At 62.2% G+C, this 228,541-nt stretch carries 194 protein-coding genes, 5 pseudogenes and 1 riboswitch; of the genes and pseudogenes, 101 read left to right on the forward strand and 98 right to left on the reverse strand.

The window, feature by feature from the left end; all coding sequences use genetic code 11:
* Nucleotides 1-438 precede the first annotated feature (438 nt).
* Entirely contained in the window at nucleotides 439-1,611 is a 1,173-nt protein-coding gene (locus tag PQR53_RS21485; RefSeq protein WP_408458063.1) for a 4-hydroxybenzoate 3-monooxygenase, read from the forward strand.
* A gap of 209 nt (nucleotides 1,612-1,820) precedes the next feature.
* On the forward strand, nucleotides 1,821-2,069 hold the full coding sequence (locus PQR53_RS21490; RefSeq protein ID WP_408458066.1) for a hypothetical protein: 249 nt from the start codon (nucleotides 1,821-1,823) through the stop codon (nucleotides 2,067-2,069).
* Nucleotides 2,070-2,073: 4 nt separating this feature from the next.
* On the opposite strand, the gene PQR53_RS21495 is transcribed toward PQR53_RS21490, so the two are convergent.
* From PQR53_RS21495 to PQR53_RS21505, 3 genes are all read right to left on the reverse strand, one after another.
* Nucleotides 2,074-2,322 (reverse strand): hypothetical protein, encoded by a 249-nt coding sequence (locus tag PQR53_RS21495; RefSeq protein WP_218911313.1) that lies wholly within the window; start codon nucleotides 2,320-2,322, stop codon nucleotides 2,074-2,076.
* An 81-nt stretch (nucleotides 2,323-2,403) separates the two neighbouring features.
* Nucleotides 2,404-2,745, reverse strand: coding sequence for a hypothetical protein (locus PQR53_RS21500; RefSeq protein ID WP_408458068.1), 342 nt, complete (start codon nucleotides 2,743-2,745; stop codon nucleotides 2,404-2,406).
* Between the two features lie 58 nt (nucleotides 2,746-2,803).
* Complete coding sequence (locus tag PQR53_RS21505) at nucleotides 2,804-2,929, reverse strand: hypothetical protein (protein WP_408458070.1); 126 nt, start codon at nucleotides 2,927-2,929, stop codon at nucleotides 2,804-2,806.
* Nucleotides 2,930-3,509: 580 nt separating this feature from the next.
* Here PQR53_RS21505 and PQR53_RS21510 point away from each other — a divergent pair.
* A complete protein-coding gene (locus tag PQR53_RS21510) occupies nucleotides 3,510-4,442 on the forward strand; it encodes a TauD/TfdA dioxygenase family protein (protein ID WP_408458072.1) in 933 nt (310 codons plus the stop codon).
* Between the two features lie 73 nt (nucleotides 4,443-4,515).
* Here PQR53_RS21510 and kdgR read toward each other — a convergent pair whose 3' ends face one another.
* The 3 genes from kdgR to kduI all read right to left on the reverse strand — a co-directional run bounded on the left by kdgR (nucleotide 4,516) and on the right by kduI (nucleotide 7,270).
* Nucleotides 4,516-5,400, reverse strand: coding sequence for a DNA-binding transcriptional regulator KdgR (kdgR, locus tag PQR53_RS21515; RefSeq protein ID WP_408458540.1), 885 nt, complete (start codon nucleotides 5,398-5,400; stop codon nucleotides 4,516-4,518).
* A gap of 164 nt (nucleotides 5,401-5,564) precedes the next feature.
* A complete protein-coding gene (kduD, locus tag PQR53_RS21520; protein ID WP_408458074.1) occupies nucleotides 5,565-6,320 on the reverse strand; it encodes a 2-dehydro-3-deoxy-D-gluconate 5-dehydrogenase KduD in 756 nt (251 codons plus the stop codon).
* 113 nt (nucleotides 6,321-6,433) lie between these two features.
* On the reverse strand, nucleotides 6,434-7,270 hold the full coding sequence (gene kduI / locus PQR53_RS21525) for a 5-dehydro-4-deoxy-D-glucuronate isomerase (protein WP_408458076.1): 837 nt from the start codon (nucleotides 7,268-7,270) through the stop codon (nucleotides 6,434-6,436).
* A 327-nt stretch (nucleotides 7,271-7,597) separates the two neighbouring features.
* Here kduI and kdgT point away from each other — a divergent pair, with 327 nt between their 5' ends.
* A complete protein-coding gene (kdgT, locus tag PQR53_RS21530) occupies nucleotides 7,598-8,614 on the forward strand; it encodes a 2-keto-3-deoxygluconate transporter (RefSeq protein WP_408458079.1) in 1,017 nt (338 codons plus the stop codon).
* 65 nt (nucleotides 8,615-8,679) lie between these two features.
* Here the strand turns inward: kdgT and PQR53_RS21535 are convergent, their stop codons facing one another.
* A complete protein-coding gene (locus tag PQR53_RS21535; RefSeq protein ID WP_408458081.1) occupies nucleotides 8,680-9,255 on the reverse strand; it encodes a GNAT family N-acetyltransferase in 576 nt (191 codons plus the stop codon).
* Nucleotides 9,256-9,354: 99 nt separating this feature from the next.
* On the reverse strand, nucleotides 9,355-10,800 hold the full coding sequence (locus PQR53_RS21540; protein ID WP_408458084.1) for an NAD-dependent succinate-semialdehyde dehydrogenase: 1,446 nt from the start codon (nucleotides 10,798-10,800) through the stop codon (nucleotides 9,355-9,357).
* A 394-nt stretch (nucleotides 10,801-11,194) separates the two neighbouring features.
* Here PQR53_RS21540 and PQR53_RS21545 point away from each other — a divergent pair, with 394 nt between their 5' ends.
* Nucleotides 11,195-11,398 (forward strand): cold-shock protein, encoded by a 204-nt coding sequence (locus PQR53_RS21545; protein ID WP_007181784.1) that lies wholly within the window; start codon nucleotides 11,195-11,197, stop codon nucleotides 11,396-11,398.
* Nucleotides 11,399-11,538: 140 nt separating this feature from the next.
* Here the strand turns inward: PQR53_RS21545 and PQR53_RS21550 are convergent, their stop codons facing one another.
* The 4 genes from PQR53_RS21550 to PQR53_RS21565 all read right to left on the reverse strand — a co-directional run bounded on the left by PQR53_RS21550 (nucleotide 11,539) and on the right by PQR53_RS21565 (nucleotide 14,606).
* Nucleotides 11,539-12,315: an ABC transporter ATP-binding protein gene (locus PQR53_RS21550; protein WP_408458087.1), complete on the reverse strand. Its 777-nt coding sequence runs from the start codon at nucleotides 12,313-12,315 to the stop codon at nucleotides 11,539-11,541.
* Nucleotides 12,312-13,175 carry an ABC transporter permease gene (locus tag PQR53_RS21555; RefSeq protein ID WP_408458090.1) on the reverse strand — a complete coding sequence of 288 codons (864 nt, stop codon included), beginning with the start codon at nucleotides 13,173-13,175 and terminating at the stop codon, nucleotides 12,312-12,314. Before PQR53_RS21555 ends, PQR53_RS21550 begins: the two co-directional genes overlap by 4 nt.
* A 41-nt stretch (nucleotides 13,176-13,216) precedes the next feature.
* Entirely contained in the window at nucleotides 13,217-14,179 is a 963-nt protein-coding gene (locus PQR53_RS21560) for an aliphatic sulfonate ABC transporter substrate-binding protein (RefSeq protein WP_408458543.1), read from the reverse strand.
* 121 nt (nucleotides 14,180-14,300) lie between these two features.
* Nucleotides 14,301-14,606: a hypothetical protein gene (locus PQR53_RS21565; protein WP_408458093.1), complete on the reverse strand. Its 306-nt coding sequence runs from the start codon at nucleotides 14,604-14,606 to the stop codon at nucleotides 14,301-14,303.
* Here PQR53_RS21565 and hpnJ point away from each other — a divergent pair.
* From hpnJ to PQR53_RS21580, 3 genes are all read left to right on the forward strand, one after another.
* Nucleotides 14,605-16,026 (forward strand): hopanoid biosynthesis associated radical SAM protein HpnJ, encoded by a 1,422-nt coding sequence (gene hpnJ, locus PQR53_RS21570; RefSeq protein WP_408458096.1) that lies wholly within the window; start codon nucleotides 14,605-14,607, stop codon nucleotides 16,024-16,026. The two genes, PQR53_RS21565 and hpnJ, sit on opposite strands and share 2 nt — an antisense overlap.
* Entirely contained in the window at nucleotides 16,023-17,207 is a 1,185-nt protein-coding gene (hpnI, locus tag PQR53_RS21575; RefSeq protein WP_408458099.1) for a bacteriohopanetetrol glucosamine biosynthesis glycosyltransferase HpnI, read from the forward strand. Before hpnJ ends, hpnI begins: the two co-directional genes overlap by 4 nt.
* An 89-nt stretch (nucleotides 17,208-17,296) precedes the next feature.
* Nucleotides 17,297-18,319, forward strand: a complete 1,023-nt coding sequence (locus PQR53_RS21580; RefSeq protein WP_408458546.1) for a lysylphosphatidylglycerol synthase domain-containing protein — start codon at nucleotides 17,297-17,299, stop codon at nucleotides 18,317-18,319.
* 19 nt (nucleotides 18,320-18,338) lie between these two features.
* Here PQR53_RS21580 and PQR53_RS21585 read toward each other — a convergent pair whose 3' ends face one another.
* Complete coding sequence (locus PQR53_RS21585) at nucleotides 18,339-19,739, reverse strand: ATP-binding protein (protein ID WP_408458102.1); 1,401 nt, start codon at nucleotides 19,737-19,739, stop codon at nucleotides 18,339-18,341.
* Nucleotides 19,739-20,398, reverse strand: a complete 660-nt coding sequence (locus PQR53_RS21590; protein WP_408458105.1) for a response regulator — start codon at nucleotides 20,396-20,398, stop codon at nucleotides 19,739-19,741. The genes PQR53_RS21585 and PQR53_RS21590 overlap by 1 nt, the downstream gene beginning before the upstream one ends.
* A gap of 351 nt (nucleotides 20,399-20,749) precedes the next feature.
* Between PQR53_RS21590 and PQR53_RS21595 the strand changes: the two genes are divergently transcribed.
* Both PQR53_RS21595 and PQR53_RS21600 read left to right on the forward strand, forming a co-directional pair.
* Complete coding sequence (locus tag PQR53_RS21595) at nucleotides 20,750-21,091, forward strand: hypothetical protein (RefSeq protein ID WP_408458108.1); 342 nt, start codon at nucleotides 20,750-20,752, stop codon at nucleotides 21,089-21,091.
* Nucleotides 21,092-22,394: 1,303 nt separating this feature from the next.
* Complete coding sequence (locus PQR53_RS21600) at nucleotides 22,395-23,126, forward strand: ProQ/FinO family protein (protein ID WP_408458111.1); 732 nt, start codon at nucleotides 22,395-22,397, stop codon at nucleotides 23,124-23,126.
* Between the two features lie 34 nt (nucleotides 23,127-23,160).
* Here PQR53_RS21600 and PQR53_RS21605 read toward each other — a convergent pair whose 3' ends face one another.
* On the reverse strand, nucleotides 23,161-24,507 hold the full coding sequence (locus PQR53_RS21605) for a TAXI family TRAP transporter solute-binding subunit (RefSeq protein ID WP_408458114.1): 1,347 nt from the start codon (nucleotides 24,505-24,507) through the stop codon (nucleotides 23,161-23,163).
* A 345-nt stretch (nucleotides 24,508-24,852) separates the two neighbouring features.
* Between PQR53_RS21605 and PQR53_RS21610 the strand changes: the two genes are divergently transcribed.
* The 4 genes from PQR53_RS21610 (at nucleotide 24,853) to PQR53_RS21625 (ending at nucleotide 30,532) form a co-directional block, all read left to right on the forward strand.
* Nucleotides 24,853-25,287 carry a DUF2946 domain-containing protein gene (locus PQR53_RS21610; protein ID WP_408458117.1) on the forward strand — a complete coding sequence of 145 codons (435 nt, stop codon included), beginning with the start codon at nucleotides 24,853-24,855 and terminating at the stop codon, nucleotides 25,285-25,287.
* A 104-nt stretch (nucleotides 25,288-25,391) separates the two neighbouring features.
* Nucleotides 25,392-26,288, forward strand: coding sequence for a hypothetical protein (locus PQR53_RS21615; protein ID WP_408458120.1), 897 nt, complete (start codon nucleotides 25,392-25,394; stop codon nucleotides 26,286-26,288).
* A gap of 25 nt (nucleotides 26,289-26,313) precedes the next feature.
* The gene (locus PQR53_RS21620; RefSeq protein WP_408458123.1) at nucleotides 26,314-26,694 is read left to right on the forward strand and encodes a copper resistance CopC family protein; all 381 of its coding nucleotides are present in this window, start codon (nucleotides 26,314-26,316) and stop codon (nucleotides 26,692-26,694) included.
* A gap of 1,321 nt (nucleotides 26,695-28,015) precedes the next feature.
* Nucleotides 28,016-30,532 (forward strand): penicillin-binding protein 1A, encoded by a 2,517-nt coding sequence (locus PQR53_RS21625; protein ID WP_408458126.1) that lies wholly within the window; start codon nucleotides 28,016-28,018, stop codon nucleotides 30,530-30,532.
* A gap of 7 nt (nucleotides 30,533-30,539) precedes the next feature.
* Here PQR53_RS21625 and PQR53_RS21630 read toward each other — a convergent pair whose 3' ends face one another.
* From PQR53_RS21630 to PQR53_RS21640, 3 genes are all read right to left on the reverse strand, one after another.
* The gene (locus PQR53_RS21630; protein WP_408458129.1) at nucleotides 30,540-31,892 is read right to left on the reverse strand and encodes an MFS transporter; all 1,353 of its coding nucleotides are present in this window, start codon (nucleotides 31,890-31,892) and stop codon (nucleotides 30,540-30,542) included.
* A gap of 119 nt (nucleotides 31,893-32,011) precedes the next feature.
* Nucleotides 32,012-33,871, reverse strand: a complete 1,860-nt coding sequence (locus PQR53_RS21635; protein WP_408458132.1) for a glycoside hydrolase family 15 protein — start codon at nucleotides 33,869-33,871, stop codon at nucleotides 32,012-32,014.
* A gap of 217 nt (nucleotides 33,872-34,088) precedes the next feature.
* Nucleotides 34,089-35,207 (reverse strand): porin, encoded by a 1,119-nt coding sequence (locus PQR53_RS21640; RefSeq protein WP_408458135.1) that lies wholly within the window; start codon nucleotides 35,205-35,207, stop codon nucleotides 34,089-34,091.
* Nucleotides 35,208-35,672: 465 nt separating this feature from the next.
* Between PQR53_RS21640 and PQR53_RS21645 the strand changes: the two genes are divergently transcribed.
* Complete coding sequence (locus PQR53_RS21645; protein ID WP_408458548.1) at nucleotides 35,673-35,999, forward strand: hypothetical protein; 327 nt, start codon at nucleotides 35,673-35,675, stop codon at nucleotides 35,997-35,999.
* An 80-nt stretch (nucleotides 36,000-36,079) separates the two neighbouring features.
* On the opposite strand, the gene PQR53_RS21650 is transcribed toward PQR53_RS21645, so the two are convergent.
* Together PQR53_RS21650 and PQR53_RS21655 are read right to left on the reverse strand one after the other, a co-directional pair.
* A complete protein-coding gene (locus tag PQR53_RS21650; RefSeq protein ID WP_408458137.1) occupies nucleotides 36,080-36,511 on the reverse strand; it encodes a cupin domain-containing protein in 432 nt (143 codons plus the stop codon).
* 224 nt (nucleotides 36,512-36,735) lie between these two features.
* Nucleotides 36,736-37,173, reverse strand: coding sequence for a carboxymuconolactone decarboxylase family protein (locus PQR53_RS21655; RefSeq protein ID WP_408458140.1), 438 nt, complete (start codon nucleotides 37,171-37,173; stop codon nucleotides 36,736-36,738).
* Between the two features lie 428 nt (nucleotides 37,174-37,601).
* Between PQR53_RS21655 and PQR53_RS21660 the strand changes: the two genes are divergently transcribed.
* Entirely contained in the window at nucleotides 37,602-39,395 is a 1,794-nt protein-coding gene (locus PQR53_RS21660) for an ABC transporter permease (protein WP_408458143.1), read from the forward strand.
* A gap of 49 nt (nucleotides 39,396-39,444) precedes the next feature.
* Nucleotides 39,445-40,560, forward strand: coding sequence for an ABC transporter ATP-binding protein (locus tag PQR53_RS21665; protein ID WP_408458146.1), 1,116 nt, complete (start codon nucleotides 39,445-39,447; stop codon nucleotides 40,558-40,560).
* Nucleotides 40,561-40,678: 118 nt separating this feature from the next.
* On the opposite strand, the gene PQR53_RS21670 is transcribed toward PQR53_RS21665, so the two are convergent.
* From PQR53_RS21670 to PQR53_RS21680, 3 genes are all read right to left on the reverse strand, one after another.
* Nucleotides 40,679-41,740 (reverse strand): ABC transporter substrate-binding protein, encoded by a 1,062-nt coding sequence (locus tag PQR53_RS21670; protein ID WP_408458149.1) that lies wholly within the window; start codon nucleotides 41,738-41,740, stop codon nucleotides 40,679-40,681.
* A gap of 45 nt (nucleotides 41,741-41,785) precedes the next feature.
* The gene (locus tag PQR53_RS21675; protein WP_408458152.1) at nucleotides 41,786-42,811 is read right to left on the reverse strand and encodes an aldo/keto reductase; all 1,026 of its coding nucleotides are present in this window, start codon (nucleotides 42,809-42,811) and stop codon (nucleotides 41,786-41,788) included.
* A gap of 109 nt (nucleotides 42,812-42,920) precedes the next feature.
* Entirely contained in the window at nucleotides 42,921-44,270 is a 1,350-nt protein-coding gene (locus PQR53_RS21680; RefSeq protein WP_408458155.1) for a Rieske 2Fe-2S domain-containing protein, read from the reverse strand.
* Nucleotides 44,271-44,455: 185 nt separating this feature from the next.
* Here PQR53_RS21680 and PQR53_RS21685 point away from each other — a divergent pair, with 185 nt between their 5' ends.
* Together PQR53_RS21685 and PQR53_RS21690 are read left to right on the forward strand one after the other, a co-directional pair.
* Complete coding sequence (locus PQR53_RS21685; RefSeq protein ID WP_408458158.1) at nucleotides 44,456-45,211, forward strand: IclR family transcriptional regulator; 756 nt, start codon at nucleotides 44,456-44,458, stop codon at nucleotides 45,209-45,211.
* Nucleotides 45,212-45,254: 43 nt separating this feature from the next.
* Complete coding sequence (locus PQR53_RS21690) at nucleotides 45,255-46,244, forward strand: PDR/VanB family oxidoreductase (protein ID WP_408458161.1); 990 nt, start codon at nucleotides 45,255-45,257, stop codon at nucleotides 46,242-46,244.
* Nucleotides 46,245-46,333: 89 nt separating this feature from the next.
* Here the strand turns inward: PQR53_RS21690 and PQR53_RS21695 are convergent, their stop codons facing one another.
* The 4 genes from PQR53_RS21695 to PQR53_RS21710 form a co-directional block, all read right to left on the reverse strand.
* A complete protein-coding gene (locus tag PQR53_RS21695; protein WP_408458164.1) occupies nucleotides 46,334-47,629 on the reverse strand; it encodes an MFS transporter in 1,296 nt (431 codons plus the stop codon).
* A 128-nt stretch (nucleotides 47,630-47,757) separates the two neighbouring features.
* Nucleotides 47,758-48,345, reverse strand: coding sequence for a hypothetical protein (locus PQR53_RS21700; protein WP_408458167.1), 588 nt, complete (start codon nucleotides 48,343-48,345; stop codon nucleotides 47,758-47,760).
* Nucleotides 48,336-49,508 (reverse strand): zinc-dependent alcohol dehydrogenase, encoded by a 1,173-nt coding sequence (locus PQR53_RS21705; RefSeq protein ID WP_408458170.1) that lies wholly within the window; start codon nucleotides 49,506-49,508, stop codon nucleotides 48,336-48,338. Before PQR53_RS21705 ends, PQR53_RS21700 begins: the two co-directional genes overlap by 10 nt.
* 48 nt (nucleotides 49,509-49,556) lie before the next feature.
* Complete coding sequence (locus PQR53_RS21710) at nucleotides 49,557-50,843, reverse strand: aromatic ring-hydroxylating dioxygenase subunit alpha (RefSeq protein ID WP_408458173.1); 1,287 nt, start codon at nucleotides 50,841-50,843, stop codon at nucleotides 49,557-49,559.
* A 139-nt stretch (nucleotides 50,844-50,982) separates the two neighbouring features.
* Between PQR53_RS21710 and PQR53_RS21715 the strand changes: the two genes are divergently transcribed.
* On the forward strand, nucleotides 50,983-51,306 hold the full coding sequence (locus tag PQR53_RS21715) for a non-heme iron oxygenase ferredoxin subunit (protein ID WP_408458176.1): 324 nt from the start codon (nucleotides 50,983-50,985) through the stop codon (nucleotides 51,304-51,306).
* Nucleotides 51,307-51,396: 90 nt separating this feature from the next.
* Here the strand turns inward: PQR53_RS21715 and PQR53_RS21720 are convergent, their stop codons facing one another.
* From PQR53_RS21720 to PQR53_RS21745, 6 genes are read right to left on the reverse strand one after another with little or no spacing between them, the layout of a single operon-like run.
* A complete protein-coding gene (locus PQR53_RS21720) occupies nucleotides 51,397-52,395 on the reverse strand; it encodes a CobW family GTP-binding protein (RefSeq protein WP_408458179.1) in 999 nt (332 codons plus the stop codon).
* Complete coding sequence (locus tag PQR53_RS21725; protein WP_408458182.1) at nucleotides 52,392-53,090, reverse strand: class II aldolase/adducin family protein; 699 nt, start codon at nucleotides 53,088-53,090, stop codon at nucleotides 52,392-52,394. The genes PQR53_RS21720 and PQR53_RS21725 overlap by 4 nt, the downstream gene beginning before the upstream one ends.
* 48 nt (nucleotides 53,091-53,138) lie before the next feature.
* Nucleotides 53,139-53,981, reverse strand: coding sequence for an ABC transporter permease (locus PQR53_RS21730; protein WP_408458185.1), 843 nt, complete (start codon nucleotides 53,979-53,981; stop codon nucleotides 53,139-53,141).
* Entirely contained in the window at nucleotides 53,978-54,868 is an 891-nt protein-coding gene (locus PQR53_RS21735) for an ABC transporter ATP-binding protein (RefSeq protein ID WP_408458188.1), read from the reverse strand. The genes PQR53_RS21730 and PQR53_RS21735 overlap by 4 nt, the downstream gene beginning before the upstream one ends.
* Nucleotides 54,869-54,883: 15 nt before the next feature.
* Nucleotides 54,884-55,951, reverse strand: coding sequence for an ABC transporter substrate-binding protein (locus PQR53_RS21740; protein ID WP_408458191.1), 1,068 nt, complete (start codon nucleotides 55,949-55,951; stop codon nucleotides 54,884-54,886).
* 11 nt (nucleotides 55,952-55,962) lie between these two features.
* Nucleotides 55,963-57,093, reverse strand: coding sequence for a porin (locus PQR53_RS21745; protein ID WP_408458194.1), 1,131 nt, complete (start codon nucleotides 57,091-57,093; stop codon nucleotides 55,963-55,965).
* Between the two features lie 627 nt (nucleotides 57,094-57,720).
* Between PQR53_RS21745 and PQR53_RS21750 the strand changes: the two genes are divergently transcribed.
* Nucleotides 57,721-58,533: an IclR family transcriptional regulator gene (locus PQR53_RS21750; protein WP_323048413.1), complete on the forward strand. Its 813-nt coding sequence runs from the start codon at nucleotides 57,721-57,723 to the stop codon at nucleotides 58,531-58,533.
* Nucleotides 58,534-58,557: 24 nt separating this feature from the next.
* Nucleotides 58,558-59,586, forward strand: a complete 1,029-nt coding sequence (locus tag PQR53_RS21755) for a 2Fe-2S iron-sulfur cluster-binding protein (protein ID WP_408458198.1) — start codon at nucleotides 58,558-58,560, stop codon at nucleotides 59,584-59,586.
* 89 nt (nucleotides 59,587-59,675) lie between these two features.
* On the opposite strand, the gene PQR53_RS21760 is transcribed toward PQR53_RS21755, so the two are convergent.
* From PQR53_RS21760 to PQR53_RS21770, 3 genes are read right to left on the reverse strand one after another with little or no spacing between them, the layout of a single operon-like run.
* Nucleotides 59,676-60,734, reverse strand: coding sequence for a PDR/VanB family oxidoreductase (locus PQR53_RS21760; RefSeq protein WP_408458201.1), 1,059 nt, complete (start codon nucleotides 60,732-60,734; stop codon nucleotides 59,676-59,678).
* A gap of 54 nt (nucleotides 60,735-60,788) precedes the next feature.
* Nucleotides 60,789-62,009 carry a Gfo/Idh/MocA family oxidoreductase gene (locus PQR53_RS21765; RefSeq protein WP_408458204.1) on the reverse strand — a complete coding sequence of 407 codons (1,221 nt, stop codon included), beginning with the start codon at nucleotides 62,007-62,009 and terminating at the stop codon, nucleotides 60,789-60,791.
* Nucleotides 62,006-62,581, reverse strand: a complete 576-nt coding sequence (locus PQR53_RS21770; protein WP_408458207.1) for a MarR family winged helix-turn-helix transcriptional regulator — start codon at nucleotides 62,579-62,581, stop codon at nucleotides 62,006-62,008. The genes PQR53_RS21765 and PQR53_RS21770 overlap by 4 nt, the downstream gene beginning before the upstream one ends.
* 351 nt (nucleotides 62,582-62,932) lie before the next feature.
* Here PQR53_RS21770 and PQR53_RS21775 point away from each other — a divergent pair, with 351 nt between their 5' ends.
* From PQR53_RS21775 to PQR53_RS21825, 11 genes are all read left to right on the forward strand, one after another.
* Nucleotides 62,933-64,171, forward strand: coding sequence for a Rieske 2Fe-2S domain-containing protein (locus PQR53_RS21775; protein ID WP_408458210.1), 1,239 nt, complete (start codon nucleotides 62,933-62,935; stop codon nucleotides 64,169-64,171).
* A gap of 132 nt (nucleotides 64,172-64,303) precedes the next feature.
* Nucleotides 64,304-66,478 carry a tripartite tricarboxylate transporter permease gene (locus PQR53_RS21780; RefSeq protein WP_408458213.1) on the forward strand — a complete coding sequence of 725 codons (2,175 nt, stop codon included), beginning with the start codon at nucleotides 64,304-64,306 and terminating at the stop codon, nucleotides 66,476-66,478.
* 88 nt (nucleotides 66,479-66,566) lie between these two features.
* Entirely contained in the window at nucleotides 66,567-67,676 is a 1,110-nt protein-coding gene (locus tag PQR53_RS21785) for a Bug family tripartite tricarboxylate transporter substrate binding protein (protein ID WP_408458216.1), read from the forward strand.
* An 81-nt stretch (nucleotides 67,677-67,757) separates the two neighbouring features.
* The gene (locus tag PQR53_RS21790; RefSeq protein WP_408458219.1) at nucleotides 67,758-68,462 is read left to right on the forward strand and encodes a class II aldolase/adducin family protein; all 705 of its coding nucleotides are present in this window, start codon (nucleotides 67,758-67,760) and stop codon (nucleotides 68,460-68,462) included.
* Between the two features lie 109 nt (nucleotides 68,463-68,571).
* Nucleotides 68,572-69,561 (forward strand): ABC transporter substrate-binding protein, encoded by a 990-nt coding sequence (locus PQR53_RS21795; protein WP_408458222.1) that lies wholly within the window; start codon nucleotides 68,572-68,574, stop codon nucleotides 69,559-69,561.
* 138 nt (nucleotides 69,562-69,699) lie between these two features.
* Nucleotides 69,700-70,365, forward strand: a complete 666-nt coding sequence (locus tag PQR53_RS21800; RefSeq protein ID WP_408458225.1) for a chromate transporter — start codon at nucleotides 69,700-69,702, stop codon at nucleotides 70,363-70,365.
* Nucleotides 70,366-70,370: 5 nt separating this feature from the next.
* Nucleotides 70,371-70,898 (forward strand): chromate transporter, encoded by a 528-nt coding sequence (locus PQR53_RS21805; RefSeq protein ID WP_408458228.1) that lies wholly within the window; start codon nucleotides 70,371-70,373, stop codon nucleotides 70,896-70,898.
* A 233-nt stretch (nucleotides 70,899-71,131) separates the two neighbouring features.
* Nucleotides 71,132-72,040 (forward strand): TauD/TfdA dioxygenase family protein, encoded by a 909-nt coding sequence (locus tag PQR53_RS21810; RefSeq protein ID WP_408458231.1) that lies wholly within the window; start codon nucleotides 71,132-71,134, stop codon nucleotides 72,038-72,040.
* 47 nt (nucleotides 72,041-72,087) lie between these two features.
* A complete protein-coding gene (locus tag PQR53_RS21815; protein ID WP_408458234.1) occupies nucleotides 72,088-73,140 on the forward strand; it encodes an ABC transporter substrate-binding protein in 1,053 nt (350 codons plus the stop codon).
* Nucleotides 73,141-73,210: 70 nt separating this feature from the next.
* Nucleotides 73,211-74,041: an ABC transporter ATP-binding protein gene (locus PQR53_RS21820; protein WP_408458237.1), complete on the forward strand. Its 831-nt coding sequence runs from the start codon at nucleotides 73,211-73,213 to the stop codon at nucleotides 74,039-74,041.
* Entirely contained in the window at nucleotides 74,038-74,916 is an 879-nt protein-coding gene (locus PQR53_RS21825) for an ABC transporter permease (RefSeq protein WP_179732113.1), read from the forward strand. The genes PQR53_RS21820 and PQR53_RS21825 overlap by 4 nt, the downstream gene beginning before the upstream one ends.
* An 88-nt stretch (nucleotides 74,917-75,004) precedes the next feature.
* On the opposite strand, the gene PQR53_RS21830 is transcribed toward PQR53_RS21825, so the two are convergent.
* The 9 genes from PQR53_RS21830 to PQR53_RS21870 all read right to left on the reverse strand — a co-directional run bounded on the left by PQR53_RS21830 (nucleotide 75,005) and on the right by PQR53_RS21870 (nucleotide 86,536).
* Nucleotides 75,005-75,193: a hypothetical protein gene (locus PQR53_RS21830; protein WP_408458240.1), complete on the reverse strand. Its 189-nt coding sequence runs from the start codon at nucleotides 75,191-75,193 to the stop codon at nucleotides 75,005-75,007.
* Nucleotides 75,194-76,211: 1,018 nt separating this feature from the next.
* Nucleotides 76,212-76,937, reverse strand: a complete 726-nt coding sequence (locus PQR53_RS21835) for an aspartate/glutamate racemase family protein (protein WP_408458550.1) — start codon at nucleotides 76,935-76,937, stop codon at nucleotides 76,212-76,214.
* Between the two features lie 8 nt (nucleotides 76,938-76,945).
* Nucleotides 76,946-78,181, reverse strand: a complete 1,236-nt coding sequence (locus PQR53_RS21840) for an S-methyl thiohydantoin desulfurase domain-containing protein (RefSeq protein ID WP_408458243.1) — start codon at nucleotides 78,179-78,181, stop codon at nucleotides 76,946-76,948.
* Complete coding sequence (locus tag PQR53_RS21845) at nucleotides 78,171-80,486, reverse strand: sigma-54 interaction domain-containing protein (protein ID WP_408458246.1); 2,316 nt, start codon at nucleotides 80,484-80,486, stop codon at nucleotides 78,171-78,173. Before PQR53_RS21845 ends, PQR53_RS21840 begins: the two co-directional genes overlap by 11 nt.
* Before the next feature lie 320 nt (nucleotides 80,487-80,806).
* On the reverse strand, nucleotides 80,807-81,877 hold the full coding sequence (locus PQR53_RS21850; protein ID WP_408458553.1) for a rhodanese-like domain-containing protein: 1,071 nt from the start codon (nucleotides 81,875-81,877) through the stop codon (nucleotides 80,807-80,809).
* Nucleotides 81,878-81,920: 43 nt separating this feature from the next.
* Nucleotides 81,921-82,577, reverse strand: a complete 657-nt coding sequence (locus PQR53_RS21855) for a peroxiredoxin (RefSeq protein WP_323044197.1) — start codon at nucleotides 82,575-82,577, stop codon at nucleotides 81,921-81,923.
* Nucleotides 82,578-82,962: 385 nt separating this feature from the next.
* Nucleotides 82,963-83,808 (reverse strand): alpha/beta fold hydrolase, encoded by an 846-nt coding sequence (locus tag PQR53_RS21860; RefSeq protein WP_408458250.1) that lies wholly within the window; start codon nucleotides 83,806-83,808, stop codon nucleotides 82,963-82,965.
* A 203-nt stretch (nucleotides 83,809-84,011) separates the two neighbouring features.
* Entirely contained in the window at nucleotides 84,012-85,142 is a 1,131-nt protein-coding gene (locus PQR53_RS21865; RefSeq protein ID WP_408458253.1) for a polyamine ABC transporter substrate-binding protein, read from the reverse strand.
* An 89-nt stretch (nucleotides 85,143-85,231) separates the two neighbouring features.
* Nucleotides 85,232-86,536, reverse strand: coding sequence for an NAD(P)/FAD-dependent oxidoreductase (locus PQR53_RS21870; protein ID WP_408458256.1), 1,305 nt, complete (start codon nucleotides 86,534-86,536; stop codon nucleotides 85,232-85,234).
* A gap of 149 nt (nucleotides 86,537-86,685) precedes the next feature.
* Between PQR53_RS21870 and PQR53_RS21875 the strand changes: the two genes are divergently transcribed.
* The gene (locus tag PQR53_RS21875; protein WP_408458259.1) at nucleotides 86,686-87,636 is read left to right on the forward strand and encodes a LysR substrate-binding domain-containing protein; all 951 of its coding nucleotides are present in this window, start codon (nucleotides 86,686-86,688) and stop codon (nucleotides 87,634-87,636) included.
* Here PQR53_RS21875 and PQR53_RS21880 read toward each other — a convergent pair.
* Together PQR53_RS21880 and PQR53_RS21885 are read right to left on the reverse strand one after the other, a co-directional pair.
* Complete coding sequence (locus PQR53_RS21880) at nucleotides 87,633-88,481, reverse strand: alpha/beta hydrolase family protein (RefSeq protein ID WP_408458556.1); 849 nt, start codon at nucleotides 88,479-88,481, stop codon at nucleotides 87,633-87,635. The two genes, PQR53_RS21875 and PQR53_RS21880, sit on opposite strands and share 4 nt — an antisense overlap.
* A gap of 115 nt (nucleotides 88,482-88,596) precedes the next feature.
* A complete protein-coding gene (locus PQR53_RS21885; protein WP_408458262.1) occupies nucleotides 88,597-92,115 on the reverse strand; it encodes an autotransporter domain-containing protein in 3,519 nt (1,172 codons plus the stop codon).
* A 303-nt stretch (nucleotides 92,116-92,418) separates the two neighbouring features.
* Here PQR53_RS21885 and PQR53_RS21890 point away from each other — a divergent pair, with 303 nt between their 5' ends.
* The 7 genes from PQR53_RS21890 (at nucleotide 92,419) to PQR53_RS21920 (ending at nucleotide 97,062) form a co-directional block, all read left to right on the forward strand.
* Complete coding sequence (locus tag PQR53_RS21890; RefSeq protein WP_408458265.1) at nucleotides 92,419-92,778, forward strand: RcnB family protein; 360 nt, start codon at nucleotides 92,419-92,421, stop codon at nucleotides 92,776-92,778.
* The gene (locus PQR53_RS21895) at nucleotides 92,775-93,068 is read left to right on the forward strand and encodes an AAA family ATPase (RefSeq protein WP_408458268.1); all 294 of its coding nucleotides are present in this window, start codon (nucleotides 92,775-92,777) and stop codon (nucleotides 93,066-93,068) included. Before PQR53_RS21890 ends, PQR53_RS21895 begins: the two co-directional genes overlap by 4 nt.
* Nucleotides 93,069-93,308: 240 nt before the next feature.
* Nucleotides 93,309-94,271, forward strand: a complete 963-nt coding sequence (locus PQR53_RS21900; RefSeq protein ID WP_408458271.1) for an AraC family transcriptional regulator — start codon at nucleotides 93,309-93,311, stop codon at nucleotides 94,269-94,271.
* A gap of 90 nt (nucleotides 94,272-94,361) precedes the next feature.
* Nucleotides 94,362-94,862, forward strand: a complete 501-nt coding sequence (locus tag PQR53_RS21905; protein ID WP_408458274.1) for a methylated-DNA--[protein]-cysteine S-methyltransferase — start codon at nucleotides 94,362-94,364, stop codon at nucleotides 94,860-94,862.
* A gap of 275 nt (nucleotides 94,863-95,137) precedes the next feature.
* Nucleotides 95,138-95,680 carry a carboxymuconolactone decarboxylase family protein gene (locus PQR53_RS21910; protein WP_408458276.1) on the forward strand — a complete coding sequence of 181 codons (543 nt, stop codon included), beginning with the start codon at nucleotides 95,138-95,140 and terminating at the stop codon, nucleotides 95,678-95,680.
* Nucleotides 95,681-95,724: 44 nt separating this feature from the next.
* The gene (locus PQR53_RS21915; protein WP_408458279.1) at nucleotides 95,725-96,549 is read left to right on the forward strand and encodes an isocitrate lyase/PEP mutase family protein; all 825 of its coding nucleotides are present in this window, start codon (nucleotides 95,725-95,727) and stop codon (nucleotides 96,547-96,549) included.
* Between the two features lie 117 nt (nucleotides 96,550-96,666).
* Entirely contained in the window at nucleotides 96,667-97,062 is a 396-nt protein-coding gene (locus tag PQR53_RS21920; protein WP_408458282.1) for a RidA family protein, read from the forward strand.
* A 53-nt stretch (nucleotides 97,063-97,115) separates the two neighbouring features.
* On the opposite strand, the gene PQR53_RS21925 is transcribed toward PQR53_RS21920, so the two are convergent.
* The gene (locus tag PQR53_RS21925; protein WP_408421551.1) at nucleotides 97,116-97,781 is read right to left on the reverse strand and encodes a GntR family transcriptional regulator; all 666 of its coding nucleotides are present in this window, start codon (nucleotides 97,779-97,781) and stop codon (nucleotides 97,116-97,118) included.
* A 244-nt stretch (nucleotides 97,782-98,025) separates the two neighbouring features.
* On the opposite strand from PQR53_RS21925, the gene PQR53_RS21930 reads away from it, so the two are divergent.
* Both PQR53_RS21930 and PQR53_RS21935 read left to right on the forward strand, forming a co-directional pair.
* Nucleotides 98,026-100,299 carry an alpha/beta hydrolase domain-containing protein gene (locus PQR53_RS21930; RefSeq protein ID WP_408458285.1) on the forward strand — a complete coding sequence of 758 codons (2,274 nt, stop codon included), beginning with the start codon at nucleotides 98,026-98,028 and terminating at the stop codon, nucleotides 100,297-100,299.
* Nucleotides 100,300-100,307: 8 nt separating this feature from the next.
* The gene (locus PQR53_RS21935; protein WP_408458288.1) at nucleotides 100,308-101,138 is read left to right on the forward strand and encodes a hypothetical protein; all 831 of its coding nucleotides are present in this window, start codon (nucleotides 100,308-100,310) and stop codon (nucleotides 101,136-101,138) included.
* 111 nt (nucleotides 101,139-101,249) lie between these two features.
* Here the strand turns inward: PQR53_RS21935 and PQR53_RS21940 are convergent, their stop codons facing one another.
* Nucleotides 101,250-104,285 (reverse strand): putative bifunctional diguanylate cyclase/phosphodiesterase, encoded by a 3,036-nt coding sequence (locus tag PQR53_RS21940; protein ID WP_408458291.1) that lies wholly within the window; start codon nucleotides 104,283-104,285, stop codon nucleotides 101,250-101,252.
* A gap of 210 nt (nucleotides 104,286-104,495) precedes the next feature.
* Nucleotides 104,496-105,314 (reverse strand): hypothetical protein, encoded by an 819-nt coding sequence (locus PQR53_RS21945; protein WP_408458293.1) that lies wholly within the window; start codon nucleotides 105,312-105,314, stop codon nucleotides 104,496-104,498.
* Nucleotides 105,315-106,103: 789 nt separating this feature from the next.
* Between PQR53_RS21945 and PQR53_RS21950 the strand changes: the two genes are divergently transcribed.
* A complete protein-coding gene (locus tag PQR53_RS21950; RefSeq protein WP_408458296.1) occupies nucleotides 106,104-110,870 on the forward strand; it encodes a trifunctional serine/threonine-protein kinase/ATP-binding protein/sensor histidine kinase in 4,767 nt (1,588 codons plus the stop codon).
* A 29-nt stretch (nucleotides 110,871-110,899) separates the two neighbouring features.
* On the opposite strand, the gene PQR53_RS21955 is transcribed toward PQR53_RS21950, so the two are convergent.
* Nucleotides 110,900-111,898: a sigma-54-dependent Fis family transcriptional regulator gene (locus PQR53_RS21955; RefSeq protein ID WP_408458298.1), complete on the reverse strand. Its 999-nt coding sequence runs from the start codon at nucleotides 111,896-111,898 to the stop codon at nucleotides 110,900-110,902.
* A gap of 393 nt (nucleotides 111,899-112,291) precedes the next feature.
* Between PQR53_RS21955 and PQR53_RS21960 the strand changes: the two genes are divergently transcribed.
* The 3 genes from PQR53_RS21960 to PQR53_RS21970 are packed head-to-tail and all read left to right on the forward strand — an operon-like array spanning nucleotide 112,292 to nucleotide 115,738.
* Nucleotides 112,292-114,094 carry an ATP-binding protein gene (locus PQR53_RS21960; protein ID WP_408458301.1) on the forward strand — a complete coding sequence of 601 codons (1,803 nt, stop codon included), beginning with the start codon at nucleotides 112,292-112,294 and terminating at the stop codon, nucleotides 114,092-114,094.
* Between the two features lie 50 nt (nucleotides 114,095-114,144).
* Nucleotides 114,145-114,897, forward strand: coding sequence for a response regulator (locus PQR53_RS21965; RefSeq protein ID WP_408458559.1), 753 nt, complete (start codon nucleotides 114,145-114,147; stop codon nucleotides 114,895-114,897).
* Complete coding sequence (locus PQR53_RS21970) at nucleotides 114,803-115,738, forward strand: hypothetical protein (protein ID WP_408458304.1); 936 nt, start codon at nucleotides 114,803-114,805, stop codon at nucleotides 115,736-115,738. Before PQR53_RS21965 ends, PQR53_RS21970 begins: the two co-directional genes overlap by 95 nt.
* A gap of 108 nt (nucleotides 115,739-115,846) precedes the next feature.
* Here the strand turns inward: PQR53_RS21970 and mltA are convergent, their stop codons facing one another.
* Nucleotides 115,847-117,697: a murein transglycosylase A gene (gene mltA / locus PQR53_RS21975; protein ID WP_408458307.1), complete on the reverse strand. Its 1,851-nt coding sequence runs from the start codon at nucleotides 117,695-117,697 to the stop codon at nucleotides 115,847-115,849.
* Nucleotides 117,698-117,737: 40 nt separating this feature from the next.
* On the reverse strand, nucleotides 117,738-119,831 hold the full coding sequence (locus tag PQR53_RS21980) for a protein kinase domain-containing protein (protein ID WP_408458310.1): 2,094 nt from the start codon (nucleotides 119,829-119,831) through the stop codon (nucleotides 117,738-117,740).
* 285 nt (nucleotides 119,832-120,116) lie between these two features.
* On the opposite strand from PQR53_RS21980, the gene PQR53_RS21985 reads away from it, so the two are divergent.
* Genes PQR53_RS21985 through PQR53_RS21995 form a run of 3 tightly spaced genes read left to right on the forward strand, consistent with a single transcriptional unit; the run spans nucleotide 120,117 to nucleotide 128,927 of the window.
* Nucleotides 120,117-122,390 carry a CHAT domain-containing protein gene (locus PQR53_RS21985; protein WP_408458313.1) on the forward strand — a complete coding sequence of 758 codons (2,274 nt, stop codon included), beginning with the start codon at nucleotides 120,117-120,119 and terminating at the stop codon, nucleotides 122,388-122,390.
* A 16-nt stretch (nucleotides 122,391-122,406) separates the two neighbouring features.
* Nucleotides 122,407-124,080, forward strand: a complete 1,674-nt coding sequence (locus PQR53_RS21990) for a ShlB/FhaC/HecB family hemolysin secretion/activation protein (protein ID WP_408458316.1) — start codon at nucleotides 122,407-122,409, stop codon at nucleotides 124,078-124,080.
* Between the two features lie 8 nt (nucleotides 124,081-124,088).
* Nucleotides 124,089-128,927 (forward strand): two-partner secretion domain-containing protein, encoded by a 4,839-nt coding sequence (locus tag PQR53_RS21995; protein ID WP_408458319.1) that lies wholly within the window; start codon nucleotides 124,089-124,091, stop codon nucleotides 128,925-128,927.
* On the opposite strand, the gene PQR53_RS22000 is transcribed toward PQR53_RS21995, so the two are convergent.
* The 3 genes from PQR53_RS22000 to PQR53_RS22010 are packed head-to-tail and all read right to left on the reverse strand — an operon-like array spanning nucleotide 128,924 to nucleotide 131,272.
* Nucleotides 128,924-129,727 (reverse strand): glycosyltransferase family 2 protein, encoded by an 804-nt coding sequence (locus PQR53_RS22000; protein WP_408458562.1) that lies wholly within the window; start codon nucleotides 129,725-129,727, stop codon nucleotides 128,924-128,926. The two genes, PQR53_RS21995 and PQR53_RS22000, sit on opposite strands and share 4 nt — an antisense overlap.
* Before the next feature lie 29 nt (nucleotides 129,728-129,756).
* Nucleotides 129,757-130,557, reverse strand: coding sequence for a PP2C family protein-serine/threonine phosphatase (locus PQR53_RS22005; protein WP_408458322.1), 801 nt, complete (start codon nucleotides 130,555-130,557; stop codon nucleotides 129,757-129,759).
* Nucleotides 130,558-130,591: 34 nt separating this feature from the next.
* Nucleotides 130,592-131,272, reverse strand: a complete 681-nt coding sequence (locus tag PQR53_RS22010) for a hypothetical protein (protein WP_408458325.1) — start codon at nucleotides 131,270-131,272, stop codon at nucleotides 130,592-130,594.
* 877 nt (nucleotides 131,273-132,149) lie between these two features.
* Between PQR53_RS22010 and tssA the strand changes: the two genes are divergently transcribed.
* The 19 genes from tssA to PQR53_RS22105 all read left to right on the forward strand — a co-directional run bounded on the left by tssA (nucleotide 132,150) and on the right by PQR53_RS22105 (nucleotide 156,537).
* On the forward strand, nucleotides 132,150-133,184 hold the full coding sequence (gene tssA, locus PQR53_RS22015) for a type VI secretion system protein TssA (protein ID WP_408458328.1): 1,035 nt from the start codon (nucleotides 132,150-132,152) through the stop codon (nucleotides 133,182-133,184).
* An 86-nt stretch (nucleotides 133,185-133,270) separates the two neighbouring features.
* Nucleotides 133,271-133,777, forward strand: coding sequence for a type VI secretion system contractile sheath small subunit (tssB, locus tag PQR53_RS22020; RefSeq protein WP_459251633.1), 507 nt, complete (start codon nucleotides 133,271-133,273; stop codon nucleotides 133,775-133,777).
* Nucleotides 133,778-133,802: 25 nt separating this feature from the next.
* A complete protein-coding gene (gene tssC / locus PQR53_RS22025) occupies nucleotides 133,803-135,299 on the forward strand; it encodes a type VI secretion system contractile sheath large subunit (RefSeq protein ID WP_179732067.1) in 1,497 nt (498 codons plus the stop codon).
* 45 nt (nucleotides 135,300-135,344) lie between these two features.
* Nucleotides 135,345-135,833 carry an Hcp family type VI secretion system effector gene (locus PQR53_RS22030; RefSeq protein WP_408421505.1) on the forward strand — a complete coding sequence of 163 codons (489 nt, stop codon included), beginning with the start codon at nucleotides 135,345-135,347 and terminating at the stop codon, nucleotides 135,831-135,833.
* 95 nt (nucleotides 135,834-135,928) lie between these two features.
* Nucleotides 135,929-136,774, forward strand: coding sequence for a type VI secretion system accessory protein TagJ (locus PQR53_RS22035; RefSeq protein WP_408458333.1), 846 nt, complete (start codon nucleotides 135,929-135,931; stop codon nucleotides 136,772-136,774).
* On the forward strand, nucleotides 136,767-137,279 hold the full coding sequence (gene tssE, locus PQR53_RS22040) for a type VI secretion system baseplate subunit TssE (RefSeq protein WP_408458336.1): 513 nt from the start codon (nucleotides 136,767-136,769) through the stop codon (nucleotides 137,277-137,279). Before PQR53_RS22035 ends, tssE begins: the two co-directional genes overlap by 8 nt.
* Before the next feature lie 4 nt (nucleotides 137,280-137,283).
* Nucleotides 137,284-139,179: a type VI secretion system baseplate subunit TssF gene (gene tssF, locus PQR53_RS22045; protein WP_408458339.1), complete on the forward strand. Its 1,896-nt coding sequence runs from the start codon at nucleotides 137,284-137,286 to the stop codon at nucleotides 139,177-139,179.
* Nucleotides 139,164-140,219 carry a type VI secretion system baseplate subunit TssG gene (gene tssG / locus PQR53_RS22050; RefSeq protein ID WP_408458342.1) on the forward strand — a complete coding sequence of 352 codons (1,056 nt, stop codon included), beginning with the start codon at nucleotides 139,164-139,166 and terminating at the stop codon, nucleotides 140,217-140,219. The genes tssF and tssG overlap by 16 nt, the downstream gene beginning before the upstream one ends.
* A gap of 4 nt (nucleotides 140,220-140,223) precedes the next feature.
* Complete coding sequence (gene tssH, locus PQR53_RS22055) at nucleotides 140,224-143,004, forward strand: type VI secretion system ATPase TssH (RefSeq protein ID WP_408458345.1); 2,781 nt, start codon at nucleotides 140,224-140,226, stop codon at nucleotides 143,002-143,004.
* Between the two features lie 59 nt (nucleotides 143,005-143,063).
* The gene (locus tag PQR53_RS22060) at nucleotides 143,064-143,453 is read left to right on the forward strand and encodes a DUF4280 domain-containing protein (RefSeq protein ID WP_179732051.1); all 390 of its coding nucleotides are present in this window, start codon (nucleotides 143,064-143,066) and stop codon (nucleotides 143,451-143,453) included.
* Between the two features lies 1 nt (nucleotide 143,454).
* Complete coding sequence (locus PQR53_RS22065; RefSeq protein WP_408458348.1) at nucleotides 143,455-145,446, forward strand: type VI secretion system Vgr family protein; 1,992 nt, start codon at nucleotides 143,455-143,457, stop codon at nucleotides 145,444-145,446.
* Nucleotides 145,447-145,478: 32 nt separating this feature from the next.
* Nucleotides 145,479-147,296, forward strand: coding sequence for a type VI secretion system-associated FHA domain protein TagH (gene tagH / locus PQR53_RS22070; protein ID WP_408458351.1), 1,818 nt, complete (start codon nucleotides 145,479-145,481; stop codon nucleotides 147,294-147,296).
* A 21-nt stretch (nucleotides 147,297-147,317) separates the two neighbouring features.
* Nucleotides 147,318-148,652, forward strand: coding sequence for a type VI secretion system baseplate subunit TssK (tssK, locus tag PQR53_RS22075; protein ID WP_408458354.1), 1,335 nt, complete (start codon nucleotides 147,318-147,320; stop codon nucleotides 148,650-148,652).
* A gap of 23 nt (nucleotides 148,653-148,675) precedes the next feature.
* Nucleotides 148,676-149,965: a type VI secretion system protein TssL, long form gene (gene tssL / locus PQR53_RS22080; protein WP_408458357.1), complete on the forward strand. Its 1,290-nt coding sequence runs from the start codon at nucleotides 148,676-148,678 to the stop codon at nucleotides 149,963-149,965.
* Between the two features lie 43 nt (nucleotides 149,966-150,008).
* Nucleotides 150,009-153,554: a type VI secretion system membrane subunit TssM gene (gene tssM, locus PQR53_RS22085; protein ID WP_408458359.1), complete on the forward strand. Its 3,546-nt coding sequence runs from the start codon at nucleotides 150,009-150,011 to the stop codon at nucleotides 153,552-153,554.
* Entirely contained in the window at nucleotides 153,551-154,240 is a 690-nt protein-coding gene (gene tagF, locus PQR53_RS22090) for a type VI secretion system-associated protein TagF (RefSeq protein WP_408458362.1), read from the forward strand. The genes tssM and tagF overlap by 4 nt, the downstream gene beginning before the upstream one ends.
* A 208-nt stretch (nucleotides 154,241-154,448) precedes the next feature.
* On the forward strand, nucleotides 154,449-155,063 hold the full coding sequence (locus PQR53_RS22095) for an OmpA family protein (protein WP_408458364.1): 615 nt from the start codon (nucleotides 154,449-154,451) through the stop codon (nucleotides 155,061-155,063).
* Between the two features lie 21 nt (nucleotides 155,064-155,084).
* Complete coding sequence (locus tag PQR53_RS22100; RefSeq protein WP_408458367.1) at nucleotides 155,085-156,107, forward strand: hypothetical protein; 1,023 nt, start codon at nucleotides 155,085-155,087, stop codon at nucleotides 156,105-156,107.
* Nucleotides 156,070-156,537, forward strand: coding sequence for a NucA/NucB deoxyribonuclease domain-containing protein (locus PQR53_RS22105; protein WP_408458370.1), 468 nt, complete (start codon nucleotides 156,070-156,072; stop codon nucleotides 156,535-156,537). Before PQR53_RS22100 ends, PQR53_RS22105 begins: the two co-directional genes overlap by 38 nt.
* Nucleotides 156,538-156,553: 16 nt before the next feature.
* On the opposite strand, the gene PQR53_RS22110 is transcribed toward PQR53_RS22105, so the two are convergent.
* The 8 genes from PQR53_RS22110 to PQR53_RS22145 all read right to left on the reverse strand — a co-directional run bounded on the left by PQR53_RS22110 (nucleotide 156,554) and on the right by PQR53_RS22145 (nucleotide 167,386).
* On the reverse strand, nucleotides 156,554-157,450 hold the full coding sequence (locus PQR53_RS22110; RefSeq protein WP_408458372.1) for a hypothetical protein: 897 nt from the start codon (nucleotides 157,448-157,450) through the stop codon (nucleotides 156,554-156,556).
* A 234-nt stretch (nucleotides 157,451-157,684) separates the two neighbouring features.
* The gene (atzF, locus tag PQR53_RS22115; RefSeq protein ID WP_408458375.1) at nucleotides 157,685-159,502 is read right to left on the reverse strand and encodes an allophanate hydrolase; all 1,818 of its coding nucleotides are present in this window, start codon (nucleotides 159,500-159,502) and stop codon (nucleotides 157,685-157,687) included.
* Nucleotides 159,503-159,523: 21 nt separating this feature from the next.
* Complete coding sequence (uca, locus tag PQR53_RS22120) at nucleotides 159,524-163,123, reverse strand: urea carboxylase (RefSeq protein ID WP_408458377.1); 3,600 nt, start codon at nucleotides 163,121-163,123, stop codon at nucleotides 159,524-159,526.
* A gap of 175 nt (nucleotides 163,124-163,298) precedes the next feature.
* Complete coding sequence (locus tag PQR53_RS22125; protein ID WP_408458380.1) at nucleotides 163,299-163,943, reverse strand: urea amidolyase associated protein UAAP2; 645 nt, start codon at nucleotides 163,941-163,943, stop codon at nucleotides 163,299-163,301.
* A gap of 15 nt (nucleotides 163,944-163,958) precedes the next feature.
* Nucleotides 163,959-164,663, reverse strand: a complete 705-nt coding sequence (locus PQR53_RS22130) for an urea amidolyase associated protein UAAP1 (protein ID WP_408458383.1) — start codon at nucleotides 164,661-164,663, stop codon at nucleotides 163,959-163,961.
* 16 nt (nucleotides 164,664-164,679) lie between these two features.
* On the reverse strand, nucleotides 164,680-165,471 hold the full coding sequence (locus PQR53_RS22135) for an ABC transporter ATP-binding protein (RefSeq protein WP_408458386.1): 792 nt from the start codon (nucleotides 165,469-165,471) through the stop codon (nucleotides 164,680-164,682).
* Entirely contained in the window at nucleotides 165,468-166,280 is an 813-nt protein-coding gene (locus PQR53_RS22140; RefSeq protein ID WP_408458389.1) for an ABC transporter permease, read from the reverse strand. Before PQR53_RS22140 ends, PQR53_RS22135 begins: the two co-directional genes overlap by 4 nt.
* Nucleotides 166,281-166,315: 35 nt before the next feature.
* Nucleotides 166,316-167,386, reverse strand: coding sequence for a putative urea ABC transporter substrate-binding protein (locus PQR53_RS22145; protein WP_408458391.1), 1,071 nt, complete (start codon nucleotides 167,384-167,386; stop codon nucleotides 166,316-166,318).
* Nucleotides 167,387-167,444: 58 nt separating this feature from the next.
* A riboswitch (guanidine-I (ykkC/yxkD leader) is annotated at nucleotides 167,445-167,544 on the reverse strand.
* A 383-nt stretch (nucleotides 167,545-167,927) separates the two neighbouring features.
* On the opposite strand from PQR53_RS22145, the gene PQR53_RS22150 reads away from it, so the two are divergent.
* The 6 genes from PQR53_RS22150 to PQR53_RS22175 all read left to right on the forward strand — a co-directional run bounded on the left by PQR53_RS22150 (nucleotide 167,928) and on the right by PQR53_RS22175 (nucleotide 173,847).
* On the forward strand, nucleotides 167,928-168,647 hold the full coding sequence (locus tag PQR53_RS22150; RefSeq protein WP_408458394.1) for a hypothetical protein: 720 nt from the start codon (nucleotides 167,928-167,930) through the stop codon (nucleotides 168,645-168,647).
* A gap of 329 nt (nucleotides 168,648-168,976) precedes the next feature.
* Nucleotides 168,977-169,777, forward strand: a complete 801-nt coding sequence (locus tag PQR53_RS22155; RefSeq protein WP_408458397.1) for an acetoacetate decarboxylase family protein — start codon at nucleotides 168,977-168,979, stop codon at nucleotides 169,775-169,777.
* A gap of 95 nt (nucleotides 169,778-169,872) precedes the next feature.
* On the forward strand, nucleotides 169,873-170,247 hold the full coding sequence (locus PQR53_RS22160) for a tautomerase family protein (RefSeq protein ID WP_408458400.1): 375 nt from the start codon (nucleotides 169,873-169,875) through the stop codon (nucleotides 170,245-170,247).
* A 131-nt stretch (nucleotides 170,248-170,378) separates the two neighbouring features.
* Nucleotides 170,379-171,308, forward strand: coding sequence for a LysR family transcriptional regulator (locus PQR53_RS22165; protein ID WP_408458402.1), 930 nt, complete (start codon nucleotides 170,379-170,381; stop codon nucleotides 171,306-171,308).
* Nucleotides 171,309-171,408: 100 nt separating this feature from the next.
* Nucleotides 171,409-172,389, forward strand: a complete 981-nt coding sequence (locus PQR53_RS22170; RefSeq protein ID WP_408458405.1) for a 4-hydroxythreonine-4-phosphate dehydrogenase PdxA — start codon at nucleotides 171,409-171,411, stop codon at nucleotides 172,387-172,389.
* A gap of 81 nt (nucleotides 172,390-172,470) precedes the next feature.
* Entirely contained in the window at nucleotides 172,471-173,847 is a 1,377-nt protein-coding gene (locus tag PQR53_RS22175; protein WP_408458408.1) for an MFS transporter, read from the forward strand.
* Between the two features lie 97 nt (nucleotides 173,848-173,944).
* Here the strand turns inward: PQR53_RS22175 and PQR53_RS22180 are convergent, their stop codons facing one another.
* Complete coding sequence (locus tag PQR53_RS22180; protein WP_408458411.1) at nucleotides 173,945-174,859, reverse strand: LysR family transcriptional regulator; 915 nt, start codon at nucleotides 174,857-174,859, stop codon at nucleotides 173,945-173,947.
* A 125-nt stretch (nucleotides 174,860-174,984) separates the two neighbouring features.
* Here PQR53_RS22180 and PQR53_RS22185 point away from each other — a divergent pair, with 125 nt between their 5' ends.
* Complete coding sequence (locus PQR53_RS22185) at nucleotides 174,985-175,992, forward strand: zinc-binding alcohol dehydrogenase family protein (protein ID WP_408458414.1); 1,008 nt, start codon at nucleotides 174,985-174,987, stop codon at nucleotides 175,990-175,992.
* 159 nt (nucleotides 175,993-176,151) lie between these two features.
* The gene (locus PQR53_RS22190; protein WP_408458417.1) at nucleotides 176,152-177,204 is read left to right on the forward strand and encodes an alpha/beta hydrolase; all 1,053 of its coding nucleotides are present in this window, start codon (nucleotides 176,152-176,154) and stop codon (nucleotides 177,202-177,204) included.
* A 139-nt stretch (nucleotides 177,205-177,343) separates the two neighbouring features.
* Here PQR53_RS22190 and PQR53_RS22195 read toward each other — a convergent pair whose 3' ends face one another.
* Nucleotides 177,344-177,829, reverse strand: a complete 486-nt coding sequence (locus PQR53_RS22195) for a hypothetical protein (RefSeq protein WP_408458420.1) — start codon at nucleotides 177,827-177,829, stop codon at nucleotides 177,344-177,346.
* Between the two features lie 296 nt (nucleotides 177,830-178,125).
* Here PQR53_RS22195 and PQR53_RS22200 point away from each other — a divergent pair, with 296 nt between their 5' ends.
* The 5 genes from PQR53_RS22200 to PQR53_RS22220 all read left to right on the forward strand — a co-directional run bounded on the left by PQR53_RS22200 (nucleotide 178,126) and on the right by PQR53_RS22220 (nucleotide 183,725).
* Nucleotides 178,126-178,458 carry a DUF4148 domain-containing protein gene (locus PQR53_RS22200; RefSeq protein ID WP_408458423.1) on the forward strand — a complete coding sequence of 111 codons (333 nt, stop codon included), beginning with the start codon at nucleotides 178,126-178,128 and terminating at the stop codon, nucleotides 178,456-178,458.
* A 330-nt stretch (nucleotides 178,459-178,788) separates the two neighbouring features.
* Nucleotides 178,789-180,000, forward strand: coding sequence for an ABC transporter substrate-binding protein (locus PQR53_RS22205; RefSeq protein ID WP_408458425.1), 1,212 nt, complete (start codon nucleotides 178,789-178,791; stop codon nucleotides 179,998-180,000).
* Between the two features lie 131 nt (nucleotides 180,001-180,131).
* The gene (locus tag PQR53_RS22210) at nucleotides 180,132-181,007 is read left to right on the forward strand and encodes a branched-chain amino acid ABC transporter permease (RefSeq protein ID WP_179731989.1); all 876 of its coding nucleotides are present in this window, start codon (nucleotides 180,132-180,134) and stop codon (nucleotides 181,005-181,007) included.
* 10 nt (nucleotides 181,008-181,017) lie between these two features.
* Nucleotides 181,018-182,961, forward strand: coding sequence for a branched-chain amino acid ABC transporter ATP-binding protein/permease (locus tag PQR53_RS22215; protein ID WP_408458428.1), 1,944 nt, complete (start codon nucleotides 181,018-181,020; stop codon nucleotides 182,959-182,961).
* A gap of 29 nt (nucleotides 182,962-182,990) precedes the next feature.
* On the forward strand, nucleotides 182,991-183,725 hold the full coding sequence (locus tag PQR53_RS22220) for an ABC transporter ATP-binding protein (RefSeq protein ID WP_408458431.1): 735 nt from the start codon (nucleotides 182,991-182,993) through the stop codon (nucleotides 183,723-183,725).
* On the opposite strand, the gene PQR53_RS22225 is transcribed toward PQR53_RS22220, so the two are convergent.
* The 3 genes from PQR53_RS22225 to PQR53_RS22235 all read right to left on the reverse strand — a co-directional run bounded on the left by PQR53_RS22225 (nucleotide 183,719) and on the right by PQR53_RS22235 (nucleotide 184,425).
* Nucleotides 183,719-183,868, reverse strand: a complete 150-nt coding sequence (locus tag PQR53_RS22225) for a hypothetical protein (protein WP_408458434.1) — start codon at nucleotides 183,866-183,868, stop codon at nucleotides 183,719-183,721. The two genes, PQR53_RS22220 and PQR53_RS22225, sit on opposite strands and share 7 nt — an antisense overlap.
* 86 nt (nucleotides 183,869-183,954) lie before the next feature.
* Nucleotides 183,955-184,128 (reverse strand): hypothetical protein, encoded by a 174-nt coding sequence (locus PQR53_RS22230; protein ID WP_408458437.1) that lies wholly within the window; start codon nucleotides 184,126-184,128, stop codon nucleotides 183,955-183,957.
* 15 nt (nucleotides 184,129-184,143) lie between these two features.
* Nucleotides 184,144-184,425 (reverse strand): DUF3564 family protein, encoded by a 282-nt coding sequence (locus tag PQR53_RS22235; protein WP_408458440.1) that lies wholly within the window; start codon nucleotides 184,423-184,425, stop codon nucleotides 184,144-184,146.
* 17 nt (nucleotides 184,426-184,442) lie between these two features.
* Between PQR53_RS22235 and PQR53_RS22240 the strand changes: the two are divergent.
* Nucleotides 184,443-184,556: pseudogene (locus PQR53_RS22240) on the forward strand (DUF1016 N-terminal domain-containing protein); the annotation flags it as partial.
* On the opposite strand, the pseudogene PQR53_RS22245 reads toward PQR53_RS22240, so the two are convergent.
* Together PQR53_RS22245 and PQR53_RS22250 are read right to left on the reverse strand one after the other, a co-directional pair.
* Nucleotides 184,534-184,731: pseudogene (locus tag PQR53_RS22245) on the reverse strand (IS6 family transposase); the annotation flags it as partial. The pseudogenes PQR53_RS22240 and PQR53_RS22245 sit on opposite strands and share 23 nt — an antisense overlap.
* 196 nt (nucleotides 184,732-184,927) lie before the next feature.
* Nucleotides 184,928-185,704, reverse strand: a complete 777-nt coding sequence (locus PQR53_RS22250) for an IclR family transcriptional regulator (protein ID WP_408458443.1) — start codon at nucleotides 185,702-185,704, stop codon at nucleotides 184,928-184,930.
* Nucleotides 185,705-186,060: 356 nt separating this feature from the next.
* Here PQR53_RS22250 and PQR53_RS22255 point away from each other — a divergent pair, with 356 nt between their 5' ends.
* The 4 genes from PQR53_RS22255 (at nucleotide 186,061) to PQR53_RS22270 (ending at nucleotide 190,114) form a co-directional block, all read left to right on the forward strand.
* Complete coding sequence (locus PQR53_RS22255) at nucleotides 186,061-186,876, forward strand: HpcH/HpaI aldolase family protein (protein ID WP_408458445.1); 816 nt, start codon at nucleotides 186,061-186,063, stop codon at nucleotides 186,874-186,876.
* Nucleotides 186,877-186,938: 62 nt separating this feature from the next.
* On the forward strand, nucleotides 186,939-188,198 hold the full coding sequence (locus tag PQR53_RS22260) for a 3-isopropylmalate dehydratase large subunit (RefSeq protein WP_408458448.1): 1,260 nt from the start codon (nucleotides 186,939-186,941) through the stop codon (nucleotides 188,196-188,198).
* 20 nt (nucleotides 188,199-188,218) lie between these two features.
* Nucleotides 188,219-188,767: a LeuD/DmdB family oxidoreductase small subunit gene (locus tag PQR53_RS22265; RefSeq protein ID WP_408458451.1), complete on the forward strand. Its 549-nt coding sequence runs from the start codon at nucleotides 188,219-188,221 to the stop codon at nucleotides 188,765-188,767.
* Nucleotides 188,768-188,827: 60 nt separating this feature from the next.
* Nucleotides 188,828-190,114 (forward strand): MFS transporter, encoded by a 1,287-nt coding sequence (locus PQR53_RS22270; RefSeq protein WP_408458454.1) that lies wholly within the window; start codon nucleotides 188,828-188,830, stop codon nucleotides 190,112-190,114.
* Nucleotides 190,115-190,155: 41 nt separating this feature from the next.
* On the opposite strand, the gene PQR53_RS22275 is transcribed toward PQR53_RS22270, so the two are convergent.
* The 6 genes from PQR53_RS22275 to PQR53_RS22300 form a co-directional block, all read right to left on the reverse strand.
* Entirely contained in the window at nucleotides 190,156-191,481 is a 1,326-nt protein-coding gene (locus PQR53_RS22275) for an MFS transporter (RefSeq protein WP_408458456.1), read from the reverse strand.
* Nucleotides 191,478-192,152: a maleate cis-trans isomerase family protein gene (locus tag PQR53_RS22280; protein ID WP_408458459.1), complete on the reverse strand. Its 675-nt coding sequence runs from the start codon at nucleotides 192,150-192,152 to the stop codon at nucleotides 191,478-191,480. The genes PQR53_RS22275 and PQR53_RS22280 overlap by 4 nt, the downstream gene beginning before the upstream one ends.
* Before the next feature lie 127 nt (nucleotides 192,153-192,279).
* The gene (locus PQR53_RS22285; protein ID WP_408458461.1) at nucleotides 192,280-193,629 is read right to left on the reverse strand and encodes an MFS transporter; all 1,350 of its coding nucleotides are present in this window, start codon (nucleotides 193,627-193,629) and stop codon (nucleotides 192,280-192,282) included.
* A 25-nt stretch (nucleotides 193,630-193,654) separates the two neighbouring features.
* A complete protein-coding gene (locus tag PQR53_RS22290; protein WP_408458464.1) occupies nucleotides 193,655-194,518 on the reverse strand; it encodes an amidohydrolase family protein in 864 nt (287 codons plus the stop codon).
* A 488-nt stretch (nucleotides 194,519-195,006) separates the two neighbouring features.
* On the reverse strand, nucleotides 195,007-195,204 hold the full coding sequence (locus PQR53_RS22295) for a DDE-type integrase/transposase/recombinase (protein WP_408458466.1): 198 nt from the start codon (nucleotides 195,202-195,204) through the stop codon (nucleotides 195,007-195,009).
* A gap of 114 nt (nucleotides 195,205-195,318) precedes the next feature.
* The gene (locus PQR53_RS22300; protein WP_408458469.1) at nucleotides 195,319-196,431 is read right to left on the reverse strand and encodes an alpha/beta fold hydrolase; all 1,113 of its coding nucleotides are present in this window, start codon (nucleotides 196,429-196,431) and stop codon (nucleotides 195,319-195,321) included.
* 41 nt (nucleotides 196,432-196,472) lie between these two features.
* Between PQR53_RS22300 and PQR53_RS22305 the strand changes: the two genes are divergently transcribed.
* A complete protein-coding gene (locus tag PQR53_RS22305; RefSeq protein ID WP_408458472.1) occupies nucleotides 196,473-196,658 on the forward strand; it encodes a hypothetical protein in 186 nt (61 codons plus the stop codon).
* A gap of 283 nt (nucleotides 196,659-196,941) precedes the next feature.
* A complete protein-coding gene (locus tag PQR53_RS22310) occupies nucleotides 196,942-197,091 on the forward strand; it encodes a hypothetical protein (protein ID WP_408458575.1) in 150 nt (49 codons plus the stop codon).
* Between the two features lie 146 nt (nucleotides 197,092-197,237).
* Here the strand turns inward: PQR53_RS22310 and PQR53_RS22315 are convergent, their stop codons facing one another.
* The 6 genes from PQR53_RS22315 to PQR53_RS22340 form a co-directional block, all read right to left on the reverse strand.
* Nucleotides 197,238-198,554: an MFS transporter gene (locus PQR53_RS22315; protein WP_408458474.1), complete on the reverse strand. Its 1,317-nt coding sequence runs from the start codon at nucleotides 198,552-198,554 to the stop codon at nucleotides 197,238-197,240.
* Between the two features lie 23 nt (nucleotides 198,555-198,577).
* Entirely contained in the window at nucleotides 198,578-199,342 is a 765-nt protein-coding gene (locus PQR53_RS22320; RefSeq protein ID WP_408458477.1) for an enoyl-CoA hydratase, read from the reverse strand.
* Nucleotides 199,339-200,505 carry a CaiB/BaiF CoA transferase family protein gene (locus tag PQR53_RS22325; protein ID WP_408458480.1) on the reverse strand — a complete coding sequence of 389 codons (1,167 nt, stop codon included), beginning with the start codon at nucleotides 200,503-200,505 and terminating at the stop codon, nucleotides 199,339-199,341. The genes PQR53_RS22320 and PQR53_RS22325 overlap by 4 nt, the downstream gene beginning before the upstream one ends.
* A gap of 167 nt (nucleotides 200,506-200,672) precedes the next feature.
* The gene (locus PQR53_RS22330) at nucleotides 200,673-201,563 is read right to left on the reverse strand and encodes a LysR family transcriptional regulator (RefSeq protein WP_408458483.1); all 891 of its coding nucleotides are present in this window, start codon (nucleotides 201,561-201,563) and stop codon (nucleotides 200,673-200,675) included.
* A gap of 119 nt (nucleotides 201,564-201,682) precedes the next feature.
* A complete protein-coding gene (locus PQR53_RS22335; RefSeq protein ID WP_408458485.1) occupies nucleotides 201,683-201,931 on the reverse strand; it encodes a TolC family protein in 249 nt (82 codons plus the stop codon).
* Between the two features lie 189 nt (nucleotides 201,932-202,120).
* Nucleotides 202,121-203,017 carry an efflux RND transporter permease subunit gene (locus PQR53_RS22340; protein WP_408458564.1) on the reverse strand — a complete coding sequence of 299 codons (897 nt, stop codon included), beginning with the start codon at nucleotides 203,015-203,017 and terminating at the stop codon, nucleotides 202,121-202,123.
* On the opposite strand from PQR53_RS22340, the gene PQR53_RS22345 reads away from it, so the two are divergent.
* Nucleotides 202,949-203,380, forward strand: coding sequence for a response regulator (locus PQR53_RS22345; RefSeq protein ID WP_408458567.1), 432 nt, complete (start codon nucleotides 202,949-202,951; stop codon nucleotides 203,378-203,380). The genes PQR53_RS22340 and PQR53_RS22345 overlap by 69 nt on opposite strands.
* Before the next feature lie 170 nt (nucleotides 203,381-203,550).
* Here the strand turns inward: PQR53_RS22345 and PQR53_RS22350 are convergent, their stop codons facing one another.
* The 6 genes from PQR53_RS22350 to PQR53_RS22375 form a co-directional block, all read right to left on the reverse strand.
* Entirely contained in the window at nucleotides 203,551-203,868 is a 318-nt protein-coding gene (locus PQR53_RS22350; RefSeq protein WP_408458487.1) for an H-NS histone family protein, read from the reverse strand.
* A 100-nt stretch (nucleotides 203,869-203,968) separates the two neighbouring features.
* Nucleotides 203,969-204,205 carry a hypothetical protein gene (locus tag PQR53_RS22355; RefSeq protein WP_408458490.1) on the reverse strand — a complete coding sequence of 79 codons (237 nt, stop codon included), beginning with the start codon at nucleotides 204,203-204,205 and terminating at the stop codon, nucleotides 203,969-203,971.
* A 41-nt stretch (nucleotides 204,206-204,246) separates the two neighbouring features.
* Nucleotides 204,247-205,140: a hypothetical protein gene (locus tag PQR53_RS22360; RefSeq protein WP_408458493.1), complete on the reverse strand. Its 894-nt coding sequence runs from the start codon at nucleotides 205,138-205,140 to the stop codon at nucleotides 204,247-204,249.
* A gap of 61 nt (nucleotides 205,141-205,201) precedes the next feature.
* Nucleotides 205,202-205,432 carry a hypothetical protein gene (locus PQR53_RS22365; protein WP_035547925.1) on the reverse strand — a complete coding sequence of 77 codons (231 nt, stop codon included), beginning with the start codon at nucleotides 205,430-205,432 and terminating at the stop codon, nucleotides 205,202-205,204.
* 198 nt (nucleotides 205,433-205,630) lie between these two features.
* Nucleotides 205,631-205,834: a cold-shock protein gene (locus PQR53_RS22370; protein ID WP_025527573.1), complete on the reverse strand. Its 204-nt coding sequence runs from the start codon at nucleotides 205,832-205,834 to the stop codon at nucleotides 205,631-205,633.
* Between the two features lie 271 nt (nucleotides 205,835-206,105).
* Entirely contained in the window at nucleotides 206,106-206,591 is a 486-nt protein-coding gene (locus PQR53_RS22375; protein WP_408458496.1) for a hypothetical protein, read from the reverse strand.
* A gap of 1,878 nt (nucleotides 206,592-208,469) precedes the next feature.
* On the opposite strand from PQR53_RS22375, the gene PQR53_RS22380 reads away from it, so the two are divergent.
* Nucleotides 208,470-209,219, forward strand: a complete 750-nt coding sequence (locus tag PQR53_RS22380) for a response regulator transcription factor (RefSeq protein ID WP_408458499.1) — start codon at nucleotides 208,470-208,472, stop codon at nucleotides 209,217-209,219.
* Here PQR53_RS22380 and PQR53_RS22385 read toward each other — a convergent pair.
* Complete coding sequence (locus PQR53_RS22385; protein WP_408458502.1) at nucleotides 209,161-211,020, reverse strand: hybrid sensor histidine kinase/response regulator; 1,860 nt, start codon at nucleotides 211,018-211,020, stop codon at nucleotides 209,161-209,163. The genes PQR53_RS22380 and PQR53_RS22385 overlap by 59 nt on opposite strands.
* Nucleotides 211,021-211,586: 566 nt before the next feature.
* On the opposite strand from PQR53_RS22385, the gene PQR53_RS22390 reads away from it, so the two are divergent.
* The 5 genes and pseudogenes from PQR53_RS22390 to PQR53_RS22410 all read left to right on the forward strand — a co-directional run bounded on the left by PQR53_RS22390 (nucleotide 211,587) and on the right by PQR53_RS22410 (nucleotide 217,590).
* Nucleotides 211,587-211,796 carry a hypothetical protein gene (locus PQR53_RS22390; protein WP_408458505.1) on the forward strand — a complete coding sequence of 70 codons (210 nt, stop codon included), beginning with the start codon at nucleotides 211,587-211,589 and terminating at the stop codon, nucleotides 211,794-211,796.
* A 137-nt stretch (nucleotides 211,797-211,933) separates the two neighbouring features.
* Nucleotides 211,934-212,304: pseudogene (locus PQR53_RS22395) on the forward strand (DDE-type integrase/transposase/recombinase); the annotation flags it as partial.
* Nucleotides 212,305-212,427: 123 nt separating this feature from the next.
* Complete coding sequence (locus tag PQR53_RS22400; protein WP_408458569.1) at nucleotides 212,428-213,612, forward strand: porin; 1,185 nt, start codon at nucleotides 212,428-212,430, stop codon at nucleotides 213,610-213,612.
* Nucleotides 213,613-214,722: 1,110 nt separating this feature from the next.
* On the forward strand, nucleotides 214,723-215,211 hold the full coding sequence (locus PQR53_RS22405; RefSeq protein ID WP_408458508.1) for an SRPBCC family protein: 489 nt from the start codon (nucleotides 214,723-214,725) through the stop codon (nucleotides 215,209-215,211).
* A 1,341-nt stretch (nucleotides 215,212-216,552) separates the two neighbouring features.
* Nucleotides 216,553-217,590, forward strand: coding sequence for a zinc-dependent alcohol dehydrogenase family protein (locus PQR53_RS22410; RefSeq protein ID WP_408458510.1), 1,038 nt, complete (start codon nucleotides 216,553-216,555; stop codon nucleotides 217,588-217,590).
* Between the two features lie 82 nt (nucleotides 217,591-217,672).
* Here PQR53_RS22410 and PQR53_RS22415 read toward each other — a convergent pair whose 3' ends face one another.
* Complete coding sequence (locus PQR53_RS22415; protein WP_408458572.1) at nucleotides 217,673-217,867, reverse strand: universal stress protein; 195 nt, start codon at nucleotides 217,865-217,867, stop codon at nucleotides 217,673-217,675.
* A gap of 334 nt (nucleotides 217,868-218,201) precedes the next feature.
* On the opposite strand from PQR53_RS22415, the gene gad reads away from it, so the two are divergent.
* From gad to PQR53_RS22435, 4 genes are read left to right on the forward strand one after another with little or no spacing between them, the layout of a single operon-like run.
* Entirely contained in the window at nucleotides 218,202-219,587 is a 1,386-nt protein-coding gene (gene gad / locus PQR53_RS22420) for a glutamate decarboxylase (protein WP_408458513.1), read from the forward strand.
* 27 nt (nucleotides 219,588-219,614) lie between these two features.
* Entirely contained in the window at nucleotides 219,615-221,135 is a 1,521-nt protein-coding gene (locus PQR53_RS22425) for an amino acid permease (protein ID WP_408458516.1), read from the forward strand.
* Nucleotides 221,136-221,166: 31 nt separating this feature from the next.
* Nucleotides 221,167-222,210, forward strand: coding sequence for a DnaJ C-terminal domain-containing protein (locus PQR53_RS22430; RefSeq protein ID WP_408458519.1), 1,044 nt, complete (start codon nucleotides 221,167-221,169; stop codon nucleotides 222,208-222,210).
* Nucleotides 222,207-222,518: a chaperone modulator CbpM gene (locus PQR53_RS22435; protein ID WP_408458522.1), complete on the forward strand. Its 312-nt coding sequence runs from the start codon at nucleotides 222,207-222,209 to the stop codon at nucleotides 222,516-222,518. The genes PQR53_RS22430 and PQR53_RS22435 overlap by 4 nt, the downstream gene beginning before the upstream one ends.
* Before the next feature lie 10 nt (nucleotides 222,519-222,528).
* Here the strand turns inward: PQR53_RS22435 and PQR53_RS22440 are convergent, their stop codons facing one another.
* From PQR53_RS22440 to PQR53_RS22465, 7 genes and pseudogenes are all read right to left on the reverse strand, one after another.
* Nucleotides 222,529-223,173: an NRAMP family divalent metal transporter gene (locus tag PQR53_RS22440; protein WP_408458525.1), complete on the reverse strand. Its 645-nt coding sequence runs from the start codon at nucleotides 223,171-223,173 to the stop codon at nucleotides 222,529-222,531.
* Between the two features lie 299 nt (nucleotides 223,174-223,472).
* Nucleotides 223,473-223,646 carry a hypothetical protein gene (locus PQR53_RS22445; RefSeq protein ID WP_408430616.1) on the reverse strand — a complete coding sequence of 58 codons (174 nt, stop codon included), beginning with the start codon at nucleotides 223,644-223,646 and terminating at the stop codon, nucleotides 223,473-223,475.
* 130 nt (nucleotides 223,647-223,776) lie between these two features.
* Nucleotides 223,777-224,010, reverse strand: a complete 234-nt coding sequence (locus PQR53_RS22450; protein ID WP_408458528.1) for a hypothetical protein — start codon at nucleotides 224,008-224,010, stop codon at nucleotides 223,777-223,779.
* A gap of 94 nt (nucleotides 224,011-224,104) precedes the next feature.
* Entirely contained in the window at nucleotides 224,105-224,914 is an 810-nt protein-coding gene (locus PQR53_RS22455) for a PRC-barrel domain-containing protein (RefSeq protein ID WP_408458531.1), read from the reverse strand.
* Nucleotides 224,915-224,973: 59 nt separating this feature from the next.
* Nucleotides 224,974-225,564, reverse strand: a complete 591-nt coding sequence (locus tag PQR53_RS22460) for a BPSL1445 family SYLF domain-containing lipoprotein (protein ID WP_408458534.1) — start codon at nucleotides 225,562-225,564, stop codon at nucleotides 224,974-224,976.
* A 772-nt stretch (nucleotides 225,565-226,336) separates the two neighbouring features.
* Nucleotides 226,337-226,525: pseudogene (locus tag PQR53_RS38955) on the reverse strand (IS110 family transposase); the annotation flags it as partial.
* A gap of 120 nt (nucleotides 226,526-226,645) precedes the next feature.
* Nucleotides 226,646-227,006: pseudogene (locus PQR53_RS22465) on the reverse strand (IS110 family RNA-guided transposase); the annotation flags it as partial.
* A 270-nt stretch (nucleotides 227,007-227,276) separates the two neighbouring features.
* On the opposite strand from PQR53_RS22465, the gene PQR53_RS22470 reads away from it, so the two are divergent.
* A complete protein-coding gene (locus tag PQR53_RS22470) occupies nucleotides 227,277-228,302 on the forward strand; it encodes an IS110 family RNA-guided transposase (protein ID WP_408458537.1) in 1,026 nt (341 codons plus the stop codon).
* Nucleotides 228,303-228,541 lie beyond the last annotated feature (239 nt).

Consider the following 228,541-nt stretch of genomic DNA (forward strand, 5'->3'; position numbering starts at 1 on the left):
TGAGAACAGCAAGTTCGAACGTTTTCTGACGACGCTGGGTTATCCGTACTGGGAAGAGACGAAAAACCCGGTGTACCGCTTATTCCTCGCGTAGCAGCAAACGGTCGGTGTAGTAGGTCGCCGCGAGGTCGCCGCGAGCGCCAGGGATGTGAACGACGCAGCGCAACGCCGCTACGACCACGGCGCCATAGCGGCGAGAAAGGCTCGGGGTTTACCTTAGGCTCATGCAAAGCGAGACGAACGGGCAGCTACTGGTCGAATCGCAGCAAACGCCGACTGGGCGCTGTTGGAACACGTTCGTGCCCAACGGCGTCGTTCAATCGGGCACACCCGTTATCTCAAAACTAGATACAGCCTATCCACCATATCGCGTTGCGCGATACGGCGCATGATTGTCAAACTGCGTGCATATCAAACGCCGCATTCAGGAGACAACTCATGCGCACCCAAGTTGGCATCATCGGTGCCGGGCCTGCGGGCCTGCTGCTTTCCCATCTTCTTCACTTGCGTGGCATCGAGTCCGTCGTGCTCGAATCGCGTACTCGCGAACAGATCGAATCCACGATCCGCGCCGGTGTGCTCGAACAGGGCACGATGGACCTGCTCACCGAAGCCGGCGTCGGCGCACGCATGAAGGCCGAGGGCGCGCTGCATCACGGTTTTGAACTGGCGTTCGAAGGCAAGCGGCGACGCATCGATCTGACGGGTCTCACCGGTCATTCGATCACCGTGTACGCGCAACACGAAGTCATCAAGGACCTGGTCGCCGCGCGCGTGGCGGCCGACGGGGCCCTGCGTTTCAGCGTGACGGAGACGTCCGTGCACGGTATCGATACCGATCGGCCTTCGATCCGCTATCGCCACGAAGGCGAAGCATGCGAACTGCAATGCGACTTCGTGATCGGCTGTGACGGCTCGCAAGGCGTCTCGCGCGCATCGATTCCGCAGGCTTTGCGCAAGGATTTCGAGCGCGTCTATCCATTCGGCTGGTTCGGCATTCTGTGCGAAGGGCCGCACTCGTCGGATGAACTGATCTACGCGCGGCACGAGCGCGGTTTCGCGCTGATCAGCACGCGCTCGCCGAACGTGCAGCGCATGTATTTCCAATGCGATCCCAAAGATTCCGTCGACAACTGGTCCGACGATCGAATCTGGGCCGAGTTGCACGCACGCGTCGATTCGCACGACGGCCAGAAAATCGTCGACGGCAAGATTTTCCAGAAGAACATTGTCGGCATGCGCAGTTTCGTGTCAGCCACCATGCAGCATGGCCGGCTCTTCCTCGCTGGGGACGCCGCGCATATCGTGCCGCCCACCGGCGCCAAGGGGATGAACCTCGCCGTTGCCGATGTGCGTGTGTTGACTAAGGCGCTGAGCGCGTTCTACGTCGAAAATCGTACCGATCTGCTCGACAGTTACAGTGAAACCGCGCTCAAACGCATCTGGCGTGCGGAACATTTCTCGTACTGGATGACGAGCATGATGCACCGCATTGAAGGCGCATCGCCGTTCGAGCAACAACTGCAAGTCGCCGAGCTCGAGTATGTGACCACGTCGCGCGCGGCAGCGACCGCGATGGCGGAGAACTATGTAGGCGTCGCGGTCGTATAACAGCGGTGTGGGCAATGCGTAGTTGGATGAAGCAAGCGATGTTCAGTCAAGCGACAAGTCCCGGTGCGCATTCGCCATTGTGGTGCCAACAGGAACAGTGAATTCAGCAATGTAGGATTTATCCGCATCTGGTCCACCCTTAGACTGTCTCTTACCGTACTCCGCGTTACATCCGCGGCGCGTATAAGCCAATCTCTGGAGGTGGTTTCATGAAATCGCTCATCAACGCTGTTGTGATTGCCGTAGTTCTCGGCGCTCCGATCGCTTCGTTTGCACAATCGAATCAGCCAGCGCCGCAAAACGCACAGGGCGCGCAGTCGCAGGTTTCAGGGCAGCAAAGTGCGCGTCAGGCCGATACCAGCGGTTATGGTTCGGCCAGTCGCGGCACATGGCAGGCCGGTCACGGCAGCGATACCACGGTAAGCTCGTATTCGCCACCGATCTACAACGCACGTTAAGGGTTCATTGCGCGCGCAACAGCGTCATCTCATTGCGCAGTAAGGCCTGAAGATCCTCGTCACTCGGCCGCGTACCCCAGTGCCGCGCGCCGGCGACCGACGCAATCGCGATCCACGAATGAGGTGGAAACCACTCGCGAAGCACGGCGCCATCCTGACGCAAACACAATTGGCCGGTCTGTTCGCTGTATTCGGCGGAAATGACTGTGCCGTTGATTTGCGCCGTTACTCGCCGTGGATCGCTGCGTATCAAATCGTCACTCCTGCAAAGGGTGTGGCGCGAATGCGTGTGGGGGCCGGTGGTCTGAGTGGCGCCGCCAGCGCCCATGCTTCATCAGTGATAGCCGCGGCCGTGGTCGTCGCCATGGCCGTGCCAATCGCCGTGTGGGCCGTCGCGGTAGCCGCGCGCATCATGCCATTCGCGCTCGTGATGGCGGCCTTCCCACTCGCGTCGTTCCCAGTAACGGTGGCCGTCGTAATAACGATCGCCGTGCCAGCCAGGACTCACCACCACCACGGGCGGCGGCGGAGCATAGACCGGCGCGGGCGCGTAGGCCACACCCGGCACGCCGATATTCACGCCCACATCGACGTGCGCCAGCGCGACAGAAGACACCCCAATCCCCAGACCTGCGACGATTGCAATGGACAGCCAGCGGTTTCGTGAATTGTTCATGTTTTATTTTCGATTTTCGATTTTCGATTGAGGGTGGAGCGCGCTCTGTGAACGGCGCTTAGTAATGGTCGTGATCGTGATAGTGGTCATGATTGTGATAACCGCCCTCTGGGACGACGATGCAACCACCCAATGCACTGCCGAGGGTGATAGCCAATAGAACCAGCGCGAAAATTCGTTTCATGAAATTGCTCTCCCGATTGCGTGTGATCGAACTCTACTGACCGGCGGGATTACCGGTGTGTTCGTGTGTAACAGGACGTGTCGATTCCTGCGCATGTCGGCTGTGTACACAGCACGGTGCGTGGAATGCGTTGCAGCGCTGCGATTGACCGTTCCGATGGCATGCAGTGAGTGGCCAAGCCGTTGAGCACGCTATGAAAAGCGTCGGACCGTCATGCATCCACCGGGCTCCGGCAAACCGGCGCGCATCCGTGTGAACAACAGGAACATGTACGACACGGCACATCTTCGGCCGTATGCCAAACGGATACATTCAGTTGCAGACCTGGAAGGTGCGGCCTCGATCATGACGATTTCGACGTCATGGCATCCGCTCGATGGTTATTCCCGAGTGCGTGATAAGCACAGAAAAAACAAGTCTTTTACGTGCGCCCTCAACGCTGGTTAGATCGGCAGAAGCGCTGACGAACTGATCTGGGTTCCACTGGCTCGAGCCACCGTCGAATTCAGATCAAGGTTGTCGCGCTGCGCGCCTCATGGCGCGCTGACTGTCCCGTCCTCAACCTCAGGAGTTGCATCGCATGTCGAATCTCAGTCTCGCGACGTCCAACGCACTGGACGTTCATCCCGTCACCGGCCGCATCGGCGCGGAAATTCGCGGCGTGCGCCTGTCGGAGCAGCTCGAACCGGCAACCGTCGAAGCGATTCGCGCCGCGCTGGTGCGCCATAAGGTGATCTTTTTCCGCGGCCAGACGCATCTGCAGGATGCCGATCAGGAAGCCTTCGCGAAGCTGCTCGGCGAGCCGGTCTCGCATCCGACGGTGCCGGTGATCGACGGTACCGACTACCTGCTCGAACTCGATTCGCATCGCGGCGGCCGCGCGAATTCGTGGCACACGGACGTGACTTTCGTCGATGCGTATCCTCAGGCATCGATTCTGCGCGGCGTGACGATTCCGGAGGTAGGGGGCGACACGGTATGGGCGAACACAGCCACCGCTTACGACGATCTGCCGCCGCCGCTCAAGGCCCTCGCGGAACAACTGTGGGCGGTGCACAGCAATGAATACGACTACGCGAACCACGCCAACGTCGGCGAGCGCGGACGCGACGTCGAAGCGTTCAAACGCCATCGCGAAGCATTTGTATCGACACGCTATGAGACTGAGCATCCGGTCGTGCGCGTTCATCCGGAAAGCGGCGAAAAGACGCTGATTCTCGGTCATTTCGTGAAGAGCTTCGTCGGTCTCACGCCGGGTGCATCGGCGCATCTGCTGGAACTGCTGCAAGCCTATGTGACGCGACCCGAGAACATCGTGCGCTGGCGCTGGCAGGCAGGCGACGTCGCGATCTGGGACAACCGCGCGACCCAGCACTACGCCGTCAACGATTACGGCGACGCGCACCGCGTGGTGCGTCGCGTGACGCTGAAGGGTGATGTGCCGGTGAGCGTCGACGGTCGCCGCAGCTTTACACGCAGCGTCGAACCGAAGCCGGCGGCGAAGGCCGCTTGAACCACGCGGGCCAGGGCGCCTGTGCCGCTAGCCTGGGCCGCTGATCGAGGCGGCTCTGGCGGCGCGTTCGTGTTTAAGGCGAACCCTGTTCGATGGCCAGATGCTCCGGCGCGCTCGCGTCGCGGTAACCGAGCCGCGTCGAGATCGCGAGCCCCGATTGCTTGAGAAGCGCGACGTAGTGCGATTTCGTGTCGGCGCCGCAGCGCATGGTCGGAAACGAAATCGACAGGCCGGCGATCACGCGGCCCAGGCGATCGAATACCGGCACCGCGAGACATTGCAGTCCTTCTTCCTGTTCCTCGTTATCCTCGCCGTAGCCTTGCTCGCGTACGCGCGGCAGGATGCTTGATACGGCGTCGGCGCTGGCGAGCGTCTTCTGCGTCGACTTGCGAAATTCCACGTGCGAGAGCACCTCGCGCGCTTCGGCCGGGTCCATCCACGCCAGCAGCACCTTGCCGATCGCCGTACTGTGCAACGGATTGCGGCGGCCGATTCGCGACTGCATGCGCAACCCGTAGTCGGCGTCGATCTTGTGGATGTAGATGATGGCGTCTTCGTCGAATGCGCCGAGGTGCACCGCCTCGCGCGTGATCTGGCCGATGCGGCGCATCTCGACGTCGGCCTCGCGCACCAGATCGACGCTCTCCAGCGCCTTCGCGCCGAGTTCGAACAGGCGGATCGTCAGCCGGTAACGCTCGGTTTCGATTTCCTGCGTGACATAGCCGAGCGCCTTCAGCGTCTGGATCACGCGATGCACGGTGGTCTTCGACATGCCGAGCTTCTGCGACAGTTCGCTGATGCCGATCTGTCCGCTGTCGCCGATCGCGCCGAGAATCGCGAAGACCCGACCGACCGATGACGCCGATTCGCCACGGTCGTTGGCCACGCAGCCCGTGCTGTCCGCGTCCGGCTCGTGTGCGATGTCGTCGTCCTTGCGCTGCTTGCCGATTGCCGCCATTTCTGTCATTCCCTGTTGATGCCTGTCTGCTCAAAACGCGCTGAGATCGCATTCAAAACCCGCTCACATCCCGCTGCCGACAGTGCCGACCCGCGTGCCGGCCGGACCTCAGCGCCGAGAGCATACCGCGTCTCGCGAGCCGCGTGACCTCTGCCGCCGCCACGCTAGCGCGCCAGCCAGCCGCCATCCACGGCAAGCGTATGACCGTGCACGTAGTCCGACGCGCACGAGGCGAGGAACACGACCGGTCCCGCGAGATCCTCCGGCGTGCCCCAGCGCCCGGCTGGAATGCGGCCGAGAATTTCGTCGTTACGCTGCGCGTCGCCGCGCAGTGCCGCCGTGTTCGCGGTCGCCATATAGCCCGGCGCGATCGCGTTCACGTTGATGCCGTGCCCGGCCCATTCATTCGCGAGCAGGCGCGTGAGACCGAGCACGCCGCTTTTCGACGCCGTATAGGACGCCACGCGTATGCCGCCCTGGAACGACAGCATCGACGCGACGTTGATGATCTTGCCGCCGCTTTGCTGCGTCACGAATTGTCGCGCCACGGCTTGCGAAAGAAAAAACACGCTCTTCAGGTTGACGTCCATGACGGCGTCCCAGTCGTCCTCGCTGAACTCGAGTGCGTCGTCGCGGCGGATGATGCCCGCGTTGTTCACGAGCACGTCGACGCGGCCGAACGCTTCGATTGCGGCGCGCACGATGTCGTCGACCGGGGCGATCGACGCAAGGTCGGCGCGCACGTCCGCGAAGCGGCGCCCGGCCGCTTTGACGAGCGCGGGCGTCGCGCCGGCGTCGACGCGGCTCACGCCGACGATGTCGCAGCCGGCCGTGGCGAGCGCGACGGCCATGCCGGCGCCGAGGCCCGTGTTACTGCCGGTGACGATGGCGACCTTGCCGGTCAGATCGAAGGTGTTCACGTTGCGTAGGTCCCTATGTCGTTCGCGGTGCCAGTGGTGTCACGGGTGCTTGTGTGTCTGGGTGCGTGCGGCTCTGGGGTCTCTGCGGTTCCGAGCCAGGCGCGAGTTCGCCTTCAACGCAGGTCGCGGACCGCGATGTGATCCATATCGCTGAACACCTGATTTTCGCCGACCATGCCCCAGATGAACGTGTAGGCGCGCGTGCCGACGCCGGAGTGAATCGACCAGCTCGGCGAGATCACGGCCTGTTCGTTGTGCACGAGGATGTGCCGCGTTTCGCCCGGTTCGCCCAGCATGTGGAAGACGGCCGCGTCGTCGGCGATGTTGAAATAGAAATACACCTCCATGCGCCGTTCGTGCGTGTGGCACGGCATCGTGTTCCAGAGGCTGCCGGGTTCGAGTTTGGTCATGCCCATCGAGAGCTGACAAGTGGGCAGGACCTCGGGGACGATGAACTTGTAGATGGTGCGGCGGTTGCTCGTGGCCGGATCGCCGAGCGTTTCGGGCGACGCCTGCGCTAGCGAGATCGTGCGGGTCGGATACGACTCATGCGCGGGCGCGCAGTTGAGGTAGAACTTCGCGGGGCGCGCGGCATCCTCGCTGCCGAACGCGACGGCTTGTGCGCCCTTGCCGATGTAGATTGCCTCTTCGTTGCGCACTGTGTAGCGCGTGCCGTTCACGTCGACCCAGCCGTCGCCGCCGATGTTGATCGCGCCGAGCTCGCGGCGCTCCAGCAGATAGTTGACGCCGATCGCCTTGCCGAGCGAGGCGGGCAGTTCGACCGCGCGCGTGGCCGGCCACACGCCGCCGACGATGATGCGATCGATATGACTATAGGTGAGCTGAAGCGCGTCGCGCGCGAACACCTGGTCGACCAGAAACTGTTTGCGCAGTCCCGCGGTGTCCAGTGTCTTCGCGTATTCGCTGTTGATGCTCTGTCTCACTTCCATTGTTTTCTTCTCCGGTCGGGATGGGTGTCTTGTTGCGCCGTCTTTGTGCCGTACTGGCGCCATCTTGCGGCGCCGTTCTGCTCTCGACTGTAGCGCAGAATATTGAATCTGGAACGTCGGTCCGAAAATATTGCGCTGCCACATCAAGCGTGGCAAGGCTTGCGGACGGGAAGAGGGTAAACGATGAGCCGGAAGTCTATCAAAATCGGAACGTTGTTCCTATCGTGATGCTATATTGCGCCGAAAGGGAGTCGCCCGGCGTAAGAACGGGACAATTACCCCCGGGTGACCCACCCGATAACTGGACGCAAAGTCCATGGAGGAGGCATGAAGCTCAAGAAGGCCATCGACCGCATTCCAGGCGGCCTGATGCTGGTGCCGTTGCTGCTCGGCGCCTGTGTTCACACGTTTGCGCCGGGCGCGGGAAAATATCTCGGCTCGTTCACCAATGGTTTGATTACCGGCACCGTGCCGATTCTGGCGGTGTGGTTTTTCTGCATGGGCGCGACGATCGACCTGCGGGCGACGGGCGTGGTGCTGCGCAAGTCGGGCACGCTGCTCGTGACCAAAATGGTGGTGGCCTGGATCGCGACGTTGATCGCTGCCCGCTTCATTCCGATCGACGGCGTCAAGGCAGGGCTGTTCGCCGGCCTCTCGGTGCTCGCGATCACGACGTCGATGGACATGACCAACGGCGGTCTCTATGCGGCTGTGATGCAGCAATACGGCAGCAAGGAGGAGGCGGGCGCGTTCGTGTTGATGTCGATCGAATCGGGGCCGCTCGTCAGCATGATCATTCTCGGGGCGACCGGTGTCGCGTTCTTCGAGCCGCGGCTTTTCGTCGGTGCGGTGCTGCCGTTTCTGATCGGCTTCGCGCTCGGGAATCTGGATGGCGAGTTGCGCGAATTCTTCGGCCGTTGCGTGCATCCGCTGATCCCGTTCTTCGGCTTTGCGCTCGGTAACGGCATCGACCTCAGCGTGATCGTCAAGAGCGGGTTGCCAGGGATCGTGCTGGGTCTTGGCGTGATCGTGGTGACGGGTATTCCGCTGATTTTCGCCGACCGCTGGATTGCGGGCGGCAATGGGGCGGCGGGCCTGGCGGCTTCGTCGACGGCGGGCGCCGCGGTGGCGAACCCGGCGATCATCGGCGAGATGATTCCGCGCTTCAAGCCACTGGTGCCGGCAGCGACCGCGATGGTGGCGACGGCATGTCTCGTGACCGCCATTCTCGTGCCGATTCTGACCGCGCTGTGGGTGCGCAGGCATCATGCGCGGGAAGCGTTGCGCGAGGAGTTTGCCGGGGTGGCGCAGCCGCCGCTCAAGGAGCAGGACGCGCACGTTTGAGAGCGCGTAGGAGGCTGGTCTGTGCGAGAACGCGGCGGCGCGAAGTGAGTCACGTGGGGCGGGGCTCACCGCCCCAGCTTCCCCTCCAGCATCGCCTTAACCTGCGCCCACTCTTCATCGATGATGCTAAAGCGCACCGAATTGCGCTTACGCCCGTCCGGCATGATCCGCTCGTGCCGGACAATCCCTTCCTGCTGCGCGCCGATCCGCAGAATTGCGGCTCTTGATTTCTCGTTGAGCTCGTCTGTCGTGAACTGCACGCGCACGCACTGCATCGCTTCGAACGCATGACTCAGCAACAGATACTTCGCCTCGGTATTCACCGCCGAGCGCTGCACCGATTCGCCCAACCACGTGTGGCCGATTTCCAGCTTCCGGTTCAGCCGGTCGATTTTCCAGAACCGCGTGCTGCCGACAATCGCGCCCGTATCGCGTCGCACGATCGCAAACGGCATCACCGTACCGGCCGCGCGTCCCTCGAGTGCGGTTGCAATATAGCCGCCGATGGTTTCGGGACCCGGCACGACGGTCAGCTTCATGTTCCACAACTGGCCGTCCGCAGCAGCGTCGAGCAGACCCTGCGCGTGCTCCTGCTGTAGCGGCTTGAGTTCAACCGTGTGTCCGGTCAGCGTGGGTTGCATAGGTTCAAGGGTGGGGTGGTTCATAACAAGAAAAAAGGCCCACGAACGTGCGTTCGCGGGCCTTTCGCAGTGAGCCGATAAAAGTCTGAAAGACCCGTCTTAAACGGCCATCACCGAAACCGCCTTGGTGACCAGATAGCCTTCCATCGCTTCCGGACCGCCTTCCGATCCGTAGCCCGAATCCTTCACGCCGCCAAACGGCATTTCCGGCGAAGGCGTGGCGGGCTGGTTGATCCACAACATGCCGACTTCCATCTGTTGCGACAGCAGATGCACGTTGCGGAACGACTTCGTGAACGCATAACCCGCCAGACCGTACGGCAGACGATTCGCCTCAGCGATCGCTTCTTCGAGCGTATCGAATCCGCGGATCGCGGCGATCGGGCCAAACGGTTCGTTGTTGAACACGTCCGACTCGAGCGACACGTTGGTCAGCACGGTCGGCGCGAAGAAGTTGCCTTCCGAGCCGACGCGTTCGCCGCCCGTCTCGACCTTGGCGCCGGCCTTGCGCGCGTCGTCGAGCACCTTGCTCATCGCGGTGAGGCGGCGTGCGTTGGCGAGCGGCCCCAAGGTGGTGCCTTCTGCCAGACCGTCGCCGAGCTTGAGGCCCTCAGCGTGCTTGACGAGGGCCGCGGCGAATTCTTCACGGATGCTGTTGTGCACCAGAAAACGCGTGGGCGAAATACAGACCTGGCCTGCATTGCGGAACTTCGCGCCGCCGGCGGCCTTGACGGCCAGTGCCACGTCGGCATCTTCGGCCACGATGACAGGCGCATGACCGCCCAATTCCATCGTTGCGCGCTTCATGTGTGCACCGGCCAGCGCGGCCAGCTGCTTGCCGACCGGCGTGGAACCGGTGAACGTGACCTTGCGGATCACCGGATGCGGAATCAGGTAGCTCGAAATCTCAGCCGGATCGCCGAACACGAGGCCGACCGTGCCAGCCGGCACGCCTGCTTCGACGAAGGCCTGCAGCAGCGCTGCCGGCGACGCCGGGGTTTCTTCCGGCGCCTTCACGAGGAACGAGCAGCCGCACGCGAGCGCCGCGCTCAGCTTGCGCACGACCTGGTTGACCGGGAAATTCCACGGCGTGAATGCGGCCACCGGGCCAATCGGTTCCTTGAGCACTGTTTGCTGCGCCGCCAGATTGCGCGACGGCACGATCCGGCCGTAGACGCGGCGGCCTTCGTCGGCGAACCACTCGATGATGTCCGCTGCGGCGAGCACTTCGACGCGCGCTTCGGCGAACGGCTTGCCCTGTTCCTGCGTCATCAGGCGGCCGATGTCGGAGGCGCGCTCGCGCACCAGCGCGGCGGCCTTGCGCATGGTCGTGGCGCGCTCATTGGCCGGAATCTTGCGCCATGCTTCAAAGCCGCGCTGAGCGGCGGCCAGTGCCCGATCCAGATCGGCAATACCGGCATGGGCCACCTTGCCGATGGCCTTGCCGGTGGCGGGATTGACGACGTCGAGGGTTTTGCCGCTGGCGGCGTCGCACCACTCGCCGTTAATCAGAAGTCGGGTGTCGGTATAGCTCGAGGTGGCCATGCTGGGTTCCTGTTAGTGGGAAAGCGATAGGTCGCGCGCTCGTGAGGCGGATCGCGGAGCGATAAGCTGGACTTGCGCGGCCATGGGTGGACTGCCGATAACAATCATCTTATCTGATTGCGCGCGATCGCACCCGCGGTGGGGTCACAGCGGGTGCGCGGCACGCGTCTTGCTGCCCCGGTTGCCGCGGCGGTGAAACGCTTGCTTGAGCGGCGCCGCTCAAACAGGCGTAAAGTCAAGCGGCAGTAGCAGGAACCGGCGGCAGCCGACAGCCTTCGATGATGCCACGGGTAGGCCAGGGCAGCACCCAGGCAGCACCCAGGGCAAGACTCGAAAGCGGCAGGCGAAAGACGGCGAATGCAACCCAATCAACCAAGGTGCACGAGGAATCGACATGCCAACCGGTACAGTGAAGTGGTTCAATGATGCGAAGGGCTTTGGCTTTATCACACCGGACGACGGTGGCGAGGATCTGTTTGCCCATTTCTCGGAAATTCGCAGCGAAGGTTTCAAATCGCTGCAGGAAAACCAGAAGGTCAGCTTCGAAATCAAGCAAGGACCGAAGGGCAAGCAGGCGGCGGATATCAAGCCGGTGTGAAAGGAGTGGCCGGTCCGCGCATGCAGATGCGTGGACCGGCGGATTTTTTTTGCGTGCGGGGCCAGCGCGATTCATTCGCCCGCTTCGCGTTAGAACGCGAACGCGAGTCGTCACACATTAAACGCCAAACGCCAAAGGCGTTAAGCGTAGACGCTCCGCGCCGCACTAATCCCATCGAGCAATTCGTTTCGCACCCCGGCGAGCGCGCCGTCGCGCCGGTCGCGCGGATGTGGCGCGGCCACCTCGATCTCGCGCACCAGCCGTCCGGCGCCAGGCCGGCCCACTGTATTGAGCAGCAGCACGCGATCGGACAGGTACAGCGCCTCATCCAGATCATGCGTAACGATCAGCGCGGCGGTGCCGTGCGCGCGCGTCAGCGACAACAGCAGGTCCTGCAGATGCATGCGCGTCATCGCGTCGACGGCGCTGAATGGCTCGTCGAGCAGCAACAGGTCGGGCTGGGCGAACAGGCCGCGCGCCAACGCCACGCGTTGCGCCATGCCACCCGAAAGTTGCTTGGGGAGCGCCGCGCCGGTGCCGGCCAGGCCGACTTCCTCGAGCAGTTGGCTTACACGCGGGTCCGTGCCTCGCCGTGGACCCGCGGAAAACGCGACGTTGTCGGCCACCGCCAGCCACGGCAGCAGGCGGGGCTCCTGAAAAATCACGCCGAGGCGCGGTGACGGGCCGGCTTGCGGCAACCCGTCGAGTGAAATCTCGCCCTCGAAGTCGCGATCAAGGCCGGCCAGCACGCGCAGCAATGTGCTCTTGCCGCATCCGCTCGGGCCGACCAGACTGACGATCTCACCGCGTCCAATCTCAAACGTGACGCGTTCGAGTACTGTGCGCGTTTCGTAGCGTTTGCTCACGGCACGCACCTGGAGCAGCGGCGGCTGGCGTAAGCGATCGGCCGCGTTCAACGCACACCTCGTGAAGACGGTTGGCCGCTCGCGGTATCGCGCCACGACAGCACGCGCGCTTCGATCGTTTTAAGGAGGCTATCGCTGAGCTTGCCCAGCAGCGCGAGCAACAGGATCGCGCCGAACACGAGATCGGGCCGGCCGGTTTCGCGGCCGTCGCTCAACAGATAACCCAGGCCACGGGTAGCCGCGATCAGTTCGGCGGCGACCATGAACATCCATGCGAGACTCAGGCCCGTGCGCAGCCCGGTGAAGATGTGCGGCAAGGACGCGGGCAACAGGATGCGCGTGAACAGCGCCCGCCGGCTCAAGCGGTTGACTTCGCCGAGTTCGACCAGTTTTCTGTCGACGCCGCGAATGCCGGCCACGACGCTCAACTGCACCGGGAAAAACGCGCCGATGGCGACGAGCGTGATTTTCGGCGCTTCGTCGATACCCATCCACAGCAGCAGAATCGGCACCCATGCGAGCGACGGAATCGCGCGCAGCGCCTGAAACGCGGGGTCGAGAAGTGCGTCGAGACGGCGGCTCAAGCCCATTGCCGCCCCGAGCAGAAGAGCAAGCGCGGAGCCGATCCCGAAACCCGCGAAGACGCGCATCGAGCTTGCACCGATGTGGCGGCCGAGCCGCGCGCCGCCCAGTTGCCACAGCGTTTCAGCAATCGTGCTCGGCGCCGGCACCAGGTGCTCCGGCAACACGGAAGCACGCACCAGCGCTTCGATTACCGCAAGGAAGGCAAGCGGCAGGATCAACCCGGCGATGCGCCAGCGCTTGAGCGGGTCACGCGGTCGCGGCGCGACGCGCGAGGCATCGGCGGCTTGCGGTCGATGATGAAGCGCGAGCGATTCCTCGGTAGCCATAGGCGTCAGTCAAATAGTCGTCAAGCGATCGGCACAGCGGCTCACTGGCCGCTGTTCGCGGCGATCACGGGCTGCGCCGCCTTCACATCGATCAAGGCGTCGATCACCTGATTCAGATCCGTACCCGGCTTCACCAGTTGCTCCTGCACGAGAATCGGCGCGGCCGCTTTGAGTGCGGCGAGTTGCTGCGCGCCCGGCTGCGGATGGCTGAAATCGTTGCGGCTCAGTTGCAGCTTCGCGACCGGCAATGACAGCTTCGATTCTTCCGCGACGATTTTCGCGGTTTCATCCGGATGCGCGGCGATCCACAGGCGCGCTTTCTCGTACACCTTCAGGACGCGCGCGAGCGTCTCGGGATGGTCGCGCACGAAGTCCTCGCGGGCGTCCAGCAAACCCCACGTGTTGAAGTCGACGTTGCGATACAGCAGTTTCGCGCCGTCGTCGATTTGCGCGGCCGCCATGTGCGGATCGAGGCCGGCCCAGGCGTCCACCTCACCGTTGGCGAGCGCGGTGCGCCCATCCGGGTGCTGGAGATTGACGATTTCGACGTCATCGCGCGAAAGGCCCGCCGTGTGCAGCGCGCGCAATGTGAAGAGGAACGGGTCGGTGCCCTTGGTCGCGGCGATTTTCTTGCCTTTCAGGTCCGCAAGCGTCTTGATCGGCGAGTCGCGGCGCACCACCAGTGCGGTCCATTCGGGGCGCGAGAAGACGTACACCGCACGAATCGGATTGCCGTTGGCTTTACCGAGCACGGCGGCCAGACCCGCCGTCGAGCCAATGTCGATCGCGCCGCTGTTCAGATATTCGAGCGCGCGATTGCTGCCGAGGCTCAGCACCCATTTCACCTGCGTGTGCTGCGGCGCGAGTTCCTGCTCGAGCCAGCCGTTACGCTTGATGACGAGGCTTTCCGGCGAGTAGTACGCATAGTCGAGCTTCAGTTCGGCGGGTGGCGCGGCGCGCGCGATACCCGGCGCAAGCACGGCGAGTGTGGCCGCCGCGGCCATCAGCAATGTGCTCAGGCCGGCTTGCAGACGTCTTGCATGCTGCCGGTGTGAGGAAATCGAAGAAAGCGAAAAGCGCGCCGTGCCCCGCGGAATTTTCATTGACTGGTCCTGTGATGGTCGTTTAGTTGTGACCGCTCAATGTAGTCAAGGCGCGTGCTGAACGGAACGAATAAAAACTCACAATCAAAGCAGATCGGACGCTATGGCGGAAGCGGGCCGTGTAGTCGCGCTGGATCCACGCGCCCACGCTGCGCGAGGTATTGGGCGACGCGGCGCGCCGCATTTTCCTTAAGGTTTCCTTCAGCTTTGCTCCGTAGTATTTGCGCGATTCTCTTTGCCCCGGGCGTGTCCCATCGGGCAATAGTTCCGATAGTTTTCCGACAGAAAACTGAAAGCGCCAATCAAAGGCTTGCTGGAGCATCTCCATGAAGACCCTGTTCTTACAGGCGCCGTCGTATGACGGCTTCGACGGTGGCGCGGGTTCGCGCTATCAGGCCAAGCGTGAAGTGCGTTCGTTCTGGTATCCGACGTGGCTCGCGCAGCCTGCCGCACTCGTGCCCGACAGCCGCGTCCTCGACGCCCCCGCCGACGGTCTGTCCGTCGACGCATCGCTCGATATTGCACAGCAATACGACCTGGTGGTCATTCACACCAGCACACCGTCGTTTCCCACCGATGCGCTGTTTGCCGAAGACCTGAAGAAACGCAAGCCAACGGTGCTGATCGGCATGGTCGGGGCGAAGGTCGCGGTCGATCCGCACAATTCGCTGAGCGCGAGCGAGGCGATCGATTTCGTCTGCCGCGAAGAATTCGACTTCACCTGCCAGGAAGTCGCCGAGGGTAAGCCGTTCGCCGGCATCAAAGGTCTCAGCTATCGCGAGCCCGACGGTTCGATCGAGCACAACGAAGCGCGTCCGATTCTCGAGAACATGGACGAGCTGCCGTTCGTCGCGCCCGTCTACAAGCGCGATCTGAAGATCGACAACTATTTCATCGGCTATCTGAAACACCCTTACGTGTCCATCTACACGGGCCGCGGCTGCCGTTCGAAGTGCACCTTCTGCCTGTGGCCGCAAACGGTGGGTGGGCATCGCTACCGCACCCGTTCGGTCGAGAACGTGCTCGAAGAAGTGAAGTGGATTCGCGACAACATGCCTGAAGTCAAGGAGATCATGTTCGACGACGACACCTTCACCGACTTCAAACCGCGCGTCGAGGAAATCGCCCGCGGTCTTGGGCAATTGGGCGTGACGTGGTCATGCAACGCGAAGGCGAACGTGCCGTACGCGACGTTGAAGATCATGAAAGAAAACGGCTTGCGTCTGCTGCTGGTCGGCTACGAGTCCGGCGACGATCAGATTCTGCTGAACATCAAGAAAGGTCTGCGTACCGACATTGCCCGGCGTTTCAGCGAAGATTGCCGCAAGCTCGGCATCAAGATTCACGGCACCTTCATTCTCGGGCTGCCAGGCGAGACCCAGGACACGATCCAGAAGACCATCGAGTACGCGAAGGAAATCAATCCGCACACGATCCAGGTGTCGCTCGCGGCGCCGTATCCCGGCACGACGCTCTACAACCAGGCGGTCGAGAACGGCTGGCTGGAAGAGAACAAGGTCATCAATCTCGTCAGCAAGTCCGGAGTGCAACTGGCGGCGATCGGCTATCCGCATCTGTCGCGCGATGAGATCTACCACCAGCTCGAAAACTTCTATAAGCGCTTCTATTTCCGTCCGTCGAAGATCTGGGAAATTCTGCGTGAGATGCTGACGAGCTGGGACATGATGAAACGGCGCTTGCGTGAAGGCGTCGAATTCTTCCGCTTCCTGCGCGCTCACGAGGCGTGAGCGCCCTGCATCTGGTCGCCGTCACGCTGGCCTATGCGTGTGCGGCGGGGGCGCTTTTCGGCATCGCCTACACGGTATTGGCCGGTGCGTTGATCGGCCGGTTCTTCGCGAGAGCGGTGTCCGAGCCGACCAGTTTCCCCCCCGTCACGATCGTCAAACCATTGCACGGCAATGAGTGGGCGCTGCTCACCAATCTGTCGAGCTTCTGTCGGCAGGATTATCCGGGGCCCATGCAATTCCTGTTCGGCGTGCACGATTCGGCCGACCCGGCGTTGCAAACCGTCGACGATCTGCGGCGGCTGCATCCCGAAGCGGATATCACCGTGGTCGCCGATCCGCGCCTGTACGGACCGAACCGCAAGATCAGCAATATCCTCAATATGCTGCCGCAGGCCCGGCACGACGTGCTGGTGTTCGCCGACAGCGACGTGAGCGTCGGGCCGGATTATCTGCGCAATGTGATTGGCGAATTGCAGAAGCCTGGCGTCGGTCTCGTGACCTGCATGTATCGCGGCGCGCCCGATCCCGGTTTCTGGCCGCGCATGTCGGCCAAGGCCACCAACTACCAATTCCTGCCCGGTGTGGTGACAGGGCTTGCGCTGGGTCTTGCCCGTCCATGCTTTGGGCAGACCATTGCGATGCGACGCGAAACCCTCGAAAAAATCGGTGGCTTCACGCCGTTCGTGAAGCATCTGGCCGAAGACCATGCAATCGGCGAGGCCGTGCGCATGATCGGCGAGAAGGTGGTGATTCCGCCCTTCACGATCTCGCATGCCTGCGTGGAATCGAGCGCGACGCAACTGATCGCGCACGAACTGCGCTGGAGCCGCACGATTCGCCGCATCGATCCGCTCGGCCATCTCGGTTCGGCGCTGATTCATCCGCTCGCTTTCGCGCTGCTCGCCATCGCCTTCTCGGACGGCGCGCTGTGGTCGTGGCCGCTCGCGCTGGTCGCCGTATGCGCGCGGCTCGTACTGAAACTGCTGTCCGATCGCGCGTTGCAGCAGGCGCATCGCGACCTGTGGCTGTTGCCGTTGTGGGATATCGTATCGTTTTCAATTTTCGTGGCGAGCTTCTGGTCGTCGCGCGTGGTCTGGCGCGGTTTCAGTTTCAAGGTGGATGGCGACGGCCTGTTGTCGGCCGCGCAGGATGGAATGACGGATGAACAGCAGGTTGGGTGAGGCATGAGGTGTGGCACCTTTGAAACGGCTAGTGACGGCAGGTTAGTGGGCACGACGGCCTTGATATGCGCGCGCGGGGTGGCCGCGTGATGAAGCATCTCGGCCGCATCGCCGCGCTTGCCGGCTTGCTGGTGTCGCTGTGGCTGGTCTGGCAGGACAACCCCGTCGCCGTGCTCGGTGCATTGCGCGCTGCGGGCGCCGGCCTTGTTCTGGCCGCGCTCGCACACGTTCTGCCGATGCTCGCCAATGCCTGCGACTGGCGCTCGTTGATTCGCGGCGCGCATCGGCCCGGTATTGCGACGATGCTGCATCTGGTCTGGGTACGCGAATCCGTCAATTGCATGTTGCCGGTGGCGCGCATCGGCGGCGAGGTGGTGTCGTTCCGGATGCTCAAGCGCTGGAGCGTGCCGCCGTCCATGGCGGTCGGCAGTATCGTCGTCGATATGCAGCTCACGGTGATCAGCCAGTTGCTGTTCACGATGGTCGGCATCGGTTTTCTATTCGCGCATGCGCACTCCGATACCTTGCGGCTCGCCGGGCAACTGGCGTGGGGCGTGGTGGTGCTGACACCACTGCTGGTGCTGTTCGCACTCGTGCAGCATGCCAGTCCGTTCGAGCGCATCACGCGGGTTCTCAATCGTCTGACGAGCGGCAAGCTCGCCGCGCTCGTCGGAGAGTCCGCGCAGATCGACGAGGCCATCAAGCTGATCTGGCGCCGGCGCGGCGCGGTGCTGCGCTATCTGTTCTTCTGGCAACCGCTGCAATGCTTCCTGACGTCGCTGGAGATCTGGCTCGCGCTGTACTTTCTCGGTGTGCACATAACGCTGGTCGAAGCGGTGGTGTTCGAATCGCTGATCCAGGCGATCAGCAGTGCGGCTTTCTTCGTACCGGGCGCCCTGGGTGTGCAGGAGGGTGGTTTTATTCTGATCGGCGGCGCGCTGGGTCTCGATCCTTCCATCTGCCTCGCGCTCGCCGGCGCGCGGCGCATTCGTGATCTGCTGATCTTCGTGCCCGGACTCATTGCGTGGCAGTTTGTCGAGTCGTCGAATCGCGAGCCGAGGCGAGCGGGACGCGCAGAGCGCACGGCCGTGGGTGAAACGAGCCGGCGCTAGTGCCGCGAAAGCGCGCCCCTCAATCCGCGCCCGCATAAGCGGGAAACGACACCTCCACCGCAAGGCCTTGCTCTGCGATCCCAGTGCCGAGATGCAGGCTCGCACCGAAATGCTCGGCGATGCGCGCGACGATCGAGAGGCCCAGGCCGCTGCCGGTGGCCTGAGTGCCGGTCGCGCGGAAGAACCGGTTCGTGAGGCGCGCGAGATCGCTGGGCGCGACGCCGGGGCCGTCGTCGCGCACGCAGAGCTGCACCCGGCCGACCTCATGCTGTATCGCCACTTCGATACAGCCGCCCGCGCGCCCGTATTTGATGGCGTTATCCAGCAGATTGTCGAGCAGGATGCCGATTAGCACGGGCTCCGCATTGATCTCGGCACGCATGTCGCCGGTGAGCGTGACGCGAATGTTCTTCTGCTGCGCGTTGCGTTCGTTGGCAAGCAATGCGTCTTTCGCCACCGCCGCGGGCCTGAGTGGCGCGGTGGAGAGTTTTTCGTGCACATCCAGACGTGCGAGCAGCAGCAACTGTTCGGCGAGCCGCGCGCTGCGATCGACGCCTTGCACCACGCGTTCCATCGCCAGCCGCTGTAACGCCGTGTCCGGCTCGGCCAGGGCGACCTGGGCCTGCACCTTGATGGCGGCAAGCGGCGTCTTCAGTTCATGAGCGGCGTCGGCGGTAAACGCGCGTTCGCGTTCGAGCGAGTGCCGCAAGCGCGACAGCACCAGATTGATCGCGTCGACGAGTGGCCGTACCTCGGTCGGCACCCGGCCGATGTCGACGGGTTCCAGGCGGTTGATGTCACGCGCGCGGATGGCGCCCGAGAGCGTCTTCAGCGGCGCCAGGCTCCAGCCGATGCTGAACCACACCAGCAGCGCCAGCACCGGCAGCGCGATGAGCGTGGGCCGGGCGATCCGGCTCGCGACCCCGCTCACCAGGTCGCTGCGCGTATTGGCCGGTTCGAACACGCGCACGGTGTGGCCGAGTGCGGCATCGCGCAAGGTGAACGAGTGCCACATCTGACCGCCCAGTGTGATGTCTTGCGCGCCGCTTGTGGGCGGCACCGGCAAATTCCACGCGTGCAATGCGTGCAATTGCGGGCTGCCGGCCAGTACGTCGCCATTCGCGCTCAGTACCTGGAAGAGCGCGTCGCGCGGCAAGGTGTCGTCGTCGTCGCTGTTGTTGGCGCCGGGTTCGCCGCCTTTTTCTTCTTCGCGCACGTCGATGCGCGCGTTGGCGAGCGTGGTCAGATTACGCTCGTCGAGCAGCGCGAGGATTTGCGCGAGTTCCGCGAGGCGCGCCTCTTCCCATTCGCCGACTTCGCGGGTGGCCTGACGATAGCTCGATATCAGCGCGATACCCCAGATCAGCACGATACTGGTCAGGACCAGCAGCACCAGGCGTCGGCGGATGGATGCCGACATTACGCTTTCTCCACCACGTAGCCGATATTGCGCACGGTCTTGATCAATTTGGCGCCGAGCTTTTTGCGCAGATTGGACACATGGACTTCGATCGCATTGCTTTCGATTTCTTCCTGCCATCCATACAAACTCTCTTCAAGACGCGAGCGCGACTGAGGAATGCCCTGGTGGGTCAGCAACTGCATCAGGATCGCCCATTCACGCGAAGTGAGGGGCACGCGCGCCTTGCCGAGCTCGACGGTTTGCGCGGCGGGATTGACCGTCAGATCCTGATAGCGGATCACTTCGACGCTGCGCCCTTGCGCGCGGCGCAGCAGCGCGCGGCAGCGGGCGATCAGCTCGGTCAGATCGAAGGGCTTGCCGAGGTAGTCGTCGGCGCCCGCTTCGAGGCCGCCGACGCGGTCCACCACCGTGCCTCTCGCGGTCAGCACCAGCACCGGCACGTCCTTGCCGGCGTCGCGCAGCCGTTTCAGCAGTTCCATACCCGGCACCCTGGGTAAGCCGAGGTCGAGCAGGACCAGTGCATAGGCGGTGGTGTCGAGGGCGAGGCCGGCCTTGTGGCCGTCACGTGCCCAGTCGACCGTGAAACCGGCTTGACGCAGTCCTGCTTCGATGCCGCAGCCGATCAGGTCATCGTCTTCTACGAGAAGTACACGCATGGGGAGCAATTCCGTTCGATGTCTATTTCGTTGCAGCAGTGGCGCTTACGCAAGCACCAGGCCGCCCACCCGCAGTGTAACGATCATGTTCACGACACGCTTTATACCTCGTTATTCTTTAAGGTTTCCTTCAGCTTGAATCGCTACTATCGCGCCTCAACAGGTCATTGTCGCGCGGCTCGACATGAGCACGCGAAACTACGCCGTGTTGTCAGATCATCGCAACGTGATCGTAAGCACTTCGACGGAATGGTCGGGCGGTTTTTTCCCGGTGCCTTTCGCCGATGTTTTTGCCAGTCATTCGCGCCACGCCACCTTGCCGTGCGTTCCTTCAGGCCACGAGACCAAGCCATGAAGCCAGTCACCGCCGACATGCTGCGAGCCCATCTGATGGCGGCTTCGCTCGCGGCCATGGGCACCGAAGTGCTCGCCTTGCTGGGGCTGCTGGTCTTGCCGGTTTCCCCGCAGGTCTTTAGTTCCACGACGTTCCAGTTCATTGCGCTTGCGCTGATCGTCTGTGGCGTCCTCGTGATGCGCCAATTCGCGCACGCTGCGTTCGACCTCGCTATTCAGAGCCACCATGCAACGCCCGCCGGCCGGCCCGTTTTGATCGAAGCGGATTGCCCGCGGCGCTGGTTCGTGATTCTTCATCTACGGTTTACCGGCAGGCCATTTGTGCTGGCCGGGCACTGACGGAAAGTGGCGATGGCGGTGCAGGTATTGACGGCATGCCAGTGCGTTCTGTTGTTCGGCTGCGTCGGAGGTTTGATTTGTTTGCCTACGGCGTTGGGCTTTTCCTTGATCTGGGTTTTTGGCCTTTCCTTGAATTTTTATTGGTCTATTAGTGTTGCCCCTGTGCGGGGCGGCACTTACTTTCTTTGCCGCCGCAAAGAAAGCTAAGCAAAGAAAGCGGCTCACACCGCCAGCGCATAAGCGGGTCCCCCGCACAGTCACGGTAGTGGTGCAACTGGAATCTGTGTTCCCGCACATTTGGCGTCAGTGACAAGGCAGTCATACTTCCCGCCTCGCACTGCGTGCTCGCCGGAAGGGGCCACCGGGAACAAGTGGCCTCGTTCGTGCACACAGGGGCCGCAGGGTCGCTGGTTTCGCTCAGGCAAGCCCTCATCAGCTGGCCCCGCACTGCGTGCGTCACGGATGGGTCTGCGTGGGAAATGAGGATTTTGCTGGTGCACGGTTTAGGAGCCATCAGCCCCGCCTCGGGCGAAGCTGATGGCGATGGCGTAGAGAGGCAGAGGCAGAGGCAGAGGAGAAGAGGAGAAGAGGCGAAGAGGCGATACACGCTGTGCCACGGCGTCAAACGAAGCATGAACGCGAAAGCGCAGCGATGGTTTTAAGAAGTACCTTTTGGTGGAAGGGTGAGGGCGAAAGCGCAGCGGACCGTTTTAAGAAGTAACCCTTGACGGCAGCGTGAGCGCAGACAGCGGTTGGTTTTGAGAAGTACCCTTCGGCGCGCGTAGCGCCGCTGGAAGTATGATGCCCTTGTCACTCACGTCGAATGTGCGGGAACACAGATTCCAGATGCACCACTACCGTGGCTGTGCGGGGGACCCGCTTAACAGTTAGCGGTGTGAGCCGCTTTCTTTTGCCTACTTTTCTTTGCGGCAGGCAAAGAAAAGTAGGTGCCGCCCCGCACAGGGGCAACGCTAATAATCCGATAACAAATCAAGGAAAGGCCACCGCCGCAGGCAGACAGCCAAAGCGCCCCGCAGGCAAACAAAACAGGAAAAGGCCACCGCCGCAGGCAGACAGCCAAAGCGCCCCGCAGGTAAACAAAACAGGAAAAGGCCACCACCGCAGGCAGACAGCCAAAGCGCCACGCAGGCAAACAAACCAAGGAAAGCAGGCGCTGCCCCGCACAAGCGCAACACTCCAAACGGAACGTTCACCGCCACCGGCGCGCCAGCCCATCCCCACATGTCACAAGCCTCTTCCAACACGCTGCTACAATCCTGTCTTTCTCGATTGATTGTGCGCTATGGGTTTCGAACAACTCGCTGAATTGAAGAAGCAACTGGCTGCGGCGCGCGCCGAAGCCGCACCTGCGGCCAAGCCCGGCGCGAAGCCTATCGCCAGGACCGGCGCGAAGCCTGTCGCCAAGCCTGGCGCGAATCCCGGCGCGAAGCCCGCCCGCAAGCCGGCGCCGCCGCGCCGTGCCGCGCCCGCTGCCAAGGTCGACGCGAAGCCTGTGGATCCGGTGGTGAAGTCGATCGGCAAGCTGCAAAAGCGCTTCCCGAACGCGTTCCCGAAGAATCCGGCACCCAAGCTCCCGCTCAAGGTCGGCATCTTCGAGGACCTCGTGGTTCACGCGAAGGAGCTATCGCTGAGCGAAGCCGAGTTACGCGATGCAATCAAGACCTGGTGCCGCGGCAGCCGCTACTGGAACTGTCTGGTCGAAGGCGCCGCGCGCGTGGATGTCACAGGCAGCGAAGCAGGCAAGGTGACGGCGCAGGAAGCGGCTGGCGCGCAGCGTCTGCAGGCGCATCGTGCGGGCCGGGGAGCGGCGAAAGCAGCAGCCGCGTCGGCGGATGCGTCCGCCAATGCCGCGGGCACCGCGCCAGCGTCGGGCGCTTCAGTGGATACAGCACCGCAAGCCGCGACCATCCCCCAAGGCGACGCGGACAGCCAGCCGCAACCTGCCTCGACGGACAACCCGGCCGTTGAATCGACAACGCCGCCGGCAGCACCGTCGGCCTCCCCCGAAGCATAAAAGACCAGTCCCAAGACCTGGCCCGCCGCCCCGCCTAGGGGTAGCGGCCTTGCGCCGCCGCCAGCCGGCTGCGCACGAAGCCGACGTGCTCACGCAGCACATAGAACGCGTCGGCGTATGCAAGCGGCATGCGCAAGAGGTTAAGCGACGCTTCGATCTGATCGAGTTCCGCGACCAATCGCTTGCGCTCTTCGTCAGTCGAGTCGGCGAGCGCGCCGCGTTCAATCGCAATCAGCGCACCGTAATAACGATAGATGCGCGAGCGTACGCGCCACCGGTACAGCGCCGGGATCAACCGCATCGCCGGAAAGAGCAGCACCGCCATCGGCAGTAATAGAACGAGCGTGCGGTCGCCGATGCTCGCGAGCCAGAACGGCAGCGCGCGGTATAAAAAACTCTTGCCGGTCTTGTAGTAGCGCTGCGCGTCTTCGCTGATCTGATATTCATGCGCGATCGGACTCGGGAATTCTCCCGCGCGCTGCAAGAGCCCAGGCATGCCGTGCACCTCCTGCGCGGCCTCGATCAATAAGTCGGAAATGGCGGGATGCAGGCTGGTTCGGGCCACTAGTTCAACCGTCGGACTGATCAGATGAATGGTCTCGGGCGGAATTCTGCGCTTCAGATCCAGCACGCCCGGTGGCAGATCGATTTCGTCGAGATAGGGAAAGAGGCGCGTATAGGCGCTGGCCTCGTCGAAATTCATCACGGAGATGCCAGGCACTTTCAAGAGCCGCAGCATCAAGCCGCGCGTGGCGGAGTCGCCGTTCAGAATCGCCGCGTCGACTTCGCCCGCCACCAGTTGCGTGGCGGCCTGCAAACCATCGCTTGGCACCAGCACGGTGTCGCCGCCCGATTCGATGCCATTCGCGTCCAGCAGTTTGAGCGAGAGCAGCCGCGTGCCGCTGCCTTCGCGGCCGATCGCAATCCGTTTGCCTTCCAGTTCCGACAACTCGCTTAAGCCCGTGCCGCGATAGAACACCACCACCGGGATATAGAAAACGCTGCCGAGCGACATCAGCGACGACGTATCGAGTCCATCGGCCACACCGCCTTGCACGAGTGCAAGATCGACATGCTGTTTCGGATCCAGCAGACGATGCAGGTTCTCCACCGAGCCATCGGATTCCAGCACCTTCAGCGTGATGCCGTTACGGGCGAGGATCTTCTTGTATTGATCCGCGGTGACGAGGAACGAACTGTCGTGCGGGCCCGCGCTTATCGTGATGGTTTTCGGTGGCGCCGGATCGACCACCCAGACGATCAGCGTGACCATCGCCACGACAAGCGCAGCCACGATGACGTAAGACAGCGTGTGATCGCGCCACTCCGCATGCGAATGATCGCCGGGAAAACGCGGAGGACGCGGGCGATGCGCTTTCATGGACACTCCGTGCCGGTAGCCGGGATGAGGCATTGTCCACTGTCCGCGGCGGAATTGCCGCTGGCAGTTTGCTCTATTGACCGCGGAGGGTCGTCAGGCCATTGGGCGGTGAATGTGTCTGCCTTTGACGCTGTGCAGCGGTGCGGTAGGGCGGTTGTGGGGCAGCGCGGGCGTGGAGCATTGGAGCAAGTGCAGCGGCGGGCAGTGCAACGGCACAAAGCCAAAACGACGGCCTGCGCGGCGCATAGGGAAAATCTCCGGCATAAGCGTCGCTTCATCGAACTCGATGAACGGTAGGCCGTGGCATAATTCGCGACAGCTTCTAATCGTGTCGCCGAGCGCATCTTGAGTCGTTTCCATCGGAAGATCGGCAGTTGGCTGGGATTGTTTGCGATCCTGATCGCCACGCTCGCGCCGACGATCTCGCATTCGCTTGCCGCACGCAATGTCGGCGACACCGGCATCGAAAGCGAGCATTGCTCGATGCCGGAGATGGCTTCGATGCCGTCCATGGACTCCATGCCGCCAATGGCCTCGATGCCAGATCAAGCATCGGACGACTCCGGCAGCAAACACAGTCAGCACCCGGCCATGTCCGACGGTGACGCCTGCGGCTATTGCAGCCTGCTCGCTCACATGCCCGTGATGCCGGGTGTCGAGGCGCTGTTCTCCGTTACCGTCCGCGCGACGCAGCACACCGTCGCCACCCGCTTCGAGAGCGTTCGCCGCGTCGAACCGCTTACCTTCGCGCAACCTCGCGCCCCTCCGCTCACATCCTGATCCGAGTCGCACCGGCGCGATGCATGACTGCATCGCGATGCCGCCGCACGTCCCCCGCTGGACGCGCGCGCCGACATAGTCACGACCCATGAACAGGATGAACCATGCAAACCCAAGTAACGCGCAGCGCGATACCGCTGCGCGCGAGGTCGCTCGTCGCGACTGCCGCCAGCGTATTGCTCCTCGCTCCTTCATTCGCCAGTGCCCACGCGATTGCGGGTGATCGCGTCTTTCCGTCGACGATGGCCGTCGACGACCCCGGCGTCGGCGACGAGGCCAACTTCGAGTACGGCCACCAGCGCGTACCGGGCGACAACGGCGACCAAAGCATCAATACCTTCGACTTCGAATACGACAAGCTGATCACGCCGCGGCTTGCGGTGTCGGTTGACGGCACGTATGCGATGCAGAGCAATCCGAAGGCACGCGGCTTCGACAATTTCGGCGTTGGTTTCAAGTACTTGCTGTACGTCAACGAGGAACACGAGTTCATGACTTCCGTTGGCGTGGACGCGGAACTCGGCGGCACGGGAAGCCGTGCGATCGCGGACAACTTTTCGACGATCTCACCGACGATCTATGCGGGCAAGGGCATGGGCGATCTTCCCGACTCGCTCGCCTATTTGCGGCCGATCGCGATCACGGGTGAGGCCGGGCCGGCGCTGACGACAGGAGCGGGGCAGCCGAACGCCTTCAACTATGGCTTCACGGTGCAGTACAGCTTGCCGTATTTGCAGCAGCACGTGCACGACATCGGCTTGCCGCAGCCGTTGGCGAACGTTATTCCGCTGGTGGAGATTCCGCTGTCGAGAAGCCAGGGGCAGACAACCGGCACAGTCAATCCGGGTTTCATCTGGATCAATCGCTATGGCCAGGTCGGCGTTGAAGCGCAGATCCCGATCAACCACGCCAGCGGCTCGCATGTGGGGATTCTGGTGCAGGCCCACATTTTCTTCGACGATGTCGCGCCGGCCACGATCGGCAAACCTCTCTTCCAGTAACGCAGCAACCTAGTAGGAGTAAGCGATGAAAAACGATCGACATGACTGGCTGCGGGCGGCAGCGAAGGTGCCGTTGATGATTGCCGGGCTGGTGTTTGCGGGTGCCGCTTTCGCTCATGTTTTTCCGGCGAAGCAGGAGCCGGGTGCGGGCACGACGGTGGCGTCGCCTTCTCAGGTCCGCGTGATGTTCGACGGGCCGCTTGAGCCGTCGTTCAGTTCGCTGACTGTGACCGATGCGAGCGGCAAGCAGGTTAATACAGAGAAGTCCGCGGTCGATGCGCGTCAGGCGGCACTCATCGTGGTGCCGTTGCCGCCGCTTGTGGCGGGGCGTTACACCGTGCATTGGGTGGCCGTGGCTTCTGATGGGCATCGGACGCATGGGGATTATGGGTTTGACGTGAAGTAGGAGGGCCTCCGGCGGTGGGTTTTGGTTGTGTGCCTGCGGCGTGGGGCTTTTGCTGGTTTGTTTGCCTGCTTGGCGGTTTGGCTGTGCTTTTATGGCGGTGGCCTTTTCCTGTTTTGTTTGCCTGTGTGGCGCTTTGGCTGTCTGCCTGCGGCGGTGGCCTTTCCTTGAATTCTTAGTGGTCTATTAGCGTTGCCCCTGTGCGGGGCGGCACTTACTTTCTTTGCCGCCGCAAAGAAAGCTAAGCAAAGAAAGCGGCTCACACCGCTAGCGCATAAGCGGGTCCCTCGCACAGTCACGGTAGTGGTGCAACTGGAATCTGTGTTCCCGCACATTTGGCGTCAGTGACAAGGCAGTCATACTTCCCGCCTCGCACTGCATGCTCGCCGGAAGGGGCCACCGGGAACAAGTGGCCTCGTTCGTGCATGCAGGGACTGCAGAGCCACTGGTTTCGCTCAGGCAAGCCCTCATCAGCTGGCCCCGCACTGCGTGCGTCACGGATGGGTCTGCGTGGGAAATGAGGATTTTGCTGGTGCACGGTTTAGGAGCCATCAGCCCCGCCTCGGGCGAAGCTGATGGCGATGGCGTAGAGAGGCAGAGGCAGAGGCAGAGGAGAAGAGGAGAAGAGGAGAAGAGGAGAAGGGGCGAAGAGGCGAAGAGGCGATACACGCTGTGCCACGGCGTCAAACGAAGCATGAACGCGAAAGCGCAGCGATGGTTTTAAGAAGTACCCCTCGGCGAAACCGTGAGCGCGAAAGCGCAGCGGACCGCTTTAAGAAGTACCCTTCGGCGGCAGCGTGAGCGCAGAAAAAACAGCGGATGGTTTTGAGAAATACCCTTCGGCGCGCGTAGCGCCGCTGGAAGTATGATGCCCTTGTCACTCACGTCGAATGTGCGGGAACACAGATTCCAGATGCACCACTACCGCGACTGTGCGGGGGCCCCGCTTAACAGTTAGCGGTGTGAGCCGCTTTCTTTTGCCTACTTTTCTTTGCGGCAGGCAAAGAAAAGTAGGTGCCGCCCCGCACAGGGGCAACGCTAATAATCCGATAACAAATCAAGGAAAGGCCAACGCCGCAGGCAGACAGCCAAAGCGCCACGCAGGCAAACAAACCAAGGAAAGGCCAACGCCATAAAAGCACAGAAAAACCGCCGCAGGCAAACAAATCAAGGAAAGGCCACCGCCGCAGGCAAACAGCCAAACCGCCAGGCAGGCAAACAAAACAAGAAAAAGCCCACCACCGCAGGCAGACAAACAAACAAACCGCCGCCAGGCAACCCCCTGCTACGATGCTGCCTTCATCAAGCAGAACGGTAACCCCGAGTGAAGCGCCTGATCCCCCAATTCCTACAGACCCTTGAAAAAGGGCTAACCCTCGCGAACCAGCCCATCGCCTGGGCTCTCTGGCACCTGCGCCATCCCACGCTGCGCGGCGTGGCCAAGGCCTGCGCCGCCATCCCGGCGCTCCTGCTCCTGTATGTGCTGATCCTGATCCCGTTCACGCCGGGCATCGGCGACATCCGTAAGGCGAAAATCGAGCAGCCGGCGCAGATTCTCTCAGCGGACGGCAAACTGCTCGCCGAATTCAAGCCCTCGAACCGCGAGTGGGTCAAACTCAAGGACATCTCGCCGAACGTCGTGAACGCGCTGATCGCCACCGAAGACCACCGCTTCTATCAGCATTTCGGGCTCGACTGGCGCCGCACGGCATCAGCCGCGCTGCACACGTTTTCCGGCGACCGCCAGGGCGGTTCGACCATCACCCAGCAACTCGCCCGCAATCTCTATCCGGACGAGATCGGCCGCGCGCCCACGCTGACCCGCAAGATCAAGGAGGCAATCACGGCCTTCAAGATCGAGGCGCTCTACACCAAGGACGAGATCCTCGAGACCTACCTCAACACGGTGCCGTTCCTCTACAACGCCTACGGCATCGAAATGGCGGCGCGAACCTATTTCGACAAATCGGCCGGCGACCTGACCGTGCTGGAAAGCGCGACGCTCACCGGCATGCTCAAGGGCAATAGCTACTACAACCCGGTGCTCAATCCGGAACGCGCGCTGCAACGGCGCAACACAGTGCTGGCGCAAATGGTCAAGTACGGCAAGCTCACGCCCGCGGCCTATGCGACGCTCGAACGCCGCCCCTTGCGCATCGATTTCGAACGGCAGACCGAGCCGCCCGGACCCGCGCCGCACTTCGCGCAGCAATTGCGCAAGTGGCTCGCGGCATGGGCCGATCGCAACGACTACAACCTCTATTCCGACGGACTGGTGGTGCGTACCACCATCGATTCGCGCTTGCAGACCATGGCCACTCAGGCCGTGACCCTGCAGGGTAACCAGTTGCAGGGCATCGCCAACTCGGCGTGGGGGACGCGCGCGGGTTGTGCTAACGGTCGGGACCTGCTGCAGACTTTCCTGCGCGAAACGCCCGACTATCGTGCCGCGAAAGACGCCGGTCTGTCGGACGACGACGCCATGAAACGCGTCTCGTCCGACCGCGACCTGGTGCAGTCGGTATGCGAATCCAAAACTCGCGTGCAGGCGGACTTTCTCGCCATGGATCCGCGCAATGGCCAGATCAAGGCATGGGTCGGCAGCCGCGACTTCAGCGAAGACCCGTTCGACCACGTGCAGCAGGCACGGCGTCAACCGGGCTCGACCTTCAAACCGTTCGTCTACGCCGCGGCCTTCGAAGACGGCGCGAAACCCAGCGACACGTTTATCGACAAGCCCGTCGAGATTCCGCTCGCCGGTGGCGAAGTCTGGCGTCCGAACGACGAGGATGAACCGAGCGAACGCGCCATCAGCCTGCGCGATGGTCTCGCTTATTCCCGCAACCGGATCACCGCCCAGTTGATGGAAACGGTCGGTCCGAACAAGGTCGCGAAACTGGCGCGTGCCATGGGCGTGCGCGACAGCGAACTCGACCCGGTGCCGTCGCTCGCGCTCGGCACGAGCCCGGTCACGCTGAAGGAAATGGTCTCGGCCTACGGCACGATCGCCAACCTTGGCGCTTACGTGGAGCCGGTGATGGTCACGCGGATAGAAGACCGCAACGGTGAAGTGCTGGCCGACTTCGCGCCCGTGTCGCCGAAACAGGAGTTGCCCGCCGACGCCGCCCGCACGCTCGTCGATGTGATGCGCGACGTGGTGAGCCGCGGCACGGGTTCGAGCATTCGCAGCCGTTTCGGCGTTCGCGGCGACGTCGCGGGCAAGACGGGCACGACGCAGGGCAATGCGGACGGCTGGTTCATCCTGATCCAACCGCAGCTCGTGGCAGGCGCGTGGGTCGGCTTCAACGACAGCCGGGTGACGTTGCGCAGCGACTATTGGGGCCAGGGGGCGCATAGCGCGTTGCCGATCGTCGGCGACTTTTTCCAGCGCGCGCAAAGATCGAAGCTGATCGATAGCCGCGTCAGGTTCGCGACCGAGCAGGAGCCGGGCTGGTTTGCCGAGCGGACCGGCAGGTTGCGCGAGTGGTTCCAGCAGCTGTTCGGGGCGTCGCCGGTGAAGACCGAGGCGCCGGTTGTCGCACGCAACACGACGCGGCGCGCGCCTGCTGCGCACACTGCGTCTGTACCTGCAGCGGCGTCGGCACCCGCATCGGCGTCCGCCGCGGCTGTTGAACCGAAGCCGTTGCCGCAGCCGCCGCTTCTTCAAGCGCCGTCAGCGCCTGTGCCAGCCAGCGGGGCAGTAGACGGTGCGGTGCATGGCAGCGGTGAACCGGCTCTCGCGCCCACGCCGACGCCAGACGACGTGATGCCACCGGACGCCGGCGGCGGCACGGCAAACTCATTCCCGAGCGCGCCGGCGAGCGCGAGCGCCTCGCCATGAGTTTTTACTAAGACTCTGCCACCTTCGGGCGGCCCGCCGCCCCCGCATTCGGCAGACTGCACGACGCCTCGAGCGAGGTATCGTGATGCAGCAGAAGCACGGCCGCCACCCCGACGAGCCCCGCTCCCGACAAGCAAAGCAGCCCGGCGCCGAAGCCGCCGGTGCTGTCCTTGATCCAGCCCATCGCGTAGGGCCCGAAGAATCCCGCCAGATTGCCGAGGGAATTGACCGCGGCGATGCCGCCCGCGGCCGCCGCGCCCGACAGGAACGCGGCCGGCAAGGTCCAGATCACCGGCAGGCAGCCGAAGATGCCGAAGCCGGCAATCGACAGCGCAATCATCTTCTGCACCGGGTTGTCGAGTCCGGCCGCCGCCGCAATACCGCCGGCCGCGACCAGCAGCGCGATCGCCACGTGCCATTTGCGTTCGAGCTTGCGGTCCGAATGGCGCCCCCAAAAAACCATGCTGATCACGCCGACGATATAAGGCAACGAGGTCACGAAGCCTGTCTGCAAGTTGCTCAGACCGAAAGACTTGACGATCTGCGGCAAAAAGAAACTCAGTCCGTAGTTGGTTGCGTTCGCACCGAAATAGATGAGCGCGACGGCGAGCACGCGCGGATTGAACAGCGCTTCCTTCACGCTGAACGTATGCACGGCCTCGCGATGCTCGCGCTCCTGAGCCTGGCGGGCGACCAGCCAGTCGCGTTCGTCATCGGCAAGCCAGCGGGCGTCGGCCGGTTTGTCGGTCAGATAGAACAGCACGGCGATCGAGAGCAGCAGGGCGGGCAGCGCCTCGATCAGATAGACCCACTGCCAGCCGGCCAGGCCGCCGCGTCCGTCCATCGACAGCAGGGCGCCGGATACCGGCCCGCCTATCACCGTGGAAAGCGGAATGGCCGCCATGAAATAGCCGACCACGCGGCCGCGGTACGCGGCGGGAAACCACAGCGTCAGCAGGAAAATAATGCCGGGGAAGAATCCCGCTTCAGCCACGCCCAGCAGGATCCGCAAGCCGTAAAACACGTGCGCGGGCGAGAACCCGGTGAAGCGGGCAATATCCGGGATATACGTCATCGCACCGGCGAGAATCCCCCATGTGAACATGATGCGGGCGATCCAGCGTCGCGCGCCGAATTTCTCGAGCAGCAGATTGGAGGGGACTTCGAAGAAAAAGTACGCGATAAAGAAAATCCCCGCGCCGAAGCCGAATGCACTCGCAGAAAGGCCAAGCGCCTTGTTCATCTGCAGTGCAGCAAAACCGACGTTGACCCGGTCAAGATAGGCAATGAAATAGCACAGGATCAGGAACGGCACGAGCCGAACCATCACGCGCTTCATGGTGCGTGCTTCGATCTCCATCGATGTCTCCTCCGGGTCAGTGTCCGGTCAGTTGATTGGTGTGGTTACAGACTAGTCGGTGAAGTGCGATTCCGAAAGTGTTTTGCCATGGCGGCGCCTGCCATGCTCACGTATTGGGATCACGTCCAGGGAATATGGACGCGGTCGAGATTCCGATCCAGCTGATAAGCCGCGCTGATCAGCGCCAGATGCGTCAACGCCTGCGGAAAGTTGCCGAGCGCCTCCCCGCTGGTCGCGACTTCCTCGGAGAACAGCCCAACATGGTTGGCGTACGCGAGCATCTTCTCGAACACGAGCCGGCCTTCGTCGACGCGTCCGGCCCGCGCCAGCGCTTCCGCGTACCAGAACGAACACGCGCTGAAGCCGCCTTCGATACCCGGTAGCCCGTCCAGCGTTTCGCCGCGCGTATAGCGGAAGATCAACGGGTCCACTTTCAATTCGCCGCCGATTGCATCGAGTGTGCCGATCCAGCGCGGATCGGTCGGACCGATAAAGCGCACGAGCGGCATCATCAGGGCCGATGCATCGAGGGTCTTCGAATCGGGCGTCTGGACGAACGCACCGAGTTCGCCGTTCCAGAAGTTGTCGTGGATATCGTTGTGAATCGCGTCGCGAGTCTCGAACCAGCGCTTGAGCGGCGCAGGGAGCGAGCGTTTTTCCGCGAGACGGAGTGCGCGATCTACCGTGACCCAGCACATCAGGCGCGAATGGAGCAGCGGCTTCACGCCGTTGCGAAACTCCCAGATGCCGTGATCCGGTTCGCGCCAGTGCTCGACCACGTAGTCCACGGTGCGTGTGACGTCGAGCCAGCCGGCGTGCGAAATCGCTGCGCCGTACTTGTTGTACAGGTAGATCGCGTCAAGCAGGGCCCCGTACACGTCGAGCTGGGTCTGATTGCGCGCCGCGTTGCCGATGAGCGGCGTACCTGCATTGCCCTTTTCCTTCGAGGCCAGTTCGGGGACCTCCGTTTCTTCCGGCGGGACCTTGCCATCGACGGTGTACATCACGCTCAACGAACCGTCCGAGTCGCAATGGCGGCTGCGCTCGGCGATCCACCTCATGAATTGACGGGCCTCGCCGGTGTAGCCGAGCCGCAGCAGTGCGTACACCGAGAACGCCGCATCGCGGATCCACGTGAAGCGATAGTCCCAGCGGCGCGAGCCGTGCAGGGCTTCGGCAAGGCCGAAAGTCGGCGCCGCCACGATGGCGCCGTGCTCGCTGGAACTCAGCAGTTTCAACGTCAACGCGGAGCGCATGACGACTTCACGGTAGCGGCCGCGGTAGGTGGATTGTGCCGACCAGTCCTGCCAATACCGGATCGTGTCGCGCAGTACCGTTTCGCATTCGAACGACTTCCCGCGCAATGCCTCGGCCTCGCCGAACACAAAGCCGACGGTTTCACCATCGTGCAATTCAAATTCCGCGTGCGCCGCGCCGTCGTCGACGGCGAGCGGCATGGTGGCGTTGAGCCGTAGCAGCAAGCTGGGGTCGACGGTGGAGAATTCCACGGCTTGAACTTCGACGGCTTGCGCGACGTGATCACTGCGCGCGTAGTCGAAGCGGGGCTCGCAACGCATCTTGAAAGCCATGCGTCCATGCACCTGGCGCAGCACGCGAATCACGCAGTTGGGTAGGGGGTGATCGGCGTCGGCGTCGGCGTCGTCCTGGGATACCGGCATGAAGTCGATGAGTTCGCACACGCCCTCAGTCGTCATGAAACGCGTCAGCAGGACATTGGTGTCCGGGAGGTACATCTGCTTGACATTGGCGGTGTCGAGTGCCGGCTCGATCGAAAAAGCACCGCCCCGCGACGGCTCGAGCAGACCGGCAAAAATAGTCGGCGAGTCGACGCGAGGGAAGCACATGAAGTCGATCGAACCGCGCAGCGACACCAGTGCCGTGGTTTTCATATTACCGACCATGCCGCGCGCGTCGGGCGGAAGCGCCGGTCTCGGTGGAATGGGTCGCTGATCGGGCATATCTGCACACTCCGCTAAAGACCTCGATGCGCTCCGGTCGGGAGACGCATCGGGTGGGTTACCGGCGGAGAGGAGACGGATGCGAACTCGCGCGAGTGTGCGTGCGCCGCGATCGTAGGCGGCAAGCCCATCGTGATCCCGGTTGCAAGGGATGAAAGCTTCTCGCGTCCGCCGATTGGATGGAAGGGAGATAGCAACGACTGTGCCGCGGTTTGCCCTAAAACCGATGCGACATCCCCACCGTCGCAAGAATCTGCTTCGTTCCTGGCGCGCTCACCGTCACGCCCGGCCAGCTCACCGTGGCGGTGCCGTTGTTCTTCAGATAGCCGGCCCGCATGTAGAAACTCGTGCGTTTAGAGATCGAATGGTCGACGCCCACTTCGATGCCCGGCGTATTGTCATGCGCGCCGCGCACATTGCGCTGGACGCCGGCAATCGCGATCACGTCGGCCGGCGTGGCCTGGATCGTCGCACCGAGCTCCGCGATACTGAGCGAATGGCCGGTGCCCAGATGCGCTGCCAGCGAACCTGGCGCCGGGTCCTTCGCGCGGTTGTAGGAATAGTTGAACTGCAAGTTCACGATGCCGATCCGGTAAGCGAGCGCACCGATGAAGTGTTCGGTTCCCAGCAGGCTCAGCGAAGCGGGCAGGCCGGCGATGGTTTCCTGTCCCGGATGCTGGTTCACATATGCAAGCCCCGCGTAGAAACCGTAGGCCGAGTAAGTGGCCGCGACGTTCAGCATGTTGCCCGTCGTGGCCGGCACGGGCTGGCTCACCGTGGCGGCGAACGCATACATGCCGTAAAACTGCAGCCCCTTCAGATTCGGCGACGCATACATGATCGAATTGCTGGCGCGGCCGGAATCGTATTGCGTCGATAGCGTATTCCGGTCCACTGCGAGGACGTTGGCCGAAAACGGCGACAACACTTCGTTCGCGCGAAACGGATCGGACGGATAGATGACCCGGAAGCTCGGCTCGTACTGACGCCCCATGGTCACCGAACCGTATCTGGCGTCGCTCAGGCCGACCCATGCCTGACGATAGAACAACGCCGTGGTATCGGCGAACAAGCCGCCGTTGTTCACGTTAAAACCCGTTTCGACATTGAACTGCGCCTTCAGTCCGCCGCCGAGGTCTTCGGTGCCCTTCAGGCCGAACAGGGAGCCCGTCGAGCCGCCGCTCTTTTCGGAAAAGGAATGGACGCCGCCGTTGTCCAGATACTGGATGTTCGCATCGACGACGCCGTACAAGGTCACGCTCGAATCGGCGGCCGCCGCGCCACCGGCGGCCAGAATCAATGTGGCTCCGCAAACGCCATGATTGATAAAACGCATGCATGTCTCCTCTTTTTATATCCGCCTGCCGCGGACTTGATTGCACAGCCTTGCTGCGGGGCCAGCGCGGTCCGGCTTAATCGACCGAGCCGCCGTCGAAAATCGAATGGCCGTGCTAATTTCAAGTCAACTGACGGGATAAAGCCAGTGCATTGTTTTTATGAGAAGAATGCAGATATTGCATGATGAAAAAGCGCGAGAAACCGGGCCAGCGCGGGCGAGGTCACATCGTTGAGTGGACACGGCGTGGGCTTGCGTGATGCCCATCCCTGGCACTCCCCGGTGGCAATTGTTCAGGCGGATGCAACAGTGTTTTCGGATGAAGAGGCTGATCTGGCGCGCCTGATTGCGGATAATTTCGAGATTGATAAAACGATCAGAAAACGCAGGCGAATCATGTTGAACACGGTTTTAGATTACTTGCCAGGACAGGAGCGGGCGCGCTCGGCGCTACAGCGCCGAAGCATGCTGTCAAACCAGACACGCAACCAGACACACAGCCGGGCACGCGCGTGGATCGCTGCAGTGGCCGCGTGCGCCAGCCTCATCGGATGTGCGTCGACCACCGATGTTGCCGCCACCGGCAAACCCGGCACCTACACGGTAGCGGCGAGCGCGACGGGCGGCCGGATGGCCTGGGCCCGCGCGCATGAACACGCAATCAGCGAGGCGCGCGACTATTGCGAGCGTCGCGGCATGCAGAGCAGTGTCACGACTGAAACGGTGAGTGGCGTGCAGATGATGACGGAGCACGCATCATCAGTGAGTTTCGAGTGTCATCCGAAGTTCTAGTGCTGCGGCTCGATGGCCTGTTGCACAGTCAGGTCCATGCGGGCACGCACATGGACGCTCATGCATCTCGAGCTATGCGCTCAAGGTTTGTCGAACGTGACGAGCTTTTTGTCCTTCGTGTCCGCTACGAAAATGGCCAGTAGTTTCGCCGGTTCCGTATCGCTCGCGTTTTCGCTGACGGTGTGATGCGCGCCGGGCTTCTCGGTCCAGTATTCCCCCGCATGAAACACGCGCTCCTCGCCATTGCCGACACGGCTGCGGATCGCGCCCGAGAGCACATAGCCGACCACAAAAGCCTGTCCATGCCGATGCGAGGGCGACTTGCCGCCAGGCGCATAGTCGACGACGAGCGCCGTCATCGTTTTGCCCGGCACGTTGGCGATTGCCTCGCGGAACGCGGGCGTGATCGTCTCCGGTGTCGCGGCCGGACCGGCGGCAAATACGGTTTGGGTGCTTGCCGCGATGGAAAGACCGGCGAGCGCCAGCGTCGCGATTAGTCTACGGATTTTCATGCGATTACTCCTGGTTCAATGCCATGGCATCGTGGTTCATTTCCAGAGCCGCGGACGGCGCCGGCTTTAGCTGGCTGGCCCAGTTTGCCGCCATTGCGTCGAGCTCAACGCGCGCGAGTTGGATCGCTCGCGTTTGACACTGGCGTCGACCTGCATGATTTTCATGACTTCTTTCCTTCAGGGTTCAGGCGGAAATGGCTCGCGCGGGCACGGCGGCAGTGCCCTCAAGTCGGCACTTTGCGAAACGCGATCGCAAAGCGGTTCCACGCGTTGATGGCGGAGACGAGGAGCGTCAGGTCGACCAGTTCTTCGTCGCTGAAATGCGGGCGCACGGCTTGCCATACAGCGTCGGGTACGTGTTCTTGCGACACCAGCGTGAGCGCTTCGGTCCATTCGAGCGCGGCGCGTTCACGGTCGGTGAAGAACGGCGTTTCACGCCACACCACGACGGTGGCCAGACGCCGTTCGGATTCGCCGCCTTTGCGGGCATCCGTGGTGTGCATGTCGACGCAGAAAGCGCAGCCGTTGATCTGGGACGCGCGCAGCCGGACCAGTTCAGCCAGCGATTTTTCGATGGCCGATTTGCCGATGCGTTCTTCGACGCCGAGTAGCGCCTTGATGGCAGCGGGACTGGCTTTGTAGAAGTCGAGACGTTGTTCCATGATTTACTCCTTGATGGTTTGGGGTCCACTCAGCAGTGGTGGGGTGAGTGCAGATTAGCGGTTCAACTGGCTCAGTGAAATGACCGATTTCTGGTAATTTTGGGTATCCACTTTTTTGAGGGAATGCGGTGTCGGGGGGGGGTATCCGGCGCAGAGGTTGCTGGCTCCGTCGTCGGTACGCGGCTAACCCGCCCGCGTCCCGGCAGCCTCGGGCGCTCCGAAGTGGCTATGGACTCGGTGCGTCGCGAAGCTGGCCCAGATACGCCGTGAGACTGCGCGGCCACTCGTCGGAATAGCCGTCGATCATTAGCCTGCGAGAAACACCGAGATGGCAGTTTTGTCATTTAAAACAGGGTGTGCCAAGCGCGTCTCGGTGTTTTCTCTAGTAGATATCATTAGGTCCCTAAGAATAAATTGTGGGTATCTGCTTGAGCCTCGCCATCGGCGAGCGCGGCCAGGTGTCCAACCAGAAAGGGGCATGCGTGGAATTGACAACCGATGTGGCAGCGGGTGCCGTCCGACGTAACCGGATTTCGAGCAAATGGTTCATCATCGGCAGCGCGGTTGTCGTCGTTTCGTTGCTCGCCCTGATTCCGCTGACCTTTCTCTTCTGGCAAAGCTTTTTCACGCCGCAGATCGCGGATTCGCCGGCCGTCGCCACCATCGGCAACTACGTCACGGCATTCGGCAGTTGGAATACGTTGCGCACCCTGGTGACGTCGCTGCGCTTTGCGTTCGGCGCGGCGCTCGTCTCGTTCGTGATCGGCACGGTGCTGGCGTGGATCATCGAGCGCACGAATACGCCTTTCCGCAAGCTGTTTTATGCGGTCACGATCGTACCGCTGATCATTCCCAGCATCCTCTTCACCATTTCGTGGATCTTTCTCGCGAGCCCGAAGATCGGTGTGCTGAATGTCGCGCTCACGGCGCTGTTCGGCATCACCAAACCGGTATTCAACATTTACAGCATTGGCGGCATGATCTGGGTCGACGGACTGCATTACTCGACCATGGCGTTCCTGCTGATGTCCGCCGCCTTTCGCGGCATGGACCCTTCGCTCGAGGAATCGTCGCTGATGTGCGGCGCGGGTCTCGGCCGGACGATGTGGCGCATCACCTTGCGGCTTGCGTTGCCGGCCGTCGCGTCGACGTTGCTGATCCTGTTCGTGCGGGCGCTCGAATCGTTCGAGGTGCCGGCGTTGATCGGTCTGCCGGTCAAGCTCCAGGTGTTCACTTCGTCGATCTATGAAGCGATCGAACAGTATCCGAGCCAGATCGGCCTCGCCTCGGCCTATTCGATGCTGCTCGTCGTGATTACGTCGGCATGCCTGTATCTGCAGGCGCGTGTGACCGGCCGCAACGACCGTTTTGCGACGATGACCGGCAAAGGCTTCCGGCCGCGCGTCGTCGATATTGGCCGCTGGCGCATTGTCACGGTGGGCATCTTCCTCGTCTACTTCCTGCTGCTCGTCGCGTTGCCGTTCGTCGTGCTGCTATGGTCGTCGCTGCAAAAATACTATCGTTCGCCGTCGCTCGACGCGCTGCATCATCTTTCGTTCGACGCGTACCGTTACATCCTTCATCTGTCCGTGCTGCGCAGCGCGGTCGTGAATAGCCTGGTGCTGTCGGTGGGTTGCGCGACGGCGGTCATGCTGCTGAGCGCGGTGGTCAGCTGGATCGTGATCAAGACGAAGCTGCCGGGCCGCGCATTGCTGAATCATCTGGCTTCGCTGCCGCTGGTGTTTCCGGGGCTCGTACTCGGTCTGTCGTTCATGATCGTGTCGTTGAAAGTCGACATCGGCATCTATGGCACGCTGTGGATTCTGCTGCTCGCGTACATCACGCGTTTCATGCCGTATGGCATGCGCTATACGTCGACCTCGATGACGCAGATTCACAAGGAACTGGAAGAGTCCGCCGCAATGAGTTGCGCGAGCTGGACCACCACGTTCTACCGCATCGTCTTGCCGCTGCTCAAACCCGGCCTGCTGGCGGGCTGGATCTACGTGATGATCGTATCGATTCGCGAACTGTCGAGTTCGGTGCTGCTGTATAGCCCGGGTTCGGAGACGGTCTCGATCGTGATCTGGGAGTTGTGGCAGAACGGGCAATACGTCGAACTCTCGGCGTTGAGCGTGATGCTCGTGATCGCGTTGCTGGCGCTCGTTTCGCTCGCACAGTATGTGGGCGGGAAGTTCGGCGTGAAAACCAGTCACCGTTAGAACGCTGCACCTTTTGTCTGACGCAGGAACGAATTTTCCGGAGAAAGACGTGCTGAGTGTACAAGCCCTGAACACCGAATATGTGGACGGCAACAACGTGCGGGTACGCGCGGCGCGTGACGTGTCGTTCGATGTGCCCGCCGGCAAGCTCTTTACGTTGCTGGGCCCGAGCGGCTGCGGCAAGACCACGACGTTGCGCTCGATCGCGGGCCTCGAAAAGCCTGTGGGCGGCGCGATTCTGGTGAACGGCGTGACGATGTATTCGTCGAGCAGCGATACCTTCGTGCCGCCGAATCGCCGGCAGTTCGGCATGGTATTCCAGTCGTACGCGATCTGGCCGCATATGACGGTGTTTCGCAACGCCAGTTTTCCATTGGAAGTCGGCGCGAAAAAGTATTCGAAGCGCGAGATCGAAGAGAAGGTGATGCGCGTACTCACGGCAGTCGGCCTCGATCATGTCGCCGATCGCGATGCGACGCGAATGTCGGGCGGTCAGCAGCAGCGGCTCGCGCTGGCGCGCGCACTCGTGATGGAACCCAAGCTGTTGCTGCTCGATGAGCCGCTGTCGAATCTCGATGCCAAACTGCGCGACAAGATGCGCTTTGAGCTCAAGCGGATGCAGCGCGAACTGCGCATCACGACGATCTACGTGACGCACGATCAGGAGGAGGCGCTGGCGCTGTCGCATGAAATCGCGGTCATGAAGGAAGGCCAGATCGTGCAGAAGGCGGCGCCGCGCGATATTTACGACCTGCCGAATAGCCGCTTCGTCGCGGACTTTGTCGGCTCGACGAATTTTATCGACGGCACCGTCCGCGATTGCGAAGACGATGGCGGCAACATCGTCATCGATTCCGCCATTGGCACGATGGCGGTGGCGAATGCGGTCGAATGCCGTGACGGCGAAGAAGTGGTGATTTCGCTGCGTCCGGAAAACGTGCTGGTGCACGAGACGCGTGAAGCCGCGCAAGGGCAGCGCAACGTTTTCGAGGGGACGGTCCACGCCAAGGTGTTTCTCGGCGAGACACTCGACTTCCAGATCAGCATCAACGACCAGATCGTGCTTGCGCGCGTGCATCCTTCGCACAAGACACCGGTCGGTCAACCGATCTGGTTTTCGGTCGATCCGGCGAGCTGCATTGCGCTGCGCAGCGAACGCGCCTGATCGGGATTGATCCTGGTGTGATCCTGACGTAGTGAATTAAAACGCTCGCAGTGTCCGTGAATCCAGCGGGCATCTGTGAGCGTTTTACGTTCTACGCTTCAAGCCGATTCAACCCACTTCAAGCCGAAGCGTGCAGGAAAATCTGATTGAAGGTTTTCGTCCACGCCATCTTTTCCTTCAGCGGCATCGCCGGATCCACCAGGGTTATCTTCGTGCCCTGCAACGGCGACGCCACCGTTCGGTTAGTCGGCACATAGTCGAGCGATGCAAGAACCCGCTGCGCGTCGACCGAAAGCAGATAGTCGTACATCAGCAAAGCGGCAGCGGGATGCGGCGCGTGATTCGTCACGGCGATGCCATTCGCGCGCGCGGCCGCGGGTTCCATCAGAAACCAGTCGATCGGCGCGCCTTTGCGTTTCGCCTGCGCGGGCATGTAGTTGTACACCTCGAGGCCGAGCGGCACTTCGCCGGCCGCGACGAGATTGGTCAGCAACGAATTGCCGACCCGGGCCGAGACGCCATTCCGGTCGACCAGCGTTCTGAAAAATTCGACGCCGTTGTCTCCCCCCATTTGCGTTGCAATCGTCGCAAACCAATCGGCGCTTTTGGCTTCAATGCCGAGCTTGCCTTTCCAGTGAGGTGCAAGCAGATCGTCGAAGGTCTTCGGCAGATCGCTGCGCTGAATCAGGCTCGTGTTGTACGCCTGCACCCAAACCGACAGCATTGTCGCCGCCCATTGGCGATGAGCGGGAATCGTCTCCGGCATCAACTGCTCGAGCACCGGCGACACAACCGGCTGCAACAACTTCTCGCGGCGCAAGGCGTCGAGAAACGAGGAGCCCGTATGCACGGCGTCGACGATATAGCGCCGGCCTTGTGCCTCGGCGACACACCGTTGCACGACCTGTTCATCCCCAGCGCGCCACACGTTGACCTTGATGCCGTAGCGGCTTTCGAATGGATCGATCAGCGGGGCAATATCCGACTGCGCGATCGAGGTATAAAACGTCAGTTCGCCTTCGTCTTTCGCCGCGCGCAGGACGCGATCAGCACGATCGGCGCCGGTGTATTGGGTGAGCGCCATGTTCGGCGAGATTTTCTCGGCGGCCAGCGCGAGATTCATTGAACTGGCGAGAGGCCAAAGCGCGCACAGCTTGATCAGCGAGCGTCGGGTAGTCATGTTGTCTCCATGTGTTTTTATAGTAGACGGTAGAGCGGGGTTCTTCTACGAGGGGACCTCGAAATTGCTGCGCCATACGGCATCGAGTCTGCTGAACGCATCCGCGTCGAACGGTGCCGCGCCGGACACATCGCACAGTTCTTCCAGCTGATGGCAGGCGGAAAACCCCCCGAGCACGGTCGTGACGCCAGGATGGGACAGGACGAATCGATAGGCCGCCTGCGCGAGCGTCAACCCCGCATGCTGTGCGAGGAAACCCAATTGGGCCGCCTTCTGCTGCGCGTCGAATGTTGCCTGCGAACTCAGGTCGATGCCGCGCGCAAGCGGATGGCGCTGCGCGCCCGACACGCTTTCGTCGGTCAGAAAGCCGCCTGCCAGAGCGCTAAATATAGCCGTGCCAGTGCCGCGCCGCGCCGCCGCGCCGATCACATCGCCACCGTCCCGGTCCACGATCAACCCAGGCGGACACGGCATCCCCGCAGTCGGATTGAGCAGCGTATAGGACACGTTGACCATGCTGAACAGGCCGGTATCCAGCAGCGTTTGAACTTCCGCCGCGTCGTTGCCGCGGCAGATGAAGCCGATATGGCGCGCCTTGCCGTCGCGCAGAATACGCTGCAAGCCGTCGAGCGCACCGTTGGGGCGCAGGAAATCGTCGAGGCTCAGCGTCTTGTAGCCGCGTCCTTCGAGTGCCGTCGGCCCGGCGCGCGGGCCATTGTGAATCTGCAGAATGTCGAGGCATTCGATCCCGAGGCGCCGCAGGCTCGCCTCGGTCGAGCGCACCACGTGCCCCGCAATATCGTCGAGATCGGTCACGCGGACCTCGACCTTCGAATTGATCAGCGGCCGCGCGCCAAGAGTCTTCAGCACGGCGCCGAGGTTTTCTTCAGCAGCGCCGTCACCGTAGTCCGGTGCGTTGTCGAAATAATTAATGCCGAGTTCGAGCGCGCGTTCGACGATCGCCCGCTGCTCGCTGAAGTTGCCGCGCACCATCAGGCCCGCGTTGCCGCCGCAGCCGAAGCCGATCTCCGAGACGTCGAGACCGGTCATGCCTATCGTTCTGTAGTGCATCGTTCGTTCCTCGTCCGTGATGGACGGCGCGCCGCACGCGCGATGACGTCATCGCACGCGCCGCGCGTGGGGAGTCAGTGTCCGGCCGTGTGAATCAAGGCAGCGTGAATCAACCAGCGTTCGCGTCGACACCTTCGCGTGCTTGCGCCCGTGCCGTTTCGAACTCCTCGATCCGTCGATGCAGATCCTTCACGAGTTCGAGCGCGGGGCCATAGCGATCGGCGTCGTCGTTGAAGAAGCCGCGGTGATACATCTTGCGGAAATTGTGCTTGAGAAGCGGTTGACTATAGTCGGGTGCACTGCCTGACCCGTAGATGATCTCCGGCGACTCGCGATAGAAGTTGATCGGCTCCAGGCCTTCTTCCACGCGGCCAATCTGCGCGTCGAGCTGACGGCGCAACAGCACGATCGGGATATCGGTGCGACCGAGCAATTCGGTGCTGCGATCGGTGATGGGGCCCTGTGCGTCCCACACCAGCGCGTCCTGCGCAAGCACGTAGTCGAGAATCGGCTTGCCGTTCTCGTCGAAGCGCGGCGGTTCGTACCACGGTACCGAATCCTGCTTCGGCGCATCGACCCCCGGCGGCGCCGCATAAACCTGATAGCAGATGTGATAGGTGTGGGTGTCGTCGACCGGCACGCGAATCTGATACTCGCTGCGCGGCGCGCCGGTCTTGCCGGTCTGCGTGAAGAATGGAAAGATCACGGCCGAGTGTTCGCGCGTGTAGTCGGAGTCGGCGCCGAGATCCTTCGCGTAGCGCACGCCCTTGGCGATGCCGGTTTCCGTTTCGCTGGCATACAGTTCCTTGATGCCGATGCCGGTCTTCAGCCGGGTGTGCAGCGTATGTTCGGCATGGGCGGTCGCTTCTTCAAAGCGGCCTTGCTGTTCGAGGACGTACTGGAACATGTGGCCATGCGCCCACGCACTGTGGGTCGGGTCGCCGGTGTTCTCATGGCACTGCAGCCAGTTGCAATTGATGTGCATGATGCCGATCTGGCGGATCGCATTCGGCCACACGAACAGGTCCCAGCGGGGTAGCGCGGGCGCCGGGGCGGGGCCCATGTAGGCGAACACGAGGCCGCCCAGTTCCTGCACCGGATACGCCTTCAGCTTCTGTTTGATTTCGCCGCGCGGCGTGGCTTCCATGGGCCGCTCGACACACTTTCCGCCTTCGTTGAAGAGCCAGCCGTGATACGGGCAGCGCAGGCCGCATTCGTCCGGAATGCCGAACTGCAGATCGACATTGCGATGCAGGCAACGGTCGCCGACGAGGCCGAGCGTGCCGCTCTTGTCCTTGTACAGCACGAGATCTTCACCCAGCACGCGGACCTTGCGCACCGGGTTGTCGTCGAGTTGCGAATAGGGGGCAATCGGAATCCAGTAGCGGCGCATCAGTTCACCGCCGGGCGTGCCCGGACCCACGCGCGTGAGGCGCTCGTTCATTGCTGCGGTCAGCATGTCGTCTCCAGATATTGGGGGGCGATAGCGGCGCTGGCGTGAGGCTGCCGCACCGTGTTTGCAGGTTCAGAATAGGTTTCACCTGGCGGTCCGTCAAGCGGCACAAATTCTGTTCGACAGAACGCGGACGGCGGCGTATAAAAGCGTCAATGAATGGCTCAGAAGGCGGATCACGGAGGCCCAGGATGGAGACCGAACTCGCAGTACCCAAAACCGAAGAGGACGAAGGCCGCACACGCGTCGAGGCCGTTGAACGGTCGCTGTCGCTGCTGCAATGTTTCAGGCAGCCAGGCGAGGCGTTATCGCTTGCGGTACTGGCGCAGCGCTCGTCGTTATACAAGAGCACGATTTTGCGGCTCACCGCATCGCTCGTGTACATGAAGTTTCTGGAGCGCGATGCGGCCGGCAAATACCGGCTCGGATCGGAATTGCGGCGGCTCGGCGCCTTGAGCGCGGCGCCGGTGAGCGTTGAATCGCTGGTGCGTCCGGCGTTGCAGAAGCTGTCCACGTTCACGCGCGAAACCGCGTCGTTCTACGTGCGCGACGGCGACGAGCGCATTTGCCTGTACCGCGTGAATTCGCAGCGCTCGGCGCGGCACCACCTGGACGAAGGTTCGCGTCATCCGCTCAAGGGCGGCGCGGCCGGCAAGATTCTCTGTGCCTACGATCCGCAATTCGCCAGCGAAGAAAGCTTCGAGGCGATTCGTACACGCGGCTGGGTCGTCTCGAAGGGCGAGCGCGATCCCGATCTTGCGGCCATCGCCGTGGGTCTGACCAATGAAAACCATGAATTGCTGGGCGCATTGACCGTGTCGGGTCTGCTCACGCGCTTCACGCCGGATCAGATCAAATCGTTTCGCAAGCTGCTGGTGGACACGGCGAACGAGCTGCGGCCGCGTTTGCCGCCGCTTTCCATCATCAATCAGGAGCACGGCGCATGACGTCCGGCGTGCCCCGTTTTTTCGAAGCAATCTGAGGTTTGCAATGGATACGACAGCGACAGAACCCGTCCGCACCGCGGACGCCGGCGCACCCGCCACGATCGAAATGCGCCTGACGTCGATCCGCTACGCGGCGGACGACATCAACCTGTACGAAATGCGCCGGCCCGATAACGCGGCGCTGCCGGCCGCCGGACCTGGCGCGCACATCGACGTGCATCTGCCGAACGGCATCATGCGGCAGTACTCGCTCGTGACGGCGGACGGCGATCCGCGCGCTTACGTGATTGGTATCAAACGGGATCGCGCGAGCCGCGGCGGTTCCATCTTCATTCACGACAGATTGCGCGTCGGGCAGAAATTGACCGTCGGCGGTCCGCGCAACAATTTTCCGCTGCTCGAAAGCGTCGAGCATACGGTGCTGGTGGCAGGCGGCATCGGCATCACGCCGATCTGGGCGATGGCGCAACGGCTGCTGAAACTCGGCCGCTCGTTCGAATTGCACTATGCGTGCCGTGAGCGGCGCGAGGCCGCGTTTCTCGAGCAACTGGTTGCGATGCCGCAAGCGCATCTGCATGTCGATTCAGAAAGCGGTGGACAGCCGCTCGATATCGCGGCGATCGTCGCACGTGCACCGCAACACTCGCATTACTACTGCTGCGGCCCGCTGCCCATGCTGAGCGCGTATGAAGCAGCGACGGCTTCGCTCGACGCAGCACAAGTGCACGCCGAATACTTCATGCCGAAAGCGGCGGCCGCCTGCGAGGGGGGATATGTCGTCGAGTTGCATCGAACCGGCCAGACGTTTGCGATCCCGGAAGGCAAGACGATTCTGCAGGTGTTGCGCGAAGGCGGCGTGGCCGCGCCGTATTCGTGCGAAGAGGGGATTTGCGGCGCGTGCCAGGTGAAGGTGGTGGCGGGTACGCCGGATCATCGCGACAGTGTGCTGTCGGAGCGCGAGAAGCAGGCGGGCGATACGATGCTGATCTGCTGTTCCGGTGCGAAGTCCGGGCGGCTTGTGATCGACTTCTGATCGCGTGAGATTGAAGCGAAGCATGTCTCGCAAGAGACATGCTTCACACGCTTGGCCAACCGAAATAAATCAGAAAATAAGCAAGCCAATCAGCCGGCCGTCGAGCCGGATTTCGCGTGTTCCGCCGCCATGCCGCCACGCTCGCGTGTGCCGGTCGCGGTATCGCGAGGGCTGCGCTGCTCCGGATAAACATACGGTCCCAACCGGCAGATCGACACGACCGACACCAGCACGAGCCCGACGAACACCCACAGTGCGACATGATAGGAATGCAACAGGTCGTAGCACAGCCCCGAGGCGAAAATCATAATGCCCGCGCCCCAGCCCCAGCAGGCCCACATGCCGCCACATACGCGGCCGAACAGCCGCAGGTCGAAATAGCGGCTGACGATAAAGGTGATGATGTCCGCTTCCGCGCCGATGCTCACGCCGATCAGTCCCGCCGACACCATCGCCGTCGCGCCGGTCGCGCCGGCCGCGAACATGATCACGCCGCACAGCGTCAAGCCGAACGACATGGCCGCGACATAGGGCGCGTGAACGCGATCCATCAGATAGCCGGCAAACAGGCGGCCGACCGCCGACGTGAGTCCGGCGATCGACAGCATGATCGCGGCGGTGCGGACCGTTTCGCCGCGATCGGTCATCATCGGTACGAGCTGTGAGAGCAGGGCGAGCAACACGCCCGACATGCAGAAGATTGCAATCCCGAGCAGCCGGAAGGTGCGGTCGTGCCTGAAGATGCTCCATAGCGAAGGCAGTTTGGCAGCCGGCTGGTGAGTCCGGCGCAGCAGTTTTGCATCGAGATCGGGCGGCATCTTGACGAGGAAATAGAGCGCCGGAATCGAGACGACCGCCATCAGCGCGGCCACGCCGAGATAGCCGGTGCGCCAGCCGAAGTGGCGCAGCAGATAGCCCGCGTATTGCGGCATTAACATCGCGCCGACCGCGGTGCCGCCCACCGCCAGCCCCAGCGCGAGGCCACGCCGATGATCGAAACGCGCGCAGACCACCTTCGCGTAAGGCAGCGCATTACTGCCGGGTGCAAAGAAGCCGACCATCACGAACACGAGGCAGAACAGCGGCAACGACACAGGGATGACGCCGACCAGGGCGATCGACAAGGCGAACATCCCCAGAAAGAACAACGTGGGCCGTCGCACGCCAAAGCGGTCGATCAGTGAACCGAGCACGATCGTGCCGGGCCCCATGGCGAATTCGAAGATCGTGAGGCCCAGCGATACCTGAGCACGGCTCCAGCCGTTCTGCGCGGCAATTGCCTTGATGAAGGTGCCGAACATGAACGCCGAGATGACGCCCGCGCCGACTGAAAGGCACAAGGCGCCGCCGACGACGGTCCACCATCGATTGATATCCTGCTTCAACTGTCTCTCTCCACATCGTATATCCGCGTCTGCGTCTTGCCGGCAGTTGGGTCGCGGTGCGAGGTTGACGCGCGGGCAGCCGGCGTTGTGCCGTTGCCGCGTGCGCGTTTCATGAATAATGCCGGAATTCAGGACGCGCCGAGCGCGTCGAGCAAATCTCCCAGATAGTCGCTACTGCTTGCGAGCACCACCATCGTGCACCAGGGGCGCAACAGATCGGCGGTATGAGTACGGCGTATGGCCGTTGCATGGCCTGCTTCGGCTGGATGCGCGGCCGCCGGCCGGAGCACGGCCGACACCGTCACGCCGAGCTTGCGCCAGGTTTGCGCGGCGAGCGCGGCGGCCGTTGCATCGTCGCCTTCGCGCCCGACGATGATCGCGAGATCCGGCGCGCCCAGCCATGTTGCGATCGCGCCCGACGCCGCATTCATTTCGCGCGGCCAGTCATGGCGCCGCATGCCGCCATTGCCGATATCGATACCGATGCCGAGCAGCGCAGCCAGTTCGCTTGCACTCGAGAACTGCACGTTCGAGCCGTAGGCGCAGAGAGCAGCGCGTGTTTCATCGTCATGCTCGCGGAGCGCGACGACCCGCACAAGACGTGGCGTCGAATTCGCCGCACGGACGCGAAAACGCGCTTCGGGCGCTTGCGCCGCGACAGAACCCGCGGATACGGCAGACGCCGACGAGGCGAGGTGAGGGCGGATTACTTCCATGGATCGATCGTCATATGAATGGCGTTCTCGACACCATCGCCTTGCAACGTGCGCAACGCGAGGTCTGTTTCCACGAGGCCGAACGTGTGCGTGCTCATGCGTGTGACCTGATGACGATCGGCGGCAATCAGCTGAAGCGCCAGTTCGACCGACTGATAACTATGCCCACGCATGCCCTTCACCGTCAGAAAGCGCGCGATGATCATGTCGCTGTTGAACTCGGGGATCGGCTTGCGCTTCTGGCCGCCGAGAATCACGGTGCCGCGTTTGCGCGCCAGCTGGATTGCGCTCGTGACCGTGGCGGTGCCGCCCGACGCGCAGTCGATGGTGAGGTCGGCCATCGCACCGCCGGTCAGATCGGCGACCCGTTCGAGCACGTCTTCGGTGTCCACCGTAATGGTGTGATCCGCGCCGAGTTGCTTCGCGAGTGCGAGACGCCGCTGATCGGTCGGCGTGGATAATCCCGTCACGATGATTTGCGCCGCACCGGCTTCACGGGCCGCGACGACACACGATAATCCTTGCTGGCCCGGCCCCTGAATCACCACCGTTTGACCTGGCCCCGCGCCACCCTGCAGATAGGCCCACTCGATACCGTTGCCAAGCGGCAGCGCGAGCGCCGCATGGTTGGGCGCCACCTTCGACGGCACGCGATGAAACACCGTATTCAGTTCAAGAAACTGATACTGGCTGAAGCCGCCCCAGAAGCCCGGCTCGGTGCGTAAGCCGGTTGCGCCATAACGCATGCCGCCGAGCCGCCAGTCGGTGGCATCGCAGAGACGGAATTCGTTGCTCAGGCAGTACTCGCAGTGACCGCACGGCAGGTACTCTTCGAGCGCGACGTAGTCGCCTTCCTTCAGGCCCCAGCGTTTGCGCGCGAGTTCGCCGGCTTCTTCAATGTGGCCGACGGATTCGTGTCCGAGAATCAGCGGCCCACGACTTTGCGGCAGTTGCTGATAGTAGGGGCCGTCGCTGCCGCACACACCCGTAATGGCGACGCGCAGCAGTCCCGTCGACGATGTGATGGCAGGCCGCGCGAAGCGCCGGATTTCAGTGCGGCCAGGTTCGACGGCCACCGCCGCGCTGAAGCTCGCCGACGAAGGCGAAACCGCAGGCGAGGATGAGGATGAAGGCACAGCGGTTTGCGATTGCATTGGGTTCATACCGTAATGCGCGCGCAACGCTCCGGGAAGGCTGCGCGCGCGTCCTCGCTAGATCGTGGTGTGGGCCTTGCCGGCTTCCGCGTGCAACGCGTCCCTGGCGCCTTCATTGAACGGCAGATCGCGTTGTAACACGATGGCCACCGAGCGCACCTGTTGCGATTGCGGATCGCGGCCGGGCGGTTGAACGCCTTTTTCCGCGAGCGCACGTGCGGCCTTCATCAAGCGATGACGCACCATGATGATGCCGTTGTCGGTCGAGACGAGATTTTCTCGCGTGCGGTCCTGGATCGGCCCCATGCTCTCCTGCAACGACGCGTCCTGCATGCCGATGCCCTCGACGCCGCTATACGACGTGCCGGCCTTCTGCGCCGCGCGATCCATCAGGTAGTTGTTCTCCTTGTTCTGCAACGGCCGATAGGTGCCCGGCACGTAGCGCACATGAATGCCCTTGCCGTCCTTCATCGCGTCCACTTCTTCGGTGGTCAGATCGCGCGTGGGATGGTAGTCGAAGCTCCACGCCCAGCAGTGCTCGTCGTCGATCGGTACCCAGAAATGGCCGTGTACCGGATGGTCTCCACGCGGCGGCACCATGGTGAAACACGGCATCACCCACGGCGTGATGCGCCAGTAGTACTTGTCGTCTTCCGCATTGCGGCGCGCGCCGATGTAGAGACCGCCGGTTGCGTCGACGACTTCGAACACCGGGCTGAAATCGCTCAGGTTGTACTGGTTGCCGCGTGCGCCCTTGAAAAGCGGATCGGAGTTGAGCGCGCCACGATGCAGGAACGACACGTGGCTCGAATCGACGCCGCCTTCGAGCGCCTGCAGCCAGTTGCTTTCCTGCAGGCGTTTGGTCATGAACGACTGGCTGGTGGGCACGGTCGAGAACTCGTACGCGGGCAGAGGCGGCTGGTGTTCAGGCGGCCCCATGTAGACCCAGATCACGCCGCCTTGCTCGACGAGCGGATACGACTTCAGCTTGATCTTCTTGCAATAGCCGCTTTCCGCCGGCTCCGACGGTACATCGACACATTGGCCGTTCACGTCGTATTTCCAGCCGTGATAGGGGCAACGGATCCCGCCTTCCTCATTGCGGCCGAACCACAGCGACACGCCGCGATGCGCACAGAACTCATCGATCAGGCCAAGCTTGCCCTCCGAATCGCGGAACGCCAGCATGCGCTCCGACAGCAGTTGCAGACGCACGGGCTCGCCGCCTGCTTGCGCCACTTCCTCCGACAACAGCGCCGGCAGCCAGAAGCGCCGGAACAGTTCGCCCATCGGCGTGCCGGGGCTCGTTTGGGTCAGCAGATCGTTGTCCTGTTTCTTCAGCATTCGGTTGCCTCTTTGATGTCCGTGGTGTTCGTGAGTTATTCTGAATTCATGTGTTCCGTATATAGGAACACTGTTCTTCCAATGAGAACAAAGTTATCATTCGGCTCACTGGCTGTCAAACAGAGAATGGAGAACGGAGATGCAGAAGACGTGTGCGCGGATAGCGTTGTGCAACAAGGGCGATGTCGGGCAAGGGCAGGCCATCAGGATCGAGAAGCACGGCCTCACGCTGGCGGTGTTCAATCTGGAAGGCGAATACTTCGTGACGGACGACGCGTGCACGCATGGTCCGGGGTCGTTGTCGGAAGGGTGTATCGAGGGGGACACCGTCGAGTGCGATTTCCATAACGGCGCGTTCAACATTCGCACCGGCGAAGTGGTCACGCCGCCTTGCATGATTCCGCTGAAGACGTACCCGGCGTCGGTGGAAGGGGATGAGATCACGATCGCTGTCGAGGACTGAGGCCGTCGTGTGGTGCTGAATGCGCGGTGCGCATTCAGCGTTGCTGAGGGAGTCTTTTACCGCGCGCGTGTGCCGCTATCCTCGTCGCTATCATCGGCGCAAGCGGAAGATCAGCGTTACACCGCCTGGCATGTTTTCGGTCGCTACGCGGGTCGCTTCGGATGCCACGCTCAACTGCGCGTCCCGATCACCACGGGTGAATTGCACGACGACCGTCGTGCCGTCCACCAGCCGCGCGAGCCCTTTCATTCGCAGCAGCGTTGCGCAGTGCTGCGCGATTAGCGCGTCGAGTGAGCGGCGTAGCGAATCGATATCGGGCGCCGCCGTGAGTGCTTCGAAGCGCGTGCTGGCGCCGTGCACAGGACGGCCCCGTCCGGCAAATCGTGAGCCTGTGTTGTGCCCGCCGACCGCGCGCCATGAGCGATGCATCGGCCTCGAGGAAGACGAATCGGGCAGCAGCCCGGACGTGCCGGCGAGCGGGGCGGCATGCCAGGCTTCTTCCGCGCTCAGGCTCCCATGTGCTGAGAGCAGCACGCGCGCGTCCGGATTCGAGCGCTGCAATGCCCGTCCAATCGCATCGAGTTCCCCGGCTCCGAGCAGATCCGTTTTCGTCACCACGATCGCGCCGGCCGCGTCCAGTTGCGCGCGCGCCTCGGCGAATTCCGCCATCGTCTGCAAGGCGGTGGGCGCGCCCAGCGTCGTTACGACACCGGCCAGACCATAGCGCTCGCGGACGAACTGCTGGCTTTGCAACGACGCGATCAACGGCCCTGGATCGGCAAGCCCGGTGGTCTCGATCACCACCGCGTCAAAGCGTGGCACGCTGCGATAGAGCCGCGCCCAGAACAGGTTTTCCAATGCTTCATGCAGGCCCGGCAGTCCTGTGCAGCACACGCACGCATCGGCAAGCAGCGCCGCTGCTTCGCTCGCATAGCCGAGCGTCGCGTGATCGAGGCCGACCGCGCCGATCTCGTTGACGATCAATGCCGAGTTCCGCAATAGCGGCTGCTGCAGCCAGGTTTTAAGCAGGGTGGTCTTGCCGCTGCCGAGAAAGCCCGTCAGCAGATAGATCGGAATGCGTTCGATCATCGGCTCGCCGGCGACTCGCGGGAGAGCTTGCCCGCGTGGTAATCCCAAACCTTCTGCAGCAGATTCGGCTTCCACAGATTGCGGCCGATCGTTTCGACCTGTTCCGCGGAGAGCACCATCGGCTCGCCAAGCTGGCTCGCCAGATACTGGCGTTGCGCGTTCTCTTCCAGATAGAACGCGAGCACGAAGGTTTCGAGAATGCCCTCGGCGGCGACCACCGCGCCGTGCGACTTCAGCATGATGACGCGGTGCGGGCCGAGCGCCTCGGCGAGTTCCTCGCCCAGCGGCTTGCGATTGATCGACGCAGTCTTGCCGAACCGGCGGATTTCGCCGAGCACGGCCGCCTGCATGATGACCGGTTCGACGGCGCGGCCCGTCATGCTGAAGAGCGTCGACCACAGCGGATGCGAATGGACGACCGAGTTGACATCCGCACGCCGCCTGTAGATCTCGGCGTGAATGTGGAACTCCATTGGCGGCACCGCATCGCCTTCGACGAGATTGCCGTCGAAATCGATCGTGACGATGTCACGGGCAGTCAGCGCGCTGCGCACTGATTTTCCCGAGTTGATCAGCATCTGATCCCGGTCTGGAATGCGCCAGCTGAAATGTCCGTTGAAGTCGATCACCTCGGCCCGTTCGAGCATCAGGATCGCGTCCGCCAGCAACTGTTTTTCTGTCTGATAGTTGTCCATGGTGGCTTGAGTGGAGTCGGTTAAACGCCGATGGAAAGAGGGCGACGGTCAGCGGCTTGCCTTCCAGGGAATCAGCTTGCGTTCGAGTTCGGTCAATAACAGTGAAATGCCGTAGCCGAGGAAGGCGATCACCAGCAGGCCCACGTACATCTGCTCCACCGATAGCAGTTCCCACGCATTCCAGATCATGTAACCCAAACCGCTTTTCGAGCCGATCATCTCGGCGATTGCGATCAGCATCAGACCGAGGCCTAGACCGAGCTTGATGCCGCTCATGATGTGCGGCACGGCGCCCGGCAACGCGATCGTGCGGAACACCTGCCAGCGGCTCGCGCGGAAGTTGCGTCCCACGTCCAGATAGATCTTGTTGATTTCCAGCACGCCGGTGGCGGTGTTGATGAGCACCGGATAAAACACGCCGATTGCGACCATGGCGATCTTCGACGCCTCGCCTAGTCCGCAGATCAGCAGCAGCAATGGGAAGATTGCGCTTTTCGGCACCGGATAGGTCGCGGCGATCAACGGGTCGAAGACCGCGCGCAACGGCCGCGATAATCCCGTTGCGACGCCGAGCAGCAGCGCTGGAATACCGCCGATCAGGCAGCCCCAGAACAGCCGCTGCAGGGTCGCCCAGGTGTTGTCCCAGAGTGAGCCGTCGTTGACGAGGGCGACGAAGGTCGCGAAAATTTTCGTCGGCGCGGGGAAGAAGCGCTCGTCGATCAAGGCGGTTTGTGCTGCGATCTGCCACAGAAGCAACAGCACGACGGGCGATGCGATGCTGATCAGCCGGTCGCGATGTCTGCCGGATATCAATGAGCGGCGCTTGCCGGTGTTTGCCGAACGGGCCGCCGTGGCCGGCAATGGCTGTGCTGTCTTTACGACCGTTTTCATGATTGTTTTCCGCCAAGATCGCGGGCTCGCGCGCGCTCGACTTCATCGCGCAACTGGCCCCAGATGGAATAAACGAATTCGCCGTATTCAGGCCGTGCGCGCAACTCCAGCACCGAGCGCGGCCGCTCGAACGGCACGTCGACGATCTGCTTCGTGCTGCCGGGCTGCGCGGTCATCACCATGATGCGATCGCCGAGCGTGACGGCTTCGTCGACGCTATGGGTAATGAACAGCACGGTCTTGCGCGTTTCTTCCCAGATGCGCAGCAGTTCTTCCTGAAGCAGCAACTTGTTCTGTTCGTCGAGTGCGGAGAACGGTTCGTCCATCAGCAGGATGTCCGGATCGTTCGCGAACGCCCGCACAATCGAAACGCGCTGCCGCATACCGCCCGACAGTTGGTGCGGATACGCTTTCGCAAAGCGCGTCAGACCGGTGCGGCTCAGATAGTGGCCCACGACGTCGCGAATCTCGGCTTTGGGCACGTGCCGCAGCGCGAGGCCATAGGCGGCGTTGTCGTAGACGGTCATCCACGGGAACAGCGAATCGCCCTGAAACACCATCGAGTTGCCGGGCCGGAATTCGGCGGGCGCGGTGATCTCGACGCTGCCCGAGCTCGGCGTTTCGAGGTTCGCGAGAATACGCAGCAGGGTTGTCTTGCCGCAGCCGCTCGGGCCGACGATCATGAAGAAGCAGCCGGACGGAATGTCGAGCGATACGTCATTGAGCGCGGTGACGAGGCCGCCTTGCGTCTGGAACGACTTGGTCAGATGACGCAGGCGAATCTTGGCGTCCGCGTCCGCATGCGCGGTTTCATGCGAGTGCGACGCGTGCGGCGCCAGATGGGCCGGCTCACCGGACGACGGCGATGAGACTAACGGTGTGGCCATAACGGTAATCCTCGGCTATTTGGTGCGTGGCTTATAGGGGCCGAGCGCGGCATCGGCGGCATCGACGAACGAGGTGTCCACCACCTGCGCGACCGTCACGTTGCCCTTGACGACACCCTCGCGCTTGAAGAATGCGAGGTCGTTTTCGAGGCTGGCGATGTTGAGCTTGCCGTCCGGGTTCGTGCCTTGCGGCACGATCGTGCGATAGACCGACGCATCCTTGATCGGCGTGTACTGCGTGAGTATCGCGATCACCTCGTCGGCGTTCGGCCCGGCGATCCTGCCGTTCGCGAGTGAGTCGTTGTAGTCGCGAACGGCGCGCAGATAGGCGCGCATGAAGGCCTTGGCCGTGTCCGGATGATCGTGGATGAAAACGCTCGAATACAGCACGACGGCCAGTTGATGATTCGGATAGATCTGGTCGTCGCCCATCACGCGCACCGCGGCGCCGCTGCGCACGGCTTCGGTGGCGGACGGCTCGGTTGTCAGCGCGGCGTCGACGGCCTTGTTCTCCAGCGCCATCACGTGTTGCGGAAAGCCGAGATAGATGCGCTCGACATCGCTCGTCTTCAGACCGGCCTTTTTCAACGCTTCATTCATCGTCGAGGTCGACGCACTGCCGGTCGCGCTGCCGGCCACCTTCATGCCCTTGAGGTCGGCCAGCGTCTTGTAGCGTCCGCTCGTCACGAGGTCCTTGCGCACCAGCAGCGGCTGATAGCCGTAACCGGGCGGCGTCGAACCTTTGTCCGCGACAACCTTGATGCCGATGCCACGCACCACCGCGTTATACAGTCCGGCCGACGGCGAGCCACCGGCCACGTCGAGTTGACCGGCGCCGAGCGGCGCAACCATCTTCGCGCCGGAATCAAACGGGACGAAACGCGCGTCGATGCCTTCCTGGCGGAAATAGCCTTTTTTGTCGGCGATGAAGAACGCGACATCGCTACTCGCGTTCGCTATGCCGACGTGAACGACGGTTGGGGCCGCCGCCGCGGTGGCCGCATGAGCGGCCGGCAAAACCAGCAGCGCGGCCGCGACGGCGCATGTCAGCGTAGCAACGCGCAACAAACCTGAACTCTTCACTCGTGCTCTCCTTAGAAACGGTGGCGCAACGAAAACTTGACGGCGATCTGCGTGGGCGTGGTGGATTGCCCGAGCGAGCCGATCGCGGCGACCGCGGCCTTGCCGGTCGAATCGATTCCTGACGCGTGCTGCCACACGCCGACCACCAGCACGTCGGTGCTCTTCGAGAGGAAGTAGTCCGGGCCGAAGTCGACCTGCTCATATTTCGCGGTTTCCGCGCGGGTGTAGTCGAACGACGCGCCGAGAATAAACGCCGGCGTGAAGTAGTAACGCGCGTTCGCTTCGTAGCTGTTGAACGTCGCGGAACCGCTGTTCGGCGTCGACGCGGTGTGCAGAATGTTGTGGAAGCGGGTATTCGTATAGACCAGCCCGAGCTTCGCCTGCCCGATGGTGTACGCGAGGCCAGCGCCGAAGATTTCCATCGTATTGGCGGACAGATAGCCGCTGAATACCGGGCTCTTGCCCGGCGACGTGAAGCCGGGCGAGCCGGGTTGCGCCGTCCCGTCGAACGCTGAAGTGGCCGGGTTGTTCAGGTGGTCATAGGCCACGGCGACCGTGAACGGTCCATGCTGATAGTTGGCGCCGAGCGTATAGATCCGATTGGTCGCGAAGTCGCCTGCCACGCCGCCCGGCGCAAAAATGCCGCTGATCTGCAAGCCCGCCATGTCGGGCGTGGTGTATTTCAGCGAGTTGTCCACGCGGAAGTTCGAGTTCAGATTGTCGAAGTCGCCGGGGTGGGTCGCGACCCACGCCCACATCGAAGTCGCGGCGATTTCGCCCACGTAGGCGGTCATCGGATCGTATTGGCGGCCGAGTGTCACCGCGCCGTACGGGCTTTGCAAGCCCACGTAGGATTGCCGTCCGAACAGCCGGCCGCCTTGCAGCAATTTGCCGTTCGACGGATCGAAGCCGTTTTCGAGCACGAAGATCGCTTTCATCCCACCGCCGAGATCCTCCACGCCACGAAAGCCGAAACGGCTGCCGTTGGTCTGGCCGGTAACCGATTCGATATTGGAATGACCCGATTGATTGTTGATATAAACGACGCCGGCATCGACCATGCCGTACAGGGTCACCGAGCTTTGGGCGTGAGCGACGCCTGCCATCATGGGCAAGGCGAGAAGCGCGACTGTCTTTTTCATGTTGTCTCCATCCCAGCGATTGATTGGGGTCCCGGTCGTATGCCGGGTTGTTCTGATAGCCGATGAGAGCAGGTGCTGCCAAACGATCCGAACGATCGTTCCGGATGCCTAAATTCATAACCTTGACGGCCAGGTACCTGGTTGTTGGTACCCGCTCGTCAGACCGATCCACGAATACGGTGCAACGCCTGGCCCATGATGCGGTGAGGCTGACACAGATGCCTGAGCTGAATTTCTGATATCGTTCTTGTATGTGGAACGTCGGTCCACGAAGAGCGATGTAAGGAGTTTGGCTTTGTTTAGGAACCTAAGTCAAGAAAAAGCCATCTAGGGTATTTACTCATGTTGTTTGCGGTGTTACGCCAGGCGGAACGAGAACGTCATATATGGAACGTAAGCGCGGCGCATGGTAGTAGTCCATGCTGACAGCGGCGCTTCTGTCCTGATCGCCATCAATCGCTAAATGCCTTGTCGCGTATAGGCTGGCGGTCCGGATATCATGTCGGTAGTGCAAGGCGGGAACGGGTGTCCATGGGCGGACGGTCAGAACCTCACACCCTTCTCCGCACACATTATCGTTCCTTTATAAGGAACGTTGTTCCAATTTGAAAGACTGGGATATAGTCCATGACAAGTGCCGAAACGCAAGCAATACCGGAAGAAAAAGGTGATGCGGGAGACGGGCGGTTGTCGTCGGTGGCGGCGGCGATTCGCGTACTGAAGGTGTTTTCCGAGCAGGAGCCGGAGATCGGCATCAGCAATCTGGCGAAGCGCATGGGCCTGGCAAAGAGCACGGTTCATCGTCTTGCCACCACGCTGGTTTCCGAGGGCCTGCTGGAGCAGAACGAGGAGAACGGCCGTTACCGGCTCGGCATCCAGCTGTTCACGCTGGGTGCGCTGGTGCGCCGCCGGATCGACGTGTCGAAGCAGGCCGTGCCTTTTCTGCACGTGCTGCGTGAACACACGGGCGAAACGGTGCACCTCGCGGTACTCGACGACACCAGCATCGTTTATCTGTTCAACCTGGAGAGCGATCAGGCGATCCGCATGCGCTCGTATATCGGTGTGCGCAAGCCGGCGTTCTGCACCGCCGAAGGCCAGGTGCTGGTCGCGTTCCGCACGCCCGACGTGGTCGCCCGGGTGCTGAAAGCCGGTCTGGTCGCGCGCACGCCGAATACGAACACCGATACGCAGGCGTTTCTGAAAACGCTTGAAAAAGTGCGTCGCGAGAACTACTCGATCGACGACGAAGAATCGGAGCTGGGCATGCGCGGCATCGCGGCGCCGGTGCGCGACCTGACCGGCGCGGTGGTGGCGGCGGTGGGGGTCGGTGGCCCGTCGCAGCGGTTGACCAAGAAGGCGCTGCGCGCATGCGTGCCGCACCTGTTGAATGCGGCTGAAGGTATCTCGTCCACGTTGGGGTACCGGCCGCCGATATGACGCCAATCTGATGAAGGGAACAGTATGTCCGACGTTGCGCATCGCATCACTCTCGCGGGTTCCGACCTCTCGTTCGACTGCGACCAGCAGGACACGCTGTTGCGCTCCGCATTGCGGGCGGGCATTGCGTTTCCCTATGAATGCAACGTCGGCGCATGCGGCAACTGCAAGTTCGAACTGCTCGAAGGCGCAGTCGACGTCAAATGGCAGCAGGCACCGGCATGGACCGATAAAGACCGCGCACGCAACCGCTATCTCGGCTGTCAATGCTCGCCGCGCGGCGACTGCATCATCAAGCTGCGCCCGGCCGCGCAGTACGCGCCGATTCACGCGCCGCGCCGCGTCACCGGCACGCTGACCGGGCGGCGTCCGGTCACGCACGACATCCACGAGTTCTGCTTCGAACTGTCCGCCGACATGCGGTTCGAACCGGGCCAGTACGCACTGCTCGAACTGCCGGGTGTCGCGGGCGTGCGCGCCTACTCGATGAGCAATATCGCCGAGCAGCCGCGCATCCTGCATTTCCAGGTGCGCCGTGTACCGAACGGGCAGGGCAGCGCCGTGCTGTTCGACACGCTCGAATCCGGCGCGCGGATCGACATCGATGGACCGTACGGCATGGCTTACCTCAGGCGCGATGTGCCGCGCGACATACTCTGCGTTGCTGGCGGCTCGGGCCTCGCGCCGATGATCTCGATTGCGCGTGGCGTGGCCGCGGATCCTTCACTCGCGAATCTCAAACTGCACTTCCTGTACGGCGGCAGAACAGCGCGCGATGTATGCGGCCGCGACATGCTCGCGCAACTGCCGGGCTTCGATGAGCGCCTGCACTTCGAGGCCGCGATCTCGGACGACACACAGGAACACGCCTGCGAACCGTGGACCGGCCACGTGGGCTACGTTCACGACCTCGCCGACTTGCTGTTCGGCGACCGTCTGCGCGACATGGAAATCTATTTCGCCGGGCCGCCCGCGATGGGCATGGCGATCCAGCGCACACTGCTGGCGCGAAAAGTACCGTTCGAACAGGTTCACTTCGACCAGTTCTATTGAGCGTTGCGCGGCCCGGCCCAACCTGAGAGATGGCAACCCACACTGACCTGGCCGGCGCGCAGCCGCATGGCGCGCACCGTCAGTCGATTTCAGATATCCAGCACGATCTCGTCGGAGCGCGCGCGCGACACGCAGATCATGATCGCGCTGTCGTATTCGTCTTCGTCGAGCACGAAGTCGCGGTGTTCGACCTCGCCGGCAATCAGCCGCGTGCGGCACGAACCGCAGGTACCCGCTTCACACGAACTCGGCGTCTCGATGCCATGGGCCCGCAGCGCGTCGAGAATCGTTTGTCCCGGCTGCACGTTGACACAGCCGCCGCTGCGCGCGAGCTTGACGGTGAACGTTTTTCCGCCCGAAGTCTCGCCGTCCGCGCCGGCGAATTCACTGGTGCCGAAATCTTCAAAGTGCACAGCCGACGACGGCCAGTGCGAAGCAGCCTCACGCACCGCCTGCATCAGCGGACGCGGTCCGCAGCAATAGAGATGCGTATTGCCTTCGCGTGCCGCGAGAAACGGCGCGAGCGCCACGGAGCGCTCGCGCTCGCCGTAGTCGTGATGCACGGTGACACGCGCGGCACGTTCGGGCGTGGCCAGCTCATCGAGAAACGCCGTGGACTCCGGCGTGCGTGTGCAATACAACAGGCGGTAATCGGCCTTGCGTGCGTCGAGTTCGGCGATCATCGCGCGCAACGGCGTAATGCCGATGCCGCCCGCGATCAGCAAATAACGCGACGCGTTGTCCGTCAACGGGAAGTAGTTTTCCGGCGGCGCCACCTCGAGCCGCGTGCCGACCCGCACTTCGCTCACCATGCTGGCCGAGCCACCGCGACCGCTTGCATCGAGCTTGACCGCGATCACATAGCGGTTGCGCTCAGCCGGCGCATTGCACAGCGAATAGCGGCGCTCGCTGCCTGCCGGCGTGCGGACCAGTACATGCGCGCCAGGCGAGAAGAGGGGCAGCGCGGCGCGATCCGGTGCCTGCAGCTCGAACAAGACAATGTCTTCGGCGATTTCGGTTCTCGCCGTGACATCGAGCGACAACCGGTTCGCCGCGTCGTGGCGAGCGGGTTCTACCGGCAAGGGGGCGCAAGCGTCGTTAGTCGCACGCTCAGCGGCGAAGAGGGGTTGCATCAAGGTAGCGGTCATCTTCAATCGGACAGTCGTTACTGCCGCCTTTGGGAAAATCCGGCACGTTTGCGGTCACACGCTGACGCTTCTGTTCAGCGCGACCTGGTGTTTGAGTTCGACATCGCGGCCGCTCGCCGACGACGCAATCGCCGCCTCGCAGACTTCGAGATTGGCGAGACCCCAGGCGCCGTCGTGCAGCGCCGCGCGGCGTCCGCTGATCGCATCGTGAAACTCGGCCATCACGCGCGAGCGCGGCGAGCCGCCCGCGGGCAACGGCAGATCGGCGCGGCCGTCATCGGTGTAGACGATCAGCCCGTGCGGCGACTGGCGGATTTCGCCGCGCTCACAACTGACGATCGTGAGACCGAAGAACGGTTGCCAGGGGGCGTCGCCTGGAATCGCGTGTTTCGCGCGGGCCTGCTTCGCGAGCAGTTCTTCTTCGGGCGTGCGGACCTGTTTGGCTGCGGTGCCGGTGCTGCGATCGGCAGCGGGGCGCCCCGCGCTCCTGAAGCCCCACTCACCGACGCCTTCGCACAGTTCGGTGCTGGAGAAGCGGCCGTAGCCGTTGTAGATCGCGGTGGCCGCGGCGCCGTCCACGAAATCGATGAACACCGTATGCGCGCCGATGGCGCTGCGCTGCGGATCCCAGTCGAAGGTTTTCGCGCGCACGCTGCGCGCGGCGCCGCCACACAGCAGCCGGATGATGTCGAATTGATGCGATCCCTGCCGCAGGGTGACGCCGCCGCCCTGGCGCGCGTCCAGTTCGTCGGCGCGCCGCGGCCGGTACAACCAGTCGGTAAAGCACCAGGTGTTGACCATTTGCACGCGGCCCAGCTCGCCTGCGTCGATCAGCTCACGCATTGCGTGGATCGGCAGATCGTAGCTGTGCGAATGACCGACGAGCAGCACGACCCTGGCACTTTCGGCGGCGGCGACCATGGCTTGCGCGTCGGCAAGATTGGCGGCCATCGGCTTTTCGACGAGCACGTGCTTGCCCGCTGCACACGCGAGCAGCACATGTTCGCGATGCAGCGTGGTCGGCGACGCGACGTAGATCGCGTCGACCTCGGCATGTTCGAGCAGCGCTTCGAGCGTGTCATACGCAGCGAAGCCGAATTCGTCGACGGCCGCGCGCCGCACCGCTTGCGCGGGATCCACGATGGCCGTCAGTTCGAAGCCGGGATGCGCGGCAATAGCGGGCACGAACGCACGGCCGGCCGTGCCGAAGCCCACGATCCCGATCCGGATCGGCCGCTTCACGTCAGCGTCTGCGTGAGTGCCTGGGGCCTTCATGGTGCGTCGCTCGCGGCGTCGTCGCCGATGCCCAGGCCGCTTTCGCCATTCAACGATTCGGCATTCGCGCGATTCGCAAAGAATGGATCGCCCGCGAGGTTTTCCATCATCGCGAGCAAGGTGCGGCGCGTGGCGGCAATGTCCTCGACCGAGATGCCCGACAGCGCGATGCGATTCACTTCCACGGCGGCGGGCACCAGCAGCGCGCGCAAGCTCGCGCCTTTAGGTGTCAGAAAGATACGCACCTGCTTGCGGTTATCGGGCAGCTTCTGGCGCGTCACATATCCGAGTGCTTCCATGGTCTTTAGCGCGGAGAACGTGGTGGGCTCGGCCACACCTGCCTGCTCGCTCAGTTGGCGTTGTGTGAGTCCGTCGGTTTGCCAGAGGATGCGCAGAAAGGTCCAGTGCCCGTATTGCACCGCGTGTTCGCGCAGCCGCGCCTGGAGCGAACGTGAGAAGCCGCGCGTGGTGTCCTTGACGAGGTGCGCCATCCGTTCTTCGGGCAGCGCTTCGCGCCAGTGCTGGAGGGTGCCCGGCAGTGGGTCGCGTGCGGATTTTTCACTCTTGCTCATGCATTCACCTTTGTCGTGGCATGTGTAGGACCATGCGTTTTTTAAATTAGCCAACTAAGTTTGTGTTGTCAACAACGTCCCGGTCTTCGAGCGCGCAACAACCGCGGGGCGGCCCGGAAAACACTTACATTCTAAGTCGTAAAACCTTTTGCCAGTGGACTTTGCGAGGAGTTGGCGAAGCGCGTGCGAGGGCGCATCGGTGTTTTCCATTATTTAAACTTAGATGACTAAGTATAAGATGATCTGGAAAGCGGACGTGCCAACCGGCGGGCTTCATCGCAGATCAGGGCCGGGCCGGCGCGCTGTCGAACCATCAACCGACGTCATTGAAAACCTGGGGACGCAAAAACCATGCTGACGGCTGAACAGAACGAGACCTTAACGCGAGTTGGACCGGGCACGCCAATGGGTAACCTGATGCGCCGCTATTGGCAGCCGATCGGCGCCGCGGTCGAACTCGAGAATCGCTGGACCAAACGCGTGCGCCTGCTCGGCGAAGACCTGGTGCTTTTCAGGAACCGTCAGGGGCAACTCGGCCTGATCGCGGAGCAATGTCCGCATCGGCGGGCGTCGTTCGCTCACGGTATCCCGACCGAAGAGGGCATTCGGTGCCCGTATCACGGCTGGGAATTCAGCGTGGAGGGCAAGTGCCTGAGCCAGCCGAACGAGCCGGACAACTGCGCGTTCCGCGACAAGGTCGCCACCGACGCCTATCCGGTCGAAGAACTGGGCGGTCTGCTGTTCGCGTACATGGGCCCGGAACCGCGCCCGCTGTTGCCGCGTTTCGACGGCTTCATCGCACCAGGCGCGATCCGGATGATGGGCCGCGCGCTGTTGCCGATCAACTGGCTGCAGATCATGGAGAACTCGCTCGATCCGATTCACACCGAGTGGCTGCATGGTCATCACTATGAATTCCAGAAGGAACAGGAAGGCATCAAGGTGGCGATCAGCGCGAAGCACGAAAAGATCGCGTTCAATGAGTTCGAGTTCGGCATCACGAAACATCGGCTGCTGGCCGGCCATTCGGAGGATTCCGACGACTGGCGCATCGGTCACCCGATCGTGTTTCCGAACATGCTGGCGGTGGGCAACGGCGACGAGGCGTCGCGCTATTACTCGTTCCAGATCCGCGTGCCGGTCGACGACGAACAGACGCTGCACCTTTGGTACAACGCGTATATCCCGCCGCAAGACGCCGAGGTGCCGAAACATCTCCAGGAACGCGTGCATATCTACGACGTGCCGTTCAGGGACGAGCACGGCGAATTCATCGTCGATAACGTCGACGGTCAGGACATGATGGCGTGGATCACGCAAGGCACGGTGGCCGATCGCACGCGTGAGAATCTCGGCGCGACCGACCAGGGTGTCGCGCTCTATCGGCGCGTGCTGCGCCGGGAAATGAAAAAGGTCGAGCAGGGCGAGGATCCGATGGGGATCGTGCGCGATGTATCGCGTAACGAACGCATCGATCTGCCCAACGAGCGCAAGAAACACCACAACAGCGACGGCTTCGCGAGTTTCATGCTGCGCACGCACGCGAAGTATTCGCCGATTGCCGACGATCTCGTGGCGATTTACGAGTAGCACGCGCGCACGCATTACCCCCAATACAGTCCGAGGACCCAAACGAGCCCCAACGGACGCGAACCGGAGACAACCCGTGGATACGAAACGTGGCTTGGTGGCGCGCAATCTGACTGACAGAAGGGTGGCCTGATGGGTGCGGCCGCGTTTCATGCGCTGACGATGATCCTCGATCCGCTGCGCCTCGCGATCATGCTGGGCGGCGTGGTTCTCGGACTCGCACTGGGTGTCGTGCCGGGTCTCGGCGGGATCGTCGGACTGGCTCTGCTGATTCCGTTTACCTATCACCTCGACGGCTATACCGCGTTCGCGCTGCTGCTCGGCATGGCCGCGGTGACGACGGTCTCCGACTTCATCCCCGCGGTGCTGTTCGGCGTGCCGGGCACGGTGGGGGCGGCCGCGACCGTGCTCGATGGGCATCCGCTGGCGCGACGCGGAGAGGCGCGGCGCGCGTTCGGCGCGGGCTATGCGTCGTCGCTCGCGGGCGGCGTGTTCGGCGCGCTGCTGCTGGCCGTGACGATTCCCGTGTTGCGCATTGTGGTGCTGTATATCGGCTCGGCGGAACTGCTCGCGTTGTGCATCTTCGGTCTGTCGATGGTGGCGGTGCTGAGCGGCAAGGCGCCGATCAAGGGGCTGGCGGTGGCGTCGTTCGGACTGATGCTTTCGCTGATCGGCTCGGACCCGCAGACCGGCACCTTGCGCTGGACCTTCGGCTCGCTCTACCTGTGGGATCACCTGCCGCTCGTGCCGGTCACGCTCGGCATTTTCGCGCTGCCCGAACTGGCCGAGATGGCGATCGAACGCACCGGCATCTCGCGCGCCGACGGCGCCGTGCACGGCAAGCCGAGCAGCCAGTGGGACGGGGTTCGCGATGCGGGGCGCAACTGGTGGCTGGTATTGCGTTGCAGCGGCCTTGGCGCACTGCTGGGCGCGGTGCCGGGGCTCGGCTCGGCGGTGATCGACTGGATGGCCTATGGCCACGCGATCCGCACCGAGAAGAATACCGAGAACTTCGGCAAGGGCGACATTCGTGGCGTCATCGCGTCGGAGAGTTCGAACAACGCCAAGGAAGGCGGCCATCTGATTCCGACGATCGCGTTCGGCATGCCGGCCGGCGCGTCGATGGCCTTACTGCTGAGCGCTTTCATCATGCATGGCTTCACGCCCGGCCCGGAGATGCTGACCAAGCATCTGGACGTGACCTACGCGATCATCTGGACGCTCACCATCTCGCACATCATGGGCGCGGTGATCTGCCTGTTCGGCAGCGGCCTGTTCTCCCGACTCGCCACGGTGCGGGTCGGCGTGCTGATTCCGCTCGTGCTCGGCATCATCTTTCTCGGTGCATTCAATGCGAGCCAGAGTTGGGGCGATCTCTGCTCGATGGTGCTGTTCGGTTTCATCGGCTGGGTGATGAAGCGGTTGAACTGGCCGCGGCCACCGCTGATTCTCGGGCTGGTGCTCGGCAGTATCTTCGAGCGCTATTACTTCATTTCGAGCGAGATTTACGGCATCAAACTGTTTACGCGGCCGATCGTGATCGGCGTGCTGCTCGCGGCGCTGTGGGTCGTGCTCGGACCGACTCTCAAGGGACTGCGGCGCGCCGTGAAGCAGGGGCGGCTCGGCGCGGGCCTGCATATCCGGATCAAACGGCTCGACCATCATTCGCTCTTCACGATTGCGTTGATCGTCGCGGTGGTCGCGGCCATCTGGACGGCGTCCGATTGGGCCTTCGGCGCGAAGCTGATGCCGATGACCGCCGCCTGCGCCGCGCTGTTTTTTTCCTGTCTGGTGCTGATCAATCAGGTCAGTGCGCATGACGCGCCGACGCACGAGTTCATGCCTGCGACGGCCGTGCCCGCGACGGCCGCCGCGATGCAAACGCATGCCCAGCCGTTGGCGCGGCGCCCGGCCGTCGAGCCGCGCCACGATCTCGCCTTGAACCGCATGGCAGCGGCAGCGTCCGTCGCCGTGCCGGGTCCGCTGGCGGCGCTCGACGACGATCGCTTCGGCGCACCCACGCTGCCGATGGCGACGGTTCGCGCGCGCGGCTTTCGCTTCTTCCTCGCGATTGGCGGCGCCCTGGGTCTCGCGTATCTGATCGGCCTGTTGCCCGCGCTGTTTCTGATGATGCTGCTGCTCGCACACTTCGAGTTCGGCGAACGCTGGCGCAATGCGTGGCTGTTGTCGGTCGCGATGACGGTGGCGCTATGGCTCGTGTTCGACCTGATCTTCGCGACGCCGTGGCCGCCGTCGTTGCTGGGCGATTTCGTGCCGGCGCTGCGCGGCCTCGGCGGCCTGATATGAGCAGAGCGGGCATGCCAACGAGCTTCACACAACCGTGCCGGCGCAGCGCATTCGCGGCGAAATCGGCCGATATCGACGGAGACACACCATGAAGATTTTTCTGCCACGGTCGTTTCGATCGCCACCGCAGCGCGGCTTGGGCTCGCGCTCGCGCTGGCCACGCCGTCAATTGCGCGCAGCAGGTGCAGCCGCTTTTGCGCTGTTGTCGGCCGCGTGTTACTTACCGGCCAGCGGCTATGCGGCGGAAACCGCGCAGAGTTTCTATAGCGGCCGCACTGTGAATATGACGATCGGCTATTCCGTTGGCGGCGGCTACGACATGTACGCGCGCTTGCTGGCCAAATACATCGGCAACTATCTGCCGGGCAAGCCGACCATCACGCCGCAAAGCATGCCCGGCGCCGGCAGCCTGAAAGCGATCAACTACCTGTATAGCGTAGCGCCGAAAGACGGCGCCACGTTCGGCACCTTCGGCCGCACGATGCCGGAGGAGCCGCTGCTCGGCGAAGCGAATTTCGACGCGCGCAAGCTGACATGGCTCGGCAGCATCAATAACGACGTGAGTCTGTGCCTCACGTGGAAGACCTCGAAGATCAAGACGTTTCAGGATCTGATCACGAAAGATTCACGCATGGGCGGGCAGGGCGCCGGCTCCGATCCCGACGTGATGGCCTCGACGATCAAGACGCTGTTCAACGCGAAAATCCAGCTGGTGACGGGCTATCCCGGCAGCAACGAAACCGCGCTTGCGATGGAGCGCGGCGAGATCGACGGCGAATGCGGTACCTCGTGGAGCACGATTCTGGTTCGTCATCCTGACTGGATCAAGGACAAGAAGATCAACATCCTCGTGCAGGTGGCGCTCGAAAAGCATCCTGATCTGCCGAACGTGCCGCTCCTGATTGACCTCGCGCCGAACGACGAAACCCGTCAGGTGCTCAAGGTGATCGTGGCGAGTCAGGCGTTCGCCCGTCCGTTTGCGGCGCCGCCGGGTCTGCCGCCTGAACGTGCAGCCGCGTTGCGCACCGCGTTCGCCCAGACCATGAAAGACCCCGCGTTCCTCGCCGAAGCGAAGAGCCTCGGTCTCGAAGTGCGGCCCGTGCCGCCCGAGCGGATCGACCAGTTACTCGACGAACTCTACAAAACCCCGCCGGCGCTGCTGTCGAAAGCCAAGGCCGCTGTGGGCGGGCGATTCTGATCTCCCGGCGGCGCCCGTCGATCGGTAATCGATCGGTAAGCGACGAGGCCGCCACCTTCCTTGAAAAGGCGCAAGCACACCATGAACGCAGACGAAGCCAAACAGAAACTGATCGACGCCGGCCGTATTCTCGAAGCCGAGGGCCAGGGCGACCTGACGCGTGGCCACGTGTCGATCCGCGTACCGGGCGACCCCACTCACTTCTTCATGAAGCCGCATAGCCACGGTTTCGACGAGATCACGCCGGAGAACATCGTCGTGTGTAATCTCGACGGCGAGAAAGTGGGCGGCGCGGGGCGGCGTCATAGCGAGGTGTTCATCCATTCGGAGATTTTCAGGGCACGTCCCGACGTGATGAGCGTGATCCACTCGCATCCCACGCATGCGGTCGCGCTGTCCGCGACCGGCCAGCCGCTGCGGATGATCAGCCAGCCGAGCTGCCATTTCGCTGACGGCGTGCCTTACTACACCGACACGATGAATCTGATCCGCACGCAGGACATGGGCTCCGGTGTCGCGCGTGCGCTCGGCCCATGCAAGGCGGTGCTGATGCGCAATCACGGTGTCGCCGTCACCGGGCGTTCGATCGAGGAGTCGGTCGTGCTCGCGTTGCTACTCGAAAGCGCCTGCCAGATCCAGTTGTTGACGCAAGCGGCGGGCGGCGTGGGCGAAGGCTTTTCGGATGAAGACATCAAGCGGCTGCACGAGACCGTGACGCGCCCTGAGCAGTTCGCCGTCAACTTCGAATTTCTGCGGCGCAAGGTTCATCGCACGCTCGTGCATTGAAGCGGGCGGCGCTTTTTGACTTCCGGCGCAGCGGGCGATCCGTATTGCGCCGGACTGCATTTTTTACTCTCTCATTTACCCACTTCTTTTACCCGTCAGCCAAGCCATCATGAACGGAAAACTCAATCTCTCCATTGCCACCGGCGACTACGACCGCACCCGACCGCTCATCTCCGGTCAGGTCCAGATGGACGGCGTCGATCCTGTCTTCATGACGCTCTCGCCCGAGGAAATGTTCTTTCGCGCGTTCCGCAATGAAGAGTTCGATATCAGCGAACTGTCGTTCTCCAGCTATACCGTGAAGTTCTCGGAAGGCACCTGCCCGTATATCGCGGTGCCGGTGTTCCTGTCGCGCGCGTTCCGTCATACGTCGATCTATGTGCGCACCGATCGGATCAAACGTCCGGAAGACCTGAGGGGCAAACGGATCGGCCTGCCCGAATATCAATTGACCGCGAACGTATGGGCGCGCGCGATCCTCGAAGACGATTTCGGCGTGAAGCCGGAAGACGTCACGTGGGTGCGCGGCGGCATCGACGAGCCGGGCCGGCCTGAGAAGATCAAGCTGCAATTGCCGCCCGACGTTCGTCTCGAGGCCGCGCCCGAGGACGACACGATTTCGGCGATGCTCGATCGCGGCGACATCGACGCGTTCATGGCGCCGCGCCCGCCCGCGTGTGCCGGCAAGAACCCGAATGTCGGCTGGCTGTTTCCCGATCCGACCGAGGCCGCGAAAGACTACTACCGCCGCACGCAGGTGTTTCCGATCATGCACGTGGTCGGCATTCGCAAGACACTTGCCGACGCGCATCCGTGGCTGCCGGCCGCCGTGCAGAAAGCGTTCGAGCAATCGAAACAGATTGCGCTCGACAAGCTGTCCGATACGTCGGCCACGAAGGTGACCCTGCCGTTCGTCGAAGAGCAGTTGAAGGCGGCACGCGAGTTGCTCGGCAACGATCACTGGCCGTATGGTGTGCCTGCCAACCGCAATACGCTCGAGACATTCCTGCGGCATCACCATTCGCAGGGTCTGTCGAAGCGCCTGTTGTCCGTTGAGGAAATCTTCCATCCGGCGACTTACGAAACGGCCAAGATCTGAAGAGACGGCACGCGGATCGGGACGGGCGAAAAGGTTGCGCTCCCGCTCCGCGCTGTCGCTGTCGTTCGGCGCATAGCCGACGAAGAGCCGACGCATAGCCAACGCATAGCCAACGAACAACCCCGAGCGGATTCGCTGATGACAGTCCCGATTCTTGACCTTGTCGGCAGCCCGCTTGCCGAGCCGCACGACAACCCGCATGGTGACCCACATGGTGACCCGGCGCTCACGCGGCCGCGGCCACCACTCAGCCATCTGTTCGGTGCGTTCTTCATGATTGGCCTGACCGGCTTTGGCGGTGTATTGCCGTGGGCGAGGCGCATGCTGGTTGAAAGGCGCCGCTGGCTCACCGATCGCGAGTTCACCGAGTTGCTGCCGCTCGCGCAACTGCTGCCGGGACCGAACGTATCGAACATCGCGACAATACTCGGACGCCAATACCACGGCGCGTTCGGCGCGGCAGTGGCGGTCGGCGGGTTGTATCTTGCGCCGACCGTCTTCACGATCGGCCTTGGCTACGCTTACGCGCGCTGGGGCACCGCGCCCGTCACCGCGCATCTGCTCGCGGGCTTGATGCCGGTCGCAACCGGTCTCGTGATCGCCACCGTGGCGAAGCTGATTGCAAGCTTGCCGCGCGACTGGCGAAATGCGGCGCTGGTGCTCGCCACGTTCATCGCGATCGCCGTGCTGAAGCTGCCGTTGCTGTTTGTGCTCGCCGTGCTGGGTCCGTTCGGCACGTGGCTGATGTTGCGTGTGATGCTGCGTGCCAAGCGGGCCGGCCGCGCGACGCGCCGAGGGGAGTGAGCATCATGTGGGTGACGCTCGGCGATCTGCTGCTGCATAGCGCGCTGTGGTCGCTGCTCGCGGTCGGCGGGATGAATGCGACGCTGGCCGATATGCAACGCTATGCGGTCGATACGCGGCATTGGGTGACCGATCAGCAGTTCGTCACGTTCTTTTCGATCACCCAGGCTTCGCCTGGGCCCAACGGCATGGCCGTTGCGTTGATCGGCTTCCAGGCGGCAGGCCTTGCCGGCGCGCTGGTCACGACGTTCGCCAAAATCATCCCGTCTGCGCTAGTCGCCTATTTTGTCAGCGACTGGGTCGAGCGCCGCGACCATTCACCGCTCATCACCGCGATCCGGCGCGGCCTGGCGCCAGTTACGGTGGGCCTGCTCGTTTGCGCCGCCTATGTGTTTGCCTGGCAAACCGACGTGAACGTGGGCCGTATCCTGCTGACGATCGTTACCGCCGTGCTCGCCTATCAGTCCCGCTTCAATCCGATCTGGCTGGTGGTGGCGGGAGCGGTGTTAGGGTTGGCTCAGGTCGTGTCGTGAAGTGAGCGGCTGGCGCAACGCGGTTGGAGCACCTCGCAGTGACTCCAAACGGGTCGATTCGTCAGTTCATTTCACCGCCCTAAATGCCCGCTGCGCGTTAAAGCAACGGGTTTATCACTCCAGCAGATATCTGTATCGGATTTGCTTCGTTGTCGGCGCGCGCCCGGGCCGGTAAATTCGTCTGACTGCGCCTTCGACGGCGTCCTCCGATCCGATTCGACGAAGAGTTTCCCGTGACGATTGCCTTTGCATCCCCCGCCGCCAGCGCTACTGGCCGTGCCGAGCCGGCCCAGCGCATCGAGATTCGCGCGTTCGACAGCCCCGTCGGCGCCGAAGTGCTGGGTCTCGATCTCAGTCAGCCGCTGAGCCACGACGATTTCGTGCGCATTCACCGTGCGCATCTGGACCATCACGTGCTGGTGTTCCGTGACCAGCGCATTACGCCGGATCAGCAGATCGCCTTCAGCCGCCGCTTCGGTCCGCTGCAGATCCACGTGCTGCATCAATTCCAGCTGCCGGACTATCCGGAGGTGCTGGTGGTCTCGAACATCGTCGAGAACGGCCAGCCGATCGGTCTCGGCGATGCCGGTCACTACTGGCATTCCGACCTCTCTTACAAGGAGAATCCGAGTCTCGGTTCGATGCTGCACGCGCAAGAACTGCCAGCGGAAGGCGGCGACACGCTGTTCGCCAACATGCATCTGGCGTGGGACACCTTGCCCGCGCATTTGCGCGCCGCTGTTGAAGGGCGTTCGGCGGAACACACGTATCTCGCGAAATATGCCGAGTTGCAAAAGCGCAGCCCGTGGCGCCCGAACCTCACCGCCGAGCAGATCGCTCAGGTGAAGCCGGTGGTGCAGCCGGTGGTACGCACGCATCCCGAGACCGGACGCCGCGCGCTCTTTGTCAGCGAGCATTTCACGACCCGCGTAATCGGCTTGCCGGAAGACGAGAGCAAGCAATTGCTCGAGGAAATTTTCGCGCATAGCGTGCGCCCCGAACATCTGTATCGACATCGGTGGGCCGAACACGACATGGTGTTCTGGGACAACCGCTCATTGATGCATCTTGCGGCCGGCACGCCGGATCATCTGCGCCGCAAAATGTATCGCACAACCATTGAAGGCGACGTGCCGTTCTGACGGCAACGTTCCTCGCTTTACACCACCACACGCTGACCGGAGTTCCAATGCTCGCCATGTCTCGCCCGACCGCTCCGCGGTCGTCTTTCGCTCGCCGTTTGACCGCGACGCTGCTAAGCCTGTCGATGGGCGTGGCCGGCCTCGGTGCCGCCTTGCCCGCGCATGCCGAAGGGCAGATCCGCGTGGCCGAACAGTTTGGCGTCGTCTATCTGTTGCTGAACGTGGCGCGCGACCAGCAGTTCGTCGAGAAAGAAGGGCGTAAGCAAGGGCTGGATATCAAGGTCGACTGGGTGAAGCTCTCGGGCGGCGCCGCCGTCAACGACGCACTGCTCTCCGGCGCGGTGGATATCGCCGGCGCGGGTGTCGGCCCCTTGCTGACGATCTGGGACCGCACGCATGGCAAGCAGAATGTGAAAGGTGTGGCGTCGCTCGGCAATCTGCCGTACTACCTCGTCAGCAACAATCCCAACGTCAAGACGATCGCCGACTTCACCGAGAAGGACCGCATCGCCGTGCCGGCCGTCACGGTGTCGGTGCAATCGCGCGTGCTGGAATACGCGGCGGCGAAGCGCTGGGGCGACAAGGATTACGACCGCCTCGACAAGTTCACGCAGGCGCTGCCGCATCCCGACGCGGCCGCGGCGATCATCGCGGGCGGCACGGAAATCACCGGCCACTTCGGCAATCCGCCGTTTCAGGAACAGGAACTCGCGGGTAATCCGAAGGCGCACATCGTGCTGAATTCGTACGACGTGCTGGGCGGCCCGAGTTCGTCGACCGTGCTGTATGCAACGGAAAAATTCCGCGACAACAATCCGAAGACCTATCGCGCTTTCGTCGACGCGCTGGCGGACGCCGCGCGCTTCGTCACGGCGAATCCCGATGCCGCGGCCGATATCTACATCCGCGTGAATCAGTCGAAGATCGACCGCAATCTGCTGCTGAAGGTGATCAAGGATCCGCAGGTGCAGTTCAAGGTTGCACCGCAGAACACGTTCGGACTCGCGCAGTTCATGCATCGCGTCGGCGTGATCAGGAATGAACCGAAGTCGTGGAAGGATTACTTCTTCGACGACCCGGCAACGGCGGCGGGGAGCTGAGCATGAATGCGTATCCGCGCTTCGTTGGATCTTTATCGGCCCAGGCGGCCGGCTTACCGGGAGCGATCTGATGGTGGCTAATCCTACCTTGCTGTTTCCGAACCGTACTGAGCAAGCCGCGCCGGCGACGAGCCAGAAACTGCTCGCGGTCGAACACGTCAACCTCGAATACCGCACCCGCGAGCGGATCGTTCGCGCGACTCATGACGTGAGCTTCGACGTCTACGGTGGCGACCGTTTCGTGCTGCTGGGACCGTCGGGTTGCGGCAAGTCGACCCTGCTCAAAGCCGTGGCCGGCTTTATCGAACCCACCTCCGGCAGCATCTCGCTCGACGGTCAGACCGTGCGAGGTCCCGGCGCGGATCGCATTGTCGTGTTTCAGGAGTTCGATCAGTTGCCGCCGTGGAAGACGGTGCTGCAGAACGTCGCCTTCCCGCTGCGCGTCGCGAAGAAGCTCTCGCGTGTGGAAGCCAACGAACGGGCGCTGCATTATCTGGAGAAGGTGGGGCTTGCGTCTTTTGCCAACGCCTATCCGCATACTTTATCGGGCGGCATGAAGCAGCGTGTTGCAATTGCCCGCGCGCTGGCGATGCAGCCGCGCGTGCTACTGATGGACGAGCCCTTCGCCGCGCTCGATGCGCTCACGCGCCGCAAGATGCAGGAAGAGCTTTTGCGTCTGTGGGAAGAAGTGAACTTCACGCTGCTGTTCGTCACGCATTCAATCGAAGAAGCGCTGGTGGTGGGCAACCGCATTCTGTTGTTGTCGCCGCATCCCGGGCGTGTGCGCGCGGAGCTCAACAGTCACCAGTATTCCCAGGACAGTTTCGGGCGCAGTGATTTTCAGCGCAGCGTCGCGCGGATTCATCACCTGTTGTTCGATGAGACGGAGGCCGTTCAATGAGTTCTCCCGCCACTTTGTTGCCGCCGGTTCGCGAGGAATACGAGCGTCCGCTCGAACCGCTCGGCGAACTCGTGCTCGAGGCGCCGCTGCCGCTCGGCAAGCGTCTATTCGCGCAAGGCTGGTTGCGCAAGACGCTGATCGCGCTAGTGTTGATCGCGATATGGGAAATCGCCGCGCGTGCGATCGACAACGATCTGCTGCTGCCCACGTTCGGCGCGACCTTCAGTGCGTTCGTACAAGGCGTGTGGTCCGGCGAGTTGCTGCAAAAGACGGCCGTGTCGATGTCCGTGCTGTTGCGCGGCTATCTGCTCGGCGCTGCGCTTGCTTTTGTGCTCACCTCGCTTGCCGTATCGACGCGTCTGGGCCGAGATGTCCTGTCGATGCTGACCGCCATGTTCAACCCGTTGCCTTCCATCGCGCTGTTGCCGCTCGCGCTGCTCTGGTTCGGTCTCGGTACCGGCAGCCTGCTGTTCGTACTGGTTCATTCGGTGCTGTGGCCGCTGGCGCTGAATACCTACTCCGGTTTTCAATCGGTTCCCGCGACGCTGCGCATGACCGGGCGCAACTATGGACTCACCGGCATACGCCATGTGCTGCTGATTCTCGTGCCTGCCGCGTTGCCGGCGATTCTGGCGGGCCTGCGGGTGGGCTGGGCGTTTGCGTGGCGCACGCTGATCGCGGCGGAACTGGTGTTTGGCGCGAGCTCCGGGAGTGGCGGTCTGGGTTGGTACATCTTCCAGAATCGCAACGAGCTGTACACGGATCGCGTGTTCGCGGGTCTGGCCGCGGTGATCGTGATCGGCTTGCTGATCGAGCATCTGGTGTTCGATACGCTCGAACGCGTGACGGTTCGGCGCTGGGGCGTGCAGCATTAGCTCCGCTGCGCTCTGGCTGATTCCATGCTCCGCTTACACCGGCGCCGCCGGCGGAATTGCCGGCGCGCTGGACGCTACGGAGCAGGCCTCATTCGTGCAGTTCGGCGACAAGGCGGGACAGGCGGGCAATGCGGTGGCGATACAGCGGTGCTTGCGGACTGGTCTTTAAATGTTCGACGCGCTCGCGCCAGTAGGTTGGTGGAAAGGGTTTTTGTGGCGCGCATGCGATCACGCGTTCCAGGTGAACGAGTTCATTCTCGAAAATGTGGTGATGCATTGTCGATCCCCGTCGATGGCCGTGGTCCGTTCGCGACGTCACTGACAATCTGACGCCGCGTAGGGCTGCTTAAGCAGATTCTCTTCCGCGCAGTGGATGTCCGCGGTTATGCAATGCGAAAAAACCGCTTACGTGGCTATCCAGAGAAATCTGCCGGGGTGGCCGCGTAGACCAGGGCCACAGCCAGACTATTCGAATGCTCTGCGGACGATCGGTGAATTGACTGCGGTTGGCGCATTGCCAATTAAAAGAGGGTGGGCCGCCGCGGCTTGTTCCCGGAAGGAAGGCAACGGCGGCCGAACCTCATAGCGGCACGTCTGGTGCGTAGCCAGAAGCATTCCGCCCTGTCGGCGTCAAGCGTCGCAACGATGTTCTCTATGGAAGCATTCGTCGCCATGCGCTGACGCACGACAGTCACAGCTACAACAACAGCACAGCCCTCTCTCAGTCTGATACCAACGATTCGCTTTCGTTGTTTCGTTGGCGATGATCGACGCGCCGTCAATTGTTCGGATGGCTAATCGAAGAATCGCGACAACTCATGGCGATCCTTCGGTTCGCGGCCTGGCTATCCAGAAACAAACGGGACGAAGCCAGACGCCGGTGCGTCGAACCTATTGCGGCGTGCGATCTTTTTTGGTCTCTCAGCTTCCCCGGTGTTCGAAATGTTCTTTGCACGCTCTGGCCACTGCTACCGCCGATCTGGGTTGTTCTCTTCAGGCGGTGGCCGCGATCGGATTCATAAGAGCAATGATCGTGCCAAATTGAGATAGCCGTATGGGCAAGGGTCAACGGCCAATTTTATGCGCAACGTTGGACAATTTCGTCCACGAGTTCCGCTGAATTTGGACGAATTCGACCAATTGTCCAATTTCCGCCCTTGAATGGGCCATTTCGTCCGTAGGAGGCGAAATCGCTCTGGGACACGGCAAAGTGTGAGGGCAGCGCCGACAGGACGAGACCCTCCGGTGCGGCCTATCGGGCACCGCACCGGACGGACAAGAGAGGAACGTGCCTGCTACGACTGAAGACTGACCTTGCTGTAGGTCAGCCGGCTGGGGCGCACCTGCATGCGCACCAGCGACACGAGGAAGCTGAAGCCGGCCTGATTCGGATCGATCACCGGCACATAGGCGCCCAGCGCCTCGCTGAGCAGCGTGGAGACGCGGCTCGCGACGTCCACGAAACCTGTGCAGCCGAGCAGAATGGCTTGCGCGCCGTCTTCGTTGATCGCCTTCAGCGCCGCTTCAAAGGTGCGAACGACCACCACGTCGATGTTGTCGAGCTGCGCGACAGGGCAATCGATCGCGCGGATCGACGCGAACGTGTCCTGAATGCCATAGGTCTGTGGATGACCGCGCTGCATCGCAAGCGTGCTTTGCAGGATCGTGATGATCGAGAACCGCTGGCTGAGCGCGAGGGCTGTGAACGCCGAAGCCGGAAATCCGCCGATGATCGGAATGTCGATCACCTCGCGCGCGGCTTCCACGCCGCACATATCGAAGTCGGTCAGCCAGATGCCATCGAAGCCGTCGTTGGCGATGGCCTGCGCGAGTTCGACCACCGGCATGCCGTTTTGCAGCCAGTTCGTGCGGTTCTCGATATCGGGGTGTCCCTGCGTGATATTGCGAATTTCCACCTGCACATCGGGCGGCACGACTGGCGCGATCGCCTTCAGGATGCGGTCGTTGTATTGCGACGTGGCGACGGGCACGAGCACACAGATGCGCAGCGGTGAGTGCAAAGGCGGGTTCAAGATGCGTCTCCCTGATGCGCGGCTTGCAACGATTGAAGTGACTGGAGCGACTGGAGCGGCACATACGGCCCGAGATAATTAAGCGAGTTCAGCAACTGCATGAAGCTGTCGAGAATCAGGCCCGGCTTGCGCAGTTCGGCTTCGGCACGCCAGGCGATGAGTGTCACGGGGCGCTTGCCGACCACCGGGTTCAGCGAGCCGTCGTTGTTCACCAGATCGCCGTTACTGAAGATCGACTGACCTTCGCCGCCGACGAAATACGCGACACTATCCGGCGCCAGCACGATCGGCTGCGGGCACGCGCTGTCCCACGCGAGCAGCGACTCGTTCTGATACATCACCGTGTACGTGCGCGGCCCGCTCTGAATGCGAATCTTGCCGACGTCGAAACCGCCACTCGTATCGACTTCGGCTGACACCAGTTCGCCCGGTTCGGAGATGGCCCGTGCGGCGAGTCCGCAGCGTTCGGCGAGATAGCCGATCATCTGCTGGGCGCTGCGGATTTGCCCGGCCTGCAACGCGCGCCCGAACTCCAGCGCGCGCGTCAGCGTGCCGCGAATCGGCGTGGCGCGGCCGATGTCGGCTGGCTTCATGACCCACATCGCGAGGCCGCCGAACTGACCGAACTCGGGATCGGCGACGACCGGCCGCATCATCTGCTCCACAATCGCGGACACGTCGCGTTGATGAGTCGGACCGCCGTGGTTGCTGGCGCGCGGCGTCACATCGAGCTCGACGCACAGGCCGCCCTGGCTCACGAGGAACGCCGGGCGCGGATCGATCTCGGCGGCCGCGAAGGTGAGCATGGGCAGTGAGGGCACGGCGCGGCCGGCGCCGTCGGCGTCGATGACCGCAAGGCCGAGCTTCGCTGCCACAAGCGCCGCCACCGTGAAGCCCAGTGCACCGCTCTCCGGCGGCATCACGTAGGCGAGCCGGGTGGATTGCGAAGCGAGCCGCGTCTGAACGTTCTGCACGGCCGTCACCGGTCCGAGCGGATAAAGTGCCGAGTTGATCGCTTCTGGCGCGCCGAGATAGGCGACCATGACCGCCGCGCCTTCGGTGGCCTCGTCGACGGACACCACCTTGACCGTGTCGGTTGGGTAGTAATCGCCGGCAACAAAATGCGCGGCCAGGTGCCGTGCGGATTCGATCGTGCCACCACCGCCGCTGCCGAAGAACGCTGCTCCCAATAACAGCGGTTCCAGATCTTCCCGGCGTAACTCATAGGCCATTTACGATTCCTTTACTGTCGAGGTTGAAAGAAGCGTCCTGGAGTTCGGCGAGCAAATCCATGGCGCAGGTGAAACGAGTAGTCGGGTCCGGCGTCAACGCGCGCAAACCACGCTCAAGGGTGTCGATCGCTTCGGCGATGCGGCCGGTGGAGCGCAGCAGATCGGCGAGGTAACACGCGGCGTCCACGCGCGCCGGCACCGAGCCGAACGCGAGGGCAGTGGACAACGCAGTACGCAGACCCAGTTCCGCGGCGTTCACATCGCCGAGCGCCCACTGCGCGCGTGCCCGGGTGACGAGGAGTTCGCCCAGGTAGACACGTTCCTGGCGCGCGAGCGTCTCGTCGATCGCGACAGCAAGAATCGCCTCGCAGTTCTTCGCGCGGCCGGCGCGCAGCAGCAGCTCGCCGTGTTGCCACGCCTTGAAGGAAAAGAACAGCGCGCCGCCGTTGCAAACGACGTGGTTATCGTAGCCGTCGAGCATGACGGTTTCCGCTTCGTCGGAATGGCCGCGCGAACTGAGGTGGCACGCGCGGAGGACCTGGCCCACGCCCCGGTAGAACGCGAAGCCGTTCGCGATCGACACCGATTCGAGTTCGCTCGCGAGGTGCCCAAGCCGGTCCATGTCTTCGAACAGGCAGGCGAGCCAGGCCGCGCCCTGCAGATTGACGGCATGAGCGAACGCGTGCGCGCCCGGCTCGGACGCGCGCAGGATCAACATCTCCATGGTGCGCCGCGCTTGCGCGAATGCGCCGATCTGGTAGGCGGCGAGTCCTTCGAAAGTCAACGCGAGACTGGCCAGATCGATTCCTTGCGAGCCGGTACGGGTGTCGTCGCGCGCCACGCCAAGCAGGTTGCCGCGCGCGAGACAGGCGAGGGCTTCCTCGCTGTCGCCGAGCCAGAAGAGGGTGTTGGTCATCGCGATGTGCGCTTCGTCGAGCGAAACCCGGTCGCCGCCGTTCTGCGCGCGCTCCAGCATGTTCTGCGCGGTCGCGCGCGCCTGCTTGAGTTGCAGCGTGGTCAGCTGCGTGGTCCAGATGCCGAACTGGATCGCGGCGATTTCCGCGGGCGCGCAGACGCCTTCACCGACCGCCAGCGCAGCGGTGTAGCAGGCGGTGGCTTCCGCGTACAGCCAGCCGTGCACGCTACGCAAGCTCATGCCGAGCATGCGGTAGGCGTCGAACTGAAGACGGCGCGCGGACTCCTGTTCGCGGCACGTCTGCAGTAGATCGAGGCAGCGGCGCAACTGCGGAATGGCTTCCGCGAACTTCGACTCCTCGACCAGCGCGCTCGCATGGTCGAGACATTTGCGCGCTTCCTGGTGATGTTCGTCGCGCGACTTCAGACGCCGCTCGATGGTTTTGCGGCCCACGCCCAGCAGCGTCGCCGCCGCGCTCTTGTTGCGCCCGGTTCGCTCGAGCGCGCGGTCGATCAGGAGGTCTTCGGCGGCGGCGAGTTTGTCGCGGCCTTCAAGTTGCAACAGCATATCGGCGAGGGTTGCGCGCGACACGGGTGCGCCGGTTTCGTTGGCGAGAAACGGTTCGAGCGAATCGACGTCGACGAAGGTGTTTTCGGCAAGCACGCTCAACTGGCTGATCAGGTTGCGCAATTGCCGGATGTGACCCGGCCACGCATGCTGGCTCAGCCGGCGGATGGCAGCCGGCGAAAACTCGAGCCGGCGCGCATGCTGCGACGCGAAGTGGGTGACCAGCGCGGGGATGTCCTCGATGCGCTGTTCGAGTCCGGGGACGGCAAGCACGAAGACCGCGAGCCGGTAGAACAGGTCCTCGCGAAAGAGCCCTTCGCGCGCGAGTTCGCGCAGGTCACGGTGGGTCGCGGCAACCACCCGCCCTTCAAAGTGCAGATTGGTTGACGAACCGATCGGACGGAACGTCCGCGTTTCAAGTACGCGCAGCAGTTTCGGCTGCAGCGCGAGCGGCAGTTCGCCAATTTCATCGAGCAGCAGCGTGCCCTTGCCGACCTGCTGGAAAAGTCCCTGGCGGTTTTCGCCCGCGCCGGTGAACGCGCCTTTGACGTGGCCGAACAGTTCGGCTTCGACGAGATTTTCCGGAATCGCGCCGCAGTTGACGTCGACGAACGGTTGGTCCTGACGCAGGCTATGCGCGTGCACACGGCGCGCGACCAGTTCCTTGCCTGAACCGGTCGGCCCGAAAATGAGCAACGGGTGTTCGGTAGGGGCGACCCGATCGATCATGCGGACCAGTTGGCGAAACGCGGGCGCGCCGCCCACAAAGGCGCCGGAATCAGCCTTGTCGTGGGTGAATGGAACGACAGGGGTATAGCTCATTACAAGGTACGCTCCACATGATCCGCGCGTGGCGCGACGCGGAAATAGCCGTCGAAAGACGGCGGTCATGCATCGATAGGGTGTCTGGCGAAGTCTTCCGATTGCGCTGCCGGGACCATTCGCCACTAGAAGAGACAGAGTATGACGGCTTGTTACCGCTATTGTCGGTTCAAAATTAATTTTCGCGCCAAGGCATGTGCGGATTCCAATGCGGTGTGCTGCGAGCCATACATCGCTTGCCGGCTAACGAGCGCTGACGGGGTGCTGCGGCAACACGGATTTGCACGCGGTCGTGGCTTACCGCGTGTAAGGGAAAGGCGTTACATGCTGCCGTTTTCGACCACGCGGCCTTCCGCACGCCAGCGGAGCATGCCGCCGGCAAGGTTGGCCACCCGCTCGAAGCCGGCCTGTCGCAGCATGATCGTGGCTTGTGCCGAGCGTCCGCCGGCCCGGCAGACGGTCACGATCGGGCGCTCCTTCGTGAGTTCGGCGGCACGCCCGGCCAGTTCGCCCAATGACATGAGCATGGCGGCGGGGATGCGCCCCAGCGGTCCGTTGAACTCGCCGGGCTCGCGCACGTCGACGATCTCGACCGCGCGCAGATTTTCCTCGAGCCACTGAGGATTGATTTCCCAGATGCCCGCGAAGCTGCACGTCAGTGGCGCCCAATCGGGCTCGGCCATCTGCGCGGGGTAGCTGGCCGCCCAGCCGCATTTCAGATTCGCGGGCACCGCGACGTCGATCTGTTTCGGATGCGGCAGGTGCAGGTTCGTCATGTATCCGGTGAAGTCGCTTTCGCACAGTTCGCCGCCAAGGCGTGGATTGAAGCGCCGCTCCTCGTCCACACTGGTTACCGTCAAACCGCGATAGTCGTGAGCCGGGTAAAGCAGGCACGCGGCGGGCAGCGTAAAAATCTGGTTATGGACCGCGCGAAACATGGCGTGTGCATCACCGCGCTGAAAATCCGTGCGGCCAGTGCCTCTGATCAACAGGCAATCGCCAGTAAACGCCATGCTCTCGTTGTCGAGTACGAGTGTGATGCAGCCATCGGTATGACCCGGGGTCGCGCGGATGGCCAGATACCGCGTGCCGAATTCGACCCTGTCGCCCTCGCTCAGATAGCGGTCCGCGCCTTCGGCGCCGCTCGCAGCCGATATCGCTATCCGGCTACCTGTGCGGCGATTCAGCATCCATGCGCCGGTCACGTGATCGGCGTGGACATGGGTGTCGATGGTGTAAAGCAGATGCAATCCAAGCTCTTCGATCAGGGCGGCATCCCGGCGCACCTGTTCGAAAACCGGATCGACCAGCACCGCCTCTCGCGTCGTACTGTCGGCGAGAAGATACGTATAAGTTGACGATTGCTGATCGAATAGCTGCCGGAAAATCAACACGATTTTTGCTCCGCGGCCCGCTCCTGCGAGCGCTCTGACTTTACTTGGGTTGCTCGACGTACCGCAGGTAAGGCTTCACGGTTTTGAAACCCTGCGGATATTTTTGCATCGCGGCGTCGTTGGAAACGGAGGTGGGAATGATCACGTCTTCGCCCGGTTTCCAGTTTACCGGTGTCGCGACCGCATGTTTGGCGTTGAGCTGGAGTGCATCGAGCAGTCGCATTACTTCGTCGAAATTGCGGCCCGCACTCATCGGATAGACGAGCATGGCTTTGACCTTCTTGTCCGGCCCGATGAGAAACACCGAGCGCACGGTCGCGTTGTCCACCGCGGTGCGCGGGCCGCCACCGCTCGCCTCGGGATGAATCATGTCGTAGAGCTTCGCGACCGTCAGGTCCGGATCGCCGATCAGCGGGTAGCCGACCTCGTGGCCCTGGGTCTCGGCGATATCCTTGACCCACTCCTGGTGATCGCTGACGGGATCGATGCTGAGCCCGATGATTTTCGTGTTGCGCTTATCGAATTCGGGTTTGAGGCCGGCCAGGTAGCCGAGCTCGGTGGTGCAAACAGGGGTGAAGTCTTTCGGATGCGAAAACAGGACCGCCCAATGGTCGCCGATCCATTCGTGAAAACGGATCGTGCCTTCGGTGGTTTCGGCAGTGAAATCGGGCGCGTCTTCTCCTAGTCGAATCGACATCATCAGTCTCCATAGATCGCGTGCACCAGGGTACCGTGCCTCGGCCGGAGCGACGTCCTCCGAGCCTGGCTGTTTAGTCAGGCGATTGGCGTGATTCGGGTTCCCCCTCCGGCGGATTGCACGGTATCGCGCTGAAGGACCGTCTGCGGGCGCAGCAGATTCAGAGACTTCCCATCTGGCCGTGCTGCGGGACGGACATCCGGACACGCTGCGGGTCGCTCATACAGCGTAGAACAAAAAAGAGCCTGACCGTAGGTAAACTGTAGGGCGAAACCGCCGTGGTGGCGATTACCTCGCCAGCCGGCATCGCGATGAAAATGTCGGCAACGGCTCACGCCTGGACAGGGGCCCAGGCGTCATGTGACGGAGTTCCTGCAAACGCCGATCAGGACTTGATGAACGCCAGCAGATCGGCGTTGATCTGCTCGGCATGGGTGGTTGGCATGCCGTGCGGCAATCCTGGGTAGGATTTAAGCGTCCCGTGCTTCAACAGCTTGACGGATTTGGCGCCGGTGGTCGGGAAAGGGCAGATCTGATCGTCCTCGCCGTGCATCACCAGGACAGGCACATCGATGATCGCCAGATCGTCGTAGAACTCGGTTTCCGACAAGACCTTCACGCAGTCATATTGCGCCTTGATGCCGCCCATCATGCCCTGCCGCCACCAGTTCTCGCGGATGCCTTCGGAGACTACCGCGCCAGGACGGTTGAACCCATAGAAGGGAATCGTGATGTCCTTGTAGAACTGGGAACGATGGTTCGCCGTGCCGTTGCGGATCTGGTCGACCGCCTCCCTTGGAACGCCCTCGGGGTTCTTTTCCGACTGGATGAAAAGCGGCGGAATCGCGCTGATGAGGACCGCCTTTGCGACACGGCCGTTGCCGGTGCCGTGGCGGGCAACATAGCGCGTCACTTCTCCGCCGCCCGTGGAGTGGCCGATGTGCACCGCGTTCCTCAGATCGAGTGCCTTGACGAGTTCGGCAACGTCGGCGGCGTAGGTGTCCATATCATTGCCGCTCACAGTCTGGGTCGAGCGGCCATGGCCACGGCGATCGTGAGCAATCACGCGATATCCGTGCGCGAGAAAAAACATCATCTGGGCGTCCCAATCGTCGGCGGAAAGAGGCCAGCCATGATGAAAGACCAGTGGTTCACCCGTGCCCCAGTCCTTGTAGAAAATCTGGGTTCCGTCCGCGGTCGTGATATAGGAACTTCCCGTATTCGCTGTCATTTCGAATCCTTTCTGAGGTGGATAAGATGAAGCCGGCCGCAGATGCCGGGACTTCTCTTGAAATCCGGCCTGCGACCGTCAGCGTATTCGGCGCCGCCCAACACCACAACGGACAAATCTGACAAAAGGCATGGAAAAAAAGACAGCGACCTCAACGCCAGCGGTATCGCGTCGGGTGGCGGTTTCGTTTCCCGGACGTGGTGTTAGTGGATGGTCTTCAGTTGCGACCACAACCGGTTTTCGAGGCGCAGGATTGCGATCGGCTTCGGCTTCATCAGTGTCATCTTCCTGAATACGTCGTCAGGCGGATAGACCGACAGGTCCTGCGCAATAGCAGGCGTGACGAACTTGCGCGCCGGGACATTGGCCGTCGGGTAGAACACCTCGTTGGTGATCGCGGCGTTCACTTTCGGGTCCTCGATGTAGTTGATCCACTTGAGCGCGGCCTCCGGATGCGGCGCGTCTTTCGGAATGGCCATCATGTCGAAGGCAACGAGGCCGCCTTCCTTGACGTTCGAGAACCTGATGTCATACGGACGCTTCGCCTCGGCGCTGCGCCGATGCGCGATGCCGACATCGCCGGCGAATCCGATCGACACACAGATGTCGTTGTTCGCGAGATCGTTGATGTAGCCCGACGAGTTGAACTCGGTCACGTAGGGCCGTACTTTCTTGAGCATCTCGAATGCGGCCTGGTAATCGGCCGGGTTGGTGCTGTTCGGATCCTTGTGCATGTACTGCAGCGCGGCCGCGAATACGTCGACCGATTCGTCGAGCAACGAGACTCCGCAGCCCTTGAGCTTCGCGAGGTTGGCCGGATCGAAGACCAGCGCCCAGCTGTCGACCGGCGCGCCTGCGCCGAGCACCTTCTGCACCGCCTGCGCGTTGTAGCCGATGCCGATCACGGCAAACGCCCAGGGCACAGCGTACTGGTTGCCCGGATCGGCGCCCTCGACCATCTGCATCAGCGTGGGGCTCAGATTCTTCAGGTTTGGTAACTTCGACTTGTCGAGCTTCTGATACACGCCGGCCTGGATCTGCGCCCCCATGTAGTTCGATGTCGGCACGACGATGTCGTAGCCGGAGCTGCCCGCGAGCAGCTTGGCCTGCAAGGTGTCGTTGCTGTCGTAGTTGTCGTATCGCACGTGAATGCCGGTCTGTTTCTCGAAGTTCGGGACCGTGTCTTTCGCGATGTAGTCCGACCAGTTGTACACGTTCAACTCAGTATCCGCGGCGCGGGCAAGTGGCGCCGTCCATGCGGCGGCCGCCGTCGCCAGACAGGCACTCGCGAGGGCCGCCCGCCGCAAACGAGATCCAAAGTGGGAAGCGCTCATCGTGTTTTCCTTGAGTGGGGCAGGTTACGAAGGGGGAAGATGCCAATCATTGTGCGGATGCAGCGGATGTCCGCTTGGTCGGCTCGGCATCAAGACTCGGTTGTGGCGCGCCGTGCCTCATATCGCAGACGCATCGAGGCGCCGATATCGAAGAACGGTCTGGGTGGGACCCAACCGGGTCTGGCGTTCTCGAGGACCGCGCTCAGCAACGCTGACTGACCTCCCGATGCCATCTCGGCAAGCAGTCGTCCCCACAAGGTGCCGCGTGCCACACCCGAGCCGTTGCATCCAGCGGCGCTATAAACGCCGTGTTCGAGTTTCGCGAAGCGTGGCTCACCGGATCGCGTAGCGCTCAGGTGACCGGTCCAGGTGAATTGCAGATGCGCGTCGGTGACCCAGGGGAAGCGCCGCTGCAATCCTTGCAGATGCCTCGCCCGGCGAGCCGCGAGCGCGCGGCCCGCCAGATCGCGATGCCGATATTCCACCGTGTTGCGAATCATCAGGCGCTGGTCGCGTGTCAGACGGAGCGTGGCGCCGGCAGCCCGGGTCGAGAGCACGCCCCAGGCCGCGGCGCGGCCCAACTGCGCCAGCTCGTCTTCGTTGAGCGGCCGGGTGAGCGACGCACTGAGTTCGAGAGGAAAGACCGCGCGGTCCTTTACCCCAACCCTCGGCAGAAAAGCGCCCACGCAGACAATGACCTGTCGGGCTTCGATGTCGCCGTTGTCCGAGCGGGCCCGAATATAGCCGCCTCGCATGCGCTCGAGGCTGGAGATGGCTGTGTTCTCATAGAGCGAAACATTCCCCGGCAAGCTGTCCAGCAGCCCCTTCGCGTATTTCGCCGGCTGCAGCAGTCCGTTTCCGCCGCCGCACCAGATCGCCGCCTGATAGAAGGTCGAACCCAATCGTTGCGACAACACGTTGCCGCCCAGCAGTTCCGCGCGCGCACCCGCCTCACGGAGGGTTTGCAACTGGGTTTCCGCTTCTTCAAGTTTGGCCGGATCGTGGACGGCAAAGAAATAACCGGCGTCACTGAGGTCGCACTGAATGCCCAGGGTCGCCACGCGTTGTCTCACCTCGTCGCTGGCCGCTTTGCCGATCGCGGTCACGCGATGGTATTTCGCATTCAGTGGACGGCCGGCCAGCTCGTCAGGTTCGGGCCGCTCGTAGGCGACCACGAACCCGGAGTTACGCGCCGAAGCGCCTTGAGCAGCGCGCTGCCGATCGACTATGACGATCCGCGACCCCGGATGCAGTTCAGCGAGCGTATGCGCTGCCGAGAGTCCCGTGAAGCCGCCGCCGATCACGAGCCAGTCGGCTTTCTGCGTTCCTTTCAGGGCCGCGCGAGGCGGCGAGACACCTGCCTGGGCAATCCAGCCGCAAAGATTTTCGATCAAAACAATTCTCCCACCTCGATACGGGCTACCATGAAAGCATGAATAATTGGCATCCTCAGGCGACACAATGCTGCTGCTTTTGTGCCACTTTATTGGGAGCTGGACGCGTTATCCAGCGCTATTAATTCATTCAAGAATGAAAAAAATGCATGGATAAGATCTATCGGCCGCCTTCGCTTCAGGCGCTTCACGCATTCGCGCTGGCGGCGGAGTCGTCCAGTTTTACCGAGGTGGCGGACAAACTGCATCTGACGCAAAGCGCGGTCAGCAGGAAGATCCAGCAACTGGAAAGTCACTACGGCGCGCCACTGCTGGTTCGCAACAGCCGCGGCATGCAACTGACCGAACACGGCAAAGCGGTGCTGGAAGTCGCGCGAAAGGTGCTGGGGGAACTGCGCATGCTCAACGAGCAGCTCACTCGGCAAGACAGACCATTTCGCATCCGCATCTTCGTATCGCTCGCGGTCCGCTGGTTAATGCCGCGGATGATCGACTTCTATGCGAAGTGTCCCGATCTGTCGCTGTCGATCGAGACGGTCGCGACCGAGGCGGTCGACCCTTCAGGTGAGTGCGACGCCTATATCCTTTACCTCTCCGAAATGCCCAAAGACCCCGCATTCCTCACGCTATTCGAGGAGTTCCTTGTGCCGGTGTGCGCGCCTTCCACTGTCTACGGCAGGGAGCCGCCGCGCGCTCTGGAGGAGCTGGAGCAGCACACACTCATTCATGGCTCCACTGGCCACCACGAATGGACAATCTGGCTTCAGGCCCAGCAGGAATCGGCCGCCCGGAATTACCGGCACATGACCTTCAATCTGGATGAACTGGCAATGGATGCAGCCAGCCGCGGGCTAGGTGTGGCAATGACGGATCTGACGCTCGCGCAGGACGCGATCAACCGTGGCAATCTGCTTGTGCCCTTCGGCACGCCGTTGAAAACCACCGGGGTGTACGTGCTTTGGCTGCAGACTGCCGGCGCCTTGCATCCGGCGCGGCAACGGATCCTTCAGTGGTTTGCTCAACAGTCCGCGGATGACGCGGCAGAGGCGCACAAGGGGCTGCAAGGCAGGCGCTCTGATCTGGGCGACCAGCCGGCCTAACGGCGAACGGCGGCGGGTTCTTCCGCGCACGTCGGCACGCTGCGCCGCAGCATTGGCCAAAGGCGAACCCAATCGCCCTCGTGCGCAACGTTCGGCATGCTGCGCGTCTGCGCACACAGGCCACCGGCCGCGGCGACGAAGCGCTGGGCGACCGCTGGCGGAACGACGGTGTCGGCGCTGCCGCTGAAATGGATCTGGGGAATGGCCGCGACGCGCGCGGCCACGTCGATGGGATTGGCGGAATCCGGCATCGGCGAAACGTCATGCAGACGGTTGACGAATGCTGTGTCGAGATTGCCGGCCACCGTGCGGATCGTTCCGATATCGGATCGGCGCGCGGCGATCAGCACCGCAAGCGCGCCGCCGCCCGAATAGCCGACGAGATCGATCCGTTGGCCCGGCACGCGCGCGGCAAACCGGTCGAGCGCCTGATCGAGCGAGTGCACGACTTCGGGCGCGAAGCGCTTGCCGGTCCAATAGGGGATCCCGCAATCGGGATTCGCCGCCATTGGCGTGAACTGGCAAGGACGGGCGAGATAAGCGACGTTCGGTTGCGGATCGGCGGCGGCGAGACCGAGGCCCGTCGCTTCATGGGGCGTAGGATCGAGCGACGGCTGACTGCGGGACAACCAGGCGAGCCCGTCACCTTCGATGTAAACCGCGAGCGGCCGGTCAGGCCGTGTGATGCGAGTGAAGGCGGTCAGCACGAAGCGGTCGGTGCGGACCGCTTCGCGCCGCAGACCGGCAGTGTTCGCCAGCGCATCGGCGTGCGCGTTCGGATCGAGCGTGGCGCAACCGGCGAGCCACAACGCGAGACAAACGGCCGCCGGCCACTGCCGTCGGATGGTACGGCAGCGGGGCGGCCGTGGTGGTGTCGCCGCATTCACCGCGCTCACGATTGCCGCGCGTCCACGCGAAGTAGCCAAAGCGCGTCGACGCGGCAACGTGAGCACCTACCGCCTAGAACAACTGACGCAACCGCAACGAGCCGGTCTGCGAAACGAAGTGCGAACCGGCCTGCACCTCATAGCGCGCACTGAGGCTCAGATTGCTTGCGCGCAGCAAGGTCACGCCCAACTGAATGTCCGCGAGATCGGCGACGGGCGTTGCGCCCACCGTCGTGAACGCGGTGCTGCCAGTCGGATCGGCGGCATAGCTCGCGCCGGTCGCGAGGCGCGTGTGGTCGTACTCGTGCGTCCATTGCACTTGCAGATACGGAATGATGTCGCCGTATTGGCTCGCGAAGCCTTTCTCCAGCTTTAGACCCGCGTTGCTGCGCACCGAAGTCGCGTGCGTCGCATCGACGGACAGCGCGGCGCCATTGCCACCGCTTTCGCTGTACGAGCCTTGATGCAAATAGCTGTAAGCGAGGCTCGCGAGCGGCGTGAGCGTCACTGCGCCGAGCGCGAGCGGATAGCCGAACTCGGCACTCGCCACATATTGCTGGCCGTTGAACTGGCCGTTCGCGACACCCGAGAAGCCAGTGAAATCGACCACGCGGGTCGAGTCGTAGCGCTGCAGCACGGCACCCGCCGCGAGGTTCACATACCAGGGCTTGCCGCTGTAGCTGGCGTAGCCGATCAAGCCATAGGCGTTCACACGCGTCGAATCGCCCGCGCTGTTGCCGGTGTTGTTGACCGCGGTGTTCGTGTAGCTGAATACGCCGCCCGCGCGCCAGTTGTCGCTCACCGAACGGTCGACACCGACCAGCAGCCCGCCGTAGTTCGCGCTATAGCCGTCCACGCCGTCGAGCTCGCCCTGGCCTGCATGGCCGCCGAACGCCTGACCCCACACGCCGAAAGCGGGCGCTGCTTCACCGGTCGAAATCCCGGTTGCGCCGTCAGCTTGCGCGAGCCGCAGGCTGTCGGCGTGAGCGGAGACCACGTTCAGCGCGTCCATCGTGGGCGCCGCTGCCGCGCGACTGAGCGACGCTTGCGCAGCCGGGCCCAGTTGCGTGCCCGCGCGTGTGGCCGCGGCACTCGAGCCGAGGCTGAGCGCCGTCGCTGCGTTGTACAGGTTGAGCAGCGCGGGGCTGATGCCGGAATATTTCGCGAGTCCCGACAACGCCGCATTGGCATTGGGCGTGGAGGCCAAGGAACTGGCCGGCTGGCCGGCGAGATTGACGACCAGCTGGCTGCGGCCGTTCGCGTTCACGTCCGTGCCGAACAGCAAGCCGCTGTAGCCCAGTGCCGAGTAGTCGAGCGTATTGGCGTTGTAGTTCGTACCATCAGCCGCTGCATCGACGACCACGAAGCGCTGGCCCGCCGCGAACGCATAACTGCCGCTCTTCACCAATTGGACCGACGACCCGGCCGCGAGCGTCGCGCCGCCGCCGACGACGAGCCGGCCATAACCGCTGTCGCTGCTCACGTTACCGGTTGCCACAGCGCCGCTGCCCACCGTCACGCGCAGCGCCGCGTCCGCGCTTTGCGTGTAATTGCCCGTGACGCTCAGGGCGCCGCCGCTGCCCGGCTGCACGACGCCCTGGTTGTCGACGTTGCCCTTGATCGTGCCGTAACCAGCAAGCGCGCCGCCGGTGGCAACCTGAACGTTGCTCGCAAGCGATGCCGTCGAGCCCACGTTGCTGCCGACCTGCAACGTGCCGGCCTGCACCGTGCTCGCGCCGGTAAAGCTGTTCGCGCCATTCAGCACGAGCGTCCCCGTGCCGGTCTTGGCGATGCCGAAGCTGCCGCCCGATTCGCCGATCGCGCCGCTTTGCGCCGCTGTGTTCGAAGCGTCGACCTCGAGCGTCGTGTTGCTGCCGAGGGTCACGGCGTTGGCCAGATTGACACCGCCGAGATACGCAATCGTCGAGTTGGCCGTGTTGAGCATGCCGGTGCCGAGCGCGCTGCTGTTGCCTAATACCAGCGTGCCGCCGTTCAGCGTCGTCGCGCCGCTATACGTGTTCGCGCCGAACAGCGTGACCGTGCCGGGGCCGATCGCGACGCTCGCGAAGTTCGAGATCGTGCCGCCGTACGTGAAGCTGTTGCCCGCGCCGGGCACGATCGTCAGCGTGCTCGTGCCGGTGCCGCCCGAGATGCCGCCGTTGATGAGCGCGGCGCCGCCGAGAATCTGCAGGCTGCTGTTGCCGCTGCCGAGGTCGACCGCGCGGCCGCTGCTGTCGGCGGTGATGGTGCCGTAGTCGATCACCGTGCTGTTTTGCGCGCCGGTGTTGATGGCCGCCGCGGTCGCACCGCCGCCTTCGATCACGCCGCCCGCGAGGTTGACGATCGTGAGCGAGTAGGGGGTGGCCGCGCCGGTCACCGCGATGCCGGAATCGCTGTCGCCCTTGATGAGCCCGCTGTTGGTCACGGTCGTGTTGCCGTAGATGCCCTGCACGGGAATCGCGGCGCCGCTGGTCGGGTCCTTGTCGATGCCGGCCAGCGTGATGCCGCGGCCGACGCCCGAATTCGCCGTGCCGTCGGCATTGGTCGCCGAATTGATGCCTTCGATCACCCCCGAGTTGACGATGGTGCCGCCGCCGACCGTCACGCCTTCGCTGGTGTCGTTGTACGAATGCAGCGATTTGATCGTGCCGGTATTCGTGAGGTTGACGAGGCCGTCGACATCCACGCCGTCGCCATCGCCGGTCACGCCGTTGCCGGTGATCGTGCCGTTGTTGACCACGCTCACCACTTCCTTACCGTTGAAGCCGTCGATGTTGATGCCGGAACCGTTGTCGCCCTGGATCGTACCGCCGCGGTTGTTCGTGACGCTCAGCGTGAACGTGCCGTCGGTGGTGACGTCGGTGTTGCCACCGGTAATGCCGTGCCGCGCGCCTTCGATGAGGCCCGTGCCGGCCGAGGCGGCCGTGCCGGTCGTGGCGTTGACGATCGTAATGCCGCTGTTGCTCTGCAGGTCCACACCGTCGCTCGAATCGGTGCTGCCCGGATTGTTGGTCGAGCGGATGATGCCGTCGTTGTAGACGAAGCCGTTGACGCCCGGACGCACGGCATCCGCCTCGTTGGCCTGAATCACGCCGGTGGCGAAGTTGTACAGCGTGTTGCTGCCGGTGGTGATCGCGTTGAAGTCGATGGCCTGCGAGCCGCCGGCCGACGCGTTCAACGACGTCAGCGTCCCCGAGTTGTAGAACGTGACGTTGCTGTTCGGCTCGTTCATCTGGATGACGTCGGCGTCCGCGGTCTGGATCGTCGCGCCCACGCCATTCGTGACGGTGAGGCTCAGGCCGCCGGTGTTGTCGCGAATCGCGCGGCCACTGCCGGTTTGCGTGATGGTGCCGTTGTTGGTGATGTTCGCGTTGCCGGTGACGGTAATGGCCACCGTGCTGCCTGATATCGACAGGCTGCCGCCGGCGTCGACGGTGCCGCTCGCGCCGCCCGTGCCGAGGGTCTGGGCCGCGGTGCTGGTGGTGCCGTTCGGGACTTCGAACGACGCGGGCCCGGGTTTAGCCCAGACATGGCTTTGCTCGAAGACTGCCAGTGCCCCGAGCACGGCGAGGATGATCTGTTTTTTTTGCATGGGAGAGTCGTTGCGTGTAGTTGAATTTCTTGTTTTACGAAACGCGCGTGCAACCCAGCCCGGTCGGCGGGGCGATGCCGCTTGGTTCAGCGCGGGAAGCGTTGATGGGAGCAGCAGAGGGTTCCCTGCGTGCCCCGAGATGCCGCCGATGAGCGGCTTGAAGGAGGCATGATTGTGTGACCGGTTTGTGACGTTGCGATGACGCGGGTCGATTCGCAGGTCAGCTCGTGGGTCATGAGGTGTAGGCTATGCGGCTTGTCACAGTGAAGCTGCCCTGCACGGTCCTGGCGACCAAGCTTTCTGTTGACATTTTTTGCCGCCGTGTTTGCGCAGCCGCAAGACAACAATCACGGCGGCGGCCACCCGTCGCATAACGGACCCAATCCGGCGCACGGGGCACCGCACGGACAGGGTCGCAGCCCAGGCCCGCGCGACGCATCGATGGGCGGCCCGGGTGGTCCTGTTCCCCACAACGATTGGCACAAGGGGGAGCGGCTTCCGACAGAGTACCGGGATCGCAGTTACGTGGTCGACAACTGGCACGAGCACGGCCTGCAAGCGCCGCCGCGCGGGTATCAATGGGTGGGGGTAAACGGCGATTATGTGCTCGCCGCCATCGCGACCGGTGTTATTGCGAACGTCCTGCTTTCCGCGGGCCATTGAGCGATCTGCTTGCCTCGGAAACGGCGCTGGCAAACCTTCAGGATCCCGATCGATATCCTGAGTTGCATACGGTTCGGCAAGCTCTGCGCGACTGGCGTTTTTACCATGGTTTTCGAACAGATTCCGAGTCGTGCTTGCGCAGAGCATGCCTCGCGGTGACCAGTCCCACGCTCGAATCTGACGGCGCAAATCTGGCCGCCGTGTTCGCGACTTTGGCCCACATTAGGGGCGATACCATCGATCTGGATAGCGTGATTGGTGATGCATTCCCCGGTGCGGTCGAATGGTAGCTAACGCCATCGCGGAGTTGTATCGAGATCTGCCGACGTAATAGCCATACCCGGCTAAATCTCTTTTTGCCGTGACGCTTGGCACAAACTATTCGCGATCTACGGCTCCGAAGAGCTTGCGCCCCTCGATGGAGGCGATACTTCTCGTGCGGACATCCGCAAGTGATACACGAACCGCCATGGCCGTGGCATTCTCCAGAAATCGATGGCCTGACCGATTCTCACGAAAGGAACGCACCCTTGCTCACACCCGGCACCTCGCGCACCTCCCGCATCTCGCAACAGGATCTCAACGAGCTGATGACGCTGCTCGAGATCCAGGTCCTCGGCCTGTCTGAATGCCTGGTCAGCCCGGGCTTCATTCTCGAACTGGACGGCAACACGGCGCCGGGTATCCACTACATCCTCTCCGGCGCGGGGCGGCTCCATATCGAAGGCGCCGCCCCGGTCGAGCTGAAGCCGCATACGCTGCTGATCGTGCCGCCGCGTCATCCGCTCAGGCTCGAAGTGCCTGGCCATCACGCGGGAATCGCGCCGACCACCATCCTCGGGCGCGAGCACAAACAGGTCGTCGATTCTGTCAACCGCTTCCGCGCCGGGAGCGAGGAGCCGATGACCGTGATGATCTGCGGCTACTTCAGCGCCACCTATGGCGCGTCGATCAATCTGTTCCAGACGCTCTCGATCCCGATCGTCGAGCATTTCGACGCGGCAGACCGGCTCGACGTGTATCTGCGTACCGCGTTCGACGAACTGGCCGCGCAGGAAGTCGGTGCGGGGGCGATGTCCGGTGCGCTGCTGAAACAGGTCATCGTTGCGCTGGTGCGCCGTTCGCTGAAGTCCAACGCGTTGTGGATGGAGCGCTTCGCGCTGCTCGGCGATCCGCAGGTCGCACGGGCCTTTGCCGATATGGTGGCGCGGCCCGCCGCGCCACATACGGTCGCAAGCCTCGCGCAGAGCGCGTTTCTGAGCCGCTCGGCGTTCATGGCGCGCTTTTCGGAGGCGCTCGGCCAGTCGCCGATGCAGGTATTGCGCGACATTCGCATGCGGCAGGCCGCGGCCCAGTTGCGCACCGGCGACGTCACGCTGGACCAGGTGGCCCGCAACGCCGGATATGCGAGCCGCGGTTCGTTTGTGCGGGCGTTCCGCGATGTCTACGGCACCGGTCCCTCTGAATACCGCATGGACACGCGCGCGCCCTGATTCCCGGACGATCCGTACTGTCTGGCGGACCTTCTGCAAAGCCATCCCGCCTATTCTTTCTTTATCGTATTCAACGGAAGGAGAGACAGAATGGCTTACGAATACAAAGTGGTTACGTCGCCGGTCGGCCTACTCAAGCTCGTCGCGTCGCACGGCAAACTGGTCGCGATTCTGTGGGAAAACGATCGACCGGATCGGGTGAAACTCGGCGAGATGATCGAGGCCGCCGGCAACCCCGTGCTCGTGGAAACCGAGCGTCAGCTTGGCGAGTACTTCGCGGGTACGCGTACGCGCTTCGAACTGGACACGGAGTTCATCGGCACCGAATTCCAGAAGAAGGTCTGGAATGCGTTGCTCACGATTCCCTTTGGTGAAATCCGCAGCTATCGCGAGATCGCGACGCAGGTCGGCAATAGCCGTGCTAGCCGGGCGGTGGGGGCGGCGAGTGGACGCAATCCGTTATCCATCGTCGCACCTTGCCACCGGGTGATCGGCGCGTCCGGCGACTTGACCGGCTTCGCAGGAGGCTTGCCAAGGAAGGCCGCGCTCATGGCAATTGAAGGCAACGCAACGCCGCGACGTCGCGCATAAGCTCGATTTCGTTTTCGAACGCGCCTTCCATCGGCGCCTTGTATCGACGTGATTCATGTCGGTACAGGGCGCCGATTTTCATTGGCATCGCGAACCCGTGGTTGGCGCGCAGCTGGACGGTCGGTGGACTTTCGCGATCGTTTTCAGGACCCCGTGCAAAGGTGCCGGACCTAGACTTCACAGCAATGCAGAAACGCAAACGCTTCGTGCAGACACTTTCAAGTCCATCCGTTTAAGCGATCGACGTCCAACGCTCAACGATCAGGAGAACCACCATGTCCCGCATTGCCATTCCGACACCCGAACAAATCCCCGACGCATCGCAGCCGGTCCTCGAAGCCATCACCAAGGGTCTTAAGATGACGCCGAACCTGTTCAGCATCATGGCGCTGAGCCCAAATGCGCTGAACGGCTGGGCGGGCCTGCAAGGCCCGTTGGCGAAGACGCTCGATGTGAAGACCCGCGACGGTATCGCGCTCGCGGTTTCGCAGGTCAACGGTTGCCAGTACTGCCTGTCGGCGCACACTTACGTTGCCAGCAACATCGCGAAGATCCCGGACGATGAAATCCGCCGCAACCGGCTGGGACAGGCCGACGATCCGCGAACCGCCGCGGCCGTGGCATTTTCCAGGACATTGATGACAAGCCGTGGCAAAGTATCCGACGCCGATCTGGCAACGGTGCGCGCGGCGGGATTCAGCGACGCGAATATCGTCGAAATCATCGCATTGAGCGCACAGTTCATGCTGACGAACTTCGTCAACAATGTGTTCGATACGGAAATCGACTTCCCGGTCGTGGACCTCGAAGTCAAATGACCAGCACGAGGAGCGTCGGCTCCTCATCTTTCAGGAGACAGCTCATGACCCGCACCGTCGCCGAGAAGCGCGCCGCCTTTCGTGCCATGCACACATCCGGTTGTTTCGTGCTGCCCAATCCGTGGGATGCCGGCAGCGCCCGTTATCTGCAGACGCTCGGCTTCCAGGCTGTGGCAACGACCAGCTCCGGCTTCGCCTGGTCGGTCGCACACGCTGACAATTCATTGTCGCGCGATGCGATCCTCGCGCATCTGCGCGATATCGTCGAGGCGACCGATCTACCCGTCAACGCGGACTTCGAGAACGGCTTTGGAGAGGACCCGGCCGGCGTCGCTGAAAGCGTCAGGCTGGCCGTTGCAACCGGCGTTGCCGGTCTGTCGATCGAAGATTCGACCGGCGACGATCGCGGTTCGCTTTTCCCGATCGAGGTCGCCGTCGAACGGCTCAGCGCGGCACGCCGCGCGATCGACGAAAACGGCGGCGATACGCTGCTGATCGGCAGAGCGGAAAACTTCTTCGCCGGCTTGCCGGATCTCGACGACACCATCGCGCGCCTCAAGGCTTATGCGGCGGCGGGTGCCGACTGCCTGTATGCGCCGGGCATTTCGACGCGTGAGCAGATCGAGGCAGTGGTGGCCGCGGTGGCGCCGAAGCCGGTCAACTTGCTGATCGGTTCGACTTCGACGCTCACGCTGCAAGACGTGGCCGCGCTCGGCGTGCGGCGGATCAGCGTGGGCGGCGCACTGGCCCGGGCAGCGTGGGGTGGCTTCATGCAGGCTGCGCAGGGGCTGGTCAAAGGACGCTTCGACGCCTTTGAAGGCGCAGCCTCCGGCGCGCAACTCAATGAGATTTTCAAGGACCGTGCGTGACGCACGGCATCACATCCGGCATCACACCCGGCATCACACCCGGCATCACATCCGGCATCACATCCGGCATCAGGCCCAGGCATCGGGCCGCGCATGCCCCTTCACATGGAGATGACCATGGCTCGTGAAATCATTCGTGTCGAACCGCTGTCGAGCTGGCTGGAGAACTGGAAGGCGCCCACCTCCGCGGTGACACGCCATGACGGCACGGTCTACGTGTCGGGCTTTCCGCCGTTCGATCCCGCGACCGGCGAAATTGTCGACGCGCCGATCGAGCGTCAGACCGAACTGGTGCTCGAGCAGATGAAGCTATGTCTGGAAACGGCCGGTTCATCGTTGGCGCATGTGCTCAAATGCAACGTTTACTGCACGTCGGTGGAGAAGTTCGCGGTCGTCAACGCGATCTATCAACGTTACTTCCCGGTCGATCCTCCGGCGCGAATCTTTGTGAACGTGCCCGCGTGGCCCGGTCATTTCGACATCGAAATCGACTGCATTGCCGCCCTCGCATAGCGCCTGCGATTCAAAGTACTGCGCTAGCTGTGGCCACTCGTCACTACTCGTCACTACTCGGCGCTGACCTGCGCGAGCGCCGCGATCAGATCTCCAAAGCGTTCGCCCTGCACCAGAATGTGACCTCTCAGCGCGGCGGCGGCCGCTTCGCCGTCGCCTGCCGCCAGCGCATCCACGACGGCCTGATGTTCGTCGAATGAAGCGGCGACGCGGCCCTTGACGCGTAACTGCAGGCGCCGGTACGGGCGCAGCAGTTTATGCAGCGCCTTCGCCTGGTCGTGCAGAAAGCCGTTGTGGCTGCCGTGATAGATCAGGCAGTGAAAGCGCTCGTTCAGATGGTAGTACTCGTCCGGACTGCCGGCGTCTCGCGCTTTCTGGCAAGCGGCGTGAGCCTCGCGCAGCGTCTCCAGTTCCTGCGCATTCATGCGCCTCGCGGCAAGCCGGCTGCACATCGCCTCGAGCTCGGCCATGACCTCGAACATCTCGATCAGCCGGTGCAGGCTGATTTTCGCGACCACCGCGCCGTGCCGTGGCCGCATCTCCACCATGCCTGCGGCAGCCAACTGGAGCAGCGCTTCCCGTACCGGTGTTCTGGACACCTCGAAGCGCGCGATCAGTTCCGCTTCATCGAGCCGCGCGCCAGGCGGGAGATCGCCGGTCGCAATGGCTTCCTCGATGGATTCTCGCAGCCGGTCTGTCAGCGTGAGCTTGTTTGTCATGTTGGGACTCCGGATGGAATCGAGTTGACCATAACGAGCCTGTCGTCACCGTACGCGTAAACGATAGTTGAGAACGGTGTGAGTCGAATTATAAATACGTGAGGCGCCTATAAATATAAAAATTGCCCCTTACAAAATATTGACAGGGCTTCCGGACATATCCGCGGTCGTCGACCGATGACAGTCCGTCCATTCCATACGCGCGCGCACTCCTTTTCCTTGACCCGTGTTCGGAGGGCTGATCATGAAGATGCAGTTCGTAGCTGTGTCGGTGGGAGTCGGTGTAGGGATCGCGTTGATCGGCGGCTGCGGTCACGGCGACGATGTCAATGGGCCGCCGCCCCCTGTGTCGCACGGCGCTGGCTTCATCAAAAGCTTCCAGATCATTTCGAGCGCGCCGGCCTTCGCCGGCGCGACCCCGGCTGGCGCGGCAGGTCCCTACCAGGTGATCACCGCGCTCGTGCATGGCGAGCTCGATCCGAACAACCCGCTCAATGCGGGCATCGTGAACATCAAGAACGCGCCGGTGGGCAGCGACGGTTACGTCGCCTATACGACCGACGTCGTGATCCTGCGCCCGCAGAGCGCATCGGCCGCGAAACGCGTGCTGTTCTACGACGTGGTGAATCGCGGCAGCAAGATCGGCGCGGCGTCTTTTGTGGGCGGCGGCGCGCTCGATACCGGCGCGGCGCCCTCGTCGAGTTTCCCGTCGCTGCTGCGTAACGGCTATACGATCCTGTGGAGCGGCTGGCAAGGCGACGTTCCGGTCACCGGCAACAGCACGACCGCCGGCGCGGGCCTGCTCGGCGCCAGCTTCCCCGTTGCGACCAACAAGGACGGCACGCCGATGACAGGAATGAGCCGCGAGGAATTCATTCCGGACTATGCGGGCGGCCCACCCACCACAATTCCGTTGACGTATCCGCCGGCCAATCTCAACGACAAGACCTCGGTCACGTTCACCGCGCGCCAGTCGTGGCTCACCGCGTATGGCAGCATTCCTGGCGGCCTCGAAACCTATACCGCGCCGTCCCAGCCGGTGACGACATGGAGCTACGTCAGTACGCCGAACAATGTCTACGAAGGCAATTATTCGGTGACGTTCACGCCGCCCGCGTCCGTGCCGGGCCCGAACGGCGCGCAGGTTCCGCCTGACGCCGGGACCATTTACAGTTTCGTCTATCAGGCCGCGGCGCCGACCGTCGACGGAATCGGCTTCGCCGCGTTGCGCGACCTGGTGTCGTTCCTGCGCTACGAGACGGCCGACGCCCAGGGTGGCGCGAATCCGCTCAACGATCTGAAGAACGCGGGATGCGTCGCGTCGTCATGTTCGACCAGTACCAACTTCGATATTGCGATCGGCGAGGGCATCTCGCAATCGGGCCGTTTCATGAAGGACTTCCTGTATCAGGGCTTCAACGCGGACAAGAACGGCAAGATCGTGTTCGACGGCCTGTTCCCGATCATTTCCGCCGCGCGCCGCACGTGGACCAATGCGGCGTTCGCGCAGCCGGGACGCTGGTCGAAACAGCATGAAGATCACTTCATGCCGGGCTTCCAGTTTCCGTTCACCTACGCCACGATGACCGACCCTGTGAGCGGCGCCTCCGACGGTATCCTGAAGCAGTGCACGGCAACCAACACCTGCCCGAAGATCATGCAGCTCGACGGCTCGTTCGAATGGTGGGGCGGGGCGGCGTCGCTGGTGGTCACCGACGGGCGCGGCAACGACATCCAGTTGCCGCCGACCGTGCGCTACTACCTGGTGGCGGGCACTCAGCACGGCGGCGGAAGCGGCGTGACAACCGGCAATTTCATCGTGCCCGCCGCGGGCAGTCAGTGCCAGTTGCCGGGCTCGCCGGTCGAGGAAACGCCGGTCGAACGCGCGTTGATTCCGGCTCTCGTCAACTGGGTCGGCAAGGGCACGCCGCCGCCCGCGTCGCAGTATCCGACGGTCGCCTCCGGCAATCTGGTCGCGCCGACCCAGACGGCGCTCGGCTTCCCGTCGTTGACCAACGTGACGGTGCCGAGTGGACCGGCCGCGACGCCCACGCCGCTGCAACTGACCTTCAACGGCGAATACAACCAGCTGTTCGTGACCGACTATAGCAACGCGGTGCCGGTGGTGAACACGGCGCAGGCCTACACCATTCTCGTGCCGAAGGTGGATGCCAACGGCAACGAGACGACCGGTGTGCTGGTGCCCGACGTCAGCGCGCCGCTCGCCACCTATACCGGCTGGAACTATCGGGGCGCGGGGCATGCAATCGGCGACGGCTGCATTTCCAACGGCGGCGCGATTCCGTTCGCGGTGAATACCGCCGCGCAGGCCGGCGGCACCGATTCACGCGCGACGCTGGCGACGCTCTACAACGGCAGCCGGTCCAAGTATCAGGCGGCGGTCGCGGCCGCGGCGAACGCACTCGTGAGCCAGGGCTATCTGCTGCAGGACGATGCCAACAACGTCTTCATCGCGAACGCGGCCGGCGTGTCCGCGACGTTGCTGCCGCAACCTTGAGACGCCGCGTGCCGAGGGTGAACGCCGTGATGCAGAAAGCAGGGGGATGCACCGCCGCCGTGTGCGCCGCCGCGCTGATTGCCGCCTGCGGTGGCGGTGGCGGCGACGGTGGCCCGGGCACGTCGGGTGCCGGCGCCGCCCCGGCCGCCCCGGCGAATGTTTCGGTCTATCCGAATAGCTTGACGCTCGGCAGCGTCAATGCGGTTTCGCTGTCGCTCAGCGCCGCGACAACGACCACCAATGCGATGTTGATCAGTCCGGTCGTCGCGCCGCTGCTGACGGCCGGCAACAATCCGCTCGTTTCCACGCATCTGGCAGCCGGCGTGCCGGGCGCCGGCACGGCATGCGTGTCGGCGGTGACGAACAGTATCGGCACGGTGGCCGGGGTCAACGCCGGCGTCAACATCAAGAGTGTGGCGGTGCTACTGGACAATAGCTGGAGCGTGTCGGCCACGCCGTCCGCGAACTGGACGACGCTGGGCGCCGCCGGCGCCGTATTCGACGGCTGGGAAAACTGCGGCGCGAAAGCCGAAGGTGCGCCGTCGCCTTCCTCGACGTTGACGATCAACGCGGATGGCAGTTTCTCCGACAACGTATTCGACGGCAATCCTTCCACCACCGTCACGACGATCAACCAGAGCTTTACCGCGGCGCAGGCGGCCTCGTTATTGTCGGAGGCCGGTTATCTCGACAGCAGTCAGCCGGCTGATCCGCAGACGATCCGGCTGAAGCTCTATCACAACGCCGCACAGCAAACCGTGCTGGTCGAACAGGGCATTCCGGCGAGCGGCGCCACGGGGCAGAATCCTGGTTTCATTGCGATCTACTTCCCGCGTTGAGCGCTTCTTTCGCAGCGTCGAAGCCGATCAGAGCGGGATGCGGGCCGCACCTCCTGTTGCAAATGAATCGCCCGCGTTGCGCTCGCGCCGTGCAGCGCACGGGCGCAGTGGTTAGTGCAGCGCTTGTGTTGCGGTGCCATCGTGCGAAGGCGGCATGATTCGCGGCCCGATCAGGGCAAGAATCGCGGGGTCCTTGATGAAATCGGCAGCCGACGTTGCCGCCAGGATCACCTCCGGCGACTGGGGACGGGCGATCACAAAGCCCTGCACGTAATCGACCCGCATCGCCTGCAGGATCTCAAGTGTTTGCGCGTCTTCGACCCACTCCGCGATGCTTTGCATGCCAAGGTTGCGCGCCAGCCCGATGATGGCTTCGACGATCGCGGCGTTCGCCGAAAGCTCCTGCATATCCCGCACGAAACCGCCGTCGATTTTTAATGCGTCGGCAGGCAGGTCCCTCAGGTACGGGAACGATGTGTAGCCGGCGCCGAAGTCATCGAGCGCGACCTTTGCGCCGAGGCGCTGCAGGTTGTCGACGAGGCGCCGGGTATTGTTGAGATCGTGCAGCGCCACGCCTTCCGTGATTTCAATGCACAACATCGGTACCGCGCTGCGGTAGCGCAGGAACAACTCGCCGAGCTCCGCAACGAAGTGTTCGTCATTCAACGACGCGCCGCTCACGTTGATCGAAATGAAGCGGGTGTGCGAGAGCTTCGCGCGATGCTGTTCGATCCAGGCCAAGGTGGTTTCCATCACCCATTTATCCAGCGCGGAAATCGTGCCATTGGCCTCGGCGGCCGCGATCGCCTTGGACGGCGGGATGATGGTGCCATCCGGCGCGCGCATGCGCAGCAGCACCTCGAAATCGAGCGCGTCGTACGGGGTCTTCAGCGACATGATCGGCTGCATTTCGAGGAACAGCCCGGCCAACGGCAACTCGCCGTTAAAGCGTTCGATGAGATCCAGATCGCGCGCGCGTTCGACGAACATGGCGGCATCGCGCGTATAGACGACCACCCGCCCGCTGCCGTTCAGTTTGGCTTCCCGGCAGGCGGCGTCGGCGGTGGAGATCGCATCTTCGGCGCTGAGCCCCGGGGGCGCCTCGATCAACCCAAGCGACGCGCGGACGTGAAAGGCGCGCCGGCCGATCCGGTAGGGCTCGCAGTCGATGACATCGATGATCGTCTGCGAAATCGACTCGGCCTGCCCGATCGAGGGCTCGCGAAACAGAATGACGAATTCGTCGCCGCCGATGCGGCATACGCGGTCGTTCGGGCCCAGTTGCGATTCGATGCGCAGGCAGACCTGCTTCAGGACCTCGTCGCCAATGTGATGGCCGAACAGATCGTTGATCAGCTTGAAGCGGTCGAGATCCAGGTAACCGATGATGAGCGAGCCCGCCGGCTCCTCCGCTGCGTTTTCCGTGCGGCCGATCTGTTTGTCGATACCGCGCCGGTTCAACGCGCCGGTCAGTGGATCGTGATCTGCCAGAAAGCTCAAGGTACCGATCGCCTGATGCCGCTCGGTGACGTCCTGGATCGAGCCTTCCAGTTGCGAGCCCGCGTAGGCGGCCCTGACCAGATAGTGGCGCCGTGTGTCGCCCCCGGACCTGGGCGCGGCGAGCACGCCTTCATAGGTGGGCAGGCCGGCGCCAGGCGCGCTCGCGGCGTCTGCGACGACGGCGCTGCCGTGGCGCGACAATTCGACCTCGGCCGAGTCGTTGTTCAGTGCACGGCTATAGATCGGTTGCCAGCTGTCGGCGGCGAAATAGTCGTCCCAGTGCCGGCCGGCTGTGCCGCCTTTCATCTCCAGCATGGTTTCGAGCGCCGAGTTCCAGCGTACGAAGCTGCCGTCCGAGGCCAGCGTGAAAAGACCGACTGGCGTGGTTTCATAGGCGTGGCGCAATTCGGCCTGCACGCGCAATCGCTCGGCCCGCTCGGCGCGGATCTGCTCGGCGATCGCAAGCGCTGCCATCAGACTGGACACCAGCGCCGCGGTGACGCTATTGAATGCCGGAAAGAAGACATGCGTCTTGAAGACGGCGCTGGCGACCTCGGAGAGACTCGCGAGCAGCGCGACGGCCAGAGCCGCGCTGTACCAGAGCGCGGTTCTCGACGGCGCGACCGTCAGGATGCGGGTGAGCATGAATACCAGCACCGCGATCGCGAAACTGGCGATGCCCCACATCACCGGAAGATAAACGGGTACGGGCAGCAGTATCGATGCCAGCAGCAAGACCGGCCCCAGCAAAAGCACCGTCTGGAACAGGCGCTGATATCCCACCCGGGAGAGATCGTTCTTGAAAAGCGTTTGAAAGAGCGTGCAGGTCAAGATGTAATAAACCGGCACGGTGATCTTGCGGATCAGCGAAATCCAGCCGAAGGGAATTGGATAGCCGAGCCATTGGTCGTCCCATCCCATCGAGATCGCACCGAGGCGCAAATTACCGAACAGCCACGCGGCGAACAGCACATAGACCCAGTCACGGTTGACGATCGCCGTAATCAGCACGAAGGCGGCCAGTGTCACGAGGCCGCCCTCGAGCAGGCCGGAGCGGCGATAGAAGGTGTCGTTTCTTCGTTTCAGCTCGTCCGCCGACAGCTGGGACGCGCTGAGCACCGCGGGTCCGCTGAAGATGGCCCGGCAAATCACGCCATGAGGCTCCTCGACGACGAGCGCGATGCCGCTGCCTGAGCGGGTCATTTCGCCCGACGACGCCAGGGTCCGCGATACGCTGCCGATCGGGACCTGCGTGACGGCGTCGAAACAGGCGATCTGCTGAATATGGCGGGATGGGAACAACGTGGTCGTGGCGTTCGCCGCCGCTTCCGACTGGGCCGGATGGATCTCGAACCAGATCGGCGCCTCGCTGAGGCGCGTGTCGTAGTTTGTCTGCAAAGGCTGGGATCGAAGCGCGAGCGCGGCGGTGTCCACGCCGAGGTGGCCGTCCGGATCGCTGAGGATGCGCATCGTCAGCGGGACGCCGCTCTCGGGCGCGGGTGTGGCAGCCGGGTACAGCGACACGAGCAGTGACAGAATGCCGATCGCAACAGGGACCGCATAGTAGCAAAACAACTGCGAGAATGCGTTAATCGACAGGCCGGAACGGCTCCAGGTCCGATACCGCATGCCTTCAAACCATTCCATTCAAGCCTGCCCATCAAGGTGGAACGTTGTCATCTTTCCCGCCGGTCACGTCGCGCGTTCGGGCGGCGGGGCTTCGTCGAGCATCGCCAGCACGGGAAAGGCGCTGACGATGCTTCCTTCTCTTTACGGCAAATTCAGCATTTAACATGAGGCGGTCTTGTGTATCGATCCGACCGCCGCTCTACGACCAACTCGATCAAGGCAGGCAAACTAGACGACCGCGGCATCCGCGCTGTTCTGCAGCGAGCCGAACGACCTTGCCTGATCCCCGAACGGAGCCGCGCCGCGGGTCCAGTTCAGTGACGGCGCCGCGCTCAGGTCGATGTCCTGATGGTGCGTCACCAGCATGAACTCGTAGAGCGGGTGCCGTGCAGCGCTCCACCGCCGCTCGGTGGTGGCCACTTCAAACGCCATGATACGGTGCGGGATGTTGGTTGCGTGGGCAAGCGGAATAAACTCTTTATCGCCGTAAACGTCGCGAAAAAGCAGAGCTGCGTATTGACGGTCGAGTGGCGTCCGGGCTGCAATGGCCATCCAGTCGATCTGTTCACGTACACAGTATAGATACAGCGCTTTGAAGAGCCCCAATTTGACCATCCGGCCTGGCTCGCCGGCTTCCACGCCAAGTCGCGTGGCGCCGACCAGCCGGCCGGACAACCAGTCCGGCAGTTCCAGCGACTGCTCGAGTGCGAGCGGACGGTAACAATTGCTCTGGATGCGCATCGTCCCGACCGGACTGCGGTCCAGCTTGGACTCGGCGAGCAGCACGAGTCCGCCCGGATCGCGATCGTACGGCTCTTCCTGATCCATCGTTCGTGCGAACTCCGGTACGTGCCGCTGGTAGGCGGCCTGCCGCATCCTGAGTGCGCGCGCCAGCGCTTCATCGTTATCGACGACACGTACCGTGAATGGCAGGCGCGCTTCGCTTCTGCCCGATGACGATGTGTCGGACCGGTGGCCCGTCGTTGCTGGAGTGGAAAATGCCCCGAAAGAATCGCGGGCGTTCGCTGTCTGGTTGCTGTCTAACATTGTAAAAACTCCCGATTGAGCTGCCTCCGGCTGGTGGCAGTACAGGGAGCTTCGCACGGTCACTAAAAGGGGTGTTTGAAACGGCGGGTGGTGTAGCGCGGTGGTTTTTTCCGGCAGGGTGTCGATACACGGAAAGAATTAGAAAAATAACGGTTTACGTTGAATTACTTAGTAAATGGGCCGCGGATCTGCGCCGTCATTGCAAATCGCTCTAGTGAAATTCCTTACTTCTGATTCTGTTGTCCGACCGGCGATCTGCGCGGGACACGAGCCGGGCATGCATGAGTACTGAAGATGTTTTACGGGTTGGCGAGGAGCCACAAAAAAAGATCCACACCCTTGGTCCCGCGTTGCTCAGCATTCGATTACGCAGGATGCCTCACATTCGAGCGAGGGGATTCAGATGCTCGGGTCGAGAAAACAGGTTTCATTTGCCGTTCTCAAGCAGGACTTCTCTGTCGTGCTGCGCGAGGGCAATGCCTGACTCGCGGTTTTGTTCAAGCCATGAGAAAGGTACGTCCATGCTCGACGGCGCGAACGAGCCGGCTTTCGCGCACCCCATTTTCTGGTCGCCATTCGTGAATGTGGGCGAGGGCGGCGAGGAATAGCCAGCGCTTGCCGACCGGGAAGCTGGCGTCCGATTCTCGACCGAGTAGACTAGTCGTCAATCGTTGCGGTTCGCGAAGTGATCACTTTGACCGAGATACATGCGGGCCTGTGCCCGCTTAACAGTCGAAATGCCAGATAGAGATATAAGGCCAGTTCACCGACGAAAAAACTGGGGGGGCAATGACCATCGCGATCTGTCAGATCCTTGAGCGGATCTGCGCGACAGCGGGCGCGGATCTCTACCGTGGCCGCCGCACAACGGACGGGATGCCGGTGCTGTTGAAGCGCCCTCCGGAACCCGCAGAAGCAGTCCAATCCGCTCGTTTGAAGCGCGAATACCTGCTGCTTCAATCGTTGAATGTCGCGGGTATTGCGAAACCGCTCGCGCTAGTCAAAGAAGGCGACGGCCTGGCGCTGATCCTGGAACACTTTGCGGGCGAGTCGCTCGAAGCCGTTTTGGGTCGTGAGCTGCGCATGGACGTGGCGCTTTGCCTGCGCATTGGCCACCATCTGGCCGATGCATTGGCGGGCATCGACAGCGCGAAGGTCATCCTTCGGGATATCCGGCCCGCCAATATTCTGGTTATGCCGGCGACTGGGCAAATTCTCCTGGTGGATTTCACCCTCACCACGGCTCAGGAATCCAACACCGTCTCGCCAGAGGGCGTCGCCGTACCCGTGGGCGATTGGGCGTACGTGTCCCCCGAGCAAACCGGTCGCATGAATCGTCCGGTGGACTACCGGACCTCTTTCTACTCGCTGGGCGTATTGCTCTATCGCATGCTGAGCGGCCAGTTGCCGTTCGAGGCGAACGATCCGCTCGAATGGACGCATTGCCATATCGCCCGCATGCCGCCCCCACCGAATGAGATCGTGCCGGAGGTGCCGCAACCGGTGTCGGATATCGTGATGAAGCTCCTGGCCAAGCTGCCGGAAGACCGCTACCAGAGTGCGTACGGGCTACGCGCCGATCTCGACCGGTGTCTCGCGCAATGGCTGGCCTCGGGCCGGATCGAGTCATTCCCGCTCGGTACGGAAGATATCCCGGAGCGCTTCCAGGTGCCGCGCAAACTTTACGGACGCGATGAGGAAGCGAAGTGGCTCCTCGACGCTTTCCAACACATGACGTCAACCGGCCAGGCGGTGCTGGCGAGTGTCCGCGGCTATTCGGGCATCGGCAAGTCGGCGCTGGTCGACGCGTTGCGCAAGCCGATTGTCGCGAAGCGCGGCTACTTCATTTCGGGGAAGTTCGATCAGTACCAGCGCGATATTCCGTATGCCACCCTCACGCAGGCGTTTCGCGAACTGGTGCGGCAACTGCTGGCCGAAAGCGAGACGAACATTGCCGGCTGGCGGCAACAGATCCAGGCCGCGGTCGGAGTGAATGGCCAGCTGATTGTCGATGTGCTGCCGCAGGTCGAGATCATCATCGGACCCCAGCCGCCTGTTGCGGCGCTGCCGCCGAGCGAGGCGCAAAACCGGTTCCGGATGGTGCTCCGGCAATTCGTCACGGTGTTCGCGAGCGAGGCACACCCGCTGGTCGTTTTCCTGGACGATCTGCAGTGGACCGATGCGGCCAGCCTGACGTTCATCGAGGACCTGATCACGCACCCGGACACGCGTTATCTGCTGCTGATCGGCGCCTACCGCGATAACGAAGTGGACGCATCGCATCCGCTCGTGACCACCCTCGAGACGATCCGCCACAGCGGCGCACCGGTGACGGACCTCAAACTCGCACCGCTGTCGGTCGTGCATCTGAACGAGTTGGTGGCCCATACGCTCCATGCGTCGCCCGTCGTCTGCGAACCGCTCACGCGGCTGGTCTATGAGCGTACCGAGGGCAACCCGTTCTTCTTTATCGAGTTCCTGGACACGCTGCATAAGGAGGGGTTGTTGCGGCATGACTCGCGACACTGGGTCTGGCAGTGGGACCTGGATCAGATCAAGGCGAAGGACTTTGCCGACAATGTCGTCGACCTGATGGTCGGTAAGTTGCGCCAGTTGTCCGCCCCAGCACGGGAAGCGCTGCAGCTGGCCGCATGCCTGGGCAACACGTTCGAGTTGCGACATCTCGCGCTGGTCAGCCGGAAATCAGCGACCGAGACTGAGCAGTGCCTCGCGGCGGCGGTGCGCGAGCGTTTGCTTCTGCGCACCCACGGCAGCGGCAAGTTCTTGCACGACCGGATCCAGCAGGCGGCTTATTCACTGATTTCCGCAACCCAGCACGCTGCAGTCCACCTGCGAATCGGCCGGGTACTGCTCACGAACCTGACCGCGGACGAACTCACCGAGCATCTGTTCGATGTCGCGAACCAGTTCAATCGGGGCGCCGCGCTGCTGGATGACCGGGATGAAAAGGCGCAGGTGGCGACGCTCGACCTGCGTGCCGGGCGCAAGGCCAAGGCGTCGGCAGCCTATGCGTCGGCGCGCGTATATCTTGCGGCCGGCATCGCGCTGCTCGATGAAAAGGACTGGGGCAATCGATACGAACTCATGTTCAACCTGCGGCTCGCGAGCGCGGAGTGTGAGTTTCTGACCGGCGATTTCGACCACGCGGAGCGACTGATTGCGGAGTTGCTGCAGCGCACGGCGTCGAAATTCGACCGGGCCGCCGTCTACCACCTGAAGGTCCTGCTCCATGTGATGAAGTCGGAAAACTCACAGGCCGTGGCCAGTGCGCGCGCCTGCGGCATGCTGTTTGGCATCAACATCCCGGCACACCCGACCTGGGAACACGTAGAGGCCGAATATGAAATGGTCCTGCGCAATCTGGAGGGACGTCCGATCGAGGCTTTGATTGACTTGCCGCTGATGACCGATCCGGAACTGCGGACCGCCATGGAGGTGCTTGCGATTCCTTTGGAGGCCGCCTACTTTACCGACCTGCATGTGTTTTGCTTGCTGGTGTGCCGCATGGTGAACGTCAGCTTGCGGTACGGGATGAGCGGCCCTATCTCGCAAGCGTATAACTGGCTCGGGACGATCCTCGGCCCGGTCTTCCACAGTTATAGCGAGGGCGATCGTTTCCTCAAGCTCGCATGCGACCTGGTCGAGAAGCACGGCTTCATCACCTTCCGGGCAAAAGAAGGCTTCGCGCACGAGCTTGCTGCAGGATTTGAATTTGATCGTGCCCGAGGGTCCACGACCACCGAGCACACCCATCTCGAGGAAGAGCGCCGTAGCTTTGCGCTCTGGGGCACCGGCGGCGAGATCCGGCAACTCGACGAGCGCACGCCGCCGCTGCATGAACAGCCGGAGTCATCGTCCGCCACGTCGCCCAGCAATGTGGGGCGGCTGGATCTGCTGTCGGTGGCCAAGGCGTCGCAGGCGATTTCTGGCCAGATCGTGCTGGAGGACCTGGTTGACACGCTGATGCACATCCTGCTGGAAAATGCCGGTGCGCAGACCGGCCAGCTGCTGCTCGCACGCAACGAGAGCCTGGTCCTGGCGGCCGAAGCGAGCGTGGAGCAGCAGACTGTTCACGTGCGGCGGCTCCTGAACCAGGTCCCCTGCGCATCGGAACCGCCGGGATCAGCAGCGCCCGCAGCGGCATGGCCGAGTTCCATCGTCAATTACGTCCGGCGCTGCCAGGAGCGGGTGCTGCTGGATGATGCGAGGCAATCGAATCCTTTTTCGGCCGACGCTTACTTGAGCCGCCGGCAGCCGAAGTCGGTGTTGTGCCTGCCGCTCATGCGGCGCTCCGAGTTGATTGGCCTGTTGTACGTGGAGAACAATCTGGCCACGCACGCGTTCACGCCCGAACGTGTGACCGTGCTGGAACTGCTGGCCTCACAGGCGGCAATCTCGCTGGAGAACGCGATGCTCTACGCTGCGCTTCGTGAGCGGGAAGCACGCATCCGCCGCCTCATCGACTCCAATATCATCGGGATCTTCTTTGGAGACCTTGCCGGGAATGCCAGCGAGGCGAACGACGCATTTCTGCAGATCGTTGGCTATACCCGGCAAGATCTGTTGTCCGGCAACATCAATTGGGCAGGCATGACGCCGCCGGAATATCGCGCCGCAGACGCGCAGCACGTCGAAGAGCTTCGGAGGACCGGTACGTGCCAACCTTTCGAGAAGGAATATATCCGCAAGGATGGCCGACGTGTCCCGGTCATGGTGGGCTCGGCGATAGTGGAAGGCTCGCAGGAAACGGGCCTCGCCTTTGTGCTCGACCTGACCGAACGCAAGCGGGCGGAGGAGCAGTTGCAGGCGTTGCAGGCGCAACTCGCTCAGGCCACTCGCGTGGCAAACCTCGGGGAGCTGAGTGCATCCGTTGCCCACGAAGTAGGCCAGCCGCTCACGGCGATCGTGACCAGCGGCGAGGCCTGCCTGCGATGGCTCGGCCACCGGACGCCGCAGCCGGAGGAGGTGCGGGCGTGCGTGGAGCATATGATCGGCGAAGGTCGGCGCGCGGGAGAAATCGTCCAGGGTATCCGCTCGCTCGCAAAGAGGGCTAACCCGCAGAAGACGCGGCTGGAACTCAACGATGTGGTCAACGACGTTGTGTCCCTGGTTCAGCGCGAGGTTCTAAATCATCGCGTTTCCTTGCATCTCAAGCTCGCCCCCGAATTGCCTGCGCTCCTCGGCGATCGGGTCCAGCTTCAGCAAGTGATCATCAATTTCGTCATGAACGGTATCCAGGCGATGGCCGACATCGGCGACGCGCCGCGTGAACTACTGATTGAGTCATGTCACGACAACGGGGGGCATGTGGTCGTTGCTGTACGGGATTTGGGGACGGGCATTGATCCGCAAAACGCAGATCGGCTGTTCGACGCTTTCTTCACCACCAAGCCCGACGGAATGGGCATGGGATTGTCGATCTGCCGGTCGATCATCGAAGCCCACGGAGGGCGGGTGTGGGCATCCAACAATGCAGGGCGTGGTGCCGTCTTCCACTTCAGCCTGCCTGCGATTGGCGAAAACGCGTCAAATTAAAACAAGCGATTCTGAATCTCGTGATGCAGTCATGGATATTGCAAGGATCGATAGTCAGGACGCCTGCTCGCAGCCGAAATCACCAGCAGGAAGCCCAGCGTGTCGGCCCCGTCATTGATGGCCTCGATCTGTACCTGCCGCAGCCAGTCGGGCATTACCGGCGGCATGACACCCCGCGCAATCATCGCGAGTTCGGGTCGCGGGAACACATGATGAATGCCGGTTGATACGCCCAGTCGGGCAAGGGCAGCCAGGGCCCGCGAGTTGGCCTGCACGAGCCGCCCGCGCTCGTCGGTCACGATGATCCCATGCGCCCGTCCGGCATAGCCCGTGCAACGTTCCAGCAGCCGCAGACGGCGTTCCATCGCCACCTTGCCGAGCCGGCTCTCGATCCGTGCGGCCAGTGAAACGATCAATGCCAGACTTTGCTGGTTGTAGCTTTGCGCCAGGCCGGAGTGATCGATCACGCCGAGCACGGAGCCGTCCAGTGGGTCGCGAATCACCGTGGCAGAGCAGGTCCAGCGCTTGATGCCTTCGCAGAAATGCTCGGCACCATGGATCTGGACCGGCTGCCCCAGCGCCAGCGCGGTGCCGATCGCATTTGTACCGCAATTGAGTTCGGTCCAGCCGCAGCCGGGAATTAGCCGGATTTCGCCGGCGGGTTCCCAGCTGCTCTGATCGCCGGCCAATTCGAGGATCATGCCGTCGGCATCGGTCAACAACAACACGGTGCCGGTCTGCAACAGGAATTCGCGCGTCTGGAGGATCGTCGGCAGGCTGGCACTGAGCAGCCGCTCGTTTCTGGCGCGCAAATCGAATAGGCGCTCCTCTTCCAGCGGTGGCGGAGCGCAATCGAGGCCCGGGCTGACGTGGCCGTCCAGGCAGCGATGCCACGAGCGATCGACCACGCCTCGCAGGATACGCGCGCGCGACGTATCACCCTGAACCATACGGTCCCACACGGACATGATGCTGGCGTCCCGATCGGGACTGGGAAACCAGTTCATCGATGTGTTCGACTCGTCCACGCTCCTGTCTCCTCATGCTGCAGGATGGCCTCGCGCGGGTCAGGAAACCCAGCCGGGCCTGCACCCCTTTGTGGTCCCGGTGCAGCCCTGATGCGCGTCACGCTGTAAACTGTACGCCGATAGTTCTCCTCGCACCTTTGTTTGCATCACAGTCGATTTATCGACCGGTGTCGAACTTGCGAGAAAGCAGGCAAAAGCTCTCCGCGTCCCGGACCGATACAGGGCTTGTCTGTTCCCCCGGCAGCCTGAGTTATCGCGGGCATGAGAACCGGACAGCCGGAGAAGTCGAAAGCGTCGGCTGCTTTCAGGAGACGATGCAAGCGGCTGGTGTGCAGTTGTGCCAAAGGGAGACGGTCTGTGCGGGCGACAGTTTCTTCACATGAAAGCCGAGGCTTGCGATATCTGGCGACGTTGTGGCTCGGAGGCTGTATCGCGCTCGGAGCCGTTACTGCAACCTGTGTCTTTCTGAACCAGGAAGAGAGCACCGCTGGCTTCTTCCTTCTGGTTGTCATTGTTCTCCTGTCCCTGCTGGACAGCTTCATCTCATCGGTTATTTTCCCGGTTGTTGGCGCCGTGTTGCTCAGCTATTTTTTCACGGAACCTGTCAATAGCTTCCACATCAGTAAACCCCAGGATTCCTTTTCCCTTGTTGCCTTTCTCGTCACGTCAATCGCAATCACTACCCTTGTCAGGCGGATTGGCCGCGTTGAGAAGATGCAGCGCGCGCAGGCGCAGCTGCTGGAGCTGACACACGACATTATCATTGTGCGTGATAAGAACAACGTGATTACATACTGGAATCAGGCAGCAGAGACACTCTATGGATGGAAGAAGGAAGAGGCAATTGGGAAGTCCATTGACGAATTTCTGAGTTCGGTGTTCCCGCTGCCTCGACATGAGCTCCAGAGGATTTTTCTTCGCGACGGCCAGTGGGAAGGCGAGTTGATTCACACGCGGCGGGATGGCACCGAGATAATCGTGACGAGTCGTTGGGCGCTGCAGCGCGACGGCGCGGGAAACCCGTTGGCCACGCTCGAGACCAACAATGACATCACGCAACGCAGGCGCGCCGAGGAGCTGCTCCGAAAGAGTCAGGCACAGTACTTCGCCGAAGCGCAGAAGCTAAGCAGGACCGGCAGTTTTGGCTGGGATGTCTCAAATGGCAAACTCTTCTGGTCCGACGAGACTTTTTCTATCTTCGAATACGATCTGGCGGTCGCGCCCAACATTGAGCTGGTCAGGCGGCGGGTACATCCAGACGATCTACCCCTGTTTGAGGAGAAGATTGCAAAGGCGCGCGGTTTCGCTGTCGACTTTGACATCGAGCATCGTCTGCTTTTTCCTGATGGACGCATCAAGCACCTCCACATCGTTGGCAGGGAAGCGAACGGTCAGCGGGATAGCAGACAGGTCATCGGGGCGGTGATGGACGTGACGCGGGCGAAGCAAACAGAGGAGCAGTTACGGCATGCGCAAAGCGAACTTGAACGCGTAAGCCGGATAACAGCGCTTGGTGAGCTGAGTGCATCAATTGCCCACGAAGTGGGGCAACCCCTTTCCGCCATCGTAACGAACGGTGAAGCATGTCTGCGCTGGCTGCATCGCCAGCCTCCGAACATGGAGGAAATCGAGAGCTGCGTGAGCCAGATGACGGACCAGGGAAATCGAGCTGCAGAAATCGTGCAACGCGTAAGGGCACTCATGAAGGGGGGGCCGCCGGAGCGGGCGCCGATTCCAATCAACGACGTGGTCGAGGAGGCGATTGCCGTTATCCGGCGGGATATTGAGCGCCAGGGTGGCTCGCTGACACGTCGTCTTGCCAGGGGGCTGCCGCTGATACTGGGCGACCGTGTGCAGCTCCAGCAGGTGCTCGTCAATTTAATCACCAATGCTCTGCAGTCGATGGCGAGCGTCAACGGCAGGCGCGAACTTGTCGTCCAGTCCCGCCTTGACCCTGAAGGCAATGTTGTCGTGGCGGTAAGGGACTCGGGGGCGGGCATCCAGGAGGCTAATCTTCCGCAACTCTTTGAACCGTTCTTTACGACACGCAGTTCCGGCATGGGAATGGGGCTCGCTATTTCCAGTTCTATTGTTGACGCCCACCGTGGGCAAATCTGGGCCTCCAATAACCCTGAGGGTGGTGCGATGTTCTCGTTCAGCCTTCCGCCAGCCATGAAGGAGGAGGTGCGAAAGTGATGCACGGCGACCGGCGCGCACATTGCCCGGTTCACTTATACATTCGTACGATGTCACTGAACGCCGCGCGCATGGTTGAGTCGGCGGAAGAATTTCTTGCATCCGGGCAGGCCGCCCATACTTCCTGCCTGATTTCCGACATCCGCATGCCCGGGATGTCGGGTATCGAGATGCATGAGCGCCTTCGTGCCCAAGGACATGCCCCGGCCACCATCTTTACCAGTGCCTATCCGACGCCGGCATTGCAGGCAAAAGCGGCGAGCAACGGCGCACTTGTGTTGCCGCAGAAGCCTTACCAGGCCACTGCAATGACTCACTGGCACTCACTGGCTCCCGGTCGAGTTCGGAAATCCCTGGCGGATCATCGACCCCGTGCGGAAGTGCTAACGCGCGACGGCGCAGGCACCGTTTCCGCAGTGTGCCCCGCCTCGCCAAAATGGATGATTTTCACGACGGTCCCCGGCGCCGCAACTCGATGGGTAATGGCCCTGAATCCCGAGACACCTGGGCATCCTGACGGATGGATTGCGCGAGCGCACTTCATCTGTCCTTTGACGATCATTTGCATCACTTGGACCACGCCGGGATCGGGCAAAGCTCGGATTGCAAAATGCCTCGCTAATAGGCTAGTTTTCGGTGAAGCAGCAGGCCGGACATCTTTTGTCTTTTCAACGCCGGAACAACGCCAGGACAACGCCAGGACCGACAATGCAAACGCGCACTGCGTTGAGCCACCCGTTTTGCGCCGGCGCGTTATCCGCTCTGGTCGCGCTTGTCTGCTTCGACAGCGCATGGGCGCCTGAAGCGGATCAGACGCGGCGGCCGGCACATGCACCGCGATCCATTCGCTTCACGCCGCTGGAGCCACGCGTTCACATCCAGCGCGTGGACTTCGTTCTTGACGCCGCGCCGCCGACGAAAAGCGACGAAGCGCAAAAAAAACGCAAAACCGAACCGCGCCGCGCGCCAACGGCCAAACCAAAACCGGGCGCGACGGCTGCTTCCGGATCAGGCGCGTTGCCTGGAACACCGCCCGCCACCGCCGTAGCCAGTCAAACGAGCGAAGGCGCGTCGCCCGGACCCGCACCCGGAGTACCGCCCGCAGCCGCCGCCGTCAATCAACCGAACGAGGCCGCGCCCAAGGCCACTGCCCAGCCGATCGGGCAGGCCTCACGCGCTGCGGCGTACGGGCCGGCGCCGGCCTCATCGGCGGACGTCGTGGCGAGCTCCTCCGCGGCGCAGCAACCTGTTGCCGCTGCTAATCCGCAGCCCACCGGCGCGGCCCGCGCTCCCAGACTCAGCAAGGAGCAATTGCTGGCCTTGCTGCCGGGTTCCACCATGTTGAGAACCAACATCGCTGGCGCGCTCCGGCAGTGGGTCAACAAGCCCGACGGCACCCTGACCGTCTACTGGAACGGCGCTGGTCTGCGCCATGGGGCACACAGCGCGAGCGGCCGCTGGAGCGTGACCGACGAAGGCCGCTTTTGCCTCCACATCGACTGGGAGGATCTTCCCGAGAACTGGTGCCGCTTTCTCGAGCAGACGGCCAACGGCGAGTACCAGCCGATCGCCGATATCGCCGACGCCAACTGGATGCCGCCGACGGATAAAACCAATTGGCGGCCTTTGACCATTCGTCATTAGCGCCGCGCAAGGCAATCAAAGCCATCAGGGCGATCCGAACAATCAAAGCCATCAAAGCAATCAAAGCAATCAAAGCCACCAAAGCAATCGCCTATCCCGGCGTGACGACTACGGTGCGTCGTCGACACACAGCACGGGATCGCTGACCAGACAATCCGAATCCGAAGCGGCAGGCCCCACGCCGCGTGTTTTCAGCGATGTCTCCTGTGCCGCGATATGCAAGCCTTTCGGCAGCAGCACCCACATGCGTAGCCGCTCCTTGGTGCGGCTCGCCTGGGTCTGCGCGGACTGACCGAAGCCGTAGAAGTAATCAGCCCTCACAGCGCCCTGAATCGCGCCGCCCGAATCCTGGGCCAGCATCAGGCGGTTGACCGCACCGGGCGTCTGCGGGGTGTCGCGCGTGGAGACGAACACGGGCGCGCCGAGCGGCGTGGTGCGCGGATCGACTGCGACGGAGCGGCCCGCCGATAACGGAACGCCCAACGCGCCCAGCGGACCGTTCGGCGAGTCCGGGATGACGCGAAAGAACACATAACTCGGGTCGGAAATCGCGAAGACAGATCGAGGCGCAGCCATGCCCGATGCACGTGCGCCGGCGGCAGTTGCATCACCCGTACTGCCTGCGGTAGCGGTAGCCGCGCCCGTACTGCGCGCGCCCGCCGTAGCGGTGCCCGTACTGCCTGCGCCAGCGGTGCTCGTCACTGCCGGCTTGATCGAGCCGGCGCTCGAAGGCGTGGTCGTCGCCAGCTTGAAGCCACGCAGCAGCGGCGACGCCGGCTCATCGTCGTCACCGTCCGCATGCGGCGCGTTGCTGTCGGCGATCGCGGCCGGCGCGTCGTCGTCACTGACGTCGACCTCCATCTCCATGCCGCGCACGACGAGCTTGCGCGCGCCGGCTGTGGTGTTGCCGTTGTGCGCGACCGGCGGCAGAAATGGCCGGCCATTCTGTTCCGCATAGGCAAAGCGGCGAATCGAGCCGTCGCTCATGCGGACCTTGCCCGCGCCTTGCAACTGCATCGAATACAGCATGACAGGGTCGTCGACGTACGCGAGGATCGGCGCCTTCAGTGCGCCGCGCTCGATCTCGGCGCGCGTGTAATACGGCACGATGCGCTCGCCGTCGAGCCGCAAGCGGATCTTCTTGTCGCGGATATCGGGCACGCTGTCGCGCAAGTCGAGCGCATAGACACCCTTGAGGCCGCCGCTCGTCACATCGGTGAGCGGTATCACGCTGCGCCCGTCGATGCGAGCCGCGGTGATGCTGCCGCGCGCCCGGTCCGGCAAACGTCGCGCGTCGAGATAGAGCATGTCGTTCGGGGTGCCGTAGACCGGATAGCGGTAGGCGCCGCCATACTGCCGGCTGCCGTTGAGCAGGGGTTCGTAGTAGCCGGTCATCGTGCCGTCGAGCGATTTGTCGGTATTGCGGATCTGGTACGCGTTGAAATACGTTTCGAAGAATTGCCGGATCGCCGCGACGTTGCGAACGTCGATCGCCCGCGCTGCATTGCAAGGCTCCGACCAGCCGCTGCGGGCGCCCAGCACCGTGCAACTGCGGCGAAACGCGTCCCACGATGCGCTGACGTCGTCGGTGTCCCAGCCGGGCAAGTCGGCGAAAGCGGTCGACTCGTAGTAAGCGTGGCGCGTCGCGAAGCCGCCACCCGTGACAGGTTTGGGTCGCGGGCCGTTGGATCCGGTGGCCGCGCCCGATCCCGCTGGCGGTGTCGCTGCCGGCACAGCCAGCGGTCCACCAGTCTGCGTTGCCGCGGCTGACGGCGTGGGCGTTTCTTGTGTCGGCAGTGCAATCTGTGCGGCGGGTGGTGCGGCTTGCGCCGTTGGTTCAGCCGGTGATGCCGCGGCAGGGCGCGTGCCTCCCACGGTCACGCTCGTCGCCGGATTGTTGCTTGCACAACCAGCGAGCGTCGCTGTCAGCGCAAGCACAAGAAGCTGAACCGTTCGCATGCGACCTCCTTGCGGACCATCGGTGACGTCGTGCGCGCGGCTAGCCAGGCGGCTTGACCGCGTCGATGGTGAAAGTGGTGGCGCCGAAATCGTCGACGCAATTCGCTGCGTCTGCCGCGCAGCGCGGCTTGCCCGCGAACGGCGAATCGCGCGAGCTGCGCCGCGCGCTTGCTTCGCGCTGTGCGTCAGCGGGGAATGAGGCGAACACGGCCGCCTGTTTCAGACCACCCGCGGAAAAGTCGCGTGGCATCGGCGACACCAGCGTCAGGAAGTGATTGGGGCCGGGCGGGTCGCCGGCCAGCATCGGCCAGTTGGCGCGCGGCAACGAGAGCGTTTGGCCAGCTGCGATCTTGTTGTTGCGGTCGAGCCCGTTGGGAAACAGCATCAGGTATTGGCCGTCGGGATCGACCATGAAGACATACACGTAGCCTGCGCGGTTGCTGTTGAGTTTGAATTGCAGATGATCCTTGCCGATCCTGGCCGTCGTGCTCTGCTGGGTGGCGCTGACATGAATCGATGGATCGGCGAGTGCCGCAATGCGCTCGAGTTCGCTCGCGGGCGAGTAGGGAGCCAGCGTATCGGCGGACGCGGCAGGCGGCAGTGCGGTGTTTGCGAGTGGAGCAGCCGGCGTTATCGCAGCAGGCGCCGCGACGGACGCCGACGCTTCGGTGGGCGCAGTCGAAGCGCGCGCCGCAGGCTCGTTCTGGATGGCCGCCGTGGTGGCGGGCGGACTTTGAACGGTATTGCCTGGTGTGGGCGCGGTGGTGTCGGCTGGTTTTGGCGACGCCGCGCCAGGGGTGTTCGCGCCAGCTGTCGTAGCGGTAGTAGCCGTAGTAGCCGTAGTAGCCGTAGTAGGCGACGTCGCCGCGGTGTCGGCCGTTGGCGTGCGCGTTGCAAACCAGGCGCCGATTGCCGCAAGCGCGACGATGCAAACCGCGGCGCCTGCGATCAGGCCAGCCCGTTTGCGTTGACTGCCGCTTCCCGCAGCCGTCGCTGCAATGCCTGCCCCTTTGCGTCCGCTGTCGCGAGCAGCCGTCGTCTTCGCCGTCGCTGTACGGATACTTCCGGTGACCGCGTCGACCGGCGCGCGCGGCATGTCTTCGTTCGCCCCGTCCGCGGCGTTGGGCGAATCGATAAAAATGCCCAGTTCGTCCGCGAGCGCCTGAACGCTTTGCGGGCGATGTTCGGGACGCACGGAAAGCGCATGATCGATCGCGCGCAGAAACCGCGCGCCGTAGCGGCCGGCCGCCGACGTCGCGAGCGGCACATACGTGTCGCTCATCAGCCTGCCGACAGAAGGCGGCGGTGTCTTGCCCTGAATCGCGAAATAGACGACCGCGGCCAGTGCGTACACGTCCGTCCACGGCCCCTGTTTCATCGCCGCCACTTCGGCGTATTGCTCGACGGGCGCATAGCCGGGCTTCAGAATCACCGTCAGCGCCTGGGTCATGTCGCCGATCACCCGCCGCGCCGCGCCGAAGTCCAGCAGCACAGGGCGCCCGCTCCCCTTGAGCAGCATGATGTTGTCCGGCGCGATGTCGCGGTGATAGCACTGCGCCGCATGCAGCACCGCCAGCGCTTCGATCAGCGGGGTCAGCAAGGCGAGCAGCCAGGCTTCATCGGGTGGCGCGGCAAGGCGGCGCAAGCCGTCGCGCAGCGTCATGCCCTCGTAGAAGGGCATCACCATATAGGCCGTACCGTTGGCCTCCCAGAACCGGTACACCTTGACGAGCGAATGATGGTCGAAGCGGGCGAGCAGGCGTGCTTCGTTGATAAAGCTCTTCAGGCCCGCGCGGAACGTGTCTTCATGACGTTCGGACCTGACCGACACTTCGGCTGCGCCGACGCGCGAAGCCAGCGCGGCGGGAATGTATTCCTTGAGCGCGACGTTGCGTCCGAGCTGGGTATCGTAGGCGAGGTACACGATACCGAAGCCGCCTTCGCCAATCAGATCGATGATCTCGAACTCGCCGAGGCGGGTGCCGGCGGCCAGCGCATGTTGGGCGTTCGAACCCTGTACGGCGGGACGGGTGACGACGGTGCGGTCGGCGTCGGCCGCTTCGGCGGCGGCCTGCTGGGCGTCTGGTCCGGACGTCCGTTGCACGATCACCGTTTTATCGTCGGGGCTGCTCATCGACTTCGGCTCCCTGGATGGTTCGACGGCAGAGCCCGGCACACGCGAGCGCCACCCTCACGCGCAGGCGCGTGCATCCTTTAAGACGATTCACCTGGCCATATTTTGAAAGCCGTCCGGCGCGGGGGCGCGAACGGCGCTTCGCATGCTGACGCTGGTTTCAAAATCCGCCGGCCCGATTCGTTTACCCCGTGGGTAGCAAACCGTTGCGTGCAGCCCGCGGGCCGCGGGCCGCGCGCGCATCCGTCCCAGCCGCTTCCTTTTACCTTCTTGCAGGAAGTTAAAGTGAACGAGCGCAAAGGCTTGTCAAGCGGGATGGCACGCAGCGTCGTGCGGACTATGTCGCAGCACGCGGCCGCTGCGTTGCCACGACGGATCGACACTTTGCGGCTGACAGCTGCGCTCGTCATTGGCTCGCTGCTCCTGAGCGTGGCGGGCAGCGCGCTCGCGGCCGGCGCGGCAGGCGCGTCCGCCGCTGCGGCGAAGCCTGCCAGTGGCGCCGGGCTTGCGCCCGAATCGTTCGGCTTTCGTCAAGCCGCGGAACGTGAGCGCGACGCCGAAACGATCAACACCTTGACGTCCGAAGGACGGCTCCTGCTCTCGCGCGACCGCGTCAAGCTGCCGGCTTACGACTATTGCAGCATGTCGGTCGCGGCCGCGGAGCGCGGTGACTTCCGCGACAGTGTCGATGCCGCGGCGCGCGCGCTGGTGGTCGCCGGGCAAACCAATAACGCGGATCTGGCGGCCTTGTCCAAACGCGACCTCGCGATCGCCTATAGCTATGCGGGCGACCTCGACAACGCCGAACGCTACGCCCGCGATGCGCTGGCTTCGACGCCCAAGGCGCCCGAGCAGGTCTACGCGCCCGCCAACAAGGTACTCGGCGATGTGGCCTTGCGGCGGGGCAAACCGCAGGAGGCGCTCGCCGCGTATAACGACGCGCTGGCTACCGCGTCGCCACGCTACAAGCCGCTGGTGCTGATGTCGATGATCAATGCGCAGATCGCGGCGGGCGACACGGCTGCCGCGCGCAAAACCTTCGATGCAACCGGCGCGCCGGCCACAACCGAGCTCGCGCCCGCCTACCGGCGCATTGAAGGCAACCTGCTGCTCGCCGAAGGCAAGCCCGAGGAAGCGAAGCGTGCTTTCGAAGCGCTGTTGAGCCAGAGCGGCAACTCGAGCGACGCGAACTACGACCGCCTGTGGGCCCACGAAGGAATCGGCCGCGCCAACCTCGCGCTCGGCGACAAGCCGCATGCGCGTGAAGCCTACCTGCTTGCGGTCGACGACTCCGAGAAAATCCGTGCGCGTTTTCGCAGCGACGAGTTCAAGACGGGTCTGTTTGGCGACACGCAAACGGTATTCGAGGAGGCGATCGAACTGACACTCGAAACCGGCGACTACGAGAGCGCATGGAATCTGTCCGAACGCAGCCGGGCGCGTGCGCTGCTCGACGTGGTGCGCAACCGGGTCGATGCCGGCGTCGACGATCAGCAATTGAACGGGCAGGTGCCGAGTCTCGCCGCTACGCGCAGCGCGCTCAAACCGGACGAGGCGATTGTCGAATTCCACAGCCTCGACAAGGAGCTGGTGGTCTGGGTGGTCCGCAGCGACGGCCTGACCGGACACACGTTGCCGATCGCGCGCGCGGACATGGATGCTGCCGTCACCGACCTGCGCAACGCGATCGTGCGCCGGCGGCCGGCCGCGCTGACGTACGGCGACAAGCTCGATGCGCTGTTGATCGCGCCGCTCGGCTTGCGGGCGAACGAACGGCTGATCATCGTGCCGCACGGTGCGTTGCACTATCTGCCGTTTCAGGCGCTGCACAGCGCCGGGGGCTTTCTGATCGAACGCCATCCCATCGCGCTCGAACCCTCCGCGAGTGTCGCGGTGCAACTCGCGCGACGCCGGCAGCAGATCGCGAGCAATCTGGTCGCCTTCGGCAATCCGACCATCACGGCTGCGTTTGCCCTGCCTGGGGCCGAGGCGGAAGTGCAGGGGATCGCGCCTTTATTCGCGCGCAACGAGGTGTTTCTGCATAGCGATGCCACCCGCGTCAGCTTTCGCGAGAACGCGCCCGCGGGCCGCGTGTTGCATGTGGCGACGCACGCACAAGCCGACACGATCGACCCGTTGCATTCGAGCATTCTGCTCGCGCCCGCGACACAGCCCGCCGACGGTCCGGACTCGCTGCTCGCCAAAGACATTTACAACCTGAAGCTCAACAACGTTTCGCTCGTCACGCTGTCGGCCTGCGAGACCGGCCTCGGCCGGATTGCGCGCGGCGATGAGATTCTCGGCTTCACGCGCGCGTTTTTCTACGCCGGCGCCACGAGCCTGATCGTATCGATGTGGCCGGTTGCCGATGAGTCGAGCGCGCTGACCATGCACACTTTCTACTCGCAACTCGCGGATGGCCATGAGGCGATCGATGCAATGCGTACGGCGCAACTGGCGGTTCTGCACAACCCGCGTTTCGCGCATCCGTTCTTCTGGGCGCCGTTCGATCTGATGGGTGGCTGGCGCCTGACCATCGTGCGTCAACCACAAGAATGAACTCACGCCCACACCCATGAACCGACTCCGATTGATTGCCGCGGCGGTGTCCTGCAGCAGCGCGCTGGCGTGGGGCCAGACGCTGCCCAATGCGGGCAGCATCCTGAACCAGACGGCGCCGCGTGACACGCGTCCGGCGCCGCCCGGCGGTAACCAGTCGTTGCCCGCCGTGCCGCAGGCGATACCGCCGGTGACGGCGCCCGGCGCGACATTCCTGCTCAAAGGCATCACGCTCAAAGGCAACGATACGATTCCGGCCGACGTGCTGCTTGCGCCCGTGCAGGACAAGATCGGAACCAGCATTGGCTTTGCCGATCTCGAAGCGATTGCCGCGCGCATCACGAAGGTCTATCGCGATCGCGGCTATCTGCTCGCCCAGGTAGTGATCCCACCGCAGGACGTGAGTTCCGGCAACGTCGAGTTGAGTGTGCTCGAAGGACGCGTCGGTCACGTGCGGCTCGACGTTGCGGCGGGTACGCCGATCCGCGAAGACCTGTTGCGCGCGCGCGTCGCGCAGATTCCGGTGGGCGTTCCACTGCAGCAGCACGAACTCGAGCGGACCATGCTGCTGCTCTCCGATCTGCCGGGCATTCAGGTTTCCTCGGCAATCGAGGCGGGTGAAGAGCCGGGCACGGTCGATCTGACGATTAACGTCACGCCGGCCAAACGCTGGACCTTCGCGCTCGACGTCGACAACTTTGGCGCGGACTCCAGCGGCACATGGCGTCTGGGCGCGCTCGCCCGTCTGAATTCGCCGTTCATGATCGGCGACAACCTCGATCTGCGGCTGCTGGGCAGCGAGCGGGGCGATACCCTGTATGGGCGCATCGGTTACGAGGCGCCAATCAACGCACAGGGCACGCGTGTTGGGGTCGCCGTGTCGCGGCTGAACTATGCGCTCGGCAAGGAATTCGCGTCGCTCGACGCGCAGGGCGAGGCAACCGTGGTGGACTTGACGCTCACGCATCCGCTCGTACGGACCCGCAGTCAGAGCCTGCTAGGCCGCGTCAATTTCGAGTATCGCGACCTGATCGACAACATCGGCGTCGTGGATGCACACAATCCCCGCTCGATGGTGGAGGGCAGCCTCGGTCTGAGCTACGAAAGCCGTGACGCGATCTTTGGCGGCGGCTTCAACAGTGCCGACGTGGAGTTGCTGATCGGCAGTCTTCATTTCCGCAACGCGGCGGCCGAGCAACTCGACGCCTCGTCGTTCGGGCGCAACACGCAAGGCAACGAATTGCGCGCCACCTTCTTTGCCAACCGCCTCAACGCGCTCACCGACCGGCTGAGCGTGTTCGCCGGTGTGTCCGGTCAATGGGCCGCCACGACGCTCGACAGTTCGTCACGCTTCCTGCTGGGCGGACCGCACGCGGTGCGGGCTTATTCGCCGTCCGAAGCACTCGTCGACAAGGGTTTCGTCGCCACGCTGGAGGGGCGCTATGCGATCGATTCGCGAGCGACCGTGTTCAGCTTTTTCGACTTTGGCACGGGCTGGTACAACGCCAATCCGCGTCCGAACCAGGGGCCGAACGTGATCACGCGCAGCGGCGCCGGTCTCGGCGCATTCTGGGCCGCGCCGGGCGGCTTTTCGTTACAGGGCACGGTGGCATGGCGCACGACCGGGTCCGACACCACCGGCAACGACAAGGTCCCGCGCTTTTATATGCAATTGACGAAGACGTTCTGAGGTGTGCGATGAACAAGCCATGCAGTGTGCGACCGAGGCACGCCGGAACGATCGCCGGCGCGGTCGCCGCGTTGTTCGCGGCGTCGTACATGCCGTCCCTGCTTGCGAACCCCACCGGCGCGCAGGTGGTGGCCGGAACGGTGAGCGTCAACTCCCCTGGCGCGGGACAGATGAACATCACGCAGACGTCGTCCAACGCGATCGTCAACTGGAACACGTTTTCGATCGGCGCCAGCGAAGCGGTCAGGATCGCCCAGCCGTCGGCGTCGTCGGCGCTGCTCAACCGCGTGATGGGCAACGACCCCAGCGTCATCGCGGGGCGCTTGCAGGCCAATGGCAAGGTGTTTCTCGTCAACCCGGCGGGCGTGATCTTTGCGCCGGGTTCATCGGTGAATGTCGGCTCGATGGTTGCGTCGACACTCAATATCTCCAACGCCGACTTCCTCGCGGGCAACTTTCATTTTGTCGGCGCTTCGGTGGCGCCGGTCAGCAACGCCGGTTCGCTCACGGCCGGGTCGGGCGGCGCCATCGTGTTGCTCGGCGGCGCCGTCAGCAACAGCGGCACCGTGAGCGCGCGGCTCGGCACCGTCGCGCTGGGCGCGGGCAATGACATCACCGTCGACTTTGCCGGCGATGGCCTGACGACCCTGAAGATCAACCAGGGCGCGGCCAACGCGCTGATCGGCAACACCGGCACGCTGGCCGCCGACGGCGGCACCGTGGTGATGAGCGCGCAGACGGCCGACGCACTGGCCGGCACGGTCATCAACCAGCAGGGCATCGTGCGCGCGCAAAGCCTGAGCGAGCGCAACGGACACATCCTGCTCGACGGCGGCACGAACGGCGTGACGCTGGTGAGCGGTACGCTCGACGCAACCGGCGGCGCAGGTCAGACGGGCGGCAGGATCGACGTGACCGGCAATGACGTGGCGCTGCTGGCCGGCGCGTATGTGGATGCGAGCGGCGCCGCGGGCGGCGGCACGGTGCACTTCGGAGGCGGCGCGGCGGGCGCGGACCCAACCATTCGCAACGCCAATGCCATCTGGATGTCGCCCAGCGCGAGCCTGCATGCGGATGCGCTCGTCAACGGGAATGGCGGCAACGTCGTGGCCTACAGCGACTCGGCCAGCCGGATTTACGGCAGCTTGTCGGCGAAGGGTGGCGCGCAGGGCGGCAATGGCGGCTTGATCGAAACCTCCGGGCACTCGCTCGACACGACCGGGGCGAACATCGATGCGTCGGCGGCGAAGGGGCAAGGGGGCAGGTGGCTGCTCGATCCGTTCGATGTGAATATTGTGTCGACGTTGCCGGCGGGGGTCGTCGGGCCGGCCCCCACCCCAGCGGGCGCCAACGCCATCATGTTCGGGCCGCTTACGGATGGCACGTTTATTCTGACCACAGCGCTCACCGTGCCGCTAAGCAACGGCACCTCGGTAAAGATATCGACGGGAACGCTGGAAGGTGACACCGGCAATATCAATGTCGACGCGGCGATCCTCACAACTGGCATCCGGGCCGCCACGCTCACGCTGAGCGCGTCGGGATCGGTCACGGACAATTTCAATAGCATCTCATCGAGCTCGGGACCGTTGAGCATCGTGATCGACGCGAACACGGGCCGCACCAGCCCGACCAGTCTGGTTTCGCTATTCAGTGTCGCACTGAACACCAACGGCGGCAGCGTGACCATCGGTGGCGGAGGAACGAGCCCCGTCCTGATCGACTCGTCGAGGATCAACACGGCAAACGGCAATCTGACGATCACCGGCACAATGCCGGCGAACGGTGTCGCGATTGGTTATCAGACCACGAGCAGGTCGGGCGTCGCGATCAGCTATACGACGATTGCCACTGAGGCCGGCTCGCTTGGCCTGGAAGGCACGGCCCTCGGTCCGAACGCCGCCGGTGTGAGCATTAGCACCTCCAGCACGCTTTCGACGACGAGCGGTACGCTCGCCGTTACAGGCCAGGCCACCGGAGGCTCCAATACCGGCGTCTCCATTTCGGACAGCACGCTTTCGACGACGGATACCGCCAACGGCGGCGGCATGTCGATTGACACAGACGGAAACGGACCGGTCGTCATCACCCGGTCCAACCTCAGCACGGTGAACGGCAATCTCGGGATCGACGGCACCTTGCCGGCGAATGCCATTGCGATTGGTTACCAGCTCGCGTCGACGTCAGGCGTCGCGATCAGCTATTCGACCATTGGCTCTCAGGGCGGGTTGCTTTCCGTGAACGGCACCACTCTCGTAGGTGCGACCTCCGGTGTGAACATCGGCAGCACCAGCACGCTTTCGACGACGAGCGGCCCCCTCGACATCACCGGCACGGCCACCGCCGGTGGCGGGGACAACGACGGCGTCGACGTCACCGGCAACAGCCTGATTCAGAGCAATAGCGGCGCGCTCACGATCACTGGCCATGGCAGTTCGAATGGGGAGGATGAGGGTACAGGCGTTCAGCTCGCCACCGGCTCCGCCCGCACCACGAGCGGAGCGATCAGCGTGACCGGTACCGCCCTCGGCGACTTCGGCACGGGCGTGTTCCTGAGTAGCGGCGCCGCCAGGGGCACGGGGCTCGCTACGCTGCCCTCGATCAGCAGTTCCGGCGGCGCGATCTCGATTAACGGCAATGTGTCGCCGGACAGCGGGGGCGGGGGCGAGGGCGTCGGCTTCAACAGCACCGCCGTCTCGAGCACTAGCGGCGCGATTGGCGTTTCGGGCACTGTGAATGGCGCCTCCGGGGCCATACCGCTGGGCGTCTATTTTTATGGCTCGGCGTTGACCACCGGCAGCGGCAACATCAGCGTCGCCGGGACGGTGTCGTCGGTCATGAATGGCGGAATCGGCCTCGACATGCACGGTTCGTCGGTTCAGTCGGCGAGCGGCAATATCACGTTGACCGGGCAAAGTATTGGACCTGCTTTTTCAGGCGCTTCGGTGGTGGGCCTGTTGTTCGAGAACAGCCTGTGCGACTGTGCGCAGACGCCAGCCGTCGCGGTGACGACCGGCAGCGGCACCTTGAGCATCTATGGCAGCGGCACCGGCCCGTTCTCTGATGGTGTGCTGATCGCCGACGGCTCGGCGATAAAGTCCACCAATGGCGGCGCGATCGATATCCGCGGTGCGGTAAAGGGTCCGGCCGCCGCCAGCCCGAATACGCAAGGCGACTATGGCGTGCTGATTACCAATGGCACGATCTCCGCAACAGGTCCCTCAACCACGATCGGGATCGCCGGCTCGACTAACACGTCCGATCCGGGCGTGGCGATCGGATTGCCATTGCCGGCTGGCGAAGAGGCCGAGTTTCCGCTAGCGCTCCCAGTTGCCGGTTCCACAGCCAACAACGTCACGCTATCGACCGGCAATCCCAGTTCGATCCTGTTGCGCACGTCGAACGACCGCAGCGCGAGCAGCCTCGCCATCACCAACGCAACGCTCACGTCGCCGGGAGGCACTCTGTCGATTGCGCCAGCGTCGGTCGATTCGTCGTCGTTCGCGATCACCGCGCAGGACACCACGCCCATCACCCTGTTCGGCACCGGTGCGGGTCTCAGCATCGATCCGCAGACATTTGCGACTTTCGCGTCGATCCCCAACATCGTGCTGGGTTCCAGCACGCAAACCGGGCTCATCACCGTCAACGGACAGTGCGCGTCGGGCGGCTCGCCCTGCGTGCCGACGCGCCCGAGCTTCGCGAACAACCTCACGCTGTCCAATCCGGGCGCGGGCAGCCAGGGGATCGTGCTGCCCTCCGGCATTTCAATGCCGGGCCAGATCCTGACACTATTCTCGGCCGGCCATGTCAGCGACCCCGGCGGCATTCAGGCCGCCGGGCTGCTTCTCGCCGGCCCCGGCAACTTCACGCTGACCGATCCGCAAAACGACGTCGGCGTGCTGGCGATGGCCGGCGCGGGCAACGTCGACTTCTCGAACTCGCACGGTTTCGTGATCGGACCGCTGACGAGCCAGACCTTCAATTCCGCCGCCGGCCAGTTGAACCCGATCGACGCCACGAACTCCACCCTGACCGGCAACCTGGTGGCGACCGCTACCACCGGCAATATCGGACTGGGCGGCAGCGCGCCTGCGCCGGCGGGTCCCAATACCAACCTCAGCGCGGGCGGCTCGATCGACCTGGTGATGGAGAAGGGCGTCTTCGTCGACGCGGGCTCGGGCACGATCGGTGCCGGCAGCGCATGGCGAATCTGGGCGAGCACCTGGAATGGCGAGACACGCGGCAGCGTGCAGCCGAACACCGCGCAGCCTAATTTCTACGGCTGCCTGTTTGGTTCGGGCTGTAGTTGGGGCGGCACGGTGCCCACTACCGGCAATCATTTCGTCTATGTCGCGAGGCCGACGGTGACCGTCAGCGCGGACGGCGCGACGCGCTTCACCGGTGCGCCCAACCCTGCTTTCACCGTCACGTCCAGCGGATTGATCAATGGCGACAGTGCAGCGGGGGCGTTGAGCGGCTCCGCCACCTCTGCAGCGAATGCCAGTTCACCAGGAGGGAGTTATCCGATCGATCCCAACTTTACGTCCGGCGTGGGTTATATCGTGAACGAGGTCCCCGGCACCCTGACGGTGATTCCAATCCTGAACCCGGTCGCGCAAAGCGGTCTGCAGTCGTTCTTCGGCAGCCAGGAGCAGACCTTCGTCTATGAAAACAATCTGCAGGGCACCAACATCTGCATCGGCTCGAACCAGCCTCTCTTCAGCACCACGCCACCGGGCGACAATCAGGACATCCTTGCGGTCGAATGGAAGCGGGTCCGTTCGCAGCCCAACCTGAACAGCTGCATGCTGATGAACGGCCAGCACGGCTGCGGCGACTTCTAGCGTTGATCAGTGGCCGCGGGGGCGGCCTGCGCTGCCGTGCCGGCGGGCGAGTGCAGGGCGCGCAGTTGCGCGAGCGCGGCTTCGGCGCCGGCAACGAACTGCTGCGACAGCCGCAGTGCTTCAACGACTTCCTCGGGCACGGCGGCCTTCATGCCCATGTAGATTCTGAAGAACCGCTCGGCGTGGATGCCTGGGTGGTGATGCTGCAGCACCCGTTTCATGTCGATCAGGCGCCGGTTGCCGAACAGCTTGCTGAGGGCCCACGAAAACGCACCATCTTCGCCGCCGACGCGGCGGAAGAACTCGTCGGTCGGAAATCCGCCGATTGCGCGGTACACCGCACGCCGGACGATAAGGCTGCTCGGCACCGTGTTGCTCAATATCCCCGCGTATTTTTCGAACTCGGGATGCTCGACGATCTCGCGCGGAAAGCCGGCATACTCGACATCCAGGCGCACCGACGCCTCGCCCGGATTGCGTCCGAGATAGTGGCTGGCCGCGGCGAGGGCGCCAGGCAAGTACTCGTCGTCCGCATCGAGAAAGGCGAGCAGCTCTTGTGACGCGTACATGGCCGCCCAGTTGCGCGCGCGGGCGACCCCGCCGTTCACCGGCATTCGCAGCAACTCCACTCGCGCGTCGGCCTGCGCATAGCGCCTGGCAACGTCGAGAACGCGATCACTCGAGCCGTCGTCTACGACGATGATCTGCGCCGCCTCCTGCTGGATGAGGCAGCTGCGCAGCGCGCGCGGCAGTGTCGATGCGGCCTGATAGCAGGGAATGATGATCGAGATGGACACGATAATGAGACTTGTCGAAACGGTTTCGAGCGTTACACCGGTGCCGAACCCTGCGCCAGTTGCAACACCGTCGCTTCAGGATCGTCACTGACCCACACCGCCAGCGCGGTAAAGTTGTCGTGATTCGCGCTGGCGCTCGCGCGCACCGTCGCGGCCAGCGCGTCAAGCCACGCGCCCGGTGTCGCGGCCTTGGCCAGCGCGTCGCCCATGCAGGCGTCGTCGGCATATTCCCAGAGGCCGTCGGTGCAGATCAGAAAAGCGTCGCCGTCACGCAGCGCGAACGTCCCGTCCACACCCGCAATGTCCAGTTGATCCTGGGTACCCAGCGCCGCATACAGCACGTTGCGCCGCGGATGATGGCGCATCGCCTCCGCGGCGAGCAACTGCGCGTCCACCATCTCCTGAACCATGCTGTGGTCACGCGTGCGGGCGCTGATCTCGCCACGGCGAAAACAGTAGAGCCGGGTGTCGCCACAATGCGCCCAGGCGGCCGTACCGCATTCGCGATCGATGGCGAGCAGCACAGCCGTCGAGCGCATGTCCTTTTCCTTACCGTCACCGCGCAACTGTTCTTCGACGATGTTCTCGTTGGCATGCGCAAGCGCGCTCACGAGCCGCTCACCCGTCGGCGGCAATTCGGCAACGGTCAGGTAGCGCAAATCCGCCAGCACGGAATCGACGACGATGCGCGAGGCGGTGTCACCGCCGCCGTGTCCGCCGGCGCCGTCCGCGACGATGCAATAGTAGAGCCGCTCGCTCGACCAGTCGCCGAACGAATCTTCATTGCGTGGCCGGCCGCCCTGGTCCGTCAGGCTTGCGGTGGCAAGTTGCACCGTTGACCTCTCATGTGCTCGTGATCTTTCGACCTCATTCCTGCGCGTGCGACTGCGCGGACAGAATGCCCAGAACCAGCAGGATGGCGATGCGATTGCCCGGTGTGATGTCGATGCCCAGGCGCTGCTCGATCCATTGACCGATTTCCGTGCGGGCGAAGTCGGCGGGTATCGAGCCTTTTTTCAGGGTGACGCCGAGCTTGCGCGCCCGGTAGTGATATGACGCGATGCCGTAACGCGCGGCCACCTGCGACAAGCCGCCTTTTTCGTTTGACAGCCAGCCGAGACTGCCCGCGAGCAGCATGCGGTCGGCGTCGTCGAGCGAGGCGATGAAGTGCGACGCGGATTCGCGCACCTCGGCTTCGTGCAGTCCGTATTGCAGCAGGACCGAGCCGATCGGATCCGGATGAAATGCCGTTTGCCGGTCGATTTCGAGCATCACGTCGCCTTCATCGAGCGACACGTTGCGTTGATGGCTCGCACTACGCAGACAGTCGATCAGATAGCGGCGAAAGTACGCGCACACGGCATGGCTGGTCGAAGGCGCACTGTGCAACGGGAAGTTCGGCGCAGCCGTCTGCGCGGTCTCGAGACGGAATACTTTCAAATAAAGGAACTGCGAGATGAGCTCTTCCTTGTCCTCGCCAAGCGCCTGCAGTTCCGACGGATGGTAGCCCGTCAGCGCGTGGCGCACGATGGTATAGATCGATTCCATCTCGTCATGGCTCAAACACGTGCGCCGTTGCCACAGGTCGGGCAATGCGCTTTCCCCAGCATGGTCTATTGCTGCTGCGCTTTGGATATGTGCCACCTGTCACCCCGAAGTGGTGAGCCCCGCGTCCGGGGGCGAATCCGTGCTGCTCACACCGCCATTCTTGCCGCTTCTGAGGTGCAGCGGATTCCAGTCGCTAACGATTCTGGAACTCGCCTCCGCCTCTCCAATAAGGAATTCGCCGGCGCCAGCCGCGCTCAATATCCGGAAATCCGCCATGCACCCGGCAGAGACATCAGAAACAGAGTTAGTCTATTGGCCTGTTTTCTTAATTACAAGATAAAACTTAATATGTGATACGGATCAATTCATACACGCGTTCCATTGATATTGGTATTAACCCTTAAAATTTATGTCAGGGTTTACCTGCTTGACCGGAGTGCGGAATTCTTTAAAAAAAGAGCGCCTGATTCGTTTACTTATATGTTCGCCGATTCGCTGTATCGACCATCGGGCAGGGTTGTTAGAGTAGTCCGAAGATGACAGGAATCATATGACAAATACGAATTATTGGGTGACTTACTAGTCGCAACGTTTTAAATAATTAGCGAATTTGAGATATTGCATATAGTGTTTCGCTTAATTAATGAAGCTCCATTTTTATTGAGGTACGGCTTTAATTTCCCGGGCTGCGTGCTATTCTCATATCGGATTGCCGGAGAGAAAGTTCGAAGTGCGCTAAAACACTGAAATACCCGCGCATAGGCAATCTAATTAGAGTTAGCACGCATTTCCGGGGGCGCTGATTCATTGCTGGCTAGGCAACCCGTACCGGTCATTTACGGTACTCAAGACTACCCATCCGAGACCGATTCAAGACATGGCCACGCTTGCTGCGGGCGTAATGCTTGCCGAAATATCAGCTGCCAGTCCGTGCGGGGACGACCTCGAGTATGACCCTGACTTTCGTGAACTGGAGCAGGTCGTACATGGCAAGCCGGACGTGCAGTACGGCGAAACCGTGGTCGCCGCCACGCCGCCGGACTGGAAAATCGCGGAAGCGTTGGCGCTCGATTTGCTCGCGAAGAGCCGCGACCTGCGCGTCGCGGTCCACCTGTCGCGCGCGCTGCTGAACCGCAAGGGTTTCGGCGGTTGCGCCGAAGGCCTCGCGCTCATTGAGGGATTGCTGGAACAGCGTTGGGACCACGTCTATCCGCAACTCGACCCCGACGACGACAACGATCCGACCGCACGCGTCAACGCACTCGCCGCGCTCACCGAACAGTCCGGCATGCTGGTCGACGTGCGCGATGCACTGCTCGCGTCCTCGCGTGTGCATGGCGTCGTCACCTTGCGCGACATCGAATATGCGACCGGTGAAGTCCCGCTGGCCAACGGTGCCGAGGCGCCGTCACTGAACTCGATCGAGGCGGTGCTCGCCGACGCGCACGAAGACGCCGCCGCGACGCATACGGCCTTGCTCGCAGCGCTGCATAGCGCGATGCGCATCGAGACGGTGTTGACCGAACGGGTCGGCGCAGCGCGTTCGATCGACCTGTCGCCGCTCGTGCGGCTGCTGCGGCGGGCGGCCGATTTTCTCGGCGAGCGTATCGCCGGCACGGACGATGCCGGCGGCCCAGCCGAGGCCGCGGACCCTTCATCAGGCGGCAACGCTGCAGCGGGCGAACGGGCGGCCGCGCCGCTGTCCGGCGACATCACGGACCGTCAGGACGTGATCCGCGTGATCGACAAGATCTGCGCGTACTACGAGCGTCACGAACCTTCCAGCCCGGTACCGCTGCTGCTGATGCGCGCGCGCCGCCTGGTCGACAAGAGTTTCATGGAAATTCTGCAGGACCTCGCGCCCGAAGGCGTGGGCCAGGCACGGCAGGTCGGCGGTATCGAGAACGAGTAAGTAGTCAGGCGGGGATGTGCTTTTTGCTTTTAGCAACGCCAGTCACGCGCCACGCTGCTCGCGGCCGTGCGGCGTCAACCAGGGGAATGGTCGTGGCCAAGGAAAGCAGCCAGAAATTCATCGCGCGCAATCGAGCGCCGCGCGTGCAGATCGAGTACGACGTCGAGGTCTACGGTTCGGAGAAAAAGGTCAATCTGCCTTTTGTCATGGGCGTGCTGGCCGACCTCTCCGGTCAGCCGGCGGATCCGTTGGCGCCGGTGGCGGATCGAAAGTTTCTCGAGATCGACGTCGACAATTTCGACGAGCGTCTGAAATCGATGAAACCGCGTGTCGCCGTACAGGTGCCGAACATGTTGACCGGCGAGGGCAATCTGTCGGTGGACATGACCTTCGAGAGCATGGACGACTTTTCTCCGGCGGCGGTCGCGCGCAAGGTGGACGCGTTGTCGAAGCTGCTGGAGGCGCGCGGCCAGTTGCAAAACCTGCTGACCTATATGGACGGCAAGACCGGCGCCGAGGATCTGATCGCGAAACTGCTGAACGACCCTGCCTTGCTGCAGTCGTTGGCATCCGCACCGAAGCCGCAGGAATGAGCGTGATTTAAAGGGGAGTCTGACCATGGCTGAACCTAGCACCCAAGGGCAAGCGCAACCAGGCGAAGCGGCGCTTGAAGTGAGCGATTTCGCGAACCTGCTGCAAAAGGAATTCAAACCGAAGAGCGACAAGGCGAAGGAAGCCGTCGAGACAGCGGTGCGCACGCTCGCCGAACAGGCGCTGCGCGACACCAACGTGATTTCCGGCGATGTGCTCGCCACCATCGAATCGCTGATCGCACAGATCGACGCGAAACTCACCGCGCAGATCAACCAGATCATCCACTCGGAAGAGTTTCAGAAGGTCGAGAGCGCGTGGCGCGGCTTGCACTATCTGGTGAACAACACCGAGACGGACGAGTCGCTGAAAATCCGCGTGATGAATGTATCGAAGGGCGATCTGCACAAGACGCTCAAGAAATACAAAGGCACCGCGTGGGATCAAAGTCCCTTCTTCAAGAAGCTCTACGAGGAGGAATATGGCCAGTTCGGCGGCGAGCCTTATGGCGCACTGGTGGCCGATTATCACTTCGACAACAGCGGTCCCGATGTCGATCTGCTGACGCAGATGGCGAAGATTTCCGCCGCGGCGCATGCACCGTTCATCGCGGGCGCCGACCCTGCGGTGATGCTGATGGATTCATGGCAGGAGCTGGCCAATCCGCGCGACCTGACGAAGATTTTTCAGACTCCTGAACACGCCGCGTGGCGCTCGCTGCGCGAATCGGAGGATTCGCGCTACGTCGGTCTCGCCATGCCGCGTTTCCTCGCGCGCGCGCCCTATGGCGCCAAAACCAATCCGGTCGAAGAATTCGATTTCGAGGAAGACACCGCCGGCGCGGACAGCAAGAAGTACGCGTGGGCCAATGCGGCGTATGCGATGGCGACCAATATCAACCGCTCGTTCAAACGGTACGGCTGGTGCTCGCGGATTCGCGGCATCGAGTCGGGCGGCGCGGTCGAGAACCTGCCCGTGCATTCGTTCCCGACCGACGACGGCGGCGTCGACATGAAATGCCCAACCGAAATCGCCATCAGCGATCGCCGCGAAGCCGAACTGGCGAAGAACGGCTTCATGCCGCTCGTCCACAAGAAGAACTCCGACTTTGCCGCCTTTATCGGCGCGCAGTCGTTGCATAAGCCGGCCGAGTACGAAGACCCGGACGCCACCGCGAACGCGAATCTGGCCGCCCGTTTGCCTTATCTGTTTGCCTGCAGCCGGTTTGCGCATTACCTGAAGTGCATCGTGCGCGACAAGATCGGCAGTTTCAAGGAGAAGGACGATATGCAGCGCTGGCTGCAGAACTGGATCCTCCAATACGTCGATGGCGATCCGGCGCACTCGACGGAAGAGTCGAAGGCGCGGCGGCCGCTTGCCGCCGCGGAAGTGGTCATCGAGGAGGTCGAAGGCAATCCGGGCTATTACACGTCGAAGTTTTTCCTGCGTCCGCACTACCAGTTGGAAGGCCTGACCGTATCGCTACGGCTGGTTTCGAAGCTTCCGTCCGCCAAGGCGGCATGACGGAAATCCCTATTCAGTGACGAATTGTTTTGAGCGGAGAAAGACATGGCCATCGATATGTTCATGAAGCTGGGCGATATCAAGGGCGAGTCGCAGGACAAGTCCCATAAGGAAGAAATCGAAGTGCTGGCGTGGAGCTGGGGCCTGAGCCAGAGCGGCACCATGCACATGGGCACGGGCGGTGGGGCCGGCAAGGTCTCGGTGCAGGACCTGTCGTTCACCAAATACAGCGATAAAGCGAGTCCGCCGATCATGGCGGCTTGTACCAAAGGCACGCATATCGACAAGGCGCTGCTGACCGTGCGCAAGGCCGGCGGCGACAATCCGCTGGAGTACTACAAGATCACCCTGGAGGGCGTGCTGGTGAGCTCGTATTCGACGGGTGGTTCGGGCGGCGAGGAGCGCTTTACCGAGAACGTCACGCTCAACTTCGAGAAGTTCCATGTCGAGTACCAGCCGCAAAACGCCAAGGGTGCGAAGGAGGGCGGGGTGGTCGAAACGAAATGGAACATTCCCGCCAACGCCGACACCTGAGCCGATGACGGCATAGGGCGACTGCACTGCACCGGCCGCGCCGCTGCAGTGCAGTGGCGCGTGGCATGACGTAAGCCTGACCGGAGCGGACCAGCATGATTGCAGAAGAGCGTTTGCGCGAAGGCGATCTCGACGGGTGCCTGCGCGAGTTGCAAACCCAGGTTCGCCGCGACCCGTCGAAAGCCGCCTATCGCGTCTTTCTGTTCCAGTTGCTCGCGGTAACGGGGGCCTGGGATCGCGCGCTGACGCAACTGAACGTAGTGGGCGAGCTCGACGCCGCGGCGTTGCCGATGGTGCAGACCTACCGCGAGGCGCTGCAATGCGAGGCGCTGCGCGAGGCGGTCTTCAAGGGCGAGCGCGCGCCGCTGATTTTCGGCGAGCCGACCGGCTGGCTCGCATTACTACTCGACGCATTGCGGCTCGATGCCGCGGGCGATACCGGCGCCGCGGCGGCCGCGCGCGCGCAAGCGCTCGACGAGGCGCCCGCCACCGCCGGCAGCGTGAACGGCGAGCCGTTCGCATGGCTCGCCGACGCGGACAACCGGCTCGGCCCGACACTCGAAACCGTGCTGAACGGCCGCTATTACTGGATTCCGTTTTTCCGCATCAAACGCATCGAGATCGAGCCGCCATCCGACCTGCGCGACCGGGTCTGGATGCCGGCCGTCTTCACGTGGGCCAATGACGGCCAGGCCGCCGGCCTGATTCCGACCCGCTACCCGGGCACGCTCGCCGAAAAGAATCGTGCGCTGTGGCTTGCGCACCTGACCGAATGGATCGGTGACGATGCAACGACCGCGCGTCCCGTTGGACAGCGCATGTTCGCCTCGGAGGCGAACGACTACGCGCTCCTCGACGTGCGAACCATCGAACTGATGAGCGTCATGAGTGATGGCGCGCACCCTGAAGAGGACGGCACGGCCGTGCCGGACCATGGCTGAGCTGACCGCCCGCGACCGTCTGCAACCCTCGCTGCTCGACCGGCTGACCGATCTCGAGCCGGAGACGAAACTGGAAGCACGCGAGCGCCGCGTCCTGTCGATGCGGGCGTTGCGCCAGAGCGTGCAGCGCGATCTCGGCTGGTTGCTGAACGCGAACGGTCTCGCATCGGTGCAGGACCTGACGGGCTATCCGTATGTCGCGACCTCGGTGATCAATTTCGGCTTGCCGGACATTGCCGGCAAAACCGCCTCCGGGATCGATCCGTTGCAGCTCGAGCGATTGGTGCGCGATGCGATCTGGGCGTTCGAACCGCGCATCCTGCGCGATACCGTGCGGGTCAGTTCAATGCAGCTCGAAGAGACGACCGGGCGTCATAACACGGTGTCGTTTCTGGTCGAGGGCGATCTGTGGGCGCAACCGTATCCGGAGCGGCTCTACTTCAGGACCGAACTGGATCTGGAAGTCGGCGAAATCAGGGTGATCGACCAGGGCGGACCGCGCTGAAGCCATGAATCCAGACCTGATCAAATACTACAGCCAGGAACTGCAGCATCTCCGGGAGATGGGCGGCGAGTTCGCCCGCGAGTTTCCGAAGATCGCCGGGCGGCTCGGACTGGAAAGCCTCGAATGCGCGGACCCTTATGTGGAACGTCTGCTCGAAGGATTCAGTTTTCTCGCGGCGCGCGTGCAACTGAAAATCGACGATGAGTTTCCGCGCTTCACCCAACACCTGGCCGAGCTGGTGTACCCGCATTACCTCGCGCCGACGCCATCGATGGCCATGGTGCAAATCCAGCCCGATCTCACCAGTACCAATCTCGCCGAGGGCGTGCGGATTCCGCGCGGCAGCGCACTGCGCAGCGTGCTCGACAAGAACGGCTCGACGCGTTGCGAATACCGCAGCGCGCATGAACTGACGCTCTGGCCGCTGGAAATCGCGGAGGCGAGATTCTTCACGCATGCAGGCTCGCTCGGCGGCATGGATAGCGCGCTGCCGGCGAGCATGACGGCCGGCGCGGGTATCAAGGCCGGCCTCAGACTACGCCTGCGCGCCACTGCTGGTCTGAAAATCAACCAGCTGAAGCTCGACCGGCTGACACTGTATCTGCGCGGAACCGACGGCATGCCTACGCGCATCCACGAGCGTCTGCTGGGTTCGGTGAGCGGTATCGTCGTGATGCCGGCCAAACGACCGGCCGCCTGGCATATGCAGTTGCCGGCGACCGCATTGCGGCCGGTCGGCTTTGCCGAAGACGAGGCGTTGTTGCCGCTCAGCCGGCAGTCGTTCCAGGGCTACCGGCTTCTGCAGGAGTATTTCGCTTTTCCGCAGCGCTTCATGTTTCTGGCGCTCGACGGCTTGCAAGCGGCGTTCCGGCGTTGCGCCGACACCGAGATCGAAGTGATCGTGCTGCTCAGGCGCAGTGATCCGTTGCTCGAACAATCACTCGACGCGACGAATTTCGCGCTGCATTGCACGCCCGCGGTCAACCTGTTTTCCCGGCGTACCGATCGCATTGCGCTCTCGGACGAGCAGTTCGAATATCACGTGGTCGCCGATCGCACGCGGCCGATGGACTTCGAGATCTATCAGATAGAGACCGCGACGGGCTATAGCGCGGGTGCCGGCGCCGAACAGCAGTTCGAACCGTTCTATCACGCGCGCGATCTCGGCGCCACGTATCGCGCCGGCGCCTACTACCAGGTGCGCCGCGAAAAACGTCTGCCGTCCTCGCGTCAGCACGAGCGCGGGCCCCGCACCAGCTACCTCGGCAGCGAGATGTTCATCGCGCTGGTGGACGCCACGAATGCGCCGTTTCGCGCCGACCTGCGGCAACTCGGCTTGCAGGTGCTCTGCACCAACCGCGACTTGCCGCTGACCATGCCGATCGGCGTCGGACCCGCCGATTTCACGCTCGACGTCGAAGCGCCCGTCCAAAGCGTACGCTGCGTGAGCGGCCCGAGCCGGCCGTTGCCGTCGTATGCACAAGGGGCGGTGGCGTGGCGGCTGTTGAGCCACCTGTCGCTGAATTACGCGTCGCTGCTCGACAACGACGCACAGGAAGGCGCGCACGCCCTGCGCGATCTGCTGGGCCTCTACTGTCCCGCCGACGATATCGCGGCCCAGCGCCTGATCGAAGGCGTGCGCTCGATCGACTCGCGCTCGGTGACCCGGCGCTTGCCGTGCGCCGGACCGATCGTGTTCGGCCGCGGTCTCGAAGTGACGCTGACGCTCGACGACGCAGCTTTCGAAGGCGCCGGCGCGTTTTTGCTCGGCGCCGTGCTCGCGCATTATTTCGCGCAATACGTATCGATCAATTCGTTCACCGAGACCGTCGTGAGGACACTCTCGCGCGGTGAGATCATGCGCTGGCCAGCGAGGGTCGGACAATGCCGGACGCTCTGACACTGCTGCGCCGTCTCGAGGACGAAGCGTATCGCTTCGACTTCTTCCAGGCTGTCCGGCTGCTGGAGAATGCGTATCCGGACAAGCCGCGCGTGGGCGAGTCGATGCAGCCGCGCGACGATGCGATCCGCTTCGTGCAGGAGCCGGACCTCGTGTTCCATCCGACCACGCTGGGTGCCTTCACGCCGGCCGGCGAGCATCACGCCGCGCGCCTCGCGGTCAAATTCTTCGGCCTGCTCGGGCCGCACGGTCCGCTGCCCACGCATCTCACCGAGTACGTGCGCGACCGTGCACGCAACGCGAGCGATCCCACCTTCGCGCGTTTTCTGGACGTCTTTCATCACCGCATGGTGGCGCTGTTCTACCGTGCGTGGGCCAATGCGCAGCCGGCTGTCAGCCTCGACCGTCCGGGGCGCGACCGCTTTTCGTTTTATGTCGGCAGTCTGTTCGGGCTCGGCGAGACGACGCTGCGCGAGCGCGACGCGGTGCCCGATTTCGCCAAATTGCACTTCGCCGGTTTGCTGGCCGGGCCGACGCGTCCTGCCGCGGGCCTGAAGCTCGTGCTGGCGCGCTTTTTCAACCTGCCGGTCGAGATCGAGCAGTGGGTCGGCCACTGGATGGCGCTGCCCGCCGGCTCGCTGTCACGGCTGGGCGCGCCGGACGGCTCAGCGGCGCTCGGCGTGTCGACGCTGCTCGGTGCGCGCGTCTGGGATTGCCAGCATAAATTCCGCATTGTCATCGGGCCGTTGAGCCGCGCCGACTACGAGCGCTTCCTGCCGGGCGGCGAGAGCCTGAAGCGGCTCGTCGACTGGGTACGCAATTACGCGCGCGACGGACTCGACTGGGACGTCCGGCTGGTGCTCAGGGAGGCCGACGTGCCGCGCCTGAAGCTTGGGCGTCACACGCGGCTCGGTTACACCACCTGGGCGCTGGGCGGCGCGGCGCACGGCGATCAGCGGCAGTTGCTGCTGCATCCAACCGATGCACAAGGCCGTTCGCGGATGCCCGCGGCGCCGTCACAGACATCATCGAGGGAATAGCAAAATGGCCGAGATCAAACGGGCAGCCTTGTTTGGCAAGCTGAACAAGCTCGGATTCCGCGCAATCGAGAGCGCGAACGTGTTTTGCAAATTGCGCGGCAATCCTTATATCGAACTGGTGCACTGGTTCCATCAGATCCTGCAACTGCAGGACTCCGACCTGCACCGCATCGTCAAACATTACGGCCTCGAGCCTTCCGGGTTGGCGCGCGATCTGACCGAGGCGCTCGATCGTCTGCCGCGCGGGTCGAGTTCGGTGACCGATATTTCGTCGCAAGTCGAGGAAGCGGTGGAACGTGGCTGGGTGTTCGGCTCACTGATGTTCGGCGAGGCGCAGGTGCGCACCGGGCATCTGGTGGTCGGCATGCTCAAGACGCCGTCGCTGCGTAACGGGCTGTACGGCATCTCGCGGCAATTCGAGCGGATCAAGCTCGATTCGCTCGTCGACGATTTCGACAGCTTGCTGCGCGAGTCGCCGGAAGCGGCGATGAGCGCCACGGATGGTTTTCAGGCGGCCGGCGCGCAGGGCGAAGGCGGTGCCGCGGATGGCGCGGGCGGTCCGCTGCCGGCCGCCGCGATGGGCAAGCAGGAAGCGCTGCGGCGCTTCACCACCGATCTGACCGAGCAGGCGCGCAACGGCAAGCTCGACCCGATCGTCGGGCGCGACGAGGAAATTCGCCAGGTGGTCGACATTCTGATGCGCCGCCGCCAGAACAATCCGATCCTGACCGGCGAGGCGGGGGTCGGCAAGACCGCCGTGGTGGAGGGCTTCGCGCAACGCATCGTCGCGGGCGACGTGCCGCCGTCCTTGCGCGACGTCCAGCTGCGCACGCTCGACGTCGGCCTGTTGCAGGCGGGCGCGAGCATGAAGGGCGAGTTCGAGAACCGCTTGCGGCAGGTGATCGAGGAGGTGCAAGCCTCCGAGAAGCCGATCATTCTTTTCATCGACGAAGCGCATACGCTGGTCGGCGCGGGCGGGGCGGCCGGCACCGGCGACGCGGCGAACCTGCTCAAGCCGGCGCTGGCGCGCGGCACGTTGCGCACGGTGGCCGCCACCACGTGGGCCGAATACAAGAAGCACATTGAGAAAGATCCCGCGCTCACGCGCCGCTTCCAGGTCGTGCAGGTGAGCGAGCCCGACGAGACCAAGGCGATCCTGATGATGCGCGGCGTGACCTCGACGATGGAGCAGCATCACAAGGTGCAGGTCCTCGACGAAGCGCTCGAAGCCGCGGTGCGGCTCTCGCACCGCTACATTCCGGCGCGGCAGTTGCCCGACAAGGCGGTCAGCCTGCTCGACACCGCCTGCGCGCGGGTGGCCGTCAGCCAGCACGCGACGCCGGCTTCAGTCGACGATTCACGCAAGCGGATTGCCGCGCTCGAAACCGAGCTGGCGATCATCGGCCGCGAAACCGCGGTCGGCGTGAATACTCAGGAGCGTCAGGCCGCGGCATCGGAGAAACTCGCCGCGGAACAGGCGCGCCTCGCCACGCTCGACACCCGCTGGCAAGCGGAAAAGGAACTGGTGACACGGATTCTCGCGCTGCGCGCGCAACTGCGCGGCGAGACCGGCAAGGTTGAAGGCGCAGGCGAAGCCAGGATAGGCGGCCAAACCGGCCAGACCGGCCAACCAGGCGAAGCAGTTGAAGCAGTTGAAGCAGGCGCCACTCGGGAGACGTCCGGCGACGCGGCAATGCGCGATGCGCGGCTCGCCGAACTGCGCGACCTGCAGGCACAACTCGCGCAGCATCAAGGCGAAGATCCTCTGATCCTGCCCACTGTCGACCAGCAGGCGGTGGCCTCCGTGGTGCAGGACTGGACCGGCATACCGGTAGGCCGGATGGTCAGGAACGAAATCGAAAACGTCCTCAAGCTCGCGGAGAACCTGAACCGGCGCATCATCGGCCAGGCGCATGCCACCGAGATGATCGCGCGGCGCATCCAGACTTCACGCGCCGGTCTCGACAATCCGAACAAGCCGATTGGCGTCTTCATGCTCGCCGGCACCTCGGGGGTCGGCAAGACCGAAACCGCGCTGGCGCTCGCCGAGGTGCTGTACGGCGGCGAGCAGAACGTCATCACGATCAACATGAGCGAGTATCAGGAAGCGCACACGGTGTCGTCGCTCAAGGGGGCGCCGCCCGGCTATGTCGGTTATGGCGAAGGCGGGGTGCTGACCGAGGCCGTGCGCCGCCGTCCGTACAGCGTGGTGCTGCTCGACGAAGTCGAGAAGGCCCATCCGGACGTCCACGAAATCTTCTTCCAGGTCTTCGACAAGGGATGGATGGAAGACGGCGAGGGCCGCGTGATCGACTTCAAGAACACGCTGATCCTGTTGACCACCAATGCGGGCACGGACCTGATCACGAGCCTGTGCAAGGACCCGGAACTGATGCCGGAGCCCGAGGGAATCGCGAAAGCGCTGCGCGAGCCGTTGCTGAAGGTGTTCCCGCCGGCCTTGCTGGGACGCGTCGTGGTGATTCCGTACTACCCGCTGTCCGACGAGATGCTGGGCGCGATCATCCGCTTGCAACTCGGACGGATCGAGAAACGCATGCGCGTGTCGCACAAGATCCCGTTCAGTTACGACGACGACGTCGTGAAGCTGATCGGCAGCCGCTGCACCGAACTCGAAAGCGGCGGCCGCATGATCGACGCGATTCTGACCAACACGTTGTTGCCGCGCATCAGCACGGAATTTCTGACGCGGATGATGAATGGGAGCTCGGTAACGAAAGTGCAGATCGGGGCGCGCGACGGTGAATTTCTCTACACGTTCGATTGATTGGGTCGACGGGACGTTCGCGCGGGTTTTCGGGTACTTCGCATGGTGGATGCCTTCATATGCCACAACAAGTCAGCATGGGCGCAACGCTGCAATGTTCGTTCGGCGCCGCGCCCTCATCCCTGGTGGTGCTGCCGGTCAACCGGGTGATGGGCGAGGGGCCGCCCGCGGCCAACATCATGGATCACATTCCGCTCGTCAACATCATGCCGTTCGGCGTGTGCAGTTCGCCCGCCAATCCGACGGTCGCTGCCGCAACCACGGCAGCGCTGGGCGTGCTCACGCCGATGCCGTGCATTCCGGCGACCATGACGCCGTGGGTGGCGGGCGCGCCGACCGTGCTGCTCGGCAACCAGCCTTCGCTCGACAACGTCTCGACCTGCATGTGCAACTGGGGCGGCGTGGTCACGATCGTCAATCCGGCGACTGTCAAGACGATGATTCCGTGACATGACCACTCAAAACCCGAACCGACACGTCACCGTCAGTTGCGCGCCTGCCGGCAAGGATCTGTTGTTCCTGCATCTGAGCGGCACGGAGGAGCTGGGGCGCCTGAGCGAGTGGCGGCTCGATCTGCTTGGCACGCGCAACGACTTGCAGGCCGGCGATCTGCTCGGTCATGACATCTCGATCGCGCTCGCGCTGCCCGCCGACGGCGAGCGCCAGTTCAACGGCATCGTCACGGCGTTCCGGATCGTGGCTCCTGGCGACAGCACCCGCAACCGGATGGCGCGCTACGAAGCCGTGGTGCGCCCACGGCTGTGGCTGCTCACGCGTGCTTCGCACAGCCGGTTTTTTCACGAGAAGAGCGTGCTGGACATCGTGACCGGCGTGCTGCAGGACTACAACATCGACCTCAGCAATAAATGCCAGGCGACTTATCCGACGGTGCCGCACTGCGCGCAATACCGCGAAACCGATTTCGCTTTTGTGAGCCGGCTCATGGAGCATGAAGGCATTTACTACTACTTCGAGCACAAGGCGGGCAAGCACACCCTGGTGTTGACCGATTCGAGCGACGTGCATGGGCCGATCGATCATTATTCGTCCATCTCCTACGACGCATGGTACGAGCCTTCGAACGAGAAGGAATGCATCTACGCATGGAGTTCGGGCGCGGAATTGCAGACCGGCAAGTATGAAGTCAACGACTACGATTTCGAAAAGCCTTCGTCGAGCAATCAGCAAGGCCTGCTGTCGCGCGCGACCCGGCCGAAGGTCTACGACCCGCCGGTGTACACGAAGCAGGAACATCTGAGCGGTCACGTGCAGTCCGGCGATGGCGATCGTTATGCGAAGGTCGGTGTCGAGATTCACCAGGCGCGCAACGACAGCATCGCGGGCCGTTCCAGCGCGCGCGGCATCTGGCCGGGCGGCCAGTTCAAACTCGAGGGTCACGCCTGCGACGCGCAGAACCACAGTTATCTGGTCGTCAGCGCGGCGTACGAAATCAATTCGGATGTCTATGCGTCGACGGTTCGTCATGATCCTTCGCTGCCGTTTTTCGACTGTGAGTTCACCGCGCTGCGCAAGGAAAATCACTTCCGCTCGGAGCGCGTGACGCCGCAGCCGGTCGTCGCAGGTCCGCAGACCGCCGTGGTGGTCGGCCCGGACGGCGAAGAAATCCTCACCGATAAATACGGCCGCATCAAGGTGCAGTTTCATTGGGAGCAGTTCGCGCCGCCGGCCGATGCGGACGCCCGCATGAAGCGCTGCTGGGTGCGCGTGTCGCAGAGCTGGGCCGGCAAACGCTGGGGGACCTTCTTCGTGCCGCGGATCGGCCAGGAGGTGATCGTCGATTTTGTCGAGGGCAATCCGGACCGGCCGCTCGTCACCGGCTGCGTCTACAACGCCAACACCATGCCGCCATACGAGCTGCCGGCCAATCAGGCACTGTCGACGCTCAAGAGCAATTCGACCAAAGGCGGCGGCGGTTTCAACGAAATGCGTTTCGACGATGGCAAAGGCGAAGAGCAATTGTTCTTCCATGCCGAGAAGGATCACGAAACCTGGGTGAAGAACGACATGCTGGCCAACGTCGGCAACGATCGGCATCTGAAGGTCACCGGCAACGAGTTCATGGCGATCACCGGCGCCCGCCACGACGCCGTGACGGGCGACCAGAACGCCCAGGTCGACGGCAATGCGTCGCTCAAGGTCGCGCAGAAGTTGCAGGAAAAAGTCGGCATGGACTATGCGATCGACGCCGGCATGAACATCCATATCAAGGCGGGCATGAACATCGTGATCGAAGCGGGCGCGAGCATTACGCTGAAGGCAGGCGGCGCCTTCGTGGTGGTGGGCCCGGTGAGCGTGGCGGTATCGGGCACGCCGATCCTGCTCAATTCCGGCGGCTCGGCGGGCTCCGGCAGCGGCTCGTCGCCGACCGCGCCGAGCGCGCCCAAAGACGCCGACGACGGAACCAAGAAGATCAAATCGTGACCTGATGCACCTGACCGGTTGTGGGGAGCCAAGTGAACTATCCGATTCTTTCGCTGCGGGTTGTGCGATTCAACGACGAGACGCTGGCCGAGCCGATTGTGATCGCGTTCGGACCCGCGGGCGGCACGATTGGCCGGGCGAACGACTGCACGCTGGTGCTGCCCGATCAACAGCGGGCGATTTCGCGCGTCCATGCGCGCGTCGAGTTTCGCGGTGGCGACTATCTGCTATGCGATCTCGGCAGCAATCCGAGCGTGTTGAATCAGCGCGCGCTAGGCGGCACGCGCGAGGCCAGACTCGCGGATGGCGACCGTCTGCTGATCGGCTCGTATCTGCTGGAGGTGTCGATCGGCGAGCAGACGGCGGGAGTGCGCAGCCTGACGGGCGGCCATGATCCGCTCAGCGCCGCGCAGGTGCTCGGCGGTCCACTACCGGCCGATCAGCAAGGCGACATGTTACGGCTCGGTTCGCTCGATCCGCTTGGCCAGCCGGGTTTCGGCGACCAGCAGCGGATCTCGTCGCGGCCGGGCTTCGCGGGCTCGGAAAGCGATCATGTGTCGCCGGAGTTGCAGGCGTTCTCGCTGCCGCAGCCGGCCCGGCAGGAGCCCGCCAGAACGGCGCCGCCGGCAGCAGGGATTCCGGCTGACTACGATCCGCTCGCCGATGCGCTGGCGCAGTGGGAAACGCCGGCGCAGGCGGGCAGTGCATCGTATGCCGCGACGCCGCGTCCGGCGTCGCAGGAGATGGCGGGGTGGCCCGCCGCGGCGGCAGCGCCCGCGCCTCAAGGCGGTCCAACCGGCTTGCCCGCCGGCTTGCTCGATACGTCAGTGGCAGGTGCCGCCGCCACCCCGTTCGATGACCTGTTCGGGTCGCCGTCCGCGTCATCTGCGTCATCTGCGTCGTTTGCTCCGGTGGTGCCGGTTGTGCCGGTGGTGGCGCCACAGGCCGCTAGCGTGCGGCTTGTCACGCCTGCGGGTGGCCCTGCTCAGTCGAATGCGCCAGCGCCTGTCGAGTCGTTTGCGCCATCGGCGGCTCCGCCGTTTGCTTCGCCGTCCGAATCGCCGTTTGCTACGGTTACGCCGCCCCCTTCCGCGCCGTCGCCGACCCAGGCGTTCGCCCCGGAAGCGGCGGGCAGCGGGCAACCCGCCATGCCATCCGCCAGCCGAGCCACCCAAGCCACGCGGGCCACGCCGGCACGTGAGGATGCGCCCACTTCAGCGAGCGCGAACCCCGCCACGTTCCAGGCGCTGCTTGAGGGCCTCGGTCTCGACGCATCGCGCGTGCCGAACCTGCCTGAACCGGAATTCGCACGCCTGATCGGCGAAATGCTGCGCGAATCGCTGCGCGGCACGATGGCCGTGCTGCGCGCCCGCTCGATGACCAAACGCGAGGCGCGCCTCGACACGACGATGATCGTCGCGCGCGACAACAACCCGCTCAAATTTTTCCCCGACGTCGATAGCGCGCTCGCGCAGATGCTGACCGGCCGCAATGCCGGCTATCTGCCGCCGGACGAGGCGCTCAAGCGCGCCTTCAACGATATCGAGGCGCACGAACTTGCCGTGCTCGCCGGCATGCGCGCGGCGCTCGCCCATGTGCTCGGCTGCTTCGATCCCGCCTCGCTCGAAGCGCAGCTGAAAGAACCCGGCGCGCTCGAAAAAGTGCTGTCGAACCGCAAGGCGAAGCTATGGGATCTGTTTGTCGACTTGCAGGGCACGATCGCGCGCGAAGCCGAAGACGACTTCCAGAAACTCTTCGGCAGAGCGTTCAACGACGCGTACGAGGCGCAGATCGAGGCACTGCACGCGGCCCGCGAGCGTCAGCCGAAAGACCAGGCGAATCCCACTTGACACACTTTTGAACGAGACAACATGTCCTGGAACAGCAAAGTCATCTGGTCGGAGGGGATGTTTCTTCAGCCCCAGCATCTGCAGCAGCACGACCGCTATCTGCAGAGGCAACTGGAGACGCGCGCCGCCGCCCTGCATGCGTATAGCTGGGGCTTTACGGCGCTGGAGATCGACGAGCCCCTGTTGAAACTCGGCAAGCTCGCGCTGCTGTCCTGCGCCGGTGTATTACCGGACGGCACGCCATTCGATCTGCCCGCCGACGATGACTTGCCCGAGCCGCTCGAGATTCCCGAAAGCACGCGCAACATGCTGGTCCAACTGGCATTGCCGGTGCGCAGACCTGGGGTGGCCGAAACCGGCAACGAAGCGAGCGAGGAGAACTTCGCGCGGCACCGTATCGCGGAACTCGACGTGAGCGACAGCAATGACCCGAATGCCGGCGCTGCGTTGATGCAGATCGGCAAACTGCGGGTGCGTCTCGCGCTCGCGCCCGAAGTGGCGAACGCCTATACGGCACTCGGCGTGGCGCGCGTGCTCGAACGCCTGCCCGACAACCGGGTCGTGCTCGAGAACGACTACAGTCCGCCCTGTCTCGACTATCGGGTGGCGCGCCGCCTTGCGGCTTTCGTCGACGATCTGGTGGGCCTGCTGCATCAGCGCGGCGAAGCGCTCGCCGCGCGCCTGGCCCAGCCGGGCGTGACCGGCGTCGCGGAAGTGGCCGACTTCCTGCTGCTGCAACTGATCAACCGTCACGAGCCGCTGGCCTCGCATCTGTCGACCATGACCGGCCTGCATCCCGAAGAACTCTACCGGGTGGCGGTGCAACTGGCCGGCGAACTGGCGACCTTCAGCCAGGCGTCGAAGCGGCCGCCGGCGTATCCGGTGTACCGCCATGAATGGTTGCGCGAGACCTTTGCGCCGGTGATCGACGACATCCGTGCGTCGCTGAGCATGGTGATGGATCCGCATGCCGTGCCGATTCCGCTCGAAGAGCGCAAGTTCGGTTTGCGCGTCGCGATCGTGCCGGACAAGACCCTGTTTGCCGGCGCGAGCTTCGTGCTCGCGGTGCGCGCGCAGATGCCGGCCGAGCACATCCTGACCGGCTTCGCGCCGCAGGTGAAGATCGGACCGATCGAACGCATTCGCGATCTGGTCAACCTGCAATTGCCGGGCGTCGGCCTGCGTGCGTTGCCCGTGGCGCCGCGGCAGTTGCCGTTTCATGCGGGCTTTACCTACTTCGAACTCGATCGCGGCAACGACCTGTGGAAACAGTTCTCGAGTTCCGCCGGCATGGCGCTGCATGTCGCCGGCGACTTCCCCGGGCTGACGATGGAGTTCTGGGCCATTCGCCGCTGATGCATTGATTGAGGATGTTGATCGTGACTCCAGACGAACTGCGTGGCCCCGGCGACGATCCCGGCGCGACGATCCTGATTCCGACGCCCGGCGGTGCGCGGGCGGCGTTCATGGCGGCCGCGGCAGCGCCCGCGCCGATGCTGCCCGCCACCGGCGGTCTCAATCCGCTGTTGCGCGCGGCCAATCCGCTGATCGAACTGGCGCTGCCGCTGCGTCAGTTGCCGACCCATCCCAATGTCGAGGAACTGCGCAACCAGCTGATGCAGATGGTGCGCAACTTCGAAGCGCAGGGCCGTGCCAATGGTATCGACGACGAGAAGCTCGGCGCCTCGCGCTACTGCCTGTGCACCTTTCTCGATGAGGCGATCTCCAGCACGCCGTGGGGCGCGGGTCTGTGGGGCAGCCGCAGCCTGCTGGTGACGTTCCATAACGAGGCCTCGGGCGGCGAGCGTTTTTTTCTGATCCTGCAGCGCCTCGCGCAGAATCCGGCGGCCAATGCCGATGTACTCGAATTGATCTACGTGATTCTCGGCCTCGGTTTCGAAGGACGTTATCGCTTGATCGACGGTGGCCGCACGCAACTCGACACGATCCGCGAGCGCCTCGATCAGATGATTCGTGGCCAGCGCGGCGCGGCCGAACGCGATCTGTCGCCGCACTGGTTGCCGGTCAAGGTCGAGCGCAAGCCGTTGTTGCAGCTCGTGCCGCTGTGGGTGGCGGCGGCTGTCGCGTGCATGGTGCTCGTGATCGTCCATCTGGTGCTGAGCTTCCGGCTCAACGACATGTCCGATCGCGTGTTCGAAGCGCTGCACGGGATTCGTGTCGCGCCGGCTCCGGCGCTTGCGTCGAAACTCGCGGCGGCGCCCAAGCTCGCGCCGAAGCTCTCGCAGTTCCTCGCGCCTGAAATCGCCCAAGGCCTCGTGCGCGTCACGGAGTTGCCCGATCGGACCGTCGTCACGATCAATGGCGACGGCCTGTTCGCGTCGGGCAGTGCCGATCTGGCGCCGGGTTTCGTTCCGCTCATTCAACGCATTGGCGACGCCTTGAAGGAAGTGTCGGGCAACGTTGTTGTCGCGGGGCACACGGATAACCAGCGGGTCTTCTCCGCGCGTTTCCCGTCGAACTGGCATCTGTCGCAGGCGCGCGCCGAAGCGGTCAGGGATATGCTCGCGGCCCGCGCCGGCACGCCGGGCCGTTTCAGCGCCGAAGGGCGGGGCGACGCCGAGCCGATCGCCGCCAACGACACCAGCGCGAATCGCGCGAAGAATCGCCGCGTCGATATCACGGTGCTGGCGCCGGGAGCGGCATCGTGAGCGCCGTTGTGGCTAGTCCGTTGCGCGTGGCAGGGGGCCGGGTATGAAAATCTTCAACTGGCTGAAACGGCCCATCGTGCTGTCGCTGCTCGGCGTGCTCGCGCTGGCGCTGATCGTCTGGGTCGAGGGGCCGCTGGTGGCGTACGCAGGCCACGAGCCGCTCGAGAGCGCCGCCAGCCGCTGGATCGTGATCGTCGTGCTGTTGCTGCTGTGGGCGCTCTACTGGATCGTGCGCTGGCTCGCCATGCGCCTCGCCAATGTCAGATTCACTCGTGTGGTAGCCGAGGGCCCGGCCGAACCGGCGCCCGGCAAGAAAGAGTCCGAGGCCGATGTCGCCGCGTTGAAGCAGCGCTTCGAAGCCGCCATGGCGACACTGCGCCAGAGCCGGGTCAAGGGTCGCTTCGGCAGTCAGTACGTGTATCAGTTGCCGTGGTACATGTTCGTCGGTGCGCCCGGCACCGGCAAGACCACCGCGTTGCTGAACTCCGGGCTCAAGTTTCCGCTTGCCGACCGGCTCGGCAAACAGTCGGTGGGCGGGGTGGGCGGCACGCGCAATTGCGACTGGTGGTTCACCGACGATGCGGTGCTGCTCGATACCGCGGGCCGCTTTACCACTCAGGACAGTTTCGCCGAAGCCGATCAGGCGGCCTGGGCCGGCTTCCTGCAACTGCTGCGCAAATACCGTCCGCGCCGACCGCTGAACGGCGTGATCGTGGCGCTGTCGGCGCGCGACCTGCTGCAACTGTCGGATACGCAGCGCGCGCAGCAGGCGAACGCGGTGCGCGAACGGCTGAAGGAACTGTACAGCCAGCTCGGCATGCGTTTCCCGGTCTATGTGATCGTGACCAAATGCGATCTTCTCGCGGGCTTCGCCGAATTTTTCGACGATCTCGGCCGCGACGAGCGCGAGCAGGTGTGGGGCGTGACTTTTCCATTCAATGAGAAAGGCTCGCCGGACGACGCGCTGGCTGCGTTTCCCGCCGAATTCGACGCGCTGGAGAAGCAGCTGCAAGCCCGCGTGCTGAACCGGATGCAGCGCGAGACCGACACGCGCCGGCGCGCGCTCGTCTATGGTTTTCCGCAGCAGTTCGCTGGTTTGCAGGCCGTGTTGAAAGGGTTTCTCAACGAAACCTTCAGTACCTCCCGTTTCGACCAGTCCGCCTTGCTGCGTGGGGTGTATTTCACCAGCGGCACCCAGGAAGGCCGGCCGATCGACCGCGTGATGAGCGCCGTGGCCGCCGCGCTCGGCTTGCAGCAACAGGTCGTCGTGCCTGACCCGGCGAGCGGGCGGGCCTACTTCATCACGCGGCTGCTGCGCGAAGTGATCTTCGAGGAGGCCGGGCTCGCGGGCACGAACCAGAAGCTGGAGCGGCGCCGAGCATGGTTCCAGCGTGCCGCGCTGGTGGCGATCGGCATCGTCACGGTGCTGGCGCTGGTGCTGTTCTTCGTCAGCTATCAACGCAATCGTGCCTATGTTGCCGATGTTCAACAGCATGTCACCGAGTTGCAGAAGCTCGCGCAGAGCACGCCACAGAGTGACAACCCGCTTGCGCTGCTGCCGCTGCTCAATGCCGCACGCGACATTCCCGGCGGTTATGCTGACCGCGACAAAAACGTGCCGTGGCTGTCGCGGCTGGGCCTCAATCAGGGCGACAAGCTCGGCCTCGAAGCGCAGACCAGTTATCGCCGCCTATTGCGACAGACCTTGCTGCCTCTCGTGGTGAGCCGAATGGAAGAAGAGCTGCGTCGCGGCGATGCGAACAATCCGGACTTTCAGTACGAAGTCTTGCGCGCGTACCTGATGCTCGGCGACTCGCTGCACTACGACGCCGACTCCGTGCGCCTGTGGGCGGATGTCGATTGGCGGCGCGGTCCGTTGCGCGATGCCAGCGACGATCAGCGCAACGATATCGACGGTCATCTCGCGGCGCTGTTCCAGCCGGCGCGCTTCGATGCGTCGCTGCCGCTCGACAAGGAACTGATCGCGCAGGCGCGCGCGACGCTCGCCAAAATGCCGCTGACGCAACGCCTGTTCAACCGCGTCAAACGCAGTCTCGAACAGGCCCGACCCCAGGAGTTCAGCGTCGCCAATGCGGCCGGGCGCAACGCCGCGCTGGTGCTCGTGCGCAAAAGCGGTGCGCCGCTGACGCGCGGTGTTTCCGGCGCTTACACACGGGCCGGGTATCAGAAGTTCGGCCAGTTGCGTGACGAGGCGGTGATCGATGTCGCGAAGGACGACTGGGTGCTGGGACGTGAGGAATCCGTACTGACGGCGAATGGCGTTGAGGATCTGAGGGCGGGTATCACGCGCCTCTACTATGACGAGTACATCCGTCAGTGGGATGCGTTGCTCAATGACATCGATGTGGTCCCGTTCGACGGCGTGGACAAAGGCGCGCGGGTGGCGAACCTGCTCGCGGCGCCCGATTCGCCTCTGCGCTCGCTGATGCTGGCCGCGGCGCAGGAAACCACGCTCGGCACCGCGAAGACCGGCGGTTCGCTGACGGAGCAGGGCGTTGCCGCATTGAGCGGCAAGCTCGATGCGGCCAAGAAGCGCCTGGAGAGCGCCCTTGGCAACCAGCCGGACGACGCGGCACCGCCACCGCCCGCAGAGCTCAATCCCGTCGATGCACATTTCCAGGCGCTGCATGAACTGGCCGGCAAACCCGGCGCGGCAGGCCCGGTTCCGCTGGACGTGCAACTCGCGGCGTTGAAGGATGCGGCGGCCTATCTCGAGGCAGCGGACGCGGCGCGCCGCCAGGGCCTGCCGGCGCCTCCGGGCGATGCGTTGAACAAGCTCAAGCTGGTTGCCCAGGGTGCGCCGCCACCGCTGGCGACGGTGGCCACGGACGTCGCGGCGGGTGCAGGATCGTTGATGGTCGGCGGCGAGCGGGCGCGGCTCAACGCGTTGTGGCAGGCGAACGTCGCGCAGTTGTGCCGGCAGGCGCTCGACGGCCGCTATCCGCTCGTGCGCGGCTCCACGCGCGATGCCGCGCCCGACGATTTCGGCCGGCTGCTCGGGCCGGGCGGTCTGATCGACGATTTCTTCCAGAAGAACCTGGCGACGCTGGTCGATATGTCGGGACCGCAATGGCGCTGGCGCAGCGGCGCCGATACGCTCGGCATTCCCGTCGACGTGCTCGCCCAGTTCCAGCGCGCGGCGCAGATCCGCGACGCGTTCTTCCGCGCGGGCGGCCGCGACGTGTCCGTGCGTTTCGAAGTGAGGCCGCTCAGCATCGATCCGTCGATTACCCAGTTCACACTCGACATCGACGGACAGCAACTGGTCGCCAAACCCGGCGCGCCGCAGTCGATGGTGTTCCAGTGGCCGAGCGGCAAGGGCACCGGCCAGGCGCATGTCGAGTTCACGCCGCCGGGCGGTGGCACGCCCGCGCGCGCCGACGGTCCGTGGGCGCTGCTGCATCTGGTGGACGATGCGCATTTGCAGCCCACCTCGCAGGCTGACCGGTTCCGCCTGAACTTCGAGTCGGACGGCCGGCGTGCGGAATTCGAACTCGCGGCCAGCAGCATCGTGAATCCATTTCGGCGCGGCATGCTCGAACAGTTCCGTTGTCCGGATCGGCTATGAACGCAGACCTGTCGCCCGGGCCCGGGTTTTTCGGCAAGGTGCGCACGCATGGCGACTTCGTCTCGCGGCGCTTGCCGGCGGAGTTCCTGGCGTCTTGGGACGAGGGTCTGCAGGAGGGCATGGTGCTGGCGCGGCGGCGCTTCGAAGCGCAGTGGCTGCCGTTGTATCTGAACGCACCCGTGTGGTGTTTTGCGTGGGGGCCGCACGTCTATGGTCCGAGTGCCTGGGCGGGTGTGTTGATGTCAGGTGTGGACCGTGTCGGGCGTTATTTTCCGTTCACGATTGCTCAGGCATTCGAAGGCCTCGAACTCGAGCGTCGGCTCGCCGGTGCACAAGGATGGTATGACCGGTTAGCGGAACTGGCACTGTCGACACTGATGCCGGAATTCTCCCTCGATGAATTCGATGCGGCGTTGCGCTCAACGGGTTTGCCGGGTGGCAATGACGAGTTGGTGCCATGGCGGCTGGCAGTGCGAGACGCTTCCGACGACAGCTTTGCCACCTTGCTCATCAAAGCCGCCGTAACGGGACAGGGGATCTGGTGGAGCGACGGATCGCCGGCCGTGCCGGCTTCGGCCAGAAGCGCCGCGGGCGCGATGAGCGGCCTGCAATTCGCGAGTCTCCTCGACCTCGGCACGGACGAATGGGATTGGGTGGTCGAATTGACGTCGACTGCCGGGGCTTAGAAAAAGGATGTGCGACGCACTGTGAGGACGTGTAACGCGCTGTGAAGACGTGTAACGCACTGTGTGCTGGGCCCGGTTTCAAATTGACTGTCCATCATTCGTCTTTAAAGGATGAGGCTGTCATGCCGGTTTCTGCCGGGGTTCGCCGACGGTCCGTGACGGAGACGCCGGCGGCCTTACGGCATATGAATTCTGCGGAGATCGCCGTATGTCACGCCTGACACATTCATATTCCGCACGACGCCCGCCAGGCGCGGTGCTGGCCGCCGCGTTGTGCCTCGCATTGCTGTGCACGGCCACGCGCGCAGCCGAACCGGTCCTGAACGAGCAGGACATCAACGAGCAGTCGGTGACGCGCGCGCTCGAACCCGACAAGTCCAATGATTCCGCCGAGCCCAACGACAATGTCGTGACACGCGGCTTCGTGCTCTCGAACAAGCAACCGTCTGTCGCGCCACGTCCCGCTGCGGCGTCGCGCAAGCCCGCCGCGCAAATGCTCATCACGTTCGCCAGCAATTCGGCCACGCTCACCGACAGCGCGCAGGCCGCGCTCGACAAAGTCGCCAGCGCATTGCAGTCGGAGCGGCTCGCGGCGTACCGGTTTCGCGTCGAGGGGCACGCTGATCCGCGCGGTTCGCCCGATGCCAATATGAAGCTCTCGGAAGACCGTGCCGCCGCGGTGGTCGAATACCTGACGCAGAAGGACGGCATTGCTCCCGAGCGGCTGTCGTCGCTCGGCAAAGGCTCTTCGGAACCGCTGAACAAGCGCAATCCAACGGCGCCGGAAAACCGTCGCGTGACGATCGTCACGGTGACGGAGTAGGTGATTTTCGGACGGGTGCCGATGACACCTTATCGCATGTGTTGCGCCCGGGCGGTGATGGTGGCGCTACTGTTTGCTTCGGCCACGAAGATCGCGGTTGCCGCGGAGGCGAACGCCTCGAAGCACGCGGCTGTTGACGCCAGCGTGAGTTCGAGCGCAAGTGCGGCGCCGGGACTCGCCGTCGATCACGATACCGGCGCGGTACGCTTGCCGCTTGGCCGTCTCGAGGCCGCGTTGGCGCCCGACGCACGCTTGCAATTGTTCACCGTGACGGACCGGCCCGGGCTTTACGTGATGCAGGCAGCAAGCCTCGCGCAACAGGGGGCCATGTTTGCGCGCGTGGTGGCGTTGCTCGAACGACGCGATATGCCGCGTAACCGCGTGGTGTCGGCGGCGGCGATCGCGGCCCATGCACGGCGCTTCGGTACCGACCCGGCGGGGCTGACGGCGGGCAACAATTTCAGCACCGTCGAGTTGACGCATTTTTTCGAAGTGGCGCGCGAGCAGGGCGTGGTGCTGAACCAGGACGAGCGCGTGTTGCAGACGATCCTGGTGCGATGGCGTTTGATCCGCGAGGAGCAGGGCGTCTGGAAAGCGGCGAGCGCACGGGATTTTCTGATCACCATTCCGGGACTAGGTCCGGCACCCGGTGGCGAGACGATCGACGCCACGGTCAGGGCCGCGATCCTCAGTCACGAGTTGGGACATTGGGAGTATTTCTCCGACAGTGCGTACGCGCACGCGTGCCGGGCGTTCTGGTGGCAGGTATTGAGCTATGACGAACGCGCGGAACTGACCCGGCAGTTGGCCAACCTGGGTTATGACCCGAGCGACCGGATTGTGATCGACGAGATGCAGGCGTATTTGCTGCATACGCCTGCGGCGTATATGCCGATTGTCGATACGCCGGGGGCCGGCGGGATCGATGTGGGCCGTGTGCGGCGACGCTTGCAGGAGAGGGTGGCGAGAGCGCCAGGAGTAGAAACTGGAATGGAGGGCAAGGGCGATGATGGCCGAATGGATGCTCAGGAAACCAAAGTTTAACGATGGCTCATTACCTGTTCTGGAGGTTGACTACAAGGTTATTCCGACCATCGCCGAGGGGATCTGGCACGCTCAGAAGGTCCCAGCGTCATCGGGAGAGATCGGTTGGGGCAAAATCCTGACCTACGACTATGTCCAGGGCGCTCGTGAACGACGCGCGCAGCGACGCGTGAAGCGCGCAGGAATTGAGACGAGCGGATTCGAACGATGTGAGCTGACTGCGGATGAATACCCCTTCGCGTGCACCAAGGAAAACGCGGGCTCGACCTTTCTGACGAATGCGCCTATAGAGGAACAGCGCATACAGGGAGGACAGATCGCTGCCTTTCTCCGCGCCAACGGAGTCTTTGCCAGGACCGATGGCTACTTTTATTTTGAGGTTCGGGTGATCAACTATTTCTACCCGGGTTCGGCGACAAAGACGCCCTAGAATCACGGACTCGAAGCTAGGATTCTCCTATGTTGTAAGCCGTCTCCGGTCCCCAGCCACGCGGGGGCTCAACGAAGTAGACACGCTCGTTCGCTCCTGTCTGGCAATAAACCCACTTGCCGGATTTTCCAGTCGAGACGATATTCGCCGACCGGACGTTGACTCCCGAACCCCCATAGGACGACGGTGAGCCGGCAGACTCCGCAATCTCCAGCGACGTGAACTGTTTCCCCGAGAAACCTGCGTTGTTGACGACGCCAATATGGAACGCTTCGGAACCTGTCCCTTCAATTAATTTACCGCCTGCACGCTGCTTGGCGATGTCCGGATTGTTGTCTTTGACATCCTTGAAGAAGATCGCCGCGTCGCCAGGACTCACGTTTTCGGCGTTTTGGCGTCGGCGTGACATCACGTCTGGCCAGAGTTTGTCGTTTGACCAGAAGCCGCGAGGAAGGATGCCGTTCCAGCCGGTGGGGGCGACATCGATCATGTGAGGACAGGACTCGCCCCAATAGTTAGCCACGAAACCTCCGCAATCGACGCCGAGTGAACTGCGGCAGTATTCAAGCAAATTGGTTTCCGTTAGCGCTCCGACCTCGGATGCTAATTGCAAAGTCTCCTGAATTTCCCACGGACAGGCTTTGCCAATGAAACAGCGTTCAATCGAGTTGTTAATGTAATCGTAGTCGTTGAAATTGAACGTCTTTGCCTGATTGACGTGAGGCATTCCCGTCGCACCAGGCAAAAGTTGTCTGAGTGCTGCTCGTGCCTGACCGGCCCGCCTGTCTTGCTTGCTCTCGTTATGCTGGAGATAGTTGACGATGGGAGCTCGGCGCGGGACCCAATCGTTGCCATTCCAGAACCACGTGAACATTTGAGCATAGGTGCGCACGTAATCAGCGGGGACTATCATTGCTTTGCTCCATGTCTGGAATTCGGAGGGGGTTACATACAGGCACGGTTCTCCAATTGCCGGGCTGCATTTCGGGGCAGTCCGAACCTGGCTTGCGCCAGCCAGGATCCAACCGCACGCGAAGGCATCGCGAGTGTATCTGCAAGACGATTGGACGAGCCTGATTTTGAAGGTCTTGCCGCGTGTTCAATGCCGTTCAGAGCGGTCAAGCCAGTCGCCCAGCCAACGTGCGCGTCATTGATGCGCGCTAGCGAGCCACGCACGCCAGCCGCCAGATTCCGTGATGTCGACCCCGGACGCCAGGCCACAAGGTTCGCACACAAAGCCGGTCACCCACGTGCCGTCCATCAGTTCAAGTTTCCCTAGCGCAAGCGGAGAAGGAATGGTCGTGATGAACGAGCCCAATTCCAGACTGGGCATCTCCCAGACCTCGATCGCGATCGCCGTGCCGCCTTCCGCTACTCGCCACATGCCGGGCCGCCGCGTGCCATCCGGTGTGGCGGCCAGTGCTGACAGGCGATAGTGAGGCGCGGTTCGCGTAGCCTCGACCAAACGTGCGCCACGGCAAACCAGATCGCGATTGAGCGGCAAACCCTGCATGTGAGCGCCGCACACCGCCACGCGCACCTGATCGTTGGACGCTGCGTTGGATGCTGTCGGCTGGTCACTCGCATCGGGCGTGCCGAGCCCGACGCACTGAACACCGCTGATTCGCTGCAGCAGGTCCGCCACGCTCAACAGATACTGATCCGTCAACGCGCGACCGAACACGGTCACGCCCCACGGCAGGCCGTTCGCCATGAACGCCGTCGGTGTTGCAACGGCCGCGTAGTCCAGCAGATTCATGAAATTGGTGTAATAGCCGAGCAGCGAATTGGGCCCGATAGGATCGCGCTCCAACTCAGCCAGCGTGACGGGTCGCGGATAAGTCGGCGTGAGGACGAAGTCCAGTGATTCGAGCACGGCGTCGCAGATCACTTTCAACGCTTGCAGACGGTATTGCGCGCGAAAGAGCTGGACGGCGGTGGCGCCCGGCGCCTTCGCCAGCACGTCGCGAATGACCGGCAACACGGCCTGCTCATTCGCCTCGATCAATTCTCCCACGACGGTGTAGCGTTCCGCGACCCACGGGCCTTCATAGAGCAGATTCGCCGCTTCGACGAACGGTGCGAAGTCGATTTCGACGGCTTCACCGCCCGCGGCTTCGAGCATGGCGCGGGCCTTCGCAAACAACGCCGGGCTTTCAGCACAGCCCGCGAATTCGAGTCGCGACGGCACACCAAAGCGGAACCTGGCGAGCTTGCCGAACGCACGCGCATTGTTCCATTGTGGGTTCTTGCGACTGTATGCATCGCGAGGATCGGCCTGCGCGGTGAGCGCCAGCAGTTCGCTGGCTTCACGCGCGGTCGCCGTGAAATACGTCACGCAATCGAGCGTGCGGCAGGCCGGCACGACGCCGGCAGTGGACAGCAAACCCTTGGTTGCCTTGAGTCCGACGAGGTTGTTCAGCCCCGCCGGCACGCGGCCGGAGCCGGCGGTGTCGGTGCCGAGCGCGAAGCTCGCGACGCCCAGCGCGACGGCCAGCGACGACCCCGCACTCGAGCCACCCGACGGATAGTCGGGATGTACGCTGTTGCGGCACTTGCCGTAAGGTGAGCGCGTGCCGTTGAGGCCGGTCGCGAACTGGTCGAGATTGGTCTTGCCGAGCGGCACGGCGCCGAGCGCGATCAACTGCGCGACGAGCGTCGCTGACTCGGCCGGCGTATAGGCGAACGCGGGGCAGGCGGCGGTTGTCGGAATACCGGCCAGGTCGATGTTGTCCTTGATCGCGAACGGAATGCCATAGAGCGGCAATGCGTCGATATCCTGAGCGTCCAGCCGTTCCAGATAGGGCGCGACTTCCGCTTCGCTCAGCAAATGGATGAACAGATGAAACTCGGGATTCAGTGCCGCGGCTTTCGCCAGAAGTTCGCCGATCAGTTGGCGCGGCGTGAGCGTCCCGGCACGGTAAGCGGCGCGCAGTGTGGAGAGACGCAGGTCGAATGAAGACATAAAAATGTTTTCCCAGAAAAGTCAAAGGCGTTCGATGACAGCGACGCGTTGCCCCGCGCGCAGCGCGGAGCCGGGTACCACGTAAATTTCGCCGACGGTTCCCGCACACGGCGCACACACGGAGATTTCCATCTTCATCGACTCGATGACGAGCAGCACGTCGCCGGCTTCTACCGTGTCGCCGGCACTCACGCGCACTTGCCAGAGACTGCCCGCGATCTCGCTCTCCACGGCTACCTCGCCATCTTTCAGCGGCGCGAGTTCCACGTCCTCGGCGACTGGCGCGTCGAAACTCTCTTCCGCCGCGCCCGCTTCGCGCCAGCGTTCGCGTTCGGCCTGAAACGCGGCCTGCTGACGCGCGCGAAATTGCTCGATGCCGACAGCTTCGCGTGTGAGAAACGTTTGATAGTCGGCCAGCGACAGTTCGGTCTCTTCGATCTTCAGCGGATATCGCCCCAGCGGGAAGTCCGCGCGGATGCGCTGCAATTCGTCGGCGGGGACTTCGTAAAAGCGGATCTGGTCGAAAAAGCGCAACAGGTACGGCCGCCCCGCGAAATCCGCGACTTCGCGATAGCGATTCCACATCTGCAACGTGCGGCCAACGAACTGATAACCGCCAGGCCCTTCCATCCCATACACGCACAGATAGGCGCCGCCGATGCCGACCGAGTTCTCGGCCGTCCATGTGCGCGCCGGGTTGTATTTGGTCGTCACCAGCCGGTGACGCGGATCGAGTGGGGTCGCGACTGGCGCGCCGAGATACACGTCACCGAGCCCCATCACGAGATAGCTGGCATCGAAGACGATCTGTTTGACGGCGTCGATCGAATCGAGATCGTTGATGCGGCGGATAAACTCGAGATTGCTCGGACACCAGGGCGCGTCCTTGCGCACCGTCGTCATGTATTTGTCGATCGCGAGCCGGCACGCGGGATCGTCCCATGACAGCGGCAGATGCACGATCCGTGACGGCGCGCGCAAATCCTTCTGCAACACGACATGCTGCCAGGCGCGCTCGACGATCGCGAGCAATTCCGACAGAGGCAGGCGCTCAGGCTGATAGTGAATCTGCAGCGAGCGGATGCCCGGCGTCAGATCGATCACGCCAGGCAACACCATGGATTCAAGCGACTGCATCAACGCATGACCGCGGAAGCGCAACACGAGATCGAGTTCCGCCGGGCCGATTTCGAGCAGCAGATGCGTGTCTCCGGAAACGCGCGCGACGAGGCGTTCGCGATCCGCACCGGTATCGAGCACGATAGGCGAGACCAGCGGCGCTGCCTTCGTGACAACCGGCTGTGCGTCGAACTCGAGCGTCTCCAGTTCTCGCAGACGTTGGCGTGCTGCGTCACGCGCTTCATCGATTTGCACCGGCACGAAGCGCACTTTGTCACCGGCTTTCAGCTGGCCGATCTGCCAGAGATCCGCCTCGATGATCGTGACCGGACAAACAAAGCCGCCAAGACTCGGACCATCGGGCCCGAGAATCACAGGCATGTCGCCGGTGAAATCGACGGCGCCGACCGCATACGGATTGTCGTGAATGTTCGACGGATGCAGCCCGGCCTCACCACCATCCTCGCGCGCCCATTCCGGCTTCGGTCCGATCAGGCGCACGCCGGTGCGGCTGGAGTTGAAATGAATCTCCCATTCGGTGTCGAAAAACTGTTCGACATATCGCGCGCTGAAGTACTCCGGTGCGCCGTGCGGGCCATAAATCACGCGCAGCGTTCGCACGGTTTCCAGCTCGGGGACCTTGGCAAGCACCGCGCCCGCGCTGTCGTCCTGCAGCGGGTGCAGATGCAGGACATCGCCCGCACGCAGCGCCCGCCCGCCATGTCCGCCGAACTGGCCGAGCGTGAAGGTGCTGCGGCTGCCGAGATACACGGCGACGTCGAAGCCGCCGCGCACACACAAATAGGCACGCGCACCCGCCCCACGGATCGCGCCGAGCGCGAGCGTCGAACCGGCGGCGACAAGAAGCGCCGTGTTCAACGGCTGTTCAATGTCGTCGAGCAACACGGACAGATGCGCGCCCGTCACCACGACGACCGCATCCGTATTGAAGCGCAAGGTCGGCCCGCTCATGGTGATTTCGAGCGCGGCCGCATCGCTTGCATTGCCGAGCAGCCGGTTGCCGAGCCGCAGCGCGCGGTCATCCATCGGACCGGACGGCGGAATGCCGACTGCCCAGTAGCCCAGACGCCCCGGATGATCCTGCACGGTCGTCTGCGTGCCGCCGCTAAGCACTTCGATCGTACTCGCCCGGTACTTGAGTCCTTCGAGGCAACGCGTCCAGGGTTCGCCCGACGCAAACGGCTGATCGTCGAGGATCTGCCGCAGATAGTCGCGATTGGTCTCCACGCCGTAGATGCGTGTGCTCTGCAACGCGTCATTGAGCGCGTGGCGTGCCGCGTCGCGCGTCGGCGACCATGCAATCACCTTCGCCAGCATCGGGTCGAAGTAGGGCGGTACTTCGCAACCGGCTTCGATCCACGTATCGATGCGCAGCGTGCGGCCGTCGGCGCGCGGAAACGCGACATCGGTCAGCAAGCCCGGGCTCGGCTTGAAATCGCGGCCGGGGTCTTCGGCATAGAGGCGTGCCTGGATCGCGTGTCCCCGCGGCGTCAGGCCCGCTGCGAGTTCCCGCAACGGCGCGAGCGTGCCCGCGGCCAGTTCGATCATCCAACGCACCAGATCGACGCCCCAGACCTGCTCGGTCACACCGTGCTCCACCTGCAAACGCGTATTCACCTCGAGGAAGTAGAACCGCTGCGCGGCGCTGTCGTAGACAAATTCGACGGTGCCGGCCGAGCGGTAATTCACCGCTTTCGCGAGCTTCACGGCGGCGTCGCACAATGCGGTGGACATGCCGTCCGGCAAACAGGGCGCGGGGGTTTCTTCGAGCACCTTCTGATTGCGCCGCTGCACCGAGCAATCGCGCACGCCAAGGGCAATCGCATCGCCCCGTCCGTCGCCGAAGATCTGTACTTCGAGATGCCGCGCGCGTTCGATGTACTTTTCGAGGAACACGCCGGCATCACTGAAATTGTTCTGGCCAAGGCGCTTGACCACGTCGAAATGCGTGCTCAGTTCCTCGCTGTTCCAGCACACCCGCATGCCGATCCCGCCGCCGCCCGCCGTGCTTTTCAGCATCACCGGATAGCCGATCGCCGCCGCTGCGTCTAGCGCTGCCGGCAGATCGTCGAGCAAGCCCGTGCCTTCGAGCATCGGCACGCCTTCTTCGGCCGCGATGGCACGCGCCGTGTGCTTCAGTCCAAAAGCCCGCAATTGAGCGGGAGTCGGTCCGATGAATGCAATGCCGGCCGCTTCGCACGCTTCGCCGAAGCTTGCGTTCTCCGACAGGAACCCGTAGCCCGGATGGATCGCCTGAACGTTCTCACGACGAGCGATTTCGAGAATCTTTTTCGAATCGAGGTAGGTAGCCGACGCCGGGCCGTCGCCGAGACAGTGCGCAATCGGCGCCTCGCTAACATGAAGACTCGCGCGATCCGCTTCCGCATAAACGGCGACACCGGTTACTTCGAGTTCGCGCAACGTTCTAAGGATGCGGCACGCAATCGCGCCGCGATTGGCGATCAGGATTTTCTCGAACATGAAAGGGGTCTTGATTCATGGGCGGGCCGTCCCGCCACGTGGGAATTGCATGCCGCGGTCGTCCGCGGCAGAGACCGGCGTTAGCGATTCGCGTGGGTCAGTTGTGCGCGCGTGCAGGTGCAGCATCGTCCGGAGCGAACCAGCATGACGAAATACAGCCAGTTGCGGATACGCTTCAGTTCCATATCAGCAGCTCCGCGGGTGTCGGGTTATAGGCATTGCACGGATTGTTCAACTGCGGGCAGTTGGAGATCAGCACGATCACATCCATTTCCGCGCGCAATTCCACGTACTTGCCGGGCGCCGAGATGCCGTCCTCGAACGTCAGACCGCCCACGGACGTCACCGGAACGTTCATGAAGAAGTTGATGTTCGCGCCGATATCCTGCTTCGACAAACGTCCATCGTGCGCACAGGCGCGCAGGTAGTTATCGCGGCAGCTATGCATGTAGCGCTTTTCCAGCGCATAACGCACCGTGTTGCTTTCCTGTGCGCAAGCGCCGCCGAGCGTATCGTGACGGCCGCAGGTATCGGCGACGATTGTCAGCAGCGGATTGCCGAGGTTCGAATACAGCACGGTGCCGGTTGTCAGGTACAGGCTTTTCTGCCGGCGCAGCGTACGTTGCGGGTCGAAACGCTCACGCGGATCGGCGAGACTGTAGAACAGCGTATCGACGGCCTGATTGCCTTCCAGATCGAGAATGCGTAGCGTCTGCCCAGCTTTCAGCTCGTGAAGCCACGGTTCACCGGCCGCGAGTGTCTCGCGAAAGACGGCGTTTTCAGGGCGTTTATCGCTGACGGTAAGCGTTGTTGTTGTCATGATGTCGGGCTCCGCTCAAAGAAACAGACGATCGGTGTTGATGAAACCGCGCACGTTTTCCTCGCACGCGGTTCGGCAAAGCTCGGCGACGCCGCGCTCTGCATGGCTCAACGCAAGCTTGACCGGCTTTGGCGCGTATTCCGGATACGGATCGAGCGGGTGCTGGATCGCGGTGAGCACGACGAGCGTGTTCATCGGCGCATACAGCTCGACGTAATCGCCGGCCTTCGAATTGCCGGGCACGAAATTCAGGGCGCCCGCATCCGTGACGTCGACCCGGCTAAAAAGATTGAGCGTCATCAGCAGGTCCTGAATGCCGAGCCCCCACTTGCCCATTTCGACGAGCAGATTGTCGGTGCCGTTGCGATAGAACGCGTTGCGCAGTTCCTGGTAGCGGCCCGCACCGTAGTGTTCCTGCACTTCTTCCGCGTTCGATACACCGCCAATGCTGTCGTGCCAGCCGCAGGTGTCCGCCACGATCGCGGCAAGCACGCGGCCCATATCGGAGTACAGGCAATGACCGGCCGTGAGTTTCGCCGTGTGCTGGCACTTCAGCGTATCGGGCAGGTTGAGCCGTTCGCTCTTCTCGCTGGCATTGATCAACATCACGCTGACGTTCGCGCCACCGCGCAGGTCGGTAACGCGCAACGACTGCCCGCGCTTGACGATCAGCGACGTATGGCCGCCGCCGGGGACGGTTTCTTCGAGTAGCACATCCATGTTGTTGAAATTCCTGTCAGGCTGAGACCGCTTCGACCCGCGATGCGCCTTCCACCACGGCCTGGGCCAGATGAATGGACGACGCGCAGTCGCGGCTATGGTCGAGCGGAATGTTGTAGGTGATACGCGCACCGTAGGCGCCGGGCGCCTGAGGGTCGACGCGGACCTTGTCGAATACCAGCACGCGGCTGCCCAGCGTGAAGCCTTCCTTCAGATCATGCGTGACCATGAAGATGGTGAGTTTCGATTCGCGCCACAGGCTCAGCAGCAGCTCGTGCATGTCCTTGCGGATGCCGGGATCGAGCGCGCCGAATGGCTCATCGAGCAGCAAGACGCGCGGCTTCATCATCAGCGCCTGAGCGATCGCGAGCCGCTGTTGCATGCCGCCCGATAGTTGCTGCGGATATTTGTCCAACGCCGCGCCGAGACCGACGTGTTCCAGCATCGCCGCGGCCTCGTCACGCGCCGCACGCCGTTGCGCGCCGAACAGCCGGCCCGTGAACTTCGCGCGCGGCAATTCGAGCCCCAGCATCACGTTGCGAATCACCGTGAGATGGTCGAACACTGAATAGCGCTGAAACACCACGCCGCGATGCGCATCGGGCTCGCCGGGCAGCGGTTGACCGTCCAGCAGAATCTCGCCGCGCGTGGCGCGCTCCTGGCCGAGCAACAGCCGCAGGAAGGTCGATTTTCCGCAACCCGATGCGCCGACCAGCGAACAGAACTCGCCTGCTTCGATACGCAGGTTCAATCGTTCGAGCACGATCTGATCGCCGTATTCCTTCCAGACGTTGCGAACTTCGATCATCGTGCGGCTCCAAACCAGGGGAACGACCACTGCGTCACGCGGCGCAGCAACTCGTCGATGAGCCACGCGAGCAGCGTGATCCAGGCCACGTACGGCAGGATCACGTCCATCGCGAGGTAGCGGCGCACCAGAAAGATGCGGTAGCCGAGGCCGTCCGTCGAAGCGATCGCTTCCGCTGCGATCAGAAAGAGCCATGCCGCACCGAGCGACAGACGCATCGCCACCAGCAGACGCGGCAGCAATTGCGGCAGCACGAGACGCAGAATCAACGTCCAGCTGTTCGCGCCGAGCGTCTGCGCCTTGACCCACAACTCGGCCGGGATTTCCCGGGCTCGCGAATGCAGGTCACGGATGATCATCGGGGTAATGCCAACCACGATCAGCACCACCTTCGACAATTCGTCGAGCCCGAACACGATGAATAGAATGGGCAGCACCGCGAGCGGCGGGATCATCGAGATCACCGTGATGAACGGTGAAAACGTCGCGCTCACCAACGGAAACGACCCGGTGGCGATGGCCACCGTGAGCGCGATCACGGCGCTCACGAGGAGGCCGATGCCGAGCCGCCGCAAGCTCGAAACCGTATCAGCCCACAGCAGATACTCGCCCGTGCGCTTGTCCTCGGTGAAGGCGACCTGCTTGATGGCTTCGCTCATCTGCGTCGCGGCTGGCAGCAGCTTGTCGTCGGGATTGAGCTTGAGCCGCATCGACGACCCGGTGAAATACACCGCCATCAGCATGATGAACGGCAGCAACAGCAGCATCAGGCCGCCGCTTCGGCTGGGATGTCGATTGATGAGTCGCATGGTGGCCGCCTTGACGAATGCGTGAGAGGTTGGGCTCAGAGCTTTCCGGCCGCCGCCATTTCGACGTAGGTCGGATCGAAACGCAGCTTCACATTGCTCTTGTTGCCGACCACGACGCCTTTGTCGAACGCCATGCCGACCACGTCCGCGCTCTTGGCATCCTGTCCGAGCAGACCATGATCGAACGAGAACCTGGCAACACGCGTCATGATTTTCGGCATGTCGGGGCTGGTGACGAAATCGAGCGCGGCTTTCGGCGTGTAGAACAGCGCGGTGGTCGACAACTGGCCCCTGAAGCCCGCGAGATCGGTGCCCGATGCTTTGGCCATCGCAGTGAGCGCGGCGGTGCTGTCGGCGCTATTGGCGTGCATCAGCGCGACCATCTCGAACCACGCGCCCGTCAGCGCCTTGCCGAGGGCAGGGTTGTCATGGAGGGTTTTGGTGTTGACCACCATCATGTCCATGATTTCGCCGGGGATCTTGCTCGAGTCGAAGACTTCGGAGACGTTCGGCTGGGCTTTCAGGTCAGCGAGCATCGGGTTCCACGTCACCGTGTTTTGAACCGCGGGCGTCGCGAACGCGCCGGCGATGTCGGCATCGGACGTGTTGACCACTTTGAGGTCGCGCTCGCTCATATGCGCGCTTTCGAGGGCGCGTGCGAGCAGGTAGTGCGAAACGGAGAACTGGACCAGATTGATCTGCTGGCCCTTCAGGTTGGCAATCTGCTTACCCTTGCCCTTGATGAGCACGCCGTCGTTGCCGTTCGAATAGTCGCTGACGATCAGCGCAGTCGAATCCACGCCGCCCGAGGCCGGAATGGTCAGCGCATCCATATTGGTCATCGCGCAGCCGTCGAACTTGCCGGCGGTGTACTGATTGATGGATTCGACGTAGTCGTTCAGTTGCACGACATCGACGTTGATGCCGTATTTTTTGGCCCACTTGGAGACGATGCCCTGAGTCTTTGCCTGACCCCACGGCATCCAGCCGGCGTAGATGGTCCAGCAGACCTTGAAGTCGGTACGGCCTGCGGCGAATGCTGAAGTTGAGGCGAGGGTGGCGAGGGAGACAGCGGCGATGCCGAGAAAGCGAACGAGCTTGCGCATGAGGTTGACCTCGGAAGGGACGGTTAGCGACGGCAGGGAGCAGCGCAAACATCGCGTTCTCTCCCGGGCTTTTGTCCCGCCGTGTAACCTCGCCTGAGGTCGACAGCTCTCGGACCAGCACCTGCGTGAAGCAGGCCGGAACCCTAGCCGTCCATTTCCAGATTGTCTATGAACCGGATGATGCGCCGGCCCCTTGCCATCGTTATAAAGCGAGAAGCGTGCCAAACGGAAAGAGGCGCATTTTGCGGCGTTGCAGCGGGCGTCTGCCCCGTTTCAGTGATGGCGCGCACCCGTGTATGCGAACGGGCACTCTATTTGTGCATTGATTGTGCGAAGGCATCGTAAGTAACGAAACCCGGCCGGTTGTGACTGATTTGTGGTTTCCAACCCGGGAAGCCTCAAGCTGGTACGGCGACTACAGCCCACTAGACTCCTATAGCGAGCCGCTTTGGTCAATAGAGAGGTGTGCCCGGTTGATCGCTGAGAATCGCCGCCGGATACTCGAGGCATCGCCTCTCCGATGACAGGCTCACGTCACCCGATGAAGAGAGCAGAGCGATACGCGGCGGCCCCGGATTCTGCTGAACTTGCCGAAGGGCGCCGGACAGGGAGACGAAGTACAAGCTGGACTAAAGGGGGGCCTGAAAAAATGGCGCACGCCGATCTGGCAGTACTTGGGGGGGTGGGAATTCTCTCACTGGCCTCTCTGGTCGTATGCGGAATGTATGTGTACTGGAGCAGCGACAGATACCGCAACCGACAGCGCCGACTCGAAGCACAACATAGCGGCGCTCAATCCATCGCTCAACTCATCACTCAACTCATCGGTCAAGATGACGAGCCGTCTTCGGCAATCGAGGTCACCATGGGCACGCAACTCAGCGCTCGCTGCAAAACTTCGCTCTATCGGGCTGTGTTCAGTAACGCCCACGAAGCAAGCATCGTATTCCTGTTTGCCGATGATCGTGACGACGCCCGTCAACGCGCGGCCAGTGCGCTGGCGGCCATTCACAAAATCCCGGCGGCGAATATGCAGCTCAGCGAGCTCGCGTCGTTCCGCGAACTGGTCGATCGCGGCGTGAGCGAAGACGAAGATCTGCGAATCTTCGAAATGGCCTGGAAAGACGCGGACGTCAGCGCGTGGGCCGAACATCCGCTCTTTCTCACCGACGATCCCGGCTTGCTCGGCAAATGGGCCGAGTTGTACGCCGACCTCGCGCGCGAACTGGCTGCCAACGCGATTGAAAGAGCGCGGAACTGAGTTTGTCGCAATGGCTTGAGTTCGCGGGCGCTGCCTGTACGGAAGCTCCTGTTTCGATTGGACTCGCCTCGTCCTCCTGTTGCTAACGTCCTGCTCGCACATCACATTCAATGGCGCTTGCGGGGCCATGGGCGGTCGCAAGACCACCGGCGTACACGCGGCGGATACCAGTTTTATGTAATAGCGGTCCTTTCACCTGCTCACTATCCTCGAAGCTGCCTAGGACACTGAAGCGAACCCCGGCTCGGGGAGCGTTCAATGCTCCGGTCTGTTGGCACGACGTTGCCCGCGCATCGCGCGGCCGACATATCAATCGAGGGCGAAACGAGATGCCTAAAGCTTTTTCAGTTCCCATCACGCCGCAAGGAAAGTCCGCACTGGCAACGCTGCCGCCGTGGCACTATTCCAGTGATTGTCTCGCCATCGAATACTGGGCCGACCAGAAGGCGATCGCTGCGCTCCTGCCGCCAGGCGTCACGGTGGACGAGAAATCAGGAGGGCGCGCCTTTTTCTGGTTTCTGGACTGGCAGTTCACCGGTTCCAATGACGAATTGACGGACCCTGCGCGGTATCAATACCGCGAGGCCTTCGTTCTGGTCGAGGCAGTCTTCGAAGGTCTTCCGGTCAATTATTGCCCCTACATCTTCGTCGACAACGATGCCGCCATCGCCCGCGGATGGGCACAGGGATTTCCGAAGAAACTCGCCAGTGTCTATCAGACCCGCAGTTTCTCCGCTCCCAGCGCGGCGGCCGCGCCGCTTGCCAAAGGAAGCCGCTTCGGCGCCAGCGTGTCCGCTCACGGCGAACGGCTGGCAACCGCCCGTATCCAGCTCGAGGAACCCGTCGCTGACCCGACGACCGTTTTCAACCGGCCGACCACCATGCGCCGTTACTTTCCTCAACTCGCCGCGGGCTTTCAGGACAAACCACCCGTCGACGAACTGACGATGTCGCTCACGGACAATCTCGCGATCGTGGACGTCTGGACCGGAGCGGCGGAACTGAAGCTTCCCGAAGTCGACGGCGAGGACATGCATCTGATTGCGCCGCTGCGCGTCGGTCGAGGCTATCGGCTTGGGATGGCGTACTCGGTGACCGACCTGCGCATTCTGAAGAACTACGTCGGCTGATCGTCTGGATGGCCCCGAGCGTTGGCAAGGGGCCAGCTTATGCGGGTCACCGTCAAGATGAACGCTCGCGAAACGTCGATAGAGGATTCGCTCTCATGCCGCTCTATACGTTGATTACTCAGGACGGCGCACTCAGCAGCGACGCCAGGGCCAGGCTAGCGATGGAACTGACGACGCTGCATTCCGAATACGCGGGTGTGCCGAAAAATTGGGTGCATGTCGTGTTTCAGGACTATGCGCCGGGCAGCGGGTTCACCGCGGGAAAACCCGCGGCAACTGCCGCGCTGACGCTTTTGATGCGGGCCGGGCGGCCACCTGAATATAAGCGGGAACTGATACAGCGTCTTTGGAGACTGTTTCAGAGCGCCACTGGAGCGCCGGATGACCAGATTGTCATCGGCATTCAGGAAGTGCCAGCCAGTCAGGCGATGGAAATGGGACAGGTCATGCCGGACGTCGCGAGCGAATAGGGTAATGGCGCGCAGGCGCGCTGCGCTGCCCACGTTCACGCACCAGCAAACAACGGAATGACTGAGCGTGGTCGGCTTCGTGCCGTGCCCGATACAATCGACACCGTTGCCGCCACCGATTTCCCACTCCGATGCCCCGCCGCGCTGAAAACCTCCGTTTTGATCTTACGACGCTCCGTCTATTCGAAGCGACAGCCGAACTAGGCGCCGTCACCAAGGCGGCGGACCGTCTTGCGCTAGCGCCGGCGGCGGCTTCGAGGCGCATCACCGAGCTGGAATCGCAGTTTGGTGTGGCACTGTTCGAACGCCGCCCTCACGGCATGACGCTCACCGACGCAGGTCGCACCTTGCTTGCCCACGCCCGCAGCATGATTCATTCGGCCGCGCGCATGCACGACGACGCATCGGCCTTTCGCCAGGGCGATCGCGGGATCGTCAAAATTGCGGCTTGTACGTCTGCTGTCCTTCAGTTCCTCGCGCAAGATGTGCAGCGATGCCATGCAATGTATCCCGGCATCCGGATCGATCTGCAGGAGTTGAACAGTCACGGCGTCATGCAGGCGCTTTCACGTAGTGTCGTCGATATCGGCATCTACGAGGCCTCGCTGGGTCACCTCGATTTTCCAACCCAGAAGTATCGCGAGGACCGGCTCGTCGTGCTGACGAGCGCCGATCATCCGCTCGCCGAACTGAAGCGGGTCACGCTCCATGACCTGTTCGCATACGACGTGATTGGCCTGACCGAAGGTTCCGCGATATCAATCGCGCTCGGCCGTCTCGCGAACCATAGCGCTCGCGTCCTGCATATGCGCATCCGTGTGGGCAGCTTCGACAGCATGACCGCCATGGTCGCCGCGGGCGTTGGGATCGGCGTCATGCCGCTTGGTGTCGCCCGGGTGCTGGCGGGCGGCAGGCGCTTCCGCGTGCTGCCGATCGAAGGCGAGTGGGCCACCCGGCAGTTCCTGCTGTGCCATTTGCCGCCTGAATCCATTTCATCCTCCGCACTGTCCGTGATCGAACTCCTTGCAGCGCAGGTTTCGCAGAATTCGAAACCTGCATAGCCTAATGAGCGATGGCGCTGGGCGCCGATCCTTTTTATCTTTAGGCGTCACCGCTACCTGGAAAGTGTAGCGATCCCATCGTTCTCGCTGCTGGAGTTCCATGTCTTCGCAACCCGTTCGAATTGTCCTTTGCATCGGCGATCCCGCTGGCATCGGCGCCGAGATCATCGTGCGCCTGCTTGCGGATCCTGCCACTCGCCAACAGGCGCATGTCACTCTTATTGGCAATCACGCCGCCATCGCGCGCGGCGCGTCGGCTGCCGGCGTCGAGTTGCCGCAAGCTGCCGACTGGCTCGATATTCCGTCCTGGGCCGGCAGCGACGCGGTGTTCCCACCGGGCGTCATCAGCGAGGCCAGTGGCCGCTTCATGCTGGATTCGCTGCGCCTCGCCGTGCAATACGTAGTCGATGGGCGCGCCGACGGCGTCTGTTTTGGGCCGCTCAACAAGAGCGCGCTGCGCGCGGGCGGCATGATGGAAGAAGACGAAATGCGCTGGTTCGCGAAGCTGCTGGATCACCAGGGCGTATGTGGCGAACTGAACGTGCTCGAGCCGCTATGGACGGCGCGCGTCACCTCGCACATGCCGCTCAGGGAAGTCTCCGCGCATCTGTCGCCCCGAGCCGTGGCCGATGCGATCCGGATGCTGACTGAAGCGCTTCGGGCGTCCGGAAACGATGCGCCTCGTATTGGCGTGTGCGGGCTCAACCCGCATAACGGCGACCACGGCAACTATGGCACCGAAGAGAGCGACATCATCGAACCGGGTATGGCGCTCGCGGAGTCGCAGGGATTTGACTCGACGGGTCCGTATCCCGCGGACACGATCTTTCTGCGTGCGCGAGCCGGCGATCTCGACGGCATTGTCACGATGTATCACGACCAGGGGCAGATCGCGACCAAGCTGCTCGGCTTCGACGTAGGCGTCACCGTGGAAGGCGGCTTGCCGATACCGTTGACGACCCCGGCGCACGGCACGGCGTACGACATCGTCGGCCAGGGCAAGGCGAGCGGCACCGCGATGGCGCGCGCTTTCGATGTCGCCTGCCGCATGGTCCGATCCCGGCAGACCGCAGCCCTCTGAGCGGCGCGCGTCACCCGTCCCACAACCCATACAGACTGGCTGCGCGCGCTGCGCGTAAGCCGGCAATCTTCCGGAGGAGACATGAATCCGAAATTGACGCGTTCCCCGCGTACGCACGTTCAGCAGGGCGTGCTCACGCTTCTGTGTGCGATGTCATTCATCCTGTATCTCGATCGGGTTAACCTCGCTGCCGCAGCCGGACCAATCAAAGCCGAACTCGGCCTGTCGAACACCACGCTGGGCGTCGCATTCTCGGCGTTCGGCTATACGTATGCGATTTTTCAGATCATCGGCGGCTGGCTCGCCGATCGCATGGGCGCGCGCCGCACGTTGCTGATCTGCGGCTCGATATGGGTCGTCGCAACGATCGCAACGGGGATGGTCGGCGGTCTTGCATCGCTGTGCGCGGCGCGGTTGTTGCTCGGCGTCGGCGAAGGCGCGGCTCTGCCCGCTCAGGCGCGCGCCATTGCGAACTGGTTTCATACGAAGGACCGTGGCTTCGTTCAAGGCGTCACCCATTCGTCGTCGCGGCTCGGCAATGCCGCGGCGCCGACGCTGGTCGTGTTGCTCGCGACGCTCTATTCATGGCGTCTGTCGTTCATTCTCGTCGGCGTTTTCACGGCGGCGTGGATCGTCGTGTGGATGGTGTATTACCGGGACGATCCGCGCGCGCATCCGCGCGTCAACGAAGCAGAACTCGCGTGTCTGCCTGTGGGCATCGTCCATCAGTCGCAGGAACGTCAAGGCACGCCGTGGCGTCGCATCCTGCATCGCATGTCGCCTACGATCTTCGTGTACTTCTGCCAGGTGTGGAGCAACACGCTGTTTTTCAGCTGGGTGCCGCTCTTCTTCCTGCACGGCTACGGATTGAATCTCAAGGAGTCCGCCATATTTTCCTCTGGCGTGTTTCTCGCCGGCGTGGTCGGTGACGTCCTTGGGGGCTTTCTGAGCGACCGGGTGTTAAAGCGTACGGGCAACCTCAAGCTCGCGCGTCAGGGGGTGATTGCGTTCAGTCTGCTGGGTGCATTCGTCTTCATGATTCCGGTGATGATCAGCCGGGACCTGACAGTCGTGACGCTGTGCCTGTCCGGCGCGTTCTTCATGCTTGAACTGACCATCGGGCCAATCTGGGCAGTGCCCATGGATGTGGCCGAACGCCATGCGGGCACGGCGAGCGGCATGCTCAATACGGGTGCCGCCTTAGCCACGATCATCTCGCCCGTGGTGTTCGGGGCGGTGATCGATGCGACCGGAAACTGGAGTCTGCCGTTCGTCGGATCCTTGCTCTTTCTGCTACTTGGCACGGCTATGACACTAAAAATCCGGCCAGACCTCGACATTGGCGAGGGCCTCGATCCGTCGGGAAATGCTGACCCAATGCCGGCTCGATCTGGTCAGCGAATGAACCAAGGCGGGGAGGGAAAAAGCGTCACGGTCATGGACGCAGATGCGAGCTAAATCCGATGCGTATTTATCGCATAACCTGGCTTGATCGCGTTCGGCGGATTCCGGCTTGATGGCGTGGAGATGTTTCGTTGGCGGCGGCTCGACCCCTTCATTGCTTCGGCAACAGCGCTGTAAGTGCCGATACCCGCTCCTTCAGCACCCCATGCAGTTGCCGGATCGCGGGAAAGAACTGCTTGCGATGCGTGCAGATCAGGTTTAGCGGCGCCGCCTCGCCGGGCTGCCCGGGCATCAGCACTTCGAGTCGACCCGCCTGCACGTCGGCGCACACATCGAGCCACGATTTGTACGCAATACCCTGGCCTTCGATCGCCCAGCGCCGTGCCACGTCCGCGTCGTCGCAAAAGAGCGATCCGGCGACGGCAACCTGGCGGCGTTCGCCCTCCACCGGGAACACCCATTTGTCGTAGACGCGTCCAGCCAGGACGTAGAGCAGGCATTGGTGCGCTGCCAGTTCGTCCAGTGTGCGCGGCCGCCCATGCCGTTGCAGATAGGCGGGCGACGCGACGAGCACACGCCGGTTGTCGCTGGCAAGCGGCAGCGCGACATGGCTCGCGTTATCGGGGCGGCCGTAGCGGATGGCGATCTCGACCGGATCGCGAAACATGTCGGTCAGCTGATCCGACAAAAAGAGCCGCACCGACAGCTTCGGATGCGCCTCGCGAAACGCCGTGATCCAGGGCAGCAGAACATTGCGGCCCAGATCCGACGGCGCGGCGATCTGCAAAAGCCCCTGCAGCACATCCGCCTCGCCACACAGGCGCTCGCGCCCCTCCTGCAATGTCGCGAGCACCTGCTGCGCGTACGGCAGATAATCCTCGCCTTGGGCAGTCAGCCGCAGGCTGCGCGTGGAGCGTGCAAACAAACGAATGTCGAGCTCGCGCTCGAGCCTTTGAACTGCCGCGCTGACCTGGCCCGGCAGCAGACCCGCTTCGCGAGCCGCGTTCGAGAAGCTGCCGAGCGCAGCGGTGCGCACGAACAGCGCCAGGTCGTCGAACCGAATCATTTTCATTCCTGTAGTGAAAGTTTTATCCGATTTTCGCCGTTTTTCGAAATGCTTGTGCAGCGCATCATTAAAGGCTGTCCAAGTCGCAAAAGCGGCTCGCTCTCGAACACCAACTAGTAACGCAGATGAAAGCCATCGTTTACGACCAAACCGGGCTGCCGGCCGAAGATCCGCGCGCACTTTACGAAACGGAATTGCCGAAGCCCGAGCCAGGGCCGCACGATCTGCTAGTGAAGATTCGCGCGATCGCGGTGAACCCTGTCGACGCCAAGGTCCGGGCGGGGCTTCTAGGCGATACGCCGCGCCTGCTCGGATGGGATGCCGTCGGGACGGTGGAGGCGGTCGGCGCGGCGGTCACACTCTTCAAGGTCGGCGACGGTGTGTTTTACGCCGGTTCCGTCACCCGCCCCGGCGCCTATGCCGAGTACAGCGTCGTCGACGAGCGCATCGCCGGTCATCAACCCACCACGCTCGATGACGCGCGCGCCGCTGCATTGCCGCTCACTTCAGTCACGGCCTGGGAACTGCTCTTCGATCGCCTCTGCGTTGCCGAGGGCGGCGGCGACGGTGACGCGCTCCTGATTATCGGTGCGGCCGGCGGCGTTGGCTCGATTCTCACTCAGCTCGCGCGGCAATTGACGAAGCTGCGCGTGATCGGCACGGCATCACGGCCGCAGACGCAAGAATGGGTTCGAGATCTGGGCGCGCACGACGTCATTGATCACACGCGTCCGCTGGCAGAAGAGCTAGGTCGGATCGGCGTTGCGCAGGTGCGCTATGTCGCGAGCCTCACGCATACCGAGGTCCACTATCCCCAGATCGTCGAAGTGCTCGCGCCGCAAGGCAAGCTTGGCGTCATCGACGATCCGCAAACACTCGACGCGATGCCGCTCAAGTTGAAGGCGATCTCGCTGCACTGGGAACTCATGTTTACGCGCTCTTTATTCGAGACGCCGGATATGATCCGCCAGCACGAGATCCTTGAGCGCATCGCCGCGCTGATCGATGCCGGCACGCTGCGTACGACACTCGGCGAGCATCTCGGGTCGATCAACGCCGAAAACCTGCGGCGCGCGCACGCCCTCATCGAAAGCAATCGCGCGCGCGGCAAGATTGTTCTCGAAGGGTTTTGAGTCGCCAGCCGGCTTTCTGTTTCTGTTGCCGTGAGCTGCCGAAGCAGGTCGAGGCCGTGACAAGAACATCGATTTTCTACGGGCGGCGGCGTTACGCCGGAAGTTAGCCGCAAGATTTATTAGGTGGCCGTTCAGGCCAGAAGAGGAAACAGTTCTACGATGAAGCTCACTAAAATCCTTCTCGCGTGCGTCGCCTGCGCCTCGGTTTCCGGCGCGGCGCTTGCCGACGACGGCACGCTTGCGCCTCGCGAAGTGCCCGCGAAGACCATTCCGGTGCCGACGGAAGTCAGCCCCCAATTGCAAAAGCTCATTGCGGCGCCACTCAACCCCGCCTGGAATGTCTTGTGGACGACCGGCGAGCAATGGAGAAAGGCTGCCGACGCACAGGCCGCCAAGACCATGCAAACGCTCCCGGCCATGCGCGAGCGTCTGGACGTGACGGTGCAGGCATCGACGATCAATGGCGTAAGGGTGCACATCGTGACGCCCAACAATATTCCGCCCGAACATCGCGACAAGGTGCTGATTCATATCCACGGCGGCTGCTATGAGCTTTACCCTGGCGAGTCGGGAACGGGCGAGGCCATCATCATGGCGGGTCTTGGACACTACAAGGTCATTTCGGTCGACTACCGCATGCCGCCCGAGGCTTATTTCCCCGCGGCGATCGACGACGTCGAGACTGTGTATAAGTCAGTGCTCCAGAAGAACGACCCGAAGAATGTGGGCGTTTTCGGGACCTCGGCCGGCGGCGCGCTCGTGCTTGAGCTGATGCTGCGCGCGAAGCAGGAAGGGCTGCAAATGCCGGGTGCGATCGCGCCCGGTACGCCGATGTCCGACCTGACGAAGACTGGCGACTCGTTCTACACGAATGAAAAGGTGGACAACGTGCTGGTGTCGCCCAATGGGTTCTGCCATGCCGCGGCAGTTGTCTACGCGCACGGTCATGATCTGAAGGACCCGCTGCTCTCACCCGTCTACGGCGATATGCATGGCTTTCCGCCGGCGATCCTGACCACCGGAACACGCGACTTGCTGCTCAGCAACACGGTCCGTGTACATCAGAAGCTGCAGCAGTCCGGCGTCGATGCACAACTCGAAGTTTTCGACGGAATGTCGCACGCTCAGTACCAGATGGATGATCGCGTGCCCGAGGACAAAGCTGCATTTGCAGAAATCACTCAATTCTTCGACAGGCATCTCGGCCATTGATCCCATTCAGGGGAAGCGCTGTTGCCCGATATTCAGGCCGATATAGACGAGGAAATTCACTACCGGCAATATCCTGTGCATCGTCACCGTTACATGGAATCGCCAATCCATGTGACGGTGGTTTGCTCTACCACGCGTGTTAGTAATCAGCAATCGTTGCCCGGGTTAGACCTACCGTCTTGAATGGCCCGGAAATATATTTCCGCTCTTCAGGACCGATAGACAGGACGAGTTGAATCGAGCCGCCCGGATAGCTTTTCGTGCCTGGTTGAACTGACTTCCTGGCTGCTGCTGCTGAGATTCGAGGTTGAAACTTCGCGAAACCCCAATATGCGTTGAGCTGCCGCCCCTCGGGTAGGTGCAGAACCCAGGAATTCTCAAGATCACCCCAATCATTCGATATCGCCCACCGATGTCGAATTTCCCGGATCAAGCGGTCGACTTGTCGATTTTCAAGTGCTTCAAGTATTTCAGAGCCATACATCCAGTACTTGCCAAACGCGCCGTACTCCTGAATGGTCGAACTTGAAAACCTGACAAGCGTAATTGGCCCGTCAAGAACGGTGTGACGGACAACACTAAGAAAGCTTCGCTCTTCTTGCTCGCCAAGATCGAAGAACCCCATACTGTCACCCCTGATGATCAGACGTTTGAGTTCGGCGACTTCCGTCGGTATTCCGTTGGAACCACAAAGGGACTTCACATCCGTTGGCACAGGGCCGTTGAGGCTGCAATAGCATTCTCCGTCGACCCACTGGGATATCAACAGGCTTCATCGGGTGTGAACGTCTGCTTCGTCGACATTGGAAGTACCCAGGTGTCACGATCCGGTTAACTAAATGTTCATGTGTTTCATTGCAGTTCGATACGTCGCGCGGCCCAACATTGCATCCTCACAACACCGCGCAAGGAACTGACGACATGAAACCCTTCTGGAGCAAATCCGCAGTGGCACTTTGCGTGCTGCTGGCAAGCGGCGTGGCGTCGGCAGCCAGCAAGCTGACGCCGGCCGAATGCAACGACTATCCTTTCCAGCCGTTGAGCAAACCGGTCACGCATGCTCAACTGATGCAAGAACTCAGCGAACTGGAATCGGTCGGCTACGATCCGTCGGCTGGCGACGAAAGCTACTATCCATCGGACATCCAGTTGGCGCAAGCGCGTCTCAGGTTGAAATATCGTGCCGATTGTCTCGGCGAGAACGTGAAGGTGCCCACGACACGGATTGAATCGAGCAGTGACCTCTTGGAGTAGCGTGCCGCCGGTCGCCGTCAGGGGCAAACCTTCAGTTCCCGCGGTTAGCCGGCGGCATATGCCGAACCCATTGATATCCCTTCTTGATCATCGCGTGAGCGAGGCAGGGATTCCGCAGCCGTCGATTACGGATCGGGCAAACCGTCGACCGGGCGAGCGTTCGTTTGCGGGATTGCACCAAGCGGGTAACTCCTCATATTACTAGAACATTACGCTTTCTATACTGGCTCACCGATTAACAGTCAGACTCCCTAAGAACGGTTAAGTCGGCGCGCCCGAGAGCCACGACGCCGTTCTCGGGCATAAAAGAGACATGCTACGGAGACAGTCATGGGAATTCGCTTGAAGAGCGTAGTGGGTGCGCTCGCGCTTTGTGCCCTCGCCAATGTCGGCTACGCGGCCGATCCGATCAAGATCGGTGTCGACGGGCCTTTCACCGGCGGGTCGTCTTCAATGGGTGTCAGCATGCGCGACGGCGTGCGCCTCGCCACCGCTGAAATCAACAAGGCAGGCGGCGTGCTCGGGCGCCAGATCGTGCTGGTGGAACGCGACGACGAAGCGAAGAACGAACGCGGCGTGCAGATCGCGCAAGAACTGATCAACAAGGAAAAAGTTGTCGCGGTGGTGGGCTACATCAACACCGGCGTCGCGCTCGCCTCGCAGCGCTTCTTCCAGGAAGCCAAAATCCCCGTTTTCAATAACGTCGCGACCGGCAGTATCGTGACAAAGCAGTTCACCGATCAGCCCGATAACTACGTCTTCCGCAACGCCGCCGCTGACCGCATCCAGGCGCCGATGATCGTCGAGGAAGCCGTCACCAGACGCGGCTTCAAGAAGGTCGCGATTCTCGCCGACTCGACCAATTACGGCCAGCTCGGCCGCGAAGACCTCGAAAAAGCGCTCTCCGCCAAAGGCGTGAAGCCGGTCGCCGTCGAAAAATTCAATATCAAGGACGTGGACATGACCGCGCAGTTGCTCAAGGCGAAAGAGGCCGGCGCGGAAGCGGTGCTGACCTACGGCATTGGGCCTGAACTCGCGCAGATCGCCAACGGCATGGCCAAGCTCGGCTGGAAAGTGCCGCTGATCGGCAGCTGGACACTCTCGATGGCTAACTACATCGACAATGCCAGCACCAACGGCGAAGGCGCGCGCATGCCGCAGACCTTCATTCAGGAAGCGAACACGCCGAAGCGCAAGGCGTTCATCGATGCCTACCTGAAAGAGTTCAAGCCGAAGAACAACCGCATCGATTCGCCGGTGTCCGCCGCTCAAGGCTACGACTCGATTTACCTGCTGGCTGCCGCGATCACCCAGGCCGGCTCGACGGACGGTCCGAAAGTGCGCGCCGCGCTCGAAAACCTCAACAGCAAGGTGGAAGGCGTCGTGATGGTTTATGACAAGCCATTCACGCACGACGACCACGAAGCGATCAGCCCGAACGTGCCGGTGGTCGGTGAGGTCAAGGGCGGTCGCGTGGTCTACGCGTACGACGCCGACAAGAAAGGCGGCAGCCAGTTGCGCACGAAGCAGGCGACGAACTGAGCGCGGCAATAAGCACAACAACAGGTACAAGACTCGCGCAGTGCAAGCGCAGCGTGATGTCCGTGAGCCGCGCCCGCCTGACGGCGGGGGCGGCTTCGCGTTATATGCGGTGAACCCTCGGGCGATCGAACATGGCCATTCTTCTGCAGCTCATCTATAGCGGCATTGCGCTCGGCATGATCTACGCCGTGATCGCATTCGGCTATCAACTTACGTTCGCCACATCCGGCACGCTTAACTTCGGCCAGGGCGACGCGCTGATGCTCGGCGCGCTGGTCGGCCTCACGCTCGTCACGCTCGGCGTCAATTACTGGCTGATGATTCCGATCGTTTGCGTGTTCGGCCTGGTGCAGGGCGCATTCGTCGAACGGATCGGGGTGCGGCCTGCGATCAGGATCAAATCCGAATTCGGCTGGATCATGTCGACGATCGCGCTCGGCATCATCTTCAAGAACGTCGCGGAAAACGTCTGGGGCCGCGACGATCTGCGCTTTCCTTCGCCGCTGCCGGAAGCGCCGATCAAGGTGTTCGGCGCCAATGTGCTGCCGATGGAACTGCTGGTGGTAGGGGGTGCCCTCGTGATGATGCTGGCGGTCGAGTTTTTCAACCGCAAGACGATCTTCGGTAAAGCGGTGGTCGCTACCGCGAACGACCGCGACGCCGCCGCGCTGATGGGCATCAACACCGGCCTCGTGATCACGTTTTCGTATGCGCTTTCTTCGCTGACCGCCGCCTTTGCCGGCGTGCTGATCGCGCCGCTCACACTGACCGGCGCGACGATGGGCGCCGTGCTCGGGCTGAAGGCGTTCGCGGTGGCGATCATCGGCGGCTTGTCGAGCGGGTTGGGGATCGTGGTCGGCGGCGTGATCCTCGGCATTGCCGAGACCACGACCGGGTTCTACATTTCGACCGGCTATAAAGACGTGCCGGGGCTCGTGCTGCTGCTGATCGTGCTTGCATTGAAACCTGCCGGGCTGTTCGGCAAGACCTCGATCAAGAAAGTATGAGGACCGCGCCGTGAACCTGAAAAAGCTCATTGCGGCGGTACTCGCGCTGGTCGTGCTGGCGGTGTTTCCGGTGTTGTCGGGAAACCCGTATTACATCCATCTGGTCGAGACCATCATGATCTACGCGATCCTGCTGTTCGGTCTCGACATCGTCGTCGGCTATACGGGCCAGGTGTCGCTCGGACATGCCGGACTGTTCGGCGTGGGCGCTTATACGGCGGGGGTGCTGTTTTTCAAGCTAGGCATGCCGTTCTTCGTCACCGCGCCGCTCGCGATCCTCGTGACGGCCGGCTTCGGCGCGATTCTCGCGTTACCGGCATTGCGCGTGTCCGGCCCGTATCTCGCGATGGTGACGCTCGCGTTCGGCACGATCCTCCAGATTCTCATCAACGAGATGGATTTTCTGACCAACGGGCCGATGGGCGTGAAGATTCCGAAGCCGTCGATCGGCGGGAGGCCGATGAACGAGGTCGAATATTACTGGCTCGTCGCGGCGCTGCTGGTGGTGTCGCTGATCGTCGTGCATCGTGTGCTGAAGTCGCATCTGGGCCGCGCGTTCGAGGCGCTGCGCGACAGTCCGATCGCGTCGGATTGCATGGGCGTTTCCGTGTACCGCTACAAGGTGTACGCGTTTGTGATCAGCGCGGGCTTCGCGGGGCTCGCCGGTTGTCTGTACTCGTATTCGGAGCAGTACATTTCGCCGAACACGTATAACTTCGAACTGACCATCCTGTTCCTGCTCGCGATCATCATGGGCGGGCGCAAGACGCGCACCGGCGCGTTGCTCGGCTCGGCGATCATCGTGCTGCTGCCGAAACTGCTCGACGATATCGACATGTTCCGCATTGTCGCCTCGGTGCTGGCGGCGGTCGTCGTGATCGGCGCGGGTGTGGCGCTGGCGCGCAAGGTATCGGCGCCGCGCAAGGTCGCGATTCCGGTACTCGGCACGGTGGGCCTCGCTGCGTTCTCATATCGGATCGATACGCTCGCCGACTGGCGGCTTACGATCTTCGGGCTGATGATTCTGCTGGTGGTGTATTACCTGCAGGACGGCGTGGTCGGATTCGTGCGCAAGATCGTAACCCACGGCCGGGTTCGCACGGTGAGCGTCGATACGACGAAACCGGCGGTGATCGGCGGTGACGCAATTCAGGCGGTGCATGCGGGCGGCGCGACCGGGAACATCCTTGAACTGCGCGGTATTCTGATGCAATTCAGCGGACTGAAGGCACTCAACAACGTCGACCTGATTGTGCAGCGTGGGACGATTCACGGCTTGATCGGACCGAACGGCTCCGGCAAGAGCACGATGATGAACGTGCTCACCGGCATCTACGTGCCGAACGCCGGGACGCTCGAGTATCGCGGCCAGTCGCTCGCGGGGAAGACGTCGTCGCAGATCGCTTTGTCGGGTATCGCGCGCACGTTCCAGAACGTCCAGCTGTTCGGCGAAATGACCGCGCTCGAGAACGTACTGGTCGGTCTGCATCACACGTTCAGGACGAACCTCGCCGAGGTGGGATTGAGGTCGGCGCGCTACAGGCGCGAAGAGCACGCCGCCCGTGAGCGTGGGTTCGGCATGCTGCGTTTCGTGGGGCTGGAAAACGTCGCCGGGGAAGAAGCGCGCAACCTGCCGTACGGCAAGCAGCGGCTGCTCGAAATTGCGCGTGCGCTCGCGCTCGACCCGCAACTGCTGCTGCTCGACGAACCCGCCGCGGGGCTCACCGCGCCGGATATCAAGGAGCTCGTCGCGATCATCCGCAAGGTGCGCGATCACGGCATTACCGTGGTGCTGATCGAGCATCACATGGACGTGGTGATGAGCGTGTGCGACCGCGTCTCCGTGCTGGACTTCGGGCAGAAGATCGCCGAAGGCAAGCCCGCCGACATCCAGTCGAACGAGAAAGTTATCGAGGCCTATCTCGGCGGCCAGGCTGCCGGGCAAGCTGCGTGAAGACGCTCACGTTTCCCACAGGAACAGACATGCTATCGATCAAAAATCTGCATGCGGGTTACGGCAAGGTCAAAGTGCTGCATGGCATTTCGATCGACGTGCCGAAGGCGTCGGTCGTCACGTTGATTGGCTCGAACGGCGCGGGCAAGACCACGACGATGCGCGCGATCTCCGGCATGATTCGCCCCACTGGCGGCGAGATCACGATGGGCGTGGGCAGCGAAGCGAAGCGTATCGACGCGCTGGATTCGCACCGCATCGCGCGGCTCGGGCTCGCGCATTCACCGGAAGGCCGGCGCGTGTTCGCGACGATGAGCGTCACCGACAATCTGCTTCTCGGCGCTTTCCCGCGTCTCACCTGGGCGAGGCCGCGCGGCGATGTGAATGCGGATCTGGAGCGAGCGATCGAACTGTTTCCACGGCTGAAGGAGCGCCGGCATCAACTGGCCGGCACGCTCTCCGGCGGCGAGCAGCAGATGCTGGCGATGGCGCGCGCGGTGATGCTGAATCCGGATATCGTGCTGCTCGACGAACCGTCGATGGGGCTCGCGCCGATTCTCGTCGAGGAAGTGTTTCGGATTATCGGCAATCTGAAGAGCGAAGGTGTGACGATGCTGCTGGTTGAGCAGTTTGCAGCGGCAGCGCTGAATGTGGCTGATTATGGGTACGTGCTGGAGAATGGCCGGATCGCGGCGCATGGTCCAGCGGCGCAGTTGCGTAATGATCCTTCGGTCAAGGCGGCTTATCTAGGGGCGAGTCATTGAGGGGAGGGCTGTGCGGGCGCCGCCATGTTGGCCGCCGCCAATGTCGCGAGTTCGACCTGCTCCACAAATGACTCGAGCGTGATGCCCGCCATGATGTGAATCGGGGCATTGCCGACAAAACTTTGCGTACGCAGCCATGGCATCTCGCCACGATTGAATTCGTTGGCGCTGCGCTCCTTGCCGTCGTAGCCGGGATCGGGCGGATACAGCGGATCATCGAAGGCTACGGTCAGGATCTGCTCGGGCTGTCGGCATAAGGGGGGCCGGCATGCTGTTCATAAGGCACGCGTTCCCAGCCATCGCCCCATTGCTGGTCGAGCGCCAAACGCGTGAAATAGGCCCAGGGCGCGCGCACGAAGCAGAGTCCGTACGCATGGCGCACGTCGTCAAGATTGGCAATCATTCCCACAGTAGCACCTCATGCTGGTGGCAGTGCCGACAACGCTCCCGGGTTGTCGTCTCCGCCGAAGATGCCGTCCTCCGGCTCTGTGTTCTCGTTGTCGACACATTGCACATGCCAATGGCCCGTGATCAGCGATCTGCCCGCATCCGAGCACCACTGTGCGCGTCCGGTTTCGCCCTCGAATGGTCCAGAAGCGGCGTTCAGATCGAACCCTTCGAGTACGCAGCAGGGCGTCGCATCGTGCGGTCCGCAGACGAGCGTGTTGGCAGTTCCCAGAATCACTTCACAGCTCGGCATCTTCTCCGACAGCCGCGACGGGGGAGTTGACACTTCTTTACTGGCAGGTAGGTCGCCGGATCCAGGCCGAAGTTCTCGGAGGCGAGCGTGCCGGGTATGGCCAGCAGGTCATTGCCTCGCTGGCGCGCCGATAATAATCCAACCATGCCATGTGGCGAAACGTTTCTGGAGGACGGCGCGATGACATGCCGCGTTCATCCGATGTCTGGGCAACGCGAAGTGCTGCCGGATCGGGCCAAAACATGAGAGAAACGCTTACGCGCGACGCGCATCGCGAAAGCCGCACATCCGACGCTCGCGCCTGCGGACCTGACAGAGCCGGCAAAAACGGGCGCTACGTACCCAGGCCTTAGAAGGCTGGGAAAGTGTGACATGCACTCCAATGCCGGAGCGCTTTACAGTTTAAATTAGTTATCCTTCCATCATGCATGTTCGGCCGCTCGCCAACCGATACTTTGACAGTATCATTTTTTTTACTTCACGCTGCGCCACAGCCATTCGTTCAAAGTGCGCGTGCCGCCAACACATCGCTGATATGCGGCTCCGCCAGGGCCCGGGTGACTGTCTGGCTGGCAGCGATGACCTCGGGCGCCAAGGCGGCAAACGCGGGCTCATCAAGGTCTAGCGTGGACACCGCCAGAACGAGGCTGCCTACCACGTCGCGCTGTCGGTTAAAAAGAGGCGCGCCGATCGCGGCGATCCCGGTATGAAACTCGCTCACGGTGCGCACGTAGCCCATTGCACGGATGTCCCGCAGCGTGTTGCGAAAACTCTCCCAGTCGTCCCCAAGGGCAGCCCTCTGAATGACTTCGCGGTGCTTGGCGAACAGACTTTTCAATTGATGCGTTGGCAGCCACGCCAAAATGGCTTTGGCGGCCGCACCGGTAAACAGAGGCCGACTCTGGCCGCGATCAAACAAATTCTCAAGGTTTTCGCTATTCAACTGGCGTTGAACGCATACCACGGAATCGCCGAACAACTCGCATAACAAAGTGCTAAAGCCGGTCTTGTGCGCGAGGCGTCGAATCACCGGCGTGCCGGCGACATAGATCGGATCCGAAACGCGATGCGTGCGATCCAGATCGAGGATGCGCGGGCCAAGCGCATAGGAGCCGTTGGCCACCCGGGTCAGAAAACCCGCCTCGTGCAGAGCCTTGATATACCGGTAGCCAGTCGACGCAGGGCAGGCCATGTGCTCAATCAAGGCATCCGACGGCCACACTGGCATGTCGGGTGTGAAAAGATCGAGCAAGGAAAGAAGACGGGCGAGGCCACTCATGGGCGAATACGGTTGGTCATGAAGAGTCGGGGAATGTGAGGTTCCGATGAACCTCCATTATGAACGACTCGCGCCACATTCCCCTTGGGGGCCGTCCGGGGGTTTCGCTTAGGCACGCCACGTCATGGCCAGCGTACCGGCCACGTATAAGCCCAAGAACTGCGTCACGGCCAAGACATGGCACCCGGTGACATCGCAGATTTCGTCAAGTGAATTCGGGGCGGGCAATGAACGCTTCCGACGGCTTGCACGGACTTGCACTCTCCCGAGAAGGTTGATAAAGTTTCTCACATGTAGAGAATCTTTATTATTCGTATTTTCACCTTGTTTGGGTGTGACGCTTATCGGGGGGCGCTGTGTCAAACGAACTCAATGCAATCGTGCGCAACAACTTGAAGGAGAAAATGCGCGAGGGAGGTGTCGCGTCGTCGATGATGGTCCGGTTGGTGCGCACCGTCGAAATCGCCAGAATCGCGAAGACCGCCGGTTTCGACTCGTTCTATGTCGACCTGGAGCACAGCAGCATCACGCTGGACGCATGCGCGCAAATCTGCATGACGGCTCTCGAAATCGGCATCGCGCCGCTCGTTCGGGTACCGGCCAAAACACCGGAATACATCTCGCGGGTATTGGATGGCGGGGCGCAAGGCATCATCGCGCCGCACATTCTCTCGGCTGAGGATGCACGGCGGGTCGTGTCATATGCCAAGTTCGCGCCGTTGGGCGAGCGTTCGGCCAACTCCGGACTGCCCCATCTGCAGTACCGCAATTTCCCCACTGCCGCGGCCAATGCCGCCTTGAATGACGCCACCATGGTCGTGGTGCAGATAGAAACGGTGAGCGCGCTCGATCAGGTTGACGCGATCGCCGCAGTGGATGGGGTCGACCTGATCCTTGTCGGCACCAACGATCTGATCGCGGATATGGGGATCCCCGGCGAGTACGAGCACCAGAACGTGCGCGACGCCTATGAGCGCGTCATCGCCGCATGCAACAGGCACGGCAAGTTCGCCGGGGTGGGCGGACTCGCATCGCGTCCGCAGCTGATCGCCGATTTTGTCGGCATGGGCGCGCGCTATGTCTCGACCGGCACCGACCTGTCGTTTCTGGTCGCGGCATGCGCACAGCGCGCCAAGATGGTCCAGGACCTCGCCATTCCCAATCCGCTTTGACGGCATCCCATTCCGGTGGCGCGGCCCCCGTGTCTTTCAAAACATCGAATCGAGGTTAACGTATGGGCATGACCATTACCGAGAAAATCCTGGCGCGTGCGGCTGGCAAAGCTACCGTGAAGCCCGGCGATTTTCTCGATTGCAAGGTCGACCAGGTTTCGACCATGGATGTGCAGGGCAAATTGGTACTCAACACGCTGAAAAAGCTCGGCGTCACCGAGGTACCGCGGCCCGAGCGGTTTGCCATCATGCTGGATCATCAGAGCCCGGCAAGTAATATCGCGATTGCGGAGACGCACGCCGACATCCGAGCCGCTGCACGCGAGCTCAAAGTGACAGATATCAACGACGTCGGCACCGGCATCATGCACGTCGTGATGCCGGAGAAAGGCCTGATCCTGCCGGGCGAACTGATCGTGATGAACGAGTCGCATACGCCCACGGGCGGCGCGCTCGGTGCGGCCGTCATCGGTGTCGGGCAGACCGATGCGGCAGTGGCCGTCGCGCTGGGCGAGACCTGGCTGATGGTGCCGGAGACGATACGCATCGAATTGCGCGGCCGCCTGGGGCCCCGGGTGACGGCCAAGGACATCGCGCTGACCTTGATGAACGTGCTCGGCTATGAGAAGAAGGCCGTCTACAAGACGATCGAGATCGGCGGCGAGGCGCTGGCGTCCATTGCGATGGACGGCCGTTTTACGCTTACCAATTTCTGTTCCGACATGGGCGCCAAATCGGCCATCATCGAGCCGGACGCGGTCAGTCTCGGTTACGTTGAAGCGCGCGCGCAGCGTCCCTTCACCCCCGTGTATAGCGATCGAGATTGTCGCTATCTGGAAACCATGGAAGTGGACCTCGGCGCGATTGAACCGCTGGTGGCGTGTCCCCACGCGATCGACAACATCCACCCGGTCGGCGAGGTGGCGGGCACACCGATTCAGCAAGCTGTCATCGGTACCTGCACCAACGGTCGCTTCGACGATATCGCCGCCGCGGCCGACATGTTAGTCGGACGCAAGATCGCACCCGGCGTGCGCTTCCTGGTGATTCCGGCGTCGAGAGAGGTATGGCAGCGCGCGCTCAACTCGGGCGCGGTCAGCGCCCTGACCGACGCGGGTGCACTGTTCTTCCCGCCGGGCTGCGGTCCATGCATGGGCGAGCACAGCGGCGTCCTGAGCCGGGGCGAAACCTGTATCAGTTCCGGGAACAGAAATATGCTGGGCCGCATGGGCAGCAAAGAATCGTTCGTCTATCTGTCATCGGCCGAAACCGTCGCGGCCTCGGCGTTGCGCGGCGTCATCACCGACCCCCGCACGCTCTAGAGCAGTCCAGAGGAGATCATATGGAAACTCAAATCACGGGCTCCGCGTTTGTGGTCGGCGACGATGTCAAGGCACTCGACATCATGCCGGTGCGCTTCAAAAGCTCGAATGCGCTCGACAGCCAATCCCTCGCGCTGGCCAGCTTCGCCGACATGTATCCGGAATTCGCCGCCGCGGCGCTTGCAGGACAGTATCAAATCGTTGTGGCCGGCAAGAATTTCGGCGGCGGCGGGAAATCAATCGAGGGGCCGATTTTTGCGCTCCGCGGCTCCGGTATCCGCGTGGTGATCGCCGATTCATTCGCGCGCTATTTCCTGCGGAACGCAATCAACAACGCCTTGCCGATTCTCGTATGTCCAGGCATTTCCACGAGTGTGAGTTCCGGGCATCGTCTCAATGTCGACCTGCGAAGCGCCGCAATTGTCGACCAGACCAGCGGGGCAACGTTTACCGCGACGCCCTTGTCGGCCAGCGCGCTGGAGATCATGGCAAGCGGCGGACTGGTGCCATACGCGAAGAGAAAAATCGCCGACAGACAACAGCACACCGACCCGGACCCTCCCATGTAACACGTACCCCGCGGAAGCGGACGGTAGAGCTTTTCCGACAAAAACACCCTGGAGGGGGCAATGGAGACGATTCAGAACCTGGCCGTGCCAAACGCATCGGCCGAACACGCAACCACAGCGCGGTGGCAGGGCCTTGGTCTGGTATTCATGCTGAGCCTGATCGCCTATATCGATCGTTCCAACATCGCCGTCAGCACCTCATCCATCCTCGAGACGATGAAGCTGACACCGGTACAGATGGGGTTGATCACCAGCGCATTCTCGGCGGCTTATGCGGCGTTGCAGATCCCGGGCGCGTTGCTGATTCGGCGGATCGGTACGCGCCTGGGCGTGACCCTGGTCGTGCTGGCCTGGTCGATCTTCACGATACTGACCGGCTACGCGGGCGGCTTTCTTTCGTTGCTTGTGATACGCGCGGGTTTCGGCTTTAGCGAAGCGCCACTGTTTCCGGCGCTGAATCAGTACAACCTGCACTGGTTTCCGGTACGCGAGCGCGGTATTGCGAATGGCGTCAAAACGGCCGGCACCTATGGCGCCTCGATCGTTACGCCGCCAGTAGCGGTCTGGATCCTGCAGTCTTTTGGCCTGAAATGGATATTCATCGTCAGCGGCTTGCTAGGTATCGTCGCGGCAGTACTCTGGTATAGGTCGACGCGCAATCATCCGGCCGAACATAAGGGCGTCAACCGGGCCGAACTGGACTACATTCTCGCGGGAGTCGATGGACAGGTGAAGCGCGACGCAGTGCCGTGGCGCGCGCTATTCCGGTCGCGCTCATTCTGGGGCGTCGGGCTGACCTTCTTCTTTGCCTTGTATGTGATCCAGTTCTATCTCTACTGGATGCCGTTCTTTCTCGAAAAGCATCTGCACATGAGCTTGCACGCGATGGGCTATGCCGCATCGATACCTTGGGTTTTCATATTTGTTTCGGCGCTGTCGGTCGGTCGCTTTTCCGATGCCTTGTTCCGCAAAGGCGGCTCCTTGTACCTGGCGCGCAACGTCGTGATCATGGCCGGCTTCTTGTTGGCGGCCATTTTTCTGTATATCGGTACATTGCTCGACAACCCGTGGGCCGTCGTGCTGATGACGAGCTTCGGCTTGGGGTTTGCAGGCTTTGCTGGGGTCCTGCCGTGGGCGCTGTCGACCGACATCGGCGGTGCATATACCGGCATCGTGTCCGCGTGGATGAATATGTGGGGGTTCGCCGCGGCCACCATCATGCCGACGGTGAGCGCGCTGATCGGCACGCGCATCGGTTGGGGCTACACGATATATACGCTGATCGCCGCGGCAGTGTTAGGGATACTTGCGACCCTGCTGATTCGTCCGTCCCAGAAAATCAGCTGAATCGAAAGCGGCCAATTCGTGTCCTGGGAAAACCGCGGCACTCAACGTTCGAGACGCCGGGCGCTTCCGGATATGCCAAGCCAGATCATGGACAGCGTGCCGACTACGCACAAACCCAGGAGTGGCGTGAGGGCCAGGACAAAACTCCCGGTGACATCACGGATCGCGCCGATCGACCATGATGCAAAAAAGCCGCTCAGGTTGGCCAGGGCGCTGATTTGTGCAATTCCGACAGCCGCCACCGGCGGTGGTAGCCATTCGGTCGCCATCGACCAGAATGGTCCCTTGCATGCATAGGTGCCGACCATGACCACTGTCAGCAGCGTGACCACCGGCCACAGGGCATGTACCAGCAGCATGCCGACGAAACCCACGACCACCATGATCATCGGAACCGCGTTATGCCAGATGCGTTCGCCACGTCGATCCGAACTGCGTGCCCAGAAAATCATCGCGAGGGAGGCTGCGACGTAGGGAATTGCGCTGACCAGCCCGGTCTGCAAATAGTCGAGCCCGAGCGAGTTGATGATCAGCGGTTGCCAGATTGCCAGCGCGGTACTCGCGGTTGTGGTGGCGGCGGAAATCAACGTCAGCAGCAACACGCGGCGGTCACCGAGCGTGGTCCACAGGCTGGGCTTATGCGTCAGCAGCAAGCTACGCGCGCGGGCTTCCTGCTCGAGCGTGTGGGACAGCCATGCGCGTCCTTGGGGCGGCAGCCATTTGGCGAGGCTGGGCTGATCCGTCAGCCAGAATAGTGCGGCCACACCGAGTGCGACAGTTGGTACGGCCTCAGCCAGAAACAGCCACTGCCAGCCGTGCAGGCCGGCAATGCCATCCGTCTGCAGCAACATGCCGGCAAGCGGCGAGCCGAGCGCATTCGCCACCGGAATTGAAACCATGAAGATGCCGATCATGCGCGCTCGGTAGCGCGTCGGAAACCAGTAGGTCAGGTAAAGAATTACGCCGGGAAAGAAGCCGGCTTCCGCGGCGCCGAGCAAAAAGCGCAGGACCAGAAACGATCTGGGGCCGGCGACAAACGCCATCGCACCCGCCACGATGCCCCAACTGATCATCACCCGGGCAATCCAGCGCCGCGCACCGAAACGCTCCAGTGCCACGTTGCTCGGAATTTCGCAGAAGAAATAGGAGATAAAGAAGATGCCGCCCGCAAGTCCGAACAGGGTATGCGATAGCCCGATATCGGCGTTCATCTGCAGGCTGGCGAAACCAATATTGCCCCGGTCTATCACTGATGCCAGATAAGAAACGATCAGGAAAGGCATCAGCCTCCACTGCACGCGGCGCATGGTTTGCGCTTCCAATGTCGCGGCTTCGGACATCGCCTGTGCGGCAGAAGAAGTGCTCATTGGATCTCGCGCGCGAGCAGTGCGCTAACCTGGATCGACGAAAAGAGGGGCTTGGCGGCACTGGCGGACAGCGCTCGCAGGACCTCGAGCGTCGGCAACTGCGAACATGCGACAAACACGGCATCGCAATCGGTCTGTAGGGCGATGCGCGTGCGTTCGGCCACCTGGGCCGAACCGATCGCAGCCAGTTCATCGACGTTTTTGGCTTTGAAACTGGACAGTGAGGCGACCTGGATATCGTATGCCCCGAGAAATGCCGTGAGCCGATCGTTGACCGCGTCGAGGTACGGCGTGACCAACGCAACGCGCTTTACGGCATGCCGGCTCAGCGTGCGGACCATCGCTTGCGCCGTCGTAATGGTGGGCAAGCCGGTGCATTCCGCGATCGCCGAGCCAATCGCCGTATCGGCTGCGGGACCTGCGATAAAACCCGCCGCGGTACAGCCATACACAATCACATCGAGCGCGTCGCGGTCGAACGATTTGGCCAGATCGAGCGCAACCGCCCGGTAGGCGGGCAGCGTATCGGCATCCAGCATGGCGGCGCCGCGCGCAATTCGCAAGGTCTGGCAGGTTGAGCCTGCCGGCAACCATGCCAGCAGTTCGCTTTCCATGGTGCTGTTGTTGGCCGGCACCATCAGGCCCACACGTAGTGGTCGATCGAAACTCATAGGTACGCTCTCAGGATATGTGTTTCCGGTTCCGCAAATCTGTTCGGGATGAAATTTGCGAGTGGCTGTGCGGCTGTGCGGCGTCGGGCATGGTTGCCATCACGACAGTTATGGCACGTCTTCCTTGCTAGAACCAACGCGCTTTCGACTGCAACCGCCCGATCATCGCCACGGCCACGACTCCCATCGCACAGAACACCGCGATAGGCAGGATCGCCAGTGGGTAACTACCGGTCGATTGGCGGATCGCGCCAATCAGGTAGGAGGCAAAGAAGCCCGGCAGGCTTCCCAGTGCATTGATTTGCGCAATGCCGGCGGCGGCGACGGTGGCCGGTACCGATTCGGTCGCCAGCGCCCAGAACGGTCCCTTGCAGGCATAGGTGCCGACCATGACCAGCACGAACAGAATCACGGTCGCGATGAGGCTCGAGAAGTACAGCGTACCGATCATGCCGATCACGGCTAACGTCATCGGTATGACGTTGAACCAGATGCGCTCGCCATGACGGTCTGACATGCGCCCCCAGAGAATCATGGCCAGCGCGGCGGCACCGTACGGCAACGCGGTCAGCAGACCGGCATTGAAATAGCTGACGCCAAAGGAGCGGATAATCAGCGGCTGCCAGAAGCCCAGCACGGTACTGACGGTGACGGTGCTGCCGCACACGAGCGTCAGCATGAGTACCCGCCAGTCGGACAGCACTTTCCACAGCGAGACTTTGGGTGGTGCGTGTCGCCGGTTCTCATCACCGGCGAGTCGAGTGACCAGCCAGTCGCGCTGCTCGGCGCTCAGCCAGCGTGCTTGTGCGGGGCTATCGGTCAGCCAATAGAGTGCGAAGATGCCGAGCAGGATCGGCGGGACGGCTTCGATCACGAATAGCCATTGCCAGCCGCGCAGACCCATCAGTCCGCCCATGTTGAGCAAGGCGCCCGAAATGGGCGAGCCAAGCAATCCCGCGGCCGGGACGGACAGGACGAACCAGGCCATGACGCGGCTGCGGTAGGCGCTCGGGAACCAGTTCGTCAGGTAATAGATCGCCCCCGGCAAAAAGCCGGCTTCGGCGACGCCAAGAATAAAGCGCGCTGTAAAAAAAGTTTTCGGCCCGATGACCAGCGCGCTTGCTCCCGCCACCAGTCCCCACGACACCATGATGCGCGACAGCCAGCGACGCGCGCCGAAGCGCTCGAGCGCGAGGTTGCTTGGCACCTCGCAGATGAAATACGACACGAAGAAAATGCCGCCAGCGAGCCCGAACATGCTTTGGCTCAAGCCGACGTCATGACTCATCTGCATAGCGGCAAAGCCGATATTGGTACGGTCGATGACTGAGACCAGATAGGCAATCAGCAAAAACGGCACCAGGCGTTTCGATACCTTGCGCATCGTTTCGACTTCCAGCGCGCTAATTACCGATGAGGACGCGCCTGTGCAGCCGTTCGATGCAGGTTGAGTTCGGGGTGCCAGATTCGATTGCATAGCGGCCTCTCAGGAATCAAAGGATTCAGAAGCCGTACAACGTGGCAGGGTTGTCGACCAGCACCTTTTGACGGAGCGCCGGATCCGGTAGCCAGCGCGCAAGCAGGTTGAAGAGAACCACCGTATCGTTTTCAGCGAATGACAGGTGCGGATAATCCGAGCCCCAGATCAGTCGATCGGGAGCCGCCTGCGACAGCGTCTGGACTAGCGGCGCGATATCGTCGAAACCCGGTTGTGTCGAAATGCGATAGGTGCCAGTCAGCTTCACCCAGCAGCGTCCTTCGCCATGTTTGAGCAGATCGACCAGCCCAGTGAAGCCGGCGGTCGTGATGCCGTCGCGCGCGAGGTTCATGCCGAGGTGGGCAACGCTGAAATTGCTGCGCAGACCTTTCATGTCTGGCAGCAATTCAGCGGTCAGCCAGCCGGGCAACAGGAAATCGAGCGACCAGCCAAGTTCGCTGCAACGGGCGTCGAGTCGCGCGATGCGGCGACGCATCGTCTCGGAGAAACCGGGTACTAACGGTTTGATCGGATTGACATTGATGCGCACGCCACGCACGCCAAGCGCATTCAGACGGGCAAATTCACTGTCGTTGGCGTTTTCGTCGATGTCGACGATACCGCGCCGTACCGCTGGATCCAGGCTTTGCATGGCGTCCAGCATGCAGGTGTTGTCGCGGCCGTACGCACTGGGTTGGACCAACACCATGCGCTGGATCCCCAGGGCCGCTGCCAGTTCGAGATAGTCATCGATCTGTGCCACCGGTGGGGTATAGCGCAATTGCTCGGCCGGATAGGGGTAACGATCAGGTGTACCGAATACGTGGAAATGGGTATCGCACGCCAGCGAGGGCGTTTCAAAAGCGACTTGGGTCGAGCTGTGGTGCATCGGGCGGGTTTCGTCGGAAAGAGGGCGATGAAGGCGGCGAACGCATCTAAGGGCTGACACCAAGTTGCATTCGCCACGTAAGCGTAAATAAACTTTCTCATATACAGAGAAGTTTTATAACAAGGGTTTTCCCCATATTCCAGTCGGAGCAAGTCCGGCAAATTGATGATTGCAAGGTCAATCAGGTTTCGACCGTCGATTGCAGTTGTTAAGGCTTGTTCGACGCCTGCCCTTGTCCGCTGCCGCGAGAACGCACGACGACGTATGCGGGCAGTCGTTGGACAAGGCTCGAGGGAGGAAGCCGCGGAGTGGACCGACGCGACGTGAGCTCTGAGCGGCTATGGGGATTGAATTGATCTCACGATCCGCCGTGCGACGCGATGCTCAGACGAAACCGGATCTGGATGGGCTCAGACGTGGCCTCGACAGTTCTGGTGCAAACAGCCGGCAAAGCCGAGACTCCTTAGTCCGAGAGTGCGGAGATTGAACTAACCCTTGCAGATGCGGTGCATCAACTCGATGCCTGAAATCGTGGTCTTCGCACACCTGAATCGTTTGAATCTGGGCATCACGTTCGTTCTGGACTTGATGTTTCGATGATCCTGTTCGATCACGTTATTCAGATACTTCGAGGAGCGCACTTGTGTTCCCTCAGGCAGCAGAGCGTCAGCGATCGTCTCGCGCACGGCGCGGTGCGAGGCGGCATACCCATCGAGTGATCGTCTCCGGTGGCGGCCCCTGATGTTTGATGGCCTTGCCAGCGTTCGCGTCGCAGCGCATCGGCAGCCGCCTGGCGCACCTTAGCTCGTACTTCTGTCCGCGTAGACTTTTGTGAGGAAGGCACCGATTACGCGATTCTGGAAATCCACTTCCGGCTGCGTTGCTCCGGCAGCGGAAAAATGACCCGACGGCCAGCGTGGTTCGATCGATTCAAATTGCGCGCCCTGGATGTAGCGTGCGGCTTCTAGTGCCTCCGGTTCCGGGTTGAGCAGATCGCCGACCCCGGCGAGAATCAGCGTGCGCGCCCGGATCGACCGTAACGCCTGATAGTAGTCGCCGTTCAGACCTGGTGTGGTGCCGATATCGTGCGCATCGTAGGCCCAGGTCTGGTAAACCCAGTTACGTGCATCGAAATTCTTCCACCCGTCATCTTCGGTCTTAAGAAGCCACGGCTCGACGTCGTCGCTTTTCGGCATCGTGTTCTTGAGTAGTTCCGGCGTGCGAGTGATCAGTGCCATCGTACCGGCCCACAGACGCATTCCCGTTTGCGGAGGTTGTTTGTAATTTCCGTCATCCCACGCAGGATCAGACATGATCTCCTGTCGCGTGAGATCGAGCACGGCTTTGGTCCACGCCGGCGTGCGTGCCAGAGGAACGATTGGAACCAGCGCGTCCATCATATCGGGATGACTGACGCCCCACTGCAGAGTTTGCATGCCGCCCATCGAAGCGCCAATTACTGCGACCAGATGCGCAATGCCGAATTTGCGTGTAACAAGTCGGTATTGCGATTCGACCATATCGCGAATCAAGAAGTGGGGGAACGACATGCCGGCCTGGGTGAGGCTATTGGACGGCGAGGTTGTCAGCCCATTGCCGATAGCGTCAGTCGTGATGATGAAATACTTATTGGTATCAAGTGCCTTGCCTGGACCGATCAGGTAATCGAGCCGATGGTGGTTCCCGCCAATCGCAGTGACCATAAGGATGGCGTTTGACTTCTCGGCATTCAGGGTGCCATGCGTCGCGTACGAAATCGAAAAATCCTTGATGACCTGCCCACTTTCAAGCGGCAGGTTTCCTTCAAAATACGTCTGCGCAGCTCCGCCGGTAGCCGGTTCCTGCGCTTGTGCCGCGGCGGCAAAGCCTAGCACTGTGGCGATAACCGCCAGCCCATGTGTCACACGTCCCATTCGTAAATCACCCATTCGTTGAAGTGGCAGGAGTTTGCCCAATGCGTGTCGAGGCTGCAAGCATCCGTGCCACCAAGTCCTCCGGGTACAGCGGTGTGGAAGCCAACGGGCTAACCGTCCAACTCTTTCATCCGGCGTTCAAGCTCGGCAATATCCTTCGAAGCTGCGAGCTGTTCATCAGAGTGGGTCTGCTGGGTATTTTTCAGCCACCGGTCGAGGCGTTCTGATAGGAGAGTGAAAGAATACGTACACCCGATTCGGTTGAAGGCAATTTAAGATTTCGCCAGTTAGCGGAAAGGCTTTGCCGTTGTACATGCAGAAGGTCTTCTCGCGCTGCGCGGTATTTCCTGATCGTAGATAGCTATCCGACGGCGTTTCCTTGAGATCAGTATGTGATGCGGGCGACTCTCATTCAAGCGCGTGGATGCACTAAAGCATGCCAAACGTACAGCGTTTCATGCCGCCCCGTGCGACCGATTCCTTTTGTGTTCGTTGCGGATGTACGCCGGGATGCGCTGCTCGAACGGCGACCACGGTCATGGTCTCGGCCCCTGCATGCTGCGCAACGCGAGCTACGATTTCAACGATGACGTGCCGTCGCTGGGCGCGACTTACTGGCTGCGCCTCACTGGCTGCGCCTCACTGGCTGCGCCTCACTGAATCGTTCTCGACGCCCGACTGTAATTGATTTTTTGCGGGGACTCGCAGTGTCTGCGGTCTGTGGGCCGACAAACGATATTCTGGATTGGCGGGCGCTCGTGCCCATCCACTCCCGCTGCAAGTCCCCTAAGGCATTTACGTTTCTTTCAGCTTTTATCGGCAATCGGTAGCGCTGCATCTCGACCTGCGTGCTCCGAAGGCGCCGCTCGCTTCAGTGTGGCGACGAACGGCATATCCGGTTTCATGATAAAAGTCAGCAGTACACCGCAGGCCATCACGCCGATGGATAGTAGAAAGGTGACATTCCAATTCCCCAGTCTGTCGATCAGATAGCCCGCCACAACCGGGCTGACGATCGCTGCCGTGAAGCCCGTTCCGCTCATGATGCCGCTGGCCGTACCCGAGCGGTCATAAGCGATGTCCATCGGAATAGCCCACATTGGCCCGATATTCATTTCGTTGAAGAACATCGCCGCGGCCAGAAAAATCAGCGAATACATCGGTTCGTGGATCAGCACCACCGGGATCAGCGACAAGCCGGTCATGGTCATGCAGAACGCTACCAGGACGCTGCGCGCGAGCTTCAGATTGCCGGTGCGTCGAAGCAGCTTATCGCTGATGAGGCCGCCGATCAGATCGCCGAACACCCCGGCGACGAATACCCCTGACGTGAAAATGACCGCCTTCTTGATGTTCAGATGGAAGCTATGCATGAAGTAGAGCGGCATCCAGTCGAGCATCAGCCAGAGGATCCAGTTGTAGCAAAAATACACGGCGGAGACAGGCAGCAGGCGACGATAGAGACGCGCCCAGGTACCGGGCACTTCCACCGGACGAACTCTCGGCGGTGGCAGGCTCTCAATTTCGTCGGGGGTGATGCGCGGATGATCCGCCGGTTTTTCGGTGTAGGTCACGTACCACAGGACCAGCCAGCCGAAACTCAGCGCGCCGAGCAGGTAGAAGGCGAATCGCCAGTCGAACGCAGTCATCAGCGCCAGCACCAGCATCGGCGCCACCGCATTGCCGAGCCGCGCCGACGAGTGAGTGATACCTTGGGCCATGCCGCGCTTGTCCTTCCTCACCCACGACGCCATGGCGCTGGTGGAAGCGGGGAAGGTGGCGCCTTCGCCCAGGCCCAGCAGCAGCCGCGCCGCGACGAGCGTTGCGAAGCCGCCGGCGAGGCCCGTCAGCGTGGTCGCCACTGCCCAGATGAAGGCACAGGCGATCAGTGTGCGCTTGGCGCCGAAGCGATCGCTGACCCAGCCGCCGACGAACTGGAATATCACGTACGGGTACGCGAAAGCCGAGAAAATGAAGCCGAGCTGCGTGTTGCTCAGCCCGAGTTCGGACTTGAATTGCCCGGCTGCGGTGCTGATGTTGACACGGTCGACGTAGGTGATGAGGTACATCAGGCACAACATCAGCAGGACGGTAGTGGTCGCCTTGAGCTGTATTCGTTTCATGTCTCACTCCACATTGTTCGTTGTTATTTTTTCGACGAGCCCGAGGTAAAGGCGACCACGGCGTCCTTGAAACGGGCGCTGCCGTATACCTCTTCGATCAGATCTTCGTCGTCGAGCCGCTGTTCGACGACGATGCGGCGCAGGCTTTCCTTCACGGCCTTCTGCGTGACCGGTGAAAGCGCCATGAGCCGTTGCGCGAGCGTATGGGCGGCGTCTTGCAGTGTGTCTTGCGAGCACACGTCATAGACATAGCCGCACGCTAGCGCTTCTTGCGCGGTGAGGTATTCGGCGAGCAGCAACATCTTCTTGACCTGCGGCACGCCGAGCGCCGCATACAACCGTGCGATGTTGCGCGACGACAGCGTGTTGGAGAGCGTCTTCGCGATCGGCGCGCCGAAGCGCGAGCCGTCGCTACAGAGCCGGAAATCGCAGGCCGTTGCCAGTGCCAGGCCGCCGCCGACGGCCCACCCGTCGATCACGGCAACCGTGGGCACCGCAATGCGTTCGACCGTGTCGATCACCCGCTCGACGAAGTCCTCGTAGGCCACGCCATCGCGGCCGGTGCGGAAGTCTCTGAAGTACGCGATGTCTGTGCCTGACATGAACGACTTGCCGCCCGTGCCCCGGAACAGGACGCAGCGCACACCGCTGTCCTTTGCGCACTCAGCGATCAGCGTCAACAGCGACTCGTACATATCGAGCGTCATTGCGTTATGCCGCTCTGGGCGGTCGATCACGATCTCCGCTACGCCCGGCTGATGGATCGTGAGAGTGACGAGTTCGTTCATGGCGCCGTCCCGTCGATCTCGGCGAAGATCTCGTCGTTGTGCTCGCCCAACAGCGGCGGATGACGACGCACCGTCTGCGGCGTGCCCAGCATCTTGACGGGAAAGCCAATGTTCTTGACCTTGCCTTCGTTCGGATGATCGATCTCCATGCACATGCGACGGTGCGTGGCGTGCTCGCTCTCGAACGCTTCGGGATAGGACAGGATCGGGCCGGCCGGAATGCCGGCGGCGAGCATCGCGTCGACCCAGACGGCGCTGTTGCGCTTAGCGAATTCCTGCTCCAGGGCTTCGATCAGCGCCTCGCGATTCTTCAGTCGTAGCGACACGCTCGCATAGTCGGCGTGAGCGACCAGGTCCGGGCGCTCCAGCAGTTCGCACAGCTTCGTCCAGAGCTTCTGATTGGTGGCGCCCATTACGAAGTACCCGTCTCGCGCCCTCACGGCCTGATAGGGTGCGCTCATCTTGTTACTGGTGCCGAGGGGCGTCGGCGGCACGCCCGTGCCCCAGTATTCCGACATGTCCCAGATTGAGAAGGCCATGACCGAATCGAACAGCGACGCGTCGATGTGCTGGCCCTCGCCGGTTTTCTGCGCGCCAATGTAGGCGGACAAGAGGCCGTAGACCGCGAACAGCGCGCAGCCGATGTCTGCCACTGGCACCCCGGCCTTGACGGGTTGGCCGTCCTTGTAGCCGGTCACACTCATCACGCCGGACATGGCCTGTGCCATGAGGTCGAACCCGGGCCTCGACGCCCATGGCCCGCTTTGCCCGAAGCCGGAGATACTGACGTACACAATCTTCGGATTGATCGCCTTGATCGACTCGTAGTCGATGCGCAGACGCTGCACCACGCCCGGACGGTAGTTTTCGACGATCACGTCGGCGGTCCTGGCGAGCTTGTAGAAGAACTCGCGCCCTTCGTCGCTCTTGAGGTCGAGCGTCAGCGAGCGCTTATTGCGGTTCATGTTCAGGAAGCCCATGCTGTCGGGCCCTTTCATCTTGAAGCCCATCGCGCCGCGGGTCTGATCGCCTTCGGGCGGCTCCACCTTGATTACGTCCGCGCCCATATCGGCCAGCAGCATGCAGGCGAACGGGCCCGCCATGACCTGGCTGACGTCCAGCACGCGGATGCCTTGCAGCGGCAGATGCTTCGATTCGGTCATCCCGAGTCTCCTCTGTAGAAAGTGTGAGTGAGCCCGCTTAGCCATGCAGGGCATGGCCAGCGGTCTTCTGCTCTCACTGTCCACTACAGACGAGGCCGCCGCAAGAACGCCTGGATCAAGTCTGGTTTCGCGCGTTGCGAAACCGGGCGGCGCGCTGCCCCCGGAGACTAGGCCGGTCTGCCGAGCAGTTCGGTCACCACGTTGCGCAGGGTCTGCTTCTGAGCGTGGCCCTCGACGCAGGACAGGACGTAGGTGCGCTGGTGCCAATCGCCCTCGAGTTCGGCCGATGCCAGCGATTCCTCAGGATGAAAACTGCGCAGGACATCGGGTGGCATCAGACCGACACCCAGGCCATGGCGCACCATCGCCAGCATGGTGTCGAAACCGCTGACGGTGAAATTGTTGGGGAACAGTCGCCCGCGGCTGCGGTACGCGCGTTTCACCGCGGACAGGACCGCGGAGCCCTTGCCGAGACTCACGATAGGGAGATCGAGAATATCGTCGATTCCGATGGGTCCATTGGGAAACTGGAAATGCGGACGGTTATAGACCAGCACCAGGCGGTCCTCTTTGTACGGGGACTTCGCCAGATCCAGGAAGCCGCTTTTCTTCTCGTAGATGCCGACGTCGATCACCTTGTCCCGCAGCAGTTGCTGCACGATCTTGCTGTTCTCCTCGACGATCTTCAAGGAGATGCCGGGATATTTGCGCTGGATGTTGGCAATCTCGCGGGCCAGGAACTGGATGACGACGGCCTTGGGCGCGCCGATGATAATGCGGCCGTCGAGGCCCTGGTTGAGCGCCTGCGCGTCGCCTTCGAGGCGGTCGATGAGGTTGTCGATCTGCCGGACGTATTGGAGTAGCTTGTCGCCCGATTCGGTGATTTCGACTCCATGCGGTACGCGCTTGAAGAGTTTGGCGCCGAGTTGGTCTTCCAGGTCCGTCACGCGGCGGGATGCGGCCGCCACTGCCAGACGGAGTCTGTCGGCAGCACGGGAAATGCTGCCCTCCTCAGCGATGGCGAGGATCAGTCGGATGGTGGTGGTGTCGAATTTCACGGGGGCTCCGGGTCGTAGCGAAGGAGTTGAGCGCGCAGAGAGACGCCGGACGGTTGGGGGCTCGGCTGGCGCTGCCTCGAATCCGGACATGATATCGGGCGGACAACGCCCCTCCGGCTCTACGGTGTCCCGGCCTGCTCCGCATTGACGGCCGCCCGCAACGTCTTCGCGTCCGCCTGCACGCTCTGCAATACGTCGGCAACGTTCTGAAATGCGTTGATCACCGTCGAGCGGTATTGGGCGCTGGCCTGATCGAATGCCGCCTGCGCCGCGCGCTGGCGATGCAGCAGCGCTCCACCCTGGAAGATCGGTTGGGCGGCCTTCCCGACAATGGCGAAGAACTGGACCCACCTGAGCGCTAGCCGCATGCAAGGCCGCAGCCGCCGCGAGAATGTCGGGCCGCTGCGGTCTTCGACGGCAGCGGATCATGCGTGTAATCCGCGCCGCTCGGGGCGGCCGGCTGCCTGAAATCAGGACCTACCGCGCAAGCCGCCAGCAGTAGCGGTATCAACAGGACGGGTAAACGTTTTAGGGCAGTCACGGTAGAGCATCCCTCATCATTCTGCGAATTGCGTTTCGCGCTCGTGCACCTGCGCAAGACGCGACGTGCCTTTGCGGCGATCGAACCACGGATAAACGGTCGGCAGAACCAGCAGCGTTAGCAAGGTTGCCGACACAAGGCCACCGATAACGACCGTCGCAAGCGGACGCTGGACTTCCGCACCCGAGCTCATCGAGAAGGCCACGGGCAGAAAGCCAAGGCTGACTACGGTCGCCGTCATCAGCACGGGCCGCAGCCGGGTCGCGGCAGCCTGTTTCGCCGCCTCGACCGCACTCAGGCCGCGGGCCCGCATCTCGACGATGCTACTGACCAGTACGACGCCGTTGAGCACGGCAATCCCGAAGAGCGCGATAAAGCCGACCGCAGCGGAAATGCTGAACGGCAGCCCGCGTATCCAGAGGGCGAAGATGCCGCCGATCGCTGAAAATGGCACGTTGCAGAAGATGAGCGCTGCAAGGCTGGCATTGCCGAACATCAGGTAGAGCAACGCAAAGATCGTGACAAGCGAGATGGGCACCACGACGTAAAGGCGCGCCATCGCGTCCTGCAGGTTGTTGAAGCTGCCGCCCCAGGACACGGTGTACCCAGGCGGGAACCTGACTTGCGTATCGACCGCGTGTTGTGCAGCGAGGACGAAGCTGGCGAGGTCGCGTCCGCGCACGTTGGCCTGAACGAGGATGACGCGCTTGCCTTCCTCGCGCTCGATGGTCGACGGTCCGGGCTCCATGCGAATGTCTGCCACCTCCGACAGCGGCACGGCCCGGCCATCGCCATTGCTGATGCGTAGCGCGCTGATGCGGGTCACATCGTCGCGATCCTTCGGTTGCATGCGTACCCGGATATCGAACTGGCCTTCACCGTCGACAATCGTCCCGACATGGCGGCCGCCCAGCGATCTGCAACTGGTTGGGCATCTGACCGGCGGCCCGTTGCCGCGCGGTTGGCGGCATCCTTGGCGATTGATGGACTGGAGACGCGGTTTGCTTTGTGCGGAGTTGATGCACTTAAGATGCTGGAGTTCTGGCAACCGCACGTGTTCGTTCTCGACGTCAGCATGCCGGAACATGATGGTTTCGCAATAGCACGTGTGCTGCGAGGTATGCCGGCCTCCCGCGAGGCGGCCATCATTGCGTTTACGGCGTTGGGGAGAGCTGAGTTTGTCGTGACCGGTCCCGTCGTTGACTTTGACGGCTATTGTCAGAAAGGAGGCTCGCACGCGCCGCTTCTGAAGATGATCAACGGGATGCTCATATAGCCGCCTTGCCGAAGCTGAGGCCGCAGGATCAAGCGGTCGCTTTCGCGAAGCGTAACCAACAGTGGGGTAAGCAAACCAGCTCGCACCGGGTTAATCTGCGCAGCGGGATCGATAGCAAAAGCTTCACGAAAATGCACGGCTCAGGTAACCGTCAGGCAGGCAGTGTTGAACTAACGGGGGCTCATCCGCGCGAGTGGACTGCCTGCGAATGGGTCGTTCGTCCAGTCTGCGCCTGCCTGCGACGGTGGCCTCATCACTGACCCCGACGATAGCTCAAAGTGCCCGGCGGATTGCCCGGCACTAATCGCCTGCTTTAGCCATTGAGGCATAGCCCCTTCGCCGCTCCAGCTATCGCCATTCGCGCTGCGGTAGCGGTCAGCTTCCGGTACGGCCGCGAGTGCGGTGGCAAGATCGTCCGGGCTGATGCCGAAGTCCTCCATGCGGTGCCGGAGATAGGCAATCATGCTGTCTCGCTTGCGTTCGTCCATGAACCTCTTTCCTTTTCAATCCTGTCCGATGCTTGTCTTGACGACAAGCGGCGAAGCTCGCCGGGTAAAGCCCGCTCTTCGCAATGGTTTGCGGTGCCAACTAGTCGTCGGGACCGAGGATGACGTCGATTGACGCCTGACCGGCGATCTCCGCGACGAAGTAAGCCCAACGGCGTGAAAACGGTCCGCCGCGAACCTTGATACGCAGCCCTAGCGCCGCTACTCCCGGGGCGGGCGTCGGTCCCTGTATGCGAAACCACGCGTCAAACATGTCTTCGGAAGTCGGCACCAGGTCAACATCAATCTCAAACCCGCGATACTTCACCGTTCTCTGCATACTGCTCCTTCACATTCCACAATACAGCTCAGTCTGCTGCTTCACAGGCTCTGCACCGCACCCACATAGCTCTTCGTCGCGTCTTTCAGTTGCTGTGCCGCAGCCTGCACGGGCGTTGGCAACTCGCTCAGCGCAAGTTGGGTGACAACACCATCCAGCCTCCTGCGAAGCTCTATCACGAGATCCATGACACTGGCGTCGCCGACACGGCGGCGATTGCTCTGCCGGGAACCCACCAGCGAGCAATCGACGAGACGGTCAACCTTGCGATAGTAGGCCTGGGCTGCCAGACGGTGCCTTGCATGGAGCGATGCGATGTTCGACTTCGAGAGGCAATCTCTCACGACATCGACATTCATGCCGAAATGAATTTGCAAAGCGTCCGATGCATCCGCCCGGTGAAAACATGCCACCTGGTCGAACAGCGTCTCGCCATCTCCATCGATCAGATCAATCCAGACCTCACCGTCTTCGAGAGCGTGTCCCGAGGGATGAATCACCCTCTCGTCCTCATTCGCGGCAGCGAGCATCCGATGGCCGTCGACATCATCAACCGGCATTTCGAAAATCTCGACCAGTTCCCCGCTTACCGCGACCTGCATGATCAATAACGCCATTTCTGCTCCTGGTGATGCGATTGACGGGAATAGCGTTGTGTCGATCAGGCGACCGGATCCCGTGATCTGGTTAGTGACGTTCTGGCGGGCGCAAGCTTGAGCAGCTTTGAGGTGCTTCATTGCGATGTTGGGTGAGCAGTGTGATTGGCGCAGATGTGACAGGCATGACGGGCTTTCTCGCATCATGCGGTGGGCATCCTGCGCGCCCATCCCCACGGCCTGCTGGCGAGGCGCCAAGCGTTGTCGCCGCAATGAAATCAGTTCATGCAGGCAGAGGTGCTCTTGCTGTGTATCGTTGCGATCTGACGGGGGCTGCACCCAAGGCTCGTTGATCCTCGACGCCGTCCATCTTGCCACTACTATGCACGTGTATTGCCGACTATCCGCGACTGTCGACCCAGTCACGCGCCCAGGTCGTAGCGTGTCCCAGGGCCTGCGTTTCATTATCGAAATAGTCGAGCGCGTGGAACTTGTAGGAAACCGGATCAGCCTCAAGGGCATCACCCCTGACGAGCAGAAGGTTCGCGGCAAACCAGCCGTCCGGCAACCGATGTGCAGAAGGGGAGACTGAATAACCGTTGTAGTGGTGAAGATGTTTATTATTTTGCATAAGCAATAACCGAGCGACACCCGTACGACTTCTAGATCGTAAAGGCGAAATAAATTGAAAATGAAGCGAGACGGATCGTGTCGACAAGACAAATGACGCGCACGGTGAAAGGTGCGATCAGATCGGGAGCGCACGGCTCCGCGAGGATACTAGTCCGGCAGACATGCAAAGGGCCGGTAGACCGGCCCTTGAAATACGTTACTGCGGCGAAATATTTGCGGCCTGCATACCCTTCGGGCCGCGCTTTGTCTCGTAGCTCACCTTCTGGTTTTCAGCGAGCGTCTTGAAACCGTCGCCGCGAACTTCCGAGAAGTGAGCGAAGAGATCGTCACCGCCTGCGTCAGGAGTGATGAAGCCAAAGCCTTTGCTATCGTTGAACCACTTAACAGTACCGGTATCCATGAGAATTCCTTGAAATAAAAATAACAGCTCCGTTGCGGAGCGACAAAAACTTCAAGGAAGAGGAGAGGATAGCGAGTACCGCGCAGAAGAGGCGGAAAATGGTGATCAGCAATCGAGCTTCTTGAATATTTCGAGAGTCACAATACATTGACAAACTACGACTGTCAACGCATATCGTGAAGCGGGCTCGCTATCGAGCAACGCGTCGATGAATTGATCATTGCCGGAATTTCCATTTCGGTCAGAGGTATGCCCCGCAGTCGCTCGCTCGTTAAGAAAAACCGACTGCCAGAAGCGACTTTTGGCTTCGGACAAGCATCGCTGCGATGTGTGTCCAAGGTTTCGTGACCGGATCGGTATCCACTTCATAGCCGGGCGGCATGTCGATATGCACCATCGTGCGTCCGGCGGCCGCTGTGCTGCCCCAGTATTCAAGATGGATCGACGGGAAGCTCGTGGCCTGCACGAAGCCGAACTCGAAGCTGCTGCAAAAGCGTGCTTCCGCAGCGCTGGGATTCGTCCCCTGCGGCACGAGTAGCACCGCTTCGGCGTGAAATTGCAAGGCGGGATAGACAAGGAAGTTGTTGTAAGCGGATTGGCCGGCCGCGAGCCCCGCATCGATCTGATTGACCGGAAGTCCAGTTGTCAGCGAGGTATAGAAATTCCGCGCACCGAATTCCAACGCTAATTGTGGAGATTGTGGCTTGACGGTGAAATGGTGCGCGTTTTCGTCGAAGACAAGCGCCGGATTAGCCATGGCAAACTAGATAGTCCGTCCGCGTGCATTGCGTAGCGCATAGGCGAAGAAGTCGGTGCTGTGCGATTCGATCTCAAGCATTTCGTCGTCGAGCCGCCTAATCGTCATTTTGCCGACGATGTCGTCGGGCTTGGTCTGGTAGTTCCAGTTGATGATTTGACGCGACGACTTAAGAATGGCCCTTTACCTAAGCGACAAGGACGAGACACCAGTGCGTGCAAAATGTGAGACAGTGACGTTGTATCGCACAGTGCCGGATACACATAGGCAAGGAAGCCGAGTTAGCGCAACGCGTGACGTGCGTCACATCGGCGGAAAATCATGCTGCCCGGCAGACAAGAGTGTGGGCAGAATACGTACTGGATGCGAATACTTTCACGCCATATACCCACTACCCGAGGACTCACAGGCCTGAATAATTGGCATGTCGTGAAGCGCACATGCTAGATCTGATGCGGACGTTTGTTCATGGATGCCGGGCTGGACCCGAAAAATCCGCGCTTGCGCAAAAAAACGCGCGACGGAGAACGTGAGAACGCTGTCGACGCGGAAGCTACCGTTGGGGAGTCGCATCGTTGATTTCCATTCAATAGGTAGCCGTAGCTTTGGCTCCGTTTCGCTGCCACCAGCAATATCCGGGAGCGCTCTACTGAGGCCAACGGCAGCAGTTGTAGACGTCCAGCGGAGACCGGGCGCCCACGCTCACGGGCTGATGAATTTGAAGGCGACTACTGCCGATGCTGCGTCCGGTTGGCCTCGACGTTGCAGATCCTCTGCAAGCAGCTTCTGAAAGAGTGTCTCTTCTCGCTCTCCGTACAGTTCGCGAAATTCGCCGAGAACTTCAGCGATAGCTCTATTCCGAGTGTCCGCACTCAGGGTGCTACTGATGTATGAACAACCTCGGGCCAGTTCGAGCACGTAGGCTGCGCGAGCATTCGCCAAGGCGGCGCCACCTGCTTTTCCCCTGGGCATCAGGTCTCTCGATTTTTTATGTGCTCACGCATCTACTGGCGAGCTCATGGCTCGGCTCAGTTGCAATGAGCGACGCATGATAGGGTGGAAGTAATTTACCGTGGGATTCTGAAGAAAAGCTTAAGATCAGGGAAAACCTGGTGCACCGTGGCGTAGAACGCGTGGTCGGGGTCAATCCGGCTTCGCGCCGGCTTTGTTTCGTACTTGGCGTGCGTTCCACGGAGGTTGATGCGAGCAATGGTCGACCCTGGTGCATGCGACGAGACGATTGCGTTCGCATTTCTCGCGCTTTTACACGCCGGAAGACGCTGCGACAGGACTCCCGCAGCGCGGGCTGAACGCTGCTGTAAGGGGCGGGCGGTTTGAAGCGGAAGGATGGCGGGTCAGGAAAGATGGCAGCCATCTCTGGGCGCACGTCGTGATCGACGCAATCCGCGACGAGGATGGAATAACGTTCGCCCAGCCTGGCACTGATCGACCTTTGGTCGCTGTCCAGCCATCAGGGGACATCGGGCCAGCGCAATCGAACGACCTGAAACCTTCGATAAACGGCCGCTCAAATGCCCGGCGACGCGGCGGCTGCGCCGCAGCTTGATCCGATCTCTGGGTTCGGCCAGAGATCTCCCACCATGAGAGTTGTTGAAGATCGTGTATAAATACGGAGACCGCCAAGGTGACATAACGACCAGATCACTTTCCGCACTGCACGATGAGCAAACAGATCGACGATATTCCGCTCACGCGGCGTAGGGGTGATCGCCACTGAGCTTCTGTTGAAGGGCGAAGGTAAGTGCATTGCGCGTATTATTTAATCGGAACAACAAAAAGCAGGTGATTGCTACAGACGTAGCATCATCGGCAAAGTCATTGCAGTTCGCTCCGAAAGCTGTTTTGGGAGACGACGGAATGCGCGTACTGATCGTCGACGATCATGAGCTCTTCAGAGCCGGATTGGCGCTTCTGCTGAGAGAACTCTTTCCGGGTATCGACTTGCTCCACGCAAGTACCTTGTCACAAGGCGTCGATCATGCGTTGTGCGAACTCCTGAACATCGTTTTTCTCGATCTCGACCTTCCCGATGGTGACGGCTGCACCGCGCTCGCCGAATTGAAGGAATCGCGACCGTCCCTGCCCGTGATTGTGATATCGGCCGACGAGCGCGTGGAAACCATCGGCCGATGTATCGAACTTCGAGCCATGGGATACGTGCCCAAATCTTCATCTCCTGCAGCGCTTAACGCAGCTATAGGTGCGGTGCTGGCCGGGGGCGTGTTCCTGCCCGCCGCCAGCATCGCGATGCTCCGGCGTGACATGGGCACGCCGGAGGCCCTATCAGATGGACCCGGGGACGCGCCGTCCACTGCGATTTTAGGAGTGAGCGCCGCGTCCGACCTGGGACTGACTCCGAGAGAATTTGAAACACTGGCGTGGCTGGTTCGCGGACTTCCTTCGAAGGCGATTGCCTTTAAAATGGGGCTCGAGGACATTACGGTAAGGAAATACATCAGTCATCTGCTCGCGCATTTCAACCTGCGGCGCCGGACAGAGCTCATCGTCACGCTGGCCGATCGAGGCATCAAAGTCGGCGTCCCTCCAGTCACAGATCCCTCTCATGACCGCCGTCTGTCGTCTGTTGGGTGGCAACGAACCGACTGACGTCAGCTAGCGTGCTTTCCGGTGCGGAAGACTTCCTCAGCAACACGAACGGCGGGGCAAAATCGCGAAGCGCGCGAGGCGAGATCAGCTCACCCGTGATGAACGCGACGGGAAGCACGCCCGCCCAGGCGAAATGCTGCCTGATCTGTTCGGCAACCTCGATGCCGGTCGGTCCGTCGCGCAGCCGGATGTCGGTGACAATGATGTCGGGTGCGCGGCCGTCATCGGCCAGAATCGCTTCGAATCCCGCCATCGACCCGGCGGTATCCACCAGTGCGCCAGCACTCGAGAACAAACGCCTCAGACCTTCGAGAACGATTGGCTCGTCGTCGCACAGCAGGACGTATCTGCCCTTGAGGACGGAGGTGGATTCGTCGCTTTTTTGATTGTCCGTGCCGATGACGGGTACCATTTTAGAAATCGGAGCGTACAGGGAAAAGCGCGACCCACGTCCTTCGACGGAACAGAAACTCATGCTGTGCTTCGGCAGAATCCCGATCACCCGGTGGACGATAGACAGTCCAAGCCCCAGTCCTTTCGAGCGGTCGCGGCCCGGGTTTTCGACCTGATAGTACTCGGCAAAAATCGCGTCCCGATGCACGGCGGAGATACCGACGCCCGTATCCCATACATCGATGCGAAGCCGTTCCCCGATCTCCACGCAGCCGACGACGACACCACCCACGGAGGTGTACTTGATCGCGTTCGATACAAGATTAGACAATGCCCGCTTGAACAGGGAGCGGTCACTTTCAACGGGCGGCGGGCGGCGCCGGCGCGTGCTGATTCTGAATTCGATGCCTCGCGACCTTGCCGGTTCAAGGTATTGCTGGAAGACTTCCGTCAGCACGGCCTGCGTATCGACTGGCGCCAGGTGCGGGATGTATGAGCCTAATTCGCTATAGTCCTGAATATCCTTGAACATGTCGAGGATGTCGCGTGCCGTTTCCTCGATGACGTCGAGATCATGGCTTGCGGCGTGTTCATCTTCGAGTTTTATCCGGGCGCTACGGATAAAGAGGTTGATCGCGGCGAGAGGCTGCTGGATGTCGTGGTACGCAGATGAAAAGAACCGCTCCTTCTCTTTGATGAGTTCTTTCATACGTTCATTTTGTTGCTTGACTACGCGGGACGTCGTTTCAACGCGCGCCTTGGCTGCACGCAACGTGCGCCGGAATACGAATTCGCGCCGCGCCGAGCGTTCAATTTGAATGCTGACGATGATGCCAACGATAGACATCATGAGCACGATCGACCCGCGCGTGAGCCAGAAAAACCACTGCGGTTCGGCGTTATCCAGCGGCCAGAGGTAAAGCGTCAGGTGGAACGTAACAAAGCATATTCCGACTAACCACGCCGCCGTGATTGCGCGAAGCCGGAACGCCGTGAATATCATGAAAACGGTGAGGTATAGGACGGGGTAAATTTCCGGGACGGCCAGGGTCCTTGGGTAAATGACCAACATCCTCAATAGGGCGAACCAGCAACTCAGCGTCCATACACTAAGTAATCCGACGGCCCAGCGTTCGTCAAAGGCGCGCGCTCCCCACATCAAAGATACCGCTACACCCATACCCAAGGCACCTGCGAGTCGCACGTAGCCGATGTGATGGATGTGGCCCGGATCAAGAACGTCCATCCTCCACAGATAATCACGGACGGAAAACCCTATCCACGTCAGCGTGAAGAGGGTGCTAGCCAGTCTGCGTTGCCCCGCGTAGCGACGCGCATAGTCCAAACGGAACGCACGCTCCAGCGCCGCCGAGCCAAACTTGCGCACCAGGAAGCGTGACGATCTCATAGGTTGCTTGATCGGAAAAGCCACCGTGAGCGGATAGTGCGCAATATCAACGAGACTTTATCGGCGCACCACAGGTTAGACAGGTCCCCACCGAACGTGGCTAACGGAGTAAGACGGCACATTCCAGCCAAAGCGGCGGCGGTGGTCACGGGTGCGCAGCACTTTCGTGCGTAGCCACCATACGATAAAAACAGAATAACAGGTCGCCATCACTACCATCAGCCACAAATGTGTCAACGGCGTCATGCCGCATTCCTCACACCCTGCAGGGGTTCAGCAGGAAGTGCCGCCCTGGAGGCCGGCTATCCGGTACTTCACCCGATCGGACAACGGGAATACATACATCTTTCGATGGTGTTGTTTGTCCACCGCCTACTCATGTGCGTTGTGACGGCGTTTCGTCTGACCAAGGATGAGTACGACAGCAAGGCTGAGAACGCATTCGTCGACTGCCTCCAGATTGGTAGATCGTTGCAACGAGCCTGGCTTGCCCGGTTCAAGCGAGGACTGCTGTCGGTCAGCGAAAGAGGCACACGCCGATCTCTTAGACTCCACAGGAGATTCTCATGAAACTTTACCAATCGGTCACCGTCTGTCTTGCCTTGATAACTGGAATCGCAGCAGACGGATGCTTCGCGCAAACGGCGCTTCGCGGTGCAGAGCGGCGTTTGGGACAAGCGAAAAAGAAACAGCATGGCGTACGCCGGTCCGTCAGTTTCGAATCTCGCCGATGCTGCTTCACTGATGATCGGAACGCTCATGATGAGCTGATCTGAAATGGAAACTGTTTATTTGTCGAATATCACCAGAACGATGCCCGTTTAAGGCATTCTTACGGTAACCGGATTTGCTGGTAGAGCGTGTCGATAAGGAAATCGCCGGCGCTCTGTCACTGGCATCGGGTTTCGGGCGCGCCGAACTCGACGTTCTGCTGCAGAAGCGTCGCGACAAGCCCGCGGCCAAGGGTTTTCATAGATGCATGCTGGGGTCGTATTCCGAAGCGCCAATGAGGATCGTGACCAACCAGTTGTTCATCTACCCGGCGGCGAAGGCCGAAATACCGGAACTCGCCACCGTCAAAAACGTTTTCGTCAAGACCTGTGCCCGGGTGAACAAGCGGGCCGAAAACAGCCATCAAGCTACTCGTGAATGCGGGCGGCGCATCACTCGCTCGCAGGCTTTTCTGTCAAGCTTTAAACTCTTCCGGCAGCACTTCGCGCTCACGCGACATTTCCTGCGCGCTTCGCGCGATCGCGACAACCCGGCGAACGCTTTGCTGCGTAGCCTGCTTTACCGGGCTAGTCCTAAGACCCCCCTCTTTGTAGGCAAACTCGCGTCATGTGCGCTCTTGCACAACAAGCAATCCAATATGACAGAGCTTTGCTCACCAACCGAAAAGAGGAAGCCGTGAAACGAGCCACTCTCGCCTGTGCCGCTGGCGTTCTTGTCGTCGCGCCTGTACTTGCACCGGCACAGGGTTCCGTCAGGTTGTATGGAGTCGTCGATGAAGGCATCACATACACCAACAATCAGAAGGGCTCGAGTAACGTGCAACAGACGGGCAACAGAGTGGGCGGCAGTCGCTGGGGTCTGCGCGGTATCGAAGAACTGGGCGACGGGTTGAAGGCGGTATTTACGTTGGAAAACGGGTTCCGTCCGAACGACGGTACGTTGGGTCAGGCGTCCCGCGAATTTGGTCGGCAAGCGTTTGTTGGAATCACAAAGACCGGAATCGGCAGGCTGACGCTCGGGCATCAATATGAACCGATTGCCGATCTTGTGGCGCGTTTTTCGGGGCCGGGACTCTGGTCGCCGGCAACGCACATTGGCGACAACGACAACCTGAATCAAACGTTCCGGATCAACAACGCGGCCAAGTTTCGCAGTGACGCGATTGGAGGTTTTACAGTCGACACGCTCTACGGATTCAGCAACCAGGCAAATAGTGGAAACGGTCAAGGGTTCGGCAACAATCGAGCATGGGGAACGGCGGCGAACTACGTAAACGGTCCATTCTCAATTGGCGGCGGCTATGTCGTGCTCGATCGTCCGGACGCGAAGTCGAACACGAGTGGCGCCGTGGGTGGCACGATCGCCAACGACGACTACGGTGGCGTGCTCTTCTATGGCCTGGACGGCGGTGTCGAGCGTCAGCAGATTGCAGCGGCGGGCTGCAATTACGTATTCGGACCGACAACGGTAGGCTTTGCCTTCAGCCAAGCGCGACTCGACTATAACGATGGCTCGTCGCGTAAATTTAACAACTACGATGCGAATCTTCAGTATCTGCTCAAACCTGCAGTGACGCTGATCGGCGTGTATACGTTCACCGACGGCCGCGCGGATGGCTTGACCGGACTGAGCGGGAAACAGCTGAAACCGCGCTGGCATCAGTTCACGCTCGGGCTGGACTATGCGTTGAGCGCGCGTACCGATCTTTATCTTTCCGGCGTCTATCAACTCGCCGCGGGCGATGCATCGACGCGTGTCGGTTCCGGCTACCAGAAAATCGCAGCGATTGCCGATTTGGGAACCCCATCGTCGACCAATCGGCAGGTCGCCGTGCTAGGCGGCTTGCGTGTGAAGTTCTGACGAGTTCCTGCACCTTGTGAATTTGGGCGCTCGCGCTGGCCGTTCACACCATTCGAGAATCCAGATTCCTGATCGGAGCGGATGAGCGTTAAAAGCCTATGCGTGTCTGGTATTGAAGCGTTTCCTTCTTGCCTAGAAGAATGATGAAGTTCATCATCCACGTCGGGACCACCGGCGATCAGGACGAAACTGACCCCCTCGGGTTTCGTCAGTTTGAGTGGCCAATCTGTGATGTCGGACTGACAGCGACACCCAATGGACGCCGCCTATGGATATTCGATTTGTTCTTTGGTCATTCAGATCACGCAACTGCGAGAGGTAAGGGGGGGCGGCAGCAGGCGACCTGATTCGTTTGGAGAAAGGCCGCGACGCGTCTGTTTCACGCTTACCTCCGGCAACACCAACGCGATTGATCTGACGAGCCCGTGTTTGCAAGCCCGATGCCATATCGCACTACACGCCCGACTCGCTGCCAAGCCGATCGCGAATATTTACCAGCGAGGTCCTGAGTATGTCCTTGGGCGGACTCGCACCTGCGACTCGCAGATAACCGACGTGAAAAATGATGCTGGGTTCGACCTTTCATAGCAGCTATCGATTACAGCGAGCAAGCAGGATCCATAGCCGGAGGCCGAAGGCATCGGCCAGCCGGCGTTGGCCGGCGTATCGACTCGCATAGTAATGCGAAACGCACACTCCGGGGCGGCCGAGCTGACCGTGCGTACCACGAGTCCAGGTTCCTTAGCTGAACCTCGTAATTGATCTCGATTAATAATGCAAGGCAAACATCCCCCGACCTTCCCTCTGATTTTCGCCTTCCAACGGCCGTTGAACTTCGAAAGCTGTCGTTGAGTTCGCCCGGGATCGAAGGGCAGTTCAGGGTCGACATGAGGCGGTCGCGTCAGGCAGCAGTCGGCCAGGTTTGGCTGACGTGAACGTCTCGGCCGCCGGCGCCCATGCACTGCCCGGTTGCCTCTAGCTGTCTTGCGTTTGTCGCAGATGGCTCGACGCGATATCGAGGGGTAGCAAGGCGGTAGTGTTTCGCCGGTCATGGCAAGTGCAGCGAGCATCTGACAAAATCTCTAGGAGAATACTAAGAATGGAGGCAGCTTGCGAGCAGCCGAATACCGCTTTTCCACCATTTGGCGCATCGATGCACCAGTGCAGGAAGTTTGGGCGGCAATCCAGGATTCGGCGCGCTGGCCCGAGTGGTGGACTAACGTCGAGCGGGTAGACCAGCTAGAGGAGGGTTCCGATCAGGGCGTGGGCCTCGTACAACGCTACACATGGAAAGGCTGGTTGCCCTATCGCCTCGTGTTCGATATGCGGGTGACGCGCGTCGACCCGTTGGTCGCGCTGGAGGGGGAAGCCAGTGGCGATGTCGACGGCGCCGGTCGGTGGAGCTTTTCGACCGACGGACGCAACCTTACCGTGGTTCGCTATGACTGGTGGGTGCATACGAACCGCGCGTGGATGAATGCATTGGCACCGTTGTTGCGGCCCGTTTTTCAATGGAATCACGACGCAGTGATGCGCGAAGGCGGCGCGGCGCTAGCGCGGCGGCTGGACGCGCGGCTGCTTGGCATCGAGCATGATTGAAGCCAGCGCTGCGTCGATTGAACGCTCTGCAACGTCTCCCTTTTACCTCGATGGCATCTCTTGGCGTCGAGGCGGATGATGCGCGTGAGATGGCGGAGCAGACTTGAATTTGAAGCTAGGCGCTGCCAGATGACGATCAACCATCGGTCGCTGTTCGGCCAGTTGCTGCGTTCGCCAATCCCAACAAGCCGTCACTCCAATGGCTGGTTCGGTCGGAAACCCGCCCGGCAGCCCACGAATACTTTTCGGTCCTTGGAGCCGCTGGCCCTCGACAATTGAGCGGCCGGTATCGGTCTGCGCCCGTTCATGAACGGGCGACAGGAAAAAAACTCCAGGCCTGCTGAAATGCTTGTGCTGGCGGTTTGTTCAGACAAATACTATTCTGTTATACCCTTCGGATTGGTGTCGATGCTTATGCACCGGCTTTCAACACGTCGTTCAACAAAACTTCGCCTTAGGCACGCTGAGAAGAGCCCTCTCCCGACGTACGCTTCGGGGGTCGGGCTACAGCGCGGCGCGGCGGAACTGACGTGTAACCTATCACTAAGGTTGTCGCCCATGCATAGCCAAGCCATCAAATGCTTTCGATCACGCCACCTCCACGACCAGCACGGACCTGCTGAGCACGCCCATCCTCGTGCATGGCCCGGACCCGATGGGCAAAATGCAGCGCTTTCACTAGGTACTGGCGAGCCGAGAGCCGGCCTGGATGACCGGACCACTCTGTTGGCTGCCGTAAAAGCACCGACAGCGCGAACGGCCGAAGCGGATCGACAGCGGGCGCTCAGATCCGCGCCCTCATCTAAATGCTTCTCAACCATACACGGATGCTTTGTGGCAAAGAGCTCGCAACCGGAGGACTCCAACGGCAAGCGGGCGGGATGACGCAGGAGCTGGCAGCCTATCCGGTCTGGCAGGTACACGGACGTTCGCTCCTCGTTTATGGCTAACCTGACGAGGGGAGGGAACCATGACCGAGTGGGAAGTCACTCAACTATTCGAGGACAGGATCGCTGCAGGCGGAGCTGCGGAGTGCTCATTGGATGAGATGCGATTGAAGGTGCTCGAAGAGTTCGAGCCAAGGCGGCCGGCATGACTTTGCCCGCCACCTGGCCGCTTTGAAACACGTTGCTCGTGAACTGACGCGATGTCAGTACGGTGCCGTACGCGGTCGGGCCTACGTGCCCGGCCGGCCGCCATGCGGTCCGCCACCGTACCGACTTTTTCCGTGTGACGCGACAGAGTGGCTTCAGGCGATGACAGCCGTGCGGCAGTTCAACCGCCCGAACAAACATGCGTCGCTGCGTACGCGCCGATCCAATGCAGCCGGAGTTACCGACAATGAAAGCACTCGTTTATCTTGGTCCTGGCAAGAAGGCCGTTGAAGAACGGCCGAAACCAGAGATCGAGGCGTCCACCGACGCCATCGTCAAGATCAGTAAGACGACGATTTGCGGCACGGATCTGCATATTCTCAAGGGCGACGTCGCGACCTGTCAGCCCGGCCGCGTGCTCGGCCATGAAGGTACCGGGGTAATCGATCAGGTCGGCGCAGGCGTCACGGCGTTCAAGCCAGGTGAATGCGTCCTGATTTCGTGCATCAGCGCATGCGGAAAGTGCATGTACTGCCGCAAGCTCATGTATTCCCATTGCGTCACCGGCGGATGGATTCTCGGCAACAAGATCGACGGCACGCAGGCGGAATTCGTCCGGATCCCGCATGCGGATACCAGTCTTTACCGCATTCCCGACAATGCCGACGAAGAGGCTCTCGTGATGTTGAGCGATATCCTGCCGACGGGCTTCGAGTGCGGTGTGCTCAATGGGAAAGTGCAGCCGGGTAGTGCCGTGGCTATTGTCGGCAGCGGGCCGATCGGGCTCGCCGCGCTGCTCACAGCCCGCTTCTATTCGCCCGCCGAAATCATCATGGTCGATCTGGACGACAACCGGCTGGAGACCGCGAAGCGCTTCGGTGCGACCGCGGTGATCAACAGCGCGGACGGCAACGCGGTGAAGGCGATCATGAAGCTCACCTCCGGACGTGGCGTCGATACCGCCATCGAAGCAGTGGGCCTGCCCGCCACTTTCGAATTGTGCGAGGAGATCATCGCGCCGGGCGGCACGATTGCGAACGTCGGCGTGCATGGCGTGAAAGTGGATCTTCATCTGGAGCACCTGTGGGACCGGAATATCACGATCACCACGCGGCTCGTCGACACCGTGAGTACGCCGATGCTGCTGGAAACGTTGCGCTCCCGCAGGCTCGATCCCAAACTTCTGATTACCCATCGTTTCACATTCGAGCAGATTCTCGATGCGTACGAAACCTTCGCACACGCGGCCGACACCCGCGCGCTCAAGGTGATCATCGCGGCCTAAGCTGGCCGCGATGTATGGACCGCCGTTAGCGGGGCAGTTCGTACATCGCGGCGGCGACGTCGGTGTGTGCGGGTCTGGCGTCTTACGTCGCTGTGGTTTGCGCTTGCCGGCTCGGTACCCGCAACACCGGAAGGCTCGCGCTGCGTACGACGCGTTCAGCCACGCTGCCTAGAAGCAGACGCTTGAAACCCCGTCGCCCGTGTGTGCCGAGCACCAGCAGGCCGGCATTGAATTCGTTGGCCGAAATGCGGATCCGTTCCGAGATGTCCGCGCCGATCGGCGCGTCTCGCTGCCGTCGATCGCTACCAGAATGCGTTGATCATGTCAGCCTCGAAGAATTCGTTCGGGCGGCGCTCGCCGTCGCGGGGACTGGTTTGCTTGCGCTCAGAGCGCCGCGCAGTGAATAGCAACACCCTGCGCTCAATAGCGTCGTAGTGCAATGAACGGATCGCGGGATGCCGCAGTGCGGTGCGGCACCGTACCGACTTCTATCGGTCCTGCGCGCACCGTGGCTGTGGTAGCTCCCCCGTCTACCCAACATCGCGATTCGATTCGCTCAGGTGCTCGTTCACGAACCGGCCAGGCTCATTCCAAGTCAGGAAACTCACCCCATGACCTTTCTCAAGTCCCCACCACCCACGCCCGATGCTGTCGCTGACGAATATGCTGCGACGATCTCCGGTTCTTCGCTCCCCAAGTACCGGATTCCGGAGGCATCGTCCGACCGTCGCGCCGTATTCGATCTGGTGCGCGACGAATTGTTCATGGACGGCAACTCGCGGCAGAATGTCGCGACGTTTTGCACCACGTACGCCGACGACGAAGTTCGGCGCCTGATGGACCTGTCGATCGACAAGAACATGATCGACAAGGACGAATATCCGCAAACCGCCGAAATCGAAATGCGTTGCGTCCATATGCTCGCGGATCTGTGGCATGCCGCGAAGTCGTGGAAGACCACTGGCTGCTCGACGACGGGTTCGAGCGAGGCCTGCATGCTCGGTGGTCTTGCGCTCAAGTGGCAGTGGAAAAAGCGCAGGGAGGCGCAGGGCAAGCCGACTGACAAGCCGAACTTCGTGTGCGGACCCGTGCAAGTGTGCTGGGCGAAATTCGCCCGATACTTCGACGTCGAGATGCGCCAGGTGCCGCTCAGCGGAGACGCGACCGGACTGCGACCGGAAGATCTGGCCCAGTATTGCGACGAGAACACCATCGGCGTCGTGGCCACACTCGGCATCACGTTCACCTGCGTCTATGAACCGGTGAAGGCGCTGGCGGGCGCTCTCGACGCCTTGCAAGCCAATCTCGGACTCGATATCCCGATTCACGTCGATGCTGCCAGCGGCGGCTTCGTCGCACCGTTCATTCAGCCGGACCTCGAATGGGACTTCAGCGTGTCGCGCGTCAAATCGATCAATGCGTCGGGCCATAAATACGGGCTCGCGCCACTAGGGGTCGGCTGGGTCGTCTGGCGAAGCACTCAGGACCTGCCCGACGAACTGATTTTCCGGGTCGATTATCTGGGCGGCGACATGCCGACATTCGCACTGAATTTCTCCCGGCCAGCCGGACAGATAATCGCGCAGTACTACATGCTGCTGCGTCTGGGTCGTGAAGGTTATCGACATATCCAGCAGGAGTGCGCCGACACGGCGCAAGCGCTGGCTGACGGTCTGGCGAAGATCGACGAACTGGAGATGATTTACGACGGGCGCGGCGCATTGCCGGCAGTCTGCTACAAGCTGAAGCATCCTGAAACAGCGGGCTTCACGCTATTCGATCTGTCCGACCAGGTACGCATGCGCGGCTGGCAGATTGCTTCGTACAAGCTGCCGCCCGGCCGCGAGGAGACCATCGTGCAACGCGTGCTGATCCGGCGTGGCGTGACCCGCGACATGGCGGCGATGCTGCTCGAAGATATCAGGCACGCTGTCGCTCATCTGACGAAGAACCCGGTGCCGCATTCCACCGCCGGCCCTACCTTCCATCACGATTGATGTCGCCTCTTCACAGGAGCGCATGAAATGGATAACACCGCTACCACCGCGGCCGCGTTGCCGGCCGCAAATACCGCAAAACGCGGTAAGTATCTGAGCGTCACGTCGATCGGTCTGATGACGGCGGCAGCTGTGGTCACAAGCCTGCGTGGGCTTCCGTTGCTGGCGAAGGAGGAGATGACGATGTTCGTCTATCTCGCCTTTACTGTTGTTTTCTATCTGATCCCCGCGTCGCTGATTTCGGCTGAGCTGGGCGGCGCTTTCGCGGACCGGCGCGGGGGTATCTATACGTGGGTGGCCGAAGCATTCGGCACACGTTGGGGGTTTCTCGCGATCTGGCTGCAATGGATTCAGAACGTCGTCTGGTATCCCGTGGCGCTGACCTTTGGTGCGGCGGCGCTCGCGTATACGATCGGCCGGCCGGATCTGGCGAAGAACGGTGTCTACGTCGGGATCTTCTGCATCGTCGCGTACTGGCTTTCCACGTGGGTCGTGCTGCAAGGCGTTGAAGTCTTCGCGAGGATCGCCAACTGGACCTTTGTAATCGGCACCATCGTGCCGGGCTTCGTGCTGCTCGCGCTGCTCGGCTACTGGATCAGCAGTGGGCATCCAGTTGGATGGCAACATCTGAACGATGCCGCGCTGTCGCAAGATGGGCACGCCCGTTTCTGGCCCGCGATTCACGGCTTCGGCACGATCTCGTTTCTCGCCGGCATCGTGTTGCTGTTTGCCGGCGTGGAGGTTCAAGCGGTTCATGTGATCGACATGCGCAGCCCGAGTCGCGGTTACCCGGCGGCCATCGGACTGGGTGCGCTGATTTCGGTGCTGATCTTCGCTCTCGGAGCCTTACCGATCGCGGCGATCTTGCCGTACGAGAAGATCTCGCTGCAATCCGGCGTGTTCGACGCATTCGGTGCCGTGTTTGCGGACATCTGGCACATGGGCTGGGCTGTGTCTGCATTGTCGTTGCTGGTCGGCGTCGGCGCAATCAGTGGCGTGCTGGCCTGGCTCGGCAGTCCATCGCGCGGCTTGCTCGAGACCGCACATGAGGGCGAGTTGCCGCCGATCCTTCAGGCAAAGAATCGCAAGGGCATGCCCACTCATATTCTGCTGGTGCAAGGTCTGATCGTGACCGTCATTTCGTGCTTCTACTTCGTGATCCGGGATGTATCGGTCGCGTTCTTCCTGATCTCAGCGATGACGATCGCGCTTTACCTGATCGCCTACATGTTCATGTATGCGGCGGCGATCAGGTTGCGCTATTCCGCGCCTGCGTTGCCACGACCATTCACGGTGCCTGGTGGTTCAGGCGGTATGTGGTTGACGGCCGGCATTGGGTTTGTCGGGGTGCTGTTCAGTTTCGTCGTGTCGTTCTTCCCGCCGGACCAGTTGCCGGTCGGTTCGCCCTGGCTTTACACGGGGCTGGTCGTTCTCGGGATCATCGTGTTCGCGGGCATTCCGTTGATCATCCACCACGTGCGCACCAGCGATTGGGCGACCGTTCATGACGCGCCGCTTGTTCGTCCCGCTGTGCTACCGCTGAAATAGGTGCGCGCGGCCTCTCTCATAGGCCTTCGATATGAAATACAAAGACTATTACGAAGTGCTGGGATTGCCACGCAGCGCGACACAGGACGATATCAAGCGTACGTATCGCAAGCTCGCTCGCAAATATCACCCGGACCTGAGTAAACTCGACGACGCGGAGCCGCGCTTCAAGGAGCTCGGCGAGGCGTATAGCGTGCTCAAAGACACGGAAAAGCGTGCGGCCTACGACCGGATGGGCGATCAGTGGCGCAACGGTCAGGACTTCGAGCCTCCGCCGCGGTGGGACGAAGGCTTCGAATTCAGCGGCGGGGACGACCGCGAGGCCGAGGATGCACGCTTCAGCGAATTCTTCGAGGCACTTTTTCGCGGGGAACATGCTCGTGGTGGCCGCGCCTCGACAAGACGCGCGCGACACGCTGCCGGCGCCGGTCATGACAGCGCAACTGAGCAACAGCGGGAGGATGCCTATGGCGGTGTGCCGTACTCGGCTCCGGGCCAGGACCACCACGCCAAGGTGGTGATCGATCTGGAGGATACCTATCGTGGGGCACAGCGCACGATTTCGCTGGAGACGCCGGTACTCGATGCAAGCGGTCGTGCCGTGCTGAAGTCGCGAACGCTTGATGTCTCCATTCCGAAGGGCGTGCACAGTGGGCAGCATTTGCGACTTACCGGCCAAGGGGGGACGGGGTTCGGAGAGGGGCGCGCTGGAGACCTGTACCTGGAAATCGCGTTGCGCCAGCATGGACTTTTCCGCGTCGACGGCCGTGATGTGACGATCGACGTGCCGGTCGCCCCTTGGGAAGCGGCACTTGGCGCGCGCATTACTGTGCCGACGCCCGACGGCGCCGTCGAAATTGCCATACCCAAAGATTCCCGTGGAGGCCGACGCTTGCGCCTTAGAGGCAAGGGAATCCCAGCGAGCGGTCCCGCCGGTAAATCGGGCGATCTCTATGCGCAATTGAGCATCGTTCTGCCGCTGGCTGACAGCGAGCCGGCACGCGCGGCTTATGAGACGCTACGACAGGCGTGCGACTTCGACCCGCGCGCGCACTTTTCAGGTGATCGATCATGAACGAATCGCGCACGGCCTGGCTCGAATGCCTGATCGTCGAGGAGCAGGTGGAGTTCACGCTACTCGAATTGTGCCGGGTGTCCGGCGCTTCTGAAGTCCAGCTCATTGAATGGATCGAGCAAGGCGCGATTGAGCCGAAACGCTTCAGCGAGGACGACGGCCCGCACTTCGACGGCGCCTCGTTGCGACGTGCCCGCAAGGCCCGTCATCTTGCGCGGGATCTCGAGATCAACGCTGCGGGTATCGCGCTCGCACTCGATCTGCTGGATGAAATCGAAGCCTTGCGAGCGCAGCATACGAAGCGATAGAACGGCTCCCTCACGCGAACCAGGCGACCCCCATCGCCACGACCGTAGCTGCCATCACGCCTGTCGCCCCCCAGCCGAGGATGCGTAGAGCTGGTGGCAGCGTGAAGCCGGACATGATGCGGGTACGCATCGAGAGATGCATCATGACGATCATCACTGGTACCGCGACAACACCGTTGAGGACAGCGCTCCAATAGAGCGCCTTGACCGGATCGATCGACGTGAGGTTCAGGCCGGCGCCGACTGCCGTCGCGGCGGCAATCACGCCGTAGAACGCCTTCGCCTGCGAGGGCAGCCGCGCGAGGCCCACGCGCCACGCGAACAATTCGCCCACGGCATAGGCACCCGAGCCGGCCAGCACAGGCAGTGTCAACAAACCGGTGCCGATGATGCCGGCGGCGAACACAACGAACGTGAATGGGCCTGCTATGCCACGCAGCGCTTCAGCCGCCTGCGCCGAAGTCTGAATATCAATGAGTCCGTGCGCATGCAAAGTCGTCGCCGTCGTCACGACGATGAAGAACGCGATCACATTTGAGAGCGCCATGCCGAGGTAGGTGTCGACGCGGATCCGCGTGAACTCCGCGGGAGCTTCCCATGGCGCGTGGGGTCGGATGGTGGACTGCGAGAACGGCTTTTGCGCGTGCCATTTCATCAGGCGTGCCGTGGGCCATCACAATGAATCCATCTGCTTTGATGGCGGCCTCGTAGTGGATCACGTTTTCCTTCGGCAACCCGCATTGACTAGCGTTGTGCCCAAAGCGCTGAGGGTGCCGGCAATGAAGGTCGAAGCCGCCGTCTATTCGCTTGCGCACGGTGGCGTCGGCTTTATGGCGGTCATCGAAGACCGCGCTTACGACGTCATAGGGAGTCATGCGGTTGGTCCGGGAAAAGATAAGAGGCGGTGCAGACTATTGCGCTGTTCACAGTGAAGTTTGGAAGTGCGGCCCTGCGCTATTTCAGATTGTTGAGCTCGGCACGTGCAAGCGTCTCAGCCGATTCCCATGCGACATCTTCAGATTCGAAGAAAGTGTCAAGTTTGATGAGTTCATTGCTCTTTGATGCGCCCTTCGGAACGACGCACACGCTCGCCACCCAACCATCGGCAATATGATCTTTGACGGTCATGTGAGCGTCGTGTGTCCTGCTTGAGATGATTCTGTCTGCCATGATGCCGCCTGTCTGATGGAACGACAGCCACACTGGCCGTCGTCGCTGCTGGGTAAAGCTCGCGGTTCGTCGATACCCGGCAGCGCTGCTATATCCCAAACTTATGTTCGGCGATGTATTTGTCGCCGTACGCAAGTGCAGCCGCATAGCCTTCCTTGCTCGTCGCAAAAACGCCAACGTCATAGTGCTTATCAGCCGAAGGAAGGGAGCCTTCCACGGCATGCCGAAGATGAAAATCGAATTTTCCGTCCTGCAGTTCCAGACATTCGGGGGTGAATGTATGGATACGGGCTTGATACAACTTCTGAATGTTCTGTCTCATGACCTGCTCCCGCCTTTAACGTTTTTGAAGACTTGCGTTTTCGATCGGTCCAGGACCGCCCGGACCAGGCGAGAACGGTAGTCTGTGTAGCGGCTCAATCCGATGCCACCGGTTCGTCGGCACCCGGATCCGACCAATATCCATGCTTGTCGTAAAACTGATGCAGCACGACTTCGTAAGGCCGGTCGATCGGCATCGAGTCGTCGTAAGCGGGGCTATTCTTGATGACGTCGCGCGTCAATGCCGTCGATACGGTCGAATCGAACCAGTCGACTCCGTCTATCCAGTGAATCGCGATCAGCACGGCTTTGCCGCCGGGCCACCAGTTGTGAGTTTCCGCGACCAGGTAGCGAATCGCCCAGTCGGTGTCGTCGTAAATGAAATCCGATACGTGACCAATACTGCCATCCGCTGTTTTGAGGTGGTAGCCCTTGACCTCGTCGGTGCTACGCAGATGGACGTCGGGTTGCGGTTTGACCGCATCCAGGGTTGGCCCTGGTGGCTCATCGAGCAGGGCGTCTGGCGACACACCTGTCGGGTCGTAGGCCGGGTAGGCGCCCATTCCCCACAGGTTCGGACCGCCCCAATAGGTCGGATAGCTGTAGTAGCGCAGGTACTCGATCTCGTGCTGCCGCGATACCGGCTTGTGGGCGTCCAGCATCGGGCTGTCTCTCACTTGCTGCCGGGAGAGGCCGACATGCACGACGCTCGATCCGGGGTCGGTGTGTTTCACCGAATACGGCGAAACCAGCACTTGCCGGTCGTTCAGCCAATTGCCTGTTTCGACCACCAGATAACGCACACCCCATGACTCGTCGTCGAAATAGGCCTGACTGACTGAGCCGATGTCGCCGTCCACTGCGCTAACGGTGCTTCCGTGCAAGTCTCGTATGCTTCGTAACATGGTTTTCTACCCTGTGTTCGTACTAGGGCGTGCATCACGCGCGTCCCTCGGCCCTGATTTCAAAGCGACGCGAGCCGCGTGACTTTGGTGCCTTCCAGCGATGCACCCGCCATCAGGCCAGTGTTGGTCAGCACGAAAGCGTCGACCTGTCCGGTCGCAGTGCTGCTGTCGAGATTACCGTTCGCGCCGACCTTCAGCACGGCCACGGAGGCATCGCCGCCAGCGGACCATCCGTCTCTGCTACGGAAGCGGTTGAGCGACTCGTCGGTCATGAACAGGAATACGATAGCGCGCGATTGCGCGCCGATCTGCCAGCCGATCGACCCGGTCGCCGTGCTGTAGTAGCCGACCGTGTGTCCGCCGACGCGCAAGGAGCCTTCGCCATACTGACCGCCGACCACGAAGCCGGCGTCGATCACCGACGGGAACGTCAGTACCCCATGTGCTTTGCCGACCAGTTCGCGTGAACCGCTTGCCATGCCGTACAGGCGAGTCAGAGTCGAGTCGACACCTGCATCGATGGCGCGGCGCTTGTCCATTTGTTGACTGCGGCTCGCATCGGAAGAAGAGGTGGTAGTGCAACCTGAGAGCATTGCGCCGAGCGCCAGAAGCGATCCGGATGTGCTCCAGATGAAGGTTCGTCTAAGCATGACTTTTTCCCCGCCGGTCAACGATAGAAGACACGTTACGCGCGCGCGCGGGAGAAAGCGGTACGACAACGTACAGAGATATGTCTACGTTCAAACGCCAATCCGCGTTAATCGTCACGTGACATCCTGATGGCAGGCGGGCACGGGCTCGCTGACGCTTGCCGCAATCATCAGACGTACTTTGGACCTCACGGGTTTTCGCGCAACTGCCTGGCAATGATTGTCGACGTTCGTGCAGCCCGCATGCACGGACGCGCGGCAACGCGAAATCGTATCAAGGCGCGGATCGGCGCCACAATTTCGACGCGACTTATAATGTATTGTGTATCGGCGAGATTTGGGGGACGCGAAGATTGCCACATGGTGACGCGCTGTGACACAGCCCACAAAGGTGTTGGAGCATTCCTTCTTCTATCCAGAGTTACTCGTCAGGAAATTGTCGGCGAAAGCAACGCGTTTCCGGGCGAGCTGCGGAGGTGCGAAATGACTCTCGATCATCGTCAAAACGAAAACCATCTTATATGGTCGCCTCCCATTTGCAAGGAGATATTGTGTTTGGCGAGGAGGGTGGTTGCGGACTTATATCCGGACTCGATCGCAGGACTTGCCTGCCGGCCCCGATGGATTTCGCCGCGAGGATCCTAATCTAACTGGACGGACTCAAGGTCCGAGAAATGTCTCAGGCTTGTCCTCGCGCGGTCCAACCTGTCTTGCCATCGTTCAATATCACCTATGCAACCATGATTGGGTTTATATCGACTGCGATCCTGTGTCAGGCTGGTGCCGACATCGGACTTTTATACGTTCGACCGTATGCAAGCAACGCCCAGATAGTTCGGGCCGCCTTATTGGCGAGAGCAACTGCGACCACGTTCGTCGGCCGTCGTGCAAGCATGCCTCTCAGATGCTCCGACAAGTACTTTGAACTCGATATAACCGATCGGGCGCCGTGAATGAGCAATCTGTTCGTCGAGTGCCAACAGCCGCGATAGCTGGTCTTGCAGACTGTCCGTCAGCATCGCTGGCAATTGATCGGCCATGGATGCAAGCGATATTTTGGCGGCCTCAACCGACGCGCACCGACCCTGCGGCAGGATTACGCCAAACTCATATAGCAGCCCGCGCAACTGGTTCACCTGCATCACGCGGAATCGGACCAGTTGCTGGCGTATCCGGTGCAGCGCCAGCATTGCCTGCTGATCCTCCGTCTTGATGGCGACAAACCGCATGCCGGGCCGCTAGGTGGCTTCCCAGATCGCGGCAGCGTCCGCAGCATCGTTCTTGTTCGATTTGACGAATGGACGGACGAACTGCGCTGCGATCAGCCGGACATCGTGACCGAGCGCAGATAGCTGCCGGGCCCAATGATGGGCGCTTCCGCAGGCTTCCATGACAATCCGGCATCGGGCACGATTGGCGAAGAACGGCTCGACCTTCGCACGCCCAGCGCAAGGCGGTCCGCTGCCTGACCCGGCTTCAGACGCCGCTCACACACAGCCTGTACAACCTTCAACCGGTCCAGCTCGGTCATCGACATGGTGATCGTCCCAGATGCGTTCATGGCCGGCGCTCCTCAAGGCATGCTGGCAGCCAGCCTGAACCCGCAAACACGACATTTCAATTTAGCGGAAACACGACATAATGAAATGGCCAGCCCGATCCCGGCCACCGTACTACGATGAATAGTCCGGTCCCAGGTAGAGGAGAGCGCCATGAACGAGGTCACGCTGATCGGCATCGATATCGGCAAGCAGGTCTTTCATCTGCATGCGCAGGATGCCAAAGGGCGCGAGGTGTTTCGCAAGAAACTCTCGCGGGCTCAATTGCTGCCGTTTTTTAGTAATTTCAGAGTTGTCACCGTCGTTATGGAGGCTTGCGCCGGCGCGCACTGGCTCGCGCGCAAACTCAATGAAATGGGGCATCAAGCCAGGTTGATTTCCGCTCAGTATGTGCGTCCCTTCGTGAAGAGCAACAAGAACGACTACATCGATGCCGAGGCGATCTGCGAGGCTGCCTCCCGGCCCAACATGCGCTTTGTCGAGCCCCGGACAGAAGCCCAGCAACTACTAGCCGCTTTGCATCGAACGCGTGAAGGCCTGGTAACAGAACGCACGGCCACCATCAACCGGATCCATGGCCTGCTACTCGAATTCGGTATCGTCGTTCCAGCATCCAAAGCTACATTGCGCAGACTGCCAGACATACTCGCGCTTTACGATCTGCAACCGCGGCTGATCCAGCTCGTTTATCGGCTTCATGCTCATTATCAATATCTTGATCAGCAGATTGAAGAAGTCGAACGCGACCTGAGTTCGCAACTGCGTGCGGATGAGAATGCGGCCCGCTTGCTGTCGATTCCCGGTATCGGAACAATAACCGCAAGTCTCCTTGCGTCCGAGATCGGCAGTGTTGCGCAGTACGCTGGTGGACGTAACTTCGCAGCGTCAATCGGACTGGTGCCACGTCAGCACAGCACGGGTGGACGCAGCACTCTTTGCGGAATCAGCAAGCGTGGCGACAAGCATCTGCGTCATCTGCTCGTACAGGGCGCGCGAGCCGTTATACAGCGTGTCGAGAATCGTACCGATCGTCTTGGGGAATGGATCCGCTCCATGTTGACACGACGACACTCAAATATAGTTGCGTGCGCTGTTGCCAACAAGCTTGCACGAATAGCATGGGCGGTACTCACCAGACACACCACCTACGATGCCGCGTGTCTGCGACTCGCGGACTAAGTTACTGTAGTTCCAACACGGTTTTGCGACTGCTGGCAGTCTGATGATCCAACGGCACAGCGACCGGACGAAAAACCTGACAAGTTCTACAGCTCATAGCAGCTGCCGACATATTTAGGATCGACCGGTGCGGTTTTCATCGCGGAACATTGATTCCGGATAGATTTGCGCAAGCCACAACGACGTCAGAACCAGAGGTTGCAAAATTCGGGCTGGCCATAGATCTGAACTTTGGACTA

The organism is Paraburkholderia fungorum (assembly GCF_046027605.1).
In the GTDB taxonomy this organism is placed as follows: Bacteria; Pseudomonadota; Gammaproteobacteria; order Burkholderiales; family Burkholderiaceae; genus Paraburkholderia; species Paraburkholderia fungorum_F.

Coding starts and splice junctions, on each gene's coding strand:
- PQR53_RS21485 (WP_408458063.1), top strand. CDS start 439: ATGCGCACCCAAGTTGGCATCATCGGTGCCGGGCCTGCGGGCCTGCTG.
- PQR53_RS21490 (WP_408458066.1), top strand. CDS start 1,821: ATGAAATCGCTCATCAACGCTGTTGTGATTGCCGTAGTTCTCGGCGCT.
- PQR53_RS21500 (WP_408458068.1), bottom strand. CDS start 2,745: ATGAACAATTCACGAAACCGCTGGCTGTCCATTGCAATCGTCGCAGGT.
- PQR53_RS21505 (WP_408458070.1), bottom strand. CDS start 2,929: ATGAAACGAATTTTCGCGCTGGTTCTATTGGCTATCACCCTCGGCAGT.
- PQR53_RS21510 (WP_408458072.1), top strand. CDS start 3,510: ATGTCGAATCTCAGTCTCGCGACGTCCAACGCACTGGACGTTCATCCC.
- kdgR (WP_408458540.1), bottom strand. CDS start 5,400: ATGGCGGCAATCGGCAAGCAGCGCAAGGACGACGACATCGCACACGAG.
- kduI (WP_408458076.1), bottom strand. CDS start 7,270: ATGGAAGTGAGACAGAGCATCAACAGCGAATACGCGAAGACACTGGAC.
- kdgT (WP_408458079.1), top strand. CDS start 7,598: ATGAAGCTCAAGAAGGCCATCGACCGCATTCCAGGCGGCCTGATGCTG.
- PQR53_RS21535 (WP_408458081.1), bottom strand. CDS start 9,255: ATGCAACCCACGCTGACCGGACACACGGTTGAACTCAAGCCGCTACAG.
- PQR53_RS21540 (WP_408458084.1), bottom strand. CDS start 10,800: ATGGCCACCTCGAGCTATACCGACACCCGACTTCTGATTAACGGCGAG.
- PQR53_RS21545 (WP_007181784.1), top strand. CDS start 11,195: ATGCCAACCGGTACAGTGAAGTGGTTCAATGATGCGAAGGGCTTTGGC.
- PQR53_RS21555 (WP_408458090.1), bottom strand. CDS start 13,175: ATGGCTACCGAGGAATCGCTCGCGCTTCATCATCGACCGCAAGCCGCC.
- PQR53_RS21560 (WP_408458543.1), bottom strand. CDS start 14,179: ATGGCCGCGGCGGCCACACTCGCCGTGCTTGCGCCGGGTATCGCGCGC.
- hpnJ (WP_408458096.1), top strand. CDS start 14,605: ATGAAGACCCTGTTCTTACAGGCGCCGTCGTATGACGGCTTCGACGGT.
- PQR53_RS21565 (WP_408458093.1), bottom strand. CDS start 14,606: ATGGAGATGCTCCAGCAAGCCTTTGATTGGCGCTTTCAGTTTTCTGTC.
- PQR53_RS21580 (WP_408458546.1), top strand. CDS start 17,297: ATGAAGCATCTCGGCCGCATCGCCGCGCTTGCCGGCTTGCTGGTGTCG.
- PQR53_RS21585 (WP_408458102.1), bottom strand. CDS start 19,739: ATGTCGGCATCCATCCGCCGACGCCTGGTGCTGCTGGTCCTGACCAGT.
- PQR53_RS21590 (WP_408458105.1), bottom strand. CDS start 20,398: ATGCGTGTACTTCTCGTAGAAGACGATGACCTGATCGGCTGCGGCATC.
- PQR53_RS21595 (WP_408458108.1), top strand. CDS start 20,750: ATGAAGCCAGTCACCGCCGACATGCTGCGAGCCCATCTGATGGCGGCT.
- PQR53_RS21600 (WP_408458111.1), top strand. CDS start 22,395: ATGGGTTTCGAACAACTCGCTGAATTGAAGAAGCAACTGGCTGCGGCG.
- PQR53_RS21605 (WP_408458114.1), bottom strand. CDS start 24,507: ATGAAAGCGCATCGCCCGCGTCCTCCGCGTTTTCCCGGCGATCATTCG.
- PQR53_RS21615 (WP_408458120.1), top strand. CDS start 25,392: ATGCAAACCCAAGTAACGCGCAGCGCGATACCGCTGCGCGCGAGGTCG.
- PQR53_RS21620 (WP_408458123.1), top strand. CDS start 26,314: ATGAAAAACGATCGACATGACTGGCTGCGGGCGGCAGCGAAGGTGCCG.
- PQR53_RS21630 (WP_408458129.1), bottom strand. CDS start 31,892: ATGGAGATCGAAGCACGCACCATGAAGCGCGTGATGGTTCGGCTCGTG.
- PQR53_RS21635 (WP_408458132.1), bottom strand. CDS start 33,871: ATGCCCGATCAGCGACCCATTCCACCGAGACCGGCGCTTCCGCCCGAC.
- PQR53_RS21640 (WP_408458135.1), bottom strand. CDS start 35,207: ATGCGTTTTATCAATCATGGCGTTTGCGGAGCCACATTGATTCTGGCC.
- PQR53_RS21645 (WP_408458548.1), top strand. CDS start 35,673: ATGCTGTCAAACCAGACACGCAACCAGACACACAGCCGGGCACGCGCG.
- PQR53_RS21650 (WP_408458137.1), bottom strand. CDS start 36,511: ATGAAAATCCGTAGACTAATCGCGACGCTGGCGCTCGCCGGTCTTTCC.
- PQR53_RS21655 (WP_408458140.1), bottom strand. CDS start 37,173: ATGGAACAACGTCTCGACTTCTACAAAGCCAGTCCCGCTGCCATCAAG.
- PQR53_RS21670 (WP_408458149.1), bottom strand. CDS start 41,740: ATGACTACCCGACGCTCGCTGATCAAGCTGTGCGCGCTTTGGCCTCTC.
- PQR53_RS21675 (WP_408458152.1), bottom strand. CDS start 42,811: ATGCACTACAGAACGATAGGCATGACCGGTCTCGACGTCTCGGAGATC.
- PQR53_RS21680 (WP_408458155.1), bottom strand. CDS start 44,270: ATGCTGACCGCAGCAATGAACGAGCGCCTCACGCGCGTGGGTCCGGGC.
- PQR53_RS21685 (WP_408458158.1), top strand. CDS start 44,456: ATGGAGACCGAACTCGCAGTACCCAAAACCGAAGAGGACGAAGGCCGC.
- PQR53_RS21690 (WP_408458161.1), top strand. CDS start 45,255: ATGGATACGACAGCGACAGAACCCGTCCGCACCGCGGACGCCGGCGCA.
- PQR53_RS21700 (WP_408458167.1), bottom strand. CDS start 48,345: ATGGAAGTAATCCGCCCTCACCTCGCCTCGTCGGCGTCTGCCGTATCC.
- PQR53_RS21705 (WP_408458170.1), bottom strand. CDS start 49,508: ATGAACCCAATGCAATCGCAAACCGCTGTGCCTTCATCCTCATCCTCG.
- PQR53_RS21710 (WP_408458173.1), bottom strand. CDS start 50,843: ATGCTGAAGAAACAGGACAACGATCTGCTGACCCAAACGAGCCCCGGC.
- PQR53_RS21715 (WP_408458176.1), top strand. CDS start 50,983: ATGCAGAAGACGTGTGCGCGGATAGCGTTGTGCAACAAGGGCGATGTC.
- PQR53_RS21720 (WP_408458179.1), bottom strand. CDS start 52,395: ATGATCGAACGCATTCCGATCTATCTGCTGACGGGCTTTCTCGGCAGC.
- PQR53_RS21725 (WP_408458182.1), bottom strand. CDS start 53,090: ATGGACAACTATCAGACAGAAAAACAGTTGCTGGCGGACGCGATCCTG.
- PQR53_RS21730 (WP_408458185.1), bottom strand. CDS start 53,981: ATGAAAACGGTCGTAAAGACAGCACAGCCATTGCCGGCCACGGCGGCC.
- PQR53_RS21735 (WP_408458188.1), bottom strand. CDS start 54,868: ATGGCCACACCGTTAGTCTCATCGCCGTCGTCCGGTGAGCCGGCCCAT.
- PQR53_RS21745 (WP_408458194.1), bottom strand. CDS start 57,093: ATGAAAAAGACAGTCGCGCTTCTCGCCTTGCCCATGATGGCAGGCGTC.
- PQR53_RS21750 (WP_323048413.1), top strand. CDS start 57,721: ATGACAAGTGCCGAAACGCAAGCAATACCGGAAGAAAAAGGTGATGCG.
- PQR53_RS21755 (WP_408458198.1), top strand. CDS start 58,558: ATGTCCGACGTTGCGCATCGCATCACTCTCGCGGGTTCCGACCTCTCG.
- PQR53_RS21760 (WP_408458201.1), bottom strand. CDS start 60,734: ATGACCGCTACCTTGATGCAACCCCTCTTCGCCGCTGAGCGTGCGACT.
- PQR53_RS21765 (WP_408458204.1), bottom strand. CDS start 62,009: ATGAAGGCCCCAGGCACTCACGCAGACGCTGACGTGAAGCGGCCGATC.
- PQR53_RS21770 (WP_408458207.1), bottom strand. CDS start 62,581: ATGAGCAAGAGTGAAAAATCCGCACGCGACCCACTGCCGGGCACCCTC.
- PQR53_RS21775 (WP_408458210.1), top strand. CDS start 62,933: ATGCTGACGGCTGAACAGAACGAGACCTTAACGCGAGTTGGACCGGGC.
- PQR53_RS21780 (WP_408458213.1), top strand. CDS start 64,304: ATGGGTGCGGCCGCGTTTCATGCGCTGACGATGATCCTCGATCCGCTG.
- PQR53_RS21785 (WP_408458216.1), top strand. CDS start 66,567: ATGAAGATTTTTCTGCCACGGTCGTTTCGATCGCCACCGCAGCGCGGC.
- PQR53_RS21790 (WP_408458219.1), top strand. CDS start 67,758: ATGAACGCAGACGAAGCCAAACAGAAACTGATCGACGCCGGCCGTATT.
- PQR53_RS21795 (WP_408458222.1), top strand. CDS start 68,572: ATGAACGGAAAACTCAATCTCTCCATTGCCACCGGCGACTACGACCGC.
- PQR53_RS21800 (WP_408458225.1), top strand. CDS start 69,700: ATGACAGTCCCGATTCTTGACCTTGTCGGCAGCCCGCTTGCCGAGCCG.
- PQR53_RS21805 (WP_408458228.1), top strand. CDS start 70,371: ATGTGGGTGACGCTCGGCGATCTGCTGCTGCATAGCGCGCTGTGGTCG.
- PQR53_RS21815 (WP_408458234.1), top strand. CDS start 72,088: ATGCTCGCCATGTCTCGCCCGACCGCTCCGCGGTCGTCTTTCGCTCGC.
- PQR53_RS21820 (WP_408458237.1), top strand. CDS start 73,211: ATGGTGGCTAATCCTACCTTGCTGTTTCCGAACCGTACTGAGCAAGCC.
- PQR53_RS21825 (WP_179732113.1), top strand. CDS start 74,038: ATGAGTTCTCCCGCCACTTTGTTGCCGCCGGTTCGCGAGGAATACGAG.
- PQR53_RS21830 (WP_408458240.1), bottom strand. CDS start 75,193: ATGCATCACCACATTTTCGAGAATGAACTCGTTCACCTGGAACGCGTG.
- PQR53_RS21840 (WP_408458243.1), bottom strand. CDS start 78,181: ATGGCCTATGAGTTACGCCGGGAAGATCTGGAACCGCTGTTATTGGGA.
- PQR53_RS21845 (WP_408458246.1), bottom strand. CDS start 80,486: ATGAGCTATACCCCTGTCGTTCCATTCACCCACGACAAGGCTGATTCC.
- PQR53_RS21855 (WP_323044197.1), bottom strand. CDS start 82,577: ATGTCGATTCGACTAGGAGAAGACGCGCCCGATTTCACTGCCGAAACC.
- PQR53_RS21860 (WP_408458250.1), bottom strand. CDS start 83,808: ATGACAGCGAATACGGGAAGTTCCTATATCACGACCGCGGACGGAACC.
- PQR53_RS21865 (WP_408458253.1), bottom strand. CDS start 85,142: ATGAGCGCTTCCCACTTTGGATCTCGTTTGCGGCGGGCGGCCCTCGCG.
- PQR53_RS21875 (WP_408458259.1), top strand. CDS start 86,686: ATGGATAAGATCTATCGGCCGCCTTCGCTTCAGGCGCTTCACGCATTC.
- PQR53_RS21885 (WP_408458262.1), bottom strand. CDS start 92,115: ATGCAAAAAAAACAGATCATCCTCGCCGTGCTCGGGGCACTGGCAGTC.
- PQR53_RS21905 (WP_408458274.1), top strand. CDS start 94,362: ATGGCTTACGAATACAAAGTGGTTACGTCGCCGGTCGGCCTACTCAAG.
- PQR53_RS21910 (WP_408458276.1), top strand. CDS start 95,138: ATGTCCCGCATTGCCATTCCGACACCCGAACAAATCCCCGACGCATCG.
- PQR53_RS21915 (WP_408458279.1), top strand. CDS start 95,725: ATGACCCGCACCGTCGCCGAGAAGCGCGCCGCCTTTCGTGCCATGCAC.
- PQR53_RS21920 (WP_408458282.1), top strand. CDS start 96,667: ATGGCTCGTGAAATCATTCGTGTCGAACCGCTGTCGAGCTGGCTGGAG.
- PQR53_RS21925 (WP_408421551.1), bottom strand. CDS start 97,781: ATGACAAACAAGCTCACGCTGACAGACCGGCTGCGAGAATCCATCGAG.
- PQR53_RS21930 (WP_408458285.1), top strand. CDS start 98,026: ATGAAGATGCAGTTCGTAGCTGTGTCGGTGGGAGTCGGTGTAGGGATC.
- PQR53_RS21940 (WP_408458291.1), bottom strand. CDS start 104,285: ATGGAATGGTTTGAAGGCATGCGGTATCGGACCTGGAGCCGTTCCGGC.
- PQR53_RS21945 (WP_408458293.1), bottom strand. CDS start 105,314: ATGTTAGACAGCAACCAGACAGCGAACGCCCGCGATTCTTTCGGGGCA.
- PQR53_RS21950 (WP_408458296.1), top strand. CDS start 106,104: ATGACCATCGCGATCTGTCAGATCCTTGAGCGGATCTGCGCGACAGCG.
- PQR53_RS21965 (WP_408458559.1), top strand. CDS start 114,145: ATGTCACTGAACGCCGCGCGCATGGTTGAGTCGGCGGAAGAATTTCTT.
- PQR53_RS21970 (WP_408458304.1), top strand. CDS start 114,803: ATGCAAACGCGCACTGCGTTGAGCCACCCGTTTTGCGCCGGCGCGTTA.
- mltA (WP_408458307.1), bottom strand. CDS start 117,697: ATGCGAACGGTTCAGCTTCTTGTGCTTGCGCTGACAGCGACGCTCGCT.
- PQR53_RS21980 (WP_408458310.1), bottom strand. CDS start 119,831: ATGAGCAGCCCCGACGATAAAACGGTGATCGTGCAACGGACGTCCGGA.
- PQR53_RS21990 (WP_408458316.1), top strand. CDS start 122,407: ATGAACCGACTCCGATTGATTGCCGCGGCGGTGTCCTGCAGCAGCGCG.
- PQR53_RS21995 (WP_408458319.1), top strand. CDS start 124,089: ATGAACAAGCCATGCAGTGTGCGACCGAGGCACGCCGGAACGATCGCC.
- PQR53_RS22010 (WP_408458325.1), bottom strand. CDS start 131,272: ATGGAATCGATCTATACCATCGTGCGCCACGCGCTGACGGGCTACCAT.
- tssA (WP_408458328.1), top strand. CDS start 132,150: ATGGCCACGCTTGCTGCGGGCGTAATGCTTGCCGAAATATCAGCTGCC.
- tssB (WP_459251633.1), top strand. CDS start 133,271: ATGGTCGTGGCCAAGGAAAGCAGCCAGAAATTCATCGCGCGCAATCGA.
- tssC (WP_179732067.1), top strand. CDS start 133,803: ATGGCTGAACCTAGCACCCAAGGGCAAGCGCAACCAGGCGAAGCGGCG.
- PQR53_RS22030 (WP_408421505.1), top strand. CDS start 135,345: ATGGCCATCGATATGTTCATGAAGCTGGGCGATATCAAGGGCGAGTCG.
- PQR53_RS22035 (WP_408458333.1), top strand. CDS start 135,929: ATGATTGCAGAAGAGCGTTTGCGCGAAGGCGATCTCGACGGGTGCCTG.
- tssE (WP_408458336.1), top strand. CDS start 136,767: ATGGCTGAGCTGACCGCCCGCGACCGTCTGCAACCCTCGCTGCTCGAC.
- tssF (WP_408458339.1), top strand. CDS start 137,284: ATGAATCCAGACCTGATCAAATACTACAGCCAGGAACTGCAGCATCTC.
- tssG (WP_408458342.1), top strand. CDS start 139,164: ATGCCGGACGCTCTGACACTGCTGCGCCGTCTCGAGGACGAAGCGTAT.
- tssH (WP_408458345.1), top strand. CDS start 140,224: ATGGCCGAGATCAAACGGGCAGCCTTGTTTGGCAAGCTGAACAAGCTC.
- PQR53_RS22060 (WP_179732051.1), top strand. CDS start 143,064: ATGCCACAACAAGTCAGCATGGGCGCAACGCTGCAATGTTCGTTCGGC.
- PQR53_RS22065 (WP_408458348.1), top strand. CDS start 143,455: ATGACCACTCAAAACCCGAACCGACACGTCACCGTCAGTTGCGCGCCT.
- tssK (WP_408458354.1), top strand. CDS start 147,318: ATGTCCTGGAACAGCAAAGTCATCTGGTCGGAGGGGATGTTTCTTCAG.
- tssM (WP_408458359.1), top strand. CDS start 150,009: ATGAAAATCTTCAACTGGCTGAAACGGCCCATCGTGCTGTCGCTGCTC.
- tagF (WP_408458362.1), top strand. CDS start 153,551: ATGAACGCAGACCTGTCGCCCGGGCCCGGGTTTTTCGGCAAGGTGCGC.
- PQR53_RS22095 (WP_408458364.1), top strand. CDS start 154,449: ATGTCACGCCTGACACATTCATATTCCGCACGACGCCCGCCAGGCGCG.
- PQR53_RS22100 (WP_408458367.1), top strand. CDS start 155,085: ATGACACCTTATCGCATGTGTTGCGCCCGGGCGGTGATGGTGGCGCTA.
- PQR53_RS22105 (WP_408458370.1), top strand. CDS start 156,070: ATGATGGCCGAATGGATGCTCAGGAAACCAAAGTTTAACGATGGCTCA.
- PQR53_RS22110 (WP_408458372.1), bottom strand. CDS start 157,450: ATGATAGTCCCCGCTGATTACGTGCGCACCTATGCTCAAATGTTCACG.
- atzF (WP_408458375.1), bottom strand. CDS start 159,502: ATGTCTTCATTCGACCTGCGTCTCTCCACACTGCGCGCCGCTTACCGT.
- uca (WP_408458377.1), bottom strand. CDS start 163,123: ATGTTCGAGAAAATCCTGATCGCCAATCGCGGCGCGATTGCGTGCCGC.
- PQR53_RS22125 (WP_408458380.1), bottom strand. CDS start 163,943: ATGACAACAACAACGCTTACCGTCAGCGATAAACGCCCTGAAAACGCC.
- PQR53_RS22130 (WP_408458383.1), bottom strand. CDS start 164,663: ATGGATGTGCTACTCGAAGAAACCGTCCCCGGCGGCGGCCATACGTCG.
- PQR53_RS22135 (WP_408458386.1), bottom strand. CDS start 165,471: ATGATCGAAGTTCGCAACGTCTGGAAGGAATACGGCGATCAGATCGTG.
- PQR53_RS22140 (WP_408458389.1), bottom strand. CDS start 166,280: ATGCGACTCATCAATCGACATCCCAGCCGAAGCGGCGGCCTGATGCTG.
- PQR53_RS22145 (WP_408458391.1), bottom strand. CDS start 167,386: ATGCGCAAGCTCGTTCGCTTTCTCGGCATCGCCGCTGTCTCCCTCGCC.
- PQR53_RS22150 (WP_408458394.1), top strand. CDS start 167,928: ATGAAGAGAGCAGAGCGATACGCGGCGGCCCCGGATTCTGCTGAACTT.
- PQR53_RS22155 (WP_408458397.1), top strand. CDS start 168,977: ATGCCTAAAGCTTTTTCAGTTCCCATCACGCCGCAAGGAAAGTCCGCA.
- PQR53_RS22160 (WP_408458400.1), top strand. CDS start 169,873: ATGCCGCTCTATACGTTGATTACTCAGGACGGCGCACTCAGCAGCGAC.
- PQR53_RS22165 (WP_408458402.1), top strand. CDS start 170,379: ATGCCCCGCCGCGCTGAAAACCTCCGTTTTGATCTTACGACGCTCCGT.
- PQR53_RS22170 (WP_408458405.1), top strand. CDS start 171,409: ATGTCTTCGCAACCCGTTCGAATTGTCCTTTGCATCGGCGATCCCGCT.
- PQR53_RS22175 (WP_408458408.1), top strand. CDS start 172,471: ATGAATCCGAAATTGACGCGTTCCCCGCGTACGCACGTTCAGCAGGGC.
- PQR53_RS22180 (WP_408458411.1), bottom strand. CDS start 174,859: ATGATTCGGTTCGACGACCTGGCGCTGTTCGTGCGCACCGCTGCGCTC.
- PQR53_RS22185 (WP_408458414.1), top strand. CDS start 174,985: ATGAAAGCCATCGTTTACGACCAAACCGGGCTGCCGGCCGAAGATCCG.
- PQR53_RS22190 (WP_408458417.1), top strand. CDS start 176,152: ATGAAGCTCACTAAAATCCTTCTCGCGTGCGTCGCCTGCGCCTCGGTT.
- PQR53_RS22195 (WP_408458420.1), bottom strand. CDS start 177,829: ATGGGGTTCTTCGATCTTGGCGAGCAAGAAGAGCGAAGCTTTCTTAGT.
- PQR53_RS22200 (WP_408458423.1), top strand. CDS start 178,126: ATGAAACCCTTCTGGAGCAAATCCGCAGTGGCACTTTGCGTGCTGCTG.
- PQR53_RS22205 (WP_408458425.1), top strand. CDS start 178,789: ATGGGAATTCGCTTGAAGAGCGTAGTGGGTGCGCTCGCGCTTTGTGCC.
- PQR53_RS22210 (WP_179731989.1), top strand. CDS start 180,132: ATGGCCATTCTTCTGCAGCTCATCTATAGCGGCATTGCGCTCGGCATG.
- PQR53_RS22220 (WP_408458431.1), top strand. CDS start 182,991: ATGCTATCGATCAAAAATCTGCATGCGGGTTACGGCAAGGTCAAAGTG.
- PQR53_RS22225 (WP_408458434.1), bottom strand. CDS start 183,868: ATGCCATGGCTGCGTACGCAAAGTTTTGTCGGCAATGCCCCGATTCAC.
- PQR53_RS22230 (WP_408458437.1), bottom strand. CDS start 184,128: ATGATTGCCAATCTTGACGACGTGCGCCATGCGTACGGACTCTGCTTC.
- PQR53_RS22235 (WP_408458440.1), bottom strand. CDS start 184,425: ATGCCGAGCTGTGAAGTGATTCTGGGAACTGCCAACACGCTCGTCTGC.
- PQR53_RS22250 (WP_408458443.1), bottom strand. CDS start 185,704: ATGAGTGGCCTCGCCCGTCTTCTTTCCTTGCTCGATCTTTTCACACCC.
- PQR53_RS22260 (WP_408458448.1), top strand. CDS start 186,939: ATGGGCATGACCATTACCGAGAAAATCCTGGCGCGTGCGGCTGGCAAA.
- PQR53_RS22265 (WP_408458451.1), top strand. CDS start 188,219: ATGGAAACTCAAATCACGGGCTCCGCGTTTGTGGTCGGCGACGATGTC.
- PQR53_RS22270 (WP_408458454.1), top strand. CDS start 188,828: ATGGAGACGATTCAGAACCTGGCCGTGCCAAACGCATCGGCCGAACAC.
- PQR53_RS22275 (WP_408458456.1), bottom strand. CDS start 191,481: ATGAGCACTTCTTCTGCCGCACAGGCGATGTCCGAAGCCGCGACATTG.
- PQR53_RS22280 (WP_408458459.1), bottom strand. CDS start 192,152: ATGAGTTTCGATCGACCACTACGTGTGGGCCTGATGGTGCCGGCCAAC.
- PQR53_RS22285 (WP_408458461.1), bottom strand. CDS start 193,629: ATGCAATCGAATCTGGCACCCCGAACTCAACCTGCATCGAACGGCTGC.
- PQR53_RS22290 (WP_408458464.1), bottom strand. CDS start 194,518: ATGCACCACAGCTCGACCCAAGTCGCTTTTGAAACGCCCTCGCTGGCG.
- PQR53_RS22300 (WP_408458469.1), bottom strand. CDS start 196,431: ATGGGACGTGTGACACATGGGCTGGCGGTTATCGCCACAGTGCTAGGC.
- PQR53_RS22305 (WP_408458472.1), top strand. CDS start 196,473: ATGCGTGTCGAGGCTGCAAGCATCCGTGCCACCAAGTCCTCCGGGTAC.
- PQR53_RS22310 (WP_408458575.1), top strand. CDS start 196,942: ATGCGCTGCTCGAACGGCGACCACGGTCATGGTCTCGGCCCCTGCATG.
- PQR53_RS22315 (WP_408458474.1), bottom strand. CDS start 198,554: ATGAAACGAATACAGCTCAAGGCGACCACTACCGTCCTGCTGATGTTG.
- PQR53_RS22320 (WP_408458477.1), bottom strand. CDS start 199,342: ATGAACGAACTCGTCACTCTCACGATCCATCAGCCGGGCGTAGCGGAG.
- PQR53_RS22325 (WP_408458480.1), bottom strand. CDS start 200,505: ATGACCGAATCGAAGCATCTGCCGCTGCAAGGCATCCGCGTGCTGGAC.
- PQR53_RS22335 (WP_408458485.1), bottom strand. CDS start 201,931: ATGCGGCTAGCGCTCAGGTGGGTCCAGTTCTTCGCCATTGTCGGGAAG.
- PQR53_RS22350 (WP_408458487.1), bottom strand. CDS start 203,868: ATGGACGAACGCAAGCGAGACAGCATGATTGCCTATCTCCGGCACCGC.
- PQR53_RS22355 (WP_408458490.1), bottom strand. CDS start 204,205: ATGCAGAGAACGGTGAAGTATCGCGGGTTTGAGATTGATGTTGACCTG.
- PQR53_RS22365 (WP_035547925.1), bottom strand. CDS start 205,432: ATGCAAAATAATAAACATCTTCACCACTACAACGGTTATTCAGTCTCC.
- PQR53_RS22370 (WP_025527573.1), bottom strand. CDS start 205,834: ATGGATACCGGTACTGTTAAGTGGTTCAACGATAGCAAAGGCTTTGGC.
- PQR53_RS22375 (WP_408458496.1), bottom strand. CDS start 206,591: ATGGCTAATCCGGCGCTTGTCTTCGACGAAAACGCGCACCATTTCACC.
- PQR53_RS22380 (WP_408458499.1), top strand. CDS start 208,470: ATGCGCGTACTGATCGTCGACGATCATGAGCTCTTCAGAGCCGGATTG.
- PQR53_RS22385 (WP_408458502.1), bottom strand. CDS start 211,020: ATGAGATCGTCACGCTTCCTGGTGCGCAAGTTTGGCTCGGCGGCGCTG.
- PQR53_RS22390 (WP_408458505.1), top strand. CDS start 211,587: ATGAAACTTTACCAATCGGTCACCGTCTGTCTTGCCTTGATAACTGGA.
- PQR53_RS22410 (WP_408458510.1), top strand. CDS start 216,553: ATGAAAGCACTCGTTTATCTTGGTCCTGGCAAGAAGGCCGTTGAAGAA.
- gad (WP_408458513.1), top strand. CDS start 218,202: ATGACCTTTCTCAAGTCCCCACCACCCACGCCCGATGCTGTCGCTGAC.
- PQR53_RS22425 (WP_408458516.1), top strand. CDS start 219,615: ATGGATAACACCGCTACCACCGCGGCCGCGTTGCCGGCCGCAAATACC.
- PQR53_RS22430 (WP_408458519.1), top strand. CDS start 221,167: ATGAAATACAAAGACTATTACGAAGTGCTGGGATTGCCACGCAGCGCG.
- PQR53_RS22435 (WP_408458522.1), top strand. CDS start 222,207: ATGAACGAATCGCGCACGGCCTGGCTCGAATGCCTGATCGTCGAGGAG.
- PQR53_RS22440 (WP_408458525.1), bottom strand. CDS start 223,173: ATGAAATGGCACGCGCAAAAGCCGTTCTCGCAGTCCACCATCCGACCC.
- PQR53_RS22445 (WP_408430616.1), bottom strand. CDS start 223,646: ATGACCGTCAAAGATCATATTGCCGATGGTTGGGTGGCGAGCGTGTGC.
- PQR53_RS22450 (WP_408458528.1), bottom strand. CDS start 224,010: ATGAGACAGAACATTCAGAAGTTGTATCAAGCCCGTATCCATACATTC.
- PQR53_RS22455 (WP_408458531.1), bottom strand. CDS start 224,914: ATGTTACGAAGCATACGAGACTTGCACGGAAGCACCGTTAGCGCAGTG.
- PQR53_RS22460 (WP_408458534.1), bottom strand. CDS start 225,564: ATGCTTAGACGAACCTTCATCTGGAGCACATCCGGATCGCTTCTGGCG.
- PQR53_RS22470 (WP_408458537.1), top strand. CDS start 227,277: ATGAACGAGGTCACGCTGATCGGCATCGATATCGGCAAGCAGGTCTTT.